This window comes from Bradyrhizobium sp. SBR1B (assembly GCF_014198205.1).
GTDB lineage: Bacteria > Pseudomonadota > Alphaproteobacteria > Rhizobiales > Xanthobacteraceae > Bradyrhizobium.
The window spans coordinates 1-221,638 of sequence record NZ_JACIHC010000001.1 but is presented as its reverse complement, the minus strand read 5'-3'; the positions used below and the strand labels follow the sequence as shown (position 1 = coordinate 221,638).

The 221,638-nt window shown below is 64.5% G+C and carries 230 protein-coding genes, 2 tRNA genes and 5 pseudogenes (1 of these 237 cut by a window edge); 137 read left to right on the top strand and 100 right to left on the bottom strand.

Annotated features, from left to right (window positions below; translation table 11 throughout):
• From GGD61_RS01180 to GGD61_RS01150, 7 genes are all read right to left on the bottom strand, one after another.
• A protein-coding gene (locus GGD61_RS01180; protein WP_183229888.1) for a phage major capsid protein crosses the window boundary here: on the bottom strand, window positions 1–1,106 show its 5' portion. It extends 115 nt beyond the left edge of the window; the window shows 1,106 of its 1,221 coding nt (coding positions 1–1,106); it begins with the start codon at window positions 1,104–1,106; its stop codon lies beyond the left edge, outside the window.
• 2 nt (window positions 1,107–1,108) lie between these two features.
• Window positions 1,109–1,969: an HK97 family phage prohead protease gene (locus tag GGD61_RS01175; protein WP_183229886.1), complete on the bottom strand. Its 861-nt coding sequence runs from the start codon at window positions 1,967–1,969 to the stop codon at window positions 1,109–1,111.
• On the bottom strand, window positions 1,966–2,217 hold the full coding sequence (locus tag GGD61_RS01170; protein ID WP_183229884.1) for a hypothetical protein: 252 nt from the start codon (window positions 2,215–2,217) through the stop codon (window positions 1,966–1,968). Before GGD61_RS01170 ends, GGD61_RS01175 begins: the two co-directional genes overlap by 4 nt.
• A gap of 42 nt (window positions 2,218–2,259) precedes the next feature.
• Window positions 2,260–3,180 carry a hypothetical protein gene (locus GGD61_RS01165; RefSeq protein WP_183229882.1) on the bottom strand — a complete coding sequence of 307 codons (921 nt, stop codon included), beginning with the start codon at window positions 3,178–3,180 and terminating at the stop codon, window positions 2,260–2,262.
• A gap of 516 nt (window positions 3,181–3,696) precedes the next feature.
• On the bottom strand, window positions 3,697–4,458 hold the full coding sequence (locus tag GGD61_RS01160) for a glycosyltransferase family 2 protein (RefSeq protein WP_092260403.1): 762 nt from the start codon (window positions 4,456–4,458) through the stop codon (window positions 3,697–3,699).
• 143 nt (window positions 4,459–4,601) lie between these two features.
• Entirely contained in the window at window positions 4,602–5,108 is a 507-nt protein-coding gene (locus tag GGD61_RS01155; protein ID WP_092260263.1) for a hypothetical protein, read from the bottom strand.
• A 10-nt stretch (window positions 5,109–5,118) separates the two neighbouring features.
• Window positions 5,119–5,619 (bottom strand): hypothetical protein, encoded by a 501-nt coding sequence (locus GGD61_RS01150; protein WP_183229880.1) that lies wholly within the window; start codon window positions 5,617–5,619, stop codon window positions 5,119–5,121.
• A gap of 152 nt (window positions 5,620–5,771) precedes the next feature.
• On the opposite strand from GGD61_RS01150, the gene GGD61_RS01145 reads away from it, so the two are divergent.
• Window positions 5,772–7,442, top strand: coding sequence for a hypothetical protein (locus GGD61_RS01145; RefSeq protein ID WP_092260259.1), 1,671 nt, complete (start codon window positions 5,772–5,774; stop codon window positions 7,440–7,442).
• Here the strand turns inward: GGD61_RS01145 and GGD61_RS01140 are convergent.
• The 18 genes from GGD61_RS01140 to GGD61_RS01055 all read right to left on the bottom strand — a co-directional run bounded on the left by GGD61_RS01140 (window position 7,432) and on the right by GGD61_RS01055 (window position 26,252).
• Entirely contained in the window at window positions 7,432–8,466 is a 1,035-nt protein-coding gene (locus tag GGD61_RS01140) for a Gfo/Idh/MocA family protein (RefSeq protein ID WP_092260257.1), read from the bottom strand. The two genes, GGD61_RS01145 and GGD61_RS01140, sit on opposite strands and share 11 nt — an antisense overlap.
• Before the next feature lie 13 nt (window positions 8,467–8,479).
• The gene (locus tag GGD61_RS01135; RefSeq protein ID WP_183229878.1) at window positions 8,480–9,673 is read right to left on the bottom strand and encodes a class I SAM-dependent methyltransferase; all 1,194 of its coding nucleotides are present in this window, start codon (window positions 9,671–9,673) and stop codon (window positions 8,480–8,482) included.
• Complete coding sequence (locus GGD61_RS01130) at window positions 9,666–10,883, bottom strand: class I SAM-dependent methyltransferase (RefSeq protein ID WP_092260253.1); 1,218 nt, start codon at window positions 10,881–10,883, stop codon at window positions 9,666–9,668. The genes GGD61_RS01135 and GGD61_RS01130 overlap by 8 nt, the downstream gene beginning before the upstream one ends.
• Before the next feature lie 216 nt (window positions 10,884–11,099).
• Entirely contained in the window at window positions 11,100–13,391 is a 2,292-nt protein-coding gene (locus GGD61_RS01125) for a hypothetical protein (RefSeq protein ID WP_244550734.1), read from the bottom strand.
• A 23-nt stretch (window positions 13,392–13,414) separates the two neighbouring features.
• A complete protein-coding gene (locus tag GGD61_RS01120; protein WP_246785845.1) occupies window positions 13,415–14,497 on the bottom strand; it encodes a lysylphosphatidylglycerol synthase transmembrane domain-containing protein in 1,083 nt (360 codons plus the stop codon).
• The gene (locus GGD61_RS01115) at window positions 14,460–15,035 is read right to left on the bottom strand and encodes a WbuC family cupin fold metalloprotein (protein ID WP_092260247.1); all 576 of its coding nucleotides are present in this window, start codon (window positions 15,033–15,035) and stop codon (window positions 14,460–14,462) included. The genes GGD61_RS01120 and GGD61_RS01115 overlap by 38 nt, the downstream gene beginning before the upstream one ends.
• On the bottom strand, window positions 15,013–15,678 hold the full coding sequence (locus tag GGD61_RS01110; protein ID WP_018322237.1) for a class I SAM-dependent methyltransferase: 666 nt from the start codon (window positions 15,676–15,678) through the stop codon (window positions 15,013–15,015). Before GGD61_RS01110 ends, GGD61_RS01115 begins: the two co-directional genes overlap by 23 nt.
• Before the next feature lie 25 nt (window positions 15,679–15,703).
• The gene (locus GGD61_RS01105) at window positions 15,704–16,096 is read right to left on the bottom strand and encodes an LIC12192 family sporadic carbohydrate cluster protein (protein WP_018322238.1); all 393 of its coding nucleotides are present in this window, start codon (window positions 16,094–16,096) and stop codon (window positions 15,704–15,706) included.
• Complete coding sequence (locus tag GGD61_RS01100) at window positions 16,089–16,895, bottom strand: sporadic carbohydrate cluster 2OG-Fe(II) oxygenase (protein WP_018322239.1); 807 nt, start codon at window positions 16,893–16,895, stop codon at window positions 16,089–16,091. The genes GGD61_RS01105 and GGD61_RS01100 overlap by 8 nt, the downstream gene beginning before the upstream one ends.
• The gene (locus tag GGD61_RS01095; RefSeq protein WP_183229876.1) at window positions 16,892–18,010 is read right to left on the bottom strand and encodes a DegT/DnrJ/EryC1/StrS aminotransferase family protein; all 1,119 of its coding nucleotides are present in this window, start codon (window positions 18,008–18,010) and stop codon (window positions 16,892–16,894) included. The genes GGD61_RS01100 and GGD61_RS01095 overlap by 4 nt, the downstream gene beginning before the upstream one ends.
• Window positions 18,000–19,106 (bottom strand): DegT/DnrJ/EryC1/StrS aminotransferase family protein, encoded by a 1,107-nt coding sequence (locus GGD61_RS01090; protein WP_092260241.1) that lies wholly within the window; start codon window positions 19,104–19,106, stop codon window positions 18,000–18,002. Before GGD61_RS01090 ends, GGD61_RS01095 begins: the two co-directional genes overlap by 11 nt.
• An 8-nt stretch (window positions 19,107–19,114) precedes the next feature.
• Entirely contained in the window at window positions 19,115–20,074 is a 960-nt protein-coding gene (locus GGD61_RS01085) for a transketolase family protein (protein WP_092260239.1), read from the bottom strand.
• Between the two features lie 10 nt (window positions 20,075–20,084).
• A complete protein-coding gene (locus tag GGD61_RS01080) occupies window positions 20,085–20,933 on the bottom strand; it encodes a transketolase (protein ID WP_018322243.1) in 849 nt (282 codons plus the stop codon).
• Complete coding sequence (locus GGD61_RS01075) at window positions 20,908–21,945, bottom strand: aminoglycoside phosphotransferase family protein (protein WP_244550733.1); 1,038 nt, start codon at window positions 21,943–21,945, stop codon at window positions 20,908–20,910. The genes GGD61_RS01080 and GGD61_RS01075 overlap by 26 nt, the downstream gene beginning before the upstream one ends.
• Window positions 21,942–22,553 carry a hypothetical protein gene (locus tag GGD61_RS01070; RefSeq protein ID WP_244550732.1) on the bottom strand — a complete coding sequence of 204 codons (612 nt, stop codon included), beginning with the start codon at window positions 22,551–22,553 and terminating at the stop codon, window positions 21,942–21,944. Before GGD61_RS01070 ends, GGD61_RS01075 begins: the two co-directional genes overlap by 4 nt.
• A 5-nt stretch (window positions 22,554–22,558) precedes the next feature.
• The gene (locus GGD61_RS01065) at window positions 22,559–23,560 is read right to left on the bottom strand and encodes an NAD-dependent epimerase/dehydratase family protein (protein WP_183229874.1); all 1,002 of its coding nucleotides are present in this window, start codon (window positions 23,558–23,560) and stop codon (window positions 22,559–22,561) included.
• Between the two features lie 27 nt (window positions 23,561–23,587).
• Window positions 23,588–25,153 carry a PfkB family carbohydrate kinase gene (locus GGD61_RS01060; protein ID WP_092260231.1) on the bottom strand — a complete coding sequence of 522 codons (1,566 nt, stop codon included), beginning with the start codon at window positions 25,151–25,153 and terminating at the stop codon, window positions 23,588–23,590.
• 82 nt (window positions 25,154–25,235) lie between these two features.
• A complete protein-coding gene (locus GGD61_RS01055) occupies window positions 25,236–26,252 on the bottom strand; it encodes an SDR family oxidoreductase (RefSeq protein WP_092260401.1) in 1,017 nt (338 codons plus the stop codon).
• Window positions 26,253–26,417: 165 nt separating this feature from the next.
• Between GGD61_RS01055 and GGD61_RS01050 the strand changes: the two genes are divergently transcribed.
• The 48 genes from GGD61_RS01050 (at window position 26,418) to GGD61_RS00815 (ending at window position 70,047) form a co-directional block, all read left to right on the top strand.
• Complete coding sequence (locus tag GGD61_RS01050) at window positions 26,418–27,005, top strand: SIS domain-containing protein (protein ID WP_244550731.1); 588 nt, start codon at window positions 26,418–26,420, stop codon at window positions 27,003–27,005.
• A gap of 12 nt (window positions 27,006–27,017) precedes the next feature.
• Complete coding sequence (locus GGD61_RS01045; protein WP_092260229.1) at window positions 27,018–28,037, top strand: lysylphosphatidylglycerol synthase transmembrane domain-containing protein; 1,020 nt, start codon at window positions 27,018–27,020, stop codon at window positions 28,035–28,037.
• An 85-nt stretch (window positions 28,038–28,122) separates the two neighbouring features.
• Window positions 28,123–29,391 (top strand): class I SAM-dependent methyltransferase, encoded by a 1,269-nt coding sequence (locus tag GGD61_RS01040; RefSeq protein ID WP_092260227.1) that lies wholly within the window; start codon window positions 28,123–28,125, stop codon window positions 29,389–29,391.
• 366 nt (window positions 29,392–29,757) lie between these two features.
• Window positions 29,758–29,949, top strand: coding sequence for a preprotein translocase subunit SecE (secE, locus tag GGD61_RS01035; RefSeq protein ID WP_026202711.1), 192 nt, complete (start codon window positions 29,758–29,760; stop codon window positions 29,947–29,949).
• On the top strand, window positions 29,949–30,503 hold the full coding sequence (gene nusG, locus GGD61_RS01030) for a transcription termination/antitermination protein NusG (protein WP_008136441.1): 555 nt from the start codon (window positions 29,949–29,951) through the stop codon (window positions 30,501–30,503). Before secE ends, nusG begins: the two co-directional genes overlap by 1 nt.
• Window positions 30,504–30,636: 133 nt before the next feature.
• The gene (rplK, locus tag GGD61_RS01025) at window positions 30,637–31,065 is read left to right on the top strand and encodes a 50S ribosomal protein L11 (RefSeq protein WP_006611824.1); all 429 of its coding nucleotides are present in this window, start codon (window positions 30,637–30,639) and stop codon (window positions 31,063–31,065) included.
• A gap of 6 nt (window positions 31,066–31,071) precedes the next feature.
• A complete protein-coding gene (gene rplA, locus GGD61_RS01020; RefSeq protein ID WP_018322253.1) occupies window positions 31,072–31,764 on the top strand; it encodes a 50S ribosomal protein L1 in 693 nt (230 codons plus the stop codon).
• 89 nt (window positions 31,765–31,853) lie between these two features.
• Window positions 31,854–32,807: a 2-hydroxyacid dehydrogenase gene (locus GGD61_RS01015; protein ID WP_092260225.1), complete on the top strand. Its 954-nt coding sequence runs from the start codon at window positions 31,854–31,856 to the stop codon at window positions 32,805–32,807.
• Window positions 32,808–33,382: 575 nt separating this feature from the next.
• Complete coding sequence (gene rplJ / locus GGD61_RS01010) at window positions 33,383–33,901, top strand: 50S ribosomal protein L10 (protein ID WP_018322254.1); 519 nt, start codon at window positions 33,383–33,385, stop codon at window positions 33,899–33,901.
• Window positions 33,902–33,955: 54 nt separating this feature from the next.
• The gene (rplL, locus tag GGD61_RS01005) at window positions 33,956–34,333 is read left to right on the top strand and encodes a 50S ribosomal protein L7/L12 (RefSeq protein WP_018322255.1); all 378 of its coding nucleotides are present in this window, start codon (window positions 33,956–33,958) and stop codon (window positions 34,331–34,333) included.
• A 483-nt stretch (window positions 34,334–34,816) separates the two neighbouring features.
• Complete coding sequence (gene rpoB / locus GGD61_RS01000; RefSeq protein WP_018322256.1) at window positions 34,817–38,935, top strand: DNA-directed RNA polymerase subunit beta; 4,119 nt, start codon at window positions 34,817–34,819, stop codon at window positions 38,933–38,935.
• A 129-nt stretch (window positions 38,936–39,064) separates the two neighbouring features.
• Window positions 39,065–43,261 carry a DNA-directed RNA polymerase subunit beta' gene (rpoC, locus tag GGD61_RS00995; RefSeq protein ID WP_018322257.1) on the top strand — a complete coding sequence of 1,399 codons (4,197 nt, stop codon included), beginning with the start codon at window positions 39,065–39,067 and terminating at the stop codon, window positions 43,259–43,261.
• A gap of 191 nt (window positions 43,262–43,452) precedes the next feature.
• Window positions 43,453–45,513, top strand: a complete 2,061-nt coding sequence (locus tag GGD61_RS00990) for an FAD-dependent oxidoreductase (RefSeq protein ID WP_092260223.1) — start codon at window positions 43,453–43,455, stop codon at window positions 45,511–45,513.
• 134 nt (window positions 45,514–45,647) lie between these two features.
• On the top strand, window positions 45,648–47,675 hold the full coding sequence (locus GGD61_RS00985) for an ABC transporter ATP-binding protein (RefSeq protein WP_092260221.1): 2,028 nt from the start codon (window positions 45,648–45,650) through the stop codon (window positions 47,673–47,675).
• An 878-nt stretch (window positions 47,676–48,553) separates the two neighbouring features.
• On the top strand, window positions 48,554–48,925 hold the full coding sequence (gene rpsL / locus GGD61_RS00980; protein ID WP_007603006.1) for a 30S ribosomal protein S12: 372 nt from the start codon (window positions 48,554–48,556) through the stop codon (window positions 48,923–48,925).
• 15 nt (window positions 48,926–48,940) lie between these two features.
• Complete coding sequence (rpsG, locus tag GGD61_RS00975) at window positions 48,941–49,411, top strand: 30S ribosomal protein S7 (protein ID WP_018322260.1); 471 nt, start codon at window positions 48,941–48,943, stop codon at window positions 49,409–49,411.
• 30 nt (window positions 49,412–49,441) lie between these two features.
• Window positions 49,442–51,514, top strand: a complete 2,073-nt coding sequence (fusA, locus tag GGD61_RS00970; protein WP_018322261.1) for an elongation factor G — start codon at window positions 49,442–49,444, stop codon at window positions 51,512–51,514.
• A 40-nt stretch (window positions 51,515–51,554) separates the two neighbouring features.
• Window positions 51,555–52,745: an elongation factor Tu gene (gene tuf, locus GGD61_RS00965; protein ID WP_008136415.1), complete on the top strand. Its 1,191-nt coding sequence runs from the start codon at window positions 51,555–51,557 to the stop codon at window positions 52,743–52,745.
• A gap of 83 nt (window positions 52,746–52,828) precedes the next feature.
• The gene (gene rpsJ, locus GGD61_RS00960; RefSeq protein ID WP_002712302.1) at window positions 52,829–53,137 is read left to right on the top strand and encodes a 30S ribosomal protein S10; all 309 of its coding nucleotides are present in this window, start codon (window positions 52,829–52,831) and stop codon (window positions 53,135–53,137) included.
• Between the two features lie 53 nt (window positions 53,138–53,190).
• Window positions 53,191–53,907 (top strand): 50S ribosomal protein L3, encoded by a 717-nt coding sequence (gene rplC / locus GGD61_RS00955; protein ID WP_018322262.1) that lies wholly within the window; start codon window positions 53,191–53,193, stop codon window positions 53,905–53,907.
• Between the two features lies 1 nt (window position 53,908).
• Window positions 53,909–54,529: a 50S ribosomal protein L4 gene (gene rplD, locus GGD61_RS00950; RefSeq protein ID WP_020508797.1), complete on the top strand. Its 621-nt coding sequence runs from the start codon at window positions 53,909–53,911 to the stop codon at window positions 54,527–54,529.
• Entirely contained in the window at window positions 54,526–54,828 is a 303-nt protein-coding gene (locus tag GGD61_RS00945) for a 50S ribosomal protein L23 (protein ID WP_018322264.1), read from the top strand. The genes rplD and GGD61_RS00945 overlap by 4 nt, the downstream gene beginning before the upstream one ends.
• Before the next feature lie 12 nt (window positions 54,829–54,840).
• Window positions 54,841–55,674 (top strand): 50S ribosomal protein L2, encoded by an 834-nt coding sequence (gene rplB / locus GGD61_RS00940; protein WP_018322265.1) that lies wholly within the window; start codon window positions 54,841–54,843, stop codon window positions 55,672–55,674.
• A gap of 12 nt (window positions 55,675–55,686) precedes the next feature.
• Window positions 55,687–55,965 carry a 30S ribosomal protein S19 gene (gene rpsS, locus GGD61_RS00935; RefSeq protein ID WP_008136357.1) on the top strand — a complete coding sequence of 93 codons (279 nt, stop codon included), beginning with the start codon at window positions 55,687–55,689 and terminating at the stop codon, window positions 55,963–55,965.
• A 10-nt stretch (window positions 55,966–55,975) separates the two neighbouring features.
• Entirely contained in the window at window positions 55,976–56,362 is a 387-nt protein-coding gene (gene rplV / locus GGD61_RS00930) for a 50S ribosomal protein L22 (RefSeq protein WP_008136353.1), read from the top strand.
• A 17-nt stretch (window positions 56,363–56,379) separates the two neighbouring features.
• Window positions 56,380–57,105, top strand: a complete 726-nt coding sequence (gene rpsC / locus GGD61_RS00925) for a 30S ribosomal protein S3 (protein ID WP_014494500.1) — start codon at window positions 56,380–56,382, stop codon at window positions 57,103–57,105.
• 30 nt (window positions 57,106–57,135) lie between these two features.
• Complete coding sequence (gene rplP / locus GGD61_RS00920; protein WP_008136349.1) at window positions 57,136–57,549, top strand: 50S ribosomal protein L16; 414 nt, start codon at window positions 57,136–57,138, stop codon at window positions 57,547–57,549.
• Between the two features lie 5 nt (window positions 57,550–57,554).
• On the top strand, window positions 57,555–57,761 hold the full coding sequence (gene rpmC, locus GGD61_RS00915; RefSeq protein ID WP_026202715.1) for a 50S ribosomal protein L29: 207 nt from the start codon (window positions 57,555–57,557) through the stop codon (window positions 57,759–57,761).
• A 13-nt stretch (window positions 57,762–57,774) separates the two neighbouring features.
• Complete coding sequence (gene rpsQ / locus GGD61_RS00910; protein ID WP_007603028.1) at window positions 57,775–58,023, top strand: 30S ribosomal protein S17; 249 nt, start codon at window positions 57,775–57,777, stop codon at window positions 58,021–58,023.
• Between the two features lie 83 nt (window positions 58,024–58,106).
• A complete protein-coding gene (rplN, locus tag GGD61_RS00905) occupies window positions 58,107–58,475 on the top strand; it encodes a 50S ribosomal protein L14 (RefSeq protein ID WP_007603030.1) in 369 nt (122 codons plus the stop codon).
• The gene (gene rplX, locus GGD61_RS00900; RefSeq protein ID WP_007603031.1) at window positions 58,475–58,789 is read left to right on the top strand and encodes a 50S ribosomal protein L24; all 315 of its coding nucleotides are present in this window, start codon (window positions 58,475–58,477) and stop codon (window positions 58,787–58,789) included. Before rplN ends, rplX begins: the two co-directional genes overlap by 1 nt.
• A complete protein-coding gene (gene rplE / locus GGD61_RS00895; protein WP_018322267.1) occupies window positions 58,782–59,339 on the top strand; it encodes a 50S ribosomal protein L5 in 558 nt (185 codons plus the stop codon). Before rplX ends, rplE begins: the two co-directional genes overlap by 8 nt.
• Window positions 59,340–59,385: 46 nt before the next feature.
• Window positions 59,386–59,691: a 30S ribosomal protein S14 gene (rpsN, locus tag GGD61_RS00890; protein WP_183229872.1), complete on the top strand. Its 306-nt coding sequence runs from the start codon at window positions 59,386–59,388 to the stop codon at window positions 59,689–59,691.
• A gap of 14 nt (window positions 59,692–59,705) precedes the next feature.
• Entirely contained in the window at window positions 59,706–60,104 is a 399-nt protein-coding gene (rpsH, locus tag GGD61_RS00885) for a 30S ribosomal protein S8 (protein WP_018322269.1), read from the top strand.
• A gap of 16 nt (window positions 60,105–60,120) precedes the next feature.
• Window positions 60,121–60,654, top strand: coding sequence for a 50S ribosomal protein L6 (rplF, locus tag GGD61_RS00880; protein ID WP_018322270.1), 534 nt, complete (start codon window positions 60,121–60,123; stop codon window positions 60,652–60,654).
• A gap of 11 nt (window positions 60,655–60,665) precedes the next feature.
• Window positions 60,666–61,028, top strand: coding sequence for a 50S ribosomal protein L18 (gene rplR, locus GGD61_RS00875; protein ID WP_007603036.1), 363 nt, complete (start codon window positions 60,666–60,668; stop codon window positions 61,026–61,028).
• A gap of 44 nt (window positions 61,029–61,072) precedes the next feature.
• Entirely contained in the window at window positions 61,073–61,669 is a 597-nt protein-coding gene (gene rpsE, locus GGD61_RS00870; protein ID WP_018322271.1) for a 30S ribosomal protein S5, read from the top strand.
• Between the two features lie 23 nt (window positions 61,670–61,692).
• Window positions 61,693–61,887 (top strand): 50S ribosomal protein L30, encoded by a 195-nt coding sequence (gene rpmD / locus GGD61_RS00865; protein ID WP_018322272.1) that lies wholly within the window; start codon window positions 61,693–61,695, stop codon window positions 61,885–61,887.
• Between the two features lie 15 nt (window positions 61,888–61,902).
• Window positions 61,903–62,388 carry a 50S ribosomal protein L15 gene (rplO, locus tag GGD61_RS00860; RefSeq protein WP_018322273.1) on the top strand — a complete coding sequence of 162 codons (486 nt, stop codon included), beginning with the start codon at window positions 61,903–61,905 and terminating at the stop codon, window positions 62,386–62,388.
• Between the two features lie 150 nt (window positions 62,389–62,538).
• A complete protein-coding gene (gene secY / locus GGD61_RS00855; RefSeq protein WP_018322274.1) occupies window positions 62,539–63,870 on the top strand; it encodes a preprotein translocase subunit SecY in 1,332 nt (443 codons plus the stop codon).
• Window positions 63,867–65,072 (top strand): preprotein translocase subunit SecY, encoded by a 1,206-nt coding sequence (locus GGD61_RS00850; protein ID WP_092260217.1) that lies wholly within the window; start codon window positions 63,867–63,869, stop codon window positions 65,070–65,072. The genes secY and GGD61_RS00850 overlap by 4 nt, the downstream gene beginning before the upstream one ends.
• A complete protein-coding gene (locus tag GGD61_RS00845; protein ID WP_092260215.1) occupies window positions 65,069–65,971 on the top strand; it encodes an adenylate kinase in 903 nt (300 codons plus the stop codon). The genes GGD61_RS00850 and GGD61_RS00845 overlap by 4 nt, the downstream gene beginning before the upstream one ends.
• A gap of 187 nt (window positions 65,972–66,158) precedes the next feature.
• Window positions 66,159–66,527: a 30S ribosomal protein S13 gene (gene rpsM, locus GGD61_RS00840; protein WP_008549231.1), complete on the top strand. Its 369-nt coding sequence runs from the start codon at window positions 66,159–66,161 to the stop codon at window positions 66,525–66,527.
• Between the two features lie 122 nt (window positions 66,528–66,649).
• Complete coding sequence (gene rpsK / locus GGD61_RS00835; RefSeq protein ID WP_007603045.1) at window positions 66,650–67,039, top strand: 30S ribosomal protein S11; 390 nt, start codon at window positions 66,650–66,652, stop codon at window positions 67,037–67,039.
• A 112-nt stretch (window positions 67,040–67,151) separates the two neighbouring features.
• On the top strand, window positions 67,152–68,183 hold the full coding sequence (locus GGD61_RS00830) for a DNA-directed RNA polymerase subunit alpha (RefSeq protein WP_008136316.1): 1,032 nt from the start codon (window positions 67,152–67,154) through the stop codon (window positions 68,181–68,183).
• Window positions 68,184–68,333: 150 nt separating this feature from the next.
• Entirely contained in the window at window positions 68,334–68,750 is a 417-nt protein-coding gene (rplQ, locus tag GGD61_RS00825; protein WP_018322277.1) for a 50S ribosomal protein L17, read from the top strand.
• A 204-nt stretch (window positions 68,751–68,954) separates the two neighbouring features.
• Window positions 68,955–69,743, top strand: coding sequence for an SDR family NAD(P)-dependent oxidoreductase (locus GGD61_RS00820; protein ID WP_092260212.1), 789 nt, complete (start codon window positions 68,955–68,957; stop codon window positions 69,741–69,743).
• Between the two features lie 7 nt (window positions 69,744–69,750).
• The gene (locus tag GGD61_RS00815; RefSeq protein WP_092260210.1) at window positions 69,751–70,047 is read left to right on the top strand and encodes a DUF1330 domain-containing protein; all 297 of its coding nucleotides are present in this window, start codon (window positions 69,751–69,753) and stop codon (window positions 70,045–70,047) included.
• Between the two features lie 138 nt (window positions 70,048–70,185).
• Here GGD61_RS00815 and GGD61_RS00810 read toward each other — a convergent pair whose 3' ends face one another.
• Complete coding sequence (locus GGD61_RS00810) at window positions 70,186–71,199, bottom strand: zinc-binding alcohol dehydrogenase family protein (protein WP_092260208.1); 1,014 nt, start codon at window positions 71,197–71,199, stop codon at window positions 70,186–70,188.
• Between the two features lie 135 nt (window positions 71,200–71,334).
• Between GGD61_RS00810 and GGD61_RS00805 the strand changes: the two genes are divergently transcribed.
• Window positions 71,335–71,712, top strand: coding sequence for a helix-turn-helix domain-containing protein (locus GGD61_RS00805; RefSeq protein WP_092260206.1), 378 nt, complete (start codon window positions 71,335–71,337; stop codon window positions 71,710–71,712).
• A gap of 173 nt (window positions 71,713–71,885) precedes the next feature.
• Here GGD61_RS00805 and GGD61_RS00800 read toward each other — a convergent pair whose 3' ends face one another.
• The gene (locus GGD61_RS00800; protein ID WP_092260204.1) at window positions 71,886–73,499 is read right to left on the bottom strand and encodes an OprO/OprP family phosphate-selective porin; all 1,614 of its coding nucleotides are present in this window, start codon (window positions 73,497–73,499) and stop codon (window positions 71,886–71,888) included.
• Between the two features lie 313 nt (window positions 73,500–73,812).
• Here GGD61_RS00800 and GGD61_RS00795 point away from each other — a divergent pair, with 313 nt between their 5' ends.
• The 8 genes from GGD61_RS00795 (at window position 73,813) to blaOXA (ending at window position 81,838) form a co-directional block, all read left to right on the top strand.
• On the top strand, window positions 73,813–75,219 hold the full coding sequence (locus GGD61_RS00795; protein ID WP_018322283.1) for a DegQ family serine endoprotease: 1,407 nt from the start codon (window positions 73,813–73,815) through the stop codon (window positions 75,217–75,219).
• A complete protein-coding gene (locus tag GGD61_RS00790; protein WP_092260202.1) occupies window positions 75,216–76,550 on the top strand; it encodes a replication-associated recombination protein A in 1,335 nt (444 codons plus the stop codon). Before GGD61_RS00795 ends, GGD61_RS00790 begins: the two co-directional genes overlap by 4 nt.
• 52 nt (window positions 76,551–76,602) lie before the next feature.
• A complete protein-coding gene (locus GGD61_RS00785; protein WP_092260199.1) occupies window positions 76,603–77,820 on the top strand; it encodes an RluA family pseudouridine synthase in 1,218 nt (405 codons plus the stop codon).
• Window positions 77,821–77,860: 40 nt separating this feature from the next.
• Window positions 77,861–78,160, top strand: coding sequence for a hypothetical protein (locus GGD61_RS00780; RefSeq protein WP_092260197.1), 300 nt, complete (start codon window positions 77,861–77,863; stop codon window positions 78,158–78,160).
• A 70-nt stretch (window positions 78,161–78,230) separates the two neighbouring features.
• On the top strand, window positions 78,231–79,025 hold the full coding sequence (locus GGD61_RS00775; RefSeq protein ID WP_092260195.1) for an ATP12 family chaperone protein: 795 nt from the start codon (window positions 78,231–78,233) through the stop codon (window positions 79,023–79,025).
• Between the two features lie 56 nt (window positions 79,026–79,081).
• Window positions 79,082–80,683 (top strand): flagellar hook-length control protein FliK, encoded by a 1,602-nt coding sequence (locus GGD61_RS00770; RefSeq protein ID WP_177237289.1) that lies wholly within the window; start codon window positions 79,082–79,084, stop codon window positions 80,681–80,683.
• Entirely contained in the window at window positions 80,680–80,943 is a 264-nt protein-coding gene (locus GGD61_RS00765) for an EscU/YscU/HrcU family type III secretion system export apparatus switch protein (RefSeq protein ID WP_018322289.1), read from the top strand. The genes GGD61_RS00770 and GGD61_RS00765 overlap by 4 nt, the downstream gene beginning before the upstream one ends.
• A gap of 76 nt (window positions 80,944–81,019) precedes the next feature.
• Complete coding sequence (gene blaOXA / locus GGD61_RS00760) at window positions 81,020–81,838, top strand: class D beta-lactamase (protein ID WP_092260193.1); 819 nt, start codon at window positions 81,020–81,022, stop codon at window positions 81,836–81,838.
• A 156-nt stretch (window positions 81,839–81,994) separates the two neighbouring features.
• Here blaOXA and GGD61_RS40305 read toward each other — a convergent pair.
• From GGD61_RS40305 to GGD61_RS00750, 3 genes and pseudogenes are all read right to left on the bottom strand, one after another.
• Window positions 81,995–82,099, bottom strand: a pseudogene (locus GGD61_RS40305) (carboxymethylenebutenolidase); the annotation flags it as partial.
• Between the two features lie 13 nt (window positions 82,100–82,112).
• The gene (locus GGD61_RS00755; protein WP_177237288.1) at window positions 82,113–82,706 is read right to left on the bottom strand and encodes a hypothetical protein; all 594 of its coding nucleotides are present in this window, start codon (window positions 82,704–82,706) and stop codon (window positions 82,113–82,115) included.
• 153 nt (window positions 82,707–82,859) lie between these two features.
• Window positions 82,860–83,264 carry a DUF4260 domain-containing protein gene (locus tag GGD61_RS00750; protein WP_018322291.1) on the bottom strand — a complete coding sequence of 135 codons (405 nt, stop codon included), beginning with the start codon at window positions 83,262–83,264 and terminating at the stop codon, window positions 82,860–82,862.
• A gap of 138 nt (window positions 83,265–83,402) precedes the next feature.
• Between GGD61_RS00750 and GGD61_RS00745 the strand changes: the two genes are divergently transcribed.
• The 3 genes from GGD61_RS00745 to GGD61_RS00735 all read left to right on the top strand — a co-directional run bounded on the left by GGD61_RS00745 (window position 83,403) and on the right by GGD61_RS00735 (window position 85,688).
• Window positions 83,403–84,935, top strand: a complete 1,533-nt coding sequence (locus GGD61_RS00745; RefSeq protein WP_091957395.1) for an acyl-CoA carboxylase subunit beta — start codon at window positions 83,403–83,405, stop codon at window positions 84,933–84,935.
• A 94-nt stretch (window positions 84,936–85,029) separates the two neighbouring features.
• Entirely contained in the window at window positions 85,030–85,344 is a 315-nt protein-coding gene (locus tag GGD61_RS00740) for a hypothetical protein (RefSeq protein ID WP_143109080.1), read from the top strand.
• A complete protein-coding gene (locus GGD61_RS00735; protein WP_092260186.1) occupies window positions 85,341–85,688 on the top strand; it encodes a hypothetical protein in 348 nt (115 codons plus the stop codon). Before GGD61_RS00740 ends, GGD61_RS00735 begins: the two co-directional genes overlap by 4 nt.
• Before the next feature lie 97 nt (window positions 85,689–85,785).
• Here GGD61_RS00735 and GGD61_RS00730 read toward each other — a convergent pair whose 3' ends face one another.
• A complete protein-coding gene (locus GGD61_RS00730) occupies window positions 85,786–86,436 on the bottom strand; it encodes a glutathione S-transferase family protein (protein WP_092260184.1) in 651 nt (216 codons plus the stop codon).
• Between the two features lie 119 nt (window positions 86,437–86,555).
• Between GGD61_RS00730 and GGD61_RS00725 the strand changes: the two genes are divergently transcribed.
• Window positions 86,556–86,870, top strand: a complete 315-nt coding sequence (locus tag GGD61_RS00725) for a hypothetical protein (RefSeq protein ID WP_177237287.1) — start codon at window positions 86,556–86,558, stop codon at window positions 86,868–86,870.
• A gap of 132 nt (window positions 86,871–87,002) precedes the next feature.
• A complete protein-coding gene (locus tag GGD61_RS00720; protein WP_092260182.1) occupies window positions 87,003–87,278 on the top strand; it encodes a twin-arginine translocation signal domain-containing protein in 276 nt (91 codons plus the stop codon).
• Window positions 87,279–87,455: 177 nt separating this feature from the next.
• On the opposite strand, the gene GGD61_RS00715 is transcribed toward GGD61_RS00720, so the two are convergent.
• Window positions 87,456–87,704, bottom strand: coding sequence for a GCG_CRPN prefix-to-repeats domain-containing protein (locus GGD61_RS00715; protein ID WP_026202719.1), 249 nt, complete (start codon window positions 87,702–87,704; stop codon window positions 87,456–87,458).
• A 316-nt stretch (window positions 87,705–88,020) separates the two neighbouring features.
• Window positions 88,021–88,719 (bottom strand): helix-turn-helix transcriptional regulator, encoded by a 699-nt coding sequence (locus GGD61_RS00710; protein WP_177237286.1) that lies wholly within the window; start codon window positions 88,717–88,719, stop codon window positions 88,021–88,023.
• Between the two features lie 203 nt (window positions 88,720–88,922).
• Between GGD61_RS00710 and GGD61_RS00705 the strand changes: the two genes are divergently transcribed.
• The 3 genes from GGD61_RS00705 to GGD61_RS00695 all read left to right on the top strand — a co-directional run bounded on the left by GGD61_RS00705 (window position 88,923) and on the right by GGD61_RS00695 (window position 90,488).
• Window positions 88,923–89,231 (top strand): NIPSNAP family protein, encoded by a 309-nt coding sequence (locus GGD61_RS00705; RefSeq protein ID WP_018322300.1) that lies wholly within the window; start codon window positions 88,923–88,925, stop codon window positions 89,229–89,231.
• Window positions 89,232–89,255: 24 nt separating this feature from the next.
• A complete protein-coding gene (locus GGD61_RS00700) occupies window positions 89,256–89,606 on the top strand; it encodes an antibiotic biosynthesis monooxygenase (RefSeq protein WP_092260178.1) in 351 nt (116 codons plus the stop codon).
• 72 nt (window positions 89,607–89,678) lie between these two features.
• The gene (locus tag GGD61_RS00695; RefSeq protein WP_092260176.1) at window positions 89,679–90,488 is read left to right on the top strand and encodes an oxaloacetate decarboxylase; all 810 of its coding nucleotides are present in this window, start codon (window positions 89,679–89,681) and stop codon (window positions 90,486–90,488) included.
• A 77-nt stretch (window positions 90,489–90,565) separates the two neighbouring features.
• Here GGD61_RS00695 and GGD61_RS00690 read toward each other — a convergent pair whose 3' ends face one another.
• On the bottom strand, window positions 90,566–90,958 hold the full coding sequence (locus tag GGD61_RS00690; RefSeq protein WP_018322303.1) for a hypothetical protein: 393 nt from the start codon (window positions 90,956–90,958) through the stop codon (window positions 90,566–90,568).
• A gap of 165 nt (window positions 90,959–91,123) precedes the next feature.
• Between GGD61_RS00690 and GGD61_RS00685 the strand changes: the two genes are divergently transcribed.
• Window positions 91,124–91,768, top strand: a complete 645-nt coding sequence (locus tag GGD61_RS00685) for a trimeric intracellular cation channel family protein (protein WP_018322304.1) — start codon at window positions 91,124–91,126, stop codon at window positions 91,766–91,768.
• Between the two features lie 39 nt (window positions 91,769–91,807).
• Here the strand turns inward: GGD61_RS00685 and GGD61_RS00680 are convergent, their stop codons facing one another.
• Window positions 91,808–93,046: a cytochrome c gene (locus tag GGD61_RS00680; protein WP_092260173.1), complete on the bottom strand. Its 1,239-nt coding sequence runs from the start codon at window positions 93,044–93,046 to the stop codon at window positions 91,808–91,810.
• A 284-nt stretch (window positions 93,047–93,330) separates the two neighbouring features.
• Here GGD61_RS00680 and GGD61_RS00675 point away from each other — a divergent pair, with 284 nt between their 5' ends.
• The 11 genes and pseudogenes from GGD61_RS00675 (at window position 93,331) to GGD61_RS00625 (ending at window position 108,962) form a co-directional block, all read left to right on the top strand.
• The gene (locus GGD61_RS00675) at window positions 93,331–96,822 is read left to right on the top strand and encodes an indolepyruvate ferredoxin oxidoreductase family protein (protein WP_092260171.1); all 3,492 of its coding nucleotides are present in this window, start codon (window positions 93,331–93,333) and stop codon (window positions 96,820–96,822) included.
• Between the two features lie 227 nt (window positions 96,823–97,049).
• Window positions 97,050–98,051, top strand: coding sequence for a hypothetical protein (locus tag GGD61_RS00670; RefSeq protein ID WP_244550740.1), 1,002 nt, complete (start codon window positions 97,050–97,052; stop codon window positions 98,049–98,051).
• Between the two features lie 120 nt (window positions 98,052–98,171).
• Window positions 98,172–98,600: pseudogene (locus tag GGD61_RS00665) on the top strand (DUF4262 domain-containing protein); the annotation flags it as partial.
• Between the two features lie 959 nt (window positions 98,601–99,559).
• Window positions 99,560–100,717: a thiolase domain-containing protein gene (locus tag GGD61_RS00660; RefSeq protein WP_092260167.1), complete on the top strand. Its 1,158-nt coding sequence runs from the start codon at window positions 99,560–99,562 to the stop codon at window positions 100,715–100,717.
• Window positions 100,717–101,106, top strand: coding sequence for a Zn-ribbon domain-containing OB-fold protein (locus tag GGD61_RS00655; protein WP_018322310.1), 390 nt, complete (start codon window positions 100,717–100,719; stop codon window positions 101,104–101,106). The genes GGD61_RS00660 and GGD61_RS00655 overlap by 1 nt, the downstream gene beginning before the upstream one ends.
• Window positions 101,107–101,327: 221 nt before the next feature.
• A complete protein-coding gene (locus GGD61_RS00650) occupies window positions 101,328–102,188 on the top strand; it encodes a MaoC family dehydratase (protein ID WP_092260165.1) in 861 nt (286 codons plus the stop codon).
• A 191-nt stretch (window positions 102,189–102,379) separates the two neighbouring features.
• A complete protein-coding gene (locus GGD61_RS00645) occupies window positions 102,380–103,258 on the top strand; it encodes an SDR family oxidoreductase (RefSeq protein ID WP_092260163.1) in 879 nt (292 codons plus the stop codon).
• A gap of 129 nt (window positions 103,259–103,387) precedes the next feature.
• Window positions 103,388–104,341, top strand: a complete 954-nt coding sequence (locus GGD61_RS00640; protein ID WP_092260162.1) for a dihydrodipicolinate synthase family protein — start codon at window positions 103,388–103,390, stop codon at window positions 104,339–104,341.
• A gap of 4 nt (window positions 104,342–104,345) precedes the next feature.
• The gene (locus GGD61_RS00635) at window positions 104,346–105,161 is read left to right on the top strand and encodes an NUDIX hydrolase (protein WP_092260160.1); all 816 of its coding nucleotides are present in this window, start codon (window positions 104,346–104,348) and stop codon (window positions 105,159–105,161) included.
• A gap of 79 nt (window positions 105,162–105,240) precedes the next feature.
• Complete coding sequence (locus tag GGD61_RS00630) at window positions 105,241–106,155, top strand: DMT family transporter (RefSeq protein WP_183229865.1); 915 nt, start codon at window positions 105,241–105,243, stop codon at window positions 106,153–106,155.
• Between the two features lie 119 nt (window positions 106,156–106,274).
• Window positions 106,275–108,962 (top strand): PAS domain S-box protein, encoded by a 2,688-nt coding sequence (locus GGD61_RS00625; protein ID WP_092260156.1) that lies wholly within the window; start codon window positions 106,275–106,277, stop codon window positions 108,960–108,962.
• Window positions 108,963–109,023: 61 nt separating this feature from the next.
• On the opposite strand, the gene GGD61_RS00620 is transcribed toward GGD61_RS00625, so the two are convergent.
• Window positions 109,024–109,377, bottom strand: coding sequence for a GrlR family regulatory protein (locus tag GGD61_RS00620; RefSeq protein WP_026202721.1), 354 nt, complete (start codon window positions 109,375–109,377; stop codon window positions 109,024–109,026).
• 259 nt (window positions 109,378–109,636) lie between these two features.
• Between GGD61_RS00620 and GGD61_RS00615 the strand changes: the two genes are divergently transcribed.
• Window positions 109,637–110,134, top strand: coding sequence for a hypothetical protein (locus GGD61_RS00615; protein ID WP_092260154.1), 498 nt, complete (start codon window positions 109,637–109,639; stop codon window positions 110,132–110,134).
• 42 nt (window positions 110,135–110,176) lie between these two features.
• Here the strand turns inward: GGD61_RS00615 and GGD61_RS00610 are convergent, their stop codons facing one another.
• Window positions 110,177–110,560: a VOC family protein gene (locus tag GGD61_RS00610; protein WP_092260152.1), complete on the bottom strand. Its 384-nt coding sequence runs from the start codon at window positions 110,558–110,560 to the stop codon at window positions 110,177–110,179.
• Between the two features lie 182 nt (window positions 110,561–110,742).
• Here GGD61_RS00610 and GGD61_RS00605 point away from each other — a divergent pair, with 182 nt between their 5' ends.
• The 3 genes from GGD61_RS00605 to GGD61_RS00595 all read left to right on the top strand — a co-directional run bounded on the left by GGD61_RS00605 (window position 110,743) and on the right by GGD61_RS00595 (window position 112,175).
• A complete protein-coding gene (locus tag GGD61_RS00605) occupies window positions 110,743–111,315 on the top strand; it encodes a hypothetical protein (protein ID WP_177237285.1) in 573 nt (190 codons plus the stop codon).
• A 160-nt stretch (window positions 111,316–111,475) separates the two neighbouring features.
• Window positions 111,476–111,943 carry a hypothetical protein gene (locus tag GGD61_RS00600; RefSeq protein ID WP_092260148.1) on the top strand — a complete coding sequence of 156 codons (468 nt, stop codon included), beginning with the start codon at window positions 111,476–111,478 and terminating at the stop codon, window positions 111,941–111,943.
• A gap of 155 nt (window positions 111,944–112,098) precedes the next feature.
• Window positions 112,099–112,175, top strand: a tRNA-Arg gene (locus GGD61_RS00595).
• A 77-nt stretch (window positions 112,176–112,252) separates the two neighbouring features.
• On the opposite strand, the gene GGD61_RS00590 is transcribed toward GGD61_RS00595, so the two are convergent.
• A complete protein-coding gene (locus GGD61_RS00590) occupies window positions 112,253–113,218 on the bottom strand; it encodes an AraC family transcriptional regulator (protein ID WP_183229863.1) in 966 nt (321 codons plus the stop codon).
• A gap of 451 nt (window positions 113,219–113,669) precedes the next feature.
• Complete coding sequence (locus GGD61_RS00585) at window positions 113,670–113,960, bottom strand: hypothetical protein (RefSeq protein ID WP_092260146.1); 291 nt, start codon at window positions 113,958–113,960, stop codon at window positions 113,670–113,672.
• A gap of 309 nt (window positions 113,961–114,269) precedes the next feature.
• On the opposite strand from GGD61_RS00585, the gene GGD61_RS00580 reads away from it, so the two are divergent.
• Entirely contained in the window at window positions 114,270–114,731 is a 462-nt protein-coding gene (locus GGD61_RS00580; protein ID WP_092260144.1) for a host attachment protein, read from the top strand.
• A 30-nt stretch (window positions 114,732–114,761) separates the two neighbouring features.
• Here the strand turns inward: GGD61_RS00580 and GGD61_RS00575 are convergent, their stop codons facing one another.
• The gene (locus GGD61_RS00575; RefSeq protein ID WP_018322326.1) at window positions 114,762–115,025 is read right to left on the bottom strand and encodes a hypothetical protein; all 264 of its coding nucleotides are present in this window, start codon (window positions 115,023–115,025) and stop codon (window positions 114,762–114,764) included.
• Window positions 115,026–115,327: 302 nt separating this feature from the next.
• On the opposite strand from GGD61_RS00575, the gene GGD61_RS00570 reads away from it, so the two are divergent.
• The 3 genes from GGD61_RS00570 (at window position 115,328) to GGD61_RS00560 (ending at window position 117,583) form a co-directional block, all read left to right on the top strand.
• Window positions 115,328–115,774 (top strand): hypothetical protein, encoded by a 447-nt coding sequence (locus GGD61_RS00570; protein WP_018322327.1) that lies wholly within the window; start codon window positions 115,328–115,330, stop codon window positions 115,772–115,774.
• Between the two features lie 97 nt (window positions 115,775–115,871).
• Window positions 115,872–116,744 (top strand): DMT family transporter, encoded by an 873-nt coding sequence (locus GGD61_RS00565; RefSeq protein WP_092260142.1) that lies wholly within the window; start codon window positions 115,872–115,874, stop codon window positions 116,742–116,744.
• 95 nt (window positions 116,745–116,839) lie between these two features.
• Window positions 116,840–117,583 (top strand): hypothetical protein, encoded by a 744-nt coding sequence (locus tag GGD61_RS00560; RefSeq protein WP_177237283.1) that lies wholly within the window; start codon window positions 116,840–116,842, stop codon window positions 117,581–117,583.
• 59 nt (window positions 117,584–117,642) lie between these two features.
• On the opposite strand, the gene GGD61_RS00555 is transcribed toward GGD61_RS00560, so the two are convergent.
• Complete coding sequence (locus GGD61_RS00555; protein ID WP_092260138.1) at window positions 117,643–117,960, bottom strand: histone; 318 nt, start codon at window positions 117,958–117,960, stop codon at window positions 117,643–117,645.
• A gap of 66 nt (window positions 117,961–118,026) precedes the next feature.
• Window positions 118,027–119,418, bottom strand: coding sequence for a deoxyribodipyrimidine photo-lyase (locus GGD61_RS00550; RefSeq protein ID WP_244550739.1), 1,392 nt, complete (start codon window positions 119,416–119,418; stop codon window positions 118,027–118,029).
• 166 nt (window positions 119,419–119,584) lie between these two features.
• Between GGD61_RS00550 and GGD61_RS00545 the strand changes: the two genes are divergently transcribed.
• Window positions 119,585–121,309: a methyl-accepting chemotaxis protein gene (locus tag GGD61_RS00545; protein WP_092260134.1), complete on the top strand. Its 1,725-nt coding sequence runs from the start codon at window positions 119,585–119,587 to the stop codon at window positions 121,307–121,309.
• Window positions 121,310–121,432: 123 nt separating this feature from the next.
• Here the strand turns inward: GGD61_RS00545 and GGD61_RS00540 are convergent, their stop codons facing one another.
• A complete protein-coding gene (locus GGD61_RS00540; protein ID WP_092260132.1) occupies window positions 121,433–122,092 on the bottom strand; it encodes a peroxiredoxin in 660 nt (219 codons plus the stop codon).
• A 392-nt stretch (window positions 122,093–122,484) separates the two neighbouring features.
• On the opposite strand from GGD61_RS00540, the gene GGD61_RS00535 reads away from it, so the two are divergent.
• Window positions 122,485–123,057: a hypothetical protein gene (locus GGD61_RS00535; RefSeq protein ID WP_177237282.1), complete on the top strand. Its 573-nt coding sequence runs from the start codon at window positions 122,485–122,487 to the stop codon at window positions 123,055–123,057.
• 39 nt (window positions 123,058–123,096) lie between these two features.
• Here GGD61_RS00535 and GGD61_RS00530 read toward each other — a convergent pair whose 3' ends face one another.
• From GGD61_RS00530 to GGD61_RS00510, 5 genes are all read right to left on the bottom strand, one after another.
• Complete coding sequence (locus GGD61_RS00530; protein ID WP_092260130.1) at window positions 123,097–124,950, bottom strand: alkaline phosphatase family protein; 1,854 nt, start codon at window positions 124,948–124,950, stop codon at window positions 123,097–123,099.
• Window positions 124,951–126,149: 1,199 nt separating this feature from the next.
• Window positions 126,150–126,461 carry a response regulator transcription factor gene (locus tag GGD61_RS00525; protein ID WP_092260126.1) on the bottom strand — a complete coding sequence of 104 codons (312 nt, stop codon included), beginning with the start codon at window positions 126,459–126,461 and terminating at the stop codon, window positions 126,150–126,152.
• A 51-nt stretch (window positions 126,462–126,512) separates the two neighbouring features.
• Window positions 126,513–127,736, bottom strand: a complete 1,224-nt coding sequence (locus GGD61_RS00520) for an ABC transporter permease (protein ID WP_018320679.1) — start codon at window positions 127,734–127,736, stop codon at window positions 126,513–126,515.
• Window positions 127,733–128,458, bottom strand: coding sequence for an ABC transporter ATP-binding protein (locus tag GGD61_RS00515; protein ID WP_092260124.1), 726 nt, complete (start codon window positions 128,456–128,458; stop codon window positions 127,733–127,735). Before GGD61_RS00515 ends, GGD61_RS00520 begins: the two co-directional genes overlap by 4 nt.
• On the bottom strand, window positions 128,455–129,879 hold the full coding sequence (locus GGD61_RS00510) for an efflux RND transporter periplasmic adaptor subunit (RefSeq protein ID WP_183229861.1): 1,425 nt from the start codon (window positions 129,877–129,879) through the stop codon (window positions 128,455–128,457). The genes GGD61_RS00515 and GGD61_RS00510 overlap by 4 nt, the downstream gene beginning before the upstream one ends.
• A gap of 593 nt (window positions 129,880–130,472) precedes the next feature.
• Here GGD61_RS00510 and GGD61_RS00505 point away from each other — a divergent pair.
• From GGD61_RS00505 to GGD61_RS00480, 6 genes are all read left to right on the top strand, one after another.
• Entirely contained in the window at window positions 130,473–131,120 is a 648-nt protein-coding gene (locus tag GGD61_RS00505) for a response regulator transcription factor (RefSeq protein ID WP_018320676.1), read from the top strand.
• Between the two features lie 178 nt (window positions 131,121–131,298).
• Window positions 131,299–131,700 (top strand): hypothetical protein, encoded by a 402-nt coding sequence (locus tag GGD61_RS00500; RefSeq protein ID WP_026202398.1) that lies wholly within the window; start codon window positions 131,299–131,301, stop codon window positions 131,698–131,700.
• Between the two features lie 122 nt (window positions 131,701–131,822).
• A complete protein-coding gene (locus GGD61_RS00495; protein WP_092260120.1) occupies window positions 131,823–132,215 on the top strand; it encodes a curlin in 393 nt (130 codons plus the stop codon).
• 26 nt (window positions 132,216–132,241) lie between these two features.
• The gene (locus GGD61_RS00490; RefSeq protein WP_092260118.1) at window positions 132,242–132,652 is read left to right on the top strand and encodes a curlin; all 411 of its coding nucleotides are present in this window, start codon (window positions 132,242–132,244) and stop codon (window positions 132,650–132,652) included.
• 72 nt (window positions 132,653–132,724) lie between these two features.
• Window positions 132,725–133,156 carry a curlin gene (locus GGD61_RS00485; protein ID WP_244550738.1) on the top strand — a complete coding sequence of 144 codons (432 nt, stop codon included), beginning with the start codon at window positions 132,725–132,727 and terminating at the stop codon, window positions 133,154–133,156.
• 12 nt (window positions 133,157–133,168) lie between these two features.
• A complete protein-coding gene (locus GGD61_RS00480; RefSeq protein WP_092260116.1) occupies window positions 133,169–133,462 on the top strand; it encodes a hypothetical protein in 294 nt (97 codons plus the stop codon).
• Between the two features lie 56 nt (window positions 133,463–133,518).
• Here GGD61_RS00480 and GGD61_RS00475 read toward each other — a convergent pair whose 3' ends face one another.
• The gene (locus GGD61_RS00475) at window positions 133,519–133,800 is read right to left on the bottom strand and encodes a hypothetical protein (protein ID WP_018320671.1); all 282 of its coding nucleotides are present in this window, start codon (window positions 133,798–133,800) and stop codon (window positions 133,519–133,521) included.
• 284 nt (window positions 133,801–134,084) lie between these two features.
• On the opposite strand from GGD61_RS00475, the gene GGD61_RS00470 reads away from it, so the two are divergent.
• A complete protein-coding gene (locus GGD61_RS00470) occupies window positions 134,085–134,543 on the top strand; it encodes a hypothetical protein (protein ID WP_177237281.1) in 459 nt (152 codons plus the stop codon).
• A gap of 156 nt (window positions 134,544–134,699) precedes the next feature.
• On the opposite strand, the gene trpS is transcribed toward GGD61_RS00470, so the two are convergent.
• Together trpS and GGD61_RS00460 are read right to left on the bottom strand one after the other, a co-directional pair.
• A complete protein-coding gene (trpS, locus tag GGD61_RS00465; protein ID WP_092260114.1) occupies window positions 134,700–135,719 on the bottom strand; it encodes a tryptophan--tRNA ligase in 1,020 nt (339 codons plus the stop codon).
• 299 nt (window positions 135,720–136,018) lie between these two features.
• Window positions 136,019–136,873, bottom strand: coding sequence for a GNAT family N-acetyltransferase (locus tag GGD61_RS00460; RefSeq protein ID WP_092260112.1), 855 nt, complete (start codon window positions 136,871–136,873; stop codon window positions 136,019–136,021).
• A gap of 101 nt (window positions 136,874–136,974) precedes the next feature.
• Here GGD61_RS00460 and GGD61_RS00455 point away from each other — a divergent pair, with 101 nt between their 5' ends.
• Both GGD61_RS00455 and GGD61_RS00450 read left to right on the top strand, forming a co-directional pair.
• A complete protein-coding gene (locus GGD61_RS00455) occupies window positions 136,975–137,679 on the top strand; it encodes an SDR family oxidoreductase (protein ID WP_092260110.1) in 705 nt (234 codons plus the stop codon).
• A 275-nt stretch (window positions 137,680–137,954) separates the two neighbouring features.
• On the top strand, window positions 137,955–138,788 hold the full coding sequence (locus GGD61_RS00450) for an outer membrane protein (RefSeq protein ID WP_183229859.1): 834 nt from the start codon (window positions 137,955–137,957) through the stop codon (window positions 138,786–138,788).
• Window positions 138,789–138,850: 62 nt separating this feature from the next.
• On the opposite strand, the gene GGD61_RS00445 is transcribed toward GGD61_RS00450, so the two are convergent.
• Window positions 138,851–139,912 carry a serine hydrolase gene (locus GGD61_RS00445; protein WP_177237280.1) on the bottom strand — a complete coding sequence of 354 codons (1,062 nt, stop codon included), beginning with the start codon at window positions 139,910–139,912 and terminating at the stop codon, window positions 138,851–138,853.
• A gap of 284 nt (window positions 139,913–140,196) precedes the next feature.
• Between GGD61_RS00445 and GGD61_RS00440 the strand changes: the two genes are divergently transcribed.
• Both GGD61_RS00440 and GGD61_RS00435 read left to right on the top strand, forming a co-directional pair.
• A complete protein-coding gene (locus GGD61_RS00440; RefSeq protein ID WP_026202395.1) occupies window positions 140,197–140,586 on the top strand; it encodes a helix-turn-helix transcriptional regulator in 390 nt (129 codons plus the stop codon).
• Window positions 140,586–141,077 carry an SRPBCC family protein gene (locus tag GGD61_RS00435; protein ID WP_177237297.1) on the top strand — a complete coding sequence of 164 codons (492 nt, stop codon included), beginning with the start codon at window positions 140,586–140,588 and terminating at the stop codon, window positions 141,075–141,077. Before GGD61_RS00440 ends, GGD61_RS00435 begins: the two co-directional genes overlap by 1 nt.
• Before the next feature lie 189 nt (window positions 141,078–141,266).
• Here GGD61_RS00435 and GGD61_RS00430 read toward each other — a convergent pair whose 3' ends face one another.
• On the bottom strand, window positions 141,267–141,596 hold the full coding sequence (locus tag GGD61_RS00430) for a hypothetical protein (RefSeq protein WP_183229857.1): 330 nt from the start codon (window positions 141,594–141,596) through the stop codon (window positions 141,267–141,269).
• A gap of 237 nt (window positions 141,597–141,833) precedes the next feature.
• Here GGD61_RS00430 and GGD61_RS00425 point away from each other — a divergent pair, with 237 nt between their 5' ends.
• Complete coding sequence (locus GGD61_RS00425) at window positions 141,834–142,100, top strand: hypothetical protein (RefSeq protein ID WP_018320664.1); 267 nt, start codon at window positions 141,834–141,836, stop codon at window positions 142,098–142,100.
• 26 nt (window positions 142,101–142,126) lie between these two features.
• Here GGD61_RS00425 and GGD61_RS00420 read toward each other — a convergent pair whose 3' ends face one another.
• The 4 genes and pseudogenes from GGD61_RS00420 to GGD61_RS00405 form a co-directional block, all read right to left on the bottom strand.
• Complete coding sequence (locus GGD61_RS00420) at window positions 142,127–143,347, bottom strand: ABC transporter substrate-binding protein (RefSeq protein ID WP_183229855.1); 1,221 nt, start codon at window positions 143,345–143,347, stop codon at window positions 142,127–142,129.
• A gap of 19 nt (window positions 143,348–143,366) precedes the next feature.
• Complete coding sequence (locus tag GGD61_RS00415; RefSeq protein ID WP_092260096.1) at window positions 143,367–144,353, bottom strand: tripartite tricarboxylate transporter substrate binding protein; 987 nt, start codon at window positions 144,351–144,353, stop codon at window positions 143,367–143,369.
• A gap of 42 nt (window positions 144,354–144,395) precedes the next feature.
• A pseudogene (locus GGD61_RS00410) lies at window positions 144,396–145,591 on the bottom strand (CaiB/BaiF CoA transferase family protein).
• A 1-nt stretch (window position 145,592) separates the two neighbouring features.
• On the bottom strand, window positions 145,593–146,477 hold the full coding sequence (locus GGD61_RS00405) for an IclR family transcriptional regulator (RefSeq protein ID WP_092260091.1): 885 nt from the start codon (window positions 146,475–146,477) through the stop codon (window positions 145,593–145,595).
• 214 nt (window positions 146,478–146,691) lie between these two features.
• On the opposite strand from GGD61_RS00405, the gene GGD61_RS00400 reads away from it, so the two are divergent.
• Window positions 146,692–147,534, top strand: coding sequence for a hypothetical protein (locus GGD61_RS00400; protein ID WP_018320659.1), 843 nt, complete (start codon window positions 146,692–146,694; stop codon window positions 147,532–147,534).
• Between the two features lie 4 nt (window positions 147,535–147,538).
• Here GGD61_RS00400 and GGD61_RS00395 read toward each other — a convergent pair whose 3' ends face one another.
• From GGD61_RS00395 to GGD61_RS00380, 4 genes are all read right to left on the bottom strand, one after another.
• Entirely contained in the window at window positions 147,539–148,750 is a 1,212-nt protein-coding gene (locus tag GGD61_RS00395) for an ABC transporter substrate-binding protein (RefSeq protein ID WP_092260089.1), read from the bottom strand.
• Between the two features lie 43 nt (window positions 148,751–148,793).
• On the bottom strand, window positions 148,794–149,645 hold the full coding sequence (locus GGD61_RS00390; RefSeq protein ID WP_092260087.1) for a fumarylacetoacetate hydrolase family protein: 852 nt from the start codon (window positions 149,643–149,645) through the stop codon (window positions 148,794–148,796).
• Between the two features lie 24 nt (window positions 149,646–149,669).
• Window positions 149,670–151,172 (bottom strand): bifunctional 3-(3-hydroxy-phenyl)propionate/3-hydroxycinnamic acid hydroxylase, encoded by a 1,503-nt coding sequence (locus GGD61_RS00385; RefSeq protein ID WP_183229853.1) that lies wholly within the window; start codon window positions 151,170–151,172, stop codon window positions 149,670–149,672.
• A 76-nt stretch (window positions 151,173–151,248) separates the two neighbouring features.
• Window positions 151,249–152,040, bottom strand: coding sequence for a DNA-binding transcriptional regulator (locus GGD61_RS00380; RefSeq protein WP_092260082.1), 792 nt, complete (start codon window positions 152,038–152,040; stop codon window positions 151,249–151,251).
• Window positions 152,041–152,184: 144 nt separating this feature from the next.
• Here GGD61_RS00380 and GGD61_RS00375 point away from each other — a divergent pair, with 144 nt between their 5' ends.
• Window positions 152,185–153,168, top strand: coding sequence for a VOC family protein (locus GGD61_RS00375; protein WP_177237278.1), 984 nt, complete (start codon window positions 152,185–152,187; stop codon window positions 153,166–153,168).
• Window positions 153,169–153,197: 29 nt separating this feature from the next.
• On the opposite strand, the gene GGD61_RS00370 is transcribed toward GGD61_RS00375, so the two are convergent.
• Both GGD61_RS00370 and GGD61_RS00365 read right to left on the bottom strand, forming a co-directional pair.
• A complete protein-coding gene (locus GGD61_RS00370) occupies window positions 153,198–153,860 on the bottom strand; it encodes a response regulator transcription factor (protein ID WP_028140919.1) in 663 nt (220 codons plus the stop codon).
• On the bottom strand, window positions 153,857–155,239 hold the full coding sequence (locus GGD61_RS00365) for a sensor histidine kinase (protein ID WP_092260080.1): 1,383 nt from the start codon (window positions 155,237–155,239) through the stop codon (window positions 153,857–153,859). The genes GGD61_RS00370 and GGD61_RS00365 overlap by 4 nt, the downstream gene beginning before the upstream one ends.
• Window positions 155,240–155,430: 191 nt before the next feature.
• On the opposite strand from GGD61_RS00365, the gene GGD61_RS00360 reads away from it, so the two are divergent.
• The gene (locus tag GGD61_RS00360) at window positions 155,431–156,348 is read left to right on the top strand and encodes a DUF3280 domain-containing protein (protein WP_183229851.1); all 918 of its coding nucleotides are present in this window, start codon (window positions 155,431–155,433) and stop codon (window positions 156,346–156,348) included.
• A 74-nt stretch (window positions 156,349–156,422) separates the two neighbouring features.
• On the opposite strand, the gene GGD61_RS00355 is transcribed toward GGD61_RS00360, so the two are convergent.
• From GGD61_RS00355 to GGD61_RS00345, 3 genes are read right to left on the bottom strand one after another with little or no spacing between them, the layout of a single operon-like run.
• Window positions 156,423–157,454, bottom strand: a complete 1,032-nt coding sequence (locus GGD61_RS00355; RefSeq protein WP_092260076.1) for an L-idonate 5-dehydrogenase — start codon at window positions 157,452–157,454, stop codon at window positions 156,423–156,425.
• Between the two features lie 21 nt (window positions 157,455–157,475).
• Complete coding sequence (locus GGD61_RS00350; RefSeq protein ID WP_092260074.1) at window positions 157,476–158,243, bottom strand: glucose 1-dehydrogenase; 768 nt, start codon at window positions 158,241–158,243, stop codon at window positions 157,476–157,478.
• A gap of 12 nt (window positions 158,244–158,255) precedes the next feature.
• Window positions 158,256–159,455, bottom strand: coding sequence for a mandelate racemase/muconate lactonizing enzyme family protein (locus GGD61_RS00345; RefSeq protein WP_092260072.1), 1,200 nt, complete (start codon window positions 159,453–159,455; stop codon window positions 158,256–158,258).
• Between the two features lie 182 nt (window positions 159,456–159,637).
• Here GGD61_RS00345 and GGD61_RS00340 point away from each other — a divergent pair, with 182 nt between their 5' ends.
• Window positions 159,638–160,405, top strand: coding sequence for a GntR family transcriptional regulator (locus GGD61_RS00340; RefSeq protein WP_018320647.1), 768 nt, complete (start codon window positions 159,638–159,640; stop codon window positions 160,403–160,405).
• A gap of 24 nt (window positions 160,406–160,429) precedes the next feature.
• The gene (locus GGD61_RS00335; RefSeq protein WP_018320646.1) at window positions 160,430–161,794 is read left to right on the top strand and encodes an MFS transporter; all 1,365 of its coding nucleotides are present in this window, start codon (window positions 160,430–160,432) and stop codon (window positions 161,792–161,794) included.
• Between the two features lie 68 nt (window positions 161,795–161,862).
• Here GGD61_RS00335 and GGD61_RS00330 read toward each other — a convergent pair whose 3' ends face one another.
• The 3 genes from GGD61_RS00330 to GGD61_RS00320 form a co-directional block, all read right to left on the bottom strand.
• A complete protein-coding gene (locus GGD61_RS00330; RefSeq protein WP_092260389.1) occupies window positions 161,863–162,099 on the bottom strand; it encodes a hypothetical protein in 237 nt (78 codons plus the stop codon).
• A 127-nt stretch (window positions 162,100–162,226) separates the two neighbouring features.
• Window positions 162,227–163,477: an arsenic transporter gene (locus tag GGD61_RS00325; RefSeq protein ID WP_092260387.1), complete on the bottom strand. Its 1,251-nt coding sequence runs from the start codon at window positions 163,475–163,477 to the stop codon at window positions 162,227–162,229.
• An 81-nt stretch (window positions 163,478–163,558) separates the two neighbouring features.
• Window positions 163,559–166,036, bottom strand: coding sequence for a PAS domain-containing sensor histidine kinase (locus tag GGD61_RS00320; protein WP_092260070.1), 2,478 nt, complete (start codon window positions 166,034–166,036; stop codon window positions 163,559–163,561).
• A 214-nt stretch (window positions 166,037–166,250) separates the two neighbouring features.
• On the opposite strand from GGD61_RS00320, the gene GGD61_RS00315 reads away from it, so the two are divergent.
• The 4 genes from GGD61_RS00315 (at window position 166,251) to GGD61_RS00300 (ending at window position 170,832) form a co-directional block, all read left to right on the top strand.
• Entirely contained in the window at window positions 166,251–167,342 is a 1,092-nt protein-coding gene (locus tag GGD61_RS00315) for a putative zinc-binding metallopeptidase (protein WP_092260068.1), read from the top strand.
• 164 nt (window positions 167,343–167,506) lie between these two features.
• Complete coding sequence (locus tag GGD61_RS00310) at window positions 167,507–169,522, top strand: acetyl/propionyl/methylcrotonyl-CoA carboxylase subunit alpha (RefSeq protein ID WP_183229849.1); 2,016 nt, start codon at window positions 167,507–167,509, stop codon at window positions 169,520–169,522.
• A 147-nt stretch (window positions 169,523–169,669) separates the two neighbouring features.
• Window positions 169,670–170,536: an oxaloacetate decarboxylase gene (locus tag GGD61_RS00305; RefSeq protein WP_183229847.1), complete on the top strand. Its 867-nt coding sequence runs from the start codon at window positions 169,670–169,672 to the stop codon at window positions 170,534–170,536.
• A complete protein-coding gene (locus tag GGD61_RS00300; protein ID WP_018320639.1) occupies window positions 170,533–170,832 on the top strand; it encodes an acylphosphatase in 300 nt (99 codons plus the stop codon). The genes GGD61_RS00305 and GGD61_RS00300 overlap by 4 nt, the downstream gene beginning before the upstream one ends.
• 68 nt (window positions 170,833–170,900) lie before the next feature.
• Here the strand turns inward: GGD61_RS00300 and GGD61_RS00295 are convergent, their stop codons facing one another.
• A complete protein-coding gene (locus GGD61_RS00295; RefSeq protein ID WP_092260062.1) occupies window positions 170,901–172,421 on the bottom strand; it encodes a PAS domain-containing sensor histidine kinase in 1,521 nt (506 codons plus the stop codon).
• Between the two features lie 144 nt (window positions 172,422–172,565).
• On the opposite strand from GGD61_RS00295, the gene GGD61_RS00290 reads away from it, so the two are divergent.
• The 3 genes from GGD61_RS00290 to GGD61_RS00280 are packed head-to-tail and all read left to right on the top strand — an operon-like array spanning window position 172,566 to window position 175,238.
• Window positions 172,566–173,123, top strand: coding sequence for a GbsR/MarR family transcriptional regulator (locus GGD61_RS00290; protein ID WP_092260060.1), 558 nt, complete (start codon window positions 172,566–172,568; stop codon window positions 173,121–173,123).
• A 16-nt stretch (window positions 173,124–173,139) separates the two neighbouring features.
• Entirely contained in the window at window positions 173,140–173,805 is a 666-nt protein-coding gene (locus GGD61_RS00285; RefSeq protein WP_092260058.1) for a DUF4166 domain-containing protein, read from the top strand.
• Window positions 173,802–175,238 (top strand): TIGR01777 family oxidoreductase, encoded by a 1,437-nt coding sequence (locus tag GGD61_RS00280; protein ID WP_092260056.1) that lies wholly within the window; start codon window positions 173,802–173,804, stop codon window positions 175,236–175,238. Before GGD61_RS00285 ends, GGD61_RS00280 begins: the two co-directional genes overlap by 4 nt.
• A gap of 4 nt (window positions 175,239–175,242) precedes the next feature.
• On the opposite strand, the gene GGD61_RS00275 is transcribed toward GGD61_RS00280, so the two are convergent.
• Window positions 175,243–176,097 carry a LysR family transcriptional regulator gene (locus tag GGD61_RS00275; protein ID WP_092260054.1) on the bottom strand — a complete coding sequence of 285 codons (855 nt, stop codon included), beginning with the start codon at window positions 176,095–176,097 and terminating at the stop codon, window positions 175,243–175,245.
• A gap of 113 nt (window positions 176,098–176,210) precedes the next feature.
• Between GGD61_RS00275 and GGD61_RS00270 the strand changes: the two genes are divergently transcribed.
• Window positions 176,211–176,633, top strand: a complete 423-nt coding sequence (locus GGD61_RS00270; RefSeq protein ID WP_092260052.1) for a 4-oxalocrotonate tautomerase family protein — start codon at window positions 176,211–176,213, stop codon at window positions 176,631–176,633.
• Window positions 176,634–176,723: 90 nt separating this feature from the next.
• Here GGD61_RS00270 and lipB read toward each other — a convergent pair whose 3' ends face one another.
• Window positions 176,724–177,461 carry a lipoyl(octanoyl) transferase LipB gene (gene lipB / locus GGD61_RS00265; RefSeq protein ID WP_092260050.1) on the bottom strand — a complete coding sequence of 246 codons (738 nt, stop codon included), beginning with the start codon at window positions 177,459–177,461 and terminating at the stop codon, window positions 176,724–176,726.
• A gap of 95 nt (window positions 177,462–177,556) precedes the next feature.
• Between lipB and GGD61_RS00260 the strand changes: the two genes are divergently transcribed.
• Window positions 177,557–177,799, top strand: coding sequence for a FliM/FliN family flagellar motor switch protein (locus GGD61_RS00260; protein ID WP_011088012.1), 243 nt, complete (start codon window positions 177,557–177,559; stop codon window positions 177,797–177,799).
• Between the two features lie 194 nt (window positions 177,800–177,993).
• Window positions 177,994–178,078 (top strand) — tRNA-Leu (locus tag GGD61_RS00255).
• A 16-nt stretch (window positions 178,079–178,094) separates the two neighbouring features.
• Here the strand turns inward: GGD61_RS00255 and GGD61_RS00250 are convergent.
• The 16 genes from GGD61_RS00250 to GGD61_RS00175 all read right to left on the bottom strand — a co-directional run bounded on the left by GGD61_RS00250 (window position 178,095) and on the right by GGD61_RS00175 (window position 193,526).
• Entirely contained in the window at window positions 178,095–178,274 is a 180-nt protein-coding gene (locus GGD61_RS00250) for a hypothetical protein (RefSeq protein ID WP_092260048.1), read from the bottom strand.
• Complete coding sequence (zigA, locus tag GGD61_RS00245; RefSeq protein ID WP_092260046.1) at window positions 178,271–179,485, bottom strand: zinc metallochaperone GTPase ZigA; 1,215 nt, start codon at window positions 179,483–179,485, stop codon at window positions 178,271–178,273. Before zigA ends, GGD61_RS00250 begins: the two co-directional genes overlap by 4 nt.
• Window positions 179,486–179,711: 226 nt before the next feature.
• Entirely contained in the window at window positions 179,712–180,536 is an 825-nt protein-coding gene (locus tag GGD61_RS00240) for a DUF2182 domain-containing protein (RefSeq protein WP_092260044.1), read from the bottom strand.
• Between the two features lie 50 nt (window positions 180,537–180,586).
• On the bottom strand, window positions 180,587–181,216 hold the full coding sequence (locus GGD61_RS00235; protein ID WP_092260042.1) for a DUF1326 domain-containing protein: 630 nt from the start codon (window positions 181,214–181,216) through the stop codon (window positions 180,587–180,589).
• A 234-nt stretch (window positions 181,217–181,450) separates the two neighbouring features.
• Window positions 181,451–182,425 (bottom strand): tripartite tricarboxylate transporter substrate-binding protein, encoded by a 975-nt coding sequence (locus GGD61_RS00230; RefSeq protein ID WP_092260040.1) that lies wholly within the window; start codon window positions 182,423–182,425, stop codon window positions 181,451–181,453.
• Window positions 182,426–182,449: 24 nt separating this feature from the next.
• Entirely contained in the window at window positions 182,450–183,166 is a 717-nt protein-coding gene (locus GGD61_RS00225) for a GntR family transcriptional regulator (protein ID WP_018320628.1), read from the bottom strand.
• 23 nt (window positions 183,167–183,189) lie between these two features.
• Window positions 183,190–183,903: an SDR family oxidoreductase gene (locus tag GGD61_RS00220; protein ID WP_312012508.1), complete on the bottom strand. Its 714-nt coding sequence runs from the start codon at window positions 183,901–183,903 to the stop codon at window positions 183,190–183,192.
• A 49-nt stretch (window positions 183,904–183,952) separates the two neighbouring features.
• Window positions 183,953–184,723: an SDR family oxidoreductase gene (locus GGD61_RS00215; RefSeq protein WP_092260036.1), complete on the bottom strand. Its 771-nt coding sequence runs from the start codon at window positions 184,721–184,723 to the stop codon at window positions 183,953–183,955.
• A 15-nt stretch (window positions 184,724–184,738) separates the two neighbouring features.
• Window positions 184,739–185,119: a carboxymuconolactone decarboxylase family protein gene (locus GGD61_RS00210; RefSeq protein WP_028140570.1), complete on the bottom strand. Its 381-nt coding sequence runs from the start codon at window positions 185,117–185,119 to the stop codon at window positions 184,739–184,741.
• A gap of 41 nt (window positions 185,120–185,160) precedes the next feature.
• A complete protein-coding gene (locus GGD61_RS00205; protein ID WP_183229843.1) occupies window positions 185,161–186,399 on the bottom strand; it encodes an ABC transporter substrate-binding protein in 1,239 nt (412 codons plus the stop codon).
• Between the two features lie 35 nt (window positions 186,400–186,434).
• Complete coding sequence (locus tag GGD61_RS00200) at window positions 186,435–187,685, bottom strand: ABC transporter substrate-binding protein (protein WP_018320623.1); 1,251 nt, start codon at window positions 187,683–187,685, stop codon at window positions 186,435–186,437.
• 36 nt (window positions 187,686–187,721) lie between these two features.
• Window positions 187,722–188,429 (bottom strand): ABC transporter ATP-binding protein, encoded by a 708-nt coding sequence (locus GGD61_RS00195; RefSeq protein ID WP_183229841.1) that lies wholly within the window; start codon window positions 188,427–188,429, stop codon window positions 187,722–187,724.
• Complete coding sequence (locus tag GGD61_RS00190) at window positions 188,416–190,188, bottom strand: ABC transporter permease subunit (protein ID WP_177237276.1); 1,773 nt, start codon at window positions 190,186–190,188, stop codon at window positions 188,416–188,418. The genes GGD61_RS00195 and GGD61_RS00190 overlap by 14 nt, the downstream gene beginning before the upstream one ends.
• Before the next feature lie 2 nt (window positions 190,189–190,190).
• Window positions 190,191–191,126: a branched-chain amino acid ABC transporter permease gene (locus GGD61_RS00185; protein ID WP_092260030.1), complete on the bottom strand. Its 936-nt coding sequence runs from the start codon at window positions 191,124–191,126 to the stop codon at window positions 190,191–190,193.
• A 79-nt stretch (window positions 191,127–191,205) separates the two neighbouring features.
• Entirely contained in the window at window positions 191,206–192,600 is a 1,395-nt protein-coding gene (locus GGD61_RS00180; protein ID WP_183229839.1) for an MmgE/PrpD family protein, read from the bottom strand.
• 32 nt (window positions 192,601–192,632) lie between these two features.
• Complete coding sequence (locus tag GGD61_RS00175; RefSeq protein WP_092260026.1) at window positions 192,633–193,526, bottom strand: NAD(P)-dependent oxidoreductase; 894 nt, start codon at window positions 193,524–193,526, stop codon at window positions 192,633–192,635.
• Window positions 193,527–193,755: 229 nt separating this feature from the next.
• Between GGD61_RS00175 and GGD61_RS00170 the strand changes: the two genes are divergently transcribed.
• The 4 genes from GGD61_RS00170 to GGD61_RS00155 all read left to right on the top strand — a co-directional run bounded on the left by GGD61_RS00170 (window position 193,756) and on the right by GGD61_RS00155 (window position 197,076).
• Window positions 193,756–195,111: an MmgE/PrpD family protein gene (locus GGD61_RS00170; RefSeq protein WP_183229837.1), complete on the top strand. Its 1,356-nt coding sequence runs from the start codon at window positions 193,756–193,758 to the stop codon at window positions 195,109–195,111.
• A 43-nt stretch (window positions 195,112–195,154) separates the two neighbouring features.
• A complete protein-coding gene (locus GGD61_RS00165) occupies window positions 195,155–195,544 on the top strand; it encodes a carboxymuconolactone decarboxylase family protein (protein ID WP_008557256.1) in 390 nt (129 codons plus the stop codon).
• A 9-nt stretch (window positions 195,545–195,553) separates the two neighbouring features.
• Window positions 195,554–196,360 carry an N-acyl homoserine lactonase family protein gene (locus GGD61_RS00160; protein WP_092260024.1) on the top strand — a complete coding sequence of 269 codons (807 nt, stop codon included), beginning with the start codon at window positions 195,554–195,556 and terminating at the stop codon, window positions 196,358–196,360.
• A 107-nt stretch (window positions 196,361–196,467) separates the two neighbouring features.
• Window positions 196,468–197,076, top strand: coding sequence for a cysteine hydrolase family protein (locus GGD61_RS00155; RefSeq protein ID WP_092260022.1), 609 nt, complete (start codon window positions 196,468–196,470; stop codon window positions 197,074–197,076).
• Between the two features lie 12 nt (window positions 197,077–197,088).
• On the opposite strand, the gene GGD61_RS00150 is transcribed toward GGD61_RS00155, so the two are convergent.
• The 5 genes and pseudogenes from GGD61_RS00150 to GGD61_RS00130 all read right to left on the bottom strand — a co-directional run bounded on the left by GGD61_RS00150 (window position 197,089) and on the right by GGD61_RS00130 (window position 201,959).
• The gene (locus GGD61_RS00150) at window positions 197,089–198,264 is read right to left on the bottom strand and encodes a DUF305 domain-containing protein (RefSeq protein ID WP_092260020.1); all 1,176 of its coding nucleotides are present in this window, start codon (window positions 198,262–198,264) and stop codon (window positions 197,089–197,091) included.
• Window positions 198,261–198,440: a CsbD family protein gene (locus tag GGD61_RS00145; RefSeq protein ID WP_092260018.1), complete on the bottom strand. Its 180-nt coding sequence runs from the start codon at window positions 198,438–198,440 to the stop codon at window positions 198,261–198,263. Before GGD61_RS00145 ends, GGD61_RS00150 begins: the two co-directional genes overlap by 4 nt.
• 179 nt (window positions 198,441–198,619) lie before the next feature.
• A pseudogene (locus tag GGD61_RS00140) lies at window positions 198,620–200,225 on the bottom strand (alpha-amylase family glycosyl hydrolase).
• Window positions 200,206–200,772 carry a hypothetical protein gene (locus tag GGD61_RS00135; RefSeq protein ID WP_183229835.1) on the bottom strand — a complete coding sequence of 189 codons (567 nt, stop codon included), beginning with the start codon at window positions 200,770–200,772 and terminating at the stop codon, window positions 200,206–200,208. Before GGD61_RS00135 ends, GGD61_RS00140 begins: the two are co-directional and overlap by 20 nt.
• 11 nt (window positions 200,773–200,783) lie before the next feature.
• On the bottom strand, window positions 200,784–201,959 hold the full coding sequence (locus tag GGD61_RS00130; RefSeq protein ID WP_028140556.1) for a zinc-dependent alcohol dehydrogenase: 1,176 nt from the start codon (window positions 201,957–201,959) through the stop codon (window positions 200,784–200,786).
• A gap of 174 nt (window positions 201,960–202,133) precedes the next feature.
• Here GGD61_RS00130 and GGD61_RS00125 point away from each other — a divergent pair, with 174 nt between their 5' ends.
• Entirely contained in the window at window positions 202,134–202,916 is a 783-nt protein-coding gene (locus tag GGD61_RS00125) for an SDR family oxidoreductase (RefSeq protein ID WP_092260016.1), read from the top strand.
• Window positions 202,917–203,270: 354 nt separating this feature from the next.
• Here GGD61_RS00125 and GGD61_RS00120 read toward each other — a convergent pair whose 3' ends face one another.
• The gene (locus GGD61_RS00120) at window positions 203,271–203,717 is read right to left on the bottom strand and encodes a response regulator (protein ID WP_183229833.1); all 447 of its coding nucleotides are present in this window, start codon (window positions 203,715–203,717) and stop codon (window positions 203,271–203,273) included.
• 162 nt (window positions 203,718–203,879) lie between these two features.
• Between GGD61_RS00120 and GGD61_RS00115 the strand changes: the two are divergent.
• Together GGD61_RS00115 and GGD61_RS00110 are read left to right on the top strand one after the other, a co-directional pair.
• A pseudogene (locus GGD61_RS00115) lies at window positions 203,880–205,117 on the top strand (sensor histidine kinase); the annotation flags it as partial.
• Between the two features lie 3 nt (window positions 205,118–205,120).
• Window positions 205,121–205,867, top strand: coding sequence for a Crp/Fnr family transcriptional regulator (locus GGD61_RS00110; RefSeq protein WP_183229831.1), 747 nt, complete (start codon window positions 205,121–205,123; stop codon window positions 205,865–205,867).
• Between the two features lie 19 nt (window positions 205,868–205,886).
• Here GGD61_RS00110 and GGD61_RS00105 read toward each other — a convergent pair whose 3' ends face one another.
• Window positions 205,887–206,066: a hypothetical protein gene (locus GGD61_RS00105; protein WP_183229829.1), complete on the bottom strand. Its 180-nt coding sequence runs from the start codon at window positions 206,064–206,066 to the stop codon at window positions 205,887–205,889.
• A 214-nt stretch (window positions 206,067–206,280) separates the two neighbouring features.
• On the opposite strand from GGD61_RS00105, the gene GGD61_RS00100 reads away from it, so the two are divergent.
• Window positions 206,281–206,481 carry a hypothetical protein gene (locus GGD61_RS00100; RefSeq protein ID WP_018320604.1) on the top strand — a complete coding sequence of 67 codons (201 nt, stop codon included), beginning with the start codon at window positions 206,281–206,283 and terminating at the stop codon, window positions 206,479–206,481.
• A 180-nt stretch (window positions 206,482–206,661) separates the two neighbouring features.
• On the opposite strand, the gene GGD61_RS00095 is transcribed toward GGD61_RS00100, so the two are convergent.
• The gene (locus GGD61_RS00095) at window positions 206,662–206,946 is read right to left on the bottom strand and encodes a hypothetical protein (protein WP_092260012.1); all 285 of its coding nucleotides are present in this window, start codon (window positions 206,944–206,946) and stop codon (window positions 206,662–206,664) included.
• A gap of 255 nt (window positions 206,947–207,201) precedes the next feature.
• Between GGD61_RS00095 and GGD61_RS00090 the strand changes: the two genes are divergently transcribed.
• The 7 genes from GGD61_RS00090 (at window position 207,202) to GGD61_RS00060 (ending at window position 211,254) form a co-directional block, all read left to right on the top strand.
• Window positions 207,202–207,408: a hypothetical protein gene (locus GGD61_RS00090; protein ID WP_018320602.1), complete on the top strand. Its 207-nt coding sequence runs from the start codon at window positions 207,202–207,204 to the stop codon at window positions 207,406–207,408.
• A gap of 2 nt (window positions 207,409–207,410) precedes the next feature.
• Window positions 207,411–207,611 carry a hypothetical protein gene (locus GGD61_RS00085; protein ID WP_092260010.1) on the top strand — a complete coding sequence of 67 codons (201 nt, stop codon included), beginning with the start codon at window positions 207,411–207,413 and terminating at the stop codon, window positions 207,609–207,611.
• A gap of 64 nt (window positions 207,612–207,675) precedes the next feature.
• A complete protein-coding gene (locus GGD61_RS00080; RefSeq protein WP_183229827.1) occupies window positions 207,676–208,752 on the top strand; it encodes a flavodoxin family protein in 1,077 nt (358 codons plus the stop codon).
• Window positions 208,749–209,648: an NAD(P)/FAD-dependent oxidoreductase gene (locus tag GGD61_RS00075; RefSeq protein WP_092260006.1), complete on the top strand. Its 900-nt coding sequence runs from the start codon at window positions 208,749–208,751 to the stop codon at window positions 209,646–209,648. Before GGD61_RS00080 ends, GGD61_RS00075 begins: the two co-directional genes overlap by 4 nt.
• Window positions 209,645–210,619: a cation diffusion facilitator family transporter gene (locus GGD61_RS00070; protein ID WP_092260004.1), complete on the top strand. Its 975-nt coding sequence runs from the start codon at window positions 209,645–209,647 to the stop codon at window positions 210,617–210,619. Before GGD61_RS00075 ends, GGD61_RS00070 begins: the two co-directional genes overlap by 4 nt.
• Window positions 210,620–210,729: 110 nt before the next feature.
• The gene (locus GGD61_RS00065; RefSeq protein ID WP_092260383.1) at window positions 210,730–211,059 is read left to right on the top strand and encodes a four-helix bundle copper-binding protein; all 330 of its coding nucleotides are present in this window, start codon (window positions 210,730–210,732) and stop codon (window positions 211,057–211,059) included.
• A 12-nt stretch (window positions 211,060–211,071) separates the two neighbouring features.
• A complete protein-coding gene (locus GGD61_RS00060) occupies window positions 211,072–211,254 on the top strand; it encodes a hypothetical protein (protein ID WP_018320596.1) in 183 nt (60 codons plus the stop codon).
• A 17-nt stretch (window positions 211,255–211,271) separates the two neighbouring features.
• Here GGD61_RS00060 and GGD61_RS00055 read toward each other — a convergent pair whose 3' ends face one another.
• The gene (locus GGD61_RS00055; RefSeq protein WP_028140546.1) at window positions 211,272–212,210 is read right to left on the bottom strand and encodes a GlxA family transcriptional regulator; all 939 of its coding nucleotides are present in this window, start codon (window positions 212,208–212,210) and stop codon (window positions 211,272–211,274) included.
• A gap of 91 nt (window positions 212,211–212,301) precedes the next feature.
• Between GGD61_RS00055 and GGD61_RS00050 the strand changes: the two genes are divergently transcribed.
• Window positions 212,302–212,988 carry a DJ-1/PfpI family protein gene (locus GGD61_RS00050; protein WP_092260002.1) on the top strand — a complete coding sequence of 229 codons (687 nt, stop codon included), beginning with the start codon at window positions 212,302–212,304 and terminating at the stop codon, window positions 212,986–212,988.
• 86 nt (window positions 212,989–213,074) lie between these two features.
• Window positions 213,075–214,343: an ABC transporter substrate-binding protein gene (locus GGD61_RS00045; RefSeq protein ID WP_244550728.1), complete on the top strand. Its 1,269-nt coding sequence runs from the start codon at window positions 213,075–213,077 to the stop codon at window positions 214,341–214,343.
• 31 nt (window positions 214,344–214,374) lie between these two features.
• On the opposite strand, the gene GGD61_RS00040 is transcribed toward GGD61_RS00045, so the two are convergent.
• Window positions 214,375–214,632, bottom strand: a complete 258-nt coding sequence (locus tag GGD61_RS00040) for a hypothetical protein (protein WP_018320592.1) — start codon at window positions 214,630–214,632, stop codon at window positions 214,375–214,377.
• A 272-nt stretch (window positions 214,633–214,904) separates the two neighbouring features.
• Here GGD61_RS00040 and GGD61_RS00035 point away from each other — a divergent pair, with 272 nt between their 5' ends.
• On the top strand, window positions 214,905–215,279 hold the full coding sequence (locus GGD61_RS00035) for a hypothetical protein (protein WP_018320591.1): 375 nt from the start codon (window positions 214,905–214,907) through the stop codon (window positions 215,277–215,279).
• A gap of 7 nt (window positions 215,280–215,286) precedes the next feature.
• On the opposite strand, the gene GGD61_RS00030 is transcribed toward GGD61_RS00035, so the two are convergent.
• Complete coding sequence (locus GGD61_RS00030) at window positions 215,287–216,564, bottom strand: polysaccharide deacetylase family protein (protein WP_092259999.1); 1,278 nt, start codon at window positions 216,562–216,564, stop codon at window positions 215,287–215,289.
• 179 nt (window positions 216,565–216,743) lie between these two features.
• Entirely contained in the window at window positions 216,744–217,517 is a 774-nt protein-coding gene (locus tag GGD61_RS00025; RefSeq protein WP_177237296.1) for a polysaccharide deacetylase family protein, read from the bottom strand.
• Between the two features lie 115 nt (window positions 217,518–217,632).
• Here GGD61_RS00025 and mgtE point away from each other — a divergent pair, with 115 nt between their 5' ends.
• The 4 genes from mgtE to GGD61_RS00005 all read left to right on the top strand — a co-directional run bounded on the left by mgtE (window position 217,633) and on the right by GGD61_RS00005 (window position 221,538).
• Window positions 217,633–219,054 (top strand): magnesium transporter, encoded by a 1,422-nt coding sequence (gene mgtE, locus GGD61_RS00020; protein ID WP_018320588.1) that lies wholly within the window; start codon window positions 217,633–217,635, stop codon window positions 219,052–219,054.
• A 162-nt stretch (window positions 219,055–219,216) separates the two neighbouring features.
• Window positions 219,217–219,534 (top strand): DNA-binding transcriptional regulator, encoded by a 318-nt coding sequence (locus tag GGD61_RS00015; protein WP_038949950.1) that lies wholly within the window; start codon window positions 219,217–219,219, stop codon window positions 219,532–219,534.
• A gap of 170 nt (window positions 219,535–219,704) precedes the next feature.
• Window positions 219,705–220,523, top strand: a complete 819-nt coding sequence (locus GGD61_RS00010; protein ID WP_092259995.1) for an aldo/keto reductase — start codon at window positions 219,705–219,707, stop codon at window positions 220,521–220,523.
• A 49-nt stretch (window positions 220,524–220,572) separates the two neighbouring features.
• On the top strand, window positions 220,573–221,538 hold the full coding sequence (locus GGD61_RS00005) for a hypothetical protein (RefSeq protein ID WP_092259993.1): 966 nt from the start codon (window positions 220,573–220,575) through the stop codon (window positions 221,536–221,538).
• The last annotated feature ends 100 nt before the right edge of the window (window positions 221,539–221,638 follow it).

Sequence of the window (221,638 nt, the reverse complement as noted above, 5' to 3'; positions counted from 1 at the left end):
TTGACGTAGCCAACCTCCACACGCGCATCCCAGCGATCGTAGAGCGTTGCCGCCGCGCGGAATTGACCAATCAGGAACTTGCGCGACGTCATGGCTGGCGTGGCGACCAGTGGAAGCCCCCAAAGAACGGGCGGCATATCCGTGGACGGGCTGCCGACGATGTAATTGCCGGTGCTGTCTTTGAGCAGGCGCATGCCCCACCAATCGCCCGGATTGATGATAGCTCCGTCGGGTTCAAAGTAGGCATTGGCAACCTGCAGCGCACCGAGTGCAATGACATCGATGCTGTTCAGGTCAGCCATACCCACGATGGGAGCGCTATAAGCGGTGGCCTGCGGGATGAGACCGAGAAGGTTCTGGCCGGTACCGTCGCCAAGCAACAGCTGAACTTCCTCCTGAAGCGCCAAGCCGTCGAGGAGCTCGGTATCGATGATGCCGCGGAGTTGAGGCACGTCCTCGAGCACCTGCTTGCTCGCCTTCATCCAGTGAGCAATGACGCGTGCAGCCGTGGTCTTCAGTTCGAACTGGACATCGGACGATGGCTTGGTAGCGCCTTCAGCTACCATGCCCGCGCCCTCGGTACGGCCATTTTGCGACGGCCACTCCACGGTACCAGATGAGATGTTGATCACCGGCAACAGACTTCGGACGGTTGGACGGCGCCGAGGCGTGGTCACGACACCATCGCGAAATGGCGTTCCCATGGCACCGACGGAGCCAGCGGCGTTGGTGGTGGCGGTCGTCAGCGTTGCCTTTAGCCGCAGATCCACCCTGCCTGACGACGGGTTGCTTTCGAGGAAGGATTTCACCCGCTCGCTCTCAACGAACTGCTTGCCGACGCTATCCGGTACCGCAGGGCGACCGCTGTAATGGGTTTCGAGCGCTTTCTGCTCCAGTGTTGCCAGCTGCTCGCGGAGGACGCGCATGTCGTCATTCGTCGCGCCAAGCTTTTCCATCACCTGAGCGGTGTGCTCGCCGAACTTCTTAGCGATGAGTTGCAAGGGATCGTCCCCGCTGCCCTCGTTTTTCGTCTTGATGGCGCTGTCGTGCAGGTGCGCCGCAGCGCCCTTAATGAAGGTCGACTTTTTCAGGATTGTGCTCGACATGGTCAAATACTCCGGATTTTGGCCGTTGCCGCATCGATCATGTCGGCTAGGTCGGTTGCTGATTTGTGGTGGACTTCGGTGGAGGCTGTCGAAAAGGCGGGCCATGCAAGTGCGGCCGCACGGGCGGCCTTTGCTTTCGCTATGCCGCCCTCTCGGAAGAAATCGACCAGGTCAGATTTCGAGCCTATGAATTTGACCGCGCTGACGGTCGCCGCCCGGTTGGCGGGGAACGTAACGACGCTGACCTCGTACAGGGCCAACTCCTCGAGCACCCGCACATTGCCGTCGTTCTTGGCTTTGACCTCGCGGTAGCCGATCGACATTCCGTCGACGTCACCCGCCATCAAGTGCTCGTAAGCGTCCCGACCCGAGGTCGTCTTGAGATTTAACAGGCCCTCGACGTACAGGCCCTGAGTATCCTCGCGCGCGGTGAGCCACTTGCCGATCGGTTTGTCTGGATCGTGCTGCCAAAGCATCTTCGGCAACGGCCCTTGCGACAAGCTCTTGACGAAGGCGCCGGGAAGCACCTTCTCGCCGTAACTATCGATGTTGTTGAAAATAGATCCGTGACCAGCAATGCGGCCATCGCTGCTGGCTTTGAACTCAATTTCCAAGCCAGACGCGTATTTCAGCGCCGGTCCAGATTTCAATTTCGAGAGTTGCATGGTCACACCGTCGAACACGTCTGAGCGATCGGACACTTGGTCCGCAAAGTCAGGGCTGTTTGCCCGCTTCAGTCGCTTCGTGTCGGGTGTGGTGGCCCGTCCGTTCGAAGGTGGATCGTCGAGATACGTCCCGGGCCAGCCGGTGACGCGTTCAATCGAACCGGATTCAGCCCTAATCCAAGCCGCGAATCGGGTCAATGCCGCACTCCCGACTGCTGAGCGTTTTCCCCTGTGGCCTGTGCAAAAAGTCCGGCCCCGATTTTCTCCGCAATGACGTGGAAGTTGCGCGCAGTGATCTCGGATCCGTCGACGGCAACCATCTGTGCCACCCCATAGGTCACCAGACGGTCGACGATCATTGCGAGCGGAGCGCCAGCTTCCTGCATGCTTTCCGCCGCGAGCTCCACCAAGCGGTCGCACACAGTTTTCATTTCGGGATCGTCCATGTTGCTTCCTTCAATTTAGGTTTCACGTGAAAAGTCGGATGCTCACGCAGCTGCTTTTGCCAGTCCGTACTTCAGCAGCATGTGCTCAGGGACGCGGCAGGCTGGTGAGGAGGGATCTGGACCGAACTCGTCGACGTACTTCGTCCAATTGCCCGTGCTCTTGAAGCTGGTGAGCACCTGGTCCCATGCGTGGTCGTCTGGCGACTTCCTCGGCTTGGCTGCAGGCCCTGGGGCGCGCCTACCGCCCCTCATGTCGTCATCGATCCACAGCCGCGCAGCGGCCTGCCAATCGCAACGGAAAGTCCCCTTGCTGCGGTGATGATCTCGGAAGCGGGAGAGCGATCTCGTCACCGCGTCAGCGCTGCCGAGCTGCTCCAAGGCGCGGTTGTACGTCTGATCGTCGAGACTGAAATCATCCGGCAAAGCCGTCGCGCGCGCGCGCTCACTCCCCTTCAGGGGAGTATTATTATTTATTTCTTCTTCTCTTTGCGTCGATTTTGAATCAGGTGGTGCGTCGTTCAGTGCGTCATGTTGCGCGTCAGAATGCGCGTCGGATGGTGGCTTCTCTGGTTTAGCCTCTTTCTGGAAAGTGTCGTAGTTTCTAATAGTTATGATTGTGCCGTTCGGCGTTGGATGAGCGTCAATCAACGCGTCACTTTGCGCGTCGTTTGGTGCGTCGTTCTGCGCGTCGTTTGCGCGTCGGCCGGAAAGCCTGTCGAGGAAGCGCCGAACCCGTGGTTCCGGCCACTGCCAACGCTCTGCAAGGTAGCGGCTTGAGGCCAGCGTTTGACCTCGGTCTAGATCGACAACACCGCGGCGCAGGCGAAGCTTGCGAGGCTTCCATGCGGCATCGGCCACAAGACTGAGGAAGGCTTCCCGCTCGGTGTATGGCTCGTTGGCAAAGGTTCTGTCGTCGCTCAGCAGCGCTCTGGGGACGGCGATGTATCCGCGTGAGGTGTCCATCAGCGCACCTCAGCGCAAAGCCAATCGGCGAGCACAGTGGCCGCAGCGTTCGCTTGATCGACTTCGTCGAAGCGGTGCCGTGAAGTCCAGCGGCGCGCTTCTGAGCCGTAGACAACTGCGAACGTCGTGGAGCCGTCGCTAGGATCGCGCACCTCTTGAACGAAGACGCGAGCTCCAATTATGCGCGAGGCAATCTCTGCTGCGCTGGGAGTCATCGGACCCCCCTCAACGCGGCAAACAGGTTTGACAATTCGCCGCTAACTGATTGATGCGAAGGGGAGGGTTTGTCACGCAGGAGAGCGATAAGCTCTTGATCTTCCGCGTTTAGCTTCTGCCTCCAAAACCGGGGGTCGCAGGTTCGAGCCCTGCCACTCCTGCCAGTCAAATCAATCACTTAAGTCAGGTGCTGGCAGGATAGGGACAAGGCGTCCCGCGGGCGAATCGCCACGCGCGAGCCCATCTCACCAGGCCTGAGCCCATCCGCTTGATGTCCGGGGTTGGCAGGCCAGGCGGCGCCTAGCGCGCCGGGGCCCGCTCCGCGTCGTCAGGAATCTGGCTGAGATCGACGTCCCGGATGGGAACGCGGCGCAGCAGCGAGACGATGGTGCCGCCGAGCTCGAAATAGGTACGCAGGCGCAGCGCACGGGACGAGCCCTTCAGCTCTGCGTTCAGGCTCACGGGCACCTGGACGTAGGTGAGGCCGAGCTGGAGCAGCGAGATCAACGCGCAGATCTGATAGCCGTAGCCGTCGGCCTTGACCGCGATCTGGCGCAGCCATTTCACGGGGTAGACGATCATGCTGTGATAGTCGGACAGCCAGAAGCCGAACAGGCAGTTCAGGATGAACCGAAGCGAATGCGACTGCAGCGAGCGGTTGACGGAGCGGTCCGACTGGTTGTCGCGATAGGTGATGACGAGGTCGGCGGCGCCCGCCGCCTTGAACATCCGGGCAACACCCTCGTTCTGAAAGGCGTGATCGCCGGGAATGAGCGTGATGGCATCGAATTTCGCGCGCGACAGGGCGTATTCGAAGCCGGCACCGACGCCTCGCGGCTCGGCGTTATGTTGCACGATGATGCGCCGCTCGCCGGCTGCGAACTCGTCCATGATCGCGCCGGTGGCGTCGGTGCTGCCGTCGTCGATCAGGAAGATCTCGAAATCGTCGAGGAGTTCGCGGGCGAGCGGCAGCACGCCGTCAATGGTGTCGGCGATCTTGTCCTGCTCATTCAGTGCAGGGATGACGATCGTAAGCCGTTTTGCCGCCCTGGAAGGTGTCATCTCATGCCGCCCGTTGCCGGCCACTCTTTACTGGTGGAACCCTAGCGCAACTCTAGGTCATCTGAACCAGGCGAACAATAAGGGGCCCGCAGATATGCCCTGCACAATCGGCACGAAACCGGCGATGTGTGTGATCTCGGCAACTATTCGGAAAAATCATAGAGGCTGGTATCGCCGATACCGAAGGCGCGGCGCAGTTGTCCGACGCGGCCTGCCATAGTCCGACCCGCCGAAGTCGCCGCGAAGTGTGAATCCACCGGTTCGACCAGGCCGCCATCGACCAAGTTCCTAATTCGTCCCTGGAACAGATCTGGAACCTGCCGTTCGACGATCTCCGAAAGCGGAGCCCTCCGCCCGGGCCGGTCGATGAGGCTGAGCAGAATGTCCAGGGAAACGGATTTGTACACTGCGCCAAAAGCGAAGACGTAACCCATCACGCAAAAACCGAAAATCGACGCGGCGTCCCAATACTGAAATTGCGGGACGACGAGGATTCCAAGCATCACGCCGAGACCATGGGTGAGGATCGCGGCGATCGCAAGCAGGGTCACGGCGCCAAGCGACCATCCGCGAGCGCGGGCCATGAGCTGCAAGGCAGGCGCCAACAAGGCGAAAGTCACTGCGGCGAGAAATCCGACAACGAAGGACATTCGTGGCCGCTCACCCAAGGCCCGTCGACAGACGAACGAATTTGACGAGACGCGCGACCGCCACCCCCTTGGCCGTCGGAGCCAGCCTGCCGTCGGCCGTGATCACCATCCCCGCGCCGACCAGGAGCTTCAGGCGGTTGTGCGTGAAGGTGCCGAGATCTCCGCCCTGCATGTAGGCTACGGCCCATTGCTCCAGGGTGAGGGGACGCCCGGCTTTAACGAGTGCCGTGAGCAGCGTCAGCGTAAAGCCCCAGGCCAGCAGGCTGAACAGGATGTAGAAAAACATCATCGCGGTCGCGAGCAGGAACAGGCCGCCAAGCACGTCGTCATAACGGCGCTGACCGGGAAGCGCGAGACAGGCGATCGCGTAAAGGGCCAAGACGGTGATGCAGCCTAGCCGGAAGCGGCGGCCGGATCCGCCGGTGGCGGCGATGCGCGCGTAGCACAGCAACAGCAGCGCGACACTGAGACCAATCGCAGCGGCTTGCGCCGGGCCTGGGAGCATGTTCATTGCGGAAAATCGTCCCGGACGCCTCTCTGGCCCAGCCAGAGCGAAAGTCTATAAAAGGTCGCATTTTTCCGGTCAAGGGAGCCCATCCTCCCGCCTTGCGGACGTCACGTGGGCGTGCGAATCCTGCCGGCGATGCCGTTCCTCCGTCCGAGATGTCTCCATTGCTGCGTGCGATAGTCGTCCTCCTCGTGGTGCTATTGGCTGCGCATGCGCCGATGCTCCTCAACGACGGTCTCTTCATGGACGACTGGCTGGTGCTCAAGCCGCGTCCCGACTATTTCATCAACATCGATTTCCTGCTGAACGGCGCCGGTCATCCGATCTTTTACAGCTACGACACGTTCGCGAACTGGACGGGCGCCCCCGTTGTCGTGATGGTCTCGCTGGCGATTGCTGGAATTGTCTTCGGCGCAATATCGCTCGCCCTGACCGCAACGCGTCTCGGTCTGCTCGACCGCGCCGAGGCAGTCGGTTTCGCGCTGATCGTCTGGACATATCCCGGCTATCAGCTGTGGGCGGGCAAGGCGAACGCGGTCTACGTCTTCAGCTTCGGATTGCTGTTCATCGGCGCATGGCTGTTGACGCTGGCTTTCAGCGCCCGCGGCCTGCGGCGCGTGCTGCTTCGCGTGGCCTGTGCGCTCGTGTTCCTGCTGGGCTTCGCGCTCAACTCGACGATCGTGCTCTATGCCTTCGTGCTGCTTGGTCTGTTCGTTGCGATATGGCAGGGCGGAAAGGCCACGGACGGTTTGGTTCGCCGCACATGGCTCGCATCCTGGCGCTGCGCCGTGGGTTATCCGGAATTGATCCTGCTTCCTCTGATCTACTGGGGCACGCTCAATATCTGGTTCAAGCGGATCGGCGTGTACGCGCAGCACTATGATGCCCATTTCCCGACGCTCGGCGAGTTGGTGAAGGGATGGTTGGCATTCTTCATCACCGGCTACAGGGACGTCCTGGCCCACGCATTGCGCGCGGCGATCGCCGTCCCGGGGCTGTTCATTTTGGCGGCGGTGCTCGTCGGCATCGTCTTGCTGCTGCTGCGCGCCGACATGAAGCCGACCACGTCCAGACTTGCGATCGCCTTGCCGCTCGTGCTCGCCGTGGTCTTGTTCCTCGCATTGTCGTCGCCCTATCTGATCGCCGGCCTGCGGCCGTCGTCCACGCATTTCTACGAGAGCCGACATCTGCTGATGTTCGGTGTGCCTGCGGCGCTGGGGTTTCTCGCATTCAAGCGGCTGGCCGAACGTTGGACCAGTCCCAGCACCGCCTTTGCAGCCATATTTGGATCGGGCCTGATCATGTCGATCGGCATGCTGTGGAGCGACTACGTCTTCATGCAGGCGAGAACGCTGAAGCAGGAGGCCCTGACGCGCAGCCTTGCCGGCCGCGCCCAGCCCGCGGCGACGGTCTATGCGCTCGATGATGGCTTTTTCGACTACCCCTCACGGCATGTGCCGTTCGGCCTCGCCGAGGTCACCGGCATGCTGCGCCTTGCCTGGGGCAATCAGCCGTTCTTCGGATTTGCACTGCGGGCCGAGCGGCCCGACATCCTGCGGGGAATGGACGAGGCGCGGACGGCTCCGGGAAGCGCATTCCATCATTTCGATCCGACGGGGCCGCAGGCGACGATTTCGTTCCAGCCGGGCCCGGTGGCCGCACCGAACCAGACCTTGGTGCGGAAGTACTATGCGTGCCGGTTCCTGGCGCGCTGCGATGTTGGGGAGTTCCTGGCTCAACTTGCGCAGGTGACGATCAAGCTCGGGCCCATCGCGGGTGTCCTGCCGCTCGAGGGCGCAAGCAAGGATGCCGCGCCTAACCGCTAGCCCGCTGTTTCCAAACCGTCTCCGCAAGCGCGATGTCGGTCACTGAATCCGCGCCGGAGGCCAAGGGGACGCCTCGCGCGGCGACGTCGGAAACGAAGGCGTCCGCCTGGCGCCGAAATGCCCAGCTCTTTTCGCCCGTCAGCCGAGTGCTCTGACCATCGTGATCGATAGTGACCTCCGCCTCTTGCTCGGCGAAAGGTGGCGGCAATTCCAGGGTCACCGCGCCGCGCTCGAAATCGATCGTCAGCCCCTCGCGCCAGCTGCCCTCGGAGCCGTTCACGAGATCCAGCGTGCAGGCGATGCCGTCGAAGTCGAGCGTGATGCGCGCGGCTCCCGAAATCTCGATCGCGCTTTCGGCGACCGTCGGCGACGATCCGAGCAGGTAACGCGCCAGATTGATGATATGGCTGAAGACGTTCAGAAAATTATCGTAGCCGGGACGCATCGCGCGCGGCATCCAGTCGGGACCATCCTGCCAGAGTTCGATCCCGTCCGGTCGCGCTTCGCCGGTCATCACGAAATTGTCGTGCGACCGGCCCGTGTCGCCGCCGAAGCACCAGCCTTTTGCCCGGACGATGCGTCCGAGCGACCGGTCTTCGCGCAAGCGCGTCAGCACCTGCAGCGCCCTTGCCACACCGGCATCGTGACGTTTCATGTAGCCGACGCTGTAGACGAGTTTTTGCCGCCGCGCGGCTTCGACCAGCGAAATGGCCTGGGCCGTCGTGTAGGCCATCGGCTTTTCCGACAGCACGTGCCGCCCGCTGTTCAACGCGTCCAGGACGATCGGGCCGGTGGCACGACGCTTCGTCACGACGACGACGGCGGACACCGCACTGTCCGCAAGTAGCTCCCGGTGCGTGCCGTAAACCTGGGGGATGCCGAACTTCTGCGCCGCGGCGGCAGCGAGGTCCGGCCGGAGATCGGCGATCGCGACGACGCGGCAGGCGGGATTGGCAGCGAAATTGGCGAGGTGGCACATCTGGCCGACCATGCCCGTTCCGATGATGCCAATGCCTGGCTTCACTGGCTAAGATCCTTTAGCGCTTCCGGATCACGAGGAAATGCGCCGGCTGTCCCCACGTGTTGATGAAGGCCGGATCCACCTGGGTGAGGGCGGTGACTGCGGACGCGTCCCGTCGCCCGATCGCGCCAAAGATGCGATGGAAGCTGTCGAGCGTCGCGATGATGGCTTCGATGTCAGCGGCATCGTCGGCGAGAACGTCTGTGGTCCGGATTGTCTCGCGCAGCGACGCAAGGCCCGCGATCACGCGCGGCAGGCTCTCGCCAAAGGGATCGTCGATCATACCATCGACGTCGAGCACGAGCGCCTCGATCGATGCCGAGATCGCCTGCACGGCATCGGCCTTGCCGACCAGATAGAGCTTTCGTCCGCCGAGGAAGCTCAGGCGGCTGCGGTCGAGATGGCGCGTCGCGCGGTGCAGCTTCTCATCGCCGGACAGGACTTTCTTGTGCCAGTAGATGTCGAGGCTGTCGCGGTAGGCCGGCCATGCCGAATGAACGTCGAACCCCTGTTGATGCGCCGCCGCGCACAACGTGGCCGCGTCGAGAAAGTAGCGATGCCGGACGAACGGATTTTCCAGCACGTCCATCAGCCAGGATTCGAAGCTGCGGGTGTGCGGAATGCTGTCCCACTTCGCCTCGAAAAGCAGCTTCGCGGTTTCGAGCGGGGCGCGACCGGTCAATGCCTTGCCGGCCGCATGGATCGCCTTGAGCGCGAGCTCGAAGAAGCCGCCATAGCGCTCGTAATAGGATACGACGGCGTAACCGTCCGGATTGAGCAGCCGATGGAAGATGCCGAGCCATTTTTCGCTCGGCTGCACCGTGTAGATGAAGCCCTCGGCATCGATGATGTCGAAGCGGCGATCGCTGCTGAAGCCCTCGACGTCGGCGAGTGCGAGCTCGCGGAGACGTTGGGTCAGACCGAAATGTGCAAAGTAGGCCTGGATCTTCGGGTGTGCATGCCGGTTCGGCTCGGCGAGCGTCATGTTCGCGCCCCAACCGGCAAACACCAGCGCGTTCTCGCCGGAATCGGGACCGAATTCGAGCACATCGGCATCGCGGAACAGCCGCGGCGGCAGCACCAGCTTGTCCGAGAACAGCTCGCGCCGCTGGCTGGCATAGGCCTCGAGCTCGGTGGACGATTTGAAATTCCCGAACGTCGGCAGAACATCCTGACGTTCGTAATAGTTGAAGAGCTTGTCCTCAGCCATGCCGCGACCCTGCGGCCGCCTCGAGACGATCGAGCTCGCTCCAGATGTCGTTCGGCGCGAAGATCGAAACGATCTGCAGCGGACGCTTCACGCTCTCGCGCAGCCGGCTGCTGACCTTGGCCTCGTTCTCCTCGTTCACGGCCAGGAGACAGACGAGCGGACCCGACTTGCCGGCGAGATCCTCGGGCGAGCGGATCGGAATGCCGGTGCCGGGCAGGAACAGCCCCTGGCGCTCCTTCTGGTCGTCGACCGAGAGGTCGACGAGATCCGCCAGCTCGTGGGCGTTGGTGAAGGTGCAGGCGCGGCAGCCGGCGCCGTAGATGGCAATCTCGGCGCCGTTGGCGCGGGCCTTCGCGAGAATCGGGCGGAGACGCGCGCCATACTCTCTTGCGCGCTGACCGAATTTCTCGCCGACGCCGGACGGCGCGGGCGGCGGCGTCACGGTGCCCTTGGCACGGCGGGCCGCGATCGCGAGGCTGCCGCCGCTGAAATTGTATTTCTTGACGGACACCGCCTCGAAGCCGTGGCGCGCCAGCAGCGTGAGCAGGGTCGGTTCGGTGAAATAGCTGACATGCTCCTCCCAGAGAACGGAGAGGTCGCCCACTGCCGAGCCGGGTGCGAAATCCGGCACGTCGATGAACAGCAGCCCGTCGTCGCTGAGCGCGATCTTGACGCAGTCGAAGAAGTTCTCGAAATCGACGATGTGCTCCAGCACCTGGCGAGATATGACGAGATCGAACTTGCCGGACTGAGCGACAGCATCGTGGGCCATCTCCGGGCTGAGCATGTCGGCATAGACCTTGATGCCGCGCTCGCGGGCGATCTTGCCCGACACCGGATTGGGTTCGACGCCGACCATGACCTTGGTGCCGCGCTCGCGCAGCTTGTCCATGAACAGGCCGTCGTTGCATCCGATCTCGAACACGGACTGGTGCTTGGAGAATTTCGCGATGGTGTCGAGCTCGTCCGCCTGATGCGGCTCCGGCTTCCAGCTGCTGAAATTGTAGTTGAACTGGCGGTACAGAATGTCGGGATCGATCGGTTTGACGATCTGGGGCAGGCCGCAATCGCCGCAAGCCAGCACCTCGAACGGATATCGTTCATCCTGCTCGTTTCGGCTGTGCCGAAGCCGATGCGCAATCGGCATCAGTCCGAGGTCGATGACCGGACGCAGGTTGGTCGAATGGCAAAGGCGGCAATGGTCGGTCACGGCTTTAACTCTTTGCGGGAAAACACGGGAACATCGGCGCCCCAGGCGATACGCGGCAGTTGAAGCCTATATAGCGCCGCAGGCCGTGCCACAATTCTTAAGTTGCGCCGGGCGGGCTATTCACAAGCCTGGCGACACCCTCGAGCTGGTACCCCGTGGCCTTCGTTTACGGGCCTTCCTCTTGCCGAGATGGACGGAACCGGTGCGAAGCACAACCTAGTGGCAGGTCATGAGCTGACCGAGGACCGTGACGTCCGCTCGTTGGCCGTTGGGAGACAGACGGTGCTTCACCACCTCGAACGGCTCGATCCCGTAGGCCTGCCGGTAGATGTCTTTCGATCTCGTCCGGAGCGCAGAAATGCCGGCCTCGGCCTCGGGACTCAAGGTTTGACCGCCATCCCTCCACGTCAGCATCCAGTAGTTCGGGGTCTCGCTATGAAGGGCGAACCGCTTCTCCAGCTCGGCGCTCTGAAAGAGGTCGGAGAAACCGTTGAGCCAGAAATCGCAATTCTGCTTCTGAACATAGAACAGCTTGACCCCGAGCGATCGAAGAGTGGCTTCGGCTGTATCGGCGGTCCCAAGTGCGATCTTGCTGAAGTTGCGCGCGACATCGCTCTGATAGGTGTGGATGACCTTGCCTCGCGTGAGCAGCGGCGAGAAATAGCAGGGCACCATTGCGCGGTAGCCGTTCAGCGCGAGAATCCGATCGGAGCCCGTCGATTGCTGCAGTTCGTCACAGCGCTGCCAGTTCAGGCTGACACGCGGCATCTCGATGAGAGAGCGCCCGCGGGCCGCAAAGGCGATGGCTCCGTCGTCCCTGAAGCTCTGCCAGGGATACGAGGTCGTCATCCAGGCGCAGGCGGCGAGCAGCGCCAAAACGGCGACATTGGGTGCAAAGCGCCCGACGAACACGGTCGGGGCCAGCCACCGCACGATGACGAGCCCCCAGAAGGCGATCGCGGCGGCTGCGAGCGGGAAGAGCGCATTGACGTGAATGGATAGCCTGATCAGGCTCGGAATGTTCAGCGTCATGTCCAGCAGCCGCACGCTGGCGACGTAGGCGATCACGATGAAAAGTCCCGCAACACTGGGCAGTGTCCGCTTTTTCATGAAGTCGGAGCGATCCGGAAACAACTTCGAATCGAGGAAAGAGATCGCACAAGTCGTCGCCGCGATGAGTGTTGCAACCAGGAGAACGGACTTGGCTTGCCTGATGAAGGCGACCACTCCCGCCTTGCTGAGGAAGTCGCTGACCTCCAGCGACTGCGCCAGCACGAAGAAATCAAGAATTTCCAGGCTGCCGAACTGCGAGAAACGCTCGACTGATGCGATTTTTCGAAAGAGCGCGTACGGATTGGTTGCTGGGATTCCGAGATAAAAATAATTGATGGAGAAGGCCAGGATGCACCCGCCAACCGCTCCCAATCCGAGCAACAGGCTGGTGACGAGGCCAGATCGGTCTCGCTGAAGGACCTTGGTGAATACGCCCAGCGACGAAATCAAGAACACGAACGCTGCATAGAGCGGATAGGAGGCGGCGACGGCAAGGCCGCAAATGCCGGCGGCAAGCCGGTCGCGAGCTTGGGACGATCGAATGACGACCAGCAGGAAATAGACGAAGAATGCCGCCGTCTGAAGATGGTACTTGCCGAACTCCATGATGTAGAGGCCAGCCTTGACGCTCGGCATCGTGCGGGGCCACGCAAGCCCGAGGATCGCCAAACCGAGGGCTATTGGAATCGCGGCGTCTTCCCAGCGGCGTCCGAGAGCTTGCAACGGCAGAATGAGGCGGGCGAGCTCGAAAATGACCGCGCCGATCCCGACGAAGTAGAGAAACGAAACGATCTGGGCGACATGGGGCGGCAGGAACGTCGCCAACAACAGATGCAGCCCGTTGCCGTGGCCGATCTCGAAGTCGGAGAAGATGGGATTGTCGGCGGCAAGCCAGATGCTGTGATTTCTCGCAACCTCCGCAAGATACGGGGCGTAGAGCTGCTGAACGTCGGTCGAAATCACGTCCGGTATGACGGCGCGATCGAGGAACACCGTCGCCAGGAGCCAAAGGCCCATCAGCGACGTTGCGGCCAGCGGCAGGGTCACCGCGAGTTTCCGCGGCTTTCCGAAGCTGCGGCTGTCCCACAGCAGCAGCACGGCCGCAAATCCGACAACGATCTGCGGGTACAGGATCGAAAGAGCGCCGAGGCCAACTCCCGTCAAGATGAGCGCGGCCGCGCCGACGAAGAACTCATCGACGCGCTGGGTGGGCTCGTGCTTGATCAGCGAGAATGCCAGGCGTCCGGTCGCCATGATGAGCCAGCCGAGATACGCCGTCAGGACGATCCAGGCGAGGACGTAAAATCGAGTCGTCCAGCCGCCGTCGAACAGCAGGGTACGGTAGGTGCCGGTTCGGTTCACGAACCAGATGGAAAGTGCCGCCGGCACGAAGATGAGGATGCGGGGCCACCACGTTTCGATGATGGCGCGCAAACGCACCTCGCCAACCGTCATCGTTTGATCTTGTACAGGGTTGCTCATGCTACCGGCGCTGCGTCAGTTCGTTCGGCGATGGCCCGCGCCTGGTCGGGGCTGAAGCTGGTGCGCTCGGGCGCGATCAGCCATACCAGCCCGCCGAACAGGCCGACGATCAGGCCGCCAAGCCCCAGCAAAACCGATATTGCGAGCGCCTTGTCGGATGCGATTCCAGCAAGACCAAGCGCAGCGACCATCGCACCTTCGCGCACACCCCAGCCTCCGATCGAGATGGGGACCGCGGAAGACAGGATGACGAGCGGGACCAGCACGAAGGCGTCAAGTGCGGAGAGGGGCGCCTCCAGTCCGATCGCGAGGACATAGCAGGTCGCAACGGTGATCAGGTGGACGACAATGGCTGATACGATCAACATTGCCCGCCCTCCGGCCGCCAGCAACGGAGCCCTGACCAGCATCGCGAATTGCACGATCCTGGCCGGCACGGCCGCGATCAAGCGTGGCGGCCACCGGTCCAGCGTCGCCATGGCGATTGCGCCGAGGCATGCAGCCGCCAAAACGGTCACGATCGCGAAAAGGAGTGAGTTGTCGTGGACACGAGGCAGCAGGAACGGGATTCCCGCCAGGACGATGAGACCGAGCGCCAGCAGAGCCAGGAAACGATCGGCCACGATGCTGCCGATCGTCTGCGACCATTGCACGCCATTCCGCCGCAGCATCCAGATCCGGACCGCGTCGCCGCCTGCGGGCAGCACCTGATTGAAGAAGGTGCTGATGATGAGAATGCGCCAGCCGGCCAGCCATCCCAGGGGGACGCTCATGGCGCGGAGGATCAGGATCCAGCGGTGGCAGAGAACGAAGGTCTGGGCGAACAGCAGCAACACCGCAAGCGCGAGCATGTTCAAGTTGACCGCGAGAAGATCGGCTTTCAGTGACGACAAGTCCTGGCTGCGCAAGAGCAATACCAGGATCCCGATCGACACCGCGAACTTGACCAGGGTAACCAGTGCTTTTGCAGGCGGCTTCATCGTCTGGTTTCGTCCTCGATCATTCACGGCGGGATCGTCGAGCAGCGAGTGTGGTCGAAATTTATTGTCTCGCCAGATGCTCCGCGGCGAGCGCGCCAATCCGTGTGACGTAGCGTTGGACCTCGGCAGCGTCGCCGCCATCGGGGGCCCAGTCAGGAAATGCCGTGCGTGAGGGATCAAACGGGCCGGCGGTGGTTTCGTGAAACACCAGCCATTCCGAGGTGATCAGGATCGAGTGGAAGACCTTTTCGGGCATCCGATAATAGCAGCGCTTGCCCTGGCCGTAGGGCGCCATCTCGAGTACGTCGCGAATGCGGCCGTCATCCTCGAAGATCACGACCTGCGCAGTGCCCTCGATCACGTGAAACGATTCAGGTTTGCCAAAATGCTTATGCGGCCGGACATAGGCCTCGCGATGATGCACGATCAGCATCTCGTGCAGGCTGGACGCGGGATCGGGGTGCGTGCACAGCCGGCTGCGCAGACGCGGGTTGCCGGCGGCGATGCGTTTCAGCTCCGTGATCGTGGCGTCATCCACCGTGACGATGGCGTCGTCCGAGTAATACACTTCCGGATTCTGCGCGCGTAGCGACGTCGACCGGCGCAGGCCGGCTTCATTCGAAGAAGATGAACCCATGGTCGCCCCGATAGCCGCATTTGTCGTAGATCCACGCCCAGGTTTCCGGGCCGTGGAAGCTCAGGCAGGTGAGCTGCCAGTAGAGGAGGTTCGCCTTCTCGCGCTCGTTGCGGAATGATTCCACCATCAGATATTTCGAGGCGCCGCGCCCGACCCGCTCGATCTCACGCACTGAACGGAACACGTCTTCGAGCGGCAGGTTGTGCAGCACGCCGAGCGACACCACGAGATCGAAGCTGTGATCGGGGTAGGGGAGCTCGACGGCGCTGCCGACCTTCAGCAGCGGCCGCACCTCCTCCTTGGCATTGGCGATGCCGTAGTCGGAGATGTCGATGCCGGCGATCGTGAGGTCGGGGACGAGCTGGGTGAACTCGTAGAGCAAATAGCCCTTGCCGCAGCCGACGTCGAGCACGCTCATGCCGGGCTTGATGCCGTAGCGATCGATCAGGGTCTGGGCGAGCGGGCGCCAGCGTCCGTCATAACGATAGCCGCCATAGCCGTAGCGCCGGTCGCCGTCCCAGTAGTCGCGTCCCCATTGCCGCGCGACGGTGGCGGATTCCGCCTTGTCATGCTCAACCACGCGCTGAACGTAGTTCCGCCTGGTCGATGCGTGCATCGGTTGGAGCAGGTTGATCTCACTCATGGGGCCCAACCGGTCCGCGGCATCGTCACAGGATCGTGGCGTATTTATTGACCAGCAGAATGTCCTCGACGGCCTGGATGTCTTTCTGCGACGACAGCGTGATCTCCTCGACGGCGGCGTGGAGATCACAGCCCTCGCGCAGCACGCGGTCGTAGATCTCCCGTCGCCGTGCCTCGTCGGGCGGCAGCATGAAGATGCTGTAGAGGATCAGGCCGTTCAGGCGGGGCAACTCGTCCAGGATGTCCTCGAGCACCATGTAACTGCCGGGCATGATGTGCTCGACGGCGCTCAGCAGAAATTGCAGGTTCTTCCGCCGCGCGTAGTCGCGGATCACGATGTTCTGGACGTGCTGCGGGGTGCGGCTGCCGTTCAGCGGCCGCGCGCCGATGTAGCCGCGATGGCCGGCTCGCTCAGCCATGGAAGCCTCCCGGCAGCTTGTATTGCATGCCGACCCGCGTCGCCGGGCGCAGCAGGATCGGCTCGAAGAACTCGCCGAAGCGCTTGTCGGCGTAGGGCGACATGATGCTCTTGAACCGGCAGTTCATGCTCCAGCGCGTGCCGGGCTCTTCGTTGACGCGATTGCCGTGCATCAGGGTCTGGTTGAACAGCATCACGTGACCGTAGGGAATCTCGATGAAGGTCGCGTGCGGCTTGATCGTCTTGTACAGCTCCTCGGCGCTGCGCAGGCTTGCCATCCGGTCCTGCATGTCGCCGTTGAGCGACGGCGGCAGCAGATACATCGCCTTGGTGTGGTGGACGTCCACAAGCGGCACCCACACCACGACCTCGAACGGCGAGTCGCCCGACCAGACATCGGAATGGGTGGCGAGTAGCGAGGAATCGTCGCCGGGCATCTGGATGCTGAGATTGACGCGGCGCTGCATGCACAGCTCGTTGCCGACGATGGTCTCGATCGTCGAGCGCGCCAGGCGGAAATAGGTCGGCCGGAACCACGGCTCGGCGTTGAGGCCGTTGAAGACGTGCAGCCGCAGGCCGTTGAGATCGTCCACGCTCACCCGTGTGTGGATGCTGTCCAGCATCGCATAGGGATCATTGCTGTGCGGCAGCTTCAGATAGTCCGCCGCCAGCTCGGCGGCGCGCCGCTGGATGCGGTCGAGGCCAGCGCGATCATCGGCCGGCGTTGTGACGAAGCCGTTGTCGATGAAGCGCTGCGCCAGCGCCTGCTCATCGGCCTGCAGGAAGTCGGTATCCGTCATGCAAAATACTCCCGGGCGGTCGCGCAGATATAGCTGATATCGGCGGCCGACAGGAACTGGTTGATGGGAAGCGTGAGGATCTGATCCGCCTGCCGCTCGGTCACCGGGAACGCGCCGCGGCCTTGCCCCAGATGCGCCGCGGCAGGCTGCAAATGGATCGGGACCGGATAGTGGATCGCGGTCTCGATGCCCTTGTCGGCCAGATATTTCTGGAAGTCATTGCGGCGGTCGGTCTGCACCACGAATGTGTGGAAGGTGTTGAACTCGATGTTGCGGCAGGGCGGAATGAACAGAGGGAGTCCGGCAAGCTCGGCGCGGTATTGCGCGGCGTTGCGCCGCCGGCGTTCGATCACGGAGGGCAGGTGACGCAGGCGAATGCGCAGCACCTCGGCCTGCAGCGTGTCGAGCCGCGATACGATGCCCCACTCCTGGACGTCGCTGCGGTTGATGAGCCCGTGATTGCGAAGGCGGCGGATGCGTGCGGCCATCTCGGCGTCGGCCGTGACGAGGAAGCCGGCATCGCCTGCGGCATTGAGATTCTTGAGCGGATGGGCGGAGAAGCAGCCGAACGTGCCGATGGTGCCGCTCATCCGGCCGTCATAGGTCGAGCCGACCGCCTGGGCGCTGTCCTCGATCACGGCGAGCGCGTTCTTGTCCGCGATCGCCATCAGCGGGGTCATGTCGGCCATGCGCCCGGTCAGGTGCACCGGCATGATCGCCTTGGTGCGCGACGTGACGGCGGCTTCGACCGCGGCGGGATCGATATTCTGGTCCGGCAGCACGTCCACAAACACAGGCGTGGCGCCGACCGCGATGATCGCGGCGGTCGATGCCACGAACGAATTCGGAGGCGTGATCACCTCGTCGCCGGGGCCGATGTCGAGCGCCCGCAAGGCGAGGATCAGCGCGTCGGTGCCGGAATTCAAAGTCACGACATGGGGCGAGCCGAGATAGGCGGACAATTCCTCCTCGAGCTTTCCGACCGCTGCGCCCCCGATGAAGTCGCCGCGGGAAAACACGCCCTCGACCGCCTGCATGATCTCGGCGCGCTCTTCCTCGAACTGGGCGGGAAGATTGACGTAACCGATGCGCCGGCGGCCGGTGTCAGCGTCCATGACAGAACTTCCTGACGGTCTCGATGACACGGTCCTGTTGTGCGCGCGTCAGATGCTGGTCGACGGGGAAGCTGATGACTTCCTTGGCGTGGCGGTCGGTGACCGGGAACGTGCCGGGCGCGTAGCCGAGATGCTTGAGGCCTTCCTGCTGATACAGCGGGATTGGATAATGGATCTTGGCCTCGATGCCGTTGTCCAGGCAGTATTGATAGAGCTCGTCGCGGCGTTCGGCGAACACCATGTAGAGATGGTAGACGTGCTTCACATTGGGCCGGCGCGGCGGGACGCGCAGGCCGGGCAGGCCGGCAAGGCCCGCGTCGTAATAGGCCGCGTTCTCGATCCGGCGCCGCGTGATCTCGCTGGTCTGGCCGATCAGCCAGTTGCCGACGACGGCCTGCAAGGAATCGAGCCGCGAATTGCAGCCGAGGATTGCGATCTCGTCGCGGTTCTTCATGCCGTGGTTGCGGATCAGGCGGAGCTTCTCGTTCATGCCGTCGTCATTGGTGACGACGACGCCCGCATCGCCCCAGACGTTGAGGTTCTTGAGCGGATGCAGCGAGAAGCCGGCCGCGATGCCGTGGGTGCCGGAGCGCTTGCCCGCAAACTCCGACAGGATGCCCTGGCAGGCGTCCTCGACGACGGGGAGGTTATGGCGCTGGGCGATCGGCATCAGCTTGCCCATGTCGGTGACCTCGCCGGTCAGCTGAACCGGCATGATCGCCTTGGTCTTCCTGGTAATGGCGGCTTCGACCTGGTCGACGTTCATGCAGAAGGAATCGTCGCAGTCGACCAGCACCGGTGTGGCGCCGGTTTCCGCGATCGCACCGACGGTGGCGATGAAGGTGTTGGCGGCGGTGATGACCTCGTCGCCATGGCCGATGCCGAGCGCCTTGAGCGGCAGCTTGAGCGCGTCGGTGCCGGATCCGACGCCGATGGCGTGACGCACGCCGATCAGTTCGGCAAAGCGCTTCTCGAATTCGGCGACGGGCTTGCCAAGGGTGAAGTCACCGGTCGCAACCAGCCGGCCGATCTCGGCCAGGATCGGAGCGGGGTCGGAGAATTGCTCGAGCAGATAGGAATATCGAACGTCGTACATGTGACCCGTCAGGTGGAATGAAGTTGAGGAGCGGAGGTGCGCGACGCCGCGAGCGCGTGCTCGATCGAGGTCGCGATAGCGTTGGGCGCGAGGCCGTGCTTCTTCAGCAGCGAGTCCTGCGAGCCGTAATTGTGCATGAAGCGGTCCGGCAGCGACAGCCGCAGCATCGCGGGCAGGCCGGAGCCGAGCTTGTCGATCAGCGTCTCCGCAACCGCGCTGCCGAGACCGCCGGAGGGCACGTGCTCCTCCAGCGTTGCCACGAGCTTGATGCCGCGGATCGCCTGCAGCAGGGCTTCGGTGTCGAGCGGCTTCACCGTATGCATGTGCAGGATGCCGGCGCGAACGCCTTGCGCGGCCAGCAGGTCGGCTGCGGCGATGGCGCGCTGGAGCATGATGCCGGTTGTCACCATGAGGACGTCGCCCGGCGGCCGCATCAGGATGGCCTTGCCGATCTCAAAACCGTGCTCGGCCTTCGAGACGACGGCGTCGCCGCCCTTGCCGAGCCGTATGTAGATCGGTCCGGTCCAGTCGAGCGTCTTGTCCATCATGCGCGCGGCCTCGTCGGCGTCGCACGGGCAGACCACCGTCATGTTCGGCAGCGCCCGCATGATGGCGATGTCCTCGATCGCCTGGTGGGTGGGGCCGAGCGGCGCGTAGACCAGACCGCCGCCATTGGCGATCAGTCGCACCGGCAGATTGTGCAGGCAGAGATCGACGGCCACCTGCTCGTAGCAGCGGCGGGTGAGGAATGTCGCGATGGTGTTGACGTAGGGCACGAAGCCCTCCATCGCCAGGCCAGCCGACATGCCGATGATGTGCGCTTCCGAAATGCCCTCGATCAGATGGCGCTTGGGAAACTCCTTGCTCATCGCACGCAGCGTGCCGGCGCCGGGATCGGAGCCGATGTAAAGCACACGCTCGTCGCGCGCGGCGAGCTTGTGGACCATGTTCATCGCGGTGTTGCGCATGGGGAGCCGATCAAAAATCGCCGACGGCGACGCGGATGGCGTCGAGCTCGCTGTCGGACAGCTTGTTCTTGTGATGCCAATCGGCGTTGGATTCCGCGGCCGGCAGACCCTTGCCCTTGACGGTATGGCAGATGATCGCGGTGGGCTTGCCCGGAACGGCGGGGACCTGCTTCAGGACAGTGCGCAGGGCGCCGACGTCGTGGCCGTTGAGCTCCTGCACGGCAAAGCCGAAGCTGCGCCATTTGTCCGCGAGTGGCTCCAGCGGCAGGACGTAGTCGGTGGGCCCGTAGCTCTGGAGCTTGTTGTAGTCGATCATCGCGACCAGGTTATCGAGCCCGTGCTTGGCCGCGCCCATCGCGGCCTCCCACACCGACCCCTCGTTGATCTCGCCGTCGCCGAGCAGGACAAAGGTCCGGTAATTGCGCTCGCGCATGCGGGCGGCGAGCGCAAGGCCGACGCCGATCGACAGGCCATGCCCGAGCGCGCCGGTCGATGCCTCGACGCCGGGCACCATGCCGTATTCGGGATGTCCGCCCAAGATACTGTCGGAGCCGCAAAAGCCGTCGAGCTCCGACAGCGGGAAGAAGCCGCGATCGGCGAGCAGCGCGTAGAGCGCGAGACAACCGTGTCCCTTGCTGAGGATGGCGCGGTCGCGTTCGGGATCGCGCGGGTTGTTCGGATCGATCCGCAGGATGTCGTCGTAGAGCACGCGGACCATTTCGATCAGCGACAGGGCCGGACCAACATGGCCGCGTCCGGCCGAACGGACAGAACCAAGGACCAGGCGGCGCAAATAGAGACTGCGCTCGTCCAGCGTGCAGGTGAGGGCGGCTTCAGCGTGGGGTGAGATCTGGATCACGTTGGCAAATCGTTTGATGAAGCCGGCGTGCTTTGTCGAGCTGACCGGCAAGGCGGACCGTCAGATCGCCACCTTGCGCAGCCAAGGCGCGCCGGGAGCGGCTTTCGGGCAAATAAGCATTCAGGACAATCAGGCACCAAATCGCCCCGAACACAGGATACAGTACGTCACGGCGGATCGCAAACGCGTCATCCCTAGCCGCGAAGGCTTGCGTGAGCCGTTCGATGAGGCGATTCGCGCCTGTTGCGGGCAGATCGCTGCCGGGGTGGATCGCGGTATCGGACAGCAGTTTGACCGGATCGTCCCAGCCGAAATATTCGAAGTCGATGAAGCGCAGGCGGCCGTCTTCGCCGCGCAGCGCGTTGTGCAGTCCGAAGTCGGACGGGCTCAATGCGCGATGCGCGGGCAAGAGGTCCGCTGCGGGATCCCGCCCCAGTTCCGCATAACGCTGGCGGAGCCTTCGGATGGCGACGGCCGTGCTGGGAACCAGGCTGCCGTCGATGAACGTACGCAGCTCCGGATGATCGTCGGAGGCCCGCCTCAGTCCGTCGAGGCGCTGCTCGTACTGGGCGATGGCTTCCTCGGGCGAGAAGATGCTGGCTGACGCGTTCCGCAAGGTCTGCGCACCTTCGGCGTCGCGCAGCTTCTGCAATTCGATCAGAAAATCGGCCAGCTGGTCGGCGTCGTCGCCCTGGGGATGCAGCACCGCCGCGTCACCGTCGAACCATTGATACAGCGCGCAAAACGCATCGGCGTCCTTTGCGATCGGCCGTGGCGTCGACGCGATGCCGTGGCGCGACAGGAACGTGAGCGCGTCATATTCCTGTCCCAGCCGATCGCGCCCGTCCGACGGATAGTGCTTGAGGGCGAGGGGCGGTCCTTCCGCCATCTCCAGCCGAAACACCCTGTTGTTGCCGCCGGACCGCGCCGGCTGGGCTGCCGCGACCGTTGTTCCGGCAAGGCGGCTGCCGATCGAGATCGCATCCGCTGCGCTGATGTCCGGCTCGCTCATGCCGCAAACACCTCGTCGCGGATGCCGGCCCATGTCGCGATCGGCTTGCAATGTTCGGGGTGCGGGGACTGCGAACGCGTGAACAGGATCGATCGCGTGCCCTTCGGGAAATGCGGCTGCTCGAAGACCTCGACGAGATCGTCGATGAAGATGTCCAGCTCCAGGCTCGCGAGCCTGTCGACCTTGGCGGCCATCGTGTCCTCGAAATAAACATCGCCGCTGGCCACCGCCGCCGCAGCAGCGTCGATGAGGCCGGCGCCACGCAGCCAGCCGCGTGCGGCTTCGCGCAGGTCGGTATGGTCGGGGTCCTGATGACCGTATCTGGTCTTGTGGCTGACGATGCACACCTTGGCGCCGGCCTGTCTGCACGCCGCGAGGAATTCCCGCACGCCCGGATAGATCTCGGCGCCGCCAATGCCCTTGCCGTAGACGAAGCCTTGCAGGCCTTGCCAGGCGAGCTCGCCACCCGTGCGGGACCGCAGATAATCCCGCACATCGTTCTTCAGCCCAACCCAGCCCTCCGGCACCAGGCCACGCTGGTGCGCGACGGCGGCAAAGACCTTATCGTAGCAGATGATCGTGTTGTCGAAATCGATGCCGATCCGCACGCCGCTCACTTCAGGCTGATGTTCTGCATCATCTTGATGTTGAAATACCGGGGATCGTTGAGCGAGTTCGGCAGGCGGCCGGACCTGAAGGCGTCCACGAGGCCGGACACGGCCTGCTCGATCGTGTGCGTCGGTGCAAATCCGAGCTCGCGGCGAATCTTCTCCGAGGAGACGTGGTAGGAGCGCAGATCGTCGGTCGGCTCGACGGCCACGTCGACGTTGTTTCCGACCACCGATTTGACGATGTCGGCGATCTTCATCAGCGAGTGGTTCTCGTAGCCGATATTGTAGGTCTTGCCGTCGATCTTCGCATCATCCTGCTGCAGCAGGAACAGATAGGCCGCCGACATGTCCTCGATGTGCAGGTTGGGCCGCTTCTGCGTTCCGCCGAACACGCGGATGCGGCCGGTGTTGACCGCGAGGTTGGTCAGGATGTTGACGACGACGTCGAGGCGCTGCCGCGGTGCGTAGCCGCAGACGGTGGCAGGACGGACCGTGCAGGTGACGAAGCCGGACGCGGCCTCTTCGGCAAGATCGGTCTCGCACATCGCCTTGAACTTGGAGTAGTCCGTGAGCGGCTCGCAGGACAGTTCCTCGGTCACCTCGGCCTCGTCCTTGATGCCGTAGACGCTCGACGAGGAGGCATAGATGAAGCGCTTGACGCCGGCCTTCTTCGCGGCGCGCACCATTGGACGGAAGCAGTCGTAGTTGATGGACTTGCCGAGTCCAGGATCGAGCTCGAACGAGGGGTCGTTGGAGATGCAGGCGAGGTGGATCACCGCATTGTTGCCGCGCAGGGCCTCGTTGATCGCGGCCTCATCGCGGATGTCGCCCTTGATCAGGCGAAGGTTCGGATTGTTGCGAACCGCGTCGAAGACGGATTCGCCATACATGAACAGGTCGAGCACCTTGACCTTGTGGCCCGCTGCCAGCAACTGGGGAACCAGCACGCTGCCGACATAGCCGGCGCCACCGGTGACCATCACGTTCCATTTCTGATCAATCACTGCCGTTCTCCAGATTTCCCGCTCGCGTTACTTCAATAGCGCGGTGACGAATTTGACCAAGGGCGCCTTTTCGACCGAGTTGCGGTGACCGACGATGCCGACCTTGATCGCGCCCGCCGCGTTGCCGATGAAGGCGACGTCCTCGATATTGCCGCCGGCCGCCACCAGCGGCGCCGTGATCGTCAGGAAGGCATCGCCGGCGCCGACCGTGTCGACGACGGTCTTGGTGAAAGCGGGCACGCGCGCGACGCCGGTCTTGGACGAGAAGGGGTAGCAGCCGAAGGAGCCGTGCGTGATGATCATGTTGTCGCAATCGATCTTGCCGTGCAGGCGGTTCTCGATCACCGACGCGATGTCGCTGAACTTGTCGGTCGCGGCCAGACGCGCTTCCGGCGCGTCGATGCAGACGTAGTCGGCGCGCGGATATTTCGTGATGAGATTATAGCCGTGGTTGCCGCTGTTGCTCTGGGCGTTGACCGCCAGGAACTTGGAGTTCGCGATGAGCGTGTCGATGGTGCTGGACGCGATCATGCCGTGACCGAAATCTGTGACGATCACCACGTCCCCGCCACGAACGCGCTCGGCGGTGATTCGGTCGATCTCCTTGCGCTCGGCCTCGTCGAGCGGCGTGTCGTCCATGGTGTAGACTTCGAAGAGCTTGTGCAGATAGCCCATCTCGACGTACCGCAATTTGCGGGTCGTCGGTCGGCCCTGAATGCGGATCGGCGTCAGCGTGACATTCGGGCGGACATGCGCGCGAATGAACTCCTCGGGGTAGTCGTTGCCACCCAGCGTCGTGACGATCTCCACCGACTTGCAGAAGCTCGCCACGTGATTGGCCGCGGCAATGACGCCGCCGGCAAATTGCTCGCCATTCTTGAGCAGGGTGGCGACGATGTTCTCCTTCGAAGCCTTCCCGAGCGCCGTGACGTACTGGTATTCGTCGATGATGGTATCGCCGACCAGCACGACGTGCATGTCCTGGATATTGTCGATCAGCTTCAGCAGGCGTTCGGCGCCGCCGCCTTCGCGCACCTTCTGGAGGTAGTCGCGCAGGGGAGGATCGTAGATGTCGAAATAACGGTTCAGCAGGGATGACGAGCTGAACGTCACGTCGCGCGTGAAGACGATTCGTCCGCCATGACGTTCGACGGCCTCGCGCTCGGTGGCGATCTTGCCAGTGACGTCATCCTCGGGATTCTCGTAGTCCGAGCCCTTCACGTAGGTGTCGGGGCGCACGGCATCGAGGACCGGCTCGGCGCTGGAAGTGCGGTTGATGCCGACCCAGTCGACCGTGCCGAGCGCGGCTAGCATCTCGGCGCGCATGTTCTCCGGAAAGATCGGCCGTCCCGGGCCCTTGTTGACGAAACGATCGGCGGTGATGGTCACGATGACCACGTCGGCCTCGTTGCGCGCCGCCAGGATGTGCCGGACGTGGCCGAGATGCACCAGATCGAACACGCCGTGGCAGAGCGCGACGGTCTGGCCCTTGGCCTGCGCGGCGCGCGCAATCTCGCCCAGCTCCTCGATCGTCTTGATCTTGTCGTGCGGTGCCGGATGGCCGGTCAGCTTGTCTGTCGCAGCATTACCCATGTGGATTACCCAAAGCGCCGGCAGGTCTCAGATGGCCGGCCTGAAATGATCGACTCGCAGCAACGATATCCGGCGAGCCTGTTCAAGAGCTTGCCTTCTGCGGCGAGCCGTCGTCGTCACCGAGATATTTGAACCAGTCCTTGGTGGCGTCGGCGATCTTGTCGACCGTCCACAGCGGCGCGTCCTTGTACTGATCCATCGACTTCAGCATCGTCGCGACGCCGTCCTCGAATTTCACCTTCGGCGTCCAGTTCAGGACCCGCTTGATCTCAGTGATGTCGGCGTAGGTGCAATCGGGCTCGCCCGGTCGCTTGGGAATGTGGACCTTGTCGCCGCCGAGAAGCTCGACCAGCCTGTTGACGCTGTAGGTGTTGTCGGAGCCGACGTTGAATATCTCGTGCGAGATATCGGAGCGCGCAGCGGTCACGAAGGCGTCCGCGACGTCGCTGACGAAGGTGAAGTCGCGCGTCTGCTCGCCGTCGCCGACCACGGTGAAGGGCTTGCCGGCGAGCTTCTGCGCCATGAACACACCGAACACGGCGCCGTAGGTGCCGGTGGTGCGATGGCGCGGCCCATACACGTTGAACAGGCGTAGCGCGACCGCAGGCAGCTTGTAGACCTGGCACCAGTGCATGACGCACTGCTCGCCGAGATTCTTGGTAAGCGCGTAGGGATACATCGGCCGGATCTCGGCGCTCTCCGGCGTCGGATAGACGTCGGGAATGCCGTAGCAGGACGACGAGGCGGCGTAGACGAAGCGCTTGACGCCGGCGTGCCGCGCCGCTTCGAGAACGTTGACCGTGCCGTCGACATTGGCGCGATGATAGGGGATCGGCGACTCGATCGAAGGAACGATGTCAGCCAGCGCCGCGAGATGGAAGACCCAGTCGATACCGTGAAAATACGGCTTGATCGACTCGAGGTCAGTGACGTCGGCCCGCACGACCTTCAACTGGCTCGAACCGGCGTGTGCGGCCAGATTCTCGGGCCGTCCGATGACGAAATTATCGAGCGCGATGACCTCATGGCCGTCGTCGAGGAGACGATCGACGAGGTGACTTCCAATGAAACCGGCGCCGCCAGTAACGATGCATTTCATGAGGAACATCCGTGACGCGAATGCCCAGCGAAACAGGCCCGCCAATGTTGAGTGAAACCCGAAAGCCGACTACCAGCCGCTCGCTGACTTTGCAAGTATTATACCTTTGCAATCCTTGGTAATAGCCGGTATCACCCGGTCATGTTGCAATCGAGCCGCCAGCCCATGCCTGCCGAGTCCGTCGATCCCGATCACAAGGCTTTCCTCGACGATTACGTGGGACGCCTCCATCGCGCGACGGCAGTCGACGTCGGCGTTTTCGCCGCAATCTCCGCGACCCGTGCCACCTGGTTGCGCGCGCGCGAGCAGGGCGGTCGCGTCATCTTCATCGGTAATGGCGGCTCGGCCGGCATCGCCTCGCACCTGGCGATCGATCTGGCGAAGAACGCGTCGGTGCCTGCGCTCTGCTTCAGCGACGCGAGCATGATGTCGTGCCTCGCCAACGATTACGGCTTCGAGGACTGGATCGCGCACGCCGTGCGGCTGAGCGCACGCGCCGGCGACTGCCTCGTTGCGATCAGCTCGTCGGGGCGCTCGAAGAACATCCTCAACGCGGTTGCGCAGGCGCGGACGATGAAGCTCGACGTGGTCACGCTGTCGGGCATGAACGCGGACAATCCGCTGCGCAATCTCGGCGACGTCAATTTCTTCGTCGACAGCCGCAGCTACAACATCGTCGAGACCACGCACCAGTTCTGGATGATGGCCGCGATCGACCTCGTGATCGGTCGCGCGGAATATCCGGCATCCTGAGGCGGGCATCCGATGCAGTCGCGGTTCAAACAGGCGGCCCTGTTTTCGGTAAAGCTGCTGCTGTCGATTGCCGTGCTGGTCTACATCGCGCGCGGTCTCGATCTGCAGCGGTTGCGCAGCCATCTCGTCTCGGTCGATCCTTTGCTGTTCGTCCTGGCGCTGACGTTGATTTTCTTCCAGACCTTCGTGCTCAACGGCCGGTGGGAGCTGATCATGCGCGCGCTCGGCGTGTCGCTGGACTGGCTCGCGGGCTGGCGGATCCTCATGATCAGCCTCTGGTTCAATCAGGTGTTGCCGTCCTCGGTCGGCGGTGATGCGGTGCGGATGTGGCTGCTGCGCCAGCGCGGCGTGCAGTGGCCGGAGGCGGTCAAGGGCGTTGCGGCCGACCGTTTCACGGCGTTGATCGGGCTGATCGCGCTGATGGTGGCCGGATTGCCGTTCCTGTTGTCTCGCGTGTCCGATCAGGCCGCGATCCTGGCCATCGGCGGGCTGACGCTGGCCGGCGTCGCCGGCACCGTGGTTCTGTTGACGCTCGACCGTCTGCCCAAGCGCCTCATCGCCCATCCGGCGATCGCAAGCTTTGTCCGGTTCGGAGCGCTGGTCAGGTTTCTCCTCCTGCAGTCCGAACGCCGTGCTTTGCTGTTCGGATCGGCGTTGCTCATCCATCTCGTGACCGCGGCGGCCTGCTTCGCCCTGGCGCGCGGTGTCGGAGCAAAGCTCTCGGTGGTGGATGCCGGTATCCTGATTCCGCCCGTGGTGCTGTTGACGGCGGTCCCGATCTCGATCAGCGGCTGGGGTGTTCGCGAGGGGGCGATGGTCGCCTGCCTCGGTCTGGCGGGTGTCCCTTCCGAGGAAGCACTGTCGGTTTCGCTGCTGCTGGGCGCCATCAGCGTGATCATCGGGCTCGTCGGAGGCGCGATCTGGTTGGCAAGTCCGGAGCGCGGATCGTATTCAGCGGACAAGGCCGCCAAGGCGGCGGAGGAAGCCCCCAGCTACGACGGGCTGGGCAAGGAAGTCTCGAGCCACCCATGACTCGCTTGAGCCCGTTGCTGGCGGTCTGGTCTTCACGGGGTGGGATTGCCTCACCCGATCGCGTATCTCATTTTTCGGTTCCACGATGAAAAACCTGTTCTACGTCCGCCATACCTGCCGCCTCTGCCATTCGGACAAGCAGGAGCTTGTCGTCCCGATGGCAGGCATGCCGATCGGCACGCCCAACTTCCAGGTCCCGGACGCCAGCGTCGACGATCCCGTGTTCCGCGCTGCGGTGCCGATGGCGCTGCATCTGTGCAGGGATTGCGGCCATCTCCAGATTCTCCATGTCGGTAATCCCGAGATCCAGTACCGCAACTACGTCTACACCACCTCGCTCTCGCTCGGCCTGCGCGAGCACTTCGCGGGCTATGCCAACGACGTCGTCAGCCGCTTCGGTGTCGCGCCGGGCTCGCTGGTCGTCGAGCTCGGCAGCAACGATGGATCGCTGCTCGGCTTCTTCAAAGAGCGCGGCATGCGGGTGCTGGGTGTCGATCCCGCTGTGGACATCGCGAAGCGCGCGACCGCGGCGGGGATCGAGACCATCGGCGATTTCTTCACCGATGCCATCGGTCACCGCATCCTGCATAGCCACGGCGCGGCGAGCGTCGTGATCGCCAACAACATGATCGCCAATGTCGACAATCTCGATCCGCTGGTGATCGGGGTTCGCGACGTGCTCGCGCCGGACGGATTGTTCGTGTTCGAAACGCAATATGGCGTCGACGTCACCGAGAAGAACCTGCTCGACACCGTCTATCACGAGCATCTGTCGTATTTTAACATCAAGCCGCTGATCCGTTTCTTTGCCCGGCTCGGCATGGAGTTGATCGACGTCCAGCACATCTGGACCAAGGGTGGCTCGATCCGCGTGACCGTGCAGCGTGCCGGTGGCGCCAAGAAGCCGTCGGCTGAGGTCGCGCGCTTCGTCGCCGAGGAAGAGCGGCTGGGCGTCGATCAGCCGGCCTATTATGCGCCCTATGTGAAGCGGATCGCTGCGATCCGCGACGAGCTGGTCGCGATGGCTGATGCCGCTCATGCGCGCGGGCAGCTCGTCGCCGGCTACGGCGTCTCGGTCGGCACCACGACGCTGCTGCCGCAGTTCGGCCTGGAGAAAAAGATCGACTTCCTGGTCGACGACGATCCCAAGAAGGGGAACGTGATGGCCGGCCCGGGTTACGACATCCCGATCCTGCCGCCTGCCGCCCTTTATGAGCGCAAGCCGGCGTTCGTCGTCGTCTTCGCCTGGCGCTATGTCGACCCGATCCGGGCCAAGCACGCCCGCTACTTCGCCGAAGGCGGAAAGTTCGTGGTGCCGTTGCCTGGCATTTCCATGGTCGAGCGGGCAGACTGACCCGCGCAATAGGGCCGAGGCGGACGCTCCGGGGGAGCGTCTGGGAGGAACCGGACGGGCGCTGCGATTGCGCCCTGAAAGGTGGGTGGATAAGCCTTTGATCCGGCTGGGCTCTGCTCTAGCGCCCGGGAAGGTCGGCCGGTCCAGTCGGGCCCTCTATATCTTGACCTTTGGTCCTATCCGCAGTAGATACCCCGCACTCGCAGCCGGCCCGTTAGACGCGGATCTCCGGCGCGGCTTTGAAATCCCCGAACAATCGAGCCCGGTTTCCGGCTCATCCTTCGAGACAGAGGGCTGGGCCAACGGCGGCTGTTCGGATCCCTGAAATTCATTCGCGTCTGTCGACGGACGTTGGACATCAAAACGATGGCAGTCAGCCCGTTCAAGTTCTTGCAGGAAGTGCGCTCGGAGACCGCCAAGGTCACCTGGCCGACCCGCCGCGAGACCACGATCACCACCATCATGGTGTTCGTCATGGTCGCCGTGGCCTCGATCTTCTTCTTCGCCGCCGACCAGATCATCCGTGTCCTCATCACTTACCTTCTGGGCATTCACTGATGGCAACCGCAACCGCTCAATTGTCCGACAAGCGCTGGTACATCGTCCACGCCTACTCGAACTTCGAGAAGAAGGTCGCCGAATCGATCCGCGAGCAGGCCAAGCAGCGCGGGCTCGAGGAGCTGTTCGAGCTGGTGCTGGTTCCGACCGAGAAGGTCACCGAAGTGCGCCGCGGCCGCAAGATCGACGCCGAGCGCAAGTTCTTCCCCGGCTACGTGCTGGTGAAGATGAAGCTGACCGACGAAGCGTTTCATCTGATCAAGAACACGCCGAAGGTCACAGGCTTCCTCGGCGCTGAAAACAAGCCGATGCCGATCTCGGAATCCGAGGCCATGCGCATCCTGCACCAGGTGCAGGAGGGCGTGGAACGGCCGAAAGCGTCGGTGTCGTTCGAGATCGGCGAGAACGTGCGCGTGGCCGATGGCCCGTTCGCCTCGTTCTCGGGTGTCGTCGAGGAAATCGACGAGGCGCGCTCGCGCGTGAAGGTCGCGGTGTCGATCTTCGGCCGTGCCACGCCGGTCGAATTGGAATTCGGTCAGGTCGAGAAGGTCTGACCGGGTAGCGCGTGAAGTCGAAAAGCTTCGCGCAAAGAGAGGCCGTGGGAGGGAGAGGGCGGTTGCCAGCCGCATCCGACCCAGACCACGAACCTGAAACCGCCGGCGACAGCCGGCACAACAGGAGTGATACATGGCAAAGAAAGTGACCGGATACCTGAAGCTTCAGGTCCCGGCCGGTGCGGCGAATCCTTCGCCCCCGATCGGTCCCGCGCTCGGTCAGCGCGGTCTCAACATCATGGAGTTCTGCAAGGCGTTCAACGCGCAGACCCAGAAGGAAGAGAAGAACACCCCGATTCCCGTCGTGATCACGATCTACGCCGATCGTTCGTTCACGTTCGAGATGAAGACCCCCCCGATGTCCTTCTTCCTCAAGCAGGCCGCCAAGATCCAGTCCGGCTCGAAGGCGCCGGGCCGTGACAAGGCCGGCAAGGTGACCAAGGCGCAGGTGCGCGAGATCGCCGAGAAGAAGATGAAGGATCTCAATTGCGATTCCATCGAGTCGGCCATGAAGATGGTCGAGGGCTCTGCCCGTTCGATGGGCCTGGAAGTGGCGGGGTAAGCGGTCATGGCAATCGGAAAGCGTTTGAACAAAGCCCGCGAAGGTGTTGACCGCGAAAAGCTTTACCCGCTCGCGGACGCCATCAAGATGGTCAAGGAACGCGCGAAAGCGAAGTTCGACGAGACCATCGAGGTCGCGATCAATCTCGGCGTCGATCCGCGTCACGCCGACCAGATGGTCCGTGGCGTCGTGACCCTGCCGAACGGCACTGGCCGTACGCTCCGCGTCGGCGTGTTCGCCCGCGGCGCCAAGGCCGATGAGGCCAAGGCTGCGGGTGCCGACGTCGTCGGCGCCGAGGACCTGGTCGAGAAGGTGCAGAACGGCTCGATCGATTTCGACCGTTGCATCGCCACCCCCGACATGATGCCGCTGGTCGGCCGTCTCGGTAAGGTGCTCGGCCCGCGCGGCCTGATGCCGAACCCGAAGATCGGCACCGTGACCATGGACGTCACCGGTGCGGTGAAGGGTGCCAAGGGTGGCTCGGTCGAGTTCCGTGTCGAGAAGGCCGGCATCCTGCAGGCCGGCGTCGGCAAGGCCTCGTTCACCGAGGAGAAGCTGGTCGAGAACATCAAGGCCCTGGCTGACGCTGTCACCAAGGCAAAGCCGGCCGGTTCCAAGGGCACCTACATCCAGCGCGTTGCGGTGTCCTCGACGATGGGCCCGGGCGTGAAGGTCGAGCCGGGCACCATTCTCGGCTAAGTCTGGAAATTGCATGAGGCGAGGGGCGGAATTGGGCAACCGATTCCGCCCCTCGTCGTTTGTGGCACGGCTCACCGGAAACAAGAACAATGGCTGACAAGGTCCTGATCTATTCGCGCTTTCCCAAGTCGATGATGGCGCGTTTCGCCGAGCGCTTCGAATTGCTCGACACCGGCGGCAAGCCCGCGGGGGAGGTGCTATCGGCCGACGAACTCGGCAGCGTCCGCGCGATGCTGACGGCGGGCGGCTCGCCGCTCGGTGCGGAGGCGATGGATCTGTTTCCAAAACTCGGCGCCATTGTCTGCTACGGCACCGGCTATGACGGCGTCGACCTGAAGGCGGCAGCCAGCCGCAATATCGCGGTCGCCCACAGTCCCGGCGCCAATGCGGCCTCGGTTGCCGATATCGCGATGACCCTGATGCTGGCGACGACGCGGCGGATCCTTGTGGCCGACCAATACGTCCGCAGCGGCGATTGGGCCGCCTCGAAGCAATCGCCGATGATGCGCCCGCAGGCCGGCATGCCCGGCCGCCGCATCGGCGTCTACGGCATGGGCGAGATCGGCCGCAAGATCGCGGCGCGCTGCGCCGCCTTCGAGAGTGAGGTCGGCTATTTCAGCCGCAGCAAATACGATCTGCCCTATCAATATTTCCCGACCCTGGAGGCGCTGGCCGATTGGTGCAGCGTGTTGATGATCGCGGTCCGGGCAGGGGCCGAGACTCAGCACGTCGTCAATGCCGACATCCTGGGGCGCCTCGGCGCCGACGGCTACGTCGTCAACATCTCCCGCGGCTCGGTGATCGACGAGAAGGCGCTCGTGGCGGCCCTGACCGACAAGACCATCGCGGGGGCCGGCCTCGACGTCTTCGAGAAGGAACCTCACGTCCCCGACGCGCTGACCGCGCTGCCGAACGTGGTGTTCGCCCCGCATATCGGCGGTCACACCCTCGATTCGCACGTCGCCATGCAGAACTGCGTGCTGGCGAACCTGACGGCGTTCTTCGAGGGCAAGCCGCTGCCTTATGCGGTCAAATCGGCCTGAATCGGTCCTTATCGGCCCGGGTCAAGCACCCGCGGCAACGGATTGGAACTGGTGTGAATTTTGCTCTTGGCAAGCAGGCTCCGAGCGGCTAAAGAACCGCTTCCGGACGTGCCGGCTTCGGCTGGCGCGTTCGTGCACGCATTCCGAAAACCGAAGACAGGAGATCATTCCTTTTCAGGACGTCCGCAAGGATTTGCCCGAAAAGGAAGAAAACCCATCGGCTGGTGGAGTGCGGGCAGAGGTCGGGCGGTTCGCCGGCTGACCTTGTCCTGTCCAAGACTGCAGGCGCCCGCGGGAAGTTTCGACTTCTCAACGGCTTAATCGCATGGCCTGCATAGACGGGTGAAGACCGGATTTCACTTCGCATCCAGCTTTAAGGGCTGGTTTGCGGAACGGGTCTGGTTCGGACCTCGACACGCCGTGGGCCCAAGGGCTCCCGGAGGGCAGGCTTTGAATCGTCGTCGTGCCCGGCGTGTCCGAAGGGTTTTGCCCCGAGGTTCAGGTTTGGGTGGGACGATGGGTGCAACCCGGCGGTCCCGCTTTTCGCGATGACCGCCAACCGGAGAGAGCTTGCTGTGGAACGAGCGGCAAAAAAAGAGGCGGTCGAACAGCTCAATGAGGTCTTCAAGACCACGAGCGTCGCGGTCGTTGCTCAATATTCCGGCCTCACCGTCGCCCAGATGCAGAAGCTGCGCCAGCAGATGAAGCAGGCGGGCGCTGCGGTGAAGGTCTCGAAGAACCGTCTCGCCAAAATTGCGCTTGAAGGCACTGACGTCGTTGCCATCGGCCCCATGCTGAAGGGACCGACCGTGATCGCCACTTCGAACGATCCGGTAGCGGCGCCAAAGGTCGCCATCGAATTCGCCAAGGCGAACGAAAAGTTCGTCATCGTCGGCGGCTCGATGGGGAAGACCGTCCTGAATGTCGACGGCGTGAAGGCGCTTGCCTCGCTGCCGTCGCTTGATGAACTGCGCGGCAAGATCGTCGGCCTGCTTGTGGCCCCGGCGACCAAACTCGCTCAGCTCGCCAATGCGCCCGCGGGCAAGCTCGCGCGCGTCATCCAGGCTCATGCCTCAAAGGGCGAAGCGGCCTGACGCCCTTCGCAAAACTCAAACCCGAACCAGACTTACACGTAAGGAAACTGAACAATGGCTGACTTGCAGAAGATCGTTGACGACCTCTCGAGCCTCACCGTGCTCGAAGCTGCTGAACTGGCGAAGCTCCTCGAAGAAAAGTGGGGCGTTTCGGCTGCCGCGGCTGTCGCCGTGGCCGGCCCGGCTGGTGGTGGCGCTGCCGCCGCTCCGGCGGAAGAGAAGACCGAGTTCACGGTCGTTCTCGCCAGCGCCGGCGACAAGAAGATCGAGGTCATCAAGGAAGTCCGCGCCATCACCGGCCTGGGCCTGAAGGAAGCAAAGGACCTCGTCGAGGGCGCGCCGAAGCCTGTCAAGGAAGGCGTGAACAAGGACGAAGCCGACAAGATCAAGGTCCAGCTCGAGAAGGCTGGCGCGAAGGTCGAGCTCAAGTAAGCACCGCTTACTGACGAGGTCTCGGGCGAGCGTAAGCAGGCCCGAGACCTTGGCTTGCCCTTCAAAAAGGGGTGGGCCTGATGCAAAAGGCGTGCGACGGAACGTCCCGACGCAGGCCGAACACGAAAAAGTGTGGGGATTTGAGGGTTCGCCCCTCGAATCTCCACTATTGTCGCCCCATATCGGTTCGGCAGCACGAAAGCGCGGTGGGCAGGGATGCCGGATTCCCTGTAAGCCGTTGGGAGAGCAGGCTATTTCGGGCTTTTGCAGTCCGTGAAGACGGTCGTTGTGACGGGCGGGCGCGCACCAGCGCCCCGCGCGTCGTTTTGCGTTTTGAAGGTCTGAAGAACAGATTCAGGACATTCTCGCCTGAAGCTGAGTCTCCGGCCCCCAAAACGGGTTCGAAAAATTCAACCCGGGGAGCGGTGGCAGCCGCGTCCCGGACGGTTCGCCCAGAGCGGGCGACGAAAATGAGAGGCCACGATGGCGCAGCAGACATTCACCGGTCGCAAACGCGTTCGCAAGTTCTTCGGACACATCAAGGAAGTCGCCGAGATGCCGAACCTCATCGAGGTTCAGAAGGCGTCCTATGACCAGTTCCTGATGGTCGATGAACCCCAGGGTGGCCGTCTCGACGAGGGTCTGCAGGCGGTGTTCCGCTCGGTGTTTCCGATCTCCGATTTCTCGGGCACCTCGATGCTGGAATTCGTCCGCTACGAGTTCGAGCAGCCGAAATATGACGTCGACGAGTGCCGCCAGCGCGGCATGACCTTCGCGGCTCCCCTCAAGGTGACGCTGCGCCTCATCGTGTTCGATATCGACGAGGAAACCGGCGCGAAGTCGGTGAAGGACATCAAGGAGCAGGACGTCTACATGGGCGATATCCCGCTCATGACGATGAACGGCACCTTCATCGTCAACGGCACCGAGCGCGTCATCGTTTCGCAGATGCACCGCTCGCCCGGCGTGTTCTTCGATCACGACAAGGGCAAGACCCATTCCTCGGGGAAGCTGCTGTTCGCTGCTCGCGTGATCCCGTATCGCGGCTCCTGGCTCGACATCGAGTTCGACGCCAAGGACATCGTCTATGCGCGTATCGACCGTCGCCGCAAGATTCCGGTGACGTCGCTGATGTTCGCCCTCGGCCTCGACGGCGAGGCGATCCTGTCCACGTTCTACAAGAAGATCCTCTACAAGCGGACCAAGGAAGGCTGGCGCGTTCCGTTCGACGCCAACCGTTTCCGCGGCTACTCGACCATCAACGACCTGATCGATGCCGACACCGGCAAGGTCGTGCTCGAGGCCGGCAAGAAGCTCACCGTCCGCGCCGCCCGCCAGCTCCAGGAGAAGGGGCTGAAGGCGCTGCGCATGGCCGATGAGGAGCTGGTCGGCAACTACATCGCCGAGGACCTCGTCAACCCGAAGACCGGTGAGATCCACGCGGAAGCCGGTGAGGAAATCACCGACAAGTCGATGAAGGTGCTCAACGAGCACGGCTACAAGGAATTGCCGCTGCTCGACATCGACCACGTCAATGTCGGCGCCTACATCCGCAACACGCTCTCGGCCGACAAGAACATGACGCGTGAAGACGCGCTGTTCGACATCTACCGCGTGATGCGTCCGGGCGAGCCGCCGACGCTGGATTCGGCGCAGGCCATGTTCCAGTCGCTGTTCTTCGACGCCGAGCGCTACGACCTCTCCGCGGTCGGCCGTGTCAAGATGAACATGCGCCTCGACCTCGATGCGCCCGACACCCAGCGCACGCTGCGCAAGGAGGACATCCTCTCCGTCATCAAGACGCTGGTGGACCTGCGCGACGGCAAGGGCGAGATCGACGACATCGACCATCTCGGCAACCGCCGCGTGCGCTCGGTCGGCGAGCTCATGGAGAACCAGTACCGCATCGGCCTCCTGCGCATGGAGCGCGCGATCAAGGAGCGCATGTCCTCGGTCGACATCGACACGGTCATGCCGCAGGACCTGATCAACGCGAAGCCGGCGGCTGCCGCCGTGCGCGAGTTCTTCGGCTCCTCGCAGCTCTCGCAGTTCATGGACCAGACCAACCCGCTGTCGGAGATCACCCACAAGCGTCGCCTGTCGGCGCTTGGACCGGGCGGTCTGACCCGCGAGCGCGCCGGCTTCGAGGTGCGCGACGTGCATCCGACGCATTACGGCCGCATCTGCCCGATCGAGACGCCGGAAGGTCCGAACATCGGCCTGATCAACTCGCTCGCGACCTTCGCGCGCGTGAACAAGTACGGCTTCGTCGAGACGCCGTATCGCAAGGTCAAGGACGGCCGCGTCACCGACGAGGTCGTGTACCTCTCGGCGATGGAAGAGGGCCGCTACACGGTCGCGCAGGCCAACGTGCCGCTCGACCCGAAGGGCCGCTTCACCGAAGACCTCGTGGTCTGCCGTCACGCCGGCGAAGTCTTGCCGGTGACGCCTGACAAGGTCGACTACATGGACGTGTCGCCTAAGCAGCTGGTTTCGGTGGCCGCGGCGCTGATCCCATTCCTCGAGAACGACGACGCCAACCGCGCGCTGATGGGCTCGAACATGCAGCGTCAGGCTGTGCCGCTGGTTCGCGCCGAGGCCCCGTTCGTCGGCACCGGCATGGAAGGCGTGGTTGCGCGTGACTCGGGTGCTGCGATCGCGGCCCGCCGTTCGGGCGTGATCGACCAGATCGACGCCACCCGCGTCGTCATCCGCGCCACGGAAGATCTCGACCCGACCAAGTCGGGCGTCGATATCTACCGCCTGATGAAGTACCAGCGCTCGAACCAGTCGACCTGCATCAACCAGCGTCCGCTGGTGAAGGTCGGCGACATCGTCAAGAAGGGCGACATCATCGCCGACGGTCCGTCGACCGATCTCGGTGAGCTCGCGCTCGGCCGGAACGTGCTCGTCGCGTTCATGCCGTGGAACGGCTACAACTTCGAAGACTCGATCCTGCTCTCCGAGCGGATCGTGAAGGAAGACGTGTTCACCTCGATTCATATCGAAGAGTTCGAGGTGATGGCTCGCGACACCAAGCTCGGACCCGAGGAAATCACCCGCGACATTCCGAACGTCTCGGAAGAAGCGCTGAAGAACCTCGACGAAGCCGGTATCGTCTACATCGGTGCGGAAGTCCGCGCCGGCGACATCCTGGTCGGCAAGATCACGCCGAAGGGCGAGAGCCCGATGACGCCGGAAGAGAAGCTGCTGCGCGCGATCTTCGGCGAAAAGGCTTCCGACGTTCGCGATACCTCGCTGCGCGTTCCCCCGGGCGTGCAGGGCACGATCGTGGAAGTGCGCGTGTTCAACCGTCACGGCGTCGACAAGGACGAGCGTGCGCTGGCGATCGAGCGGGAAGAGATCGAGCGTCTGGCCAAGGACCGCGACGACGAGCAGGCGATCCTGGACCGCAACGTCTACAACCGTCTTGCCGAGCTCCTCGAGGGACGGCAGGGCATTGCCGGCCCGAAGGGCTTCAAGAAGGACACCAAGATCACCCGTGCGGTGCTCGAGGAGTACCCGAAGTCGCAGTGGTGGCTGTTCGCCTCGCCGAACGACAAGCTGATGGCCGAGATCGAGGCCATGCGGAAGCAGTACGACGAGTCGAAGAAGGGGCTTGAACAGCGCTTCCTCGACAAGGTCGAGAAGCTTCAGCGCGGTGACGAATTGCCGCCCGGCGTGATGAAGATGGTCAAGGTCTTCGTCGCGGTGAAGCGCAAGATCCAGCCCGGCGACAAGATGGCCGGCCGCCACGGCAACAAGGGCGTGGTGTCGAAGATCGTGCCGATCGAGGACATGCCGTTCCTCGAAGACGGTACGCACGCCGACATCGTGCTCAACCCGCTCGGCGTGCCTTCGCGCATGAACGTCGGACAGATCCTCGAGACCCATCTCGGCTGGGCCTGCGCCGGCCTCGGCAAGCGTATCGGCCAGACGGTCGATGCTTACCTGTCGAAGCAGGACATCAAGCCGCTGAAGGAAACCTTGAAGAAGGTCTACGGCGAGGACGAGACGATCAAGTCGCTCAACGACAACGAACTGATCGAGCTCGGCCACAATCTCAGCCGCGGCGTGCCGATCGCGACGCCGGTGTTCGACGGCGCCAAGGAAGCCGACATCGAGGAGATGCTGAAGCTTGCCGGCCTGGACGCGTCGGGTCAGTCGACCGTCTATGACGGCCGCACCGGCGATGCCTTCGATCGCAAGGTGACGGTGGGCTACATCTACATGCTCAAGCTGCACCATCTGGTCGACGACAAGATCCATGCGCGTTCGATCGGTCCGTACTCGCTCGTCACCCAGCAGCCGCTGGGCGGCAAGGCGCAGTTCGGCGGCCAGCGCTTCGGCGAAATGGAGGTGTGGGCGCTCGAGGCTTACGGCGCGGCGTACACGCTCCAGGAGATGCTGACGGTGAAGTCGGACGACGTCGCCGGCCGTACCAAGGTGTACGAGGCGATCGTGCGCGGCGACGACACGTTCGAGGCCGGTATTCCGGAATCGTTCAACGTGCTGGTCAAGGAAATGCGCTCGCTCGGCCTCAACGTCGACCTGCACAACTCCAAGATGGGACCGGCACCGACGTCGGAAGCGGCCGAGTAATTCGACCTGTCATGCCCGGCCTTCGCGGCCGGGCACCGGCGCCCCGTCCGAGGCCTTGAGGGCAGGGCGCCCTGCTTGAGTGATTTTCGAATTTGCGGCCGGAGGCGACCGGCACGCGAGGAGAAGACGATGAACCAAGAAATTATGAATCTCTTCAACCCGACGACGCCGGCTCAGGTCTTCGACCAGATCCGGATCTCGATCGCGTCTCCAGAGAAGATTCTGTCCTGGTCCTACGGCGAGATCAAGAAGCCGGAGACCATCAACTACCGCACCTTCAAGCCCGAGCGCGACGGCCTGTTCTGCGCCCGCATCTTCGGGCCGATCAAGGATTACGAGTGCTTGTGCGGCAAGTACAAGCGCATGAAGTACAAGGGCATCATCTGCGAGAAGTGCTCGGTCGAGGTCACGCTGTCGCGCGTCCGGCGCGAACGCATGGGCCATATCGAGCTCGCAGCGCCCGTCGCCCACATCTGGTTCCTGAAGTCGCTGCCCTCGCGCATCGGCCTCCTGCTGGACATGACGCTGAAGGATCTCGAGCGGATCCTCTACTTCGAATACTACGTCGTGCTCGAGCCGGGCCTCACCGCGCTGAAGGACCGCCAACTGCTGTCGGAAGACGAGTATCTGAAGGCGCAGGACGAGTACGGCCAGGACAGCTTCACCGCCATGATCGGCGCGGAAGCGATCCGCGAGCTGCTCAAGGGCATGGACCTCGAGAAGCTCGAGGCGACCTTGCGCCTCGAGATGCAGGAGACCGACTCCGACATCAAGCACAAGAAGCTCGCCAAGCGCCTGAAGATCGTGGAAGCGTTCCGCCACTCCGGCAACAAGCCGGAATGGATGATCATGACCGTGGTCCCGGTGATCCCGCCGGACTTGCGTCCGCTGGTGCCGCTCGACGGCGGCCGCTTCGCGACCTCGGACCTCAACGACCTCTACCGCCGCGTCATCAACCGCAACAACCGCTTGAAGCGGCTGATGGAGCTGCGCGCGCCCGACATCATCATCCGCAACGAGAAGCGCATGCTTCAGGAAGCGGTCGATGCGCTGTTCGACAACGGCCGCCGCGGCCGCGTCATCACGGGCGCCAACAAGCGCCCGCTGAAGTCGCTCGCCGACATGCTCAAGGGCAAGCAGGGCCGCTTCCGCCAGAACCTGCTCGGCAAGCGCGTCGACTATTCGGGCCGTTCGGTGATCGTGGTCGGTCCCGAGCTGCGCCTGCATCAGTGCGGCCTGCCGAAGAAGATGGCGCTCGAGCTGTTCAAGCCGTTCATCTATTCGCGGCTCGACGCCAAGGGCCTGTCCACCACGGTGAAGCAGGCCAAGAAGCTGGTCGAGAAGGAGCGGCCCGAGGTCTGGGACATCCTGGATGAGGTCATTCGCGAGCATCCGGTGCTGCTCAACCGCGCACCGACGCTGCATCGTCTCGGCATCCAGGCGTTCGAGCCCGTGCTGATCGAGGGCAAGGCGATCCAGCTTCACCCGCTGGTCTGCTCCGCGTTCAACGCCGACTTCGACGGCGACCAGATGGCCGTGCACGTCCCGCTGTCGCTCGAAGCGCAGCTGGAAGCGCGCGTCCTGATGATGTCGACCAACAACATCCTGCATCCGGCGAACGGACAGCCGATCATCGTGCCGTCGCAGGACATCGTGCTCGGTCTGTACTACGTCTCGATCATGCGCGAAGGCCTGCCCGGCGAGGGCAAGGTGTTCGGCGAGATGGCCGAGCTCGAGCACGCGTTGCATGCGAAGGTCATCCACCTCCACACCAAGATCAAGTACCGGTGGGAAGGCGTCGACGAGACCGGCAAGATCTCGAAGCGCTGGATCGAGACCACCGCCGGCCGCGTCATGCTCGGCAATTTGCTGCCGAAGAACCCGCGCGTCCCCTACGAGATCATCAACAAGCTGATGACCAAGCGCGAGATCTCGGGCGTCATCGACCAGGTCTACCGCCACTGCGGCCAGAAGGAGACGGTGATCTTCTGCGACCGGATCATGGCGCTCGGCTTCTATAACGCGTTCAAGGCCGGCATCTCGTTCGGCAAGGACGACATGGTCGTGCCGAACTCCAAGTGGAAGATCGTCGACACCACCCGTACGCTGGCGAAGGATTTCGAGCAGCAGTACAACGACGGTCTGATCACCCACGGCGAGAAGTACAACAAGGTCGTCGACGCCTGGTCGAAGGCCACGGAAGAAATCGCCAAGGCGATGATGAAGGAGATCTCCGCCACCAAGAAGACGGCGGCCGGAGCCGATGCCGACATCAACTCGATCTACATGATGGCTCACTCCGGTGCCCGCGGTTCGCCGGCCCAGATGCGCCAGCTCGCCGGCATGCGCGGCCTGATGGCCAAGCCGTCGGGCGAGATCATCGAGACGCCGATCATCTCGAACTTCAAGGAAGGCCTCTCGGTGCTCGAGTACTTCAACTCGACCCACGGCGCCCGCAAGGGTCTCGCGGACACCGCGTTGAAGACCGCGAACTCGGGCTACCTGACCCGTCGTCTCGTCGACGTCGCGCAGGACTGCATCATCACGCAGAGCGACTGCGGCACCAAGCTCGGCATCAAGATGCGCGCCATCGTCGATGCCGGCACCGTGGTTGCTTCGCTCGGTTCGCGCATCCTCGGACGCACGGCCTGCGAAGACATCCGTGACAGCTCGGGCAAGGTGATCATCAAGCGCGATACGCTGATGGAAGAAAGCCATCTGGACGCCATCCAGCAGGGTGGTGTGCAGGAGGTGAAGATCCGCTCGGCACTGACCTGCGAACTCGTCAACGGCATCTGCGGCAAGTGCTACGGCCGCGACCTCGCCCGCGGCACGCCGGTCAACCACGGCGAAGCGGTCGGCGTCATCGCGGCGCAGTCGATCGGCGAGCCGGGCACCCAGCTCACGATGCGTACGTTCCACATCGGTGGTGCGGCGCAGCTCAACGAGCAGTCGTTCGTCGAAGCCAATTTCGACGGCAAGATCGTGATCAGGAACAAGGCCATCGCCCGCAACAGCGAAGGTCACCTGGTCGCGATGGTGCGCAACATGGTGGTGGCGATCGTCGATGCCGACGGCACCGAGCGTGCGACGCACCGTGTCCAGTACGGCTCGCGCCTGCATGTCGACGAAGGCGATATGGTCAAGCGCGGCCAGCGCGTCGTCGAGTGGGATCCCTACACCCGTCCGCTCCTCACCGAGGTCGAAGGTACCATCGGCTTCGAGGATCTGGTCGAGGGGCAGTCGATCTCGGAAACGCTCGACGAAGCCACCGGTATCGCCAAGCGCGTGGTCATCGACTGGCGCTCGACCCGCGGCGGTGCGGACCTGCGTCCGGCCATCGTGGTCAAGGGCAAGGACGGCAAGGTGCTCAAGCTCGCCCGTGGCGGCGATGCCCGCTACATGCTGTCGGTCGACGCCATTCTCTCGGTCGACGTCGGCGCCAAGGTCAATCCGGGCGACATCCTCGCCCGCGTCTCGACCGAAAGCGCCAAGACGCGTGACATCACCGGCGGTCTGCCGCGGGTGGCGGAACTGTTCGAGGCACGGCGTCCGAAGGATGCGGCGATCATCGCCGAAATCGCGGGCACCATCCGGTTCGGGCGCGACTACAAGAACAAGCGTCGCATCTCGATCGAGCCGATGGACAAGACCGACGAGCCGCGCGAGTACCTGATCCCGAAGGGCAAGCACATCCACCTTCAGGACGGCGACGTCGTCGAAAAGGGCGACTTCATCGTGGAAGGCAACCCGGCGCCGCACGACATCCTGGCGGTCAAGGGCATCGAGGAACTCGCGGCCTATCTGGTCAACGAGATCCAGGAGGTCTACCGGCTCCAGGGCGTGCTCATCAACGACAAGCACATCGAAGTGATTGTCCGTCAGATGCTCCAGAAGGTGGAAGTCACCGACCAGGGCGATACGGACATGATCTCGGGCGAGCAGGTCGACAAGATCGAGTTCGACGCGCTGAACGAGAAGGCCAAGGAAGAGGGCAAGAAGCCCGCCACGGGGACGCCGGTTCTGCTCGGCATCACCAAGGCGAGCCTCCAGACCCGTTCGTTCTTCTCGGCGGCCTCGTTCCAGGAGACCACCCGCGTCCTCACGGAAGCGGCGGTCAACGGCAAGGTCGATCCGCTCGAAGGCCTTAAGGAGAACGTCATCGTCGGCCGGCTGATTCCGGCAGGCACCGGCGCCTCCATGGCCAAGATTCGCGAAGTCGCCATGAAGCGCGACAAGCTGATCCTGGACGAGCGCGAGAAGCAGGCGGCGGTCGTGTCGCCCGCGCCGGAAGCGGAGCTTCCTGCGCTGCCGCCCGCGGAATGATCGTTCATCCGTAGGACTGCCGAGGACAATGAAAAGGCCGGCGAAAGCCGGCCTTTTTGTTGCTTTGCTTGTCTGTTGCGATGCGGGATCAACCTTTGTTCATCTTTCCTTCAGCCGCAAAAGCGCTTCTGCTAGGAGAGTTTAGACCGGTGGTCCCGTGAAGGGGGCGGGCCGGAGACCACGGAACTCACATGCTTGATCTCGCAATCGTAGGCGGCGGCCCCGGCGGGCTGATGAGCGCTTGGTATCTGAAGCGCAAGCTTGGCGATCTCTGTCGCGTCACCATCTACGAGGCCTCCGATCGGCTCGGCGGCAAGATCGTCACCCGCAAGTTCGATTCCGCACCTGCGATGTACGAGGCCGGCGTTGCCGAGATCTACGACTACTCGATGACCGGGCCGGATCCGCTGCGCGAGCTGATCCAGCATTTCGGGCTGCAGACGATCCCGATGGATGCCGAGCAGGTGCAGTTCGGCGGCGAGCTTCTCGACGACGTGCCGGGCATGCGCCGCAAGTATGGCGCCAAGACCGCCGCGGCGATCGAGGCGTTCCGCAAGCGCTGTGCCGAGGCGATGTCGCCGATCGAATATTACGAGGGCGTCGGCGCGCACGACAACGAGAACCCCTGGGCCTACAAGACCGCCGAGCAGGTGCTCGACGAGGAGGTCGAGGACGAAACCGCAAAGCGCTTCTTCAAGGTGATGGCGCGCTCCGACATCGCGACCGAAAGCCACAACACCAACGGCCTCAACGCGCTCAAGAACTATCTGATGGATGTCGACGGCTATATCGGCCTCTATTCCATCCAGAACGGCAACGAGCAGCTGATCGAGTGCCTGCAGTCGGAGGTGAACGCCGACATCCAGCTCAATCACCGCGTGCTCACCGTCGGCAAGGCGCCGACCGGGCGCTACCAGCTCAAGATGATGAACGGCAAGGGACCGGAGACGCGCGACTTCGATCTCGTGCTGGTCTGCCTGCCGCATTCCTGGCTCGCCACCATGGGGTGGGAAGGCGAACAGCTCCGCAAGTCGATGGTCAAGCACGTCTCTTACTTCGACCGTCCCGCGCATTACCTGCGCGTCTCGATCCTGTTCGACACGCCGTTCTGGGGCGAGAAGATTCCAGGCGCCTGGTTCATGTCGGAAGCCTTCGGCGGCTGCTGCGTCTACAACGAGGGTGCGCGCCACGACGTCGGCAAGCACGGCGTGCTGAACTGGCTGATTCCCGGCTCCGACGCGCTGGCCTTCGCCAATCTGTCGGACCAGGAGCTGATCGATGCCGCGCTGAAATCGCTGCCGGCCTCGCTCGGCGATGCGCGCCTGCATTTCATGGAAGGCAAGATCCACCGCTGGTTGTCGTCGGTGAACGCGATTCCCGGCGGCCTGCCGGTGCGCGACGTCATGACCAATCACCGGCCCGAGCCGAAGGAGCATCCCGGCATCGTGGTGGTCGGCGATTATCTGTTCGACTCGACCCTGAACGGCCTGCTCGACTCCTCGGATGCGGCGACCGACATCATCCTGACCGAGATGATGCGCCTGCGCCGCGAGCGCGCGCAGGACGACAAGCCGCTCTCCGACAAGATCGACCGCGACTATTTCGAGAACTATCGCGGCCTCGGCCCCTATCATGAGGCGTGGCGCCACTTCACCGATCCCGATTACCTCACACGGCTGCTCGGCATCGTCTGGGGCAAGACCAAGGGCGCCAAGCTGCTCGTCGCGGGCTCGGCCAGCGGCGAATTGGTCGGCGCGCTACGCGAGCGCGGCATCGATGCCTTCGGCATCGAGAGCAACCGCGCCATCCACGCCAGGACGCCGAAGGCGCTGAAGAAGTACAACAAGCTCGGCTCGATCACCGACATGCCGTTCAAGGACGGCGCGTTCGACTTCGTGTTCGAGACCAGCCTCTGCCACGTTTCCCCGAAGCAGGTGGTCCGCGCGATCAAGGAACTGAACCGCGTGGTCAAGACCGGCCTCGTGTTCGGCTCGATTACCTCGGACATGGCGCCGGCGCTGATCGACCGCTACGACCTCCTGCGCGGGGTCAAGAAACTCGGCACGTGGTGGGAATGGTCCGAACTGTTCTTCGGCAATGGTTTCGACCTCTCGATGCACCGCAAGGACTGCACCGATGCGCTCTGGGAGGCGACGCTCGCCGCCAACAAGGGGCCGGGGCAGTGGTACGCCGACGCCGACAGTCTGCGCTATTCCTTCTTCGACAAGGTCGAGGACGAAGACGAGGACTAGCCGCGGGGCGCGCGTCGAATTCGCCAATTGTTTTGCCGAATTCATCCTGATCGCATAGAATCGGTTCAATAGCGGCTTTCCGCTATGTTCTGCTTTCTCTGCGGTCATGCCGGCCGTCAGCATCGGTTGGTTTCATGGCATCCAAGCCTCTTTCGCCCGACAAACAGAAGCTCGCCGCCGAAGAGGCGGCCGAGCTCGATGACAAGCTCGCCTCGGCTGCCAAGCCGGACCTCGAAGACGACGAGGACGCCGAAGACGAGGCGGACGACGAGCTGGAGCTCGACGATGACGATGAGGACGAGGACCTCGTCGTCTTCACCGCGCGCGAGGCCGCCGGCGCGCTCGCGACCATCGTCGGGTTCGTCAAGCCGTTCCTGGCGAACTACAAGCGGATGCTGTCCTTCGTGGCGTTCGGCGTCTGCGTCGAGACGCTGTTCAACGTCATCATGCCGCTCAGCCTGAAGTTCCTGATCGACGACGCGCTCGGCGAGGAGGATTTCCAGGCGCTGTACAAGATCCTCGGCGTGCTCGCCGTGGCCGGCATCTTTACCTCGATCGTCGCGGTCTGGTACGAGCGCTGGGACGCGCGATTGGCGGCCTGCATCATCTCCGACGTCCGCAAGCGCTTGTTCGAGCACGTTCAGGACCTGCCGGCGGCCTATTTCGGCCGCACCAAGCGCGGCGAGATCCTGTCGCGCTTTTCCGTCGACCTCTCGGCCTTCGAAGGCTCGGTCAAGACGTTTGCCAACAGTGCCGCGCTGCCCTTTCTGGAATTGGTTGCCGGCATCATCCTAATGGTGTTCCTGAACTGGCAGCTCGCGGCGGTCGCGCTGCTCGTGTTCCCGATCACACTGATCGGCCCACGGATCCTGACGCCGAAGGCGGTGCAGGCCAATTACGAGCAGAAGCTCAACGAAAGCGCGCTGCTCGGCATGGTGCAGGAGAACGTGGCGGCGCAGGCCGTGATCAAGGCGTTCAGCCTGCAGCGCAAGATGTTCGGTTTCTTCACCTTCCGCAACGACGAGACGCGCAACAAGATCGCCTCAGCTGCGTTCCTGTCGACCATGGTGGAGCGGACGGTCACCATCTCGGTGCTGATGCTGCACCTCGTGGTGCTCGCGATCGGCGCCTATCTCGCCACCAAGGGCCAGATCACCATCGGCACCTTCGTCACCTTCGAGAGCGCGTTCTGGGAGGTCTCCTACAACATCGCTCATGTCATGCATTTCATCCCGGTATCGATCTCCTCGGCCGCCGCGATCCGGCACATGCAGGAGCTGCTGGACGAGCCGACCCGCGCTGCCGACCGCCCCGGCGCACCCGACCTGCCGCGCATCACCAACGACATCACCTTCGATCACGTCACCTTCCAGTACGAGGGCAGCCAGACGCCGGTGCTGGACAATCTCAGCCTCAAGCTCAATGCGGGCAAGCGCATCGCGATCGTCGGCCCGAGCGGCTCCGGCAAGAGCACGTTGCTCAATTTGATCCTGCGGCTTTACGTGCCCGACGAGGGCCGCGTCACCATCGACGGTGTCGACGTCCGCAAGGTGACGCTGGATTCGCTGCGCCGGAGCATGGCGGTGGTGTTCCAGGAGAACATGCTGTTCAACATGTCGATCCGCGAGAACATCCGGCTCGGCAAGGAGGGCGCGACCGACGAGGAGGTGGAGGAGGCGGCCAAGAAGGCCGAGATCCACCGCTATATCATGAGCCTGCCGCAGCGATACGACACGCCGGTCGGTGAACGCGGCGACACCCTGTCGGGCGGCCAGCGCCAGCGCATCGCGATCGCGCGCGCGGTCATCCGCAACCCCTCGGTGCTGCTGCTGGACGAAGCCACCTCGGCGCTGGACCAGACCACGGAAGCCGCGATCAACCGCACGCTGCTCAAGGTCGCCAAGGGGCGCACCATGATCTGGTCGACCCACCGCCTGACCTCGGTGGTGGAGATGGACGAGATCATCGTGATCTCGGGGGGCAGGGCGATCGAGCGCGGCTCGCATGCCCAGCTGCTCGCCAAGAACGGGACCTATCGCAAGCTCTGGAACGACCAGATCCACCAGCCGCACGGCGCGGCGGCTCACGCCGATGACGGCAGCGACGATGAGGACGAAGACGACCTCGAGGATGATGAGGACGAGGACGACGAGGAGGAATGACCGAGCTCGCACCGATTCTATGCGGCCATCGGTGTGCGCTTGATTCCCGACGTGACGATGCGCTCTTCGGTCAGAAAAAGCCCGGTCGGATAGCTCACATGCGGATAGGTCAGGACCGTCGGAAGCCTCGCGGCCGATATCCCGGGCGTTGGTCGCGCCGGGCAACCTCCGCCGATTTTGGTGACGTCCCCGCCGCCGATTGCTGCTGAAGCGGGTCGATTTGCGGCTCCCGCGTAAAAAAGGCCGTGCTGCGCGACACAAAAGTACTTTTTGCCCGGATATAAATAGCCGCGAGGCTGGCGAAATGAAGGCTGCGGTCCCATATCGGAGTGGTGCGGCGAGGGCGGCAAACAGCGATTTTGACAGGCTCCTGAAGCGGTTCGTGGCTGTCGTTTCGCCTTGACTTGATCGATTCTCACTTATAGAAAGCGCCTCACTTAACGACAGGCGGTGAGCATCGCCAGCGTCGGAACGGGCCACCCGTTAGATCCCCAAGGACTAGAGCCACAAGGGATCGCTCAAGGCGGGCACCAACCTCGACGAATGCCGCTCAAACGCTGTCGCTCATAGCTAGGCAATGCCAGTGCGATTCTAGTTCTCTTGAGCTTATTCTCTTGAGATCGAATTCGGATGCATGACCTCAGTGCGCGGGCCGCGGCTTTATGCTGACCGGCCTCAATACTGCGGTCCTCTGTGGCGTCGAAGCGCTTTCCGCCCGTTGATGGGGCGGTTGGCGCGATTTCGCTTTGTGCGGATTGTTCCGCGGAAGGCGACCTCGTCGGGTAGGTAGCTCGAAAGAATTTGCAGTCCCGGCGACGGGCTGCGGCAAGACAGCGGATCCGAAAAGGGTCTGCGACAGAACAAAGGGTAAGGCCAGGATGCCGACGATCAACCAGCTGATCGCTCAACCGCGTGAAGTGCAGAAGTCGCGCAAGAAGGTGCCGGCGCTGCAGCAGTCGCCGCAGAAGCGTGGTGTTTGCACCCGCGTCTACACCACGACCCCGAAGAAGCCGAACTCGGCGCTTCGTAAGGTCGCCAAGGTGCGCCTGACCAATGGCTTCGAGGTGATCGGCTACATCCCCGGTGAGGGCCATAACCTTCAGGAGCACTCGGTGGTCATGATCCGCGGCGGTCGCGTCAAGGACTTGCCCGGCGTGCGCTACCACATCCTCCGCGGCGTTCTGGATACCCAGGGCGTCAAGAACCGTAAGCAGCGTCGTTCGAAGTACGGCGCGAAGCGTCCGAAGTAAGCGGGAACCAGGTCCATGTCTCGTCGCCACTCAGCGGAAAAGCGCGAAGTCCTTCCCGATCCGAAGTTCGGGAACATCATCGTCACGAAGTTCATGAACTCGGTGATGTACGCCGGCAAGAAGTCGGTCGCCGAAGGCATCGTCTACGGTGCGTTCGGTATCATCGAAACCAAGACCAAGCAGAACCCGCTCGGCGTGTTCGAGCAGGCGCTCGAGAACGTCATGCCGACGATCGAAGTGCGCTCCCGCCGCGTCGGCGGCGCGACCTACCAGGTTCCGGTCGAAGTTCGTTCGACCCGCCGTCAGGCGCTGGGCATCCGCTGGCTGATCTCCGCTGCGCGTGATCGCAACGAGAAGACCATGACCGAGCGGCTCTCGGCCGAGCTTCTGGACGCCTCGAACAACCGCGGGAATGCCGTCAAGAAGCGCGAAGACGTGCACCGGATGGCGGAAGCCAACCGCGCCTTCTCGCACTATCGCTGGTAACGGCGACACACGGAATCTAAGGAACACCCTATGCCCCGCGTTCATGCCATAGAGAATTACCGCAACTTCGGTATCATGGCGCATATCGATGCCGGCAAGACCACGACCACCGAGCGCATCCTCTATTACACCGGCAAGAGCCACAAGATCGGCGAAGTGCACGAAGGTGCCGCGACGATGGACTGGATGGAGCAGGAGCAGGAGCGTGGCATCACCATCACCTCGGCTGCGACCACTGCATTCTGGGCCGGCAAGCGCCTGAACATCATCGACACCCCCGGCCACGTCGACTTCACCATCGAAGTCGAGCGTTCGCTGCGCGTGCTCGACGGCGCCGTCTGCGTGCTCGACTCGAACCAGGGCGTTGAGCCCCAGACCGAGACCGTCTGGCGCCAGGGCGACAAGTACAAGGTTCCGCGCATCGTCTTCGCCAACAAGATGGACAAGACCGGCGCCGACTTCTTCAAGTGCCTGGCCGACATCGTCGACCGCCTCGGCGCCAAGCCGATCGCGATCCAGCTTCCGATCGGCGCCGAGAACAACTTCAAGGGTCTCGTCGACCTCGTGAAGATGCAGGGCATCATCTGGAACGATGAATCGCTCGGCGCGAAGTTCGATTATGTCGACATTCCGGAAGATCTGGTCGAGCAGGCCAAGGAATACCGCGAGAAGATGGTGGAAGCCGCCGTCGAGCTCGACGACGACGCCATGGCCGCCTATCTCGACGGCAAGGAGCCGGACGAAGAGACGCTGAAGCGGCTGATCCGCAAGGCGGTTCTGACCGGTGCGTTCTATCCCGTGCTGTGCGGCTCGGCCTTCAAGAACAAGGGCGTGCAGCCGCTGCTCGACGCCGTCGTCGACTATCTGCCGTCGCCGATCGACGTGCCCGCGATCAAGGGCACCGACGATCGCGGCAACGAAGTCGTGCGCAAGGCGGACGACAAGGAGCCGCTCGCGCTGCTCGCGTTCAAGATCATGGACGACCCGTTCGTCGGCACCATCACCTTCTGCCGCATCTACTCCGGCGTTCTGCAGAGCGGCACCGGCGTCGTGAACTCGACCCGCGAGAAGAAGGAGCGTATCGGGCGCATGCTCTTGATGCATGCGAACAACCGCGAAGACATCAAGGAAGCCTATGCCGGCGACATCGTCGCGCTGGCCGGCCTGAAGGAAGCGCGCACCGGTGACACGCTGTGCGATCCCGACAAGCAGGTGATCCTCGAGAAGATGGAATTCCCCGAGCCGGTCATCGAGATCGCGATCGAGCCGAAGTCCAAGGCCGACCAGGAAAAGCTGGGCGTGGCGCTGGCCAAGCTCGCTGCCGAGGATCCGTCCTTCCGCGTGTCGACCGACCAGGAGTCTGGCCAGACCATCCTCAAGGGCATGGGCGAACTCCATCTCGACATCAAGGTCGACATCCTCAAGCGCACCTACAAGGTCGACGCCAACATCGGCGCGCCCCAGGTTGCGTTCCGTGAGCGCGTCACCAAGAAGGCCGAGGTCAAGTACACCCACAAGAAGCAGACCGGCGGTACCGGTCAGTTCGCGGAAGTGTCGATCGTGGTGGAGCCGAACGAGCCCGGCAAGGGCTACGAGTTCGAGTCCAAGATCGTCGGTGGTGCGGTTCCGAAGGAATACATCCCCGGCGTCGAAAAGGGCCTCAACAGCGTGATGAGCTCTGGTGTCGTCGCGGGCTTCCCCGTGGTCGACGTCAAGGTTCAGCTCGTCGACGGCAAGTATCACGACGTCGACTCGTCGGCGCTCGCCTTCGAAATCGCATCGCGCGCGGCGTTCCGCGAAGCCTTGCAGAAGGGCAAGTCCGTCCTGCTCGAGCCGATCATGAAGGTCGAAGTGGTGACCCCGGAAGACTACACCGGCTCGGTCATCGGCGACCTGAATTCGCGGCGCGGTCAGATCCAGGGTCAGGACATGCGCGGCAACGCCAACGTCATCAATGCGATGGTGCCGCTCATGAACATGTTCGGTTACGTGAATAACCTGCGCTCGATGAGCCAGGGTCGCGCAACCTTCACCATGCAGTTCGACCACTACGCAGAAGCGCCGGCCAACGTGTCGGCAGAAGTCCAGAAGAAGTTTGCCTGATTGTCGTCGGTCACGAACTGACGATTGAACGGAGAGTCAAATGGCCAAAGCAAAGTTTGAACGTAACAAGCCGCACTGCAACATCGGCACCATCGGTCACGTCGACCATGGCAAGACGTCGCTGACCGCGGCGATCACCAAGGTTCTCGCCGAAGCCGGCGGTGCGACGTTCACCGCGTACGACCAGATCGACAAGGCGCCGGAAGAGAAGGCGCGCGGCATCACCATCTCGACCGCGCACGTCGAGTACGAGACGCCGAACCGCCACTACGCCCACGTCGACTGCCCCGGCCACGCCGACTACGTCAAGAACATGATCACCGGCGCCGCCCAGATGGACGGTGCGATCCTGGTCGTGTCCGCCGCTGACGGCCCGATGCCGCAGACCCGCGAGCACATCCTGCTCGCCCGCCAGGTCGGCGTGCCCGCGCTGGTCGTGTTCCTCAACAAGTGCGACATGGTCGACGATCCGGAACTGCTCGAGCTCGTCGAGCTCGAAGTCCGCGAGCTGCTCTCGAAGTACGACTTCCCGGGCGACAAGATCCCGATCATCAAGGGTTCGGCGCTGGCCGCTCTCGAAGATTCCGACAAGAAGCTCGGCCACGACGCCATCCTCGAGCTGATGAAGAACGTCGACGAGTACATCCCGCAGCCGGAGCGTCCGATCGACCAGCCGTTCCTGATGCCGGTTGAAGACGTGTTCTCGATCTCGGGCCGCGGCACCGTCGTGACCGGCCGTGTCGAGCGCGGCATCGTCAAGGTCGGCGAGGAAATCGAGATCGTCGGTCTCCGTGCGACCCAGAAGACGACCGTCACCGGCGTCGAAATGTTCCGCAAGCTGCTCGATCAGGGCCAGGCTGGCGACAACATCGGTGCGCTGCTCCGCGGCACCAAGCGCGAAGACGTCGAGCGCGGCCAGGTGCTGTGCAAGCCGGGTTCGGTCAAGCCGCACACCAAGTTCAAGGCTGAGGCTTACATCCTCACCAAGGAAGAGGGCGGTCGCCACACCCCGTTCTTCACCAACTACCGTCCGCAGTTCTACTTCCGCACCACCGACGTGACCGGTGTCGTGCACCTGCCGGAAGGCACCGAGATGGTGATGCCGGGCGACAACATCGCGATGGAAGTGCACCTGATCGTGCCGATCGCGATGGAAGAGAAGCTCCGCTTCGCGATCCGCGAAGGTGGCCGCACCGTCGGCGCCGGCGTCGTCGCCTCGATCATCGAGTAACAAGCGAATAGGGAATGGTGAGTGGCGAATAGGGATTTCTATTCGCTACTCGCTACTCGCCACTCACTAAAGAAAGCACGGCAATGAACGGCCAAAACATTCGTATCCGTCTCAAGGCGTTCGACCATCGTATCCTCGATACGTCGACCCGCGAGATCGTGAACACGGCGAAGCGCACCGGCGCGCAGGTCCGCGGACCCATTCCGCTGCCCACCCGCATCGAGAAGTTCACCGTCAACCGTTCGCCCCACGTCGACAAGAAGAGCCGCGAGCAGTTCGAGATGCGCACTCACAAGCGCCTGCTCGACATCGTCGATCCGACCCCGCAGACCGTCGATGCTTTGATGAAGCTCGACCTGGCCGCCGGTGTCGACGTCGAGATCAAGCTCTAAGATTTTTGGATCCCGTTCGCTTAAAGCGGACAGAAAGAACAGGAAGCAAGCCGATGCGCTCCGGAGTGATCGCACAAAAGGTCGGGATGACGCGGGTCTTTACTGAGGCCGGCGAACATATCCCCGTGACCGTGCTGAAGCTCGGCAATTGCCAGGTCGTGGGCCACCGTACCGAAGAGAAGAACGGTTACGTGGCGCTCCAGCTTGGTTCTGGTGCCCGCAAGACCGTTTACATGCCCAAGGCGGAGCGCGGCCAGTTCGCGGTCGCCAAGGTCGAGCCGAAGCGCCGGGTCGAGGAATTCCGCGTCACCGCGGATGCCATGATCCCGGTCGGCGCCGAGATCCTGGCCGACCACTTCGTTGTCGGCCAGTTCGTCGACGTCACCGGCACCTCGGTCGGTAAGGGCTTCGCCGGCGGCATGAAGCGCTGGAACTTCGGCGGTCTGCGCGCCACCCACGGCGTCTCGGTCTCGCACCGCTCGATCGGTTCGACCGGTGGCCGTCAGGACCCCGGCAAGACCTGGAAGAACAAGAAGATGCCCGGCCACATGGGTGTCGACCGCATCACCACGCTCAACCTTCGCGTCGTTCAGCTCGATGTCGAGCGCGGCCTGATCCTCGTCGAAGGCGCCGTTCCCGGCTCCAAGGGCGGCTGGATCCGCGTGCGCGACGCCGTCAAGAAGCCGCTGCCGAAGGAAGCTCCGAAGCCCGGCAAGTTCAAGGTTGCCGGTGGCGAAGCCGAGGCTGCGGCCCAGCAGGAGGGTGCGTGAGATGGAATTGAAGGTCACCACCCTCGAAGGTAAGGAAGCCGGCTCGGTCCAGCTGTCCGACACCATTTTCGGCCTCGAGCCGCGCCAGGACATCATTGCGCGTTGCGTGCAGTGGCAGCTCAACAAGCGTCAGGCTGGCACGCACAAGGCCAAGGGCCGCGCCGAGATCTGGCGCACCGGCAAGAAGATGTACAAGCAGAAGGGCACCGGCGGTGCTCGTCACGGCTCGGCCCGCGTGCCGCAGTTCCGCGGCGGTGGCCGTGCCTTCGGTCCGGTGGTGCGTTCGCACGCCACCGACCTGCCGAAGAAGGTCCGTGCGCTGGCGCTGAAGCATGCGCTCTCGGCCAAGGCCAAGGACGGCGATCTCGTCGTGATCGAGAAGGCCGCGCTGGAAGCCGCCAAGACTAAGGCGCTGCTCGGTCACTTCTCGGGCCTGGGTCTGACCAACGCGCTGATCATCGACGGCGCCGAGCTCAACAACGGCTTCGCCGCTGCGGCTCGCAACATCCCGAACATGGACGTGCTGCCGATCCAGGGCATCAACGTCTACGACATCCTGCGCCGTCAGAAGCTCGTTCTGACCAAGGCCGCCATCGATGCGCTGGAGGCGCGCTTCAAATGACGAAGAACATCGAGGCTCGCCACTACGACGTGATCCTGTCGCCGGTCGTGACTGAAAAGGCAACGATCGCCTCGGAGCACAACAAGGTGCTGTTCAAGGTGGCCGCCAAGGCGACCAAGCCGCAGATCAAGGAAGCGATCGAGAAGCTGTTCGACGTCAAGGTCAAGAGCGTCAACACGCTGGTCCGCAAGGGCAAGACCAAGATCTTCCGCGGCAATCTCGGCTCGCAGTCGAACACCAAGCGCGCGATCGTGACCCTCGAAGAGGGCCACCGGATCGACGTCACCACCGGTCTGTAAGGTCGTACGACGATGGCACTGAAGACATTCAATCCTACGACGCCGGGCCAGCGCCAGCTGGTCATGGTCGATCGTTCGGCCCTCTACAAGGGCAAGCCGGTCAAGGCGCTCACCGAGGGCAAGCACTCCTCGGGCGGCCGCAACAACACCGGTCGCATCACCGTGCGTTTCCGTGGCGGTGGCCATAAGAAGACGCTGCGCACCGTGGATTTCAAGCGCGAGAAGATCGACGTCCCCGCGACGGTCGAGCGTCTCGAGTACGATCCGAACCGCACCGGCTTCATCGCGCTGATCAAGTATCAGGACGGCGAGCAGGCCTACATCCTGGCGCCGCAGCGCCTGGCCGTCGGTGACACCATCATCGCGGGCAACTACGTCGACGTGAAGCCGGGCAATGTCATGCCGCTCGGCAACATGCCGGTCGGCACGATCATCCACAACATCGAGGTCAAGATCGGGAAGGGCGGCCAGCTCGCCCGTTCGGCCGGCACCTACGCCCAGCTCGTCGGCCGCGATCAGGACTACGTGATCATCCGCCTGAACTCGGGCGAGCAGCGCCTGGTGCACGGCCGTTGCCGCGGCACGATCGGCGCGGTGTCGAACCCGGATCACATGAACACCTCGATCGGCAAGGCCGGTCGCAACCGTTGGCTGGGCCGCAAGCCGCACAACCGCGGTGTTTCGATGAACCCGATCGACCATCCGCACGGCGGTGGTGAAGGTCGTACCTCGGGCGGCCGCCACCCGGTCACCCCGTGGGGCAAGCCGACCAAGGGCAAGAAGACCCGCACCAACAAGTCGACCAACAAATTCATTCTCCTAAGCCGCCACAAGCGGAAGAAGTAAGGAACGCCGGACATGGTTCGTTCAGTCTGGAAAGGCCCGTTCGTCGAGGGTTCTCTGCTCAAGAAGGCAGATGCCGCCCGCGCGTCCGGCCGTCACGACGTCATCAAGATCTGGAGCCGTCGCTCGACGATCCTGCCGCAGTTCGTCGGCCTGACCTTCGGCGTCTACAACGGTCAGAAGCACGTGCCGGTGGCCGTCAACGAGGAAATGGTCGGTCACAAGTTCGGCGAGTTCTCGCCGACCCGGACCTTCCATGGCCACTCCGGCGACAAGAAAGCCAAGAAGGCTTGAGGATTAAACGATGAGCAAACCTAAGCGCGAACGGAGCCTCGCCGAAAACGAGGCCAAGGCGGTCGCCCGGATGCTGCGGGTGAGCCCGCAGAAGCTCAACCTGGTCGCCCAGCTCATTCGCGGCCGGAAGGCAGCTGCTGCGCTCGCCGATCTGCAGTTTTCGCGCAAGCGGATCGCGGTCGACGTGAAGAAGTGCCTGGAATCGGCTATCGCCAATGCCGAGAACAATCACGATCTCGACGTGGACGATCTCGTCGTGGCGCAGGCCTTCGTCGGCAATGGCCTCGTGATGAAGCGCTTCGCCGCCCGTGGCCGTGGCCGCTCGGGCCGTGTCTACAAACCATTTTCGCAGCTGACGATCATCGTTCGTCAGGTCGAAGCCGAAGCAGCCGCTTAAGGGCGCAGGAGAACACGATGGGTCAAAAGATCAATCCGATCGGTCTGCGTCTCGGCATCAACCGCACCTGGGATTCCCGCTGGTTCGCCGGCAAGCAGGAATACGGCAAGCTGCTGCACGAAGACGTCAAGATCCGTGAGATCCTGCACAAGGAGCTCAAGCAGGCGGCCGTCGCCCGCATCGTGATCGAGCGTCCGCACAAGAAGTGCCGCGTCACCATCCACTCGGCTCGTCCGGGCGTGGTGATCGGCAAGAAGGGCGCGGACATCGACAAGCTGCGCAAGAAGGTCGCGGACATCACTTCGTCCGACGTCGTCATCAACATCGTCGAAATCCGCAAGCCGGAGCTCGATGCGACGCTGGTGGCCGAGTCGATCGCGCAGCAGCTCGAGCGCCGCGTGGCGTTCCGCCGTGCCATGAAGCGCGCCGTTCAGTCGGCGATGCGTCTCGGCGCGGAAGGCATCCGCATCAACTGCTCGGGACGTCTGGGCGGTGCGGAAATCGCGCGCATGGAGTGGTACCGCGAAGGTCGCGTGCCGCTGCACACGCTGCGCGCCGACATCGACTACGGCGTTGCGACCGCGTTCACGACCTTCGGCACCTGCGGCGTCAAGGTCTGGATCTTCAAGGGCGAGATCCTCGAGCACGATCCGATGGCCCAGGACAAGAGAATGGCCGAAGGCGAGACGGGTGGCAGTGGTGATCGTGGTGGCCGTCAGCGCCGCGATACGGCTGCAGCCTAAAGCCGCACAGGAATTTGAGGGCTTAAAGCCATGATGCAACCTAAGAAAACGAAGTTCCGGAAGGCGCATAAGGGCCGCATCCACGGCGTTGCGTCTTCGGGCGCGACGTTGGCGTTCGGCCAGTTCGGCCTGAAGGCGACCGAGCCTGAGCGGGTCACCGCGCGCCAGATCGAAGCCGCTCGCCGCGCGCTGACCCGCCACATGAAGCGCGCCGGCCGCGTCTGGATCCGCGTGTTCCCCGACGTTCCGGTGTCGAAGAAGCCGGCCGAAGTCCGCATGGGCTCCGGCAAGGGTTCGCCGGAATTGTGGGTCGCGCGCGTGAAGCCGGGCCGGGTGCTGTTCGAGATCGACGGCGTCAACACCCAGACGGCGCGTGAGGCGCTGACCCTGGCGGCCGCCAAGCTGCCGATCAAGACGCGCTTCGTCGAGCGCATTGCGGAGTAATGGCCATGGCCCAGATGAAGATCGAAGACATCCGCGCGATGAGCCCCGACCAGCAGGACGATGCCGTCCTGAACCTGAAGAAGGAGCGCTTCAACCTGCGCTTCCAGCGCGCCACCGGGCAGCTCGAGAACACCTCGCGCCTGCGCGAGGCCCGCCGTGACATCGCCCGGATCAAGACCGTCGCCGCGCAGACGCGCGCGAAGAAGAAGTAAGAGGCTTACGAAGATGCCGAAACGTACTTTGCAGGGCGTGGTCGTCAGCGACAAGCAAGCCAAGACCATCGTGGTGCGCGTTGATCGCCGCTTCACGCACCCGATCTACAAGAAGACGATCCGCCGTTCGAAGAACTACCACGCGCACGACGAGAGCAACGAGTTCAAGCCGGGCGACATGGTGTGGATCGAGGAATCGAAGCCGATTTCGAAGTTGAAGCGCTGGGTCGTGATCCGGGGCGAACACAAGAAAAGCGCCTGATCTGTTGGCTTTAGCCGACTGACTTCAGGGAAATGTTGAGCGCCGGCTGGGCTGGCGCAAAGAGAAGAGGACGAGGTGCATCAATGATTCAGATGCAGACCAACCTCGACGTGGCCGACAATTCTGGCGCACGCCGTGTCATGTGTATCAAGGTGCTCGGGGGCTCCAAGCGCCGCTACGCCACGATCGGCGACATCATCGTCGTTTCGATCAAGGAAGCAATTCCGCGTGGCAAGGTGAAGAAGGGCGACGTGATGAAGGCCGTCGTGGTGCGCGTCCGCAAGGACATCCGCCGCGCCGACGGTTCGGTCATCCGCTTCGACCGCAACGCCGCCGTTCTGATCAACAACCAGTCCGAGCCGGTCGGCACCCGTATCTTCGGGCCCGTGCCGCGCGAGCTGCGCGCGAAGAACCACATGAAGATCATCTCGCTCGCGCCGGAGGTGCTGTGATGGCTGCCAAGATCCGCAAGGGCGACAAGGTCGTCGTGCTGACCGGCCGCGACAAGGGCCGTACCGGCGAAGTGTTCGAAGTGCGTCCCGACGCCGGCACGGCGCTGGTGCGCGGCATCAACATGGTCAAGCGTCACCAGAAGCAGACGCAGGCCCAGGAGGGCGGCATCATCTCGAAGGAGTCGCCGATCCAACTGTCCAACATCGCGTATGTCGGCAAGGACGGAAAGCCGACCCGCGTCGGATTCAAGATTCTGGCGGACGGCAAGAAGGTCCGCATCGCCAAGAGCTCGGGAGCTGAGATCGATGGCTGAGGCCGCTTACACGCCGCGCCTGCGCGCGGAATACGATGCGAAGATCCGCACGGCCATGACCGAGAAGTTCGGTTATGAGAACGTCATGCAGGTTCCGCGTCTGGACAAGGTCGTGCTGAACATGGGCGTTGGCGATTCCGTCAACGATCGCAAGAAGGCCGAGACCGCCGCTGCCGAGCTGACCCAGATCGCAGGCCAGAAGGCCATCGTGACCTATTCGCGTATCGCGATCGCGACCTTCAAGCTGCGTGAAAACCAGCCGATCGGCTGCAAGGTCACGCTGCGCAAGGCCCACATGTACGAGTTCATCGATCGCCTGGTGACGGTCGCGCTGCCGCGCGTCCGCGACTTCCGCGGCCTGAACCCGAAGAGCTTCGACGGCCGCGGCAACTACTCGCTCGGCATCAAGGAGCACATCATTTTCCCCGAGATCGACTTCGACAAGGTCACGGAAGCCCGCGGCATGGACATCACCGTCTGCACCACGGCCAAGACCGACGAAGAGGCGAGGGCCTTGTTGACCGCTTTCAATTTCCCGTTCCGGCAGTGAGACGCTGACCTAAAGCCTCTCAAACGCGGATACCCAGGAGCCAAGCATGGCAAAGAAGAGTTCAGTCGAGAAGAACAACCGGCGCAAGCGGATGGTGAAGAACGCCGCCGCCAAGCGCGAGCGGTTCAAGGCGATCATCGCCGACAAGAAGCTGCCGATGGAGGAGCGTTTCGCTGCGACGTTGAAGCTGGCGGAAATGCCGCGCAACTCGTCGGCAACCCGCATCCGCCTGCGTTGCGAGCTGTCGGGTCGCCCGCGCTCGAACTACCGCAAGAGCAAGCTGTCCCGTATCGCGCTGCGCGAACTTGGCTCCAAGGGCATGGTCCCGGGCCTCGTGAAGTCCAGCTGGTAAGGAGGGTCGTTTAGATGTCTACGCACGATCCAATCAGCGATCTGATCACCCGTATCCGCAACGCGCAGATGCGCTCCAAGACCAAGGTCTCCACGCCTGGCTCGAAGATGCGCGAGAACGTGCTCGAGGTCCTCAAGTCCGAGGGCTACATCCGCGGTTACGCCACGCTCGAGCATTCCTCGGGCCGCAGCGAGATCGAGATCGAGCTGAAGTATTTCGACGGCGAGCCCGTCATCCGCGAGATCGAACGTGTTTCCAAGCCCGGGCGTCGCGTCTACGCCTCGGTGAAGAACCTGCCGCGGGTCAACAACGGGCTCGGCATTTCGGTGTTGTCGACGCCGAAGGGGATCATGGCCGACCACAGCGCGCGCGACGCGAATGTGGGCGGTGAAGTCCTCTTCACGGTGTTCTGAGAAGGATTTTTGATCCATGTCACGTGTTGGCAAAAGGCCTGTGGCGGTGCCGTCGGGTGTTACCGCGACCGTCGATGGGCAGACCGTCAAGATGAAGGGGCCGAAGGGCCAGCTTCAGTTCGTCGTTCATGACGACGTCGAGGTGAAGCTCGAGAGCGGCCAGATCAAGGTCAAGCCGCGGCTCGAGACCAATCGCGCGCGCGCGCTCTATGGTACCGCTCGCGCCCAGGTCGCGAATCTGGTCGAAGGCGTCACCAAGGGCTTCGAGAAGAAGCTCGAGATCACCGGCGTCGGTTACCGCGCCGCGATGCAGGGCAAGAACCTGCAGCTCGCGCTCGGCTACAGCCACGACGTGATCTACACGATCCCCGAGGGGATCACGATCACCGTGCCGAAGCCGACCGAGATCACGGTGGCGGGCAGCGACATCCAGCGCGTCGGCCAGGTTGCGGCCGAGATCCGCGGTTATCGCCCGCCGGAGCCCTACAAGGGCAAGGGCGTGAAGTATGTTGGCGAATTCATCTTCCGCAAGGAAGGCAAGAAGAAGTAACGGAGCCGGTCATGTCCAAAGCCAAGGTTACCAATGCCCGGCGCAAGCGGAGTGTGCGGCTGAAGCTGCGCCGCTCCGGTGGTGGTCGTCCGCGTCTGTCGGTGTTCCGCTCGTCCAAGCACATCTACGCCCAGGTCATCGACGACCTCAAGGGCGAGACGCTGGCCTCTGCCTCGTCGCTCGAGAAGTCGATGCGCGACGGCGGCAAGACCGGCGCCGACATCGATGCAGCGAAGGCGGTCGGCAAGCTGCTGGCCGAGCGCGCCGCCGAGAAGGGCGTCAAGGAAGTCGTGTTCGATCGCGGCAGCTACCTCTACCACGGGCGCGTCAAGGCTCTTGCCGACGCGGCGCGTGAGAGCGGGCTGAGCTTCTAACAGAATTTGAGGATTGAGGCGCAAGCCTCTGAAGGATTGGAAAAATGGCAGAACGCGAACAACGTGGTGGACGCGATCAACGCGGCGGCGGCGGACGTGAACGCAGGGAGCGCGAGGAGCGCGACAGCGAGTTCGTCGACAAGCTCGTCCACATCAACCGCGTGGCCAAGGTCGTCAAGGGCGGCAAGCGCTTCGGTTTCGCAGCGCTGGTCGTGATCGGCGACCAGAAGGGCCGCGCCGGCTTCGGTCACGGCAAGGCGCGCGAAGTGCCGGAAGCGATCCGCAAGGCCACCGAGTCCGCCAAGCGCAACCTGACCCGCGTCTCGCTGCGCGAGGGCCGCACGCTCCATCACGACATCGCCGGCCGTCATGGCGCGGGCCGTGTCTACCTGCGTGCAGCTCCCGCCGGTACCGGCATCATCGCCGGCGGCCCGATGCGTGCCGTGTTCGAGACGCTCGGCGTCCAGGACGTGGTCGCCAAGTCGATCGGCTCGTCGAACCCCTACAACATGGTTCGCGCGACCTTCGACGCGCTGAAGCATCAGGATTCGCCGCGTTCGGTCGCAGCCCGCCGCAACATCAAGGTGTCCACTCTGCAGTCCCGCCGTATCGGTGGTGATGCCGAGGCGGCCGCCGACTAACGGAAGCTCTGGAGTAGACTCCCATGGCCAAGGCCAGCAAGACGATCAAGCTCGAGCAGACCGGCAGCGCGATCCGCCGCCATCACTCGCAGCGCTCGACGCTGATCGGGCTCAAGCTCAACAAGATCGGTCGCACCAGCGAACTGCAGGACACCCCGGCGGTCCGTGGCATGATCGAGAAGGTTCACCATCTCGTCCGCATCGTCGACGAGAAGTAAATAAGGAGAAGGGCGATGAAGCTCAGCGATATCGCCGACAACGCCGGCTCGCGCAAGAAGCGCATGCGCGTCGGCCGTGGCATCGGTTCGGGCAAGGGCAAGCAATCCGGCCGCGGCGGCAAGGGTCAGACCGCGCGTTCCGGCGTGCGCATCAAGGGTTTCGAAGGCGGCCAGATGCCGATGCATCGCCGTCTGCCCAAGCGCGGCTTCAACAACATCTTCCGTGTCGAGTTCGCCGAGATCAATCTCGACCGGCTCCAGGAAGCGGTCGACGCCAAGAAGATCGACGCCGGCAGCGTCGTGAACGTCGAGGCCCTGGTGAAGGGCGGCGTGCTGCGCCGCGCCAAGGCCGGCCTGCGGCTGCTCGGCCGTGGCGAGCTCAAGTCCAAGCTCAACATCGAAGTCCACGGCGCCACCAAGACCGCGATCGCCGCGGTCGAGAAGGCCGGCGGCTCGGTGAAGATCCTCGCCCCTGCCAAGGAAGAAGGCGAGGCGGCGTAACAACTGCGTCATTGGCCCGCGGCTAGCGGGCCTTTACGCGTGCGGGACGTGGACTTATCGAAGCCGAGCCCCAGATAATGTCCGGTGTCCGGTATAATGTAGCCCGGCCGCGGGCATGACGGCGCAATAGGCGGCGGGAGAAAGTCCAAGATGGCCTCTGCAGCGGAACAACTGGCAGCCAATCTCAATTTCGGTGCGTTTGCCAAGGCTGACGAACTGAAGAAGCGCATCTGGTTCACCCTGGGTGCGCTGCTCGTTTATCGGCTCGGGACCTACATCCCGCTCCCCGGCATCGATCCCAATATCTGGGAGCAGGTGTTCCGCTCGCAGGCGGGCGGCATCCTCGGCATGTTCAACATGTTCGCCGGCGGCGGCATCCACCGCATGGCGATCTTCGCGCTGAACATCATGCCGTATATCTCGGCCTCGATCATCATCCAGCTCCTCACCACCGTCTCGCCGCAACTCGAGGCGCTGAAGAAGGAAGGCGAGTCCGGCCGCAAGCTGCTGAACCAGTACACCCGCTATCTCACGGTGATCCTGGCCGCGTTCCAGTCCTACGGCATCGCGGTAGGCCTAGAGGGCGCCGGCAACGTCGTCAGCGACCCCGGCCTGTTCTTCCGCCTGTCCACCGCGATCACGCTGACCGGCGGCACCATGTTCCTGATGTGGCTGGGCGAGCAGATCACCTCGCGCGGCATCGGCAACGGCATCTCGCTGATCATTCTCGCCGGTATCGTCGCCGAGCTGCCCGCCGCGCTCGCCAACATGCTCGAGCTCGGCCGTCAGGGCGCGATGTCGACCGGCCTGATCCTGGTCGTCATCATCATGGCGGTCGCCGTGATTGCCTTCATCGTGTTCATGGAGCGGGCGCAGCGCCGTCTCCTGATCCAGTATCCGAAGCGCCAGGTCGGCAACAAGATGTTCGAGGGCCAGTCCTCGCATCTGCCGCTCAAGCTCAACACCTCAGGCGTGATCCCGCCGATCTTTGCGTCCTCGCTGCTGCTGCTGCCGACGACGGTTGCGAACTTCAACGCGGGCAGCGGGCCGGAATGGTTCCAGTGGATTACGACCCAGCTCGGCCACGGTCGTCCGCTCTTCCTGATCATGTACCTGGCGCTGATCGTGTTCTTCGCCTTCTTCTACACCGCGATCGTGTTCAACCCGACCGAGACCGCGGACAATCTGAAGAAGCACGGCGGTTTCATTCCGGGCATCCGTCCCGGCGAGCGCACTGCGGAATATATCGACTACGTGCTCTCGCGTATCACCGTGCTTGGTGCGATTTATCTCGCGATCGTCTGCTTGATCCCGGAGATCCTGATCTCCTACGCCTCGGTGCCGTTCTACTTCGGCGGTACCTCACTGCTGATCGTGGTCAGCGTCACCATGGACACGGTGGCGCAGGTTCAGGGCTATCTGCTGGCGCACCAGTATGAAGGCCTGATCCGCAAGTCGAAGCTGCGCGGCCGCCGTAGATGAGCAGGGAGCTCGCGCGCCGAATCGCTTTCACGATCGGCGCGCTGCTCCTCTTCAGGCTCGGCACCCAGATTCCGGTCGCGGGTGTCGCGGTGCATGGCGGGTTCGCGGCAAACAAGATCGCCCCGCTTTCGATCTTCTCGCTGTCCCTGTTTCCTTATCTGACTGCCGCAATTCTTGTTCAGCTCGTCGCTGTGGTGTGGCGAAGGCTGAGGGCGCTCGAACGATCGGGCGAGGCCGGTCGGCGCAAGCTGGCGCGTATCACCCTGATCCTGACGCTGCTCCTTGCTACGTTTCAGGCCTTTGGCATCGCCTCGACCATGCGGCAAATGCCGGGACTTGTCGTCCATCCCGGCGACTGGTTCGTCTTGAGCGCCACGGTCTCGCTCGTCGGCGGCGTGTTCGTTCTGATCTGGCTCAGTGAGCAGATCACGCGTCGCGGAATCGGCAATGGCCTCGCGCTCGTCCTAACCGTCAGCATCGTGGCTTCGCTGCCGTCCGATGTTGCGACCCTCCTCACCCAGCTGCGACGAGGAGCGATCTCCGGCAATGTTCTGGCGAGCAACGCGGTCTTCCTGATCGTGGTGGTCGCGCTGATCGTCTTCGTCGAGCGCGCGCGGCGTAACCTTCCGGTGCAGTTTGCCGCGCGCCGCGTCGGGGAGCGCTCGCTGCCTTCGCGTTCGGCGGTGCTGCCGCTCAAGATCAACAGCGCCGGTTACCTGTTGCCCGCGACCGTCGCGCCCTGGGCGATCTCGCTGCCAGTGATTTTTGCCGGCTTCATCTTCGGTGCCGATGACGGATCCTGGGTCGAAACCATCAGCGCGCATCTTCACTTCGGCGAGAAGGCTCACATCGTTTTCGGATCGATCGCGGTATTCGCGCTCGCCTTCGTCTACACGGCCTTTGTCATCGATCCCGATCATGCCGCCGAATCGCTTGCCCGGCAGGGCGGCGTGATTCCCGGCGTCACGCCGGGCGAGGCAACAGCTAGCTATCTCGACCGCGTGGTGTCGCTGACCACCGTGATCGGCGCCAGCTACCTGACTGCGCTTTCGTTGATTCCCGAGGTGTTCTTGGCCTACGGGAATGCGCTAGTTTATAAAATGGGTGGTGGTGCGGCGCTGATTGTGGTTTGCACTATTCTCGATCTTCAAACACAGGTGCGCGAGGTATCGCTCACCAATCCGGGGGGCGTACGCCGATGAGAATTATACTTCTGGGACCGCCGGGGTCGGGCAAGGGGACCCAGGCGCAGCTCTTGGTGCAGCGTTATGGCATCGTCCAGCTCTCGACCGGCGAGATGCTGCGTGCCGCGGTTGCGGCCGGTACGCCAGTCGGGCTGAAGGCCAAGGAGATCATGGCCAGCGGTGCTCTCGTGCCCGACGAGGTCGTGGTCGGAATCATCTCGGATCGGATCGACCAGCCGGATGCCCGCAACGGCTTCATCCTCGACGGTTTCCCGCGCACCGTGCCGCAGGCCGAGGCGCTGGACGAGTTGCTCAAGCACAAGCACCTCAAGCTCGACGCCGTGATCGAGCTCCGCGTCAACGAGAGCGCGCTCCTGAACCGTGTCGAGACCCGCGTCGCCCAGATGCGTGAGCGCGGGGAGGAGGTCCGACTCGACGACACCCCGGAGGTTCTGACCAAGCGGTTAGCCAATTACCGCAACCAGACGGAACCGCTGATTCACTACTATTCCGAGCGGCGGAAGCTCTCGACCATCGACGGTATGATGGCCATCGACGAGGTCACCCGCGCCATCCATCGCCAGCTCCTGGCGCTGGGGGCGGTCGAGCCCAAGACCCACGCCAAAAGCGCAGCCAAGGCGGGCCCGGCCAAGAAGGCCAAGGCGAGCAAGACGGCCAGGAAAACAGCCCAAAAACCGGCCAAAACGACCAAAAAACCCGCCAAATCGGCCAAAAAGGCCGCCAAGACGGCGGTGAGGGGTCCCAAGAAGACGGCCAAGAAAGCCGGCAAGAAGGCCGCTGGGAAGACCGTCAAGAAAGCGACGAAAAAGGCAGCCCAAAAGACCGCCAAGAAAGCTGTCAAAAAGGGTGCCAGAAAGGCCGCAAAAAAGGTCACGAAAAAGCGAGCTAAGCGCTAGCGGCGGTTGACGAAAGCCCCTGGAATCCCCTAATAAGCCCCGCATCCAAGTCGGATAGTTTCAAACGATGCCGGGCCCCAGGAAGACCAGGGGTGGGCGTCGTGTTCGCGTTTGTGAACACCTGCCCGAGAAACCAAGCACTTAAAGACCGATTCCTGACGAGGGATCGGCAACAGGAGAGAAGGCCGTGGCCCGTATTGCCGGCGTGAACATCCCGACCAACAAGCGCGTGCTGATCGCGCTCCAGTACATCCATGGCATCGGCCAGAAGATCGCCGGTGAGATCCTGGAGAAGGTGAAGATCCCCGTGGATCGTCGCGTCAATCAGCTGAGCGACGCCGAAGTGCTCCAGATCCGCGAAGTGATCGACCGCGACTATCTCGTCGAGGGCGATCTGCGTCGTGAGGTCGGCATCAACATCAAGCGTCTGATGGACCTCGGCTGCTATCGCGGCCTGCGTCATCGTCGCGGCCTGCCGGTGCGCGGCCAGCGTACCCACACCAATGCGCGCACGCGCAAGGGTCCGGCCAAGGCCATCGCCGGCAAGAAGAAGTAAGTTTTCGAATCCAATCGCGGCGTGTGGCGAACAGGGATGACCCGTTCGCCACGCGCCTTTCGTTCCACAGGTGTAGCCGCTGGCATTACGGCGGCGTTTGAGATCTTCAGGAAAGGTACTCTATGGGCAAGGAAGCCACCCGCGTTCGTCGTCGTGAGCGCAAGAACATCGCCTCCGGCGTCGCGCACGTGAACTCGTCGTTCAACAACACGACCATCACCATCACCGACGCGCAGGGCAACACGATTGCCTGGTCTTCCGCCGGCACGATGGGCTTCAAGGGCTCGCGCAAGTCGACCCCGTACGCCGCGCAGGTTGCTGCCGAGGACGTGTCCAAGAAGGCGCAGGAGCACGGCATGCGCACGCTGGAAGTCGAAGTCGCAGGTCCCGGTTCGGGCCGCGAGTCGGCACTCCGCGCGCTTCAGGCCGCAGGCTTTACCGTCACCTCGATCCGCGACGTGACCACGATCCCGCATAACGGTTGCCGTCCCCGCAAGCGTCGGCGCGTTTGATCCCGAGTTGCGGGCGCATTGGCGCCCGCAATGACTTTTCTAAGAAGCCGCGGGAATGATCCGCGGCCTTTCTCCAACGCCAGTATTTGAGCTCTCAAATTGACTGGCCTGTATGGGTGAAACAGTGACGATCCAGAAAAATTGGCAAGAACTGATTCGACCGAACAAGCTCCAGGTCACGCCCGGCAGCGATTCGAACCGTTTCGCGACCATCGTCGCCGAGCCGCTCGAGCGCGGCTTCGGCCAGACGCTCGGCAACGCGCTGCGTCGCATCCTGCTCTCCTCGCTCCAGGGCGCGGCGGTGCAGTCGGTGCACATCGACGGCGTGCTGCACGAGTTCTCCTCGATCGCTGGCGTTCGTGAGGACGTCACCGACATCGTGCTCAACATCAAGGACATCTCGATCAAGATGCAGGGCGAAGGCCCCAAGCGCATGGTCGTGAAGAAGCAGGGCCCGGGCGTCGTCACCGCCGGCGACATCCAGACCGTCGGCGACGTCGTGGTGCTGAACCCGGATCTGCAGATCTGCACGCTCGACGAGGGCGCCGAGATCCGCATGGAGTTCACGGTCGCCACCGGCAAGGGCTACGTGCCCGCCGAGCGCAACCGCCCCGAGGACGCGCCGATCGGCCTGATCCCGGTCGACAGCCTGTACTCGCCGGTCCGCAAGGTCTCCTACAAGGTCGAGAACACCCGTGAGGGCCAGATCCTCGACTACGACAAGCTGACCATGACGATCGAGACCAACGGCGCGATCTCGCCGGATGATTCCGTGGCTTACGCCGCGCGCATCCTGCAGGATCAGCTCAACGTGTTCGTCAACTTCGAAGAGCCGCGCAAGGAAGTCGCCCAGGAGATCATCCCGGACCTCGCCTTCAACCCGGCCTTCCTCAAGAAGGTGGACGAGCTCGAGCTGTCGGTGCGTTCGGCCAACTGCTTGAAGAACGACAACATCGTCTACATCGGCGACCTCGTGCAGAAGAGCGAGGCGGAAATGCTCCGCACTCCGAACTTCGGCCGCAAGTCGCTGAACGAGATCAAGGAAGTGCTGGCCCAGATGGGTCTGCATCTCGGCATGGAAGTGCCGGGCTGGCCGCCGGAGAACATCGACGAGCTCGCCAAGCGCTTCGAGGATCACTACTGAGCGAGTTGGGAGTGGCGAATAGCGAATAGGGAAGATCATCCATTCGCCATTCGCTATTCGCTATTCGCGACCTAGGGCGAACGCAGGCAGCCCACCTGAGCAACATGTCCGACGAACCGTCGCGGCAGTTTTTACGTAAGGAATAGTCAAATGCGTCACGGCAAGGTTCATCGGAAGCTCAATCGCACTGCCGAGCATCGCCGCGCGATGTTCGCCAACATGTGCGCCGCGCTGATCAAGCACGAGCAGATCGTCACCACGCTGCCGAAGGCGAAGGAATTGCGCCCGATCGTCGAGAAGCTCGTCACCCTCGGCAAGAAGGGCGGGCTGGCCATGCGCCGCCAGGCCATCTCCGAGATGCGCGACAAGGACCAGGTCAAGAAGCTGTTCGACGTGCTGGCGCCTCGCTACAAGGACCGCCAGGGCGGCTACACCCGCATCATCAAGGCCGGCTTCCGCTACGGCGACAATGCCGCGATGGCCGTGATCGAGTTCGTCGATCGCGACGTCGATGCCAAGGGCCAGGATTCCGGTCCGGTGCAGGAAAAGGAAGCCGAGGCGGCGTAAGCCGATCGGTATTGAATTCAGAGAGCGGCGCCTTCGGGCGCCGCTTTTTTTGTTGGCCGTCGCCGATACCTTATCGGTGCTCGTCTCGTAGTCCCGGGTTTCGCCGTGGCGACGAGCCCGTGTCCTTCTCACGCGTGAGTGAGCGCCAATTGCGATCTCATGTCGAGCGCCCGATATCTCCACCGACATCGATGGAGATGAGACATGAAGATCGACCTTTCCGGAAAGACCGCCCTCGTGACCGGCTCGACTGCCGGCATCGGCCACGCCATCGCCAGAGGCCTAGCAGCCTCCGGCGCCAGTGTCGTGATCAATGGGCGCGGCCAGGACAAGGTCGATGCCGCCGTGCGCAAGCTGGAAGGGACGGGCGCGAAGGTGCGCGGTATCGCTGCCGACGTCTCGACCGCAGCGGGCTGCAAGTCGCTCGTTGCGGCGCTGCCCGAGGTCGACATCCTCATCAACAATGCCGGCATCTTCGAGCCCAAGGATTTCTTCGAGATTCCGGACGAGGACTGGAGTCGTTTCTTCGAGGTCAACGTCATGAGCGGCGTGCGGCTGTCGCGGGCCTACCTGAAGGGCATGCTCAAGCGCAATTGGGGCCGCATCGTCTTCATCTCATCGGAGTCCGGGCTCAACATTCCCGTCGAGATGATCCACTACGGCATGACCAAGACGGCCCAGCTCTCGGTCGCGCGCGGTCTGGCGCAGCTCACCCGCGGCACCGGCGTCACCATCAATTCCGTGCTGCCGGGCCCGACCATGTCGGAGGGCGTCGAGACCTTTGTGAAGGATCTCGCCAAGCAGAACGGCCAGTCGGTCGACGAGGCTGCGGCCAATTTCGTCAAGCAGCATCGCCCGAGCTCGCTGCTGCAACGCTTCGCCAGCGTCGACGAGATCGCCAACATGGTGGTCTATGTTGCGTCGAAGCAGGCGTCCGCGACCAACGGTGCGGCGCTGCGGGCCGAGGGCGGCATCGTCAACACCATCGCCTGAGCCGCGCATGACAGCCTATGTGATTTCCGAAGTCGAGATGCGCGATCCCGACGGGTTCGAAGCCTATCGTGTGCTCGCCGCAGAGACGATCGCGCAGTATGGCGGGCGTTATCTCGTCCGCGGTGGCAAGGCCGAGCTTGCCGAAGGCAACCTTCCAGCGAAGGCCATCGTCATCGTCGAATTCGCGTCGATGGCGCGGCTGAAGGAATGGTACGCCTCGCCGGAATATGCCGAGGCGCTGAAGCTGCGGCAGACGGCGCTGGAGCGGCGGCTGCTGTTCGTCGAGGGCGCGGCGGAAGCGTAGGAGCGGTAGGGTGGGCAATGCGACTTGTCCGCCGTAGCTCGAAGAGCGAAGGCGGAAGCGTGCCCACCACTCCTGTCCTCGTTGAGCGTTGGTGGGCACGGCGCAAGTGCGCCTTTGCCCACCCTACGAGGCCTTCGCCTACCATCCCTCCAGCACGATCTTGCCGCGCGACTTGCCGCTCTCAAGCAGCGCATGCGCGCGCTTGAGGTTGGCGGCGTTGATCGTGCCAAAAGTCTGGTCGAGCGTGGTGCGTAGCACGCCTTTGTCGACGAGGTCGGCGACGTCGTTCAGCAAATGATGCTGCGCGATCATGTCTGATGTCTGGAACGAGGAGCGCGTGAACATCGATTCCCAGTGCACCGAGATCGCTTTGCCCTTGAACGTGCTCATGGTGAATTCAGGGGGGTCGTCGATCAGGCCGAACCGGCCCTGCGGGGCCATGAACTCGGCGATCGCCTTGTAATGCTGATCGGTGAAGGTGAGGCTCGCCACCAGCGCGACCGGCGGCAGCTTCAATTTTTCGATCTGCTCCTTCATCGGCTTGCCGTGGTCGATCACCGCATGCGCGCCGAGATCGAGGCACCATTTCTGCGAGTCCGGCCGCGTCGCGGTGGCGAGCACCGTGAGGCCGGTGAGGCGGCGCGCGAGCTGGATCAGGATCGAGCCGACGCCGCCGGCGCCGCCCGTGATCAGCAGCGTGCGCGGATCGACGCTCTTCCCGGGCACCGCGCCGAGCCGATCGAACAGCAATTCCCACGCGGTGATGGAGGTGAGGGGAAGGGCAGCGGCTTGCGCGAACGACAGGCTCTTCGGCTTGTTGCCGACGATGCGTTCGTCGACCAAGTGGAATTCGGAATTGGTGCCCTGGCGCAGGATCGAGCCGGCGTAAAACACCTCGTCGCCCGGGTTGAACAGCGTGACTTCAGGCCCGACGGCGTCGACCACGCCGGCCGCGTCGTAGCCCAGGATCTTGGTCTCGCCCTCGGGCGGCGCTGCGCGCTTGCGTACCTTGTAATCGACCGGATTGGCCGAGATCGCCTTCACCGCGACGCGGATGTCGCGCCCTTTGGGCTCGGGTTTTGCGGTCTCGAAATCGATCAGCGCATCCTGATCCTCGATCGGGAGCGATTTCTTGTAGCCGACGGCCTTCATGGCTTGTCTCCATCAGATGGGGCGCAGCTTGGCATGGGCGCGCCTGACCTGCTAACTGTCGCGCTGGCTCCAATTTGGCAAGTACTGTAAATTCGGGGATATAGTCCCTGTTTGGATACTATTGGGAAAATACGCATGAAACGGCGCGATTTTGCCCGTCGCCCGGGCTGCTCGGTCGAGGCGACGCTGGATCTGATCGACGGCAAGTGGAAGGGCGTGATCCTCTACCATCTGCAGAGCGGCACCCAGCGTTTCGGCGAACTGCGCCGCCGGATGCCCGGCATCACCCAGCGCATGCTGACAAAGCAGCTGCGCGCGCTGGAGGAGGACAAGCTTGTCATCCGCAAGGTCTATGCCGAGGTGCCGCCGCGCGTCGAATATTGCCTCTCCGAGCTCGGCGAGAGCCTCAAACCGGTGATCGACATCCTGAAGGCCTGGGGCGAGAGCCACCAGCAGCGCCTGTCCTGCGCACCGGCGCCGACGGTCGTGAAGAAGCCGAAGCGCGCGGCGTGAGTTGGTCGTAAAGCTGGCGCCTCACTCTCGGTGTCATCCCCGCGAACGCGGGGATCCATAACCCCAGGAAGAAGTTGTAGCGCGAGCGGCCAACTCTGAGACTTCGCCAAACTACTCCCTGTGGTTATGGGTCCCGGGTTCGCGCTTGCGCGCGCCCCGGGACGACAGCGAGTTTAGAACGCGAACTGCGTGCGCATCGCGACCGCATCGAACTTCGAGCCGACATCTGCGGTTGAGATCGGCGAGGCTTGCCTCGACACCGTGCCGTGCAGATAGTCGAGCATGAAGCGGACGTTGCCGTTGACGTACCAGTTGAGCGCCAGCGTATAGACGGTCTGCCGTCCGCCGGCGATGCCGGTCGCCGTGCCCAACTGATTGTTGAGGTCGATCGTCGAGAAGCGCCCCGCGATCTCCCACGCACCCCAGCCGCCGCCGTCGAGCGAGAACGGATGCGCCGGCTTGACGCCGCTATAGGCCGCGTTCGCCGCGTTGTAGCTGCGGCCTTCCCCCGTCAACACGTAGCCGGCCTGCGCGTAGCCGCCCTGGAATTTCAGGCTGGGTGCGCCGACCAGCGGCACGCCGGTGTTGGCGGTCCGGTCGACATTGTACCAGAAGTACTCGCCTTGAACGATGAGCGGGCCGTAGGTCGCCGCGGCTTCGATGCTGTAGACCTGCGCACCCGAGGCATTGGCGATCGCGCCGGTCGAGATCAGCGTGGTGGGGTCGAGACGCAATTCCGGACGATCGCTGAGCGTGACGGTCTGCGTATTGGCAATGAGATTGCGCGGCGGCTGGATCAGCCACTGGGCGTCGGCGCCGATATGCACCGAATAGTCCTTGCCGCTGATCGGGTTGCCGGCAATGCGCGCCACAGCGCCGTATTGCTCGCTCGTGCCTGCCGGTGCCGCGCTGGAAGCCGAGTGGATCGCGCCGGTCGATGGCCCCGTGACGTAGCCGCCGATCCAGAGCTGGTCGTTGTACCACCGCGTACCGGCCGCGGAGCGGAAGTCGCCGGCGGCGATATTGGTCGCGATGATGCCGGCCGAGGCGCGCTCCATGAACATGATGTCGTTGGAGCTCGTGGCCTCATCGAGCGTGTAGGGCAGGTCCATGATGCCGGCTTCGATCGCCATCTTGCCGCCGAATGGCTTCAAGCCGGTGTAGCTGAGATAGGCGTTCTCGACGCCGGAGAGGCCGCCGCCCGGCAGTGATCCAGGGGCCGTGCCGCCAAAACCGTCGGACGTGCCGCCGAAATCGTAGACCAGCGCGAAGTTCCAGTCGTTGAAGAATTTGCCGGTGACGCCGATGCGCGCGCGGCGGACGTTCTGGCCGCTGTCGAGCTTCTGCGGCACGGTCGCTGCCGTGTTGGGACGATAGTCATAGCCGCCGACATCCCAGTGCAGGCGGCTGGTGATGGCGACGCAATTGGCCTGGTCCGCGGTGCAGATGGTCGGCCGGTTGTTCGGCATGGTCACGACGACGCCGGATGCCGGTGCCGGGCCCTTGACCGGGATCGCCGCGTTCGCGTTGGCCACGGCGACCTTCGCCTCCGACCGCGCTTCGGCCTTGGCCTCTGCCTTTGCTTCGGCTTTGGCTTTTGCCGCGGCCGCCGTGTTCGCCGCGGTCTGGCTCTGGAGCTTGTCGAGCTTCTGCTCCAGCATCTTCAGCTGCTGCTTGAGCAGCGCGATCTCCTGCTCGCTGCTGCTTGCTGATTGGGCCTGGGCCTGCGAGGCCGCCAACGCTCCGGCGAGGCCAATCGCCGTGGCTGCAATCCTTGTCCTGCTCACGTCATGACTCCATGGTTTGACCAATTCCCCAAGTCGTAGGCGGTGAGGCTAGGAACGATTGATGACTGCCCCGCGACGACGCGCATCGGTTGCCTGGTTCCCGGTGATGTAAATTCGCCGCAACCGAATCCACCGCGAGCAAGGATGCAAGATGATGCGTGTCATGCCAATCCACGAGGCAAGACAAATCGCCGTTCCGCACGCTTGGCTTGCAGGCCGTAGACGTCAGACCGAGGCCGAATATTGCCGCCCGGCGCCCTTCTATTGGGGGACGAACGCGCCTATATTCCGGCGTCTTTTCCAAGAGGTAGGAATGTTTCGATCGATCCGGACCGCCGTCGTCACGGCATTGTGCATAGGCTTTTCCGCCCACTTCAACCCGGCTGCTGCGCAGGACCGTCGGGTCCCGTCATCGCCGGCCGAGCTGCGGCTGTCCTATGCGCCGATCGTGCAGCGGGTGCAGCCGGCCGTGGTCAACGTCTATGCCGCCAAGGTGGTGCAGAACCGCAACCCGCTGCTGGACGATCCGATCTTCCGCCGCTTCTTCGGCGTGCCGGGCCAACAGCCCGAGCAGATGCAGCGCTCGCTCGGCTCCGGCGTCATCGTCGATGCGTCCGGCCTCGTCGTCACCAACGTCCACGTCATCGAGGGCGCGGACCAGGTGAAGGTGTCGCTGTCGGACAAGCGCGAGTTCGAGGCGGAGATCCTGCTGAAAGATACGCGCACCGATCTTGCCGTGCTGCGCCTGAAGGACACCAAGGAGAAATTCCCGACCCTCGATTTCACCAATTCCGACGAATTGCTGGTCGGCGACGTCGTGCTCGCGATCGGCAATCCCTTCGGCGTCGGCCAGACCGTGACTCACGGCATCATCTCGGCGCTGGCGCGCACGCAGGTCGGCATCACCGACTATCAGTTCTTCATCCAGACCGATGCGGCGATCAATCCCGGTAATTCCGGCGGCGCGCTGGTCGACATGGCCGGCAAGCTCGCGGGCATCAACACCGCGATCTATTCGCGCTCCGGCGGCTCGCAAGGCATCGGTTTCGCGATCCCTGCCAACATGGTGCGTGTCGTCGTCGCCTCCGCCAAGAGCGGCGGCAAGGCGGTGAAGCGTCCCTGGCTCGGGGCAAAATTGCAGGCGGTGACGCCCGAGATCGCCGAGAGCCTCGGCCTGCGTTCGCCGACCGGCGCGCTGGTCGCGAGCGTGGTGTCGAACGGCCCCGCCGCGAAGGCCGGCCTGAAGTCCTCCGATCTCATCACTGGGATCGATGGCCAGACCGTGGATGATCCCAACGCCTTCGACTATCGCTTCGCCACTCGTCCGCTCGGCGGCAGCGCGCAGATCGACGTGCAGCGCAGCGGCAAGCCGCTCAAGCTGACGGTGGCGCTGGAGACCGCGCCCGATACGGGACGTAACGAGCTCGTCGTCACCGCGCGTTCGCCGTTCCAGGGCGCGAAGGTCTCGACCATCACGCCGGCGGTCGCCGACGAGCTACATCTTGACGCCGACACCGAGGGTGTCGTGATCACCGATCTCGGCGGCGACAGTGCGGCCGCAAATGTCGGCTTCCAGAAGGGCGATATCATTCTGGCGGTCAACAACCAGAAGATCAGCAGGACCGGCGACCTCGAAAAGGCGGCCGGAGAGCGCCCGCGGATCTGGCGTATCACGCTGGTGCGCGGCGGCCAGCAGATCAACGTCACGCTGGGCGGATGAGTCCGAAGCGACCACAAACGCCAACGCTCTTTGCCGCGGCGGGGCTCGACCACGACGCTCCGCATCCGCTGCCGGACCGGTTGCGCCCGCGCGCGCTGTCGGAGGTCGTGGGCCAGGACCACATCCTCGGTCCCGACGGGGCGCTGACGCGCATGCTGGAGACGCGCACGCTGGGATCGCTGGTGTTCTGGGGCCCGCCCGGCACCGGCAAGACCACGGTGGCGCGGCTGCTGGCGGATGCGACCGACCTGCATTTCGAGCAGATCTCCGCGGTGTTCTCCGGCGTCGCCGACCTGAAGAAAGCTTTCGACGCCGCGCGCGCCCGCCGCGAGATGGGCAAGGGCACGCTGCTGTTCGTCGACGAGGTGCATCGCTTCAACCGCGCCCAGCAGGATTCGTTTCTGCCCGTGATGGAAGACGGCACCGTGGTGATGGTCGGCGCCACCACGGAGAATCCGTCCTTCGAGCTCAACGCGGCGTTGCTCTCTCGTGCGCGCGTCTTGGTGTTTCGCTCGCTCGATGCCGCCGCGATCGAAAAACTGTTTGCGCATGCCGAGGAGGTCGAAGGTCGCAAGCTGCCGCTCGATGCGGAAGCGCGCGCGGTGCTGGTGCGCATGGCCGATGGCGATGGCCGCGCCTCGCTGACGCTCGCCGAAGAGGCCTGGCGTTCGGCGCGGGCGGACGAGATCTTCAATGCCGCGCAGTTGCAGGAGATTTTGCAGCGCCGCGCGCCGATCTACGACAAATCGGCCGACGGCCATTACAATTTGATCTCGGCGCTGCATAAGTCGGTGCGCGGCTCCGATCCCGACGCCGCGCTGTATTACCTCGCGCGCATGCTCGATGCCGGTGAGGACCCGCTGTTCCTGGCCCGCCGCGTCGTGCGGATGGCGGTGGAGGACATCGGCCTTGCCGATCCGCAAGCGCTCGTCATCGCCAATGCGGCCAAGGACGCGTTCGATTTCCTCGGCCATCCCGAAGGCGAGCTCGCAATCGCGCAGGCCGTCGTCTATCTCGCCACCGCGCCGAAATCGAATGCGGTCTACACCGCCTTCGGCACGGCGATGCAGGTCGCCAAGCAGGCCGGCTCGCTGCTGCCGCCAAAGCACATCCTCAATTCGCCGACCAAGCTGATGAAGTCCGAAGGCTACGGCGCATCTTACGAATACGACCACGACGCCCCCGACGCCTTCTCCGGGCAGGACTACTTCCCGGAAGCCCTGGGCCGCCAAACGTTCTACGACCCGCCCGAGCGCGGCTTCGAGCGGGAGATCAGGAAGCGGCTGGATTATTGGGCCAAGCTGAGGAAGGAGCGGGGCGGCCCGCGCTAAAAACGGCCATTTCGCCGTGACGGGACCCGGCTTTTGGGGTACGCAGGCAACCATGAGCCGCCGCATCAAAAGAACCGATCCAAAGCCCCGCTCGCGCGACGAGCGCAAGGAATCCCGCCCGTTCAAGGCGCGTAGCGCGTCTAAGGCTGGACCGCGGCCGGGTGGCAAGCCCGGCGGCAGCAAGCCGCCGCGCTTTGCCGGCGAGCGCGCCGAGCGGCGCGCGCCGAAAGCCGAGCTGGAAAGGGCCGCGCCCGAAAAGCCCGTCGAGGCGCTGCTGCCGACCAAGGTGCAGACCGTCAAGGTGACCGCCGACGAGAACAACATGCGCGTCGATCGTTTCCTCGAGGCGCGCTTTCCCGGCCTGTCGTTCTCCCACATCCAGCGTGTCGTCCGCAAAGGCGAGCTGCGCGTCGACGGCAAGCGCGTCGACAGCAAGGACCGCCTGGAGGAGGGCCAGAGCGTCCGCATTCCGCCGCTCAAGCTCGACACGCCGAAGGGCGTCGGCGAGCTCTCGGAAGCTGCCCAGAAGACCCTCAAGGCGCTGAAGGAGATGACGATCTTTGAGGACGACGACGTCCTCGTCCTGAACAAGCCGGCCGGCCTTGCCGTGCAGGGCGGCTCGGGCATGACGCGGCACATCGACCAGATGCTGGAGGTGATGCGCGATTCCAAGGGCCAGAAGCCACGCCTGGTGCATCGTATCGACCGGGAGACGTCAGGCTGTCTGCTGGTCGCCAAGACGCGGTTTGCCGCTTCGCATCTGACCGGCGCGTTCCGCTCACGTTCGGCGCGAAAAGTCTATTGGGCGCTGGTGCCGGGCCTGCCGAAGCCGAAGCAGGGCCGCATCTCGACCTTCCTCGCCAAGGAGGAGAGCGAGGACGACACCATCATGCGCATCGCCCAGCATGGCGACGAGGGCGCCAGCCACGCGGTGACATATTACGCGGTGGTCGAGACCGCCGGCAACAAGCTGACCTGGGTGTCGCTGAAGCCGGTGACGGGACGCACCCATCAGCTGCGCGCCCACATGGAGCATATCGGCCATCCCATCGTCGGCGATTCCAAATATTTCAACATCGAGAACTGGCAGCTGCCGGGCGGCCTGCAAAACCGGCTGCATCTGCTGGCGCGCCGCATCGTCATTCCGCATCCGCGCGGCGGCGTGATCGACGCCACCGCGCCATTGCCGCCGCACATGCAGCAGTCGTGGAATCTGCTCGGGCTGGATGCAAGCCGGTTTGATCCAATCGAGAACGCGCCTGAAGAATAGCCGGGTTGAACGGGGGTGGTAGACCCACGACATATCCTCCATGACACGGCTCTCGATCTATCTTGTGCTGTTGGCCGCGCTATGTGTGGGGCAGGCCGCCCACGCGCAATACGTGCTGCCGGACGCTTCACGGCTCGCCCCACCGCTGCCTCAGCCGCCACCGCCGCCGAAGATCGAGGTGCCGCAGGTTCCGCAAGTCGACGCGCCGCCGCGCTACAACTACCAGCCGCTTCCGCGTAACTCGTTCAGCGATCGCGTCACAAAGTGCCTCGACGCCGCCGCAGCTGCGGGACTGGGCCCAGCCGATCGCGGCACTTACTCACGCGCTTGCGCGAACTAGCAGCACTCATGGTCGTGGCGAAGCCATGACGAGACAGATAATCTGACCGACGACAGGGACCGAAAAAACGATGCGCGAATTGTTCGAAGAAGCAGCAGGGCAACCCCCGCCTGACCCGCGGGAATCGGCGCGCGCGTCCGCGCGCCCGCCGCAGCGCAAGCGCTTCTACAAGGAGGCGAGCGCGACCGAAGCCGAAGGCGGTTTCGCCATCACGCTCGACGGCAAGCCGATCCGCACGCCCTCCGGCCGCCAGGTGGTGATTCCGTCGCGCGCGCTCGCCGATGCCGTGGCCGCGGAATGGGCGGCTCAGGGCGAGAGCATCGACCCCATGACCATGCCGCTGACGCGGATCGCCAACAGCGTGGTCGAGGGCGTTGTCGACCGCGTCGAACTGGTCAGCGACGACCTCGCGAAATATTTCGAGTCCGACTTGCTGTTCTATCGTGCCGGCCATCCCGAAGGGCTGGTCGCCCGCGAGGCCGCGCATTGGGATCCCGTGCTGTTCTGGGCCGCGGAGACGCTGGGCGCGCATTTCATCCTGTCCGAGGGCGTCATGCATGTGAAGCAGCCCGACGAGGCGGTCGAGGCCGCGCGCGCCGCGCTGCCGGGCGACGCCTGGTCGGTCGCCGCACTCCACGTGGTGACGACCCTGACCGGCTCGGCGCTGCTGGCGCTGGCGCTGGCTCATGGCGTGCGCGACGCCGGCCAGGTCTGGGCCGCCGCCCATGTCGATGAGGACTGGAACATCGACCAATGGGGCGCGGACGAGGAGGCCGCCAGCCGCCGGGCCACCCGTCTCAGGGATTTCGAGGCCGCCGTGGCGGTTCTGGCGGCGGCAAAGGCGTCCGCAGCCGAAGGTCCTTAACGAGAGGTTTACGACGGTGGCCTTAGGGTGTGGCCAGCGCTCCATGGGCCCCTGAGATGCCGACGCCGGTCACTTCCATCCTCCCCGTCAGTGCCGCCAGCCCCGTTGCTGATGCGACGACGCCCGACCTCGTGCTGCAGGCCGGCAGCGTCGTCGATGCCAGGGTCGTCAGCGTGATGGCCAACAATCTGGTGCGGATCGCGATCGCCAACCTTTCGATGGACGTGATGTCGGAGGTGGCGCTGACGCCGGGGCAGAATCTCCAGCTGGCGGTCTCGCAGAACGACGGCACGATCAGGCTCGCCGTGATGAACGGGGCAGGCGAGGCCACTGCCGATCAGATCACGCTGACGCCGCGTGCGGCTTCGCTCGTGGAAAGCCCGCCGCTGGCGCCATCCGCAGCCGCGACACGCAACACGCTGACGCCATTGGAGCAGGTCGCCGTCACCGCGGCCTCGGCCGAGGCCGCCACAAAACAAGGCAGCCAGGCGCCACTGTTCGCCAATCTGGCATCCGTCGTCACCGGCAGCGATCTGCCTGCGGGCTTGAAGCAGGCCGTGCTGGACGTGCTGGCGCAGCAGACGCCGCTCAGTCCCGGGCTCGATGGCGCCGATGTCGAAACCGCGTTCCAGAAATCCGGCTTGTTTTTCGAGGCTTCGCTGGCCGCGGGCGCGAGGCCGCCCGCCGGCACGACGCCCGACCTGAAGGCGGCGCTGCTGGTGCTGCGCCAGACGCTGACCACGCTCGAAACCGCCGCGCCACAGGGCGCTGCAACTCCCGCTGCGACGACAGGGACACCGCAGGTCGCCACTGCGCCTGCTCAGGCCGCAGGTGAGGCCGCGCAGTCCGCGTCCGCTTCCGGCCCCGAGATCGCGCAGACATTGCGCAGTGCCAATCTCGCGGCCGCGGTGCTGGCGGACGTTGCCGGCAACGCTCAGCAAGCCGCGATGCCGCGCACCATGTCCGCGGGGCTTGCCGCGAGCCTCCTGCAGGAGGTCACGAAAAACCTGCCGCGCCTGACCGGCAACGTGCCCGGCTCGAACAAAGCCGTGCCCGACGGCCACATCTTCGAAGCAGCCGCACGTGCGACGCCACCGCCGTTCCGTGGTGCATTGCCCTCGCCGCAGGCGATTGCCTCGCCCTCGCTCGTGCCGGACACGCCGCTGTCCGCAACCGTGCATCGCCTGCTCGACGACACCGATGCCGCCATCGCGCGGCAGACATTGTTGCAGGTCGCTTCGCTCCCGGATCGCACCAACGCCAGTGGCCACCGCATCGACCCGGCAATGCCGCAGTGGAATTTCGAGATTCCCTTTGCAACGCCGCAGGGCACCGCGATGGCACAGTTCGAGATTTCGCGCGATGGCGCTGGCGAATCCGCCGATGCCGCCAAGCGCGCCTGGCGCGCGCGCTTCTCGCTTAACGTCGAGCCGGCCGGCCCTGTGCACGCGCTGATCACGCTGAACGGCGACATGACTTTCGTGCGGATGTGGGCGGAGCGGCCGGCGACGGTGCAGCAGCTGCGCGCTGGCATCGGCGAGCTCAATCAGGCGCTGACGCGGGCCGAGCTCAGGCCCGGCGACATTCTGGTCCGCGAGGGCACGCCGCCGCAGCCGGCAGCGGCCCGCGCCGGCCACTTCCTGGATCGGGCGACATGAGCGACCCATCCAAGCTCGCCATCGCGCTGCATTACGAAAAGGGTACCAACGCGCCCGTGGTCGTCGCCAAGGGCAAGGGCACGATCGGCGAGAAGATCGTCGAGATCGCCAGGGCTCACGACATCCCGATCGAGGAGAACGAGGTTTTGGCCGGCGCGCTGTCCAAGGTCGAGCTCGGCGAGGAGATCCCGCCGGACCTTTACAAGGCCGTCGCCGAAGTGCTGGTGTTCGTGCTGCGGCTGTCGGGCCGGGGGCGGTAGAGCATGATCTGTCATCGTTTCACCATGGAGCGGCGGCATGGTCGCGATCACTTTCATCGCTTGACGGACATCGATCTTGCTCACCCGCCGCTCCACTCTCGGCCTTCTCGCCGCATCTGCCATCCTGCCATCGCGCGCGCTCGCCCATGTCGCGCCGCCGCGCAACGAGATCCGCGATAGCCTCGCAAAGCGCTTCACCGACGTCGGCACATCAGGCACCTTCGTCGGCTACAAGGTGGAGGACTATCTGGTCGTCGCCAGCGACAAGGAGCGCTCCGGCGAGGGCAAGCTGCCGGCCTCGACCTTCAAGATTCCGAACTCGCTGATCGCGCTGGAGACGGGCGTCGTCACTCACCCCGACAAGGACGTGTTTGCCTGGGATGGCGTGAAGCGTCCGATCGAGGCCTGGAACAAGGATCACACGCTGCGTAGCGCGATCGCGGTCAGCGCAGTGCCGGTCTATCAGGAGATTGCGCGCCGGATCGGGCAGGAGCGCATGCAGAGATATGTCGACGAGTTCGACTACGGCAATCGCGACATCGGCGGCGGCATCGACCAGTTCTGGCTCACCGGGAATTTGCGCATCGACCCGGTCGAGCAGATCGATTTCGTCGACCGGCTGCGGCGCCGCGCGTTGCCGGTCAGCAAGCGCAGCCAGGATCTGGTCGCCGACATCCTGCCGGTGACCAAGGTCGGCGACAGCGTCATTCGCGCCAAATCCGGCCTGCTGGGCGCCGAGCGCGGCGAGCCATCGCTCGGCTGGATGGTGGGCTGGGCCGAGAAGGGCGAGACGCACACGGTGTTCGCGCTCAACATGGATTGCAAGGAGCCGCGACTCGTCAGCGAGCGCATGACACTGACGCAAGCCTGCCTTACCGAGATCGGCGCGATCTAGCCTGTGAGTGGTGCAATCGTTCTCGTCGAGCGCAGCCGCCGTAGGGTGGGCAAAGGCGCGTAGCGCCGTGCCCACGATCTTTATGCCGTAAGCGACGATTCGTGGGCACGCTACGCTTTGCCCACCCTACGGCACCGGTGCAGGCCGAGATGCCTCTCACCCCAACTTGAACAACACCTGCAAAAACTCCTCCACCGCCTTGCGCGACTCGGCAGCCGTCTTCGGATTGCCGCCGACATGCGGGTTGAGCTCGACGTAGGCAGGGGCGACCGCCTCAGGCGGTGTCGCTCTTCTTCGCCGTCAGCGCCTGGTCGATCGCAAAGCCGCCGATCTCGCTCATCGCCTGCGAGATCACGTCGCCCTTGCGGGCAAACCCGGCGGAGAGGAAATCGAACTGCGTCCGCGCCAGCCGCAGCACCTCGATCGGCACGGAGACCGCGGTCGCGTTGAAGCTGTCGACGGAGGCACGCAAGCTGTCCAGCTCGGTCGTGAGCTTGCCGATATGGCTCTCGGCATTCTGCATCACGCCGATCAGCTTGCCGCGCTCGGCATCGAAGGCGGCGCGCTCGGCGGCGGCTGCTGCGGTGACCTCGGCAAGCTGCGCCCGCAGCACCTCGATCTGGCCGACCATGGCATCGGAGGCGAGATCGGCGGCCTCGCGCAGCTCGGCGTTACGCGTGCTCGCATCCAACTGCTCATGATAGAGCCGCTCGGCCGACATGGCCCGCTGCGCCAGCGACTCGATCAGGCTTGCGGCGCGCAGCAGCATCTCGCCGTTCCGCCCCGACACCATGCTGGCCATCCGCCGCAGGAAGTCGATGGTTTGGGACGACGAGTTCGGCGGCAGGGGGACGACCGTCGCGGACATCTCAGTGATGCATGCGTGATGCTCGAGCCAAGGCGTAATGACCGCCGCCGTACCAACTGAGCTCACGCAACATTCGGCGCCTGATCGCGAGCGCGAAGCAAGCCTGAATCGGCAGGCCCGGTCAACCGGGCCGGGCGACCAAATTCGTGCGCGTCAGGCGTCCTTTTGCCGCCCGATCCGGCCCAGATGGGTGAAGCCGAACCCGGCGGAATATTTCAGGCCATAGCCGAGCGCGCGGTCGATGCCGATATGGGCGAGCCAGATCAAGGCGATGGACAAGGTGAGCGGCGAGCCGAGGCCGAAGCCCAGCGTCAGCAGCGACACCGGCGCCATGTAGCTGTGGGCGGCGTTGTAGATCAGCGCGCCGAATTTGGCGTCGGACAGGTATGCCAGGAAGCTGAGATCGGGGACGAAGAAGAGCAGGGCAAAGACCAGCCAGGAGCCGTCCCAGGCCCAGTAAAGCATCACCATCCCGATAAACAGGGTGAGGCCCTCCAGCCGCAGCAGGATGTTGACGCCGCCCGTCGCCGCACCAGTCTCGGCCATTCTCTCGTCCATGCTCGCCTCCCGGGCAAAACTTTGTAATCTCTCACGCTTTTAGCCCGGACAGGGCAGCCCTGCGGCGCGGAAAGGCGCTTTCCGGTCCGCAAAATGCCGTGTTAGAACCCCGCATCACTTAAGAACTGGCGGGAGCAAATGAAACACATCCTGGACGCCCTTGAAGATCGTCGCGCCGGCGCAAAGCTCGGCGGCGGGGAGAAGCGCATCGAGGCGCAGCACGCCCGCGGCAAGCTGACCGCGCGTGAGCGTATCGAGCTGTTGCTCGACAAGGGATCGTTCGAGGAGTTCGACATGTTCGTCGAGCACCGCTCCACCGAGTTCGGCATGGAGAAGAACAAGGTGCCCGGCGACGGCGTCGTCACGGGGTGGGGCACCGTCAACGGCCGCAAGACGTTCGTGTTCGCCAAGGATTTTACGGTGTTCGGCGGCTCGCTCTCGGAAACGCACGCGCTGAAGATCACAAAACTCCAGGACATGGCGATGAAGGCGCGGGCGCCCATCATCGGCCTTTATGACGCGGGCGGCGCCCGCATCCAGGAGGGTGTCGCCGCGCTCGCCGGCTATTCCTACGTGTTCCGCCGCAACGTGCTCGCCTCCGGCGTGATCCCGCAGATCTCCGTCATCATGGGCCCTTGTGCCGGCGGCGACGTCTATTCGCCTGCGATGACCGACTTCATCTTCATGGTGAAGAACACCAGCTACATGTTCGTGACCGGTCCTGACGTCGTGAAGACCGTCACCAACGAGGTCGTCACCGCCGAAGAGCTCGGCGGTGCCTCGGTGCACGCGACGCGCTCCTCGATTGCCGACGGCGCCTTCGAGAACGACGTCGAGACGCTTCTGCAGATGCGCCGCCTGATCGACTTCCTGCCGTCCAACAACAGTGACGGCGTGCCGGAATGGCCGAGCTTCGACGACATCGGTCGTGTCGACATGTCGCTCGACACGCTGATCCCGGACAATCCGAACAAGCCCTACGACATGAAGGAATTGATCCTGAAGGTCGTGGATGAGGGCGACTTCTTCGAGATCGCGGACATGTTCGCCAAGAACATCGTCACGGGCTTCGGCCGCATCGCGGGCCGTACCGTCGGCTTCGTCGCCAACCAGCCGATGGTGCTGGCCGGCGTGCTCGACAGCGACGCATCGCGGAAAGCCGCGCGCTTCGTCCGCTTCTGCGACGCCTTCAACATCCCGATCGTCACCTTCGTCGACGTGCCGGGCTTCCTGCCGGGCACCGCGCAGGAATATGGCGGCCTGATCAAGCACGGCGCAAAGCTACTGTTCGCCTATTCGCAATGCACCGTGCCGCTCGTCACCATCATCACCCGCAAGGCCTATGGCGGCGCCTTCGACGTCATGGCCTCCAAGGAGATCGGCGCCGACATGAACTACGCCTGGCCGACCGCCCAGATCGCGGTGATGGGCGCCAAGGGCGCGGTCGAGATCATCTTCCGCTCCGACATCGGCGACCCCGACAAGATCACCGCGCGCACCAAGGAATACGAAGACCGCTTCCTGTCACCCTTCATTGCCGCCGAACGCGGCTACATTGACGACGTCATCATGCCGCATTCGACCCGCAAGCGCATCGCACGGGCGCTGGCGATGCTGAAGGACAAGAAGGTGGAAGCGCCGGCGAAGAAGCACGACAATTTGCCGTTGTGAGATGACCGTAGCCCGGGTGTGCCCCGCTCATGCGGGGGCTACTGGTCGGAAGCAGGGAAGCGCAGTGACGCCGCGCCGTCGGTCCGAAAAGCAAATGATCGGGGAGCTGGAAGCGGGTCGCGAGCACCTGCTCTCGGCGCCGGCCTCACGAAGGTTGGTATCCTTGCTTCGGCTCCGTCTGCAGTCGATCACTCGGAACTTCTACATTGTACGTTACATTCCAGAACAAACAGAGGAGCTGTACGACGTGCTTGTTGATGGGGGCGCTGTTGTTCATATTGAGCTTCCTCGCGACGTGAGCAGCAGCGAGATCGTCTTCGAGAAAAGCAGTGTTGAGGTGTATCGCAGGACTATTGGTAAAGTGGGTCGTCGTAGACTTGATTTAGCACTCGAGCTTGCTCAACAATGACCGAAGACGATCCGACCGACGAAATCTCCGATATTGAAGATCGCATCGAGCGGCTCGCCGAGATCGCGGAGCGGTGCCGGAAGTACATCCTTGCCTCCAAGATCGCGATCGGGGGCGGGGCGGCGCTGCTGTTGGTGACAATCCTCGGCGTGTTCGGCTTCGGTCAGACCGCAGCCCTCGGATCGATCGCGTTGGTACTTGGCGGGATCGTGTCGCTGGGCTCGAACGTCAGCACGTTGCGGCAGACGGACGATGCTATCAGCGCTGCGGAGGCGCGACGTGCGGCGTTGATTGGCAGCATCGACCTGCGCGTCGTGGCTGATGCACCGCTGAAGCTGGTATGAGGTGTAGGGCGGATTAGCGACAGCGTAATCCGCCAATGTCTTTATCGCCGGGTGCAGGCGTTGGCGGATTACGGCTTCGCCTAATCCGCCCTACGAATTACGAGCGCGCTTTATCCGCCGCAGCGAAATGCGCCATCTGGTCGGCGTGGGCCTTGGCGAACGCCGGGCGGGCTGTGGCACGCGCGACGTAGGCGCGGCAGGCGGGACTGTCCGCCAGCCCGTCGAAACCATCGACGACGCGCAGCACGTCCGACATCAGGATGTCGGCGACGGAGAAGGAGCCGGCCAGCCATTCGCGGCCGGCCAGCACCGGCTCGAGATGCTTCAGCCGAAGCTTGAGGAAGTCGTCCACGAATTTCCACGCCGCCGTGTCGGTCGGATGTCCCATGAACTTCGACATTCCCCAGGGCAGGCTGGCCATCTCCACCGAATTGAGCGCCGCGAACACCCATTCCGTCGCTTCAGTGCGACCGCGCGGATCGGATGGCATCAGCTTCTCGCTGAGCCTGCCGAGATGCAGCAGGATCGCGCCGGTCTCGAAGATCGAGAGGTCGCCGTCGGTCAGCCAGGGCACCTGGCCGAAAGGCTGATGCGCGAAATGTGCGGCGCCGCGATCGTCGAACGGGGCGCTTGCGACGCGATAGGGCAGCGCGGCCTCTTCGAGCGCCCAGCGCACGCGAAGGTCGCGCACGAATCCTCGCGGCGGTTCGGGAACCCAATTGAAGGTGGTCAGGGTGAGGTCGGCCATTTGCTGTCTCCGTGTCCTGGTTCGAAACAAAGGGCGTCCGTTCCGACACCCGCGCCAACTCTTTTTGTCGGCGGCGACTTATCCGGCTAGGTTCGCGCCAAACAACAGGAGGAAATCCGATGCCCGCTGCCTTCTTCGTCGTTCGCGCCATCGTCACCGATCCCGGCAAGCGCGCCGCTTTCGACCGATGGTACGAGACGGAACATGTGCCCGACGCGGTGAAGGCATTCGGCGTGAGCAAAGCCTGGCGATTCTGGAGCCTGGACGATCCCTCGCTGCATCAGGCGATGTATCAGTTCGATGACGAGGCCAAGCTCGCGGCGATGCTGAAGGGCGATGCGCTCAACCAGCTCGTCGCCGATTTCAACCGCGACTGGCCCGACGTCAAGCGTTCACGCGAGACGCTGGTGCTGGCGCAGGAGTTTGCGAAGTAGCGAGGTCCATCCAGGCTACGAATTCTCCATCTCACTTCATTTCTGAATCTGAACACGGGATTCAGCCTTGGTTCATGTCGTGACCGCGACACTCCCTCTGCATCACTTGCCAGGTAGCCTAGAGGACATGTCATGGAGCGCCGGAACTTTTTGAAACTTGCATTGGGAGTGACGGCGGGCGCCGCCGCCTTCGCCGCGACCGCGCAGGCCGCGCCGTTGTCGCCGCAGCCGGTCGGCGATCCCGCGCGCATGCCGCAAGACAACCCCGACGCTCATCCTGCCGTCACCACCGGCGAGGAAGCCGCCAAGCTGACGCCGGAACAGGTTCACTGGCATGGCCGCCACCGGGGCTGGGGTCACCGTCATTGGGGCTGGCGTCGCCGGCGCTGGCACCGCCGCCACTGGTGAGCCGCGGCAAGCCGCGAATTTAGACGGGGATCGCAGCCGCGGTCCCCGTTTCGTTTCTGGCCGCTCAAACTCCACGGCGGACGATTAGTCGGCGGCAAGCCTGAAAACGAACAAGCCTGAAAACGAAAATGGCCGCGCAGGCTGAATCTGCGCGGCCATCTTTGCGATGCAAAGAGATCAGAACGGGCGGCAGCGGCCGGCGTACCAGCGGAAGCCATAGGGGCACACACGCGCGCGCGGCACGACGACGACTGGCGGAGCGACCACCACCGGGGCGGGGCGCACGACGACCGCGCCGCGCATCGGGCGGCAACCGCCGTAGGCGCCACGATACCAACCCGGGCCGCAACCCTGCGCGGCGCTGGCGGCCTCGCTGAAACCGACAACCGCGCTGGCGAGCATGGCGGCGGCGAACAGGTATTTCATGTGATCTTCCTTCTCGTCCTTGGGGCAAGTCTTTGGGGGCAAGTCTTTGGAGGCAGGTCTTTGGAGCAAGTCTTTGGGAGCTTGGCGCTTGCGGCGCACAATGAATCAAAAGACACGATTCGACATGTTAATTTTGCAACATGCCGGCACGGCGCGATCCAAACCTGCCAATCATGACCTGAATGCGGCATGAACGTTCCCGGCATGCGGCTTGGCGCGGCAGACATAGGCGTCGGCGTCCGGCCCGGCAGCAATCCTCCATGACGCCGGGGCCGGGGGCATTTGAGGCGCGCGTTGCCGGTGTGGCGGCGCGTGATCAGTCCTTCCCGTCGCCGAACAGCGCGGCAAACTGCTTCTCGCCGGTGCGGGTGAAGTTGACGACACGACTGCCGGGCGTGGCATCGCGAGCCGCCCATTTCAGCTCGGCGAAGCGCTGCATCATGGCGGCCCCGAGCGTGCCGGCGAGATGATGGCGCCGTTCGCTCCAGTCGAGGCAGGCTTTGCACACCGGGCGACGTGGATGGGTGAGCATGCCGGGCGAGATCTGCAGATGCCTGGCGAGAAAGCGTTCGCCCTCGGCCGTCAGCTCGATGTCCTGCTTCTTCTGCTTGACCAGATGCCGCTCGCGCAGGGAATCGAGCATCTGCACGCCGAGATCGCCGGCGAGGTGGTCGTAGCAGATCCGCGCGCGCCGCAAGGCGGGATCCTTCGGCCCGGTGCGCACGCGCATGTGGCCGGTGCGCGCGGCAAGGCCTGCAAGGCCCTCTAGCACGCTGGCGACGTCGTCGTCGGTGAGGCGATAGTAGCGGTGGCGGCCCTGCTTCTCCGGCTCGACCAGCCCGCCGGCCTCGAGCTTGGCCAGATGCGAGCTCGCAGTCTGCGGCGTGATGCCGGCCTCCTGCGCCAGCTCGCTCGCCGTGAGCGCGCGGCCGTTCATCAGCGCGGTGAGCATGTTGGCGCGCGCGGGATCGCCGACCAGCGAAGCGACCAGGGCGATGTCGGGTCCTGATTTCATGCTTCGATGGTAGCCGAAGCATTGTGGTCGGGCAAGGGCGTAGGTTCTCACTACGTCGTCATTGCGAGAAGGCGTAGGGTGGGCAAAGCGTAAGCGTGCCCACGTTCTGTTGCTATTACGGAGAAATGGTGGGCACGGCGCTGACGCGCCTTTGCCCACCCTACGAGACCGCGCTCGCAGTGACGGAAGAAACAGGAGCCATCATGTCCGTCACCGTCTTCATCCGCTACCAGATCGACCCGTTCAAGCGCGCGCAGTTCGAGGAATATTCGAAGCGCTGGCTCACCATCATCCCGAAATGCGGCGGTGACCTGATCGGCTATTTCATGCCGCATGAGGGCACCAACAACATCGCCTTCGGGCTGATCAGCTTCGAGAGTCTGGCCGCATACGAGGCCTATCGCGCGCGGTTGCGGCAGGATGCGGAGGGCATGGCGAATTTCCATTTCGCCGAGGAACACAAATTCATCCTCGCTGAAGAGCGCACCTTCCTGCGCAAGGTGGTATTGTAGGCCCGATAGCAGCAGGAGATGCCCATGATCGCCGTGATCTTCGAGGTCTGGCCGAAGCCGGAACACCGCCAGGACTATTTTGACCTCGCAGCCGATCTGAGGCCGATCCTGCAAACCATCGACGGCTTCATCTCGGTCGAGCGCTTCGAGAGCCTGACCGAGAAGGGCAAGATCCTTTCGGTGTCGTTCTGGCGCGACGAGGCGGCGGTGCAGGCCTGGCGCAACACGATGGAGCACCGCCGCACCCAGGCGAAGGGCCGGGCGCAGATCTTTGCCGATTATCACCTGCGCATCGCCAGCGTCGTCAGGGACTACGGCATGAATGATCGCGAGCAGGCGCCCAAGGACAGCCGGGCGGTGCACGACGCGCACTAGCGCTGCCGGGTGCGCACTGGCGCTGCCGTGTCGGCACGCCTATGTCTGCGCGGCCAACAAGGGAGAAGAAACATGCACGTCACGACCGCGGACAAGCGCGCGACCTTCAAGAAGATGCACGAAAGCGGCTGCTTCATCCTGCCCAATCCGGTCGATAACGGCAGCGCCAAGGCATTGCAGCATCTCGGTTTCAAGGCGATTGCGTCGTCGAGCGCGGGCTTTGCCTGGACCATCGGCAAGGCCGACAACCACGTCAGCGTCGAGGATGTCTGTCAGCACCTGGCAGCATTGAGCTCGGCCGTCGACATCCCCGTCAACGCCGATTTCGAGGGCGGCTTCGCGGTCGAGCCTGAGAGGGTCGCGGACAATGTCGAGCGCTGCGTGCGCACCGGCGTTGCCGGCCTGTCGATCGAGGATTCCACCGGCGACAAGGACAGGCCGCTCTACGATCGCGCACTCGCGGTCGAGCGCATCAAGGCCTCGCGCAAGGCGATCGGCGACAGCGGCACGCTGCTGGTCGGCCGCTGCGAAGCCTATTTGTGGGGCGTGACCGACTTGAAGCTCGTTATCGACCGGCTCACCGCTTACGCCGATGCCGGCGCCGACTGCCTCTATGCGCCGGGCCTGAAGACCCGCGAGGACATCTCTGCTGTAGTGAAGGCTGTCGCACCAAAGCCGTTCAATCTCTTGATCGGCGCATCCGGCCTGTCGTTGCAGCAGGCCGAAGATCTCGGCGTGCGCCGGATCAGCGTCGGCGGCTCGCTCGCCCGCGCCGCCTGGGGCGGCTTCATGCGTGCGGCAAAGGAGATGGCGGAGAAGGGTACGTTCACCGAGCTCGGCAGCGGTTATTCCGGCGGCGAGCTGAACAAGATGTTCAGCTAAAGGCGACGATCAGCCCAGGAAACGAAAAGCGGCGGGACTTTTTGAGTCCCGCCGCTTACACGCGCTATTGCTAAGTGTTACTTCGCGCCGTCAGACGGCTTCTGCGTATCCGGGGCCGGCTTGCTCGGCGCCGCACCCGTGGTCACGCCCGGCTCGGCGTTGTTGCGCGGTGGCGTCACGTCGCGCATGCCGGGAGGCGCGGCCGGATTGGTGGGCTGCGTCTGTGCCGTCTGCGAGGCCGGTGCGTTGCTGGCCTGGTTGCTAGTGGTGGTATTGTTCAGGCCGTAGAACACGGCACCCAGCACCAGCGCAATCGCAACGGCGAACAACGCAACCTTGCCGCTGGAAGCGGGGCCTTCGCCAAGCTCGGGGTCGGCCTGAAGGTCGGCATCCCGGCGCGCCGCGCGAAGATACTCATCGTCGGCGAGGTTCGGGCGGTACGGATCGTTGGGAAAACGGTCGTCAGCCATCGATTCAATCTCCTGGTTGATTGCGCCGTGACAACCCGGGGATGCGAGCTTCTGTTCCGCCCGTTTTATGCTTTCGTCGGATGTTGCCCTCCCGGCGGGAATCGGGAACCTGTCTGGCTGGGAACTGGACGCGGGTTCCATGGCCGCGACGAAGGGAACAAGCCGATGTGGAGCCTGCCGCCGACGGATAGCGTGCTGCATCTTCTGGGACTCGTCGCCATCACGGCAGAGGGCATGACGGCGGCACTCGCCGCCGGCCGGCGCAGCATGGACTATGTCGGCGTTTGTCTTCTGGCCTGCGTGACCGCTCTCGGCGGCGGCACGCTGCGTGACCTGTTTCTCGGTCACTACCCGCTGGTGTGGGTGGCGAGCCCAATCTACCTCGCGCTGCCGGGTGGCGCGGCGCTGCTCACGATCCTGATCGCGCGGCTGGTGCATCGGCTGCACCTCGCGTTCATCGTGCTCGATGCCATCGGCCTCGTCGTCTTCACCATGATCGGCTGCAACGTCGGCTGGCAGATGGATGCCTCGCTGCCGATCGTGATCGTGTCGGGCATGGTGACGGGCTGCGCCGGCGGCGTGTTGCGCGACGTGCTCTGCAACGACGTGCCGCTGCTGTTCCGATCCGAACTCTACGCCAGCGTTTCGGTCGTGACGGGACTGTTCTACGCCACCGCCTTCGGCCTCAACCTCAATGCCGAGCTCTGGACCATCCTGACCTTCGTGCTCGGTCTCAGCTTCCGCCTGCTCGCGGTTCGCTACAAATGGGAGATGCCGAAATTCGTGTTCACCGGGGATGAGGAGAGGTGAGCGCCGCGCGCGCGAATGGCGAATAGCGGATAGATCTGGCTATTCGCTACTCCCCATTCGCCCCTGCTTCCTTGCCTTCGCGACCTGCGCCGGCGTCACCAGTGGGGCCGCATTGCCCCAGGCGTTGCGGATGTAGTTCGTCACCGCAGCGATCTCCTCATTGGACAGCTTGGCATAGGGCGGCATCTCGCCGGTGTTGGGCGCGCGCGGGGTAGTCACGGTGTGGGCGCCGTCGAGGATGATGCGCAAGGTGGAGGATGGATTGATCGATTGCAGCAGCGCATTGCCGGGCAGCGGCGGATAGATCCGCGGCGCACCCGAGCCGTCGGCTTCATGGCATGCGATGCAGAGCTTGGCGTAGACCGCCTGGCCCGCCTTCATCTCGGCATCATCAGGCGGCGTCACGATGGTCTCGCGCCGCGACGGCGGCAGGCTCTTCAGGTACACCGCGATCGCGCGCACATCGGCATCGCTCATCTTCGCCGTTGAGTTGACGACCACCTCCGCCATCAGCCCGCCGGCATGGCTCCTGGCATTGCGCCCGCTCTGCAGATATTCGGCGATGTCCGCCTCGCTCCACGACTTCAGGCCTGTGCGGGAGGCGCCGTCGAGCCTTGGCGCGTACCAGCCGCCGACCTCGTTGCCCGAGAGCGCCTGCGCCTGTTTGTCCGCGCCAAAATAGTTCTTCGGCGTGTGGCAGGCCCCGCAATGACCGAGCCCGGTGACGAGATAGCCACCTCTGTTCCACGCCGCGCTCTGGCTCTGGTCCGGCTCGTACAGGCCGGGCTTGAAATACATCGCGTTCCAGACCCGCATCAGGCCGCGATAGCCGAACGGCCAGCGCAGCTCCGGCGGCTTGTTGCGGTTGACGACGGGCGCAAGCGTGCCGAGATAGGCGCGGATCGCCAGCGTGTCGTCCTTCGTCATCTTCGTGAAGTAGGGATAAGGGAACGCCGGATAGTAGTTCGAGCCGTCGGGCGCGACGCCGGTGCGCAATGCGCGGGTGAAATCGGCATCTTTCCAGGCGCCGATCCCGGTGTCGCGGTCCGGGGTCAGGTTCGGCGCATAGATCGCGCCGAACGGCGTGTCGATGCGCTTGCCGCCCGCGAACGGTTTTGCCGGATCGGCGGTGTGGCAGCCTGCGCAGTCGCCGGCCTCGACCAGCGTCTTGCCGTAGGCGATCAGCTCCGGCGACGGCTCGGCGGCGCCGGCTGCGCTTGCAACCGCACTGCACAACGCCAAGCCGACAACAGCCGCGCCAGCCAGAATCGTCCGCATCGAAAGTCTCTCCTGCGACCAATCGCCCGCATCTGGCACGACAGGGGCATCAGTTCATTTCGCCACAGTGGGGGTATGGTGACACAAATTGAAAATGCCCAACGTGTTTCAGGCCACGAAATTGCGATTTTTACCCAGGGCTCCATTTGGTCCAGATTTGTGATGCGGATCGTGAAATATCCGACATAGAGTGGCGAGATTGGTCGGCGCGCCCTAGCTAAAAACAACGGGAAGGCAACGGCTTAAGTCGGAAAGACCTGAAACAGGGCGATAAAGAGGACAACATGGGAATCAACCAGGGTCCGATCAGTCTCGATCAAAAATACACCCAGGAAACCGGACACGTCTTCACCACGGGCATCCAGGCCCTGGTCCGCCTGCCCATGGCCCAGATCCGGCGTGACCGCGCCAGCGGCCTCAACACCGCGGGCTTCATCTCCGGCTATCGCGGCTCGCCGCTCGGCGGCTACGACCAGCAGCTCTTTGCCGCCCGCAAGCATCTCGAACAATACAACATCAAGTTCCAGCCCGGCGTGAACGAGGATCTGGCGGCCACCGCCGTCTGGGGCTCGCAGCAGCTTAACCTCTCGCCCGGCGCGAAATATGACGGGGTGGTCGGCATCTGGTACGGCAAGGGCCCCGGCGTCGATCGCTGCGGCGACGTGTTCCGCCACGGCAATGCCGCAGGCTCGGCCAAGAACGGCGGCGTGCTCTGTCTCGCCGGTGACGACCACGGCGCAAAATCCTCGACGGTCCCGCATCAGTCCGACCATGCCTTCATGTCGGCCTTGATGCCGTATCTCTATCCCTCGAGCATCCACGAGATGATCGAGATGGGCCTGCTCGGCATCGCGATGTCGCGCTATTCCGGCTGCTGGGTCGGCATGAAGGTGATCACGGAGACGGTGGAGACCACCGCCGAGATCGACCTCACCGACGAGATGAAGCCGTTCATCATCCCGACCGATTTCGAGATGCCGCAAGGCGGACTCAACCTGCGCTGGCCCGACGATCGCTTCGAGCAGGATCGGCGCTTGCAGGACTACAAGGGCTTTGCCGCGATCGCCTTTGCGCGCGCCAACAAGGTCAACCGCGTCACCATGGATTCGCCGAACGCCCGCTTCGGCATCATGGCGTCAGGCAAAAGCTATGAGGACGTCCGTCAGGCGCTGCGCGAGCTCGGCGTCACCGAAGAGGTCGCCGCCAAGATCGGCCTTCGCCTCTACAAGATCGGCATGCCCTGGCCGCTGGAGCCGGAAGGCGTGCATGAATTCGCCGTCGGCCTGGAGGAGATCTTCATCGTCGAGGAGCGCCGCGAGATCGTCGAGAACCAGGTCAAGCAGGTGTTGTTCAACTGGCGCGACGACGTGCGCCCGCGCATCGTCGGCAAGATGGACGAGCACGACAAGCGCTTTTTGACCTTCGCCGCCGAGCTCAGCGTCGCCTCGCTTGCGACCTCGCTTACCGAGCGTCTGCTTCGACTTAATCTCAATCCTGAGATTGCTTCGATGCTCCGCGCCAAGGCCGACTGGTTCAACGGCCGTCAGGCCACCCAGATGCAAGCGGTCGCCCCTGTCTCCCGCACTCCGTATTTCTGCTCCGGCTGTCCCCACAACACCTCGACGAAGGTCCCCGAAGGCAGCCGCGCGCTCGCCGGCATCGGCTGCCATTTCATGGCGCTGTGGATGGACCGCTCGACCGAGACCTTTACGCATATGGGCGGCGAGGGCGTGCCGTGGGTCGGCATCGCACCCTTCACCAACGAGAACCACATTTTCGCCAATCTCGGCGACGGCACCTATTTCCACTCGGGCCTTCTCGCCATCCGCCAGGCGGTGGCATCCAAGACCAACATCACCTATAAGATCCTCTACAACGACGCGGTGGCCATGACCGGCGGCCAGCGCCATGACGGCGATCTCTCGCCGCAGCAGATCACCCATCAGCTCCACGCCGAAGGCATCCGCGAGATCTATCTTGTCTCGGAGGCGCCCGACGCCTATCCGGCCAGCACCATCGCGCCGGGCGTGAAGCTCTATCATCGCGACGAGCTGCAAAACGTCATGAAGATGTGCCGGGAACACAAGGGCACATCGGCTATCGTGTTCGTGCAGACGTGCGCCGCCGAAAAGCGCCGCCGCCGCAAGCGCGGCCTGATGGAAGATCCGGCGCGCCGCGTCATGATCAACCCCGCGGTCTGCGAAGGCTGCGGCGATTGCTCGGTGCAGTCGAATTGTATCTCGGTCGAGCCGCTGGAGACCGAGTTCGGTCGCAAGCGCGCCATCAACCAGTCGTCCTGCAACAAGGATTATTCCTGCCTCAAGGGCTTTTGCCCGTCCTTCGTCACCGTGGACGGCGGCAAGCCGCGCCACCGTGCGCCGGCTGAGCTTGCCGATATCGGCGCGCTGCCCGAGCCGGCCTCGCGCCCGACGCTCGACAAGCCCTATAACATCGCGGTCGGCGGCGTCGGCGGCACCGGCGTTCTCACCATCGGCGCGCTGCTCGGCATGGCCGCCCATATCGAGGGCAAGGCCTCGATGATCCTCGACATGTCCGGCCTTGCACAGAAGGGCGGGGCGGTGCTCAGCCATGTCCGCCTGTCGGATCACCCCGCGGAAGTGACCTGCTCGCGCATCGTCACCGGCACGGCCGATCTCGTGCTCGCCGCCGATGAGGTGGTCGCGGTCGCCAAGGACACGATCTCGCTCTGCGACTCCACCCGGACGCGCGGCATCATCAACAGCCACGTCATCCCCACCGCCGATTTCGTCCTCAACCGCGACTTCAACTTCCAGACCCGCAAGCTGAACGGGCTCTTGGAGACCGCGCTGCACAAGGACTCGGTGTTCTTCGATTTCACCAAGCCGGCCGAGCAGCTGCTCGGCGACAGCATCGCCACCAACATGATGATGATGGGCTACGCCTATCAGAAGGGCTTGTTCCCGCTGTCGGCGGAGTCGATCGAACAGGCGATCGAGGTCAACGGCGTCTCGATCAAGATGAACAAGGAAGCCTTCCGCCTCGGCCGGCTCGCGGTCGCCGATCCCGCACGTCTTGCCAACATGCTGAAGGGTACGGACCAGGTGGCTGCGCCCAAGACGCTGGACGCCATGAGCCTCGACGAGGTCATCGAGCACCGCGCCAAGCACCTCGCTGCCTATCAGAACAGCCGTCTCGCCAAGCGCTACCGCAAGCTGATCGACCAGGTGCGCGATGCCGCAGTGAAGGGCGGTTATGGCGATGCGCTGCCGCGCGCGGTTGCGGTGAACTACGCCAAGCTCTTGGCCTACAAGGACGAATACGAAGTCGCGCGCCTCTACACCGACGGGGCCTTCGCCCAGCAGCTCCGCGATCAATTCGAGGGCGACTTCAAATTCAGCTTCAACCTGGCGCCGCCGATCCTCGGCGGTGGCCTCGACGCGCTGGGACGCCCGAAGAAGCGCGCCTTCGGCCCCTGGATGCTGAACGTCTTCGGCGTGCTGGCGAAACTCAAATTCCTGCGCGGCACGCCGCTCGATATCTTCGGCCGCAGCGCCGACCGCAAGCTCGAACGCGACCTGATCGCCGGCTACGAGAAGGACGTCGCCACCGTGCTCGGCCTGTTGTCGCCGGTGACGATCGACACCGCGGTGGAACTGCTGTCGCTGCCCGACCGCATCCGCGGCTACGGCCCGGTGAAGGAGAAAGCGGTCGCGGACGCCAAGGCCCGCTACGCCCAACTCGCCGCGGACTTGGCCAACCCGCCGCCCGCGCCAAGGCAGATCGCGGCGGAGTAGGGCGGTCTCGTAGGGCGGATTAGCGAAGCGTAAATCCGCCACACCTATTGCCGTGGCGATCAATACGGCGGATTACGCCATCGGCTAATCCGCCCTACGCCAGCGGACGACAATTCATCCGTTTGACAAGAGTTGTGGCGCCGCGATATCAGCAACTTGCGATAGTGAGGCGCGCCGGGCGATGCGGCCCTGCGCTATGCGGGCGATGATCGATGTCATTGCGCACTGTGTTGATCCTGTTTCTGGCCGTCGGTGTTTTGGCGGCGTTGGGGATGTTCTGGAATCAGCATGCCATCGAACGTGTCATGCGCGATGGCTATGGCACCACCGGAAAGATCATTTCGGCCAAAGTCGTCTCGCCGCGGTTTCCGTTCGTGTTTGACGGCGGCTGGCCGCGCTATGTCGACGAAAATCTGTCGATCGGATTGCAGTGGACCGGCAGGGATGGCGTCCAGCGCGAGCGCACGGGCATTGCGGTCAGTGCTGCCTATGCGGCGCGGATCATGGTTGGCAACCAGCTCAAGCTCCTGACGATTCCCATTCAGGCTGTTGACGACGATGCATCGCTTCCGGTCATTGTCGAAGATCTCGACGACCATCTGAACCATATCCGGTCCACGTCCAGGTTCATGGCGGCGGGAGCAGGCGTTTGCGCCGTGCTCCTGATGCTCGTGATCGGATGGCAGACATGGTCGGCGCGTCGAGGCGGACCGGGGAGTGCGACGATCGCCGCCGGAGCAAGGCGTCCCTTTCCTTACATCCTCGGGACCCTGACTGCTGTGATGCTTCCATTCGGCGGCTACATGCTGGTGAACTCCTACATTGAGCAAAGCACGTTGAATGAGATCCTCGCCCATGGCGATGACGCCACCGCCGATGTGACCCGCGCCTACGGTGAGGTGAACAAGGCCGGTGAGGCCCCGAGCTATCTCGTGACGCTGGCGTGGACCGACAAGAGCGGACGACAGCAGGCCTACGGACCGACCCATATCAGCCCGGCGTTCTGGCGGCAGATCACGCGCAACGGCGTCCAGACCGTCAGACAGATCAGGATCCGCTATCTCTCGGGCAGACCTGATGCGCGGCCCCTGATCGTCGACGACGCGGCCGAGCGCCAACACCAGGACAGTTTTGGCGTGAAGGGAGGCGCTGTTTTTCTCGTCCTCGGCCTGATGTTCGCCGGGCTGACCGCGTTCCGTTATCGCGCGCGCCCGAGCACCGCCTCGTAGCGAAGAGTCTGTCTTTCACCCCTCGTATCGGACGAGCGAGCAACGTTCACAGCTCTTGATGCGCCTCCCGATCGGCTCGATAAGCACGAGCAGAACTTCGTCGAGAAAGTTCGCAATCACGGCTGGTTTGGCACGCATGTCTTCTCCGATGGCGAAGGACCGGGCTTCGCCTACACGACCGGATTCTGGCTGAAGTTCAGGTTTCCGGAGATGATCGTGTTTTCAATGGGACAGCAGACCGCCCAGGATACGTTCTGGACGATCTACCACGAACTCGACGCAGGACGGCGACCGCTGGTCGGCGAGCCCACGGATGCGCTGTTTGAGAATGTCGCCGCCGTGCTCCTTCCGGTGTCGTTGCAGCTCTACCGCTCGCATCTCGGATGGAGCAGATGGTTCTACGGCAATGATGAGTTCGAATGCCTGCAAGTCGCGTACCCCGATCGCGACGGGCATTTTCCCAGGGCTGCGGAGGCAACCGCTGAGGCCCGTGCCGCACAGCCCCACCTGACGGAAGGCAACTGGTTGGGACGGCGCAAGGTCCCGTAGGGTGGGCAAAGGCGCGAAGCGCCGTGCCCACGACCTCGCCATGATTGCGCAAAAGACGTGGGCACGCTTCCGCCTTCGCTCTCCGAGCTACGGCGGACAAGTCGCTTTGCCCACCCTACGACACCACCCCTTGTGTTACCGCCGGGCGAAACATCCAAGAGACGAGTCAATCCCCGCGCGCAAAAACATTCCACTTTACCGAAATTCGGAATTGTCGTATCGGTCCGCCACCTCATCCCTCAAGAGGGGCGTATCGCGATCGTCACGAAACGCGGGGTGAGCGGCGGTGGACGCGGGCTGCGTGGCGCGGGCGATTGTCTCGTGCACGACGGGCGCGGTCTCGCGTACGGCAAAATCGTGTGGTCCTGACGCCCGCAGGCTGGCGTCAAGTCTTGCGAGTAATTTCAAGGCGACGGGGGCAATAGTGCATCGCTCCCCGGGGAGAGCACGACATAAGCCGTAAAGCCACTGCGCAGGGAAGGCCGGATGTTTGGCCGCACCTGTATGCCGCTGTGCATCTGTTCTTCGCGCAATCGCGCACAGCGGACCGTGGGTGCCCAGCCGGCACCCGGTCTTCCCTGCGCCCTCTGTTCAAGGAGGGAGCGAGACGGAAGCAAAGCTCGGGCGAGATGGGCCGCGAGGATGCGGGGGTGTGTCTGCGATGTGAGAGCGAGCCGGTCATCTAGACCGTCACCCTGAGGCGCTCGCCTCTTCGGCGAGCCTCGAAGGGCGACGGCCCGGCTGTCGCTCAGCGGGCGTCGAGATAGCTTGGCCGTGCATCCTTCGAGGCTCCTGATGGGGCACGCTGCGCCCCATCACTCGCACCTCAGGATGACGGGATTGGGAGTTGCGCCGACCCGCTGCCCTCTCGCGGGGCGGAATATTTCCGCGCTTGCCAATCTGCCCAGTGCGGTTCAGAAAAACGGGGCAATTAAGAAACGCCAGCGGAGACCTGAAGTTTGACCATCAAGGGCAAGGCCTACATTGCCGGGATCTACGAACACCCGACCCGGCATGCGCCGGACAAATCCACCGCCCAGCTCCACGCCGAGGTCGCCAAGGGCGCGATCGAGGATGCCGGGATCAGCAAGGACGATGTCGACGGCTATTTCTGCGCGGGCGATGCGCCCGGCGGCGCCTGGCCGATGGTCGACTATCTCGGCCTGAACACCAAGAAGCTCCGCCACGTTGACTCCACCGAGACCGGCGGCTGTTCCTACATCATCCATCTCGGCCATGCCGCCGAGGCGATCGCGGCGGGCAAGTGCTCGATTGCGCTGATCACGCTCGCCGGCAAGCCCCGCACCGGTGTGATGCCGCCGCGTGCGGCCGGTGCCGAGGTCGATTTCGAATCCGCTTACGGGGCGACCACGCACAATGCCTATGGCATGTGTGCCATGCGCCATATGCACGACTATGGCACAACTTCAGAGCAGCTCGCCTGGATCAAGGTCGCGGCCTCGCATCACGCGCAATACAATCCGCATGCGATGCTCAAGGACGTCGTCACCGTCGAGGATGTCCTGAACTCGCCGATGATCTCCGATCCGCTGCATCGTATGGATTGCTGCGTCGTCTCCGACGGCGGCGGCGCGCTGATCGTGACGACGCCGGAGATCGCCAGGAGCCTGAAGAAGCCACTGGTCAAGCTGATCGGCCATGGCGAGGCGATGAAGGGCCCGCGCGGCGGCAAGGATCTCGATCTCACTTACTCCGCCGGCATCTGGTCCGGCCCGCGTGCGTTCGCGGAAGCCGGCATCACGCCGAAGGACATCAAATACGCCTCGATCTATGACAGCTTCACCATCACGGTGCTGATGCAGCTCGAGGATCTCGGCTTCTGCAAGAAAGGCGAGGGCGGCAAGTTCGTCGCCGACGGCAATCTGATCTCGGGCGTCGGCAAGCTGCCATTCAACACCGACGGCGGCGGCCTCTGCAGCAACCATCCGGTCAACCGCGGCGGCATGACCAAGATCATCGAGGCCGTGCGGCAGCTGCGCGGCGAGGCGCATCCGAAGGTGCAGGTCAAGAATTGCGATCTCGCCATCGCTCACGGCACCGGCGGCCTTTTGGGAGTTCGCCACGCCGCCTCGACGGCCATTCTGGAGCGCGTGTGATGAGCGAGACGAAGAAATATCCGGCACCGGTCACGAACCCCGAGACCGCCGCGTTCTGGGATGCGGCGAAGCAGGGCAAGTTCATGATCAAGCGCTGCACGGCGTGCGGCGAAGCGCACTATTTCCCGCGCTCGATCTGCCCGTTCTGCTACTCCGACAAGACGGTGTGGGAGGAAGCCTCGGGCGAGGGGACGATCTACACCTGGAGCCTGATGCGGAAGTCGCCGACCGGCCCCTACGCCATCGGCTACGTCACGCTGAAGGAGGGGCCGTCGGTGCAGACCAATTTCGTCGACTGCGATCTGGAGAAGCTCAAGATCGGCCAGAAGGTGAAAGTGGTGTTTAAGCCGACGGATGGCGCGCCACTGCCGTTCTTCACGCCTGCCTGACACGAAGCAAGATGTAACCCTCTCCCCTTGTGGGCGAGGGTGGCAGCCGAAGGCTGCCGGGTGAGGGGTCTCTCTCCGCACGAGAAGTGTCAATGCGGAGCCAACCCCTCACCCAAGTGACTTTGTTGCAAGAGCGGTGCTGCCCTCTCCCACAAGGGGAGAGGGCACATTCACGGGCATCGCCGCCTGCGGATAAGAAACTCGGGAGGAAGACAAACAACATGTCCGCCAGATACGAAGAGCTCAAAGGACTGAAAAACCTCGGCCAGAAATACGCCTACACCGATCGCGAGGTGATGCTCTACGCCTACGGCATCGGGCTCGGCGCCGATCCGATGGACGAGAATGAGCTCGCCTTCGTCAACGAGGGCACGCTGACGCCGCGGCCGCTCAAGGTGGTGCCGACATTCGCGTCCGTCGCGGCGTGGGGCGCGGGTCCCGGCGAGATGAACCTCAACCGCGTCATGGTGGTCGATGGCGAGCGCGACATCACCTTCCACCAGCCGCTGCCGGTCGCCGCGCACATCACGGCCGACTCTTCCGTCGTCGAAGTCTACGACAAGGGCAAGGACAAGGGCGTCGTCATCGCGCACCAGACCGTGCTGAAGAACGAGAAGGGCGAGAAGCTCGCGACCCTCGTCGCCTCGCGCTTCGCCCGCGGCGACGGCGGCTTTGGCGGGCCGAGCCTGACCCAGCCCGATCCGCACAAGATCCCGTCACGCGCACCCGACAAGACCATCGACATCACCACGCGCCCCGACCAGGCGCTGGTCTATCGCCTCTGCGGCGACCGCAACCCGCTGCATAGCGATCCCGAGTTCGCCAAGAAGGCCGGCTTTCCGCGTCCGATCCTGCACGGCATGTGCACCTACGGCATCACCTGCCGCGGCGTGCTGCAGACCTACGCCGACTACGACGCGAGCGCCTTCCGCCAGCACGTCGCGCGGTTCTCCTCGCCGGTCTATCCCGGCGAGACCGTGACCATGGACCTCTGGAAGGACGGCAACGTGATCTCGTTCGAAGCCAAGGTGAAGTCGCGCGGTGTCACCGTGATCAAGAACGGCAAGACGGTACTGGGTTAGGCGGACACTGGTGCTTCACTCCATCGCCCCGCTTGCGGGGAGAGGGTGGGGTGAGGGGGAGTTTCCCCGGGGACAGTGACAGTTGAGCTCGCGGAGGCTCCCCCTCACCCTGAAATCAAGCTGCGCTCGATTTCAGGCCTCTCCCCGCACGCGGGAAGAGGCGAAGAAAAACAAAACAGGGAGAAGCCACCATGGGACTACTCGACGGCAAGGTCGCGCTGATCACCGGCGCGGGCGGCGGGCTCGGTGAGGCCTACGCGAAGCTGTTTGCGCGGGAAGGGGCCTCGGTCGTCGTCAATGACCTCGGCGGTCCCCGTGACGGCTCCGGCGCCGACAAGTCGATGGCGCAACTCGTGGTGGACGCGATCAAGGCCGAAGGCGGCAAGGCGATCGCCAACGGCGCCGACATCTCCACCATGGAGGGCGGCCAGTCGGTGTTCGACGACGCCATCAAGCATTTCGGTCGCGCCGACATCCTGGTCAACAATGCCGGAATCCTGCGCGACCAGACCTTTCACAAGGCTTCCGAAGCCGACTGGGACAAGGTCATCAAGGTGCATCTGAAGGGTACCTTTTGTTGCACCATGCCGGTGTTTCGCTGGATGCGGGAAAATGGCGGCGGCGTCATCGTCAACACCGCCTCGACCTCGGGCCTGATCGGCAATTTCGGCCAGACCAATTACGGCGCGGCCAAGGGCGGCATCTGGGGCCTGTCCAACGTGCTGGCGATCGAGGGCCGCAAGTACAACATCCGGATCTGGACGCTGGCCCCGGGCGCCCTGACCCGCATGACCGCAGACCTGCCCCGCTATAAGGAGAACCCCTCCGCGGCGCTGGGGCCGGACGGCATCGCGCCGGCCGTGCTATACATGGTCAGCGACTTGTCGGGCGACCAGACCGGCAAGGTGCTGGGTGTGTCCGGGCCCCGCGGCGTGCGCGAGATGCGGATGATGGAAATGGAAGGCTGGAAACCGCCGCACACGGGCTGGAAGGCCCAGGACATCGCCGATCACGCCAAGGAGATCTTCTTCTCCGAGGAGCAGATCAAGATGGGTGCGCGGCGGTTTTAGGCTGTTGTTGTCGTTCCGGGGCGATGCAAAGCATCGCACCCGGAACCTCGAGATTCTCAGGTGCGCAATTGCGCACCAGAGTTCGGCTCTGCGAGCCGCCCCGGAATGACGAACAGAGACGAGGACTAAATGAAACTGACCGCCGACGCCAAGGGCACTTTCGCAATCGCGCCGACGCCGTTCCACGACGACGGCCGGATCGACGAGCGCTCGATCGACCGCCTGACCGATTTCTACGAGGAGGTTGGCTGCGACGGCGTCACGGTGCTGGGCATCCTCGGCGAGGCGCCGAAGCTGGACGCGGCCGAGGCGGAGCAGGTGGCGGTGCGCTTCGTCAAGCGCGCCAAGAAGATGCAGGTGATCGTCGGCGTCTCCGCGCCGGGCTTTGCCACCATGCGCTCGCTGGCGAAGGCCTCGATGGACGCGGGTGCGGCCGGCGTCATGATCGCCCCGCCGCCGTCGCTTCGGACCGACGACCAGATCGTCGGCTATTTCAAGCAGGCGGCGGAAGCGATCGGGCCGGATGTTCCCTGGGTGCTCCAGGACTATCCGCTGACGCTCTCGGTGGTGTTCACCCCCGCCGTGATCCGCAAGATCGTCATGGACAATTCGAACTGCGTGATGCTCAAGCACGAGGATTGGCCGGGCCTGGAGAAGATCACGACGCTTCGCGGCTTCCAGAAGGACGGCTCGCTCCGTCCGCTCTCGATTCTGTGCGGCAATGGCGGCACGTTCCTGGACTTCGAGATGGAGCGCGGCGCCGACGGCGCCATGACCGGCTACGCCTTCCCGGAGCTTCTGATCGACGTCGTCAACCTCTCCAAGGCCGGCAAGCGCGATGCCGCGCATGACCTGTTCGACGCCCATCTGCCGCTGATCCGCTACGAGCAGCAGCCCGGCGTCGGCCTGACCATCCGCAAACACGTGCTGCAGAAGCGCGGCGTCATCGCCTCCAGCGCCCAGCGCAAGCCCGGCGCGTCCATCACGGCGACGGCGAAGGCCGAGGTCGAGTACCTGCTGTCGCGAGTCGCCCGTGTCGACAAGCGCGCCAATCTCGGCCCGCAATCCAGCGCCGCAGGTTAGTTGGATGACCGAGACATCAGCATCACGCCCGGCGTCGACGATCCTCCTGCTCCGTGATGGCGCCAAGGCCGATAGCAAGGGCCGTGGCGAAATCGAAGTCTTCATGATGGTCCGCCATCATCAGATCGAGTTCAACTCGGGCGCGCTGGTGTTTCCCGGCGGCAGCGTCGATGCCGGCGACAACGAGATCGTTGCGCGCTCCGACCTGTATTCGGGCGGTGAAGGCCTCAGCGAGGCGGATCGCGGTTTTCGCATCGCTGCGATCCGCGAGACCTTTGAGGAGAGCGGCATCCTGCTGGCGCGGTCGAAGGGGACGGGCGCGCCTGTCGATGCCAGGCGTGCCGGCGAGATCGCCGACAAGCACCGCGTCGCGCTCAACGAGCACAAGGTCAGCTTCCTGAGCATCCTGGTCGACAACGACCTTCAGCTCGCGCTCGACACGCTGGTGCCTTACGCGCACTGGATCACGCCGGAGGGCATGCCCAAGCGCTTCGATACCTGGTTCTTCCTTGCGGCGGCGCCACCCGATCAGCTCGGCGCCCATGACGGAAGGGAGTCGACCGATTCGATCTGGGTCTCGCCGCGCGAGGCGGTGGAGGGCGGCGAGAGCGGCCGCTTCAAGCTGCCGTTCCCGACCACGCGCAATCTGATTCGCCTTGCGAAACAGGGCAGCGTGAAAGACGCGCTCGACCATGCCCGCGGCATGTCGATCATCACGGTGATGCCTGTCATGACCAAGACCGAAACCGGCCGCCAGCTGCGCATTCCCCGCGAGGCTGGCTATGACGGCGAGGTGTTCGAGGTCGGGGCGGTGGGCTAATACACTTCGACACGTAACGAACTATCTGCGATCGCAGACGCGCTAGGTTCCGTCCTGACAACGGGACGGACCGCGCGAAATGGACAGCCGGCAGGATACCAACATCGCCGTCGAGCTGGCGCTCCTGGTCGCGCTCGCAACGCTGTGGGGCGGCTCCTACACCTTCATCAAGCTCGGCGTCGCCACCATTCCCCCGATTACCTTGATCGCGGCGCGGACCACGATCGCAGGCCTCCTGTTGCTCGCCGTGATGTGGGCGCGCGGCATCAGGATGCCCACGGACGCAGCGACCTGGCAGCGCTTCGCCTTCCAGGCCGTGCTCAACAGCGTCATCCCCTGGACGCTGATCGCCTGGGGCGAGCGCCATGTCGATGCCGCGCTCGCCACCATCCTCAACTCGGCCGGCCCGGTCTTCACCTTCCTGCTCACGGCGGTCGTCACCCGCCACGAGGCGACGAGCCCGCGAAAGCTGTTCGGCGTCATCGCCGGCATGGCCGGCATCCTGCTGATCGTCGGCGTCGATGCCTTCCACGACATCGGCAGCGGTCTCCTCGCGGAGGCGGCTATCGTCGCCGCCACCATCTGCTACGCCTGCGCCGCGATCTTCGGCCGCAGCTTCAAAGGCCTCGACCCAATGGCGCCCGCAGCCGGCTCGCTGCTGGCCGGGGCGGCGGTCCTGATCCCGGCCTCGCTCGTGGTCGAGCAGCCCTGGACGCTGTCGCCGTCGCCCAGCTCGGTTGTGGCGCTCCTCGCGCTCGCATTGTTCTCGACGGCGGCGGCGTTTGCGATCTATTTCCGCCTGATCCAGACCCTGGGCTCGGTCGGCACCACCGCGCAGGCCTATCTGCGGGTGCCCATTGGCGTCGCCATCAGCGTCGCCTTGCTCGGCGAGAGCCTGAGCCGGACCGCCTGGATCGGGCTTGCCTGCGTCGTCCTCGGCGTCGCCGCCATGACGATCCCGGCCCGGCGGCAGGCAAGCGTCAAACCGTCATAGATCGGGCAAGGGGGCTCCGAGGCCAATATTAAGGATAAACGGCGGCCCGAGGCATGTTTCCCCGGGGCCGCAATACGTCGTATATTGGGCCTCCAAATATCCCGGTCCCTCAAAGCCCAATGTCCGCCGAATTGACGCCGACCCCTGAGAAAAAGCGAACATTCTCGCTCTCCATCGGCCAGCTCACTTTCGGCAGCTTCCTGTTGGTGCTGGCGGTGATCATCGTCACGTCGACCGCGAGCGTGATCGCGATCCGGCACATCGATACGACCTTCGCCGAGCTGCAGCGGCTCCAGAGCGTCGGCGACCTCGCCGAGGACATCGATCGCCGCATGAATGAGCTGCGGCTCGCCGCGCGCGACTTCGTCACCGATCCCGGCGCCGGCATCCAGTTCAAGCAGGTCGGCGAGGCGGCCTCGACCCTCAGCGACATCCTGAAGAAGACCCGCATCGAGCTCGCCCCCGAGCAGCAGGACATGATCGACGGGGTGACCGAGCGGCTCGCGACCTATCGGACCGGCCTCGAGCGGATCTCGACCCTGATCGACCGCCGCGCCCAGCTGCTCGCCGGCCTGCCGCCGCTGCGCGAACAGTTCGATGTGGCCGTCTCCGGCACCGCCGACCGTGAGCTGGCCTCGCGCCTGTCGGAGGCGCAGAGCCGGATCGCGCTCGGGCTTCTCGCGCGCAACCCGTCAGCGGCGGAGCAGGCCGCGCAGAACATGCGGGGACTGAACATTGCCGATGCCAAGCTGAAATCGGCGGTCAACGATTACGCCGAGGCCATCATGGCCGTGGCCGTCCGCGAGCGGCAGATCGCCGACATCGACCGCGAGGTGTTGGGAACCGAGGGCCGGCTGATCGGTCGTGTCACCGAATTGCTGCGCGAGGTCAGTGATCGGCGCGGCCACGTGCTGTCGCGTGACTTTGCCCGGACGCTGACGGAAGCGCGATGGCAGAGCATCGTGCTCGGCACCATCGGCGTGCTGATCGGCATCGGCGCTGCCTTGTTCGTCGTGCGTAGGACGGTGCGTCCGCTCGCCCAGATCGCCCGCTCGATCCGCGCGCTTGCGGCGGGCCGGAAGGACACCTCGATCCCGTCCGCCGACCTCGACAACGAGATCGGCGACATCGCCCGCGCAGCCGAAGTGTTCCGCCGCGCGCTGGAGGAGGCCGACACGGCGCGGGAGGCGGCGGTGCGCGCTCTCACCGAGCAGCGGCTCGCCGAAGAGAGCTACCGGAAACTGTTCGAGGGATCGGTCGACGGCATCTACGTCACGACGCCCTCCGGCGATCTGCTCAACGCCAATCCGGCACTGGCGCGGATGATGGGCTATGACAGCCCGCAGCACCTCATCGACAGCATCAACGACATCGCCCACACCATCTACGTCCATCCCGAGGCACGCGTCGAATACCAGCGGCTGATGGCGCGCGACGGCATGGTGCGCGAGTTCGAGTACCAGGTGCGCCAGCGCAGCGGCAACATCCTGTGGCTCTCCGACAGCGCCACCGGTGTGCGCGATGAAGCGGGCAACATCGTCCGCTACGAGGGCACGCTGCGCGACATCACCGACCAGAAGCGGGCGGAAGACGCCATCGCCGAAGGCCGGCGCCTGCTCCAGCAGGTCATCGACACCGTGCCCGCGGTGATCAACGTCAAGGATCGCGACCTGCGCTATGTGCTGATGAACCGCTACATGGCCGGCATCTTCGGCATCGAACCCGGCGACGCGCTCGGCCGCACCACGGCCGACCTGATGTCGCGCTATGGCGCGGCCAAGTCCGACGAGAGCGACAAGCGGGTGCTCAAGCTTCGAAAAGGCCTCGGCTTCTACGAGGAGGAATACAAGGACGCCTCCGGCAACATGCGGCAATGGCTGGTCAACAAGCTGCCGCTGCTCGATGCCGAGGGCGAGATCGAGCGGATCGTCACCGTCGCGCTCGACATCGGCGAGCGCAAGCGTGGCGAGCAGGAGATGCGCAAAGCCAAGGAGTCCGCCGAGACCGCGCTGCGCAACCTGCGCGAGACCCAGGCCTCGCTGATCGAGGCCGAGAAGCTCGCCGCGCTCGGGCGCCTCGTCGCCGGCGTCGCCCACGAGGTCAACAATCCCGTCGGCATCAGCCTCACGGTCGCCTCCGCGCTGGAGCGCAAGACCGCGATGTTCACCGCCGAGGTCGAGCGGGGCGAGCTGCGCCGCTCCACGCTCAACGACTTCCTCAGCACCAGCCGCGACGCATCTTCGCAGCTCGTCTCCAATCTCAACCGCGCAGCCGAGCTGATCCAGTCGTTCAAGCAGGTCGCCGCCGACCGCAACTATTCGGACCAGCGCAGCTTCGATCTCGGCGACCTCACCGAGCAGGTGGTGATGAGTCTGAGGCCGGGCCTGCGCAAGCACAATCTGACGCTCAACGTCGAGTGCCAGCCGGATCTGACCATGAACAGCTATCCGGGCCCATACGGCCAGGTGCTGACCAATCTGTTTCTCAATTCGGTGGCGCACGCCTTCCCGGACGGCCGGCCCGGGACGATCGACATCCAGGTGCGCGAGTCCGGCAAGGACAATGTCGAGATCATCTTCTCCGACAATGGCTGCGGCATGTCGCTCGACGTCCGTCGCCGCGCCTTCGATCCGTTCTTCACGACGCGGCGCGACCAGGGCGGCACCGGTCTTGGACTGCACATTGTCTACAGCATCGTCACCAACCGGCTCGGCGGGCGGCTCGATCTCGATTCCGAACCTGGCAGCGGCACCCGCATCCAGATCATCCTGCCGCGCACGGCGCCGCTGGAGCAGGCTGCCGAGTAGCTTCTATTGTTTGAGCATGATCTTTTCGGAAAACCGCAGCACACTTTTCCGGATCATGCTCCTAATCAGCTTCAGCAAGCTTGTGCAGCGTTGCGCCGAAAATCAGGCTGGCCTTGCCGACCAGCGCCGTGCCCGTCATTTCCGCGCGCGTGTCCGTGTAGGTCCCGCTGACGCCGATACCCACGGGAGCAGGACCGCCGAACAGCGGATTGTCGTCGCCGCGCGGCGAGGTGTGTCGTTGCACCAGCACCTCACCTTTGAAGGTGGTGTCGTCCTTCACCACGTAGCTGCCGGTGTAATAGAGGTAGGCGTCGCCGCCAAGGATCTTGCCGTCGCGAAAAAGGATCACGCCGCTGCCCTTGCCGGCTCGACCATCGAGCAGGGTCACGTGAATCGAGTAGAGACCGTTTTTCATAACGTCCCGCAGGCCGGCCGCCATCGCCCAATGGCGTAACCGGTCCCGCTTTTATGCCAAAGCGCATCCTCTCGCGCAACGCGGCAGTTTGCCGGCCGACCACGGGAAGTTGCCGCCGCGAGCCGTAGTTGTCCCGGCTTGTGCGTGACGCCGTCATGACGGTCTGATGATGAGGCGAGGCCGGCCGCCTGCGAATCAGGGTTGGCCCGCGAAATGCATAACCATTGTTGCACTGGCCGCGGGGTGCTGGAGCAAGACGATGAGCAACTGGATCGATTCCGGCGGCGATGAGCCGCGTCTGTACAGTGCGCGTCCCACCAATTGCAAAAGCGAACGACGGCGTTCCAGCAGCGCAACACGCTGGCGAAGCGTGACGCGGCTGGCAGGCGCCCTGGTCCTGGTTGCACTCGCAGCCCCCTTCGGGCACGCGCGCGACCGCGGCCAGTTCGTCAACACCAATGCCGATCTGAAGGCCTGGTTCGATGGCCTGCGCAGCGGCAAGGGGCCGTGCTGCTCCGATGCCGACGGTTCGGCGCTCGCGGACACCGACTGGGACAGCAAGGACGGGCACTATCGTGTCCGCCTCCCGCGCTATGGCTCCGGGCTCGAAGGGCAGCCGCAGGAACTCGTCTGGGTCGACGTTCCCGAGGAAGCCCTGATCTCCGAGCCCAACCGGGTAGGGCGCACCATGGTATGGCCGATCTACGGCTACATGGGCGTCAGCATTCGCTGCTTCATGCCCGGCAGCATGACGTAACCGCGCCGGCGGCGTGTCGCGTCTGGTGATGCGCGCGCCGGATCAGGTATATTTCTTGTCGCGCTCGAGCAGCTCGATGGAGATGCCTTCGGGGCCGCGGATGAAGCAGATGCGCACGCCGGGCCGGATCGTGGTCGGCTCGCGCGTGAACGTGACGCCCTTGGCCTTGATCTCGGCCGCAACGGCGTCGATGTCCTTCACCGTCAGGCCAAAATGGTCGAGACCCTGATGCGGGTGCGGAGGCGGCGCGTTGACGGCGTTGTCGCCCTCGAGCGGCGCGATGAAGATCCTGGCGCCGCCCAGATTCACGTCGATCCGTCCCGGCGCATGCACGACCTCGCCACCGAGGATGTCCCGCAGCCAGGCCGCCGTGGCCTCCGGATCGGGGCTGCGCAGATGGACGTGATCCCAAGTGACGACTGGCATTTCAATTCTCCCAACGGGCCTTCGGCGATGTTGCAGCGCATGTTAGCGGCGGCGGGCGGTGATCGCCACCGTCCTTGCCGATTCGCAACTGCGCGGGAACCTTAGTTCCTGTTCCGGATTTAAGGTAAGCAGTGGCGGGGTCCGTCGTTGAATGGGCTTTGGCCGCGATCGGTGATGCAACCATGAACGCCAGGCTCGACCGGATCGGATTGAGGCGCTTTGCCGGGACCGGCGAACGAGTGGCGCGGGCCGTGACAATTGCGAGCGTCTCATTTGGCCGCAGCCTTCTGTGGCTGATCGCGGCCATCATTGTCGGCTGCGGCGTCTGGATGCTGCTGCCTCTGTCCAAGGGAAACAGTGCTGAGCCGGTGAAGGCGGAGCTGGCGGCCGTCGAGGCGGCTCCTTCGGCCGATGCGGCCGCAGCGTTGTCGCCGGTCTCGGAAGCCCAGGCACCGGCGATGGCAGACCTCGGTCGTCTCAGGATTTCATCGCAGACCTGGCGCCGCGGCGGCCTTGGCTCGAGAGCCCTGGTGACGTTCACGCTGCGAAACGACAATGACTATGCCGTAAAGGATGTCGAGATCGTCTGCGCGTTTGCGCGGCGCGACGGCAGTCATCTCACCAACCGCAGCCGCGTGCTGGCGGATCCGGTCAGCATGAAGAGCCGCAAGACCTTTGCGCATATCCCCGTGGGCTTCATCAACGTGAATGCCGATCAGGCGAAATGCTCGCTGGTTGCAGCACGCCGTGCTTAACGGCGGAATGTTCCGGTAGCGGAAAAGTTACCCTCATTGGTCCTTGGCGAAAAAACCTCGCATCGCCATTTGAACCGAAGGGCCGGGCCAGGAACCAAATAAGAGATCGCCTGTTGAGGCGGAGAGCCCACGCGGGGATGCGGGGGGCGGAGCGCGGCCAATGCCCATCTTTCGATATTTCACCTTTGTCGGTGGAGCTTTGCTTGCACTGTTGTTCGCGGTGAATTTCGCTTTCCCGGCGGCGCCCGTGGCGCAAGCCGTTGCGACCGTAAGCAACGATCAGCCCCTGATCCGAATCCGGTCCGATCGGCACCTGCCTGAGCGCGTCGTGCTCGACACCAGCCAGCCGACGATTGCCGCGCCGGCTGTGAAGACCGCCGCGGTTGTGGCTCCCCAGCCGCCCGTGCAGGAGGCCCAGTCGGCGGCCTTGGCCGAGCAGTCAGCCAAGGCGCGGGTGCGCGAGACCTTCGCCCAGTTCACGCCGCCGCTGAAGACTGATACCGCCGTCAAGGCTCCGGTTCAGCCCAAGCGCAAGGTCGCCAGGACGCATCCGGCGCCGCAGCAGGGACGGCCGATGATGCTGGTCGCTCAGCAGCCGCATTTCGGGCTCTTCAACACCACTTGGTGAGAGCGCCTTCGATCCGTCTCGAAACGAGGCGGGGAGGGCTTTTTATTGGTCGGCCTCTCTGCTAATTCGAACCCATCCGAACCGCCGTCCGGTGTGCTGGCTCGTCAGCTGCCGGTCTGGCAAGTCTCGGTTTTTGGCCCCGTGTCCGGGCCAGGGCGCTCGTAGCTCAGCTGGATAGAGCATCGGATTTCGATTCCGAGGGTCGGAGGTTCGAATCCTTCCGAGCGCGCCAATCATCTCGTTGGCGTTCCAGATATGTTCCAGAACGGCGCTGATGCCGCGCAGCCTCGCGAGGGCTTGCCGCGTCGGTCAGAATGACGAGACGCCGCCTTGCCGTCCGCGGGCCAGCGTGTCGGAGGGCGCCTCGTGGAACGTCGCGCGGTAAGCCGCGGCAAACTCGCCCATGTGATGGAAGCCCTGCGCGCGCGCACATATGGCGACGGTGGCGCCGCCGCCCTTGAGCAGGCGGGCGCGGGTCGCCCACAGCCGCTTGAGGCGAATGTACTGGTGCAGGCTCATGCCACGCACCTTGCTGACTGCGCCGCCGAGGGTGCGGATCGAGACGCCGAACTCGCCGGCGAGATCGGCGGTATAGATCGGTACGGTCGGATGGGCTGCGAGGTAATCGTCGATCCGCTCTACAAGCTTGATCGAACGCTCGCCCTGGACCGAGGCGCTCCGATCCGACATCGAATCGATCTGAAACAGATCGTCGAGTGCGAGCAGCAGGCCCTCCTGCAGATGGGCCGCCGCCTCGGTGGTCTCGAACAGGAGCGGCTGCATTGAGGCGGTTCGCAGGATGTCGAGCAGGAGCTGCCGCGTGTGCAGCAGGGCGGGCCGGTTCGCGACATGAGCCCGCAAATCGTCGGCCTGATCGAACCAGCCCCGGTCTCTCAGCTCGGGGGAGAAGATAATCATTGCATGATGATTGGTCTGAGGCTCGACGAAGTGGCATTCATCGTTGCCGCGGAGCGTCACGAAGAAGCGCGCGTCGAGATCCAAGCCCTTGAAGTTGACCTGGAGGTCGTCGGTCATGGACAGGATCACCATTCCGCCCGGCATCCGATAGGCGGTGTCGAGGATGCGCGCGAACGATCTCATCATGATGATGCGGCACGCCGGCAGGGAGACGGCGGCGCGGGCCGCGGCGAAGTTCGGAATGTCGAGCGGAATGCTTCTGGCGTCCTCCATCGTCTCGATCGGCCGAAACGCATCGACGTCGGCAAAGCCGATCAGTTGAAGGGCGGAGGACGGAGCGAGGGCGTCGAACAACATGGGTCTGGCCGGCTGCTGAAATGTGACAATCAAATGAACGTCGATACACCGTCATCAATGGCGAAACATCGCGTTTCAGTAAACCGAATTTCAGGCCGTAGTATTGCGGACGTCATGCCATGACCTCCGTCGGATCAATGCCATCGTCAACGTTCCCGGCTCATCGGCTGGCCGGAGGCGAGGTCGATGAAATGCAGCCGTGTGCAGGCGGGACATGCGAAGGATGCAAAGCTCCGTCTCTCCTGCCTCAGCTGCTTCTCAAGATCCGTCTGTACGTTCATGCCCGTCTGGGGGCATCGGAAAACGATCAAGTCCGCCATCGCCGTAGAATGACGGTGCGGGCCGATTTCATCTTTGATCTGGATCAGTTTCGGAATCGCTCCAAGCCGGCGATGACGGCGCAAGGAATGATCTCGCAAAAGCGAAGGGGCCCCGAGGGCCCCTCCAGATGTCACCAGCGGCGATAGCGTGGGCCATAATAGCGTGGACCGTAACCGTAATAGCGCGGCCCATAATACCGGGGGCCGTAATACGGCCGGGGCCCGTAATACCCATAGTAGTTCGGACGCCAAAAGCAGCGCCCCCAGGCGTCGCAGACCATGCGGACCTGCTCGATGCCGGAGGCCTGCGGCGTTGCAGGCGCGGGCGCGATGGGCATGGCAGACGCCGCCGGCGATGCCGCCAAAGCACCGAACATGGCGCCGAACAGGGCTGCGGCGACGAGGCCGATCTTGAGATTCATGATGTCTTCCTCCGCTGACGCGATCCAGGATATCGAAGTTGTTCTGATCAAATTGTGGCGGAACCGAAATGTAATGCTGATGAACAAATCTTCAGCCGGTCCGCCGCAGGCTGACCTCGACCCCGCCAGACTATCCCAGGTTCGCGCGAGTGACCAATGCTGCGGCCCGCGCTGCGATGGCCCCGCAGGACATCGATGCGGCTCTTGATCCTGCGCAATTCGCCGTCGGGGCTTCGTTCGTAGTCTTGTCGCGTGGCCAGCCTTCGACGAATTCGAAGGGCGGGCTCACAGGTTGCTTGGAGCTGTGCAATGGACAAGATGAGATTAGACAAGGGTGGTTGGCTGGTCGTGTGCGATGGGCGCAAGGCGCTCATTCTGGAAAACCTCGGCGACGAGATGTTTCCGAACCTTCACACCAGGGAGGTGCACGAGCAGCCCAATCCCCTGACCAGCGCGCAAGGGAGCGACGCGCCGGGCCGCCTGCATGCCGCTGCCGGCGGCGTGCGCAGCTCGGCCGAGCAGACCGATTGGCACGATGAGGCCGAGCGCGCCTTCCTGCGCAGCCTTGCCGGCCGGCTCGATGCGGCTGTCAGCTCTGGCGAGACCACGGCCCTGACCATGGTAGCCTCACCGCGCGCGCTCGGGATGATCCGCGCCGATTATTCGGACATTATGCGCAAGGCGCTGCGGGCCGAGGTCGGCAAGGACCTCGTCAAGCTGCCGGTCTACGAGATCGAGAGGCAATTGCTGCTGTCGGGCGCCGCCAAATAGAGGCGCCCGCAGAGGCCGCGCCAGCGCCCCTCAGTAGCAGGGGTGCCGGCGGCGGTCCTGGCCGACATAGGCGGCCGCGCTCTGGTAGCAATGGTTGGTCGACGGGCCGTCGTAAAAGGCGAAAGTGCCGGGGGTGATGCCGGGGCCGTAATTGTGCAGATAGCTGATCGGGTAGGGCAGCGGATTGGCGTAATGGCGGTAGTGCCGGTGATGACCCCGCGCCTCCGCGAGGCCAGGGGCTAGGATTGCGGCCGACAGGGCAGCAACCGCGGCTACAAGCGTCAACTTGCTCATCTCGATTCTCCGGAACCCGCGCGAAGTGGTCGGCCATCTATAGCCACTTCGGACCTCCAGGGCACCCGTCCGGCGCCCGGAAATCGGGGCTGATCCCTCAGATTCCCGGGTGGGTGTGACAGAATTGCCGGACATGCGGCCGAAGGCTGCCCATTTTTGGCCTTTTCGGGATGCTTAACGAATTCCCCACACAAGTATGACCAAAGACTATTCGGTTAAGAATCCTGTTGCCGGCCTAGGGGCTCATTTCGCGGGTCCTGCGAGGCCGGTCCATTCCTGAAGGCTTTCGCCGTCACGCCGCCATGCGCATCACGCTTCTGAGCCTGCTGTTGCTCTCCATCGCCGCCGCCACGCCGGCGCGGGCAGAGCTGCATATCACCCGCGACCACGGCGGCTATGTCGAGGAATACAAGACCAAGTACAAGCGCGTCCGCGAGAAGGGCGAGCGCGTCATCATCGACGGCATCTGCAACTCGGCCTGCACGCTGGTGCTCGGCATCGTGCCGATGAACAAGATCTGCGTGACGCCGCGGGCAAGCCTCGGTTTCCACCAGGCCTATTACGACAAGGCCTTCACCTTCGGCATCAAGGTCACCAGCTCCGAGGGCACGTCCGACCTGATGTCTTACTACCCCGACAAGGTGAAGGACTGGATCCGCCGCAATGGCGGGCTCACCACCGACATGAAAAAGATCAAGAACGGCGTCGAGCTCTGGAAGATCATCGACCCCTGTCCGGAAGAATGGTGAGCGGCTGAGCTGAGCCGCAATCGTCCGTCGCAGCGCAGCATCGTCCGCACGAAATTCGCATTGCCGCATAGCCCCCGCTGGGGCAATGAGGGCGGCAATGAATCATAATCAAGAAGCCCTGACCGCCCGCGCCGCGCCGATCCTGTTCGTCCTGCTCTGGAGCACCGGATTCATCGGCACCAAATACGTCGTCAACAATGCCGATCCCTTGACCTATCTCGCCATCCGCATGGCGATCGTGGTCGGCCTGATGGCGATGATCGTGGCGATCGCGCGGCCGAAATGGCCTGATCGCACCGGCATCGCGCATAGCGCAGTCGCCGGCATTCTCGTCCACGGTTTCTATCTCGGCGGCACCGCGATCGCGATCGCGCATTCGATCCCCGCCGGGCTCTCCGCGCTGATTCCGGGCCTGCAGCCGATCCTGACCTCGACCATCGCCAACCGCTGGCTCGGCGAGAAGGTGACGCCGGTGCAATGGGCCGGGCTCGTGCTCGGCCTCGGCGGCGTGGTGCTGATCCTGCACAACCGTCCCATGACCGGTGAAGCCGGGCTTGGCTGGCTTGCCTCGGTCGTCTCCCTGATCAGCATCACCCTCGGCACGCTCTACCAGCGCCGCTACTGCAACCAGATCGACTGGCGCGCCGGCAATCTCGTGCAATATGTGTCCGTCACCATCTTCTTCGCGATCGGGGCCTTCCTGTTCGAAGACCGCGTGGTGCACTGGACGCGGGAGTTCGTGCTCGCGCTCGGCTGGCTCGCGGTGGCGCTCTCGATCGGATCGATCGGGCTGTTGTACTGGCTGATCCGCCACGCCGCGGCGACCTCGGTCGCGAGCCTGTTCTATCTGGTGCCCGCCGTGACCGCGCTGATGGCCTATCTGCTGTTCGGCGAGAAGCTCGACGCGCTGGCGATTGCCGGCATGGGGATGTGCGCGGCCGCCGTGTTCGTCGTCAACCGGCGCTTCTAGGCGGATGGAGCGGGCGTCGGGATACATCCCTGACGTGCGCGGCAGGTTCATGTTAGGCTGAACGCATTTCAGCTTCACATTACACGGTGATTTTCATGAAGAAGGCGAGGCGCGCGCTGCTCGGCAGATCGTTGATGCCGGTCCGGATTGCCTGCATCAACTACGCGGAGGAGATGATGAGCGACCGGATGATGGCCAAGCTCACAGCCGCGCTCCAGAAATGCTACGACCAGCATTTCCTCCCCGTCTGGGGCTACCCCATCGATCTCGACGTCACCCACAAGCCGAAGCCGACGGACTGGCAGCTCGTCTATTTTGACGACGCCACCCACAAGAACTTCCTCGGACGGCACGAGCTGACGCATCGGGGGCAGCCGATCTCGAAGATCTTCGTCAAGGCGCTGGGCGACGAGCCCGTCAGCCTGGCGGCATCGCACGAGCTGTTCGAGATGGTGCTGGATCCCATGGCCAATCTGTGGGCCGACAAGACCCGTCACACCCAATATGCCTATGAGGTCTGCGACGCCGTGGAGGAGGACTCTTTTCTCGTCAACGGCTTCCCGATGTCGAACTTCGTCTATCCGTCCTGGTTCGAGCCCTTCGAGCATCCCCGTGGCACCAAATTCGACCATATGGGATCGCTCAAGGCGCCATTCTCGATGACCGAGGGTGGCTACGTCATCAAGAAGGTCAATGGCAGGCGGCTGATCAAGCAGTTCGGCTCACCGGAAAAGCGGCGGCGCTTCAAGGCCGAGGACCGCCGCGGTCATCGCAGCGAATTCCGTGATCCGAAGGGAGAGCATCACCCGGGCCGGCGCGCATCCAGGCCGCGGGGGTAGGGTATCCCGGGCTTGTCTCCGGGCGCGCACGCACCCGGAGACCTGCTCGAGCGCCCCGATCAGCGCTTGGCCTTCCGAGCCTTCTTTTTCGACTTGGTGGCTTTCTTGGCCGTTGTCTTGGCGGTCTTCTTCGCGGCCTTCTTTGCAGTTTTCTTGGCCGCCTTCTTCGACGACTTCTTTGCAGCCTTCTTCGAACTCTTCTTCGAGGCTTTCTTGGCCTTCTTCTTGGAGGCCTTCTTCGGCGCTACTTTCTTCGCGACCTTCTTGGCGGCTTTCCTGACCTTCTTGACGGCGGTGACCGCCGCGTCCTTGGTCGCTTCCACGGCTGTGGTGATCGTCTCCATCGCCTGTTCGGTGATCGGCTTGTCGTCGTCCATTGCGTCCCCCGCGGTTTGATTGGAGTGATGACGATAGCGGGTTTCGAAATTGTGTCAAAGCAGCGCTCAACCTTTGCGGATCTTTGCGTAGGCGGCGAGCGCACGCTCGCGTCCCTTGGCATGATCGACGAGCGGCTGCGGATAGGTCTTGCCGAGCGTGATGCCCGCGCTCGCAAGCTCGATTGGCGTCGCCTGCCAGGGCCGGTGGATCAGCTTGGTCGGCATGTCCTTCAACTCCGGCACCCAGCGCCGAACGTAGGTTCCATCCGGATCGAACTTCTCGCCCTGGAGCTGCGGATTGAACACGCGGAAATAGGGCGCCGCGTCGGCGCCGCAGCCGGCGACCCATTGCCAGTTGGCGGGATTGCTGCCGGCATCCGCGTCGACCAGCGTGTCCCAGAACCAGGCTTCGCCCTCGCGCCAGTCGATCAAGAGGTGCTTGACCAGGAACGACGCCACCACCATCCGGACCCGGTTGTGCATCACCCCGGTGTGCCAGAGCTCGCGCAGACCGGCATCGACGATCGGATAGCCGGTGCGGCCGCGCCGCCAGGCGGCGAGCGCCTTGGGATCGCGTTTCCAGGGGAAGCCGTCGAAGTTCGTCTGCAGGTTTTCGCTCGCGAGGTCCGGATGATCGTGGAGCAGGTGACGGCAGAATTCGCGCCAGCCGAGCTCGCTCAGGAATTTGTCGATGCCCGGCCCGAGCGCCGGATCTTCATCCGCGGCGAAGCGCGCCGCGTGCCAGACCTGGCGCGGGCTGAGTTCGCCGAAGCGCAGATGCGGTGACAGGCTTGAGGTGCCGTCCCGATCCGGCCGGTCGCGATCGCCGACATAGCGGCGCGCGGTGTGCTTGAGGAAGTCGCGCAGGCGTGCCCGCGCGGAGGCTTCGCCCGGGGTCCATGTCTCGCGCAGGCCGCCCGCCCAATCCGGGCTGGTCGGCTCGAGCTGCCAGCTTTCAAGCCGATCGCTGGCGATCTTTGGACCAGGGCGCAGCTGCTTCGGCGCAGGCAAGGGCTTGGGTGGATCGCCGAGCGACAGCACGCGCCGCCAGAACGGCGTGAACACGCGCAAGCCCCGGCCCTCCTTGTTGCGGATCGCCGAGGGTGGGACGAGGAGATCGCCGGGGAAGCTTTGCGAGTCGATGCCAAGCTTTGCCAGTGCGGCTTCGAGCTGCCGCTCAACCGCCTGATGCGGCGCCTGCGCAATTCCATTCCAGTAGACGGCGCGGGCACCGCTTTCGCGGGCCAATTCTGCGACGACCTTGGCCGCCGGTCCCCTGCGCAGGATCAGCGATCCGCCGCGCGTGGCAATCTCGGCGCCAAGCGCCCGCAACGACTGCGCCAGCCACCAGCGTGCTGCGCTGCCCGGCGGGCGCCCGACAGCGTCGTCGAGCACATAGAGGCAGACCACCGGCGCACCGGTTGTCGCGGCAGCATGGAGGGCGGGATGGTCGGACAGACGAAGGTCATCGCGAAACCAGACGATGACAGGCGCGCTCGGCGTGGTCAGGGGCGTCCTCGTTTACGATTTGGAAACCATGCCGCGCGCGGCGGTGTGAACTGTCGTTAATGCGGCCGTAAGCCGACTGCACCATTATGCAGGAATTACGGGGGTTGTTCCATTCATGTCCAAGATTCTGAAGTTCTTGCCGCAGTTCAAGCTCGGCACGAAGGCCGTTCTATGTGCCGTGCTGCTGATCGGCGTGAACACCGCGCTCGTGGTCGGCGTCGGCTATTGGTCGCTGACATCCGCCTTCAACGATCGCGCGTTGCGCGACATCGAGGTCAACCTCCGTACGCTGGCGCTGGCCTTTACCGAGACCGTTCCGGCCGCCAAGATTACGATGAAGGATGGCACGGTGGCGCGCGCCGAGATCCCCAAGATGCCCGAGTTCAAGGACCACGCCATCGTCGATCGCGCGGTGTCCTATGTCGGCGGCAATGCGACCCTGTTCGTGTTCGACGATGCGAGCGGGCAGTTCGTGCGACGTTCCACCAATGTGAAAAAGGAAAACGGCGACCGGGCCGTCGGCACCCAGCTTGCCGCCGATCATCCGGGGCAGGCGCCGCTGCGCCGTGGCGAGGCCTATAAGGGGCCGGCCACGCTGTTCGGCAAATCGTTCATGACCGCCTATTTCCCGATCGCGGACGCGGCCGGCAAGGTCGTCGGCATTCTCTACGTCGGCATCCCCATGATCCAGTACGAGAGCATGCTGGCCCAGGCGATCGAGAGCATGGCAGCGGCCGCGGGCCTCGCCGCGCTTCTGGTGCTGGTCCTGACCCTGCTGGTCGTCCGCCGCATCACCCGGCCGCTCACCTCGGTCACGCACTCGCTCACCGCGCTTGCCAACGGCCAGAGCGACGTTGCGATCGAATGCGAGGATCGCGCCGACGAGATCGGCGAGATCGCCCGCACCGTCGCAGTGTTCAGGAGCAATTCGCTGGAGCGGGCGCGCATGCGCAGCGAGCAGGCGGCCGCCACGGCTGCGGCGGCCGAGCAGCGCAAATCAGACCTGCGCAGCTTCGTCGAGGAGTTCCGCGGCAGCGTCGGCGGCATCCTCGACAAGGTGCTGGCGTCGTCAGGCGAGTTCGAGCGCGCCGCGCGGCAGCTGACCGATGTCGCGCGCTCCACGGCCGACCTGTCGGCGCAGTCGGCAGGCGCGTCCGAAAACGCCTCCGAGCACGTGCGTTCGGCGGCGTCGGCCTCGGACGAGCTGTCTCAATCGATCTCCGAGATCACCCGCCGCGTGCAGGAGTCCAACCAGATTTCCGCCGAGGCGGTGCAGCAGGCCGAGGCGACCGATCAGCGCATCGCGCAGCTCTCCGAGGCGGGCGCCCGCATCGGCGATGTCGTCAAGCTGATCACCTCGATCGCCGAGCAGACCAATTTGTTGGCGCTGAACGCCACCATCGAGGCCGCGCGCGCGGGCGATGCCGGTCGCGGCTTCGCGGTGGTGGCCCAGGAGGTCAAGACGCTGGCCGGCCAGACCGCCAAGGCGACCGACGAAATCTCGAACCAGATCGCCAGCATGCAGCTTGCGACCGAGGAATCGGTCGCCGCCATCAAGGCGATCGGCCAGACCATCGAGCGCATCAGCGGCATCGCCGGCTCGATCTCGGCGGCGGTCGAGCAGCAGAAAAGCGCGACCCACAACATCGTGGCAAGCGTTCGCGCCGCGGTCTCGGGCACGGCCGATGTCGCCGTCAATGTCCGCCACGCCGCCAAGGGCGCCAGCGAGACCGGCGAGACCTCGAGCCGGATGTTCGCCTCGGCCCAGGCGCTGTCCGGCGAGAGCCTGCATCTGAAGGCCGAGGTCGACGGTTTTCTGGACCGCGTGCGGGCGGCCTGACGCTGGCTGCACCGTCATCCCGGGATGGTCCGAAGGACCAGACCCGGGATCTCGAGATCCTCAGGTGCGCAAGTGCGCACCATAGTTCGGTGCTTCGCACCGCCCCGGAATGACAGTTCGTTGTTACTTCGGCTGCGGCACGATGCGGATGTAGGGCTTCGGCTCCTTCCAGCCCTGCGGGTAGATCGTCTTGGCCTCGTCATTGGAGACCGAGCCTGCGATGATCACGTCCTCGCCCTGGTTCCAGTCGGCCGGCGTCGCGACGCGATGCTTGGCGGTAAGCTGCAGCGAGTCGATCACGCGCAGGATCTCCTGGAAGTTCCGGCCCGTCGTCATCGGATAGACCAGCACCAGCTTGATCTTCTTGTCCGGCCCGACGATGAAGACGTTGCGGACGGTCTGGTTGTCGGCGGCGGTGCGGGTGAGGGGATCGCCTGAGATCGCGGCCGGCAGCATGCCGTAGAGCTTCGAGACGTTGTAATCGGTGTCGCCGATCATCGGATAGTTCGGGGCCGCGCCTTGCGTCTCCTTGATGTCTTCCGACCATTTGGCATGGCGGTCGACCGGATCGACCGAGAGGCCCATCAGCTTGACGCCGCGCTTGTCGAATTCCGGCTTCAGCTTGGCGAGCGCGCCGAGCTCGGTCGTGCAAACCGGCGTGAAGTCCTTGGGGTGCGAGAACAAGAGCGCCCAGTTGTTGCCGATCCAGTCGTGGAACTTGATCTTCCCTTCGGTGGTCTCGGCTTCGAAGTCGGGTGCGGTGGTGCCGATCGGGAGTGTCATGGTTCTACCTCATCACATTGAATATACTGGAGAATTTGTCTGTGGCCGTTCCCCTCATTATAGGGGTCTTACAACGCCAAGTGAACGCCAACTGAACCGGTTAAAGTAAAATGTGAATTCCTTCCTTGAAGGGCCGATTTTCTAGCAACTTATTGTTACACCCGCACCTGCGGCGAAACAGCTCCACCCGGGGTCACACGGTCTCGCTCGCCCCGATAATGCCTTTTATGACTTCCATCACGCCCGCCCGGCGCGTCTAGAACCAAAACGGTCCTGACAGCGACCAATTGGCAACCATCTAGAAAAGTCGCGATCCCCGTATCGAATCGTTAACCACCCCTTTACGCCGGCATGAAAATGCTGGCCGATCAGAAGAAATCTGGAAGTGAACTATGTCTGCCGCTGCGCCTAACTCTGCTGAGTCGCCGTCCCTTGAACCGTCCTGCCGCGATACCGCGGCCCATGCACTCTCCATCGTGCGCGACGGCGTGATCACGGGCGAAGGCCCGACCACCAAGGGCCGGGTCCATTTCTCCCGCTCGCTTGATGCCGATGACACCGCCTGGTGCACGCGCATCCTCACCGCCACCGCCGTCAACGACCAGCCGGTCAGCCGCGCTGAGGCCGAGGTCCTGTTCGAGATCAACGAGGCCGCGACTGAACGCACCGATGGCGGCCGCTTCGATGATTTGCTCGCCAAGGCGGTGGCACACTATGCTGCAAGCGCCTCGGGCCTGAAAGTGCCGCCGCGCAGCGTCGCGCTGTCGGCCGATGCCGAGATCGAGAGCTGGGCCCCGTCCTATGCCTCCAAGGTCAACAGCGAGATGCTGGAGTGGATCGCCGGCCAGATGCGCGGTAAGCGCCACAACAACCGCCGCCTGATGGCGATGGTGGCGACCTTCCTCGGCGCCACCGCGCTGCCCCTGGCGGGCCAATTGCCGAACGTTTTCGACATCGGCATGTAAGATTTCGCGCCTCTGACGAGGAGCATTTGAACGGCGGGGTTATTTCCCCGCCGTTTTTTGTTTGCCGCCGTCCGGCTCGAGGCCGAGCGTGCGGCCCGGGAAGCCGGCGGCGTCGAAATAGCGCTGGCTGCCGACGCGCTGGAAGTTCAGCACGGTGGTCAGGCCGCCCTCCGCGGGCTTGGACTTCATCGTGCCGGCATAAGCCTTCGGTACGGTGCCGTTGGGCATGGCTTCCGACATCACGCGGCCGGCCAGCTCTCCTTTCTGTGTCGCGCTTAGGCCCATCAGCCGGGCGGCCGTCATGCCGACGTCGGCATTGCTGACCGGCAGCTCGTCGACGAAGCCGGCTTTGAAGTCCGGGCCGATCGCCGCCATGAAGTTCATGGTGTCGCCGCGGCTGAAGCTGCCATGCATGCCCTGGCCCTGGCGCAGCACGGTGTCGGCGACCTGCACCGAGCAGTTGGTCGGCGCCTCGCCGCAATCGCTGGCATAGGAGCGGAAGTTGACGACGATCGACGGCGTCGGCGTCGCCGCCTTGCCGCGCAGATTGATGCTCGACAGCGGCAGGGTGCCGGGGAAGCGGCCGAGCGAGTCCTCGACGAACAGGCCGGACACGTAGTCCTGCGCGAGCAGCGCCTTGATGGCCTTGGCCGCCAGCTTCTTGTCCTTGTTCGGGAGATAGACGAGGTCCGAGCCGCCATTGGTGGCGACGACGAGGTCGGGCTTTTCCGGATCCTTGCCGAGCACGCCGTTGCCGGCCTTGGGATGCTTGTTGCCCTCGATCTTCGCGTTCTTGTCGTTGGGATCGAACAGCGGCAGGTCGAGCGCCTTGGCGAGGTCGAGCGCTAGGAAGCCCATCGGCAGGAAATCCTTCGGCGTGTCGTCATAGCTGACCTTGGCCGAGGGGCTGGTCTTGCTTTCCTTGGAGATGGTCGAGAAGCCGTGGTCGGCGGAGACAATGATGTTGGTCGAGGCCGTAAGCCCGAGCTCGTCCAGCGCCTTGCGGAGCTGGGCGAGGTTGGTGTCGGCATTCTTGATGCCGGCCATCGACGTCGGGCCGTTGATGCCGGGCATGATCTGGTTGAGGCTGTCGCCGGTATTGTGCTGGCTGCCATCGGGGTCGCGCGACCAGAACACCAGCACGAACGGCTTGTTGCGCGCCTTGAACATCGGCAGCACCACCTTGGTGGCGACGTCGGCGAAATAGGCCTGCTGCGCGACGTTGGCGACGGTCGTGCCGGGCGTCTTGGCATCGCCCGCCTTGGAATTGTCACCGCGCGGCGGCGTGGTGGTGGGCAGGCCGGCCTTGGTCAGAGCTTCCTTTACCTCGTCCGACAGCGCGACCCCGTTCTTGCCGCCGGTGGCGTCGTCGAACACGACCGAATGCAGGCCGGCCTTCTCGGGCTTGTCGGTGTGGTCGAACTGATAGGTCGGGCCGACCTTGCCGATCGCGGCGGTGCTGAGGCCCTTGTCGCGGGCGAGCTTCAGGATGGTCTCCTCGTTGAGGTAGTCGCCCTTAAAATGCTCGTCGATGTCACCGAGCACGGCGTCGTTCTCGATGAAGGGGACCACGGTGTCGCCGGCCGGGACGGACGTGTAGTTGGTCCAGATCGTATTGGAAAACACCCCGGTATCGCCGAGATAGTGACCGGTCGACATCGCCGAGCCGTTGGCCATGGTGAAGGTCGGGAATAGCGAGTGCGGATTCTTGAAATTGACGCCCTTGTCGCGGATTTCGGCCATGGCGGGCGCCGTGTCGGGGTTGACCTTCAGCGCGCGCAGACCGTCCGGAATGAACAGGATCAGATTGCGGGGCGTGTTGTTCTGGGCAGACGCAAATCCGGTGGATAGCACTGTCAGTCCGGCGGACAGCAACACCAGTGAACGGCGCATCGAAATCTCCCTGCGAGGCGGCTCGGCCGCAACCCGCGGCCCCCGGTTCGTTTAGTTTCGCTGCGTGACGGTTTTGTTACAAGGCCTGTCGCCGATGCAAGAGGGGTTGGGGGGAGGGACTTGTCAGTCTCGTGTCCCGGACGCGCTGCAGCGTTCTTACGCTGCTGCGCAGAGCCGGGACCCAGAGGGCCGCGCGGTTCGCAGCCACATGGGCCCCGGCTCTGCAGCGCACCGCCGAAGTGGCGCTGCGCAGCGTCCGGGGCACGAGAGCGGAGTTTGGCGCAGAGCTGCATCAACATCGTCATTGCGAGCGGCTTGTCCGCCGGAGCGCGAAGTCAAGCCATCCACAATCTCTCCCCACTGACAGTATCCATCCCGTCATCCTGAGGTGCGAGGCGTGCGATGCGAGCGCATCGCATGCGGAGCCTCGAAGGATAAACGGCCGAGCTGGTGCAGCCGGGCCGTCGCCCCTTCGAGGCTTGCACTGCGTCGCTGCCGCGTCGCAGTGCGCGCACCTCAGGGTGACGGTGATGGATAGAGCTTGTGGCAGCATTCCTTATTCGCTTTCGACATGCAGACAGCGCGGCGCAGTTTCGCATCCTCGCGGCTGATCTCGCCCGAGCTTTGCTTCATCTCTTCACCCTCATTTGAAAGAGGGCGCAGGGAAGGCCGGGAGCCGGTTGGCTCCATCGACCGCCATGCGAAGAGCAGATTGCGTGTGCTTCATGCATAGCGGATAACAGGGCAACCGGAGCATCCCGGCCTTCCCTGCGCAGTGGCTTTACGGCTTATGTCGTACTCTCCCCGGGGAGCGTTGCACTATTGCCCCCGTCGCCTTGTGGATGACTGATGCGCGTGCCCGGTTGGACCGCCACATCACCGCAAGACTTGGCGCACAGACCCCGGGCGCCAGGACCACACGATTTTGCCGTACGCGGATCCCACCGGTCGTGTGCGCGACGGTCTTGCTCACGGTTGCCCGCCCTGCAAAACCCTCAGCGCCGATGTGACCCACGTCCACCGCCACCCGGCCCGCGTTCGTGACGATCGCGATACGCCCCTCTTCGTTGGGCCGGGATGCAGCGACACATACGCGATTTCCGAATTTCGGTAAAGTGGAATATTTTTGCCACAACGCGTTGACCCAGGGCTCGCGTGTTTTGCCCGTCGGGCAACGCAATGGATTGTGGCCGGGACGTTCAATCCGTCGCGGTCTGCACCCTTGGTGCAGGGGCTTGCGCGGGCTTTGTCGCCGTCGGAGGGCAGTCGACCCTGCCAAGATCGCGGCGTAGCGAGGATGGCGCTGCGTGCAGGGTAAACACGATCGCGATCTGCGTTCGGTTCGAAAGCCGGTATTTGCGCATGATGTTGCCGATATGCGCCCGCACCGTATTCTCTGAGATCTTGAGCTCGTAGGCGATATTCTTGTTCTGCATCCCCCGTGCGATCAACATCATCAGCTCGCGCTCGCGCGGCGTCGGTGTAATCGAGTCCTGCGGATCTCGGCTCATGGCTGGCTGCTCCCTGGACTGCGGGTTGATGTGGCCACTCCCAGCATGTTGTCACTCCGTCTTGAGCGCCTCGATCGGGCTGAGCTTGGACGCCTTGTGCGCGGGATAAAAACCGAAGATAAGGCCGGTCGCGATCGAGAAGGCGAGGGCAAGGCCGATCGCCTGCCCGTCGATCGAGGTGACCCATCCTGCCATGCGGGCGACCGTCATCGAGAGCGTGACGCCGCCGGCGACGCCGATGGCTCCGCCGAGCAGGCAGAGCACGAGCGCCTCGCAGAGGAACTGCAGACGGATGTCGCGCATCCGCCCGCCCAGCGCGCGGCGGATGCCGATCTCCCGCGTGCGCTCGGTGACGGACACGATCATGACATTCATGATGCTGATACCGCCGACGAGCAGCGAGACCGAGGCGATGGCGACGAGCAGGAGCGCGACGGTGCGGATCGCACCCTGCTGCGCTTCCATGGCGGCGGCCGGATCCTGGACCTTGAAATCGTCTTCCTGGCCGGCGGGGACACGGTGGCGCTGCCGCAGCAGGTTCTCGATCTCCGATCGCGCCCCCGCCATCTGTCCGTCGCCGGCCACCTTGGCGATGATGTAGGCGACCGAATCCCGGTTGATGTTGCTGGCACTGCCGAGAAAACGCAGCTTGGCGGTGGCGAGCGGCACGAAGGCGACGTCGTCCTGCGCGGGTCCCTTGCGATCGAGAACGCCGACCACCTCTAACGGGACCTTCATGATCCGGATCTGCGCACCGATGGGGTCGTCGCCGGGAGCGAACAGCTCGCGTGCGACCGTGCTGCCGAGGATCACGACTTTGCCTGCTCCGGCCTCCTCGGTGCCGGAAAAATAGCGGCCGGTCGCGAGCTGCCAGTCGCGCACCATGAAGTGCCCCGTCGTCGTGCCGTTGATCGTCGTATTCCAGTTCTTGCCCTCGTGGATGACTTGCGCCGTTCCGGCAATCGAGCCGGCCGCGGCCTGGACTTCCGGAATCTGCTCGAGGATGGCCTGCACGTCACTCTCCGTCATCGTCAGCTTGCTGCCGTCCTTGAGGCGCACGCCGCCCTGGTAGACCGCGCCGGGGGTGATCATCAGCACGTTGGCGCCGATCGAGCGGATCTGTTCCTGCAGACGCAGCTGCGCGCCGGAACCGATCGCAAACACCGTCACGATGGAGGCGACGCCGATCACGATGCCGAGCATGGTCAGGAAGCTGCGCAGCGGATTGAGCCTGAGTGCGTGCAGGGCGATCTGGAATCCCTGGAGCATCGTCATGGCGCAGCGCTCCGTTTCGGCAGGGCCGGCGCCGGCGTCTCGTCAGCGACGAGCTCGCCGTCATGCAGGTGGATCGTGCGGCGGCACTGCGCCGCGATGCCGGGATCATGCGTGATCATCACGATGGTCTGGCCGGTCCGGTTGAGCGCGGCGAACAGCGCCAGGATCTCGGCGCCGGTGCGGCTGTCGAGCGCGCCGGTCGGCTCGTCGGCAAGCACGATCAGCGGGGAGGCGATCAGGGCGCGCGCGATCGCGATGCGCTGCTGCTCGCCGCCGGAGAGCTGCCGCGGAAAATGATGGGCCCGGTGCAGCATGCCGACGGCCTGAAGGCTCGCTTCCGCGCGCGCCAGGCGTTCCCTGCGGCCGACGCCGCAATAGACCAGCGGCAGCGCGACGTTCTCGATCGCATCGTGACGCGCGAGCAGATTGTAGGACTGGAACACGAAGCCGATGCTGCGGGCGCGCAAGGACGACCGGCGATCCTCCGAGAGATCGGCGACATCGGCCCCTTCGAGATAGACCGCCCCCTCGCTCGGCAGGTCGAGCAGCCCGATCATGTTCATCAGCGTCGACTTGCCGGAGCCGGACGGACCCATCACGGCGACGATCTCGCCTTGCGCGATGTCGAAGCTGACATTGCGGACGGCGGTGACCGCCACGCCGTCGGTGCGATAGGTCCTGCCGACCGACTGGAGGCTGATGAGCGGCGGGGAGGCGGTCATGATCCGAACCTGATTCCGAGAAATTCCATGCCCGCGGGACGGATGGCCTGGCCGACGGCAACCTGGCTGCCCTCGTCGAGATCTCCGCTCTTGAGGGCGACTTGTTCGGTGCCGGCCACGCCGACCGTCACCGCGATGCGCTGGAGCGAGCCGCTTGCGGTGCGCACCCACACCCCGCTGCGTGCAGCTGGATCCTGCCGCGTGCCGGAGGGTTGGAAGCGCAGTGCGGCGAGCGGCACTTTCAGAACGTCGTCCTGCCGCTCGATCACGATCTTCACCAGGGCCGTCATTCCCGGCAGCAGCGCGCCGTCGAGATTGGAGGTTGCCAGGACCACGGTGTAGGTGACGACGTGCTGCTGGGTCTGCGGCGCCTTGCGCACCTGCCGCACCACTGCCTCGAAGCGGCGGTCGGGGTAGGCATCCACGGTGAAATGCGCGCGCTGGCCGGGCGCAATGCGGCCGATATCGGCTTCGTCGACCTGCGCATGAATCTCCATGTCCTCGAGGCGGTGGGCGACCACGAAGGTGGTGCGCGATTCCAGCCCGACCGCGAGCGTCTGGCCCTCGTTGACGAACCTGCCGACGACGACGCCGTCGATCGGCGAGCGGATCACGGTGCGGTCGAGATCGGCCTGGGCCGCGGCGAGAACGGCCGCTTTCTCCGGCACTGCCATGCGCGCCTGTTGCAGCTCCGCCTCGATCCGGCGGACGTCGGCCTGTGCCCCCTCAACCGAATAGGAGTTGAGGGACATCAGGACCTCGGCCTCGCGCTCCTGGGCGAGGCGTGCGGTGAACTCGGTCTGCGCATCGTCGACCGCCGTGGTCGCCACCACGTTTTGCGATTGCAGCGCCAGTTTCCGTTGCAAGGTCTTCTGCGCCGAGGACTTCACCGCCTGCGCGCTTTCGAGCTTGGCGACGAGCACGTCCCGGCTGCCCCTCGCATTTTGCAGATCGATCCGGGCGCGATCGAACTTGGCTCTGGCGATGTCGACCAGCGAATTGGAGACGGCAAGGGCGGCCCTGGCTTCGTCGACCTTGGCCGCAAAGCTGCGCGGATCGATCAAGGCGAGCGGCTGATCCTTGCTGACGGTGTCGTTGAAATCGACATAGACCCGGGCGAGCTGCCCGGACAGCTGGGAACCGACCTCGATCGTCTTCACCGGCTGCAGGGCACCAGTGACCGTGACGGTCTGCTCGATGCTGCCGCGCTGAATCGAGGCGTAGCGGAACACGGGCGACTCGGACCCGAATGTCGGAGCTTCGCGTCCGGCGGGCACGAGCAGGCGCCTGGTCGATTCCAAGGCGTGCGCCGCCGTGTCTGCCGCGCTCCCGGCGCCGGCGATGGCGGCTGGCCCTGCGGCGTAGATCGCAGCGAGGCCGCATGCAGTTCCGAGCAAGGCAATTGCTGGCACAAATCGCATATCAAAACCCGCCTGGTTGAAATGGCTTCGTTGCGGGAAAAAATGGCAAGCTCGCTATGGTTGTAAATTATCTAAGGTAGTATCGATCGTCAGTATGTCGTTCTCGTCGGGGCGACGGTCGGGCGCGCAACATGATCCAGAAGTAAAGTCCGCGGGTGCGACGTTTCGTGATTTGCCGGAAATGCATACCCGTCGTATCGATAAGATGCGCGCGGTATCGAACTCGATAAGCTGACTGAACGTCCCGTATGATCCGGCCAAAGTGCCGGTGGCGGGCGTTCAAGCCGGCACATGGGTAGCAATGCCATGACGCAGTTGGCGACGCTGCGGCCACGATACCGGATCGTCATATTCGCGATAGCGCGCCTCGCCGTGATGCCGCCTGTGGCGCGGCGAGATCCCTGCAATCAAGAAGCCCGAAGTGTGAACGCCTTCACTCGCTTCCGGCGTGCATTGGCCCTAAGACGTCGAACCGGTGGACGGACGCTGATTGTTCGATCCCCGCAGATTCATCCAAGCACCTTGTTAGCTTGCAAGAAGAATGGACGGCTCGTTGCTCGCCCATCGAGTCACAAGCCGGGGAGTTTGCTGCAATGAATTCAGGTCAAGCCACCGTTTATGTCGTTGACGACGAGATTCAGATTCGAACCGCGATCGGAAATCTCTGCGAGGAGACCGGACACCAGGTAAAATTGTTCGCCTCGACGGAAGAGTTTCTCGCGGAGAGTATTTCGCCCGGGCCGTCGTGCCTCGTGCTCGACGTCCGCTTTCCCGGGACGTCACCGACCGGCCTCGAGCTTCAGCGACGACTCGCCGAGACGGGCGTGCCCATTCCGATCGTCTTCATCAGCGGCCATTCCGACGTCCGCGTCTCGGTCGAGGCCATGAAGCGCGGCGCGGTCGAGTTTCTGCCAAAACCGTTTCGCGAGCAGGAGATCCTCGATGCGATCAGGCACGGCATCGAGCGCGACCGCAGGCGGCTGGAACGCGAGGATGTGGTGCGTGAAGCCCGCCAGCGCGTCGAGACGCTGACGGCGAGAGAGCGCGAGATCATGCTGCTGATGGCCGAAGGGCTGATTGCCAAGCAGATCGCGGCCAGGCTCGGCGTGAGCGAAGTGACGGCGAAGGTCCATCGCGCCAGGATGATGCGAAAGCTGGAGCTGCGCACGCCGATCGAAGTGGTGCGGCTGATCGACAGCATGGGGCGCGAAGCCGAGACGATTCGCGCCGGCACGGGATAGCAGCTATTTCGGCGCTTCGACGTGCCGACATCTCGCGCAATGTCTAGTCCGTACCGATTAGCATGAACTGCAGTCTGTCGCGCTGGCCACGATCGGTTCACAGTATCCCTACGATGTCGGCCTCCTCCAAGACGGCATCCAAATTCAGTCAGACAACTTGGCCAGAAAGGGATACTCCATGCGTAAATTGTTTTTTGCTTCCGTTGCATTGTTCGCCCTGTCCTCCGCGGCACAGGCCGCCAACACCTCGACCACGGTGCAAGTCGGCGTCGTGAACGGCTCGTCCGTCACGCAGAACGGCCTCACCAATGACAGCTCGACGACCAGCCAGCTCGGCATCGTGAACACTGCGTCCACGATGCAGGGGACCGGCGCTGCCTCGCTCAACAACGGCAGCACGGTGAACCAGGTCGGCGTGCAGAACTCGGCGACCACCGGCCAGGTGGCGTTCGGCAACAACACCAGCGCGATCACCCAGAACTCGTTCGGGCCCCCCGCGCTGCAGAACAACTCCGCCGGCGTCGGCCAGCTCAGCGTGTTCGGCGTCAACGGCAGCACCGTCTCGCAGACGGCGCACTGACACACAGCCCCGTTTGGCCGGACGCAGCCAGTTGCGGTTGCGTCCGCGCCATTCTCGAATGCACCGCAATCCGGCCGGCCGATCAATTGCGATGGCCCGCCCATTGTCGCGGAGGAAATGACATGCGGATCACCTATTTCATTGCAACTTTCGTGGCGCTCGGTGCGCTGACGGCCGCCGACGCAAACGCCGGCAATACCGCCAGCGTGCTGCAGTTCGGCACGACCAACACTTCGTTCATTTCGCAGAGCGGCGGCACCAACAACAACGCGACCACGATGCAGTTCGGCGCCACCAATACGGCGACCACCCTGCAGACGGGCTCGCTCCTGACCGTCAACAATTCGGTGATCGGGCAGGGCGGCACGACCGCGACGGCATCCAACACCGCGCTGGCCGGCCAGGTCGGCGGCTCCAATTCGAGCCTGATCGGCCAGATCGGTGCGAACAACACGGCCGGAGTTGGTCAGCTCGGAATCCTGAACGGCTCGACGATCATCCAGCAGGCTCCGTGAGCCGACCCGAAGCGACGAGGCATGTCATGAAACATCATTTGGGACGCGCGGGCGCCGTCTTGCTCGCCCTGTGCTCGGCGGGCACCGGATCAGCCGGTGCCCAGACCGCCGACGTCAAGACCATCGTCTCTGTCGGCGGGCCGCCGGTGGTGCTGAACCAGAACAGTCAGCTCAACATGGCGGGCGTGTTCATGATCGGCGGCAGCACCAGCGCGACAGTGACGCAGACCGGCACCAACAATGCCACGGGCGTCCTGCAATTCGGCGGAACGAATTCCGCATCGATCGGGCAGGCCGGAACGAACAATCTTGCCTTCGTCGGTCAGACCGGCCAGTCGGCGACGAGCCTGATATCGCAGCTCGGCACGATGAATGCGGGCACGGTGGCGCAATTCGGCACGATCAACGCCTCGACGATCGTCCAGACCGGCCCGTAAGGCGCGAGCGAACGCGCCGGTGCCAGGAACGAACGGGGAAGCGCGATGCGATGCGGACAGATCTTGAGGCACGTGTTGGCGCTGGCGGCGATGCTCGCCGCCATCGGCACGGCGACGCAGGCGAGCGCCGGGTCGGTCCAGCGCAGCGTGACCAACCGGAACGTGAGCATCGAAACGGTCGTGCAGTTCGGCAACGATGTTCAGCCCGTGACGATCGAAGAGAACAGCCGCATCAATATCGCGCGGGTGATCCAGATCGGCGGCACCGGGACGGTGGATGCGACCATCATCCAGAACGGCACGCGCAACTATGCCAATGTGATCCAGGTGGGCGGCACCACCAATGCGATCATCGGTCAATCCGGTGCGAGCAACACCGCCGAGATCACCCAGATCGGCAATTCCACCAACGCGCTCCTGCTCCAGATCGGAGACATGAATACGGGAGCGGTAAGGCAGTTCGGGCGTTTCAACTGGCTGGCGATCTTTCAGTTCAGCCGATGATGGAGGTGTGACATGAGATTGCTCCTGCTCGCATCCGGAATAGGACTCATGAGCGTGATCGCGATGGCGCCGGCCGGCGCTGCCGACGGTCACACCACAGTGGTCCAGGACGAGAACGGCACCTCGGTGATCACGCAGAGCGGCGATCCCGCTCAGGCCGACGTCAAGATCGAGAAGGAGCCGGGGCGCACGACGGTGTACCGGCGCAGCGGCGGTAACACCGCGATCGTGACACAGGGCACCGGCAACGCGCAGGAAAACATACAGGACATGCTCGATTGGCTGCGCAAGCAGCAGGGCCGCTGACGCACGAAGGCCCACCGTCCGCGAAAGAACGGCGGGCCTCGCCGTGAGTGTGGACCTTACCAGCGATAGCCGCCGGTCAACGTGCCGTTGTTGTTGCCGTCAGGGCCGACGTCGCCCTGTGTCGAGCTCGGGGTCGGATGGTTGGTGCCGTTGAGCGCACCATAGGGCCCCCCGACATCAGGATAATACGCGCGCGGCTGGACCGGTTCGTAGGCGGGGGCCGTGCGGTCCCAACCCATGCGCGATCCGTTCCAATCGTAGCCCTGCGCCGAGGCAGCCGCAGTGCCGGCGACGAGTGATGCCGTGATCAGGCAGAGGAGTTTTGACTTGTTCTGCATTGGAGATGCTCCTTGCTTGTGTCGGGGGCCAACGGTTGCACTGCGGGAGCGTTCCGGGACGCGTTCGGTGGAAGCGATCAACTCCGATCAACTGGTTATGAAGCGCGGGCCGCGGAACGAAGTGCCTGAAATCAACCGGGAATCCCGGGCGTCTTGCCGCACCTGTTCCCCGGTTAATCCCGTGTCTTAACCAATAATTAATTATACGTTTGCGGGCGGGCGACGGGCGGGCCTAGCGTAGCTGCGGGGAGCTATCGCTTAAGCCAAACGAGTTGGTGCGTATCATGATGTCCAGATCCCATGGCAGATCACTTGGGGCGCTATTCGCCTCGCTTAGCGCAGCCGCGCTGCTCCTTAGCCCCAGCGACAGTTTTGCCAGACCCGGCGGCGCCGCGCCGCATGGGGTGACCGCTGCGCCTTCCGGCGCGATGGCGCGTGCCCCGATGGGGCCGGGAGCCCGGTTCCACCGGCGCAATAACCCGTTCGTCTATTGGCCGGGCGGCGGCGGGTTCTTCTACGACGGCGCCGGCTACAGCCAGCCCTTCGGCGACGCCGGGCAGCCGGTCTCCACCGACGTGCGCTACACCTACACCTATGATGTCCCCTGGGACTGGTCGCATCGCTTCCCGCCGAACGTCGTGCCGTCCGACCGGCCCTATGTGCCGAGCTGCCCGACCGAGCAGGTGACGGTGCCCGGCCGCGGCGGCAGCGAGCACACCGTCAACATCACGCGCTGCTACTGAACGTCGTAGTCCGTCCAGCCAGGGCGTGTACTCATGCTTGGCGAGGACCAGCGCATCGATGTCTGCTCGAGCCTCGACAGCGGCGGAGTGGCGGACATCCATCAAGTGCAGCTAGGGGCCAAATCCAGATACAAGCTCCGCTTGGCCCCCCTCCCACTAATTCAGTGTGAATAGACCAAGCGCCGCGCGAACATCGCGCAAAGTAGCATCAGTTATCTCCCTCGCCCGCGCAGTGCCCTGCTTAACTACTTGCAGCACATAGCAGGGATCGCGAGCGAGTGCGCGGCGACGGTCTCGGATTGGCGCGATAAGCGCCTGCAGAACGTCATCCAGTCGTTTCTTGACAATGCTGTCCCCCAAGCCGCCGCGGATATAGCGTGCCTTCAAATCCTCAACCGTCATGTGATCTTCGTCGAACGCATCCAGATACGTAAAGACGACGTTGCCTTCGACGCAACCCGGATCGGACGCCTTAAGATGGTTTGGATCAGTGAACATACGCCTGACAGCCTCCCGTATTTCCTCGGCCGTCGCTGATAGCCGAATGGTATTGCCCTGCGACTTGCTCATTTTGGCTTTGCCGTCGATACCGGGAAGACGCCCGACGTAAGGAATAAGCGCATGGGCTTCTGGCAACACGTCAACTCTAGCTTGACGATTGATGCGACGAATAACTTCATTGGTTTGCTCGACCAATGGAGCTTGATCTTCTCCAACCGGGACAATCGTCGCTTTGAAGCCGGTAATGTCTGCGGCTTGGGCGACGGGATAGCAGAGAAAGCCTGCAGGAATATCCCTGCCGAAACCTCGCGCCTGAATTTCGTCCTTGATGGTTGGGTTGCGCTCAAGCCGCGCCACCGTGACATAGTTCATGTACAGCAGGGTCAAATCGGCCAATGCCGGAAGATGCGATTGAAGGCAGATCGTGCTCTGGTTCGGGTCGATGCCAACGGCGAGGTAGTCTGTCGCAATCTCAATGACATTGTCACGCACCCGACCGGGATTGTGCGCGTTGTCGGTGAGTGCCTGGGTGTCGGCCAGCAGCAGGTACTGCCGGTGCGTTGTCTGCAGGGCGACGCGGTTCTTCAACGAACCGACGTAGTGCCCTAGGTGCAACGGTCCGGTTGTTCTGTCGCCGGTCAGGATAACAGGGAGGGTGGCTGACGAATCTTGCATCGCGGTTCTCCAAATTAGGAGCCGCCATTCAATCGGACTTTTGATGAAGCAACCTCGCAAGCCGATGAACGGCGGCGACGGTTGAGTGAATGACAAAGCCGTGCCGCTCCTAAGTGGAGCGCCACCACAAGTTCGCGAGCGCGATCACGACGACAGTCATGCGGCCGATATTGACGAAACTTCAGAGGAAAGCAAGCCGGTTTGATGTCTCAAATGGGTCAAAACCAGTAAAGCTCAAGCCGAGCAGATGCTTTCCGCTTGGCCGTCAGCAGCCGACGTTGCCTCTATGAGTACATGCGCTAGCCCAGCTCGAAGCTGGTCACGCCAAAGACGCGGTCGATGCGCAGCGGCGGGATCGCTCCCGTGTACATCCGCGCCGTCTCGAACACCGGCTTGAGCCCGAGTGCTTCCGCAAGCGCGATCGCCTCGCGATTGACGGCGGGGACGTCGAGGAAGATTTCGCCGACATCGGCGCTCGCAAGCAAAGCCTGCACGATCGCCTCCGCCGCCGCGCGATCGTCGGCGACCAGCGGGCCGATCTTGCAGCCGGTCCGGCAGGGCCGGATCACGCCCCATGCGGCGAGCTTGCCGTCGCGCACGAGGGCGCGGCCGACATGGCCTGATGTATCGATCCAGGCGCGCAGGAAGGCGCTGCGCCGGGCCGGGAAGACGGTGGCATCGTCCGCTTCCACGAGCGCAAAAGGAATCGTGTCGAGCGCAACGACCTCAGTGGGCGGCCTCGAGCGCGCGGCGACGATGCCGCCATAGCGGATATTGGCGTAGCCCAGCTGGAAACCGGACTTCCTGTAATTGTCCTGCTGCGCCACGACGCCGTCGAGCCCGATCACGCGCGCGCCCGCATGCGCGATCGCCGCATTCCAGATGCGCAGGCCATGGCCCGCGCCGCGAAAGCTATCGCGCACGATGTAGAAGCCGAGGAAGGCGAAGCGATCATCGTAATTGACGCAGGAGACGGTCGCCACCGGCTCGCCATCGATCTCGCCGACGAAGAAACCTTGCGCGTCGGGAACCGCAAAGCAGGCGGCATCGCGATGGCCCGGATTCCAGCCCTCGGCCGCGGCCCAGTCGATGGCAAGGGAGATCTCCTCGGGGCGCAGATTGCGGATCAGCAAATCACTTCTCGGGTTGCTCATGACGGATGCCTTCGACCATGGACCTGCCGACAGGTCTGGCTGTAGAAGGCCTCATGATAGGCCGAGCCTGCGGCTCGCCTCAACTGAAGGGATGATCGGTCATGGCAGCAGAGAAGGTTGCGCTCGTTACCGCCGGCGGCAGCGGCATGGGGGCAGGGGCTGCGCGGCGGCTGGCGGCGGACGGGTTTCGCGTCGCGATCCTGTCGTCCTCCGGCAAGGGCGAGGCGCTGGCGGCCGAGCTCGGCGGGCTCGGCGTCACCGGCTCCAACAAGGAGAATGACGATCTGAAGCGCCTCGTTGACGGCGCCATGACGAAGTGGGGACGCATCGACGTGCTCGTCAACAGCGCCGGGCACGGGCCGCGGGCGCCGATCACGGAGATTACCGACGATCAGTGGCACACCGGCCTCGACACGTATCTCTTGAACGTGATCCGCCCGACGCGGCTGGTGACGCCGATCATGCAGGCGCAGAAGGGTGGCGCCATCATCAACATCTCGACCGCCTGGGCCTTCGAGCCCAGCGCCATGTTCCCGACCTCGGCGGTGTTCCGCGCGGGCCTTGCCGCCTTCACCAAGATCTTCACCGATACCCATGCGGCCGACAACATCCGCATGAACAATGTCCTGCCGGGCTGGATCGACAGCCTGCCGCAGCTGGATGCGCGCCGCGACAGCGTGCCGATGAAGCGCTACGGCAAGGTCGAGGAGATCGCCGCGACGGTCTCGTTCCTGGCCTCCGACGGCGCGGCCTACATCACCGGCCAGAACATCCGCGTCGATGGCGGGCTGACGCGCTCGGTCTGAAGCGCACGGTCTCGAATCGCGCCTTTGGCGGTCTTGTCGTGACGCGACACGGGCGGTGCGTCGCGCGCCGCTGATGATGGATGAGGCGTGGCTCCTCGGTCACACTCGTCATCTGTTCGCACGATCTGAGGCGCACACTACGTCACAGTCCTTGCGAACTGCGCCGCAGCCCAAGACGAGCAGCGGCGCCCGCCCTATGCCCTAACTGCGCCGGTTGGCTTTTACCTGCGCGCATTCGAAACGCGAGGTCAATCGCGTGGGGCAAGGAGACTGGAATGAACAAGTTTTTGCTGGCGGCTGCCTCGGTTGTCTCGGTCATCCTGGGCACCGCATCCGTTCAGGCGGCCGATCTCGCGGCGCATTACACCAAGGCGCCGGTGATGGCGCCAGTCTATAACTGGACCGGCTTCTACGTCGGCGGCAATGTCGGCGGGCAGTGGGGCAGCGCGAACCCCGCCACCACCACGCTGTTTCCGGTGGCCGCCTATTTCGCGGATTCGAGCGTGACCGCCATCGGGACGGTCGGCGCCCAACACATCAACAGCTCCGGTGTGACCGGCGGCTTCACCGCCGGCTATAACTGGCAGGTCAACAACGCCGTGCTCGGCCTCGAGGGTGACATCAACTATTTCGGCTTCAAGGGCAGCGCGAGCAGCACGGCCGTGTATCCCTGCTGCGCGCCGACCACCTTCACCGTCAATTCGTCGGTCTCGGCCGATTGGCTCGCCACCATTCGCGGCCGCATTGGCTTCCTCGCGACGCCGAGCTGGCTGATTTACGCCACCGGCGGCGCCGCCATCGCCGAGGTGAGGGGCAATTTCAGCTTCACCGACACCTTTGCTGGCGCGACCGAGTCCGGAGCGATCCGCGACACCCGCGTCGGCTGGACAGCAGGCGTCGGCGGCGAATACGCCGTGGGCAACGGCTGGTCGCTGAAGGCCGAATATCTTTACGTCGATCTCGGCCGCAGCAGCATGACCAGCAACAATTTCAACGTCGGTGTGGCGTTGCCGGCCCAGACCTTCACCCATTCGGTGGATCTCAAGTCCAACATCGTGCGCGTCGGCGTGAACTACAAGTTCGGCGGACCGGTCGTCGCCAGATACTGAGCATCCCGTTCCGATCCTGGCGTGGAAAGCCCCGGCCTGGCCGGGGCTTTCTGTTTTAAAGCTCAGCCTGCGTGCGATGGCAGCAGATGCGCCAGCGCGGGCAGGATCTTGTAGCGCGCGATCTCGTGCGGATATTCGCCGCGGTTGGCGAGCAGGACGATGGCGATCCGCCGCGCCGGCACGAGCCCGATATAGCCGGACGCATTGTTGAGGCCGCCGGGCTTGTCGATGACGGTGACGCCCGGCAGACGCACGGTCTCCCAGGCCATGCCCTGTCCGAACTTGTCGTCGATGCGGAAGACTTCACGCTGCGTCATCCGCAGCGCCTCGCGCAATTGTGGATCGATCGACCGGCCGTCGACGCAGGCTGCCGCGAAGGTGGCAAGATCCCGGGCGGAAGAGAACATCTGGCCGGTGCCGGGAAAATCAAAATAGCTCTGCTGGTCGCCGATTGGGCCGATCGCCGTGCCCTGGTCGGAATAGCCCTGGACCACGCGCCGCATCCAGGCCCCGTCCATGACGGCGCGACTGTCCGCGCCGCGCTCGGGGATGAAGCTGGCGTCCATGGCGAGGGGGCGGAGAATGCGGTGCTGGATCAACGCGCCGATCGGCGTGCCGTAGCAGCGCTCGAGCACGAGCTGAAGCAGCACGTAGCCGGCATGGGTGTAGATGCGCTGTCGGCCGGGTGCGACGCCGGGCGCCGGCGCGAAGGCGTTCAGCATGGCGATGAACTGCTCGCGCGTGAACTGATCGTTCGGCCAGGGCGGATGGTCGGTCGGCAGCAACAGCCCCGAGGTGTGCGTGACGAGATCGCCGACGCTGACGCGGCGGATGTAATCGCCGTCGAGCTCGGGAAGATATTTAGGGACGCGGTCATCGAGCCGCAGCTCGCCGCGGAGCGTGCCGAGTGCGACCAGCGTCGCCTCGAACGGCTTTCTTAAAGACGCGAGGTTGAACAGCGTGTCCGGCGTCACCTTCCGCTTGGTGGCGTCATCGGCAAGACCGTAGTCGAAGAATTCGACATGCCGTCCGGCATAGAGGGCGGCGGCGAGGCCGCCCGCATGGCCCGGCGCTACGGTCGGCGCCAGCTCGTTTGCGACGATGTCGCGCATCTGCGCGATCATGTCGGAATCCGCGGAGGCGCGGCGCGGGGAAAGCGCGATCGCGAGGGGAACAAGCGCGGCCCGGGCGAGCGCCCGCCTGGTGAACGATGATGATGTGACAAAAGGCGGCACGTGCCCTGACGAACGATGCAATGGTGCCCCCGGTCTCATTTAGCGGGAAGCGCCCGGCGGCCCAATTCACAATTGCGCGTTTCAGGTTCCGTTGCGCGGCCTGCGATCAAATTACTTAGCTTGTGGGCTAACAATTGTTGACGCCGATGCACGGGTCGCCTATAGTTAGCTTCATGGCTAACCAATCGCCCCGCCTCGACCAGGTTTTCGCAGCGCTCGCCGATCCCACCAGACGGGCGATCGTGATGCGGCTGTGCGCCGGTGAGGCCTCCGTCGGGGAGCTCGCCGATCCTTTCGCCATGGCGCTGCCGAGCTTCATGAAACACATCCATGTGCTGGAGACGAGCGGGCTCGTGCTGTCGGAGAAATCCGGCCGCGTGCGCACTTGCCGTCTCAGCCCGGATGCGCTGCTCGGTGCGGAGGACTGGTTCCAGCAGCAGCGCGCAATCTGGGAGGCTCGGCTCGACCGGTTCGAAGCCTACGTGATGAAGCTCAAGAAAGAGAAGGAGCGGGCGGCTGCCAAGCGGCCGTCCCGAACAACCAAACGGAAAGGTTCTGAGTGATGACGAATTCTGCCAATCCCGCTCTGTCGCAATGGTCGCTCGACCGTGAGATCGTGATGTCGCGCGTGATCGACGCGCCGCGCGATCTGGTGTTCGAGGCGTGGTCCGACCCGAAGCATCTGCCGCAATGGTTCGGGCCGAAGGGATTCAAGGTCGAGACCTTCGAGATCGACGTACGCGTCGGCGGCGTCTGGCGCTTCAACATGATCGGCCCCGACGGCACGGTCTATCCGAACCGCATGCGCTTCCGCCGCATCGAGCGGCCGCAGCTGATGGAGATGGACCACGGCGTCGACCAGGACGAGGATCCCGGCATGTTCCGCTTCACCGTCACCTTTGCCGAGCAGAGCAATGGCAAGACCGTGCTGATGATGCGCCAGCTGGCCTCGAGCAGCGCGCAGCGCGATGGCATGATCGGCTTCGGCGCCGTCGAATACGGCTACCAGACTCTCGACAAGCTCGCGGCCTATGTGGCGGGCATGAAGCGGTGAAGACAAAGCGGTCCCGGCGAAGGATTCGCGGGGACCGCTTTCGTACATCTCGAAGGATCGGTTTCCGAAGAGGGCGATCAACGAGGCGACTGAAGCGCGATGAGATCAGGATAAATCGCCATCGCGCTCTATTTATCGTTTGAGCATGGTCTCTTCGAAAAACCGCCGCACACTTTTCCGGATCATGCGCTAGCGCCGCGGTGCGGTGCCGCTCGTCGGTGGGGTGTTCTCGTTGCGCATGCCTGGAGCGCTGGACGCGCCCTGTCCGCCGCGTTGCGTATGGGTGGTGTCACCACTGCCGCCGCCGGAACCGTGTCCAGCGCTTCCGCTTCCTCCGGCAGCGCCGCTACCGCCTGCACCAGCACCTGCGCCCGCACCACCGGCCCCCGCGCCACCGGCTCCCGCACCGGCACCAGCTCCGCCGCCTGCGCCGCCACCAGCACCTTGAGCGAATGCTGCGCCGACGGAAGCGCCGGCGAGCATTGCAGCTGTGAAGATCGTCAGCATTGTCTTACGCATGTTGTGTCTCCCTGAGGTTCATGCCGGACCAATCACGCGCGCGGCCAACCGTTCCTGCGCGAGGCGTTGCGGGTGCATCGAACTGGAGGCCTGCGACCCAGCGTCGAAACGTGTCTGCCAGCGGAAGTGCATTTCGTTCCGGGGACCGGAACACCATCGGGGACTCAATGCAGCCCATGATTGGGGGACGTCGGAAGGGACCACAGGAACGATCGCTGCCCTGCGGCTTTGCCGGTGATGACGCACATTATCTTCAGCGACTACCGCAACCCCGCCGCCGAGCAGGCCTATGAGATCGCCTGGAACTTTCTCACGCGGACGGGCGCCATCGGCGATGAGTTCGCGGCCTGCGTGTTTCTGGCGCAGCGCATCACCATGATGGTCGAGGAGGGGCACACGAACCGGATCCGGATGGCCAATCGCGCGATCTCCGAATATCAGCGCCATGTCGATCAACGCGACGATGTCATCCGCAGCGGCGGGCGGCTCGCGGGAGGACAATGAGCGCCGCCACCGCGTCTCTCACAACCTCACTCTTTCGCTTCGTCCGTCACGATGTCGCCGAGCTTCTGCCAGCGCTGGCCATCGAACTGCACCATCTGGAACTGCTTGTTGACGCGATAGTCGGTCGGCGTGGTCGTGACCGAGATCCCCGGCAGCGTCAGGTCGAGCTCGACGTTCTTGAGGCTGGCGGCCTGCCGCATCACGTTGTCGCGAGTGAGGTCGTCGCCGCATTGTTTCAGCACCTGAACCAGCAGCTGCGCGGTGATGTACCCATAGACGTTCAGGTTCGAATCCTTGTCGCCGTCGGGATAGTATTTTGCCATGAAGGCGAGGTAGCGCTTCATGCCGGGATCGTCCTTCCATTCGGGATCGGCGGCATCCTTGACGTAACCGACGCTGACGACACCCTTGGAATTGTCCAGCCCCGCCGGCTTCAGCACGGCGCTGAGCGAGGAGGCGTTGATGTCGATGATGTGCAGCGGCTTCCAGCCGATCTCGGCGACCTTCTTGATCGCCTGTGCCGCCTGTTTCGGCGTGGTGGCGCTGAACAGCACGTCGGCGCCGGCATCCTTCAGCCGCAGGATCTGCGAGTCGATCGTCGGCTCGGTGATCTCGTAGGACGTCTCGGCCACGATCATCTTCGCCTTGTCGCCGAGACCGGCCTTGAGGCCGGCGAGATAATCCTTGCCGAGGTCGTCGTTCTGGTAGAGCACGCCGATCTTCGCGTTCGGGTGGTTCTTCAGCAAATATTGCGCGTAGATGCGGCCCTCAACCAGGTAGGAGGGATTGAATCCCATGGTCCAGGGAAAGTTCTTGGGATCGGTGAAGCGCGCGGCGCCGGTCGCGGCAAACAGCTGAGGGATTTTCTTGGCGTTGAGATATTTCTGCACGGCGACGTTCGGCGCGGTGCCGATGATCTGGAACGTCAGCAGCACCTCGTCGCTTTCGACCAGCCTGCGGGTCTGCTCCACGGTCTTCGGCGGCGAATAGGCATCGTCATACTGGATCAGCTCGACCTTGCGGCCGTTCACGCCGCCCTGGTCGTTGATCATCTTCATATAGGCGGCCTGGGTCTTGCCGATCACGGCATAGGCCGAAGCCGGGCCGCTGAGCGGCACGGTCTGGCCGACCTTGATCGCCGTGTCGGACGCGCCCGAATCGTATTTCTTCTGCGCCTGCGCCGCCGCGCTCGACAGCGCGAGAAGCAGTGCGGACGCCGCGATGTGTTTGAGCAGAGTGCTTGTCATGTCCGGTCCTTCCCGATGGTCATTCGCCCTTGAGACCGGCGTCGCGGATCAGCTTGGTCCATTTCTGCGTCTCGGCGTCGATGAACTGGCCGAACTCGGCCGCAGTGCCGGCGCGCACTTCGAGGCCCTGGGCGGTTAGCTTGTCCTTGATCGCCGGCTCGGCGAGCGCGCGCAGGACCTCGCCCTGGAACTTGTCGACGATCGCGCGCGGCGTCGTGGCGGGCGCCATGAAGCCGTACCAGCCGGCGGCAGCCACGTTGGGAAAACCCTGCTCGCGCAGTGTCGGCGCCTGCGGGTAGAGCGCGCTGCGCTCGGCCGACGCGACGCCGAGCACGGTGAACTTGCCGCTCTGGATGTAGGGCAGGGCGGTCGGCAGCGCCGTCAGTGTGGCATCGACGCGGCCGGCGAGCAGCTCGGTGTAGGAGGCGGCATCGCCCCGGAACGGAATGTTCAGGCCCTTGACGCCGGCGTCGCGAAACAGCAGCTCTCCGGCGAGGTGCGGCTGCGAGCCGGCGCCGGGAGAGGCGAAGGTCAGCCCATCCGGTTTCGATTTGCCGTAGGCGATCAGTTCGGGGAGCGTCTTGAACTGCGCATCGGCGCTGATGATGAGAAACAGCGGCGCGACCACGACCATCGCGACCGGCTGCAGGTCCTTGCGGTCGTAGGTCAGCTTGCCGAACAGCGCCTCGGTGGTCGCGTAGGGGGCCGCGACGTAGAGAAGGGTGTAGCCGTCGCCCGGGGCATGGGCGACCATGTCGTTGGCAATGCGGGTGCCGGCACCCGGCTTGTTCTCGACGATGAACTGCTGACGGAGACTGCGGCCGAACTCTTCGGCGAGCAATCGCAACGAGATGTCGTTGGAGCCGCCGGGCCCATAGGGCGAGATCAGCCGCACCATGCGCGAGGGCCATGCATCCTCGGCCTGTGCCGTCAGGCCTGAGCCGGCGGCGAGCCCGCCTGCAAGCGTGCCCAGCAGGGTTCGGCGTGTGACCGTGAATGATGTCACTGTTGTCTTCCTCCCTTTTTGTTGTTGGTCTTCTTGTTAATTTCAGATCACCTTTCGCGCGGTGAGCCTTTCGATCTCCTGGTCCGAAAGGCCGAGCCAATTGCGAAACACCTCGTCATTGTCCTCGCCGACGTCGCCGGCGGCGTGACGCAATCGCGCGGGGTCATTGGTGAAGCGCGGCACGACATTGGTCATGGCGACCGTGCCGAAATCCTTGTCGGCAACGCGGGTGATCACCTCGCGCGCCTTCACTTGCGGGTCGTCGGCGATCTGGTCGATCGAATAGATCGGGGCGAGCGTTCCCTGCGCGGCATTGAATCGCGCGAGGACCTCCTCAAGGGGATGGGTGGCACACCAGCCGGCGAAGATGTCGTTGAGCTCGGCGGCGTGCCTGACGCGCCGGTCGTTGCTGGCAAAGCGCGGATCGGTGATCAGGTCGGGCCGCTCGATCGCCCGGCAGTTCGCCGCAAACAGCGCGTTGGTCGAGCCTGCGAGCGTCACCCAATGATCGTCGCTGGTGCAAAACACGGCGGCCGGCGCCGAATAGCCGTTGGAATTGCCGATCCGGCTGCGAACGGTGCCGAGCTGATCGTGCTCGATGGCGAGGACGTCGAGCAGGCGGAAGGTCGCCTCAGTCAGCGAAAGATCGATCTCCTCGCCGGGCGCATCGGGATCGCGCGCCCGTTTCCACAGCGCCGCCAGCACGCCGACGGCGCCGAACAGGCCGCCGATCGAATCCCCGATCGGGTATCCCGGATGGGTCGGCTCGCCATCGCTCTCGCCCGTGATGTAGGTGAGCCCGCCCATGGCCTCGAAGATACGGGCGAAGCCAGGTCGCTCGCGATAAGGGCCATCCTGCCCGAAGGCGGTGGCGCGCAGGATCACGAGGCGCGGCTGGATCGACCACAGCACCTCCTAGGCAAGCCCCATCGATCCAGCGTTCCCGGACGGAAATTCTCGATCAGCACGTCGAAGCGCGGAAGCAGCTGCTTGAACAGCGCAAGTCCTTCCCCAGTGCGCAGATCGAGCGTGGCAAACTTCTTGTTGCGATTGGCGGCTTTCCACCATAGTGGCTTGCCGTCCTTGAACGGCGGAAACGACCTTACGCCGTCGCCGTGTCCGGGCATCTCGATCTTGAGGACCTCGGCGCCGTAGTCGGCCAGCAGCGTGGCGGCGAAGGGCGCTGCAATGATCGTCGCGATGTCGAGAACCTTCAGTCCCTCGAGCGGTCCAGCCATGTCATTTTCCGGCGCTTGTGATTTTCTTGGTCTTGCGCGGCGGCGCGAGCTCGGCCTGTCCGACGATGGCGCGGATGCTGTCGGCGAGCGCCGCGATGCGCGGGCCGATCTCGCCTTCCAGCTGGCCCGGCTGGAGCCGGAAGGCGGGGATGCCGCAATTGATCGAGAACGACTGCCTCGACTCGCTCGCGTGAAACAGCGGCGCGGCGACGGCATGGATGGAGGCCATGTACTCGCCCCAGCAGGTGCAGAAGCCGCGGCTTTTGCATTGCGCGATCCCGGCCCGGTATCTGTCGCGGAAGGCCGACCAAAGCTCGGGGTCTTCAGCACCGATGTTCCGTTCGAGCCGGTCTGCATCGGCTGGTGGCAGGGTCGCCGCCGCGGCGCGGCCCATGGCGGTCATCACCACGGGAATCGGCATGCCGATGTCGGGCGCGTGCGGCCCGACATCGCCGGAGCGCGCGGTCTCGACATAGATCATCGACGTCGCGTCGAGCAGGCCGATCGAGACCGTGCCGCGGACGCTGAGCGCCAGCTCCTGCATCATGGGCCGCGCCATCTGGCGGAATTGCATTCCGGCCAGCAGAGGATGCGCGATCCGCAGTGCCCGCGCAGCGACGCGGTACTTGGCCCGCTCGGCGTCGTAGCGGAGGTAGCCAAGCTCGGCCAGCGTGTGCGTCAGCCGCGCCACCGTCGGCCGCGGAATGCCGGTCAGCGCCGACAGCTCCATGTTGCCCAGCAGCGTGCTCCCGGCCTTGAACGCCTCGAGCACGACTAGTCCCTTTGCCAGCGTCGTGGCGAAGGCGGCGTCGTCGACACTCTCCGCCAGCACTGCGGCGGCGGAGGAGAGCGGATGACGCGGTTTGGATGAATCTCTCGGGGTCATCCCCGAATATCAGACGGCGAAATTGCTTCTGTCCAATAGATTCGGCAAAAATGGCAAAATTGTCCGATATGTGGACACCGATATCGCGTCGGGGTTTTCGTTGAAGGACGCGCCGGACCGCGCAGCACACACAGATTTTTGTCGTGATTGCATGTCGTGTTGTGACAGGATTATTACGACGACATGTCAGATCGATAATTTTGCGGAGCGGTTCATGTTGCAGTGGCAGGCGCGGTCAAATCCCCTCGCGTGGTGGTGGGGATCCCTCACGCTCGTGAGCGGCGCCAATATCCTGGTGTGGTTCATGCTGTACCGCGAATTCTACCCGACGCCTGCGGGCAGCCTCAGCGGCGGCTCGGACATCGGGCTGATGCTGCTGCTGTGCGCCGGCTATGTGTTCGGCTGCGCGTTCCGCTCGTTCCTGCCGCGCGCCGACGTGCAGCGCATCTGCCTGTTCGACACCTGGCTCTCGAGCGTCGTCGTCGGCCGCACGGTTGCGACCGTGGCCGAGCTCTGCTTCGTCGCGCAATGGGCCATCATCCTGCATCAGTTCGGAAAGATGACGGGCGCCGAGACCGCGGTGAACATCGCGCTCGTGATCGTGCCGATCATCATCATCGCGGAGTGTTTCTCCTGGTACGCGGTGGTGACGACCAACTTCCTTTACAACGCGATCGAGAACTCGCTGTGGGCGGTGACCTTCTTCCTCGCCGGCATCGCGCTGTGCCGCCTGATGCCGGAATTCCAGGGCCCGGTGCGCTGGGCGCTGATGTCAGGCATCGTCGGCATCGCCTGCTTCCTCGCCTTCCTCGTCACCGTCGACGTGCCGATGTATCTCAGCCGCTGGCGGGCCGGGCACGCCGAGGGCGGCAGGTTCCTGGGCTTCCTCGAAGGCCTGCACGACGTCTCGACGCGCTGGGTGGTGACCCACGACATCGCCCATTGGAAGGGCGAGCTGACCTGGATGTTCCTGTATTTCAGCGCCGCGGTGTGGTCGAGCCTTGCCCTCTGCGCGCTCTATGCGATGGAAGGCTATCTGGCGCGGTATTTGGCCTGAGCGGTTACTTGCCGACCAGGCTGCACTTGCTGCGGTCGAGCGGACGGAAGGCCTGATCGGGCGGGATCGTCGCGACCAGCTTGACGAAATCCCAGGGTCCTTTGGATTCCTCGGGCGTCTTGACCTGCACCAGATAAAGATCATGCACCATGCGCTGGTCTTCTCGGATGCGGCCGTTGGGGGTGTAGGCATCCGACACCGGCGTTGCCTTCATCTTCGCCATCACGGCGGCGCTGTCGTCGGTATCTGTGTCCTTGATCGCCTGCAGATAGTGACGCACGGCGGAATAGACGCCGGCCTGAATCTGCGAGGGCATGGCCTTGCGGCGCGCATAGAAGGCGTCGGAGAATTTCCGGGCGGCGGGCGAGACGTCCTCGAAGAACGAGGTGACGATGAGGTCGCCACGGGTCGCCTTCAGCCCGACAGCCGCGATATCGACGTTCTGGAACGACATCGGCACGATCTTGATGCCCTGGTCGGCGAGGCCGAATTCCTCGGCCTGCTTGATTGCGGTGGCGTTGTCGCCGGCGACGTTGATGGCGAGGATCTTGGCGCCCGAGGACTGCGCCTGCAGCAGGAACGACGAGTAGTCGGGGGTGCCGAGCTGCGCCTTGACGCTGCCGGCGACCTTGCCGCCGAGCTCACCGATACGGGCGCGTGCGGTCGCTTCGATCGAATGGCCGAAAGCATAGTCGCCGGTGATGAAGAACCATGGCTCCTTGCTGGTCTGCATGATGCCGGAGACCACGGCGGTCGCGGTGGAATAGGCATCCTGGGTCCATTGCACGCTGGTCGGCGCGCACGCCTCGTCGGTCAGTTGATTGGCGCCGGCGCCGGAGACGAGGAAGATCCTGCCGTTGCCGCGCACGAGCTCCTGCACCGCGAGGGCGGCGCCGGAGCTGCCGCCGTCGGCGATCGCCTGGACGCCGTCGCTGAACCATTTGCGGGCGAGCGAAGCCGCGAGATCCGGTTTGTTCTGGTGATCGGCCTGCAGGATCTCGATCGGCTTGCCGTTGATCTTGCCGCCGAACTCCTCCGCGGCCATCCGCGCCGCCTCGACCGAGCCCGGACCCATCGCAGTGGCGAATACGCCGTTCATGTCGGTAAGCACGCCGATGCGGATCGCATCGCCCTTGATCTCGGCGCGCGCAGGCGGGCCCGCGAGCGCCAGCGTGACCAGCAGGATGGCGGCGGATGTCGTGCGGAGGTTGGCCATGGCGTTTCCTGACTTTGTCGTTTTTGATTGTTTGAAGACGTGGTCAGGCCGGTTCGGCGATGACCGTGTTGCGCAAGGTTCCGATGCCTGAGATCTCGACCTCGACGGTGTCGCCGGGGCGCATCCACAGCGGCGGCGTCCGCTTGGCGCCGACCCCGCCCGGCGTGCCCGTGACGATGACGTCGCCGGGGACGAGCGGACAGATGGTGGATGTGTAGGCGATCAGCTCGGGGATGCCTGTGATCAGGAGGTCGGTGGTGGTGTCCTGCACGACGGTGCCGTTGAGGCGCGTCTGCAAGGCGAGCTTCGACGGATCCGGAATTTCGTCCGCCGTCACCAGCCACGGGCCGAAACTGCCGCTCTCGGCAAAGGTCTTGCCGGAGAGGAACTGGCTGGTGTGGCGCTGCCAGTCGCGGATGCTGCCTTCATTGTAACAGGAATAGCCGGCGATGTGATCGAGCGCGCGGCCAGCCGGGATGTGCCGGCCTTCCTTGCCGATGACCAGCGCGAGCTCGCCTTCATAGTCGAAATCGTCACTCACTTTCGGCTTCACGATCGGCTGGAGATGACCGACCTGGCTGCAGGGAAAGCGGACGAACAGCGCCGGCTTCTCGGTGACGGTGCGACCGGTTTCGGCGACGTGATCGCGGTAGTTCAGGCCGACGCAGATGATCTTGCCGGGATCGGGGATCACGGCGGCGAAGCTGATCTTGTCGAGCGGATGATCGGGCGCCGTGGACGCGACCAGCTTTGCCGCCTCGGCGAGGCGATCCGCTTCGAGCAACTGCCGCAGCGTGGTGCAGGGCGCCATACGCGCGCCGAGATCGACGATTCCGTTGTCCTTGACGGCGCCGAAAGAGGCGCGGCCGTCGGCGATGAAAGAAAGCAGCTTCATGAGATATCCTTGAAACGTGTTGGGTCAGGCCGCGGACGGCACATGGGTTGGAGGCGTGAGGGCGGCGACGACCCGGTCGAGTTCGGTTTCGTTACGGGCGGTGCCGCGCACGTAACGGTCCGGGCGGACCAGTGCGGCGATGATGCCGTGCTGGCGAAGCCAAGGTCCGATGCCCGCGGCATCGTCGCTGGTCAGGATTTGGATTCCGGCTTGCGAAAGACGCGATGAGTGCGTGGTCGCACTCTCGACGAGGAGCACGTGGCCGTAACCGATCCGGTCGTCGCCGCGGCGGCCGTCCCGTAGCTCGAACTGCGGCGCGAGATGTCCGGCCAAGGGCAGCTCGCCGAGCGCGAGCCCGGGGCCGAGCAGGGGCTTTTTCACCTCGAGCTTCACCGGCGCATTCTCTCGGGCTTGGCCGGCGGCAAGGCCCGCTTTGATCGCCTTGGTGTTGATCACGCCGCCGAGACGGATGGCGAGCTCGATGAATTCGCGCACATGCGGCTGGCGTTCGCTCTGATAGGTGTCGAGCAGATCGGGTGCGGCGGCGCCCTGGATGATTGCGGCGAGCTTCCAGGCGAGGTTTGCGGCATCGCGGATTCCGGCGCACATGCCTTGGCCGAGGAAGGGCGGGGTCTGGTGTGCGGAATCGCCCGCGAGCAGCAATCGGCCGCTGCGCCATTGTTGTGCGATGACCGAATGGAACGTGTAGACCGCGGCGCGTTCGAGTTCGGCATCATCAGGCGTGATCCAGCGCGACAGCAGCTCCCAGGTCTTTGCCGGTTGCGCGATCTCCTTGGAATCCTCGTCCAGGAGAACCGTGATCTCCCAGCGCCGCCGCGTGCCGGTGCCGCGCACATAGGTCGCGGGACGCCTGGGATCGCAATGCTGGAGGCTGTAATCGCCGAGATCGTCGCGCGCGCGCTTGAGCAGCAGGTCGATCACCAGCCAGCGCTCGTGGAAGCCGAGATCGTCCATGCCGGAGCCGATGAAGCGGCGGACCAGCGAGCGGGCGCCGTCGCAGCCGATCACATAGCCTGCGCGGACTTCGGTAAGTGTTCCGTTCGAGAGGTCTTCGTAGCGGACGCGCACGCCATGCTCGTCCTGATCGAGCGCGAACACATCGCAGCGGTTGCGCAAGGTGACGTTGGGAAAGCGGGCAAGACCGCCGATCAGCACGTCCTCCAGATCGGGCTGGTGGAAGCGATAGCTGAGATGCCACCCCATCGGGGTCAATGTCTGCGGGCGCGACCAGTCCAGCAGCATCTTGCCGTTGGCGTCCAGAAACAGCATGCCGGGGCTGAGGATTGTCTGCGGCAGGATCGCGTCGGCTAAACCGATGGTCTGGAACACGCGCATGCATTCGTCGTCGAAATGCACGGCGCGCGGCAAATGATAGGTCCGCGCCTCGCGCTCCAGCACCAGCGTGCGAACGCCGCACAGGCCGAGCAAATTGGCGAGCGTGGCGCCGACCGGACCACGGCCGACGATCACGACATCGAACTCTTCGGGGACGGATTTATTTTGCATGGGGCTATCTCTTCCCCAAGCCATGCCGCCCATTCAACGCCGCCGCGCCAAGTGTCCGCCCAGCGGACGGATCCGCCTAGTCCTCAACCGGGATGGCCGCGGCCGTCTCCTGAAGCCGCGCTGCAAACTGCGCAATCGCCTCGTCGATCCCCAGCGCCGAGCGAATCCAGATGATGGAGATACAGCCGAACACGACGCCGCCCCGCACGATGGGAACGGCGATCGAAGCCGTCTTGGGATTATACTCGCCCTCGCTACGAATCGCGTAACCCCGCGCGGACGTCTCGGCAATCATGCGATCGAGGCGGGCTTCGTCGAGAAAGGGGCGGTCGTCGGCCTCGTCGATGCGGCGCAGATGACTGACGATGAGGTCGCGCTCGCGGGCCGGGCAGGCGGCGAGATAGGCGCGGCCCGCGGACGTCCGCAGCATCGGCAGGCGCTTGCCGATCATGCCGCGGTCGATCGAGAGCGGGCTGCGGGAATGGGTGGTCTCCTGCACCACCATCGCCGCGTTCTCGTAAGTGGAGAGATCGACCGGCCAGACCAGATCCTTGCTGAGCTCGGCGAGATAGGGCGCCGCCGCCTGGCAGATCACCACGCCGGGATCATAGCCGTCGCCGAGGCTCAGCGCGCGGCGGGTGACGCGAAAACGGTCGTCGCTGGCACTGCGGGCGATATAGCCGAGTTCCTCCAGAGTCTCGAGCAGGCGATAGACGGTGGGGCGGGGCAGGTCGAGCGCGCGGGCCACGTCGCCGGCACGGATGCCGCCTGAGCGATTGACCTCTCGCAGCACGTCGAGCCCGCGCTTGAAGGCGCGGACGCCTTCCGACTGCCGGGGGGCTGCCGTCCCCGTCCGCTCCTTGGACACTTCGCATTTCCTCCCTTGTGGCGCGCGGTCTCGCGATTATTGTTGCGAACGCGAAGCGATTGCGGAACGCCACGTTAAGATCGTGCGCGGCCGGTATCAAGTTCGCCGCATTGCGGCACACGCGATGCCTTCGGGAGGAATTCGATGGAAATCACCGCGCTCGGCTATATCGCAATCAATTCCTCGCAGCTCGACCAGTGGGGCCGGATGGCGACAGGTCTGCTCGGCATGCAGCGGGTCGATCGCGGCGGCAAGATGTGCGCCTTCCGCATGGACGACCGCAAGCAGCGGCTGATCGTGGACGGCAGCAGCGATGCCGGCCTTGCGGTGATGGGATGGGAAGTTCCGTCCACGGCAGAGCTGGATCAATTGGCGGGACGGCTCGAAAGCCACGGCGTCAAGGTGACGCGCGGCTCGCGCGCGCTCGCTGACGAGCGGCATGTCGCCGAGCTGATTTCGTTCGCCGATCCCGCCGGCAACCGGCTGGAAGCTTTTTGCAAGCCGGAGCTTGCGTCCGAGCCCTTCAGGCCAGGCCGGCCGATTTCGGGCTTCCGTACCGGCGCGCTCGGCATGGGGCACGTCGTGCTCAATGTGGAGGATGTCGAGCCCCTGCTGCCGTTCTACCGCGACGTGCTCGGCTTCCACGTCTCGGATTTCGGACTGAAGCCGTACGGGCTGTACTTCTTCCACGTCAACGGTCGCCACCACAGCTTCGCGATGGTCGGCTCGGGGCGCAAGGCGATGCATCATTTCATGGTCGAGCTCGGCAGCCTCGACGATGTCGGACAAGGCTACGATCTCGCGCAGCTCGACGAAGGCCGCGTTGCCTACACGCTGGGCCGGCACACCAACGACCACATGACCTCGTTCTACGTGAACACCCCTTCCGGCTTCTTCATCGAATATGGCTGGGGCGCGCGCGTCATCGATCCCGAGACCTGGCAGCCGCATGAGACGTTCGACGGCCCGTCGCTGTGGGGCCACGAGCGCCTCCATATGCCGGAAGAACAGCGCAAGCGCCTGCGCGACATGCGGCTCGATGCGGCGGCGCGCGGCGTGCGCGTCGCCGATCCCCGCGTGCCGCCGCTTAACTGCGCGTGGCTGGACCACGTGGTCGCGCGCGAATGATCCGTGGCCGCGCGGCGTAGCCTGAACGCTCAGGCTTCGCCGAGATCGGGCTCGGTCAACAGTCCCTGGCGCAGCGCGAGGCGGACCAGCTCGATGTCGGAGCCGACGCCGAGCTTGTCCTTGATCAGGGAATGCAGGTTCGCCACCGTCTTCGGGCTGACATGCAGCGTTTCGGCGATCTCCTCCGTCGTCCGCTCGGCGAGCAGCAGCCGCATCACCTCGAACTCGCGGGCGGTGAGGACGTCGGCGGCCGAGCTTTCGCCGCCGAGCCGGCTCAGCGCCAACTCGTGGTCGATGTCGGGGCTGATGGCGATCTTGCCGGCGAGCACGTCCATCACGGCCCGCACCAGCGTTTCCGGCGGGCTGGTCTTGGTGACGTAACCTCTGGCGCCGGCGCGGATCGCCTGCACGGCGAAGCCCGCATTCTGATGCATGGTGAAGATGAGGATCCTTGCGCCCTTGTCCCATTGCCTGATCCGCCTCACGGCCTCGATGCCGCCGATGCCGGGCATGCTCAGATCCATGATGACGAGGTCAGGCGCCTCGGATTTGTACAGCCGGTAGGCCTCCGCGCCGTCAGCAGCCTCGGCGATGACGCGCAGGCCCGGCTGCTTCTGGAGCACGGAGCGATAACCCTCGCGGACCACCGAATGGTCGTCGACCAGCAGGATGGAGGCATCGGCCGCGCTCATGCCGCATGCTCCAGCACCTGCCGATCGGCGGCGGTGAGCGGAATGACGACGCGCAGCGCCGAGCCGCCGTTGGCACCGACTTCGAAGCTCATCCGGCCGCGCAAGGCCGCAACGCGCTCGCGCATGCCGAGCAGGCCCATGCCGGATTTGACCGACGCGTCGTTCGGCCGGCCGTCGTCGTCGATGGCAAGCGCGATCTCGTCTGCCGCCATCGTCAAATGCAGGTCCACCTTGGTGGCGCCGGCGTGCTTGGCGGCGTTGGTGAGCGCCTCCTGCACGATGCGGTAGAGGTTGGCGCTGATCGCGGCGGGCAGAGTCTCGACCGCGCCGTCGAAATGGATCGAAAAGCGCGTCTCGCCGCGGCTGCGTCCGTTCCAGCCCGCGACGAGGCCTTCCAGGCTCGCAACCAGCCCGAGCTCCTCGACGTCGGGCGGACGCAGCCGGAACAGCGCGCCGCGCAGCGTCTCCATCATGCTGGTCGCGGTCCGCGAAATACCGTCGCATTCGCCGAGCAAAGCGGGGCAGTCCTGCGCGGCGGTCTGGCGGGCGGAGGAGGCGAGGGCGCGGATCGCGGCCAGCGACTGGCCGAACTCGTCGTGCAGCTCGCGCGCCAGATGGCGGCGCTCGTCGTCCTGCAGCGCGATCAGCTTGCGCGTCAGCTCGCTGCGCTCGGCGAGCGCATTGTCGAGGCTTTCGGCGAGATGGTTGAAGCCGTCGCGGATCGCGGAGAGTTCGGCCAGATCGAACGGCGGCAGCCGCGCCGAGAGGTCGTTGGCGGCGATCCGCTCGAGGCCGGTGCGGATCAGGCGGGTCGGGCGCAGCGCGCGCGCCAGCGCGGCGTAGACCAGCAAGCACAGCAGCGGAAGCGCGATCGCAAACGCAATCATCAGGCGGCCGGCCTCGTGCCAGGCTTCCGCCGTCTGCACGGCCGGATCGACCGAGACCACGGTCTCGCCGAGCTTGGCGCCGCGCACGATCACGGGCCGTGCCGCTTCGCGGCCGGGGTCGAACAGGCTGCGATAGAAGGCCGCGAAGACCTGCGGCGACGGGCTCGCCGGGGCAGGCGCACCGCTGCAGAATCGCTGCAGCATCTCGCCGCTCGGGCCACGGAAAGCAAGACACAGGCCGGGCGTCATGACATAGGCCGCGACGGGATCAAGGTTGGGAAAGTCGCGCGGGCCGGCCACCCACTGGATCTTGCCTTGCTGGAGCTCCAGCGACTTCGCGACGATCGCGGCGATGCCGTCGATGCGCGCGTGCACCGCGCGGTCGGCCGCGATCAGGAAATAGGCGGAGATTGCGGCGAAGCAGGCGGCCGTTATGGCGGCCACGCGCAACGTCAGACGGACCTTGAGATCGAATCTCGGGCGGTTCCACATCGGGCAGCACCTAGCGCGAACAGGCTTGTCGCCGCCGCATTAAACGGCAGAACGCCAGCCGCGCAAAGCGCCACGCGTTACCGCAGTGCAACGACGTGAAATTTTCCCGGCGCTCACCGGGACGGCCCCCGTTGCAGGGTGTCAGGCTGCCGCCGAGATTTGCCAACCGCTCCATCTGCGAGGCCACGCTCATGCACCTCTCCCGGTTGATCGTTCCTGCTTTTCTCCTCGCTATCCTTGTGGGTGTCCGGCCTGCCGGCGCGGGCACCGAGGCGGCCGCCGCAGCACCGGCCGGCGTGTCGATTGAGGACTTCCAGTATCTGGATACGTCCGGCGAGCCGGTCGACCAGACCGCCGCCCACGAGAAGCAGCTGGGCGCGTTCATGGCCGCGCTGCGGCGGGATGTCGGGGCCGACAAGCGCTACCAGCTTGCGCCCGCCGGGCAAGCCGATGCAAAATTCAAGGTCGTCGGCGGCGTCCAGAAGGCGAGCACGCTGGTGCAATGGGCGCGGGTCGCCGTGATCGATACCGCGGCCAAGAAGGTCCTGTTCGAGAAGCTCTACACATTCCGCGGCGACAACGACGAGGCCTGGGACCGTGCCGAGGCGTTCCTCGCCCGCGAGGTCATTGCGGCGCTCGGCACGCCCGCGCCGGTCGCGCTTGCGGTGTTCGATTTCGAGCTGGAGGACATGACGGCCGCATCGGGGGGCACCTTGGCCGGTTCAGACGCATCGTACCTCGCCGAGACCACCGGCGGCGTGCGTGACGTGCTCGGCCAGTCCGGCCGCTATCGCATCGTCGACGTCGGCAGCGCGAGCGGCGAGGCGGCGAAGGCGCGCGCGTTACGCGACTGCGGCGGCTGCGAGGCCGCGATTGCAAAAGAGCTCGGCGCGGATCAATCGCTGATCGGCGTGGTGCGGCGGGTCAGCCGCACCGAATACACGCTCGGCTTCCAGCTGCGCGACGCCCGCACCGGCGCGGTGCTGGCGCGCGGCGACAGCGGCCTGCGCCTCGGCGCGGACTATTCCTGGAAACGGGGCGCGGTGCGGCTGGTCAGCGACCGGCTGATCGAGAGCCAGCAGGCCGCCGGCGCAGCTAAAGAGCGATGAGACTCATCGCCCTTTAGATCTTTGTTTGAGCATGATCTTTTCGGAAAACCGCTGCACACTTTTCCGGATCATGCTCAGAAAGTAAGCTGCACCTTCATCGACTGCGAGCGGTCGCTGGCGAGCTCGAACGCGGCGACCGCGTTCTCGAACGGCATGGTGGCCGTGATCAGCGGCTTCACGTCGATCAGGCCTTCGCCCATCAGGCGCACCGCCAGCTCGAACTCGGGATCGAAGCGGAAGGTGCCGCGGAGCTGCAATTCCTTGGCGACGATGGAATTGATCGGCAGCGTCATCTCGCCGCCGAGGCCGAGTTGCACCAGCGTTGCGCCGGGACGGAGCACGTCGAGCGCGGTGCGCAGCGCCGCCTGATTGCCGGAGGCTTCGAACAGCGTGTCGAACACGCCTTTGCCGGCGCGCCAGGGATCGAGCGCGCTGGCATTGGCTGCGACATTGATGGCGTGCGTCGCGCCGAGTTTCCTGGCGACCGCGAGCGGCGCCTCGGCCACGTCGGTCACCACGATCTCGGCGGCGCCGCCGAAGCGCGACACCAGGATCATCAACGCGCCGATCGGGCCGCAACCCGTGATCAGCACGCGCTTGCCGAGCAGGGGGCCGGCCTGCTTGCCGGCATGCAGGCACACCGCGAGCGGCTCTGCGACCGCGGCTTCCGCCAGCGAGAGCTTGTCCGCGATCGGCACCGCCTGCGTGGCATCGACCGTGATGAACTCGCGGAAGCCGCCTTGCACATGAGGGAAGCGCATCGCACTGCCGAGGAAGCGCATGTCGAGGCACTGGTTGCGCATGCCTTCCTGGCAATGCAGGCACTGGCCGCACGGCCTGCTCGGATTGACCGCAACGCGCGTGCCCGGTTTCACGTCGGTGACGCCGTCACCGACGGCCGCGACCACGCCGGCGATCTCATGGCCTAGCGCCATCGGCTGCTGGATGCGCACCACGCCGAAGCCGCCGTGATGGTAGTAATGCAAGTCGGAGCCGCAGATGCCGCCATTGGCGATCTTGACGCGGACTTCGCCCGGGCCGGGGGCCGGATCCGGGTAAGTGTCGATCCGCAGATCCTTCGGGGCGTGGATGACGACAGCGCGCATGGCTTGCTCCTGGTTCGCGGATCACATCGCGGCGATCATGCCGCCATCGACATAGATGATCTGGCCGTTGACATAGGTCGAGGCGTCCGACGCCAGGAAGATCGCGGCACCGACCAGCTCGTCCGGCCTGCCCCAGCGCTTGGAGGGGATGCGGCCCATCAGCCAATTGTTGAAATCGGTGTTGTTGACCAGCGCCTCGTTCATGTCGGTCAGCATGTAGCCGGGGCCGATCGCGTTGGCCTGGATGCCGTGCTGGGCCCATTCCACCGCCATCGAGCGGGTGAGATTCTTGATGCCGCCCTTGGCCGCGGTGTAGGGCGCGATGGTGGGCCGGGCGAGCTCGCTGCCGAGCGAGCCGATATTGATGATCTTGCCGTGCTTGCGCGGGATCATGCGCTTGGCGGCCTCGCGGCCGATCACGAAGGCGCTGGTGAGGTTGGTCTCGATCACCTTGCGCCATTCGTCGGTGGTGAACTCCACCAGCGGCTTGCGGTGCTGGATGCCGGCATTGTTGACGACGATGTCGACCGCGATGTTCTTCTTGTCGAAGTCGTTGAACGCCGCGACGATTGCGGGCTCGTCGGTGACGTTGAAGGCTGCGCCCTCGGCCTGATGCCCGGCGGCCCGAAACTCGGCGACAGCCTGCTCGACTCGCTTGGGATCGACGCCGTTGACGATGATCTTCGCGCCGGCCTTGGCCATGCCTTCCGCGATGGCGCGGCCGAGGCCGCGGGAGGAGCCGGTCACGAGCGCCGTGCGCCCGGAGAGATCGAAAAGAGAGGTGCTCATGTCAGAAAGTCCTTAGACGTTGGAGCGGCGCACGGTGAGATCTGAGCGCTCGAATACGGCGGGCAGAAGGTCGACGCCGAGACCGGGTCCCTCCATCGGATAAACAAAACCGTCCTTGATCACGGGCATGGTGGTGACGAGCTCATTGTACCAGCCCTTGTAGAAGGCGCGCACCGATTCCTGGATCAGGGTGTTGGGCTGGCTGAACGACATGTGGATGGCGGCGATGAAGCCGATCGGGCCGATGCAATCGTGCGGCGCGAAGGGCCGGTGATAGGTGTCGGCCATCGCCGCGATCTTGCGGCCCTCGGTGAGGCCGCCGGTCCAGCACAGATCCGCCATCACCACGTGCATGGCGTCGCGGTCGAGCATGTCCTTGTAGGGAAAGCGCGAGCCCAGCGTCTCGCTGGCGCAGACCCAGACGTCGGTCGAGCGGGCATATTCGGCCAGCGCCTGCGGCGAGTTCATCCGGATCGGGTCTTCGTACCAGGTCGGCTTGTAAGGCTCGAGCGCACGGGCGATCTGCTTGGCGGTCGGCAGATTCCACAGCGAGTGGAGCTCGACCATGATCTCCATCTTGTCGCCGACCGCTTTGCGGATCTTCTCGAACGGCTCGATCGCCTGCTTCATCTGCGCGGCGGTGATGTAAAGGCCCTTGTTCTCCTGCGCCGCCGGATCGAACGGCCAGATCTTCATCGCGGAGATGCCGCTTTCCAGCAGGCTCTCGGCCAGTGCATCGGCGTGATTCATGAAGCCATCAAGGTCTTCATAGGGGCCCTTGGACGCCCCGAGATTCCAGTTCGCGACCGGGCTGATATTGGTCGAGCGGACATATTGCGTGCCAGCGCAGGTGTTGTAGATGCGCTGCTTGTCGCGGCAGAGGCCGCCGAGCATCTGGTGCACCGGCTGATTGCAAACCTTGCCGAACAGGTCCCACAGCGCGATGTCGATCGCGGACGCCGCGCGATATTCCACGCCGGTGGAGGACTGCGCCATCGGCAGGTTCAGCATGTCGCGGTGGATGGCTTCGATGTGCAGGGGATTGCGGCCGAGCAGGCGGCCGGTAAAAGTGTCGTGGATCTGCGCCTCGACCGCGCCCGCGCCGTAGAAGGTCTCGCCGAGCCCGATCACGCCGGTGTCGGTGTGGATTCGCACCCAGATGACGTTGGAGAATTCCTCGGTGCGCAGGGTCTCGATCGAAGTGATCTTCACTGCAACAGTCCTCCCATGATAAGGCGCCTCGCGCCCGTCTTGTTGTTCGTGTCTATGCCGGTCAAAACCGGCGATCCCGGTAGGCAGTCATACGCCCGCTTGTAATATATCACAACATGTTTTAAGGATATCACAAATAAGCCGCCGCTCGGCAGCGCGAGCAGGGTGGCAGGGAGGACAACATGGCACGGCGCAAGCGCGCGCTCGAAGTGGTGAGAAGCGACGATGACGGCGAGGGCAGGCCCTCCCGGCGCAATCGTCTCAACTTCTTCGAGCTGGCCTATCAGAGGATCGAGGAGCTCCTCGTTCATTGCGAGCTCAAGCCCGGTCAGTTCATGACCATGCTGGAATTGCAGCAGATCACCGGCTTCGGGCGCACGCCGGTGCACCACGCCGTCAATCGTCTCTCCGCCGATACGCTCATCATCATCCGTCCGCGCCACGGCCTGCACATTGCCCCGATCGACCTTGCACGCGAACGCATGCTGCTGGCCTTGCGCCGCGACATGGAGCGGTTCGTGATCCGCCTTGCGGCCGATCGCGCCAGCCTCTCGCATCGCAATCAGGCGCTGCATATCGAACGTCTCCTGCGCGAGCGCCGCGCCAGCCTGACCCTCGACGAATTCAACAGCATCGACCGCCGCATCGACGCGCTGGTGCTGGAAGCCGCCGGCGAGCCGTTCCTGGTGCACACGCTGCGGCCGCTGCACACGCTGTACCGGCGCATCGGCTACATCCACCACCGCTTCATGCCGGGGCAGGCCGATCTGTCGGGCACGATCGATTGTCATCTCGCCATTCTCGCCGCGGTGGCCAGCCGCCGCGTCGATGACGCTGTGAAGGCGAGCGATGCGCTGATCGACTACATGGGCGAGATATTCACCGGCATGGAAGCGGGGATCGATCCGCGCCTGCTCGATTGCAGCATCGAGCCGCTGCTCGGCACGTAGCGAGTTTTGAAAAGAGGACCAAGCATGACAACGATGGCGATGCCACAACCGACCGCGAGCGAAGCCGCGGTCCGCTACCTCATCACGAACTACAGTCCCAAGGGCAACAAGGTCGGCTGGCTGATGATGGCCTCGATCCTGGTCGAAGCCTGGGACCTCTATTCGATCGCCTTCGTGCTGATCTTCATCAAGGAGCAGTACAATCCCACGGCGCTGATGCTGGGCCTTGCCGCGGCGGGCACGCAGGGCGGTGCCCTGATCGGTGCGCTGCTGGGCGGCTGGCTGTCCGACAAGATCGGCCGCCGCGTCATGTTCCTGGTGACGATGGTGATGTTCATCGTGCTGGCGCTGGCGCAGGCCTTTGTGCCTGACGTCACCTGGCTCATCGTGATCCGATTCCTGCTCGGCATCCCGCTCGGCTCGGACATCTCGACCGGCTACACCTACATCATGGAATCCATGGCCAAGGGCGAGCGCGAGGTCATGGGCAACCGCTGGCAATTCATGTTCGCGGTCGGCGAGGTCCTGACCATCGGCGTCATCGTGATCTTCCTCTTGATCGACATGCAGCACGAGATGCTGTGGCGGGTCACGCTCGGCCTCGGCGCGGTGCCGGCACTGATCATCCTACTGATGCGCCACGACGTGCCGGAGACGGCGGTGTGGCTGGTGCAGAAGGGACGTTACCGCGAGGCCAAGCAGGTCGCGCGCGAGATGTTCAACGACAATCTCGACATGCTGCCGAATCATGACGTGGTGGTTCCCAAAACCAGCACCCGTGCGTTCCTCGCCGACCTCAAGAAGGACCCGATTCGCTGGCGCGCCACGCTGTATGGCTGGATCGCCTGTTTCACCCAGGCGAGCGAGTTCTCCACCTTCGCGTTCTATTTGCCGGTGCTGTTCGTGATGGTCGGCGTGTCGAGCGTGCTCGGCATCAACCTGGTGACGATGGCGCTGTTTTCCTTCGCCGCTTTGTCCGGCTGGGTCGGGCCGCTGCTGACGCCGAAGATCGGCCACCGCGGCATCGCGATCGCCGGCTTCTCGATCGTGTTCGCCTCGCTATTAGTCGCGGCCTTCGCGCTCTACACCGATAACAAGATCCTGCTGCCGTTCGCGGCCGCCGCGATGCTGTGGGGCCACTACTGGGACGCGTCGAACTGCATGACGATCCCGACCATGGTCGCCAAGCCGAAATATCGCGGCACCGCCAGCGGATTCGCCTACATGTTCGTGAAGCTGCCGTCGTTCCTGGCGATTTTCCTGTTCCCGACGGTGTTCGCCGCGATCGGGCAGGCGAATGCCACGCTGATGGTCGCGATCTTCCCGCTGATCGGATTGCTCGCCGCGATCTTCATCCTGCCGGAAGTCTACGGCTACGAGAACGACTGACGATGCGCTTCCCGGTCGCGGCGTCGTCGCCGCGATCGGGACTGATTTCGGAACGCTGGGGCAGGCGACTACGGGCTCAGGAAGACCGGATCGATGCCCATCCCATGGCCGAGCAGGCCGAGCGCCTGAAGCTGGGCGGAGTGGAGGTCGACCTCCACGATGACGAACAGTGTGAACAACACCACTGCGGAGACGACCAGCAGGGGATGGGCCGTCTCGACACCGCTCTCGCTTGCTGCGGTGAGGCTCCGGATCGCGCGACGCAGAAAGGAGCTCTGCGGCAACGCTTTCGATTGGATCTGCATGATGAACCTTCCTTGCCGCGCGCTCTCGATCTGATTTGCGCGACAATGGAATTCTAGCCGCAGCGTCGCTGCCGGCATTGACGCACCGCAAATAGCTTGCGCTTAATTTCGAAGGTCGGAGCCTGCGTTACCTGATGGCCGCCGCCAGTGCCGCGATCAAGGCGGGCGGCGTCACCAGCAGGCCGAGCTTGAGGAACGGCCAGGCGCCGACCTCGATCTTCTCCCGCCGGAGCGCGACCAGCCAGAGGATGGTGGCGAGCGAGCCCGTCACCGACAGATTGGGGCCGAGGTCGACGCCGATCAGGATGGCACTGACGACCGGGGCGGGCAGATGATCGCTGGCCGCGACCGAGCCAGCGACGAGGCCCACGGGCAAATTGTTGGCGATGTTGGTCGCGATTGCGGTCGCGATGCCGACGCTCCAGGCGGCTTGCGGGACGGATTGCGCGACTGCTTCATGCAGCAGCGCGCTGAGCTGCGCGATCACGCCGGTCTTGACCAGCGCCTCCACCATGACAAAGAGCCCACCCACCAGCGGCAGCACGCTCCAGGACACGCCGCGCAGCACGGGCAATGGCGACTGCCGGCTGAGCAGCAGCACGATCGCGGCTGTCACGCCGCCGCAGATGAAGGTCGGCAGGCCCAGTTGCTTGTCCAGCGCGGACGCCGTGATCAGCACGGCGCCGATCGCGACGATGCCGATCGCCGTCAGCTTGCCGCCGCGGCCGAGTTTTGGATGCGGCACGCGGCGCGCAATCGTCTCCTCTTTCAGGGCCCGGTGCTGGGTCAGGCGCAGCACGACGTAGGTCAGCAGGATGGAGGCCGCCGAGGGCAGGGCGAACATACGCAGCCATTCCGTCAGGTGCGGCATACGCGCACCGAACACGACGAGATTGGCGGGATTGGAGATCGGCAGCACGAAGCTCGCGGCATTCGCGATGAAGGCGCAGACGAAAAGATAGGGCAGTGGCTTGGCGCCGGCTGCGCGCGTTGCGGCATAGACGGCGGGCGTCAGCACGATCGCGGTGGCATCGTTGGAGAGCAGCACCGTGACGAGCGTGCCGACGAGATAGATCAGCAGGAACAGCCGTTGCGGCGAGCCGGCCGCGTATTCGACCGCGAGCGCGGCGAGATAGTCGAACAGGCCCTCGAGGCGCGCGAGCTCGGCGATCAGCATCATGCCGATCAGGAAGAGGTAGACGTCGAGGCCTTTTTCGATGCCGGCAAGCGCGTCTTGCCACGGCAGCAAGCCTGATAGCACCAGGGCGCTCGCGCCGATCACCGCCCAGACCGCCTCGGGCAGGCGAAAGGGGCGGATGATGACGCCTGCTGTCGCGACGACGATGATGCTCCAGGCCCAGATGGCGTCAGACGGCACGGTCGGCAAGTTGATCTCCGGAAAACCGCTCTTGACTACCGTGCCCCGGATCGATCCGCCAGCCTCAAATCTCGGCTCGCGTCACCGCGCCACCGATAGCTTCTCCGTGATCGCCTTGCGCAGGATGCGCGAGAGCGATTCCACCGAATACGGCTTCTGGATCAATTCGAAACCGCGATGGGCGTTTTCGGCGAGCACGTTGCTGTAGCCGGAGGTGAGCACCACGGGCAGGCCCGGATAGCGCTCGCGGATGATGCCGGCGAGCTCGACGCCGTTCATGCCGGGCATGATGACGTCGGAGAACACGAGGTCGACGGCAAATTCGTTCTCGCCGAGGATCGCCAGCGCGGCGTTGGCGTTGGCAACGCGGCGAACGACGTAGCCGAGATCTTCCAGAAGCTCGGTGGAGAAGCGGCCGACCTCGTCGTCGTCCTCGACCACGAGCACGCGATAGCCGCGCCCGGTGGCCGCGGCCTCATGGGTCAGCGCCGCGGCCTCCTTGTCGGTCGCGGGGCTTTGTGCCTGCGGCAGATAGATGGTGAAGGTCGCGCCTTTGCCCTGGGTGCTCGTCACCGCGACGTCGCCCTCGGACTGCTTGGCGAAACCAAAAGCCTGGCTGAGGCCGAGGCCGGTGCCCTTGCCGACCTCCTTGGTGGTGAAAAACGGCTCGAAGATCGAGTCGAGATGTTCCGGCGCGATGCCGCTGCCGGTGTCGGTGACGGAGATCGCGACGTAGTCGCCGCCGCGCGCCGATTGCGCCCGCAGGCTGGGAATTCCGGAGACCTTGCGCACGGCGATGATCAGGCGGCCTTCGCCGTTCATGGCATCTCGGGCGTTGATGGCGAGGTTGATCAGAGCGGCCTCGAACTGGGCGATGTCGGCGACGGTGAAGCAGTCGGCATCGTGAATCTCCACCGCGATGTCGATACGGCCGCCGACCAGCGGCCGGACCAGCTGCGCGACGCCCTCGACCTGGCTGCCGACGTTGAAGATCTGCGGCTTCAGCGGCTGCCGGCGCGCGAACGCCAGAAGCTGGGCGGTCAATTTGGAGGCGCGCTCGACGGTCTCGGAGATGGCATCGACATAGCGGCGGCGGCGCTCCTCCGGCAGCTCGCGGCGGCGCAGGAAATCGGTGGCCGAGCGGATGATGGTGAGAAGATTGTTGAAGTCGTGGGCGACACCGCCGGTGAGCTGGCCGATCGCCTCCATCTTCTGCGACTGCCGCAGCGCTTCCTCGCCGCGCCGGCGTTCGGTGATGTCGACGGCTTCAGGGACGGCGCCGGTGATGTTGCCGTGACGGTCGAGCACGGGGCGCATGCCGAAGTCGAAATCGCGCTCGCCGATGGGAAGGCGCAGCCGCATCTCCAGCCGCACGGCTTCGCCCTTGAGCACGGTGTGGAAGGCTTCGCGCACCAGCGCGCTCATGCCCTCCGTCGCGCTGAACCAGGGCGTCTCCCACAACGGCTTTCCGATCACATCCGACGAGCTCGCCCCGATGCCGTCGAGTGCGGTGTTGTTGGCGTAAAGCAGCTCGCCCCTGAGATTGACCAGGCCCTGATACTGATTGCTGGTCTCCAGGATCGCGCGCAGCCGCGCCTCGTTGGATTCGAGCTGGGCGGTGCGCTCGGCGATGCGCTCTTCCAGCGTCTCGTTGAGCCGCCTGAGCTCGATCTCGGCCTGCTTGGCGACGGTGATATCGTGGGCGACGCCGATGAAGCCGATATGCTTGCCGGTCGGGTCCCAGCGCGGCTGCGATTCCGAGCGCAACCAGCGCCATTCGCCGCCGGCATTCTTGTAGCGCGCTTCCAGCACGAAGGGCTTGAGTGACGCTTCACCCTGGACCGATTGCTGCAGCACGTGCGGCAGGTCGTCGGGGTGCAGCACCTTGCGCCAGTCGAAGTCGATGGCCTGATCGTAGGGCAGGCCGACGAAATCGACATAGGCCTGGTTGGCGAAGGAGCGCTTGCGATCGAGCTTGGTCACCCAGATCGGCACCGGCGCGCTGTCGGCGATCAGCCGAAAGCGCTCCTCGCTCTCGCGCAGCGTCTCGCGCGCGAGCGCCTGGTCGGTCATGTCGATATGGGCGCCGACAAGGCGGATGGCGCGGCCGTCCTTGTCGCGCTCGATCTTGGCGACGACCCGGATCCAGCGGGTCTCGCCGTCATTGGGGCGGACGATGCGGTACTCGGCGCTGTAGTCTTCGCTCGTACCGGCGAGTGCCTCGATGAAGTGCTTGACGGTGGCGTCGCGGTCCTCGGGATGGATGCGGTTGACCCAGTCCTCGTGCGATTCCTCCGCAGCCTCCGGCGGCAGGCCGTGGATCATCAGGTATTCGGGCGAGCGGCGGTTCTTGAAGCCTTCGCGAAAATCGACCTCGACGCCGCCGACCTTGCCGATGCGCTGGATGCGCGCCAGCTCGGCCTCGCGCTCCTGGAGCGCGCGATAGGCGTTGTCGCGCTCGCGCGCGACGTCTTCGAGGTGTTGGCGCAGCCTTTCGGCAGCGATGGTCTCGGGCAAGGGATCGTTCAAGGCATCGGCCGTTGTCATGCGGGAGCGCACGTGCCGGACCGATATTCACACAGACGGAGCGTGATGGCCATTGTTTAGAGGGATTGGGCTGGGAAAGGTCGCCATGAAACGGAGGGCGATACGTATGAACGAACGCTGGGTCTGGCAATTTGTTCCGGCGACTGGAACGATCGGCCGGCGGAGGCGTCTTCGCGAGGCGTCACGAACGTCTTTGATAAGGCTCTCTTTCCGAAGAGGATAAATCTTGAAGCTCTTTGTCTGCCAGGCCTGCGGCAACGTTCTCTATTTCGAGAACCGTGCCTGCGAACGCTGCGGCCATCGGGTCGCCTTCCTGCCGGAGAAGGAGACAATGTCGGCGATCGAGCCCGACGGAGAGGCCTGGCGAATCCTGGCCGACAAGGGCGAAAGCCGGATGCTGTGCCGGAATACCGAGTACGATGCCTGCAACTGGCTGACGGATACGGGCGAGGGCAACGGCTATTGCCGCGCATGCCGCCACAACGGCATCGTGCCGGATTTGTCCGACCCCGCCCAGCTTGCCGGCTGGCGCGAGCTGGAGGTGGCGAAACACCGTTTGTTCTATTCCCTGATCCGCTGGAAGCTGCCGCTCCAGGCCCGGCAAGACGATCCCGAGCATGGTCTGATCTTCAATTTCCTTGCCGACGATCCGAACAGCGCAGAGAAGGTCATGACCGGCCACGACAACGGCTTGATCACGATCGCGCTCACCGAGACCGACGACATCGAGCGCGAGCGGCGCAGGCTCGAGATGGGAGAACCCTACCGTACGCTGCTCGGGCATTTCCGGCATGAGGTCGGGCACTATTTCTGGGATGTGCTGGTCCGCGATGGCGGCAAGCTCGAGGAATGCCGCGCGGTATTCGGTGACGATTCCGCCGATTACGGCCAGGCCCTGCAGCGTCACTATGCCGAAGGCGCGCCGCCGGATTGGCAGCAGAACTATGTCTCGGCCTATGCCACGATGCACCCCTGGGAAGATTTCGCCGAGACCTGGGCGCATTATCTTCACATCGTCGACACCCTGGAGATGGCCGCCGAGTTCGGCATGGAGGTGCGTCCCAAGGTCGACCGCGACGGGGAGTTGACGGCGCGCATCCGTTTCAACCCCTATGAGGCCAGGGACGTCGAGGCGCTGGTCAACGCATGGCTGCCCTTCACCTTCGCCATGAACAGCGTCAACCGCGCCATGGGCCTGCGCGACCTCTATCCCTTCATCCTGTCGCCCGCCGTGGTCGGCAAGCTGGGCTTCGTTCATGGCCTGGTCCGGGACGTCGCCAAGTCTGGGAAGGCACAGGACGCCGCAGGGCGTCCCTAGGGCTCGCCGAGCCCGTTTCGGTCTTGCGCTGGTACGCCAGATGGCCCGGATTTAGACCGTTGCCTCCGGCCCATTTTGATGTACCACGGGAGCCACACGGCCCGTCCCATAGGCCCCAACGGCCCAGGGAAGGGTCCCGCCCAAGGTCGAGACTCAAGAAAAGCATGTTCAAACGCATTCTGATCGCCAATCGCGGCGAAATCGCCTGCCGGGTCATCAAGACTGCCCGCAAGATGGGAATCGAGACGGTCGCCGTCTATTCCGAAGCCGACCGCGACGCCCTTCATGTCGAGATGGCGGACGAGGCCGTGCTGATCGGCCCGCCGGCGGCAGCCGAGAGCTATCTGGTGATCGAGAAGATCGTGGAGGCCTGCCGCAAGACGGGCGCGCAAGCCGTGCATCCCGGTTACGGCTTCCTGTCCGAGCGTGAGGCGTTTCCGCGCGCGCTGGAGGCCGCAGGCATCGTCTTCATCGGCCCGAACCCGGGCGCGATCGCGGCGATGGGCGACAAGATCGAGTCGAAGAAGGCGGCGGCCAAGGCCAAGGTCTCGACCGTGCCGGGCCATCTCGGCGTCATCGAGGATGACAAGCAGGCGGTCCGCATCGCCGACGAGATCGGCTACCCCGTGATGATCAAGGCCTCCGCCGGCGGCGGCGGCAAGGGCATGCGCATCGCCCATTCCAAGGCCGAGGTCGCCGAGGGCTTCAATCTCGCCAAGGCCGAGGCCAAGGCGTCGTTCGGTGATGATCGTGTCTTCGTCGAAAAATTCATCGTCGATCCCCGCCACATCGAGATTCAGGTGCTGGGCGACAAGCACGGCAACGTCATCTATCTCGGCGAGCGCGAATGCTCGATCCAGCGCCGCAACCAGAAGGTCATCGAGGAGGCGCCGTCGCCGCTGCTCGACGAGGCCACGCGCCGCAAGATGGGCGAGCAGGCCGTCGCGCTGGCCAAGGCCGTGAATTACGACTCCGCCGGCACCGTCGAGTTCGTCGCGGGGCAGGACAAGAGCTTCTACTTCCTGGAGATGAACACGCGCCTCCAAGTCGAGCATCCCGTCACCGAGCTCGTCACCGGCATCGACCTCGTCGAGCAGATGATCCGCGTTGCCGCCGGCGAGAAGCTCGCCATCGCGCAGAAGGACGTCACGCTGACGGGCTGGGCGGTGGAATCGCGCCTCTACGCCGAAGACCCGTTCCGCAACTTCCTGCCCTCGATCGGGCGGCTCGTGAAGTATCGTCCGCCGGCGGAAGTGAGCCACGACGGCATCACCATCCGCAACGACACCGGCGTGCAGGAGGGCGGCGAGATCTCGATCCATTACGATCCGATGATCGCAAAACTCGTCACGCATGCGCCCTCGCGCGCGGCCGCGATCGAGGCGCAGGCGACCGCGCTGGATTCGTTCTATGTCGACGGCATCAGGCACAACATCCCGTTCCTGTCGGCGCTGATGCATCATCCGCGCTGGCGCGAGGGACGGCTCTCGACCGGCTTCATCGCCGAGGAATTTCCCAAGGGCTTTGCCGTGCGCGTGCCGGAAGGCGAGGTCGCCCGGCGGATCGCCGCGGTCGGCGCCGCCATTGATCACGTGCTCGGCGAACGCAAGCGGCAGATCTCCGGTCAGTTGGGCGGCCGCGTCGTGCAGCGCGAGCGCCGTCGCGCGGTCTGGCTCGACCGCCAGGAGATCCAGCTCGAGGTCGCGCGCGAAGGTGATGCGATCGCGATCCGCTTCGTCGATGCCGAGGGCAAGGCCGGCAATGCGCATCTGTTGCAGTCGCCGTGGAAGCCGGGCGATCCGGTCTGGCAGGGTACCATCGACGGCCACTTCGTCGCGGTGCAGGCGCGGCCGATTCCGAACGGCATTCGCCTCGCGCATCAGGGCGTCGAGGTCCCCGTCTATGTCTGGACCGAAGGGGAAGCGACCTCGGCGCGGCTGATGCCGGTGACGACGGCCTCCGACACCGGCAAGAAGCTGCTGTGCCCGATGCCCGGGCTCGTGGTCTCGATCGCGGTGACCGAAGGGCAGGAGGTCAAGGCCGGCGAGACGCTCGCGGTGGTCGAAGCCATGAAGATGCAGAATGTGCTGCGCGCCGAGCAGGACGGCACCGTGAAGAAGGTTCACGCCAGCGCGGGCGCGACGCTCGCGGTGGACGCGCTGATTCTGGAGTTTGCGTAAGGCGCTCCGGAGCACGACAGTCGACCCTCACCCTGAGGAGCCGCGCTTGCGCGGCGTCTCGAAGGGCGAGGCCACAGCCGGGCCTGCATCCTTCGAGACGCGCGCAAGAGCGCGCTCCTCAGGATGAGGATTTTGGAGTGAGGCACCATGGCCTTTCGTTCCCGCCGCGAGAAACTGCGCCTCATCCTGTCGGGCTCGGCCTGCATCCATCCGGGCTCGGTCTATGACGCGATCTCGATCCGCATCGCCGAAGACCTCGGCTTTCCGCTCGGCATGTTCGGCGGCTCGGTCGCCTCGCTCGCGGTGCTCGGCGACCCCGACGTCACGCTGATCACGCTCACCGAGCTTGCCGAGCAGATGCGGCGGATGTCGCGCGCCGCAGCGCTGTCGGTGCTGGTCGATGCCGATCACGGCTACGGCAATGCGCTCAATGTTCGTCGCACGGTGCAGGAGCTGGAGGCGGCCGGCGCCGCCGGCCTTACCATCGAGGACACGCTGCTGCCGGCCGCCTTCGGTGAGGCGAGGACGCAGCTGATCTCGCTCGAGGAAGGCGTCGGCAAGATGAAGGCCGCGCTCGATGGCCGCAGTGATGCCTCGCTGGTCATCATGGGCCGCACGGGAGCTGCCTCGATCACCTCGATCGAGGACGCGATCCGCCGCGCGCAGGCGTATGAGGCGACCGGGGTCGATGCGCTGTTCTTCACCGGCATCAAGTCGCGCGCGGAGCTCGAGGCCGTCGCGGCCGCCACGCGCCTGCCGATCGTGCTCGGTGGTGCGCCGGAGGAGCTGAGCGCGCTCGACTATCTCGCCGGCCAGCGCGTGCGTATCGCGCTTCAGGGCCACGCGCCGATCGCCGCTGCGACGCAAGCCGTGTATGAAACGCAGAAAGCGCTGCGCGAGGGCACGGCGCCGAAGGCGCTGAGAGGTCTGGCATCATCCGACCTGACCAGCCGCGTCATGCGTGAGGCCGACGTCAAGGCGCGCAGCGCCGACTTTCTCGGGCTGAAAAAATGAGCCGGGCGATCCTTCAGGTGATGATCCGCGGCCGCGTCCAGGGCGTCGGCTATCGGGCCTGGGTCGAGTACCAGGCGACTGCGAGCGGCCTCGAAGGTTGGGTCCGCAACCGCCGCGACGGCTGCGTCGAAGCGCTGTTCGCGGGAGCGCCAAAGCACGTCGCCGACATGGTCGCGCTATGCCGCCATGGCCCGCCGTCCTCGCGCGTCGACAGCGTGACGAGTGAGACGGCCAGCGCGGATGAGCTGAACCTGCGCAGGGCAGGGGAAGCGTTCTCGGTGTTGCCGACGGTGTAGGGCAGTCTCGTCGCGCAGACGGTGCGCTCCCTCGCCCCGTTCTTACGGGGAGAGGTGAAGACGAAGCCTCACCTTGGCAGCTTGGCGATTGCTTCGCTCAGCTCGTGGATTTCGTAGGGCTTGCGCAGGATCGGGAAATCGCCGCGCACGCCGGCGGCGACGTCGCTGTAGCCGGTGGCGAGCAGGATCGGCAGGCCAGGGCGGATCTGACGGAGGCGATGGGCGAGGCTGAGCCCGTCCATCTTGCCGGGCATGACGATGTCCGAGAACACGAAGTCGACGCCGTTTTTCTCGATCTCGCGCAAGGCGGCTTCGGCGTCGGCGACCCGGCGGACGTGGTAGCCCAGCTGCTCCAGCAGACCGATGCTGACCAGCGCCACGTCGGGATTGTCCTCGACCAGCAGCACCGTGCCGCTGCCTTGGAAGGATGGTCCCCCAGCCGTCTCTCGCGACGGCGTGTCTTCTCCGCGCGGCAACAGGATGGTGAACGTCGTGCCCTTGCCGAGTTCGCTTGCGACCTTCACCGTGCCGCCGGCCTGATGGGCGAAGCCGTGCACCTGGGACAGGCCAAGGCCGGTGCCCTTTCCGATCGGCTTGGTGGTGAAGAACGGCTCGAAGATCTTGTCGAGAACGTCGGAGGGAATGCCGAGCCCGGTATCGGTGACGTCGATTGCGACGAAGTCGCCGGCAAGCGGCGCCTCGTCCAGCACGACATTGTGCGCGCCGATCGTCACCGTGCCGCCGTCGGGCATCGCGTCGCGGGCATTGATGACGAGGTTGAGCATCGCGGTCTCGAGCTCGGAGGCGTCGGTCTTGACCGGCCAGACATCGTGGCCGATGTCGAAGGCCAGGCGTACGGAACTGCCGACGCCGGCATCGAGCACCTCGCGGATCTCCGCGATGCGTTCGGCGAAATCGATCGCCTGCGGATTGACGCTCTGCCGCCGCGCGAAGGTGAGGAGCTGGTTGGTCAGCGCCGCGCCGCGCTTGGTGGCGGTCTCGATCGCCGAGATCGCGCGCTGAACCTTGGCCGCGTCGTCGGGACCCCGCTTCAGCATGTGCAGGCTGCCGCTGATGATCATCAGGAGGTTGTTGAAGTCGTGCGCGACCCCGCCGGTGAGCTGTCCCAGCGCATCGAACTTCTGGGACTCGGCGAGCTGCTTCTGCATCGCCTCGAGCTTGAGCTGCGTATTGCGGCGTTCTGTGATGTCGCGTGTGATCTTGGCGAAGCCGACCAGCTCGCCGTCCTCGTAGATCGGGTCGATCACGACGCTTGCCCAGAAGAAGGTGCCGTCCTTGCGGACGCGCCAGCCTTCCTCCTCATAGCGGCCCTTTTCCCGCGCGATGCCGAGCGCGCGGGCCGGCTTGCCGTTGGCACGGTCGGTCTCGGTGTAGAAGCGGGAGAAATGCTGGCCGAGGATCTCCCCGGGCGAATAGCCCTTGATGCGCTCGCCGCCGATATTCCAGCTGGTGATGATCCCCCTGGGATCGAGCATGTAGAGCGCGTAGTCCGCAACTCCCTCAACCAACAGCCGGAAACTGCGCTCGCTCTCGAACAAGTCTCGCTGTTGACTGAACTTTCCGATCATTCCGGGACCCTGCCTCGACGGGAGCAAACGCCACAGAAAGCGGATGGTTCCCTGAAGTTGGGACATTTTTAGGCAGATATCCCGCACCCGTATACGGGACGAAGCCCGCTTGACAAGGGGACGTTATCGTCAGATATTTCTGTAATGACAGAACTAACCGGAAAGAAGAAACTCCCAAGCGCCGTCGAGCGCTTCATCCTGCATTGGGGCGATATGGGGGATGAGTGGGGCGTCAATCGCTCGGTCAGCCAGATTCACGGGCTGCTCTATCTCGCCGAGGCGCCGATGACCGCCGAGGACATCGCCGACACGCTTGGCATGGCCCGCTCGAACGTCTCCAACTCACTCAGGGAGCTGCTCGCCTGGAACCTGATCCGGCGGGTGCCGATCCTCGGTGACCGCCGCGACCATTACGAGGCCGAGACCGACATCTGGGAGGTCGCCGCCAGGATAGCGGCGCGGCGCAAGGAGCGGGAGCTCGATCCGGCGATCGCGGCGCTCAGGGCCTGCGTGTCCGATGCCGCCGGCGATCCCACCATCAATCCGGTCGCAGCCAAGCGGCTGAAGGAGATGCTCGCCTTCACCGAGCTCGCCGATCACTGGTTCATGCAGATGCTGAAGGTGCCGCGGCCGCGGCTGGTCGCCTTGATGCGGCTTGGCGAGAAGATCGTCAGCCTGCTGCCGCTGGGCAAGGCCAAATAGCGCTGAGGAGGGTGCGATGACGTCGGCTCGATTATCAGGCTCCAACGCATCGACCTCCGCTCACACCAAACTGCTCGACGACCGCCGTTTCCGCGCGCTGCTGTCGGACGAGGATTGGGGCCGCCTGCCGCTCGCGACCTGGCGGCGTTTCTCCAAACGCGTCGCGGACGGCGAGAGCGTCGTCTATGTCGGCGTGGTCGACGAGGTCTCCTTCAGCGAGATCGGCTGGTGGTTCGCCCAGGCTGCGCGCCTGATCGGCGGGCCGCTGCCGACCGGCCGCGACACCGGTGTTCCCATGATCGTTACCGTGACTGAGGACGGCACGACCGGCGGTCAGACCTGGACCCGCATCTGCGCGCGCAAGCGCGGCTTTCCGCACGTGATCCATTCCGCCAAGCGTTTTGCCGGTCCGACCGGGCTCGAGGAATATGTCGGCTTCGGAGTCTCAATGGCGCTCCGCACCGCGGTCGAGGACCAGACGCTGACCTTCCGCAGCGCCGGTTATGGGCTCCAGCTCGGACGCCTGTGGATCCCCTTGCCGCGCTGGCTCACGCCGGGCGATCTCACGGTGACGCACCGCGATCTCGGCGAGGGCGCATTCCGCTTCACCCTCGATGTCATTCATCCACGTTTCGGCGCGCTGATCCACCAGTCCGCCACCTTCAGGGAGGCCGTATCATGACGCCGCTGTTGTGGACGCTCATCGCCATCCAGATCGTGATGGGCGTGTTCGACACCTTCTATCACCACGAATTCACCGAGCGCCTGGCCTGGCGGGTGTCGCAGCGCTTCGAGCTCAAGCTGCATGGCATCCGCAACATGCTCTATGCGCTGCTATTCCTCGTGCTCGGCTGGCTCGAGGTTTATGGATTGCTGGCGCTCCTGATCGTCGCGGTGCTGGTCGCCGAGATCGTCATCACGCTGATGGATTTCGTCGAGGAGGATCTGAGCCGGAAACTGCCGCCGAGCGAGCGCATCAACCACACGCTGCTCGCGATCAATTACGGCGCCATTCTGGTGCTGCTGCTGCCCGTGCTGATCGACTGGGCAATGCAGCCCTTTGGCGTGATCGTCGTCTATCAGGGTCTGCTCAGCATCGCCGCGACCGCCTGCGCGGTAGGTGCCGCGCTGTGCGGCCTCAGGGATTTTGCAGCGATGCGTCGGCTCGGCCGCATGCGCAGCGTTCCCGCCGAGGGGCTCGTCGAGAAGCTCCCCGGCCGCAAGACCGTGCTGATCACGGGCGCCACCGGCTTCATCGGCAGTCGCCTCGCGGCGAGCCTCAGCGCCGCAGGGCATCACGTCATCGCGCTGATCCGGCACCCCGCCAAGGCCGAGATGCTGCCGCCGCCGGTCACGCTGATCACCAGCCTCGATCAGCTCGCTTCGGACACGCCGATCGACGCCATCGTGAATCTCGCCGGCGAGCCGATCGGCAACGGCTTGTGGACCGAGGCGAAGCGGGCGAAGATTCTTGGCTCACGCATCGACATGACCGGTGAGGTCGTCAAACTGATCGCACGGCTCGATCGCAAGCCCGAGGTGCTGGTCAGCGGCTCCGCGATCGGCTGGTACGGATTGTGGGCCGACCAGGTACTGACGGAGTCCGCCAAGTCGCACGCCTGTTTCAGCCACGAGCTCTGCGCGGCGTGGGAGAAGGCGGCGTGGCCGGCGGAAGAGCTCGGCGTCCGTGTGGTCTGTTTGCGCATCGGCCTCGTGCTCGGCACCGAAGGCGGCTTCGTCACGCGCCTGCTGACGCCGTTCGAGTTCGGCCTCGGTGGTCCCATCGGCACCGGGCGGCAGTGGATGTCCTGGATCGAGCGCGACGATCTGATCCGGCTAATCGCCTATGTGATGGCAACGCCCGATCTGTCGGGCCCCGTCAACGCCACCGCGCCGATCCCCGTCACCAACGCAAAGTTCACCGAGGAGCTCGGCCGCCGCCTGCATCGGCCAGCGATCTTCCGCATTCCCGGCGGCCTGTTGCGCCGGATCGGCGGCGGCTTCGCCGACGAGCTGCTGCTTGGCGGTCAGCGCGTGCTGCCGAACAAGGCGCTGAGCCGGGGCTTTGTGTTCCGGCACGAGACGCTGCGTAGCGCGTTCGAGGCGATCCTGTGAGGCATCAGGTCGCCGCCGCACTCCGGAACGTCGCCGCCACCGCGCGTAGCGCCGCGAGCTTGGCGGGATCGCTGACCTTCGAATGCAGCATCACCTTCGAGCTGCCGAGTTTGGGCAGCTTGTGCGCGGGCCCGATGTCGACCAGCCCGGGAGGTGCGATCCGCCGCGCCAGCGGTGCAATCGCAAGTCCCGCTAGCGCCGCCGCGACCACCGCGGTGACGCCGCCGCCGACGAAGCGCTCGCGCCAGGCGAGACCGGCCTTGTCGAGCGCGCGCACGGCGACGGCGCGGACGCCGCAGGGCGGGGCGAGGGTCGCAAGCGGCAGCGCTTCGCCCTTCGGCAGCGTGAAGCGTCGTGCGGCGAACCAGCCGAACCCGTCCTCCGTCAGCTTCTCGCCGCCGCGGCGGCTGCCTTCCTGGCGCACGATCACAGCATCCAGTTCGCCGGCGTCATAGGCATCCTGCATCTCGCGCGAGAAGCCGATGGTGACGGCGAGGGTGAGATTTGACGACATCGCGTGCAGGCGTTCCAGCAGCGGGACCAGTTCGGGGCCTGCCGCGTGATCGGAGATGCCGAGCGAGAGCGATTGCGCAGCCGGGGCCTCGCCGGACAGCGCGCGGTCATGCGCCGCCATCAGCGCGCGGGCGCGATCGAGGAAGCTGGCGCCTTCGGCCGTGAGCCGGACCGCGCGCGGCGAGCGCTCGACGAGGCGTTTTGCCAGCAATGTTTCCAGCCTCTGCAGTTTGAGACTGACCGCCGCCTGGGTCGTGCCTAGCGCCTCCGCGGCGCGGGTGAAGCTCTGGAGGTCGGCGACCAGCAGGAAGGCCTTGATCGTGGCGATGTCGAGGGTGGCTGTCATTATGTATCATTATCACTGGTATCAATAGAGATAAGATATCAAAATGGCGAGGGGAGGTCTAGCTTCTCACCAACGCCGCGCAAATCCCGCGCTGCATCTTGAGGAGAGCCACCATGCCGCTGATCACCGTGTCCTACGCCTCGTCCCGCCAGTCGCCCTCGCTGAAGGCCGACATCGCCAACGCCGTGTCCGAGCTCACGGCAAAAATCCTGCACAAGGATCCCAAGGTGACTGCCATCATCGTGAAATCGGTGGAGGCCGGTGACTGGTTCGCCGGCGGCAAGTCGCTCGCCGAGCAGAAGCTCGCCAGCTACTGGCTCGATATCCACGTCACCGAAGGCACCAACACCAAGGACGAAAAGGCGGCCTATCTCGCCGCCATGTTCAAGCGCATGGCCGAGATTTTGGGCCCGCTGCATCCCGAGACCTATGCGCATGTCGACGAGGTCAAGGGCGATGCCTACGGTTTCGGCGGCCTCACCCAGGAGCGCCGCTACATCGCCGGCAAGCTCGACGTGTCGCTGCAGGCGGCGTGAGGCTGAAGCCGCGGGTGAGCCATCTCACCCGCGGCCTGATCGTCAGCTTGCTGCCCGGAACTGAACTTCGGAATTGTTCAGGAAGCAATGCTAGGCGGCCGCTTCCGGCACCAACGCCTTGGTTGGCCCGAACAGCTCCTCGAACGCCTGCCGAAGCGCGATGTCGACCTCAGCCATGGTCACGAGCTGGCCGAGATCGACCAGAGAGGTGACGCCGTAGCGGGGATCGACCACGCCGCACGGTACGATGCCGGCGAAATGCGACAGGTCCGGCTCGACATTGATGGCGATGCCGTGGAACGAGACCCAGCGCTTCAGCCGTACGCCGATCGCCGCGATCTTGTCCTCGTAACCTTCGCCCTTGTCGGGCCGCCTGACCCAGACGCCGACCCGGTCCTCGCGCCGCTCGCCGCGGACATTGAAGGCGGCGAGCGTGCGCAGAATCAGCTCCTCCAGGCTCGCGACATAGGCCCGGACGTCCGGCCGACGGCGCTTGAGGTCAAGCATGACATAGGCAACCCGCTGGCCCGGCCCGTGATAGGTGAGCTGCCCGCCGCGCCCGGTGGCGAAGATCGGGAATCGGGGATCGCGCAGGTCGCTGTCCTTGCCCGAGGTGCCGGAGGTGTAGAGCGGGGGGTGTTCGAGCAGCCAGACCAGCTCCGGGGCCTCGCCCGCGGCAATGGCGGCGACCCGGGCTTCCATGGCGGCCACCGCCTCCGGATAGGGCACTGGCGCGTCGGAGATGCGCCACTCCACGGGCTGGCCGCGGGACGCCGAAAACGACGTCAAATCCAGCTCTTGGCGCGGGTTTTGGGGCAAATTAACCATTGGCTAACCATAACGTGGTGATCATTGCAGGCGCAAATGCCAAGGCCTTGTTCTAAGTCCTTGGTCCTTAGTCCCTGGTTGCGGCGGTCCTGACAGTGCCCACTCTCGATAAAGTCACCGTGGATCTCATGGTCGTCCTCGGGACGACCACGATGCCGATCCATCAAGTATTACGTCTTTCCCGCGGCGCCATCATCGAGCTGGACGCAACCGAGGCCGATGAGGTCAAGGTTTTGGCCAATAATCTGCCGGTCGCCTCCGGCGTCGTGCTGGTCGACCGCAACCGGATCGCGGTCGAGGTCAAGCAGATGCTGCCGCGCACGCCGGGGACCCGATAGGGGGACGTGGTCGCGGCCCGGGCATGCGGTAGGGCACTGGACCTGCGGTAAGGGCCGATTCGGGGGAAGGCCAGGAACTTTCCTGCAAAGCTGTGGAATTCAGGGCCTTTGCAGGCTTGTACCCCTCTGATGGATTTGTTAGATCGGCGCCGTTGATCCGGCCGGCCTTCAAGCCTCAAGCCGGCATCCCCAAAGCGCTCGTGGCGGAACTGGTAGACGCGCTGCCTTGAGGTGGCAGTGAGTAAAATCGTGGGGGTTCGAGTCCCTCCGAGCGCACCACCTTCATCCCTTATTATTATTTGGGCTGGATTTCGGCGGCCGCCTCGTGCGCCGCCCATTGATCTGACGGATCATGCGCGCAGCCGCTGGCGGGGACGTCCGGCGGGAAGATGCTGTCGTAGATCGCACGCGCCTCGCGGATGAGGCGCTGCCGCTCGAGTTCGGATTTCGAGACGAAGCGGACGACGTTGCTCATTCGCGTTCCACGACTTCGTTCGCGCGCCGCCAGACCGGAAACGGGTCTGCGAGCTTCGCCCATTCCGTGACGTTCATGGCCGGCTTGCCCGGCACAAGGCAGGCATCCAGGCGTGCGCGGAGCGCGCGCTCGTCCATGCCCGCGCCGATGAACACGATTTCCTGACGACGATCGCCATAGACGTCGTTCCAGTTCGCGCGCAATCGCTTGCGCCAGAACGGGTCGTCCGGCCAGCGTTCTGCAGGCACGCTCGCCCACCAGAATCCAAGGGCCTCGGTGCGCGTGATCGCGCCGGCCTGGCTGATCTCGCCCAGCCATTGCGGCCGCGTTGCCAGCCAGAAATGTCCCTTGGCGCGAATGACGCCGGGCCAGGGCTCTCGCACGAACTTGTCGAATCTTTCGGGATCGAACGGCCGGCGCGCGCGATAGACGAAGCTGCTCACGCCGTATTCCTCCGTCTCCGGCACGTGATCGGCAAAGCCGTAGAGTTCCTTGAACCAGAGCGGATGCGCTTGCGCCTTTTCGAGGTCGAACCGGCCGGTGTCGAGAATGCGATCGAAGGCGACCCGGCTGTGGTTGGTTTCGATCAGCTCCGCTTCCGGATTAAGCGCGCGGATGATCTTTCGCGCTGCTTCGCGTTGTGCCGGCGAGGCGTCATCGACCTTGTTGAGCACGATCACGTCGGCAAATTCGATCTGCTCGACGAGCAGATCGACCAGCGTGCGCTTGTCGTTCGCCAGCGCTTCGCCGCGCAGCTCCAGGAAATCCGTCGATGAATAATCCCTCAGAAGATTCACCGCGTCGACCACGGTGACCATGGTGTCGAGGCGTGCCACGTCGGAGAGGCTTTCGCCGTCCTCGGCACGGAAGTCGAAGGTCGCTGCAACCGGCAGCGGCTCGGAGATGCCGGTGGATTCGATCAGCAGATAATCGAACCGGTCGTTTTCGGCGAGGGCGCGCACCTCCTTCAGGAGGTCGTCGCGCAGCGTGCAGCAGATGCACCCGTTGGTCATCTCGACGAGCTTCTCGTCAGTCCTGGACAGGTTCGCACCGCCACCACGGACCAAATCCGCATCGATGTTCACCTCGCTCATGTCGTTGACGATCACCGCCACTTTCAGGCCGTGCCGGTTGTTCAGGACGTGGTTCAGCAAAGTGGTCTTTCCAGCCCCGAGGAAGCCGGACAAGACGGTGACGGGGAGTTTGCGCATGGAGATCGAACAGTCTTTTCAAGGGGATAGGGTGACGGTTGGGCATCGGGACCAGATATGTAATGTTATAACATTACATTCATTGTCGGCGTCCTCGTCAAGCCGTTTTGCGGTTCAGCTGGAGTTACGAACATTCAACTGATTGTTCTTTGCCCGCACGGAGCGGTTGGGGCAGGCAAAATGCCGGACGGCTCGAAGGATGAGCGGCGGCCCGTTCAGAGGTTGCTCACGACTGCGGCAAGAACACCAGCAGCCAGGCGCCCGCGGCCACACATGCGATGCCGGCAGCGCGCGCGATCCATCGTCCGACCGGCGTAACTTTCTCCAGGAGGACAAGCAGCGCCAAAACCGCGATCCAGAGCACGTTCATTATTCCGCCGACGAACAACAGCGCCATCAAGACCCAGCAGCAGCCGACACAATAGCCTCCGTGCCGAAGTCCCAGCAGCAGGCAGCCGCGCAGGTCGCCGCGAAAGCCGCCGTGGCGCATCAGGAACAGAAACGGCGACTGGCATTGGGCGAGACAGACGTTCTTCAACGGCGTCCATTGATAGACACCCGCCGCGACCAGCACGATGGCGCCGAGCAGGTTGCTTGCGAGCGCCATCCGGGAATCCAGCAAGGTGGCCCGCTCGACCGCCCATTGGAGAAAGGTGGCTGCCAGCGAAAAGCCGCACCAGGCGAGGAGATAACCGGCGGCGAACCAGCCGGTCGCGGCGAACGGCTTGCCCTGTGCTTTGCCCTGTCGGCCTACGCGGGCGTAGATCAGGATCATGGGCGCAGCCGAGGGGGCCATCATTCCGATCATCATCACCGCCCACATCAGGAGCACGTAGGCGAACTCGAACGTTCGCCACGGCTCGCTCGTCGGCAGCATGATTCCGATCCCGGCCGGGATCATGCGGAATCCGGTCATGTCCATGCCGCCCATGTCCATGTCGTGGGCGAGCCAGAGCACATAGGTCCATGCCAGCGCGACAATGAGGCCGATCGCGCCGCCGACGATCCAGCGATCGCGACGCAGCACGGTTTCAAGTGGGCTGTCCTTCATTTGCGATCGAAATTGGCGGCCCTGACGCAGGCCGGTATCGGAAGTTTACATCACGCCTGGTTCGACCAGCGGATCGGCGCATAGAGGCCGTTCCTGCCGGAATTATCCCAGCGCATGCCCTGATCGCTGAAGGTATTGCCGGGCGCGCCGACGGCCATCACCATGGCATCGGGGCTGACCGGATGGCCGATGTTCGCCCACATCTCCCCGCTCGGATGCATGGTTGGCAGGGGATCGACGGACATGTGCAGGATGCCGGGGATTTCCGCGGACCGCGTCTTGCCGTCGATCCGGAACGTGATCGGGACCTTGCGCACCCCCAGGTTCTTGCTGATCAGCGGCGCGAACGCGGCCATCGGACCGCCGGCAGCGCCGGTGAAGATCGCAGCCAGGGCCTCGGTCTGCTCATCACTGGCGCGCTCATCGATATAGGCGGCCACCGACCAATCTCCGTCTGCCATGACCCCAGGTGCGTGGAGGATCACGAGGACGTTGAGTCCATCGAGCTCGATCTCACCATAGCGTCCGCTTTCGATGTGGAAGATCAGCGGTACGTTGCAGAAGCCCTCGGTCGGTCGCGCGGTCAATGGAGGCGCCGCCGACACCAGACAGGGACACACGATGCTGCAACTGCAATTCTCGAAATAGTCACCGGAAAGGTGCCATGGGACATCCGCCATTGCTCGCTCCCGCTAGGCCGAACCCGATAGATGCTTTCGAATGAGCTACGTAGAGTTGAAAATTACGCCTCGCGACGAAGCCCCGCAATGGGGCTCGGCCGATCTACGGAAAAGTGCACCGATCAGTGGAACTGCACCTGAACTCTCAACGCGGCCGCCACTCGAGTGCCCCAAAGTCAATCTTCCCTTTGAAATCTCGGATATTTCTGCACTTGATCAGAACATGGCGCGAACCTACTGCGGTTCGATTCCGGCCGCTTTGATGATCCGTCCCCATTTGCCGATCTCGGCTTTCAGGAACGTCTCGAGAGCTTCCGGCGTCGCGCGCTCGGGCTCGACCGGCGCCATGCTGAGCTCGGCAAAGCGGCTGATCAGCGCGGGATCCTTCAGCGCCGTCTGCAGTGCGCCGACGAGATGATCGACGACGGGCTTGGGCGTGCCGCGCGGTGCGTAGAGGCCGTACCAGGTCGTGACATTGAACTCGGGAACGCCGGCTTCAGCCGAGGTCGGCACATCAGGCAGCGTCGCGACACGCGTCTTGCTGGTGATGGCATAGCCCTTGATCGTCTTCGACTGGATGTACGGCGTCGGCCCTGTCGCGGGATCGCAATAGACGTCGATATGGCCAGCGATGACGTCGTTCAGCGCCGGCCCGCCGCCCTTGTAGTAGATCGGGGTGAGCTTGGTATCCGTGGCGCTCATGAACATCAGGCCGCAGAGCTGCGAGGCCGAGCCGAGACCGACATTGCCGAAAGTGACCTTGTCACCGGCATTGCGGATGTGCGTGGCCAGCTCGCTGAGATCCTTGGCCGGAAAGTTCGGCCGCGCCACCAGGATCATCGGGACGTCGGTGACCAGCCCGATCGGGGCGAAGTCGCCGACCGGGTCGAACGGCAGCTTGGCATAGAGGGCAGGGGCGGTGGCCTGGCCGACATGCATCAGCAGCAGCGTGTAGCCATCCGCGGCCGCCTTGGCGACGCGGTTGGTGCCGAGCGTGCCGCCGGCGCCGACGACATTCTCGATGACGATGGACTGTTTCAGTGTCGCGCTCATGGCGCTGCCGAGGATACGCGCGATGACGTCGCCGGGACCGCCGGCGGAGAACGGCACGATGACCGTGACCGGGCGGGCGGGGTAGTCGTCCGCGATCGCCGCATCGCGAGGGCAGAGCAGGAGGAGCAGGATCAGCGATCGTACGAGAAACTTCATCGAACACTCCCTGGCGGCATTGTTCTAGTCGTCGGAAGGCGCCGCCTCCTTGGCTGCCGACGATTTTTCGATCATGTCGAGCGCGGCCACCGCGGCCGCATTGATGTGGTCGACGCAGCAACGCTCGGCGAGATCCGGATCGCCGTTCTGGATCGCACGCCAGATCGCAGTGACCTCGCGAAGGCTCTTGTTGATCCGCTTCGGCTGCGACATCGAGGTGATCCGCAGCAGCTGGATGCGATCGTGCAGCGGCTTGAGCATGCGCTCGATGAAGGCATTGCGGCAGCCGCCGATCAGTGCCGCGTAGAAATCGGTCTTGGCTTCGAGGCTGCCGACGAGATCCTGCTTGGCCGCGGCGGCCTTCAGCCGCGTCAGGGCGTCGCCGATCCGGCGCGCGACCTCGGGGTCGTGAAGCCTGGCGCATTCGCGGCCGGCGAAGCCCTCAAGCACCGCGCGTGCCGCGTAGAGCTGCCGGGCCTCTTCGAGGCTGATCGTGGACACCACGGGGCCGCGGTGCGGAACCGTATTGACCAGCCCGTCGGCTTCGAGCGCACGCAGCGCTTCGCGGATCGAGGGGCGGCTGACGCCCATCATCTCGCAAAGCTCGCGCTCGACCAGGCGCTGGCCCGGTTTCAGCGTCCCCGACATGATCGCCTCACGCAGCTTCTGCGCCACCATCGCCCGGACGGTCGGGACGTCCTCGATGCGGAGTGTCGACTGCAATTCGCGGCGTCTTTCCATGTCCGGGTCCTGTTCGGGAAAACTCAGTACCGGTTTACAGGCAGAATCATCATTTCGGCAATTTGTACGTGGGCGGGCTGGTCGAGGGCGAAGACAATGGAGCGGGCGATATCGGCCGGATCGAGCGCCATCCTGAACTGGTCGAAATAGTCCTTTTCCTTCTGCGTATCGCCGCGGTAGCGGGTCAGGATGATATTGGTCCGGGTCAGACCGGGCTGCAGCTCGGTGACCCGGATCGCGGTTTCCGCCAGCTCGCCCCGGAGGGTCTCGGTGAACATGTGCACGCCCGCCTTGCTGGTGCTGTACGCCGCCATGTCGGGCACGATCCGCACCGCGTTGATGGAGCTGATGTTGACGACATGGCCGGCGTTGCGCTGGACCATGCCGGGAAGAATCGCGCGCGTGACGCGCATCAGGCCGATCAGATTGGTCTGGATGATGTTGGACCAGTCGTCCGCAGAACCGATGTCGAAGCGCGTCCGGCCGCCGATGTCATGGCCGGCATTGTTGATAAGAATTTCGATCGGCTTGAAGTGGGCGGGAATGGCGTTCGGCAGGGCATCCACAGCCTTGGCGTCGCTGATGTCGAGTTGGATCGGAAATACCGCGTCGCCGCACGTTGCCGCGAATTCCTGCAGCGCCTTGGCGTCGCGATCGACCAGCACGACGCGGCGGCCGCTGTCGAGCAGCGCCTTGGTGATGGCCCGTCCCATACCGCCGGCGGCACCGGTCAGCACGACGGTTTGTCCCGATTGTTCAGTCATCGCAGCACTCCCATTCCAGTTCTCATGCAACCGACCAACCGCCGTCGATCGGCAGGCTGGCGCCGGTGATGTCGTTTGCGGCCGGACCGCAGAGGAAGACGACCATGGCGGCGACCGCATCCATTTCGATGAAGCGCTGCGTCGGCTGGCGCTCGCCGAGATAGTCGCGGGTGACGTCGTCGACCGGACGATTGCTGCTCGAAGCCATCGTCGCGATCTTGTTGAGGATGGCCGGCGTCGGCAGCGTGCCGGGGCAGAGCGTGTTGCAGGTGATGCCGCTGCGCGCCGTCTCGATGGCCACCGCGCGGGTCATGCCTGCGATCGCTGTCTTGGTGGTGACGTAGTCGATGCGGTCCTCGACCGCGCGGCTTGAATAGATCGAGCCCATATTGATGATCCGGCCCCAGCCGCGCTGCTTCATCGCCGGCAGCGCCAGGCGGATGAGGTGAAACGGCGCCGACAAATTGACGGCGAGGGCCTGGTCCCAGCGCTCGGGCGGAAACCGGTCGATGGCAGAGAAATGCCGCACGACGGCGTTGTTGACGAGGATGTCGATGGCGCCGCAGCGATCGAGCAGGTCCGCCATCATGGGCTCGATCGCCTCGCGCCGGGACAGATCGGCGCCGGCTGCGATGACCTCGACGCCGAAGCGGGCGCGCAGATCATCTGCGGCCTGTTTCGGCTGAGCGAGGTCGTGAAGGACGATATTGGCGCCCGCGCCGGCAAGGCCTTCCGCGACGGCGAAGCCGAGGCCCGCGGTCGCACCGGTCACGAGTGCCCATTTGTCCTTCATCGCAGCCACGCTCCGCTACGTCTTGTCGAGCTCGGCGAAGACTTCCTTCGCGTTCCGGAACGCATCGACGCCAGCCGGCACGCCGCAATAGATCGCGACCTGCATGAAGACCTCACGGATCTCCTCCTTGGTCGCGCCATTGGCGAGCGCGCCACGGACATGCGTCTTCAGCTCATGCGGGCGATTGAGCGCGCAGAGCATTGCGAGGTTGAGGAAGCTGCGGGTCTTGCGGGTGAGACCCTCGCGGCCCCAGACGTAACCCCAGCAATATTCGGTGGTGAGGTCCTGCATCGGCCGGTTGAACTCGTCGGCGGATGCGATCGCCTTGTCGACGAATTCGTTGCCGAGCACGCTCTTGCGGATTTCGAGGCCGCGGTCGTAGGTCGCCTTGTCCATTGTGGTCTCCGTTTCTTGGTTTGGCGTTGTCAGCTCTTAGGTCAGCTCTTGGGCCAGAACGGTTTTGCCAGGGCGAGTTCGGGCGGGAACACCGTGACTGGAATGCCGGCTTGCCACTGCACGATGGTCATGCCCGCGCCAACGCGGCGGCCTTTCTCGTCGAACTTGATCTCGCCCAGCGGGTAATATTTCGAGGGGCCGCCATCCATGGTGCGCAGCGCTTCGCCGACGGCGACGCGATCGGCCTTGCCGGCCTTCTCCAGCGCGTCCTTGATCACCCACATGTCGCCATAGGTGGAGATCGCGTTCTGCGTCATCCACGGCTCCTTGTAGCGGGTCTTCAACTCGGCAATCAGCGCCTCATGCCCCTTGGCGCCCCAGCTGGCGACGCAGGTCAACACGCCCTGGAGCAGCTCGGGGCTGACGGTCTGCAGCATGTCGGGCTCGGCGATCGCGATGCCGAACGAGATCGTCGGCACCTTGCCCTGGCCGAGGCCGAACTCGTTCATCTTCTCGAGCAGCAGCTTTGCGTCCGAGATCACGGTCGGCAGGAAGAACAGTAAATCGGGCTTGGCCGAACGGATCTTCTGCACCAGCGATGTCGCATCCGCCAGCGGCGGCGTGAACGTCTCGTCGACGATCAGCTGCAGCTGGTTCTCCGCCAGCAGGCCGTCGCGCATCGCCTTGGCCGAGGCGATCGAGGCTCCCGTGTTATCGGTGAGGATCGCGACCGTCTTCGGTCGCTTGCCGGAAGCCGTCTCCGCCAGCTTGATGAGCTGGGGCAACGCTTGCCGTGCCTGCGACCCCGCGGTGGCCGCGGTCTGGAACACGTATTTGAATCCGCGCTCGGTGATCAGGTCGGAGTAGGAGAGGGTGAGCATGGGCAGGTTGGCGCGCTCGGTCACCTCGGTCACGGCGAGGGTGAACGAGGACAGATAGGCGCCGCTGGCCGCGACCAGATCGGTCTCCTGCGCCACCATGCGCTGTGCCGCGTTCTTGGCCTTCTCGGTGGTGTCGCCGGAATCCAGCACCACGAGCTTCAGCTTGGCGCCGCCGAGCGCCTTGACGCCGCCTTGCGCGTTGATGTGGTCGATCGCCATCTCGGCGCCTTCGCGCATCACCGTTCCCGGGCGGGCATAGAGTCCCGAGATCGGCACCAGCAGGCCGACCTTCACTTCAGAAGGTTGCTGCGCCCAGCCGGCGCGGGACGCGATCAGCGTGCCGGAGGCGCCGGCCAGCAGCGTTCGCCGCGATATCGTGATCTTGCTCTTGGCAGTCATGACAATTCTCCTCCCTGAAAAATTGCGCGACGTTGTCAGGATTTCTTCGGCCAGAACGGCTGCGCCTGCGCGAGCTCGGGCGGATAAACGGTGACAGGCACGCCCGATTGCCATTGCACGATGACGACGCCGGCGCCGACCCGGCGGCCCTTCTCGTCGAATTTGAGCTGACCGCCCGGATAATATTTCGAGGGACCGGCATCCATGGTGCGGAAGGCCTGCGCGACCGCGTTGCGGTCGGCCTTGCCGGCCTTCTCCAGGGCTTCCTTCATCAGCCACATGTCGCCATAGGTCGAGATGACGTTCTGCGTCATCCAGGGCTCCTTGTATTTGGTCTTGAGCTCGGCGATCAGCGCCTCGTGGCCCTTCGAGCCCCAATTGGCGACGATGGTCATGATGCCTTGCACCGTCTCCGGGCTGACGCTCTGCAGCATGTCGGGCTCGGCGATGGTGATGCTGAAGGACACGGTCGGGATCTTGCCCTGGCCGAGGCCGAACTCGCTGATCTTCTCGAGGCCCAGCTTGGCGTCCGACACCGCATTTGGCATGAACAGCAGCAGATCGGGCTTGGCCGAACGAACCTTCTGGATCAGCGGCGTCGCATCCGACAGCGGCGGGGTCCAGACTTCCTCGACGACGAGCTGGAGGCCCTCCTGCGCGAACAGCCGCTCCTTGAGAGCCTTGGCGGTTGCCACCGACGTCGCGGTGTTGTCCATCAACATCGCCACGGTCTTCGGCTTCTTGCCCGAGGCGTTCTCGGCGAGCTTCATCAGCGTCGGCAGGCCGAGCTCGGACTGGCGGCTCGCGGTCGCGGCGGTCTGGAAGATGTATTTGAAGCCGCGGTCAGTCAGCAGGTCCGAATAGGACAGCGTCAGCACCGGCAGTTCGGCGCGCTCGGTCACCTCGGTGACGGCCAACGTGAAGGAGGACAGATAGGAGCCGGTGGCGGCGACCAGATCAGGCTCCTGCGCCACCATGCGCTGCGCCGCGTTCTTGGCTTTTTCTGTGGTATCGCCGCAGTCGATCACGACCAGCTTCAGCTTAGCGCCGCCGAGCGCCTTGATGCCGCCCTGCGCGTTGATGTGCTCGATGCCCATCTCGGCGCCCATCTTCATCACCTGGCCGGGGCGGGTGTAGATGCCCGACAGCGGCACGATCAGTCCGACCTTGATCTCGCCAGGTGCCTGCGCGCGCGCTACACCGGCGAGGCCGACGGCCGCGGCGCCGGAGAGCACGGTGCGGCGCGTGAGGCCCGTCGATATTTTACTCTTCGATGTCTTGTCCATTTTGTTTGCTCCCTGGTCCCTGTTTTTTTATCGTCGTCACATGCCGAGATAGGCCTTCCGCACGCGGTCGTCGGCGCGCAGCGTGGCGTTGTTGCCTTCGAGCACGACGTGTCCGGCTTCGAGGACATAGCCGTGATCGGCGGATTCCAGCGCTTCCGCGACCCGCTGCTCGACCAGCAGCATGGTCAGCCCGGACTGGCGCCGGATCTCGATCAGCCGCTCGAAGATGAAGTCCGCAGTCGAGGGCGCCAGCCCCATTGAGGGCTCGTCCAGCATCAGAAGCTTCGGGGAGGAGGCGAGGCCGCGGCCGATCGCGAGCATCTGCTGCTGGCCGCCGGACATCGTGCCCGCGAATTGATCGCGGCGCTCCTTCAGCACCGGCAGCCATTCGAAGATGCGTTCGATATTGGCCTGCCAGTCCCGCCGGCCGCTTTCGGTCATCGCGCCCATCTCCAGATTCTCCGTCACGGTCAGTGACGGGAAGACCTGGCGTCCCTCCGGGACGTGGGCGATGCCGAGATGGGCGCGCTGTGGCGGCGGCACCGCGAGCAGATCGACGCCGTCGAACGTGATCGCGCCGCCGCTCGGCTTGACGATGCCGGAGATCGTCTTGAACAGCGTGGTCTTGCCGGCGCCGTTGGGTCCGACGATCGCGACGAACTGGCCCGCGCCGACATTGATCGAGACGTCGTTCAGGACGGGCTTGGCCGAATAGCCCGCGCTCAATCGCTCAATTCGCAGCATGGCCCACCCATTTCTTGCCGAGATAGGCCTCGATCACGCGGTTGTCGCGCGTCACCACTTCCGGCAGGCCTTCGGTGATGACGGCGCCGTGGTCGAGCACGAGGAATCTGTCGACCAGCCGGACCATCGCCTGCATGGTGTGCTCGATGATCGCGATGGTCATGCCGTCGCGCGCGAGCTGCTGGATCACGGCGACGACCTCGTCGGCCTCGCCGTGGCCGAGGCCCGCGAGCGTCTCGTCGAGCAGCAGGATGCGCGGCTGGCCGGCGATCGCGCGGGCGAGCTCCATCAGCCGCAGCTCCTTGGTCGAGAGCTCTCCGGCGACGCGGTCGGCGACGGCAGAGAGTCCGACGCGGGCGACCGCGTCGGCGGCCATCTTGCGCGCCTCATCGTCGGTGCGGGCGCGCACATAGGCGCCGACCACGACATTGTCGAGGATCGACATGCGCAGGAACGGCCGCATCACCTGGAAGGTGCGGCCGATGCCGGCCTCGCAGATCACGTGCGGCCGCTGGCCCGACATGTTGCGGCCGTCGATCAGCACCTCGCCCTGGCTCGGCTTGAGGAAGCCGTTGAGGAGATTGAACAGCGTGGTCTTGCCGGCGCCGTTGGGCCCGATGATGCCGAGAATCTCGTTCTTGTGCAGCCTGAAGCTGACGTCCTGCACGGCCTTGAGGCCGCCGAAGGAGCGCGAGAGGTTCTTCACTTCGAGCACGACCTCGCCGGTGGCGGCACGCTGTCGCGCAGCCGGCTTCAGGGCCGTCACGTTGGCAGCTGCTGCTTCCGGTGTATCACTGACCGCCGCCTTGGATGCGGTGCGCTTGCGCAGGAGGTCGCGCAGCTTCCAGAACAGGCCTTCCGGCGCGAGCAGGATGACGCAGACGATGGCGATGCCGAAGATGACGCCCTGAATGCCGGGGATGCGCGCGCCGGCTTCGGCGTGCAGGATCTCGGCGAGCGGGATCAGGATCACCGAGCCGATCACCGGGCCCCAGACCGTGCCGACGCCGCCGAACATCGCGACCGTCAGCGCCTGCGCGGACACCAGCATGCCGAACACCGATGCCGGGGTCACGACCAGCAGCACCTGCGCGTAGAACCCGCCGATGGCGGCGGCGATCGCCCCGCTCAGCGTGATCGCGCGCAGCTTCCAGGCCAGCGTGTTGATGCCGGCGGCTTCGGCCGCAGCCTCATTCTGCTTGATCGCGAGCAGCGCCATGCCGAAGCGGGATCGCTCGATCACCTGTGTCAGAACGATGGTGGCGAGCATGAGCGCCAGCCCAAGCAGCGTGTAGAGGTGCGGATCGGCGAACTGCATGTAGGCGATCGGCGCCTCGCGCTTGATCGGAAGCGTCACCTCCTGGAAGCCGAGCCATTCGAACACGTAGAGAATGGCGAGCGGGTAGGCGAGCATTGCCAAGGCGAAGTAGTGGCCCTGCAGGCGGAAGGTCGGAAAACCGATCAGGAGCCCGGCGATGCCGCCGAGCATGGCGGCGACCGGGATGAGCAGCCAGGGCGAGATGTCGAAATAGATCTGGCCGAGCGCGGTCGCGTAAGCGCCGATCCCGAAGAAGGCGGCATGGCCGAACGAGATCAGGCCGGTGTAGCCGCTGAGCAGGTTCCACGACAGCCCGAACACCGCCCACACCGGGACCAGCGTCAGGATCAGCTGATAGTAGGAGTTAGTGACGCCGAGCGACACGACCGCATAGGCGAGCGTGAAGAGCAGGGGAGGCAGACAGGAGCGCATCCGCAGCATGGTCACGTCCTCTCGACCATGCGCCCGAAGAAGCCCTGCGGACGGAAGAAGATGATGAGGAGGAAGACGGCGAAGATCGCGGCGTTCTGCAATTGCGTCGGCAGGATGAGCGTCGACATCTGCTGCACGAGGCCGATCGTCATGCCACCCCAGAACGCGCCGATGATGCTGCCCATGCCGCCGAGCACGACGCCGGCATACATGACGATGACGTATTCAAGACCGACGAAGGGGTGGAACGGGTAGTTGGTGGCGAGCAGGCCGCCGGCGATCGCGGTGATGCCGCAGCCGAGCGCGAAGGCGGTGCGATGCGCGCGGTCGACGTCGATGCCCATATAGGTCGCAGCCGTCGGATTGTCCGCGGCGGCGCGGAGCGACTTGCCGATCCGCGTGCGCGTGATCAGCAGCGACAGAAAGACCATGATCGCCAGCGAGACGATCATATCGATGCTGCGAGCCTTGTTGAGGAAGATGCTCATGTCGAAGAAGGGCCCGAGCTCCCAGGCCGAGCTCGACAGCGGCGTGCGGATCGAGGCCAGCACGGAGCCGAACACGATGAGGCCGCCGTTCTGCAGGATCAGCGCGATGCCGAGCGTGAGGATGAGCTGGGCGTAATGGCCTTCGCCTTCGAGCGAGGCGGTGCGCGTGCCTGACACGTGCGAGATCAGCGCCCGATGCACGAAATAGCCGAACAGTGCGAGCACCGGCCCGGCCAGCAGGATGGCGACGAACGGCCCGACGGCATTGCCGAACAATGTCTGGATGCCGGCGGCGGTGAAGAGATAGAAGGCGGTGTACATGCCGAGCATCATGAAATCGCCATGGGCGAAGTTGATGACGCGCATGACGCCGAAGATCAGGCCGAGCCCGACGCACATCAGGCCGTAGACGGCGCCGATCAAAAGCCCCGCGGCGAGCGCTTGCAGGAATCCTTCCATCAGCCCCGCCTCCGCGCCGCTGACAATTCCAAGCTGGTCTCGAGATCGACCATGTTTCCCCCGTACTCTCCGGCACTTCTCATGATGCCGATCGTAAAGCCCGTTCCGTTGCGTTCAGGCGGCACTGCGCGGCGATGTCGCCTGCATTGCCGAGCTGCTCGCAATCGTCGATGAGTTGCTCGAGCCGATGCGCGCGGTCCTCACCGAGGACTCCCGCTGCCGAGCTGCGAAAGCGTGCGCGAATATCCGCAGGTGTCGCGGCAATGACGTCGGGCAGAGCGTGCCGGATGGTCCGGCCGTCGCGCAGCTGCACCGACACTTCCGCACCCTGCTTGCCGGGGAAGGCGGCGGTGAAGCCGGCTTCCGCCTTGAGCTCGGTCACCGAGATCAGGCGGATGATGTCGGCATCGTCGAGCTCGGCGTAATTGTCTTCCTCGATCTCGCCCCGCGCCAGCGTCGCCGCGACGCTGAAGGGAATGCTCATCTTGGCCTGAAGCGCATTGCGGTAGGGACCTATGGAGTCGCAGCCGGGATAGCGAACCGCGGCATCCGGCGCGCGAATGACGACCCGGTCGATCTCCTCCGCGCTGGCGAGTTCGTGCGAAACGCGTAGCGCTGCTTGCGCGGCGGTCTGCGCGAAATTGCAGGCCGGCACCGGCTTGTTGTAGACGGCCATGATCTCGCACTCCCCATTGGGAAACAGCGCGATGCTGTCCGGCGCGGCCTGGCGGCGATAAGCGGCGAACAGGCCGGCTTCACCCTCCAGTATGGTTTCCGAGCCGAAGGCGCCGGCTGCGGCCAGGCCAATTGCCTTGATCGCATTGCTGGCTGCAAAGCCCGGATGGAAATACATGTCGGAGCCACCGGCATGCGGCCACTCGTTGAGCCCGCTGGAGGTATTGGCCGCGATCGCGATCGCGCTGGTGGCCTGGTCCTCGGAAAGGCCGCGTGCAAAACTTCCCGCGAGCGCGGCGCCCAAGGGGGCCACGAGGCCGGTCGGGCGATAGAGGCGTGCGAGGTCCGAGGTCAGCAGCGCGCGGCCGATCCTTGCGCCGGTCTCATAGCCGATGATGGCTGCCGTCAGCAGTCCGGCGCCGTGCAGCGGCGTTTGTTCGGACAGCGCGAGAAGGGCCGGCCAGATCACCACGCCGTGGTGCGCGATGCTGGCCGCATGCATGTCTTCGCGCACGAGACCGTGCCCCATCACCGCATTGGCGAAAGCTGCGTCGGCTGGCGAGGAGAGTTGCGACGTCCCGATGATCGTTGCGCTGTCGCCGGCTTGCGCGATCGCAATCGCCTGGCGGCTCCAGGGATGATGGCCCGCCTCGAAGGCGCAGGACAGGAAGTCGAGCAGGCAGAGTTTTGCTTTGGCGATGACGTCCGGCCCGAAATCTCCGAGATCCCGCGCGAGCACGCTCCGCGCCATCTGGCGCGCGAGCGGCATCTTGCCTGATCTTGACGGGCCGGTCGTCATCGCCGGTCGTTCTCCCTGAAAGGTTTGCGCGATCAGCCGCGCATCTCGACGCCGGCCCACTCCTCGAGCACCTTGGCGATCGAGGTGAAGTCGGATGAGGCGCCGTATTTGGCATTGGTGATCGCCAGCATCTGCCGCACCACCGCGCCGCAGACCATCGGCACGCCCATCGCCTCGGCCTCGTCCACGCAAAGACGGACGTCCTTGTAGGAGAGGCCGGTGGCGAAGCCGAAATCGAAGGTGCCGGGCAGCACCGCGCGGGGGAATTTGTCTTCGGAGGCGCTGTTGCGGCCGCTGCTGGCGTTGATGATGTCGATCAGCACTTTTGCGTTGACGCCGCCCTTGACGCCCATCGCGACGGCTTCCGAGGTGATGACGAGTGCGGCTGCTGCCATCAGATTGTTGGCGAGCTTGGCGGTCTGCGCCACGCCTGGCTTGTCGCCGGTGTAGAACAGCTTGCCGAAGTTCTTCAGGATCGGCTGCACGGTGTCGTAGGTCGCCTGCGGGCAGGACACCATCACCGCCAGCGTGCCGTTGACGGCGCCCTTGATGCCGCCGCTCACGGGCGCATCCACCAGCGTCATCCCCTTGGCCTTCAGGCCTTCGGCAACGAACTTCGCTGCGCCGGGCCCAGACGTCGAGAGATCGATGACGATCTTCGTACGGTTGCCGCTGCTGATGCCGTCCTGGCCGAGCGCAACGGCCTTGACGATGTCGGGCGTCGGCAGGCTGGCGAGCACGATGTCGGAGCGTGAAGCGACGTCGGCCGGCGAACTGGCGAGCAGTGCGCCGCGCTTGACCAGCGGCTGAGTCGCCTCGACCTGCGTGTCATAGACGACGAGCGAATAGCCCGCGTCCATCAATCGTCCCGCCATCGGGCCGCCCATGCGGCCCGTGCCGATTACGCCGAGAATCTCTCCCGCCATCGTCTACTCCCTGTCGCGCGATCCCGTGACGGGTGCGCCTTCTTCATCTCGTTGGGTCGAACGCGTTCGCCGGCCGGCCGTCTCGGCCGCCGTCGTCGTGGCAGCGGGGGATCCCGCGCCAACGGCCGGATTGTTATGATTGTCAGACAAGCTGTCAAGCATAACATTTAGGGTCGACAGTTTGCCGCGGATCGGCATAAGGTTCGGGAAAACGAGGAAGACGCTCCGCGTGCCGCAAGTCCCAATTCCGAGTGTGAGCAAGACGCTCGCCGATTTCGTCGCTGCTTCGTCCTGGGCGGAGGTGGAGGCGCAGAGCTCTGAGGCGCGTCGATCGATTCTCAATTTCTTCGCGACGGCGCTCGGCTCCGCGCGCGATCCCGTCGTCATGGCGGCGATGCGCACGCTGTCGCCGTTCAGCGGGGCCGCGGCATCGACGGTCATCGGTCACTCGCAGCCGATGGATGCGTTGTGTGCGTCATTTCTCAATGCCATCTCGGCCAATTTGCTCGACTTCGACGACACCCATCCCGAGACGATCATTCATCCCGCCGCGCCGGTTGCTGCGCCGATATTGGCGCTTTCGGAGATGCGCAAGCTGTCGGGCCGGGAGGTGTTGACCGCGTTCATTCTCGGCGTGGATGTGGAATGCCGCATCGGCAATTCAGTCTCGCCGCGCCACTACGCACGCGGCTGGCACATCACCTCGACCTGTGGGATTTTTGGCGCAGCGGCGGCTTGCGCGAAACTGCTGGGCTTGCCCGCGGAGGGGATTGCGAATGCAATCGGGCTCGCGGCGAGCCAGTCGGCGGGCAATGTCGAGAACCTGCCCAGCGCGGCCAAGAATGTCAGCGTCGGCAACGCGGCGCGGAACGGATTGTTTGCAGCACTGCTTGCGCAGCAGGGCTATGAAGCGGCGCCCCGCGCCATCGAAGGCCCGCTCGGCTGGGCGCGTACGATGGGGGACGAGCCCGATATTGCTCGCCTGCTCGATGGTCTCGGCAAGACCTGGGAGATCGCGAAGAACACCTACAAGCCTTATCCCGCCGGCATCGTCTTTCACGCGGTGATCGACGCCTGCCTCTCATTGCGCGAGCGCATCGCTGGACGCGTCGACCAGATCGAGTTGGTGATTGTGCAGGGCTCGGCGCTGCTGCTTGCCCGCGGCGATCGCCCGGTCAACAACGAGCGCGATGCGCGCGTCAGCATCCATCATTGCGTGGCGTGCGGATTATTGCTCGGCACGGCCGGGGTGGCCGAATTCGCGCGTGAGACGGTGGTCCGGCCCGATATCGCGCAGCTGCGGCAGAAGGTGAGGGCGGAGCTGGACAGCGAGATCCCCGATGGTGCCGCGCGCGTGACGTTGCGCTTTTCGTCCGGTGAGGTCCTCACCGAGACCGTCATTTCGCCGCGTGGCAGTCTTGCTGCGCCGCTCACAGATCGCGACCTCGAGGCCAAGCTGCGCGAGGCCGTGCGGACCGGCCGAAGCGACTGGGATGCGGACCGTGTCATCGACGCAGTCTGGCGGCTCGATTCGGTCGACGACGTCGGCAATCTCCTGCAATCGCTGCGACCGGCATCGCGCTAATCAACTTCCAACTCAACTCTCTCAAGACCTGAAAGGGACGATCATGAGCAAGACCGAACTGTTCGAAAAAGGCCTCAAGGTTCGCAAGGAGGTGCTCGGCGAGGACTACGTCAACAAGTCGATTGCCGGGGCCGACGAGTTCACGCGCACCATGGCGGAATGGTCGACCGAATTCTGCTGGGGTGCCTTGTGGACGCGGCCCGGCGTCGACCGGCGCACGCGCTCGATCGTCAATCTGGCGATGCTCGGCGCGCTGAACCGGCCGCATGAGCTGAAGCTGCACGTCAAGGGCGCCCTGAAGAACGGGCTGACCAAGGAGGAGATCAAGGAGATCCTGCTCCAGGTCGCGGTCTATTGCGGCGTTCCCGCCGGCATCGACGCCTTCCGCAATGCGCGCGAGGCCTTCAATGAGGTCGACGCGGCCGGTTCCTGAGCGAATCCCATGGCTGACCCGGACTACGAGCTCTTCGCCATCCGCTACGCAACGCGGGATGCGCAGCGGAGCGAGCACTTCATCGGCGGCGACCCGCATGACGGGCCGATGCCGATGGACTATTTCATGTGGCTGGCGCGGGGAGGCGGGCGCAGCTTCGTCATCGACACCGGCTTCAACGCGGAAGTGGCCAGGCAGCGCAGGCGGAATTTCCTGCGCTGCCCGGTCGAGACGCTTGCCGCGTTCGATATCGACCCTGCCGACGTCGGGGATGTGATCCTCACGCATCTGCACTACGACCACGTCGGTAATTTCGACCGGTTTCCGAACGCGCGATTTCATCTGCAGGAGCGCGAGCTCGCCTACGCCACCGGGCGCTATATGCAATATCCGCGACTGTCGCATTCGTTCGAGGTCGAGGACGTCTGCGGGATCGTGCGGCTGAATTACGCACGTCGGGTGCTGTTCTACGACGGCGATGCCGAGATTGCGCCCGGGCTGACGGTGCATGCGGCCGGCGGCCATTCCGCCGGTCTTCAATTCGTCCGCGTCAACACACGCCGCGGCCCTGTCGTGCTCGCCTCCGACGTCAGTCATTTCTACGAGAACATGACCAGCGAGCGTCCGTTCACGACGGCGTTTCATGTCGGCGACATGCTTGTCGGCTTCGACAAGCTGCGCGTCGCGGCGCCCAGCGCGGACCACATCGTCCCCGGCCATGATCCGCTCGTCATGAAGCTCTACCCGGCGCCAAGGCCGGAGCTGAATGGGATTGCGGTTCGCCTCGACGTGGCGCCGACCGCAACGCCGGCGTAATCGCGTAGCGGGTTCCAGGTCTGCCTCTGCACTGCGGCGGTTCGGAACCAAAGCCTTCGCCTTCGCATTCGCAATGGATCGCCGAATGCGCTTGACGGTGGAGGACGATGAGGGACAGCACGTCGGAAGTGGCCGAGGTCAGGGAGGCCGTTCACCTCTGCATCGACATGCAGAACATTTTCGCCCCCGGCGGTCTGTGGGCGACGCCATGGATGGAGCGGGTCCTGCCGGCGATCGTCTCGATCGTCGCGCGCCACCAGGCCAGAACCATCTTCACGCGCTTCATCACGCCGCAGGATCCGGAAGATCGTCCCGGCCAGTGGCAGAGCTATTTTCATCGCTGGAGCCAGGCAACGCGCAAGCATCTGCCGCCATCCGCGCTCGAGCTGGTGCCCGCGCTGAGCAAGTTCGTTCCGCCGGCTGCCATGATCGACAAGCCGGCCTATTCGGCGTTCAGCAATCCCGCCCTCGCGGGCCGGCTGATCGACAAGAACGTCGGCACGGTCGTGATCACGGGCGCTGAGACGGATGTCTGCGTGCTCTCGACGGTCCTGAGCGCGGTCGATCTCGGCTTCAGGGTCGTCATCGTCGAGGATGCCTTGTGCAGCTCATCCGACGTCGGGCACGACGCGCTCATGACGATGTACCGCACCCGCTTTCACGGCCAGGTTGACCTGGTGACAACGGAAGAACTGGCCGAGTTCTGGCGGGAGTAGGAGGCGATCCGCTCAATTGACGTTGTCGGCGAGCATGTTGCGGACGGCCGTGGCGACCGCCGAAATGCCGCTCGCATCGTGCATCAGCGCGATCTCGCCCTGCTGGGCGTGGCGAATGGCATGCGCCATGATGCGGAGGCGCGGGTCTCCGCTACTCCGCCACATCCGGTCGGCCATCCTGACCGCGCCCATGTGATGCTTGCTCATGGTCTCGACGAACACCGCGTCGAACCGGTCCGCCGGCGCGGCCTTGACCTGTCGCATCTCGGCCTGAGTCAGGAAGCCCGGCATGGCGGCACGCTCTTCGGTGCTGCAGTCGGGCATCTCCGTGTCGAACCAGCTCAGCCACCAGTTCTCGAAGATCCGGCTCTCGCCGGCCTGGCTCGCGACCATCAGCATCGCGAGCTTGCGCAGATGCGGGTCCTGGGCGCGCTCCACGGCGATCCGGGCCAGCTCGATGCCCTGGGCATGATGCGCCGTCATGTGACGGATATAGGTCTGGTCCGCATCCCTGTCGCGCCCCATCCACGGCGGCTCGTAGCCGTGGCTGCCGAACAACGCGATCGCGCCTAACAGCGCCACCACGACCAGCGCACCGGTGATCCAGGCATTGGTGAAGCGGATGTCGCGCCCGGCTGCAGCGCCGCGTCTCCAGCGCAACCGGGCGAACAGGGGATACGTCAGGGCCGAGGTGCCATGAACGAGCAGGCCGATCCAATAGGGCTGCTGCAGCGTGAACAGCGGCTGCCAGAACGGAAACAGCGGCACCAGCACGAACCATTCCGTGGCCGACGAGAATGCGGCCCAGGGCAGCGCGAGCAGCAGGATGGTCGCCGGCCGCAACTCGGCGGTCCAGCGTCCGAGCACACCGAAGAACACCAGCGCCCAGGAAAAATCCGCCCATTGATGAAAGGCGATCCCGGTGAGGACCGCACTCCATGACGGCTCCGCGCTGATCGCCCAGTCGCGCGCGGGAATGGCGGCGACCGTCATCCAGTCGACCGCGGCATCGCGGCCGATCCGGGCGGCGAACAGCTGGCTGACGATGGTGGAGAAAGTGCTGCTGATCAGGCCGAACTCGGCGGCGGCAATCCAGCGCGAACGTCGTCGTCTCCCCGTGACCCGCGACAGGCCTTCGTCAGTGCGCCGCGCTGCGTTGGCAAGTGCTGGTCGCGGCTCTGCGTTCACGTCAGCTGCTTGAGCTTCTTCAGCGGGTTGAGCTCACTCGGCTTGTCCCGTTTGTCGCGGCCGCGCTCGGCCTCGGCCTTGCCGTCATCGTGCAGATCCTGGTCGCCGATGATCTCGCCGACGGCTTGCCTGGTCTTGCCGACGATGCGTTGCTGGAGTCCCTTTGTGTTGCCCATGGCTTGTCTCCAAATGGCTGTCTCCAAGGTGACCTGCCTCCCAGACCCACGCCGCTAACCCCGGCGCCTGAAGGGGCGGTGAGCGCCGGGGTTGCGGTTTCGTGCAGTCTGCCTCCGGCAGGGGGGACGTCGGAGGCGTTGATCAGACTCTCTGCCGCGCGGATGGTTCCTCGCGGCCTTCAGCGCGGATCGAGCGCGATGATCACGCCTTCATTGCCCCGGAGCAGGATGGAAGCATCCGGCAACGCCACGGGCGGCCGGTCGAGATGCGTCGACATCAGCAGGCGGCCGCGGCCCATCCAGTGCCATTTGCGCGGCTCGGCGGCGATGTTGAGCGCGACCAGAAATTCGTTGCGCCCGTCGGTCCGCTTGTAGGCGAGAACGTCGTTCTGCGCGCGCAGCGGCTCATGACCGCCGTGATGCAGGCCCGCATGCTCGCGCCGCAGCGTGATCAGCGCGCGAAACAGCGCCAGGATCGAATGCTCGTCGCGCCGCTGCCCGGCAACATTGGCCGCGCCATCCGGGGGGCTCCAGCGGCAGCCACGGACGGCCCGTGGTGAAGCCGCCGTCGGGGCTGTCGTCCCATCGCATCGGTGCGCGCTCGGGATCGCGGCAGAGGCCATATCCCGGCACCAGCCTCTCGAAAGGATCATGGACGCGGTCGGGTGGAATGGGCACGCGCTTGCGGCCGATCTCGTCGCCCATGAAGAGGAACGGCGTTCCCCGCAGCGTCATCAGCAGCATCGCCAGCACGCGCATTTGCGCTTCGCCGATCTTGCTCGCGACCCGCTGCTTGTCGTGGCCGCCGATCACCCAGACCGGCCAGGCATGCGCGGGCAGGGCGTTGAAATAGGCGTCGATCGTTGCCTGCAGCGAGAGAGCGTCCCATTGCGAGTCGAGCAGGGCGAAACTGAGCGGCAGATGCAGGCGCGGCTTGTCGTTACCGTAGAAATGGCCGATGCGGTCGGTCTTGCCTTGGACTTCGCCGCAGAGCATGCGTCCCCGATAGCCGTCGATCACCTCGCGGATGAATTCGATACAATCCATCGTCTCCGGCCGGTCGTCGGTGAAGACGGGCGTCTGGCGCTGTGGCGGCGGCTTGCTCCCGGCCGCCGGATTGGGCGGGTTGTCGCGCAAGAGTTCGTCCTTGATCAGGACCGCGCTGGCATCGACGCGAAAGCCGTCGACGCCGCGGTCGAGCCAGAACCGCATCACGCCCGCGATCGCGCCTCGCACCTGCGGATTGCGCCAGTTGAGGTCGGGCTGCTCGACCAGGAAGGAATGATAATAGTATTGCCGCCGCGCCTCGCACCATTCCCAGCCGCTGCCGCCGAAGCGGCTCAGCCAGTTGTTGGGCGGCCCGCCGTTCTCGGCCGCATCGGCCCAGATGTACCAGTCGGCCTTGGCGCTGGCGGGCGAGCTGGAGCTCTCGACGAACCATTCGTGATCATCGGCGGTGTGATTGGGGACGAGGTCGAGGATGAGCCGGATGCCTTCGGCGTGCAGAGCTTCGAGCAGCCGGTCGAAATCCTCGAGGCTGCCGAAGGCAGGATCGATCGCGCAATAGTCGGAGATGTCGTAGCCGAGGTCGCGGAACGGGCTCTTGTAGATCGGCGTCAGCCAGACTGCGTCGACGCCGAGCCATTTCAGGTAGTCGATGCGCGACAGCAAGCCGGCGAGATCGCCCTTGCCGTCGCCGTTGGAGTCCTGGAAGGAGATCGGTGCGATCTCGTAGATGACGGCGGATTCCCACCACGCAGCTTTATCACGGGACTCGACGCTCATCGCCGTGCTTCACCTCATTATCGGCGGGCGCTGCGATCTGCCTGGCCGCCGTTCTGACGCTCTCGATGCCCTTGGGGAAGCCGCTGCGGTTCGGATACAGCTTGCGCCGTGCCTCGCGCGGCGGCCGCCTCGGCCTGGTGTCCTGCGCGGCGCGGTAGTCGAGCATGGCGATGCCGCCGACCATCAAGAGCGCCAGCGCGATGTTGCCCTTCTTGGGATTGTCGGCTGTCAGCCCCGACAGCAGCGCGGCGGCATCGAGACCGTCGCCACCGACGCGGGCCCACAGGCCGGCGTTCTTGTCGACCGACAGCGACATGATCCCGGCCAGGATCTCGCGCACGCCGAAGGCGCGGACCATGGTCTCATGGCCTTCCATGCCCAGCGTTTCCGTGACGCGTCTCGGCGCGAAGAACTCGACGACGCCAAGGCCGATGCTGAACCAGCCGAGCGCGCGGGCGAGCTGATCTTCCGGCCGCTTCAGGCTCGGCCCGCCCTCGACGATTTTCGGATCGCCCTTGGTGCGGACGATGTTGGAGAAATGAAACATGGCTTGCTCCTTCAGGGCCTCAGCACGACCTTGACGCAGGAGTCGCGCTTGTCGCGAAACACCTGGTACATCTCCGGTCCTTGCTCGAGCGGGACGGTGTGGGTGATGACGAAGGAGGGATCGATCTCGCCCTCCTCGATGCGGCGGAGCAGGTCGTCGGTCCAGCGGTTGACGTGGGTCTGGCCGGTCCGCATCGTCAGGCCCTTGTTCATGAACGCGCCCATCGGCAGCATGTCGGACAGGCCGCTGTACACGCCGGGCACCGAGATGATGCCGCCGGGCCGGCAGACATAGATCATCTCGCGCAGCACGTGGGGCCGGTCGCTCTCCGCCATCACCATCTGCTTGGCGCGGTCGAGCAGCGTGTCGGGCAGGGAGGCCATCACATGCGATTCCATGCCGACGCAGTCGATGCACTTTTCCGGTCCCCTGCCGTCGGTGAGATCGTTCAGTCGCTCCACCACGCTCTCGGTCTCGAAGTTGATGGTGGTGGCGCCGCCGGCTTCCGCCATGCTGAGCCGCTCGGGCAGGCAGTCGATCGCGATCACCTGATTGGCGCCGAGCAGGATGGCGCTGCGGATCGCCATCTGCCCCACGGGACCGCAGCCCCAGATCGCAACGGTGTCGGTGGGCTCGATGTCGCATTGCACGGCGGCCTGCCAGCCGGTCGGGAAGATGTCGCTGAGGAACAGCAGCTGCTCGTCGGGAATGCCTGGCGGCACCTTGATGTGGGTGGCATCGGCATAGGGCACGCGGAGATATTCGGCCTGGCCGCCTGGATAGCCGCCGGTCAGATGGGTGTAGCCGAACAGGCCGGCCGTCGTGTGTCCGAACACCTTGTCGGCCAGATGGCGCTTGCGGTTGGTGGTCTCGCACACGGAGAAATTGCCGCGCTTGCACTGGTCGCATTCGCCGCAGATGATCGTGAAGGGCACGACGATGCGGTCGCCCTTCTTCAGCTTGCCGTCGACGCCGGAGCCGACCTCGACCACTTCGCCCATGGTCTCGTGGCCCATGATGTCACCGGGCAGCATGCCCGGGATGAAATTGTGGAAGAGGTGCAGGTCGGAGCCGCAGATCGCGCAGCTCGTGACCTTGATGATGGCATCGCGCGGGTCCTGGATCTCCGGGTCGGTGACGGTGTCGCAGCGGATGTCCTCCTTGCCGTGCCAAACCAGCGCCTTCATCTTCCGTCCTCCCGACTGAACCAGTTGGCCATCTAAGTCGAGGCGTGAACGTTGGTTGCTAACGCCGCGCGCAAATTCTTCGCACTGCACCGGCTGGCGCAAATCGCGACGCGGATAGGAACGAGAGCGCAGGGCAGTAATTGGGCGTGATCAACCTCAAGCGAGGACACGCTCATGCCCGCCAATCAACTCGCAATCGTCACCGGCGCTTCCACCGGTATCGGCCTGGAACTCGCAAGGTGCTGTGCCCAGGCGGGATTCAACCTCGTCATCGCGGCTGACGAGCCGATGATCGAGCGGGTGGCGGTCGATCTGCGCAGGCTCGGCGTCAGCGTTGAGCCCGTCGAGGCCGATCTCGCCACCACCGAGGGCGTCGACAAGCTCTGCGCCGCGGTCGGCGACAGGCCGATCGACGCGCTGCTGGCCAATGCCGGAATCGGGCTCGGCAGGGCGTTCCTCGATCAGGATTTTGCCAGGGTCAGGCACCTCGTCGACACCAACATCACCGGCACGCTCTATCTGATCCATCGCGTCGGCAACGAGATGCTGCGGCGCAAGTCCGGACGCATCCTGATCACGGGCTCGATCGCCGGCTTCACGCCCGGCAGTTTCCAGGCGGCCTATAACGCCAGCAAAGCGTTCCTGGACTCATTCTCGTTCGCGCTGCGCGAGGAATTGCGTGACAGCGGCGTCACCGTCACCTGCCTGATGCCGGGCGCCACCGATACCGAGTTCTTCCGCCGCGCCGGGATGATGGACACCAAGGTCGGCACCGAGCAGAAGGACGGCGCCTACGACGTCGCCAAGGCGGGGTTCGATGCGATGCTGCGCGGCGAGTCCGATGTCGTCACCGGGCTGAAGAACAAGATCCAGAGCACGGTCGCCAACGTCACCCCGAACGAGATGCTGGCCAGGCAGCATCGCAAGATGGCCGAGCCGGGAACGGCGAAGTCGTAGGGCGATGTCGTCGCAACTTCCGCGGCGCTGCCCGGCTGAACCGGCGGACTGACAAAAGGAGGAAAGCCGATTCACATAGCCTAATGCGCGGCGGCCCCGAAGCGGTCACATTGCCCGGGCTGGAAAGGGGGCTGCGATGGCGATGGATCGCATCGAACAGGCCTTTGTCGCGACCGCGATCACGGGTTTTCTCGTGATGGTGGCGGCATTTACCTGGATGATGATGAGCTGACGCGGAAAGGCTTGCCGTCTTGCGCGTCGCGCTACCTTACGTCGCCGTTGTGTTGTGCCTGGCGGTGACCGCCTGGCTCGCCTTCGCGCATCTGTTCTGATTCCCGTTTGGTTGCGGCTCGTTCATCCCGCAGGCGCAGCCCGTTCAGGCGACGATGGCTGCGGCGATGACGGTTGACCGTCGACGAGGCTCGCCAGATTCTGCACCATGGCCACGATGTCGATCGGCTTCTCCCAGATCGGCACGTCCTGGAATTCCGGCTCGATGCTGATCCTGTCGTAGCCCGTGGTGAACACGAAGGGCACCTGGCGTGCCCTAAGCTCCCGGGCGACGGGAAAGATCGGCTTGGCGCGGATGTTCACGTCGAGCACGGCTGCATCCAGAACGCCGCCATCGTGCAGCATTTCGACCGCATCCTCGATGTGGCCGACGGGACCGGCGATCTCCGCGCCGAGCGCGCGCAGCGCCTTGCCGATGTCATCGGCGAGAAAATATTCATCCTCGACCACGAGGATACGGCGACCCGTTAGTGGCGAGCTTAGCCTAGGCGGGGTGGTGGAGATAGACATGATCCCTCCAGCAAGCCTGCCGGACCGATGGGAACATAGGGTCGGAGGCCGGTTTGGTCCCAACGATGGAAGCCGGGGTGGGTTCCATGGCCAAACGCGACTCCATCATCATTTGCCTTTGATCCGTTGGGAGAATGTCGATTTTTGCTATGGTAGGGGCCAGTGCGCACCGAGCATGTCGAGCGTCCCGGGAGCGAGCTGCGCGCGCCACAGGCGAGCGCCTCCAGGCCACATTTCGAGGAGTTCGCGAGCAACCCTGAAGAGCATCCCTGAGTAGCCGAAACCGTCCACGAGGATACCAGTCTCTCAACGAGGAGTTACATTTGGCCCACGAGGAGCCCGGAGCTTCGCCCGAGGAGTTGCAGTTGGTCAACGAGGAGCTGACCATCATCAACGGCGAGCTGACGCACCGTGTCGAGGAATTGACGCGTGCCACCCGCGATCTCAAGAGTTTCCTGGAGAGCACGCGCATCGCGACCGTCTTTCTCGACAATGAGCTGCGCGTGATGAACTTCACACCGGCAATTACCCAGCTCCTGCATCTCGTGGAGACCGACACGGGCAGGCCCATCACTCACATCAAGGCGCGCATCCCGATCGAGGAACTCTATGACGACATTCGCCGCGTGCTGCGTACGCTTGCGAGCGCCGAGCGTGAGCTGAGCGCGCTGGATGGCGACACGCGCTACATCGTGCGCATCCTGCCTTATCACAGCATCGACGATGTCATCGCTGGCGTTGTCATCACCTTCATCGATGTTCCGGCGATCACCCGCGCCGAGGAGCGGCAGCGCCTGCTTTTGGCCGAGCTGCAGCACCGCGTTCGCAATACGCTCGGCGTGGTGCGCTCCATCGCCCGCCGTTCGGCCGAATCCGCCACTACTGTCGAGGAATATGCTTCCCATCTCGACGGACGGCTGAACGCGTTTGCCCGCACCCAGGCGCTGGTGACACGCGATCCCGAGGGCGGTGTCGATCTGGAATATCTCGTGGTCGAGGAGCTTCTCGCTTATAATGCCCGCGAGGGCGAGCAGATGCAGGTCTCAGGTCCCAAGGTGCGCTTCCAGCCCAAGGCCGCCGAAACGTTCGCGCTCGCGATCCACGAGCTTGCGACGAACGCGCTGAAATATGGCGCCTTGAGCCAGCCGAGCGGGCGTATTGAAATCGGCTGGCGCATCGACGAAAGCACGGAGCCCGCGGAGCTGGTGTTCGAATGGCGCGAGCGCAGCGGGCCACAGGTCAAGCCGCCGCCGCGAAAGGGCTTTGGCACGGAGCTTCTGGAGCGCACGCTGGCGTTCGAGTTCAAGGGGCTGACCTCCCTGGCATTCGACCCCCCGGGGCTGCAATGCACGATCGCTATTCCGCTGAACAAGCGCACGTTCCACACACCGGATGGCTGACTGATGTCCTTGTCGACCTCCGATCGCAGCCTGGTGGAGCTGGTCATTCGCCGGCTGAACGTGATGCGGCCGTTGTCGTCGGAGGCCCGTGCGTCGCTTGAACATGCGTTGCTCGAAGGTCTCGTGCGCGCCGGGGCGAGTGAAGACTTGATCTCGGAGGGCGATCCCGTTGACAGCGTCCGTGTGGTGCTATCAGGCTGGCTCTGCCGCTACAAGACGCTCGAGGACGGCCGGCGCCAGATCGTCAATTTCATCTTTCCGGGCGAGAGCTGTGACGCGCACGCGTTCTTGCTCCCCGTGATGGACCATTCCATCGCGACAATGACGCCGGTGGTCTACGCCGAGATCAAGCGCGCACGTTTCGAAAGTCTGACGATGAGCGATCGCTCGCTCGCCGAGGCGTTCTGGTGCGAGACCCTCGTCAACAACGCCATCCAGCGCGAATGGGCCATTAACCTCGGTCGCCGCACCGCCTTGGAGCGCGTGGCGCATCTGTTCTGCGAGATATTCGAACGGCTTCGTCCCGTCGGGATGGTCGACGGCAATTCCTGCGTCATGCCGGTCACGCAGATGGATCTCGCCGACGCCACCGGGTTGTCGGTGGTGCATCTTAACCGGACGGTGCAGGAGCTGCGTGCGACCGGTCTGATCGTGCTGCGCGACCGCACGCTGACCATCAACGATCTCGACGCGCTCAAGGACGCGGCGTTGTTCTCGCCGAACTACCTGCAGCTCTATCGGCCCGATTGATCGAGGCCGGGACAGCCGGCTAGCCGAGACCTTCGGTGCGTCCGGGATTGGCCGGCTCGCCCCCCCCCTGAAGTGCCGTGCATTCGGCTCGCTTGCGATACTCCTCCGCCATTTCCAGCAGCGCAGTCCGCGTTGCGGGGGAGGAGCTGAGAGCGGCCTGGCTCTCGCAGATTTTCTGCAGTCGGCGATAGTCGTCCATTTACGCCAATCCAAGCCGGTCACTCGATGTTCCCCAGATTAGCAAATTTTGTCACCGACTAATTTAACCTAGGTTATGCCGCGACCATGGGATGCGCCTGGTCTGCAACCGCTGTGGTTCTGGAACGTTCTAGAACCATCGCTATGCGCAATGACCTCAATCGGTAAGAACGCAACGGAGCGCTCCGACGACCCAGTGATCAGGGAGAACGCCCATGTTGACGCGGCGTCGAGTGAAGCAAACGGATCTGTTGGAGATGCGTCTGACCGCCGAAGCGGAGCGGCTGCGCGAAGAAGCCAAGTCGCTTCCGCCCGGAGCGGCGCGCGACGAGATGTTGCGTAAGGCGCGCCAAGCGGAGACCGGGTCCCAGATGAGCGAGTGGCTGCGCTCGCCGGGCTTGCAGCCGCCGGTTTGACGCCGGCTTGGCCTGGCGTGTGAACGGAGCGAAGCGTGCAGCAGTTCAGGCGGCACGCGCCGGGAACGGGTTAGATGTCGGCGCGTACCGATGCGCTGATGTCGTGGGCAGAAACCGGAAAAATGAGCGCCACGTCCATCGTCCCCGTTGTGTCCGGTTGTCACCCGGCGGTGCCTTCCGTCAACGCCGCTTCGCGGCTTTGGTTCGCCGGTTGTAGGGTGAGCGGTTGGCCGGACGCAGCGAAATCCCTTCGCGCTGCGCCTTGCTGCGAATGGCCGCGACCGGGCGCTGCAACTTGATGCTCATCACGCCCGTCGGCGTGTTTCCCTTCGCGAGCTGCTTCAGCTTGCTCACATCCGCAGGCGTCCACGGCTGACGCGCGCGGCGCTTGTACGCGGGATTGGCCTTGCGTGGCCCCTTGCGGCCGATCGGGGAGCCCGGCCGTTTCCATGCTGTCTTCGCCATGATGTTTCTCCTTCAAGTCGTTCTTGAACATGCGAATCAGCAATTCGGTTCCGGCGCAGTCGATTATCGTGACGAACGGCACGCGAGCACGAGGGACGATGACGTGCGGCCGTCCTCGCGCAAAATCGCGCAGCTTTAACTTTTTGAAATGCCGGAACCCGCCTTTGCGACGGAAGCTGAATGACAAGAGAACCTCGACCCCGGCGGCCCCCGCCGGCGCCGATTTCCGTCCAACCGAAATCACCGTGAACAACAATGACCGCCAAACGCAACCGCAGGAAACAGACCCAATCGCTCCAGGAGCGATTGGCCGCATTTGCCGAAAACGCCCGCGAGCGCGCACTCAGCCTGCCGCCTGGCAGGGAGCGCGAGCTGCTGCTGCAGCGCGCCAAGCAGAACGACGTGACCTCGAACCTGACGGACTGGCTGAGCGCACCGGTCTGCACGAGACGAGGAGAATGACGATGCGCAACTTCAAGCATTACCGCGCGTTCCAGATCGATCCGGACGGGCATGTGTTCGGATGCATCAATCTCGTCTGCGATAATGACGAGCAGGCCAAGCGCGAGGCCGCCTCGCTCGTGCTGGCCCATCGCATCGAGCTGTGGCGGCTGGACCAGCGTATCGCGAAATTCGATACGCCGCAGGACGTGGCGCGCCAGTAGCGGCAAGGAACCGGTTGCTGCCCCCCGGGTTGGTCGGATGATACCGCCTTCGCCGGGAGCCAACATGACGGATGCCGAAATTCGCAAGGGGATGCCGCCCGTCAAGCTGTCGCGCGAGGAGTTCGAACGGCGCTACAAGCGTCAGTTCATCGATCCCGCCTTTGCCCCACTGCAGCGCGAGCTCGATGCCGTGGTCGGCGCCGCTTGGGACGCCTATAGCCATTCGCGCAAGGCGCCGTTGACGCGGAAGGCGGGCGCGGGTTTCTCCGACCCCGATTACGACATTGCTATCGACTGGCTCGACGCGCGCGCGAAGATCCTGGCGGCGCAGCGCCGGCATGACGATGCGCAGGAGACGCCGCGCATTCTCATCATTAATGGCTCGGCCCGGAGCGAGCACACCTGTCCCGGCGAGATGTCCAAGACCTGGCGTCTGGTCAAGTTGGCCGAACCTGTTTTCGTCGAGATGGGGTTTGCTGTCGACATTCTCGATCTGTCGCGCCTCGCCTCGGAATTCGGCAAGAATATTCATCCCTGCAAATCCTGCGTCGGCACGGCCATGCCGCTCTGTCACTGGCCGTGCAGCTGCTATCCGAACTATTCGCTGGGGCAGACCGGCGACTGGATGAACGAGATCTATCCGCTATGGGTCGCGGCCCACGGCATCCTGATCGTGACGCCGGTGAATTGGTACCACGTGCCGTCCGGGCTGAAGGCAATGATGGACCGCATGGTCTGCGCCGACGGCGGCAATCCCGATCCGACCTCGACGCATGGCAAGAAGGCCGATGAGGCCAAGGCGATGGAGCTGAAGGGCTGGCCCTATCCGCGCCATCTCGCCGGCCGTCATTTCGGCGTGGTCGTTCATGGCGACGCCGTCGGTGCCGAGGGCGTGCGCCGCGCTTTGTCGGACTGGCTGACCGACATGCAGCTGATCTCGGCGGGGCGCTTTGCCGAGCTCGACGGCTATGTCGGCTACATGGAGCCATATGCCACCTCGCATCGCGAGCTCGACGACGACGGGGAATTCCAGCAGGAGGTGCAGAACGCGGCGCGCGCGCTCGGCAATGCCGTCCGGCTGGCGCGGAGTGGGCAGCTGCAGGAGCCTGGCGCCGGTCTTGCGGATCCGAATCCCAAATGACCGGCGCGCGGTTCGATTGCCTGGTCGTCGGCGGCGGCCCTGCCGGGCTGATGGCCGCGATCTATCTGGCACGCTTCCGCCGCAGCGTCTGTGTTGTGGACCTTGGCGCGAGCCGGGCCGCGCTGATCCCGCGCAGCCACAACGTTCCCGGCTTCGTCCACGGACTATCAGGCGCGGACCTGATCGCGCGCATGTCGGCGCAGTTGGGCGAGCTCGCCGTCGAGCGCGTGGAAGCCGAGGTTACCGCCTTGCAGCGGCGCGACGACGGCTTTCAGGCGATCTGGAACGGCGGCGCGCTCGAGGCCACCACCGTCATCCTCGCCAGCGGCATCGTCGACAGCCATCCGCCATTCGAGCAATGGCGCGCCGCGGTCGCGGACGGGCTGCTGCGCTATTGTCCCGTCTGCGACGCCTTCGAGGTGATCGGCCGCCGCATCGGCGTCGTCGGCCCGCTTGGCCGGGCCGCCGGCAAGGCACTGTTCCTGCGCAGCTACTCGCGCGAGGTGACGCTGCTCGCGACCGGACAGGACGACGAGGAGAGCGTGACATCGGAGCTGGTCGAGGCCGGCGTCGACATCGTGTTCGCGCCCGACCTGCGCTTGCGGCGAAGGGTGGGGGGTCTCGAGGCCGTTTTCGTCGATGGCCGGACGATGCAATTCGACACGGTCTATCCGGCGATGGGGGCCGAGGTGCGTTCGCAGCTCGCGGTCTCGCTGGACGCCGATCATACCGGGGAGGGTTATCTGAAGGTCGACGACCATCAGCGTACCTCGGTTGACGGCCTTTACGGCATCGGCGACGTCGTCACCGACCTGCACCAGATCTCGGTCGCATTCGGCCACGCCGCGGTTGCCGCCTGCACGATCCACCACAGCCTGCCGCGGCGCCTGGCATGAGGAGCGCGGCACCAGACATCGAAGACGTCGCGGGGGGATCTTCGACGAAGACCTCTGTTTACGCGGCGCTGCTCGGCAATGTCCTCGTCGCGGTCACCAAGATCGGCGCCGCTGCGTGGACGGGAAGCTCGGCGATGACGAGCGAGGCCGTGCATTCGCTCGTCGACACCACCAACGAGATCCTGCTGCTCTACGGCTACCGGCGCGCGAGCCGTCCGCCCGACGAATGCCACCCGCTTGGCTATGGGCGCGAGCTGTATTTCTGGAGCTTCATCGTTGCACTGCTCATCTTCGCGCTGGGCGCCGGTGTCTCGCTGTATCAGGGCATTCTGCACGTCGCCGCACCCGAGCAGATCGAAGATCCCATGGTCAGCTTCGTGGTGCTCGGCCTGTCGTTTCTGTTCGAAGGCGCCTCCTGGCTGGTCGCCCTGCGGCACTTCAGCGCCGATGGCCAGCGCTTCGGATACTACCAGGCGTTCGTTCGCAGCAAGGATCCGCCGGCATTCATGGTGCTGCTCGAGGACAGCGCGGCGCTGGTCGGCATCGCCATCGCTGCCGCGGCCACAGCGGCTGCCGTATGGCTGGAGCAGCCGGTCTGGGACGGCATCGGCTCGATCCTGATCGGCATATTGCTGGCGGTCACGTCCGTCGGCCTCGCGCGCGAGAGCAAGAGCCTGCTGATCGGCGAGCCTGCCGATCCGGAGCTGGCGCGGTCCGTTCTGGATATCGCACGGCGCTCGCCCGGCGTGCTCAGGGCCAACGGCCTTCTGACGGTACAGCTGTCGCCGGCTGAGATCGTCGCCGCCCTGAGCGTCGAGTTTGCGGATGACAAGCGCGCGGACGACATCGAGCAATGTGTCATTGCGATCGAGGCGGAGACCCGCAAGCGGCATCCGGGCGTGAAGGCGCTGTTCATCAAGCCGCAGACCAATGTCCGCTACCGCGCGCTGCGCGAGAGGCGCTTCGGCTAGCGCTGCATCGGACGGTTCCGCGGACGTCACAATCGGCCGGAACCAGGAACGAAGTGCGTTGCCTTGCCTTGGTGGAGCGGGGGATACCGATGCGCAACGGAGAGAACCGGATGGCTCAATCAGAAGACATGACCCGCTGCATCTCGCTCTGCATGAGCTGCTACCAGACCTGCCTCGGCACGGCGATGAACCATTGCCTCGAGACCGGCGGCAAGCACGTCGAGCCGAAACACTTCCGCCTGATGATGGCCTGCGCCGAAATGTGCCGGACGGCTGCGCATTTCATGCTGATCAACACGCCGCACCACCGGCATACCTGCGGCGAATGCGCCGAGATCTGCACCGAATGCGCCGCCGATTGCGAGCGGGTCGGCGGCATGGACGAATGCGTCTCGGCGTGCCGCTCCTGTGCACAATCCTGCCGCGCGATGGCAGCCTGAAGGACGAAGCCCATGCTGGAAGAGAAACTCAAGGACGCCATCATCGGCGAGCTGCAGCGGCAGGCCGCCGACCGGCCGCAATCGCTCAAGGTGCAGGGCGAGGTGAAGAGCTCGGAGGAGCTGACCGTCAACGGCAGGATCGACCTTGGCGCCCTCGTCATGGTGATCGCGGGATCAGTCGCCGGCGGGCCTTGAGGTCGACCGGCCGCTTCTCATGCGCTTCGCGCCGCGCGTCGCAGCGACTGCGGCGGCTGACCGAATGCGCGGATGAAGGCCCTGCGCATCCGCTCGGGGTCGCGAAAGCCGGTGGATTGGGCGACGCGCTCGATGGCCTCTCCGGAGGACTGCACGCGCTCGCGCGCCACCTCGACCCGCAGGCGCTCGACCGCCTTGGTCGGCGTGGATCCGGTCTCGGCAGTGAAGGAGCGGACGAAATGTCGGGCGCTCAATCCGGCGCGTTCGGCCAGCGCCTCGACCGTGAGATGCGCATCCAGATTCTCGCGCACCCATGACAACAGGCTGCCGAAGCGGCCGTTCGGCGTCTTGAGCTCGAGCAAGCTCGAGAACTGCGATTGTCCGCCGCTGCGGCGATGATAGAGCACCAGCTGCCGCGCGGTCGCCTGCGAGACCTCCTCGCCATGGTCCTGCGCGATCATGGCGAGCGCGAGATCGATCCCGGCCGTGATGCCGGCCGACGTCCACACCCGATCGTCGCGGATGAAGATCTGGTCCGGCTCGAGTCGCACCTTCGGGTAGCGTCCGATGAAGTCGCGGGTGCAAGACCAGTGCGTGGTCGCGCAGCGCCCGTCCAGCAGTCCCGCCTGCGCCAGAAGATAGGCGCCGTTGCAAACGCTGGCGATGCGCACGCCGCGGCTCGCCAGTCGCTGGATGAAGGCGATGGTCGTCTTGCAGCGCGCCGCGGCCTCCACGCCCTCTCCACCGGCGACGAACAGCGTCGTGACCGAGCTTGCCGATCGCAGATTGCGCGCCAGCATCTCGATGCCCGACGAGCTGCGCACGGCGCCCGCTTTCGTTGCGACGGTGATCACGCGCGGCGCATTCGGCGTGTGACGCCTGGCGATCTCGAACACCGAGATCGGACCGGCCGCATCCAGCAACTGGAATTCGGGAAAGATCAGGAAGCCGATCATGGGCGTGTCCAGAATTGAGGGAATTAAGCCATTTCGACCGCAAGGCCAACATGGCAGGCTGCAACCGTCAAGCACGTTGTCGAGGTTGGACATGTCGGGCCCGTTGCAGATCGGTCTTCTGGTTTTTCCGCGCGTCACCCAGCTCGATCTCACCGGTCCCGCCCAGGTCTTCTCCAGCCTGCCTGACGTGACCGTGCATCTGGTCTGGAAACGCATCGAGCCGGTGCCGAGCGATTCCGTCATCGCGCTGACGCCGACGGTCACCTTCGCCGATTGCCCGCAGCTCGACGTGATCTGCGTTCCGGGCGGCTACGGCACCGACGAGCTGATGCTGGACGAGGACGTTCTCGCTTTTCTGCGACAGCAGGAGAGGGGCGCGCAATACGTGACGTCGGTCTGCACCGGCTCGCTCGTGCTCGGCGCCGCCGGTCTGTTGAAGGGATATCGCGCGGCCACGCACTGGACGGCGAGGGATGCATTGCCGCTGTTCGGAGCCGAGCTGTCGCAGGAGAGGGTCTGCACCGACCGTAATCGCATGACGGGCGGCGGCATCACCGCCGGCATCGACTTCGCGCTCACCCTGGTGTCGATGTTGCGAGGCCAGGCCGCTGCGGAGATGATCCAGCTGCGCATGGAGTACAATCCCGCACCGCCCTTTGCGGCCGGCTCGCCGGACACGGCACCGGCGGCGATCGTCGCTGCCATGAAGGAACGGGTTGCGCCTGCGCAGGCGCGGCGGCTGGACTTCGTCAGGAAGGCCGTCGAGCGGCAGGGATAGCGAGCAGATTCGACCGGCCGAGCGCCGTCGGGACCGGATATCGATCATCGCCGACATGCCGTCGCGATGCTGAAGCGGAGGGGGCAATGGCGCCTTGTCGTGTTGGAGAATTGCTATCGTCGCGCAGCCGGCTTTGCCGTTTGACCTTCGGCCTCATCCTGGCGCTCAGTCCGGCAGCGCTGGCCGAACGGAGCGCGGCCGCCGAATTCTCCGGTGGCGTGGTCAGGATCGGCATCATCAATGACCAGGCCGGACCGTTGTCGGATCTGGCCGGGCCCGGCTCCGTCGTCGCCGCGCGGATGGCCGTGGACGATTTTCAACGCGCAACGCCGGGGCTGAAGGCCGAGATCGTCGTCGCCGACCATCAGAACAAGCCGGATATCGGCGCCCAGATCGTCCGCAAATGGTTCGACGTGGACGGCGTCGACATGGTGGCCGACGTCGGAAACTCCGCGGTGGCGCTCGCCATCCAGTCGATCGCGCGCGACAAGAACAGGATCGTGATCTATTCGGCGGTCGGCACCACCGAGATCGGCGGCAAGCAATGCTCGCGCACCGGCCTGATGTGGCTGCACGACAATTACAATCTGGTCGCCGGCTCGGTCCGAAAGCTGGTGTCGCAAGGCTATGACAGCTGGTTCTTCATCGCGTCCGACTACGCGTTCGGACGCAATATGGTCGAGGTGTCCCAGCGCGTGCTGGCGGCGGCAGGGGCCAAGTCGCTCGGCGCGGTCTTTCATCCGCTGGGAAATGCCGATTACGGCTCCTTCCTGCTGCAGGCCCAGGCGTCCAAGGCCAAGGTGGTTGCGTTCGCCAATGCCGGCGAGCAGCTCGTGACCTCGATGAAGCAATGGAACGAGTTCGGAATGAACGCGGGGCCGCAGAAGGCGGTCGCCGAGCTGATGTTCCTGACCGACGTACACGCGATGGGGGCCGAAACGGCCAAGGGGCTGACGACCGTCACCGCCTGGTATTGGGCGCTCAACGAGGAAACGCGCGCGTTCGCCCAGAGGTTCTACAAGCTTCACAACGCCATGCCGACCGCGCCGCAGGCCGCCGTCTACTCCGCCGTGTCGCAATATCTGAAGGCCGCGTCTGCGGCCGGAACGGACGAGACGAACGCTGTTCTGGAGCAGATGCGCGCGATGTCGGTCGACGATTTCTACGCGCGCGGCGCGCGGCTGCGCGCCGACAACAAGCTGGTGCATGATTTCTATCTCGTCGAGGTCAAGAAGCCCTCGGACGTGAAGACGCCCTGGGACTATTACAACGTCGTCGAGAAGATACCTGCCGAGGACGCCTTTCTGCCGCTGAGCGACAGCGAATGCCCGTTGCTCAAGACGTCACGAAACTAGCGCTTCTCGTCAAGACAGGCGGCCGGCCGCTTCAGCCATATTCCTCGCCGATGCCGTATTCCCGGTAGATCTCCAGCGGATCGAGGTCGGGGAACAGGCGGCATTTGGCCTGGGCGAGGTGCAGGCTCACCGCCGCCGGCTCCTTGCCGTTCGCCAGCATCTTGCGGAGGTCGTCCATATGCGCGTTCGGCTGGTGCTTCGGTTCGAGCTGCTCCAGCGCGACCAGGGCGGTCGCGAGAGCCTCGGTCAGAACCCAGTCGTCGTGGCCGGTGATTCCCTTCTTCGGCATCGGCAGATCCCAGATGTGACGGCAGCGCACAGTCTATCGCGACTTCCGTCAAATCGCCATTGAGCCGTAGCGGGCGCGCTGCGTCAGGGTAGGCCGACCGCCATCGTCCGGCTTGCATTATGGCGGCGTGTGGCTAAAAGGCGGCGACTTGCAGTATCTTTGTTGAAACAAAGTTGGCGTAGACGGGCCGTCACAACCCAGCTCCCGGTCTGGGTCCCGATCCCGAATTCGCAGCACGATCCGGCTGCGCACCCCTCAAGGCTCGAGCCAGCATGGTTTTTCTCAGCTTCGTCTACCGCTTCATCACCAACTTCGCGTTCATGGCGGTGGTCTATTTCAGCCTGAACTTCATGGAGAAGTATCCGAACCGGGCGATCCTGGCGATCCTGGTGCTGATCTATGCCGCGATGCGCGCGGTCTCGACGCTCCGCGCGTTCTACTTCTTCCAGAAGATCGAGAAGCTGGAAGCCGAGACGCGGAGGCTTCAGGGCCCGATCAATGACGGCTCCGGGGGAACGAACGCGCGCAAGCAGGTGGTCGCCGACGTGGCCCGGCTGCGCCGCGACGGCGAGCTCAAATCCTATATGGACCTGTTCTTCCTGGCGCTGATCGTGCTGCTCTGCGTCGCCGCCATCATGCGGCAGTAGGTAGGGATTAAGCGCGCTTCTTCAGGCTGGCGATGCGGGTCGAGCGCGGCGTGGCGCTCTTGGCCTGCGCGGCAGGCTTGGGTGCGGCCGGTGCCGCATGCGCGGTGTGCCGAGCCTGGGACTTGGCCGTCTTGCCCTTTGCGGCCTTGCCCCTGGCCGCATGCGGCGTCTCGGCGGCCATTGCCAGCCGGGTCGCGGCACGCCGCGACAATGTCGTCGACAGCAGCACCTCGACCGAGCCTTCCGGGATCGCAAACAGAGCGCGGCCGGGCACGGGCAGGGCGGATGCGACGTCCATCTGACCCTTGGTTCGGCGCGGCAGCAGCGGCTGATGCTCGGTCTGCGCATTGAGGTCGGCGAGCGAGGGCGCCGGAAGCGTCCTGGTCTGCGTGAACACGAAGCTCGGAACGGAAGGCCAGCGCGCGATCGGCACGGTCTCGGTCGGCGGATGCAGCAGCCATTCCACCGGCGTGGTCGGCGTCGCCGGCCGCTCGGCGGTCGCCGGCACAACATGCACGATGCGATAGCCGCGCGCCTTGAGGTCGCGGATGATTTTTGGCAGCGCCGCGACCGTCCGGGCCTGGATGTCGTGCAGCAGCAAAATGCCCTTGCCCTTGGCCTCCAGCCGCTGGATCGCGAGCTGATAGACGCGGTCGGACGACACATGGCGCCAGTCGTCGGCGGGGAAGTCGGCGCTCCACACCTGGATGCCGCGCGAGATCAGATGGTGTTCGACGCCTTCGGCGCGCATCAGTCCGGGAATGCGGAAGAACGGCGCCAGCTTGGACGGGTCGGTCATCGCGGCCGAGGTCCACTCGATGCCGCCGTTGATCTCGGCCTCGGCCTTCTCGATCGGCATCCGGTCGAAGGTCAGCGGATGGTTCATGCTGTGGGTGCCGACCGTGTGGCCCGCCGCCACCAGCTTGCGCACGCCTTCGGGATTCGCTTTGGCCTGGCTGCCGATGATGAAGAAGGTCGCCTTGATGCACTCGTCGTCGAGCATCTTGAGGACCTGGTTGGAATATTTCGGCAGCGGACCGTCGTCGAAGGTCAGGACGACCTCATGATCTTTGAGCGGCAGCGTCTCGCGGTACTGCATGGTGCCGATCAGCGGATGCTCGCGCGGATCGACCACCAGGGTGCGGGACGTGCCGAGCGCGTCGGGATGGCCCGGGCAGTCGGCGGCAAGCGCCGCCGGCGATCCGATGGTCGAACATCCAAGGAATCCGCCGAGGCAAAGGACGATCCACGATCGCGTCCGCAAGACAACGCTACTTCCGATCATGAACCCCGTCTGCCCTCATGTGCGATGGCCGCCATAGTAGGTCGGAGACATCAGGAAACGGTTCAGGCGCCAGCAGCCTTACCCGTCACAAAGTCCCCGTCCATTAGCAGGGGGTATCATGAACAGAGTGTTAATAGGGCCCAAATCACCCCATTTTGCGCCGGCGTGACATTCCGGCATCAGCGCGCATCGGCGCTCTTCTGCGGCGGGCCGGCCGGCACGATGTGGACCACGCGAAAACCGTTCTCCCTCAGATACCGCAGGAAGGCCGGCATGATCGCGGCGGTGCGCGCCTTGGGGTCGTGGAAGAGGACGATGCCCTTGCCGCTAGCGGCAAGCCGCTCCGTGACCAGCTTCAATTCTTGCTCCGGCGTCATCTCGTTCCAGTCGCTGGCCCAGAGGTCAGCGCCGAACACGACGACGCCGCGGGACTGGAGCAGGTCGAGCTGCGCTTGCGTCCCCTGGAAATAGGGAAAGCGGAAGAACGGCGTCGAAGGCGTCGCCGTCGAGCTGCCGTGCAGCGCCATCTCGACGGCCGCGACGCCGCGGTCGATCTCGCCCTTGGCCTTGTCGAACGGGATCCGCGCCATGAACGGATGCGAGAAGGTGTGGTGGCCGACGGTGTGGCCCTCGCGCGCGATGCGCTTGACCATGTCGGGATGCTGGCTGGCGTGCAGGCCGATCAGGAAGAAGGTCGCGCGCACGCATTCCTGCGCCAGCGCTACCAGCACCTTCGACGTCGTCGGCGGGTTCGGCCCGTCATCGAAGGTCAGCACGACCTCGTGATCGGCCAGCGCAAGCGTCTGCGGAAAGCTCTTCAGGCCCACGCGCGGCGTGGTCCTGGCATCGACACTCAGCACGCGCGAGGTGCCGAGCGCGTCCTTGCGCGGGCACTCGGCGGCTTCCGTCGAGGCGATGCCGATCAGGGCAGCGAGGGCCGCGCCTGATGACATCGCGGTCCACCGCTGTCGAAGCATCTTTGTCATTGCGCTCGGCTTTGCCTTGTGGGTATTGCCTGACCGTCAGCCCAGACCATTCGTTCCAACCTGTCAAACGGCGAGGCGCGCCATGGATGAACATATGGACGTTGCCCGATCCGCTGCGGATTCGGTACTCGACCACGTGCCGATGCGCAATGAAGACGGCGATATCAGGCACGAATTCGTCGAGGAAATCGCCCATGCGATCGAGGCCGGCGACAGCGCCTCGCTGCGCGCCTGCGTCGCCGAGCTGCACGAGGCCGATCTCGGCGATCTCATCGGCGCTCTGGAGCCCGACGACCGCGTCCGCCTGGTCGAGCTGACGGGGCGCGATTTCGACTTCTCCGCGCTGAACGAGCTCGACGAGGGCGTGCGCGAGGAGATCCTCGAAGAACTGCCGCCGGAGACCGTCGCCGAGGGCGTTCGCGAGCTCGAATCCGACGACGCCGTCGAGCTGCTGGAGACCCTCGACCAGGCCGAGCAGGAGGAGATCCTCGAGAAGCTGCCGCTCAGGGAGCGCGTCGCGCTCGAACGCAGCCTGCTGTACCCCGAGAATTCCGCGGGCCGCCGGATGCAGACCGAGTTTATCGCGGTGCCCCAGGATTTCACCGTGGGGCAGGCGATCGACTACATGCGCGAAACGCCGGATCTGCCCGACCGCTTCTACGAGATCTACGTCGTCGACAAGGACCAGCACTGGCAGGGCGCAGTCCCCCTCGACGTGCTGCTGCGCGCGCGCCGGCCGGTGCCGCTCACCGAGCTCACCGACGAGGACCGCCGCCGCGTCTCCGTCCTGGAGGACCAGGAAGAGGTAGCGCGCATGTTCGGCAAGTACAATCTCGTCGCAGCTCCCGTGCTCGACACCCAGGACCGCCTGGTCGGCGTCATCACCGTCGACGACGTCGTCGACGTCATCGAGGAGGAGGCGGACGAGGACCTCAAGGCGCTCGGCGGCGTCACCAGCGACGAAGAGCTATCGGATACCTTCCTGACGATTGCGCGCGCGCGGTTCAACTGGCTGCTGGTCAATCTCGCGACAGCCTTCCTGGCGTCCTCCGTGCTCGGCCTGTTCGAGGGCCAGCTGGAGAAGATGGTCGCGCTCGCCGTGCTGGCGCCAATCGTGGCGAGCCAGGGCGGCAATGCCGCCACCCAGACCATGACGGTGGCGGTGCGGGCGCTGGCGACGCGCGAGCTAGGTTCTTCCAACGCCTGGCGCGTGGTGATGCGCGAGGCGCTGGTCGGTCTCGTCAACGGGCTCGCCTTCGCCGTGATCACGGGGATTGCGGCGGTGGCCTGGTTCAAGATCCCAGGCCTCGGCATCGTCATCGGGCTGGCGATGGTGTGCAACCTCATCGCCGGCGCGCTTGGCGGCATCCTGATCCCGATGGCGCTGGAGCGTGTCAGGGCCGACCCGGCGGTGGCGTCGGGCACCTTCGTCACCACGGTGACGGACGTGGTCGGCTTCTTCTCCTTCCTCGGGATTGCGACGCTCTGGTTCGGGTTGAGGTAGGGGCGGGCAGCGGGAATTCGTAGCCCGGATGGAGCGCAGCGCAATCCGGGGGTGCCCCAAGCGACAGTGGTCCCGGATTACGCTGCGCTCCATCCGGGCTACGGGCTCCTGTCTTTAATCCGAACTTAAGCGACCTGCCGCATCATCGCCTCGCTTGGGGGAATGAGCATGCGGTTGCGGCTGAAGGCGGACGGACGAGTCGTTGAGTTGCGGGATGGACAGGAATTTCCGGTCCAGCCGTCGCCGGTCGAGCCCACGGCCAATGCCGCGCCGGCCGACGCCAACCCACTCGCAGTGCGCGATTTGCGCCGCCGCGCCTGCCTGACCCAGATGGAGTTCGCCGCCAAGCTCGGCGTTCCCGTCGAGACCATCCGCAACTGGGAGCAGGGCAAGCGCGCGCCGCGGGGACCGGCCCGTGCGCTGCTCGCGGTGATCGCGCACGCCCCGGATACCGTGTTCCAGGCGCTCGCCAAAGCCTGACGCCAAAGCCCTGACACCGAGGGCTGCCGGGCCCTGACGCGAACCTCCCGTTAGCATTTGCGCCAAATAACCCGCTGGACTGCCGCGGCCTTCCGTTGGCAGCATCGTGGGCCGGGTCCATAATGAGACCGGATGACGTCAGGGGCTGCCGCAACGGAAGAGGAGTCCTCATGCTGTTCGTCGAGGCCAATGGCGCAAAAATCCCGGCGATCGGGCTCGGGACCTGGGAGCTGAGCGGAAGACCTGCCGCGCGCCTGGTCGAGCAGGCGCTGCGGCTCGGCTATCGCCACATCGACACCGCGCAAGTCTACGAGAACGAACGCGAGGTCGGCGACGGCGTGCGCGCCTCCGGCGTGCGGCGCGACGACATCTTCCTCACCACCAAGGTCTGGACCAACCATTTCGCGCCCCACGATCTCGAGCGCTCGGTCAAGGAGAGCCTGGCCCGCTTGCGGCTTCCTAGCGTCGATCTGTTGCTGCTGCACTGGCCCAATTCGCACGTGCCGCTGGTGGAGACGCTCGGCGCGCTGTCGCATGCGAAGACCATGGGCCTGACCCGTCACATCGGCGTCTCCAATTTCACGGTGGCGCTGATCGAGCAGGCGGTCGCGCTCTCGCCGGAGCCGCTGGTCTGCAACCAGGTCGAATACCACCCTTATCTCGATCAGGCGAAGGTGAGGGCGGCCTGCGACCAGCATGACCTTGCGCTCGTCGCCTACAGCCCGATCGCCAAGGGACGCATCAAGTCCGACCAGAGGCTGGCCGAGATCGGACGCGCCCACCGCAAGTCGTCGGCGCAGGTCTGCCTGCGCTGGCTGGTGCAACAGAATGTCGCTGCGATCCCGCGCACCTCGCGCATCGAACGCCTGTCTGAAAACATCGAGATCTTCGATTTCGAGCTGTCGGAGGACGAGATGAGCCGGATCGCCGCACTCGCCCATCCGAAGGGCCGCCTGACCGACTTCGGCTTCGCCCCGAAATGGGATTGAGAGGGGGCCGGGGTATGCTAGGACCGCGACGGCAACCCAAGATCGGTCGATGGAACTGCGGAAGATCATACGGACGGACATTGCGGCGTCAGCAATCGCGCATCTGACGCTGGTGGCGCTGATCATCGTGATCAGCGAGGTCCATCCGTTTCGCAGCCAGCCGCCGGAGACCGTGACCGTCGACATCGTCACGCCGGAGCAGGTGAAGGAAGAGATCAAGGAGCAGGAGACGAAGGAGGCGGCCAAGGAGAAGCCGCCGGAGCCGACGCCCGATCTGAAACTGCCGAAGCTCGATTTCACCGACAAGTCCGAAGCGGCGGACAAGCCCGCGGCCAAGCAGCAGGCCGCGGCACCGTCGCAGCAGACGCCACCTGAACCGCAGCAGAAGCAGCCGCAAACCTCGCCGGCGCCGAAGCAGCGTGAGGCCAACGTGCAGTCGCAGCCTCAACAGCCACAGCCGTCGCAACAGCCGCCGCCGCAAGCCCAGCAACAACCGCCGTCCCAGGCGATGCCGCAGCCACCGATGCAGCCGCCGCCGCAAGCGATGCAGCAGCCGGAGGCCGCACCGCCGCCGGCCTATCAGGCTCCGCAACCTGACGTCACCGTCAAGTACGGCGTCATGCTGGGCCTGCCGCCGGAATTGCCGCCGGAACTGCCGAAAGACACCCCCAAGGACGATGGCGGCGATGCCAAGGATTCAATCGCAGCCAAGTTGCCGGCTGAAGTCATCGCCGCGCTTCGTCGCCATTTGCGCAGCTGTGCGAAATTGCCGGCCGGACTCAGCCCGACCGACGCCGTTCACATCAAGCTGCGCACGGTGTTCGCGACCGACGGCACGCTGGCGCGCGAGCCGATCCTGATCGAGGCTCCGCCGTCCGCAAAAGGGGTGGCACTCGTGAAGTCCGCCATGAGCGCGCTCCAGAACTGCCAACCTTACAAGATGCTGCCGGCAAATCTGTACGGGGAATGGAAGATCATGGACCTGCCGTTCAGCCCACGGGATTTCGGATCGTAGCTTCGCGTAGCCCGGATGAAGCGACTTGTCCGCCATAGCTCGAAGAGCGACGGCGGAAGCGCAATCCGGGGCCGCTCGCCCGGCATCTCGCACCGTCCCG

Coding starts and splice junctions, on each gene's coding strand:
- GGD61_RS01170 (WP_183229884.1), bottom strand. CDS start 2,217: ATGGACGATCCCGAAATGAAAACTGTGTGCGACCGCTTGGTGGAGCTC.
- GGD61_RS01165 (WP_183229882.1), bottom strand. CDS start 3,180: ATGGACACCTCACGCGGATACATCGCCGTCCCCAGAGCGCTGCTGAGC.
- GGD61_RS01160 (WP_092260403.1), bottom strand. CDS start 4,458: ATGACACCTTCCAGGGCGGCAAAACGGCTTACGATCGTCATCCCTGCA.
- GGD61_RS01155 (WP_092260263.1), bottom strand. CDS start 5,108: ATGTCCTTCGTTGTCGGATTTCTCGCCGCAGTGACTTTCGCCTTGTTG.
- GGD61_RS01150 (WP_183229880.1), bottom strand. CDS start 5,619: ATGAACATGCTCCCAGGCCCGGCGCAAGCCGCTGCGATTGGTCTCAGT.
- GGD61_RS01145 (WP_092260259.1), top strand. CDS start 5,772: ATGTCTCCATTGCTGCGTGCGATAGTCGTCCTCCTCGTGGTGCTATTG.
- GGD61_RS01135 (WP_183229878.1), bottom strand. CDS start 9,673: ATGGCTGAGGACAAGCTCTTCAACTATTACGAACGTCAGGATGTTCTG.
- GGD61_RS01125 (WP_244550734.1), bottom strand. CDS start 13,391: ATGACGGTTGGCGAGGTGCGTTTGCGCGCCATCATCGAAACGTGGTGG.
- GGD61_RS01115 (WP_092260247.1), bottom strand. CDS start 15,035: ATGGGTTCATCTTCTTCGAATGAAGCCGGCCTGCGCCGGTCGACGTCG.
- GGD61_RS01110 (WP_018322237.1), bottom strand. CDS start 15,678: ATGAGTGAGATCAACCTGCTCCAACCGATGCACGCATCGACCAGGCGG.
- GGD61_RS01105 (WP_018322238.1), bottom strand. CDS start 16,096: ATGGCTGAGCGAGCCGGCCATCGCGGCTACATCGGCGCGCGGCCGCTG.
- GGD61_RS01100 (WP_018322239.1), bottom strand. CDS start 16,895: ATGACGGATACCGACTTCCTGCAGGCCGATGAGCAGGCGCTGGCGCAG.
- GGD61_RS01095 (WP_183229876.1), bottom strand. CDS start 18,010: ATGGACGCTGACACCGGCCGCCGGCGCATCGGTTACGTCAATCTTCCC.
- GGD61_RS01090 (WP_092260241.1), bottom strand. CDS start 19,106: ATGTACGACGTTCGATATTCCTATCTGCTCGAGCAATTCTCCGACCCC.
- GGD61_RS01085 (WP_092260239.1), bottom strand. CDS start 20,074: ATGCGCAACACCGCGATGAACATGGTCCACAAGCTCGCCGCGCGCGAC.
- GGD61_RS01075 (WP_244550733.1), bottom strand. CDS start 21,945: ATGAGCGAGCCGGACATCAGCGCAGCGGATGCGATCTCGATCGGCAGC.
- GGD61_RS01060 (WP_092260231.1), bottom strand. CDS start 25,153: ATGGGTAATGCTGCGACAGACAAGCTGACCGGCCATCCGGCACCGCAC.
- GGD61_RS01055 (WP_092260401.1), bottom strand. CDS start 26,252: ATGAAATGCATCGTTACTGGCGGCGCCGGTTTCATTGGAAGTCACCTC.
- GGD61_RS01050 (WP_244550731.1), top strand. CDS start 26,418: ATGCCTGCCGAGTCCGTCGATCCCGATCACAAGGCTTTCCTCGACGAT.
- GGD61_RS01045 (WP_092260229.1), top strand. CDS start 27,018: ATGCAGTCGCGGTTCAAACAGGCGGCCCTGTTTTCGGTAAAGCTGCTG.
- GGD61_RS01040 (WP_092260227.1), top strand. CDS start 28,123: ATGAAAAACCTGTTCTACGTCCGCCATACCTGCCGCCTCTGCCATTCG.
- secE (WP_026202711.1), top strand. CDS start 29,758: ATGGCAGTCAGCCCGTTCAAGTTCTTGCAGGAAGTGCGCTCGGAGACC.
- nusG (WP_008136441.1), top strand. CDS start 29,949: ATGGCAACCGCAACCGCTCAATTGTCCGACAAGCGCTGGTACATCGTC.
- rplK (WP_006611824.1), top strand. CDS start 30,637: ATGGCAAAGAAAGTGACCGGATACCTGAAGCTTCAGGTCCCGGCCGGT.
- rplA (WP_018322253.1), top strand. CDS start 31,072: ATGGCAATCGGAAAGCGTTTGAACAAAGCCCGCGAAGGTGTTGACCGC.
- GGD61_RS01015 (WP_092260225.1), top strand. CDS start 31,854: ATGGCTGACAAGGTCCTGATCTATTCGCGCTTTCCCAAGTCGATGATG.
- rplL (WP_018322255.1), top strand. CDS start 33,956: ATGGCTGACTTGCAGAAGATCGTTGACGACCTCTCGAGCCTCACCGTG.
- rpoB (WP_018322256.1), top strand. CDS start 34,817: ATGGCGCAGCAGACATTCACCGGTCGCAAACGCGTTCGCAAGTTCTTC.
- rpoC (WP_018322257.1), top strand. CDS start 39,065: ATGAACCAAGAAATTATGAATCTCTTCAACCCGACGACGCCGGCTCAG.
- GGD61_RS00990 (WP_092260223.1), top strand. CDS start 43,453: ATGCTTGATCTCGCAATCGTAGGCGGCGGCCCCGGCGGGCTGATGAGC.
- GGD61_RS00985 (WP_092260221.1), top strand. CDS start 45,648: ATGGCATCCAAGCCTCTTTCGCCCGACAAACAGAAGCTCGCCGCCGAA.
- rpsL (WP_007603006.1), top strand. CDS start 48,554: ATGCCGACGATCAACCAGCTGATCGCTCAACCGCGTGAAGTGCAGAAG.
- rpsG (WP_018322260.1), top strand. CDS start 48,941: ATGTCTCGTCGCCACTCAGCGGAAAAGCGCGAAGTCCTTCCCGATCCG.
- fusA (WP_018322261.1), top strand. CDS start 49,442: ATGCCCCGCGTTCATGCCATAGAGAATTACCGCAACTTCGGTATCATG.
- tuf (WP_008136415.1), top strand. CDS start 51,555: ATGGCCAAAGCAAAGTTTGAACGTAACAAGCCGCACTGCAACATCGGC.
- rpsJ (WP_002712302.1), top strand. CDS start 52,829: ATGAACGGCCAAAACATTCGTATCCGTCTCAAGGCGTTCGACCATCGT.
- rplC (WP_018322262.1), top strand. CDS start 53,191: ATGCGCTCCGGAGTGATCGCACAAAAGGTCGGGATGACGCGGGTCTTT.
- rplD (WP_020508797.1), top strand. CDS start 53,909: ATGGAATTGAAGGTCACCACCCTCGAAGGTAAGGAAGCCGGCTCGGTC.
- GGD61_RS00945 (WP_018322264.1), top strand. CDS start 54,526: ATGACGAAGAACATCGAGGCTCGCCACTACGACGTGATCCTGTCGCCG.
- rplB (WP_018322265.1), top strand. CDS start 54,841: ATGGCACTGAAGACATTCAATCCTACGACGCCGGGCCAGCGCCAGCTG.
- rpsS (WP_008136357.1), top strand. CDS start 55,687: ATGGTTCGTTCAGTCTGGAAAGGCCCGTTCGTCGAGGGTTCTCTGCTC.
- rplV (WP_008136353.1), top strand. CDS start 55,976: ATGAGCAAACCTAAGCGCGAACGGAGCCTCGCCGAAAACGAGGCCAAG.
- rpsC (WP_014494500.1), top strand. CDS start 56,380: ATGGGTCAAAAGATCAATCCGATCGGTCTGCGTCTCGGCATCAACCGC.
- rplP (WP_008136349.1), top strand. CDS start 57,136: ATGATGCAACCTAAGAAAACGAAGTTCCGGAAGGCGCATAAGGGCCGC.
- rpmC (WP_026202715.1), top strand. CDS start 57,555: ATGGCCCAGATGAAGATCGAAGACATCCGCGCGATGAGCCCCGACCAG.
- rpsQ (WP_007603028.1), top strand. CDS start 57,775: ATGCCGAAACGTACTTTGCAGGGCGTGGTCGTCAGCGACAAGCAAGCC.
- rplN (WP_007603030.1), top strand. CDS start 58,107: ATGATTCAGATGCAGACCAACCTCGACGTGGCCGACAATTCTGGCGCA.
- rplX (WP_007603031.1), top strand. CDS start 58,475: ATGGCTGCCAAGATCCGCAAGGGCGACAAGGTCGTCGTGCTGACCGGC.
- rplE (WP_018322267.1), top strand. CDS start 58,782: ATGGCTGAGGCCGCTTACACGCCGCGCCTGCGCGCGGAATACGATGCG.
- rpsN (WP_183229872.1), top strand. CDS start 59,386: ATGGCAAAGAAGAGTTCAGTCGAGAAGAACAACCGGCGCAAGCGGATG.
- rpsH (WP_018322269.1), top strand. CDS start 59,706: ATGTCTACGCACGATCCAATCAGCGATCTGATCACCCGTATCCGCAAC.
- rplF (WP_018322270.1), top strand. CDS start 60,121: ATGTCACGTGTTGGCAAAAGGCCTGTGGCGGTGCCGTCGGGTGTTACC.
- rplR (WP_007603036.1), top strand. CDS start 60,666: ATGTCCAAAGCCAAGGTTACCAATGCCCGGCGCAAGCGGAGTGTGCGG.
- rpsE (WP_018322271.1), top strand. CDS start 61,073: ATGGCAGAACGCGAACAACGTGGTGGACGCGATCAACGCGGCGGCGGC.
- rpmD (WP_018322272.1), top strand. CDS start 61,693: ATGGCCAAGGCCAGCAAGACGATCAAGCTCGAGCAGACCGGCAGCGCG.
- rplO (WP_018322273.1), top strand. CDS start 61,903: ATGAAGCTCAGCGATATCGCCGACAACGCCGGCTCGCGCAAGAAGCGC.
- secY (WP_018322274.1), top strand. CDS start 62,539: ATGGCCTCTGCAGCGGAACAACTGGCAGCCAATCTCAATTTCGGTGCG.
- GGD61_RS00850 (WP_092260217.1), top strand. CDS start 63,867: ATGAGCAGGGAGCTCGCGCGCCGAATCGCTTTCACGATCGGCGCGCTG.
- GGD61_RS00845 (WP_092260215.1), top strand. CDS start 65,069: ATGAGAATTATACTTCTGGGACCGCCGGGGTCGGGCAAGGGGACCCAG.
- rpsK (WP_007603045.1), top strand. CDS start 66,650: ATGGGCAAGGAAGCCACCCGCGTTCGTCGTCGTGAGCGCAAGAACATC.
- GGD61_RS00830 (WP_008136316.1), top strand. CDS start 67,152: ATGGGTGAAACAGTGACGATCCAGAAAAATTGGCAAGAACTGATTCGA.
- rplQ (WP_018322277.1), top strand. CDS start 68,334: ATGCGTCACGGCAAGGTTCATCGGAAGCTCAATCGCACTGCCGAGCAT.
- GGD61_RS00820 (WP_092260212.1), top strand. CDS start 68,955: ATGAAGATCGACCTTTCCGGAAAGACCGCCCTCGTGACCGGCTCGACT.
- GGD61_RS00815 (WP_092260210.1), top strand. CDS start 69,751: ATGACAGCCTATGTGATTTCCGAAGTCGAGATGCGCGATCCCGACGGG.
- GGD61_RS00810 (WP_092260208.1), bottom strand. CDS start 71,199: ATGAAGGCCGTCGGCTACAAGAAATCGCTCCCGATCGAGGATCAGGAT.
- GGD61_RS00805 (WP_092260206.1), top strand. CDS start 71,335: ATGAAACGGCGCGATTTTGCCCGTCGCCCGGGCTGCTCGGTCGAGGCG.
- GGD61_RS00795 (WP_018322283.1), top strand. CDS start 73,813: ATGTTTCGATCGATCCGGACCGCCGTCGTCACGGCATTGTGCATAGGC.
- GGD61_RS00790 (WP_092260202.1), top strand. CDS start 75,216: ATGAGTCCGAAGCGACCACAAACGCCAACGCTCTTTGCCGCGGCGGGG.
- GGD61_RS00785 (WP_092260199.1), top strand. CDS start 76,603: ATGAGCCGCCGCATCAAAAGAACCGATCCAAAGCCCCGCTCGCGCGAC.
- GGD61_RS00780 (WP_092260197.1), top strand. CDS start 77,861: ATGACACGGCTCTCGATCTATCTTGTGCTGTTGGCCGCGCTATGTGTG.
- GGD61_RS00775 (WP_092260195.1), top strand. CDS start 78,231: ATGCGCGAATTGTTCGAAGAAGCAGCAGGGCAACCCCCGCCTGACCCG.
- GGD61_RS00770 (WP_177237289.1), top strand. CDS start 79,082: ATGCCGACGCCGGTCACTTCCATCCTCCCCGTCAGTGCCGCCAGCCCC.
- GGD61_RS00765 (WP_018322289.1), top strand. CDS start 80,680: ATGAGCGACCCATCCAAGCTCGCCATCGCGCTGCATTACGAAAAGGGT.
- GGD61_RS00755 (WP_177237288.1), bottom strand. CDS start 82,706: ATGTCCGCGACGGTCGTCCCCCTGCCGCCGAACTCGTCGTCCCAAACC.
- GGD61_RS00750 (WP_018322291.1), bottom strand. CDS start 83,264: ATGGACGAGAGAATGGCCGAGACTGGTGCGGCGACGGGCGGCGTCAAC.
- GGD61_RS00745 (WP_091957395.1), top strand. CDS start 83,403: ATGAAACACATCCTGGACGCCCTTGAAGATCGTCGCGCCGGCGCAAAG.
- GGD61_RS00740 (WP_143109080.1), top strand. CDS start 85,030: ATGATCGGGGAGCTGGAAGCGGGTCGCGAGCACCTGCTCTCGGCGCCG.
- GGD61_RS00735 (WP_092260186.1), top strand. CDS start 85,341: ATGACCGAAGACGATCCGACCGACGAAATCTCCGATATTGAAGATCGC.
- GGD61_RS00730 (WP_092260184.1), bottom strand. CDS start 86,436: ATGGCCGACCTCACCCTGACCACCTTCAATTGGGTTCCCGAACCGCCG.
- GGD61_RS00725 (WP_177237287.1), top strand. CDS start 86,556: ATGCCCGCTGCCTTCTTCGTCGTTCGCGCCATCGTCACCGATCCCGGC.
- GGD61_RS00720 (WP_092260182.1), top strand. CDS start 87,003: ATGGAGCGCCGGAACTTTTTGAAACTTGCATTGGGAGTGACGGCGGGC.
- GGD61_RS00715 (WP_026202719.1), bottom strand. CDS start 87,704: ATGAAATACCTGTTCGCCGCCGCCATGCTCGCCAGCGCGGTTGTCGGT.
- GGD61_RS00710 (WP_177237286.1), bottom strand. CDS start 88,719: ATGAAATCAGGACCCGACATCGCCCTGGTCGCTTCGCTGGTCGGCGAT.
- GGD61_RS00705 (WP_018322300.1), top strand. CDS start 88,923: ATGTCCGTCACCGTCTTCATCCGCTACCAGATCGACCCGTTCAAGCGC.
- GGD61_RS00700 (WP_092260178.1), top strand. CDS start 89,256: ATGATCGCCGTGATCTTCGAGGTCTGGCCGAAGCCGGAACACCGCCAG.
- GGD61_RS00695 (WP_092260176.1), top strand. CDS start 89,679: ATGCACGTCACGACCGCGGACAAGCGCGCGACCTTCAAGAAGATGCAC.
- GGD61_RS00690 (WP_018322303.1), bottom strand. CDS start 90,958: ATGGCTGACGACCGTTTTCCCAACGATCCGTACCGCCCGAACCTCGCC.
- GGD61_RS00685 (WP_018322304.1), top strand. CDS start 91,124: ATGTGGAGCCTGCCGCCGACGGATAGCGTGCTGCATCTTCTGGGACTC.
- GGD61_RS00680 (WP_092260173.1), bottom strand. CDS start 93,046: ATGCGGACGATTCTGGCTGGCGCGGCTGTTGTCGGCTTGGCGTTGTGC.
- GGD61_RS00675 (WP_092260171.1), top strand. CDS start 93,331: ATGGGAATCAACCAGGGTCCGATCAGTCTCGATCAAAAATACACCCAG.
- GGD61_RS00655 (WP_018322310.1), top strand. CDS start 100,717: ATGAGCGAGACGAAGAAATATCCGGCACCGGTCACGAACCCCGAGACC.
- GGD61_RS00650 (WP_092260165.1), top strand. CDS start 101,328: ATGTCCGCCAGATACGAAGAGCTCAAAGGACTGAAAAACCTCGGCCAG.
- GGD61_RS00645 (WP_092260163.1), top strand. CDS start 102,380: ATGGGACTACTCGACGGCAAGGTCGCGCTGATCACCGGCGCGGGCGGC.
- GGD61_RS00640 (WP_092260162.1), top strand. CDS start 103,388: ATGAAACTGACCGCCGACGCCAAGGGCACTTTCGCAATCGCGCCGACG.
- GGD61_RS00635 (WP_092260160.1), top strand. CDS start 104,346: ATGACCGAGACATCAGCATCACGCCCGGCGTCGACGATCCTCCTGCTC.
- GGD61_RS00630 (WP_183229865.1), top strand. CDS start 105,241: ATGGACAGCCGGCAGGATACCAACATCGCCGTCGAGCTGGCGCTCCTG.
- GGD61_RS00625 (WP_092260156.1), top strand. CDS start 106,275: ATGTCCGCCGAATTGACGCCGACCCCTGAGAAAAAGCGAACATTCTCG.
- GGD61_RS00620 (WP_026202721.1), bottom strand. CDS start 109,377: ATGAAAAACGGTCTCTACTCGATTCACGTGACCCTGCTCGATGGTCGA.
- GGD61_RS00615 (WP_092260154.1), top strand. CDS start 109,637: ATGAGCAACTGGATCGATTCCGGCGGCGATGAGCCGCGTCTGTACAGT.
- GGD61_RS00610 (WP_092260152.1), bottom strand. CDS start 110,560: ATGCCAGTCGTCACTTGGGATCACGTCCATCTGCGCAGCCCCGATCCG.
- GGD61_RS00605 (WP_177237285.1), top strand. CDS start 110,743: ATGAACGCCAGGCTCGACCGGATCGGATTGAGGCGCTTTGCCGGGACC.
- GGD61_RS00600 (WP_092260148.1), top strand. CDS start 111,476: ATGCCCATCTTTCGATATTTCACCTTTGTCGGTGGAGCTTTGCTTGCA.
- GGD61_RS00590 (WP_183229863.1), bottom strand. CDS start 113,218: ATGTTGTTCGACGCCCTCGCTCCGTCCTCCGCCCTTCAACTGATCGGC.
- GGD61_RS00585 (WP_092260146.1), bottom strand. CDS start 113,960: ATGAATCTCAAGATCGGCCTCGTCGCCGCAGCCCTGTTCGGCGCCATG.
- GGD61_RS00580 (WP_092260144.1), top strand. CDS start 114,270: ATGGACAAGATGAGATTAGACAAGGGTGGTTGGCTGGTCGTGTGCGAT.
- GGD61_RS00575 (WP_018322326.1), bottom strand. CDS start 115,025: ATGAGCAAGTTGACGCTTGTAGCCGCGGTTGCTGCCCTGTCGGCCGCA.
- GGD61_RS00570 (WP_018322327.1), top strand. CDS start 115,328: ATGCGCATCACGCTTCTGAGCCTGCTGTTGCTCTCCATCGCCGCCGCC.
- GGD61_RS00565 (WP_092260142.1), top strand. CDS start 115,872: ATGAATCATAATCAAGAAGCCCTGACCGCCCGCGCCGCGCCGATCCTG.
- GGD61_RS00560 (WP_177237283.1), top strand. CDS start 116,840: ATGAAGAAGGCGAGGCGCGCGCTGCTCGGCAGATCGTTGATGCCGGTC.
- GGD61_RS00555 (WP_092260138.1), bottom strand. CDS start 117,960: ATGGACGACGACAAGCCGATCACCGAACAGGCGATGGAGACGATCACC.
- GGD61_RS00545 (WP_092260134.1), top strand. CDS start 119,585: ATGTCCAAGATTCTGAAGTTCTTGCCGCAGTTCAAGCTCGGCACGAAG.
- GGD61_RS00540 (WP_092260132.1), bottom strand. CDS start 122,092: ATGACACTCCCGATCGGCACCACCGCACCCGACTTCGAAGCCGAGACC.
- GGD61_RS00535 (WP_177237282.1), top strand. CDS start 122,485: ATGTCTGCCGCTGCGCCTAACTCTGCTGAGTCGCCGTCCCTTGAACCG.
- GGD61_RS00530 (WP_092260130.1), bottom strand. CDS start 124,950: ATGCGCCGTTCACTGGTGTTGCTGTCCGCCGGACTGACAGTGCTATCC.
- GGD61_RS00525 (WP_092260126.1), bottom strand. CDS start 126,461: ATGAGCCGAGATCCGCAGGACTCGATTACACCGACGCCGCGCGAGCGC.
- GGD61_RS00520 (WP_018320679.1), bottom strand. CDS start 127,736: ATGACGATGCTCCAGGGATTCCAGATCGCCCTGCACGCACTCAGGCTC.
- GGD61_RS00515 (WP_092260124.1), bottom strand. CDS start 128,458: ATGACCGCCTCCCCGCCGCTCATCAGCCTCCAGTCGGTCGGCAGGACC.
- GGD61_RS00510 (WP_183229861.1), bottom strand. CDS start 129,879: ATGCGATTTGTGCCAGCAATTGCCTTGCTCGGAACTGCATGCGGCCTC.
- GGD61_RS00505 (WP_018320676.1), top strand. CDS start 130,473: ATGAATTCAGGTCAAGCCACCGTTTATGTCGTTGACGACGAGATTCAG.
- GGD61_RS00500 (WP_026202398.1), top strand. CDS start 131,299: ATGCGTAAATTGTTTTTTGCTTCCGTTGCATTGTTCGCCCTGTCCTCC.
- GGD61_RS00495 (WP_092260120.1), top strand. CDS start 131,823: ATGCGGATCACCTATTTCATTGCAACTTTCGTGGCGCTCGGTGCGCTG.
- GGD61_RS00490 (WP_092260118.1), top strand. CDS start 132,242: ATGAAACATCATTTGGGACGCGCGGGCGCCGTCTTGCTCGCCCTGTGC.
- GGD61_RS00480 (WP_092260116.1), top strand. CDS start 133,169: ATGAGATTGCTCCTGCTCGCATCCGGAATAGGACTCATGAGCGTGATC.
- GGD61_RS00475 (WP_018320671.1), bottom strand. CDS start 133,800: ATGCAGAACAAGTCAAAACTCCTCTGCCTGATCACGGCATCACTCGTC.
- GGD61_RS00470 (WP_177237281.1), top strand. CDS start 134,085: ATGATGTCCAGATCCCATGGCAGATCACTTGGGGCGCTATTCGCCTCG.
- trpS (WP_092260114.1), bottom strand. CDS start 135,719: ATGCAAGATTCGTCAGCCACCCTCCCTGTTATCCTGACCGGCGACAGA.
- GGD61_RS00460 (WP_092260112.1), bottom strand. CDS start 136,873: ATGAGCAACCCGAGAAGTGATTTGCTGATCCGCAATCTGCGCCCCGAG.
- GGD61_RS00455 (WP_092260110.1), top strand. CDS start 136,975: ATGGCAGCAGAGAAGGTTGCGCTCGTTACCGCCGGCGGCAGCGGCATG.
- GGD61_RS00450 (WP_183229859.1), top strand. CDS start 137,955: ATGAACAAGTTTTTGCTGGCGGCTGCCTCGGTTGTCTCGGTCATCCTG.
- GGD61_RS00445 (WP_177237280.1), bottom strand. CDS start 139,912: ATGATCGCGCAGATGCGCGACATCGTCGCAAACGAGCTGGCGCCGACC.
- GGD61_RS00440 (WP_026202395.1), top strand. CDS start 140,197: ATGGCTAACCAATCGCCCCGCCTCGACCAGGTTTTCGCAGCGCTCGCC.
- GGD61_RS00435 (WP_177237297.1), top strand. CDS start 140,586: ATGACGAATTCTGCCAATCCCGCTCTGTCGCAATGGTCGCTCGACCGT.
- GGD61_RS00430 (WP_183229857.1), bottom strand. CDS start 141,596: ATGCGTAAGACAATGCTGACGATCTTCACAGCTGCAATGCTCGCCGGC.
- GGD61_RS00425 (WP_018320664.1), top strand. CDS start 141,834: ATGACGCACATTATCTTCAGCGACTACCGCAACCCCGCCGCCGAGCAG.
- GGD61_RS00420 (WP_183229855.1), bottom strand. CDS start 143,347: ATGACAAGCACTCTGCTCAAACACATCGCGGCGTCCGCACTGCTTCTC.
- GGD61_RS00405 (WP_092260091.1), bottom strand. CDS start 146,477: ATGACCCCGAGAGATTCATCCAAACCGCGTCATCCGCTCTCCTCCGCC.
- GGD61_RS00400 (WP_018320659.1), top strand. CDS start 146,692: ATGTTGCAGTGGCAGGCGCGGTCAAATCCCCTCGCGTGGTGGTGGGGA.
- GGD61_RS00395 (WP_092260089.1), bottom strand. CDS start 148,750: ATGGCCAACCTCCGCACGACATCCGCCGCCATCCTGCTGGTCACGCTG.
- GGD61_RS00390 (WP_092260087.1), bottom strand. CDS start 149,645: ATGAAGCTGCTTTCTTTCATCGCCGACGGCCGCGCCTCTTTCGGCGCC.
- GGD61_RS00385 (WP_183229853.1), bottom strand. CDS start 151,172: ATGCAAAATAAATCCGTCCCCGAAGAGTTCGATGTCGTGATCGTCGGC.
- GGD61_RS00375 (WP_177237278.1), top strand. CDS start 152,185: ATGGAAATCACCGCGCTCGGCTATATCGCAATCAATTCCTCGCAGCTC.
- GGD61_RS00370 (WP_028140919.1), bottom strand. CDS start 153,860: ATGAGCGCGGCCGATGCCTCCATCCTGCTGGTCGACGACCATTCGGTG.
- GGD61_RS00365 (WP_092260080.1), bottom strand. CDS start 155,239: ATGTGGAACCGCCCGAGATTCGATCTCAAGGTCCGTCTGACGTTGCGC.
- GGD61_RS00360 (WP_183229851.1), top strand. CDS start 155,431: ATGCACCTCTCCCGGTTGATCGTTCCTGCTTTTCTCCTCGCTATCCTT.
- GGD61_RS00355 (WP_092260076.1), bottom strand. CDS start 157,454: ATGCGCGCTGTCGTCATCCACGCCCCGAAGGATCTGCGGATCGACACT.
- GGD61_RS00350 (WP_092260074.1), bottom strand. CDS start 158,243: ATGAGCACCTCTCTTTTCGATCTCTCCGGGCGCACGGCGCTCGTGACC.
- GGD61_RS00340 (WP_018320647.1), top strand. CDS start 159,638: ATGGCACGGCGCAAGCGCGCGCTCGAAGTGGTGAGAAGCGACGATGAC.
- GGD61_RS00335 (WP_018320646.1), top strand. CDS start 160,430: ATGACAACGATGGCGATGCCACAACCGACCGCGAGCGAAGCCGCGGTC.
- GGD61_RS00330 (WP_092260389.1), bottom strand. CDS start 162,099: ATGCAGATCCAATCGAAAGCGTTGCCGCAGAGCTCCTTTCTGCGTCGC.
- GGD61_RS00310 (WP_183229849.1), top strand. CDS start 167,507: ATGTTCAAACGCATTCTGATCGCCAATCGCGGCGAAATCGCCTGCCGG.
- GGD61_RS00305 (WP_183229847.1), top strand. CDS start 169,670: ATGGCCTTTCGTTCCCGCCGCGAGAAACTGCGCCTCATCCTGTCGGGC.
- GGD61_RS00300 (WP_018320639.1), top strand. CDS start 170,533: ATGAGCCGGGCGATCCTTCAGGTGATGATCCGCGGCCGCGTCCAGGGC.
- GGD61_RS00295 (WP_092260062.1), bottom strand. CDS start 172,421: ATGATCGGAAAGTTCAGTCAACAGCGAGACTTGTTCGAGAGCGAGCGC.
- GGD61_RS00290 (WP_092260060.1), top strand. CDS start 172,566: ATGACAGAACTAACCGGAAAGAAGAAACTCCCAAGCGCCGTCGAGCGC.
- GGD61_RS00285 (WP_092260058.1), top strand. CDS start 173,140: ATGACGTCGGCTCGATTATCAGGCTCCAACGCATCGACCTCCGCTCAC.
- GGD61_RS00280 (WP_092260056.1), top strand. CDS start 173,802: ATGACGCCGCTGTTGTGGACGCTCATCGCCATCCAGATCGTGATGGGC.
- GGD61_RS00275 (WP_092260054.1), bottom strand. CDS start 176,097: ATGACAGCCACCCTCGACATCGCCACGATCAAGGCCTTCCTGCTGGTC.
- GGD61_RS00270 (WP_092260052.1), top strand. CDS start 176,211: ATGCCGCTGATCACCGTGTCCTACGCCTCGTCCCGCCAGTCGCCCTCG.
- lipB (WP_092260050.1), bottom strand. CDS start 177,461: ATGGTTAATTTGCCCCAAAACCCGCGCCAAGAGCTGGATTTGACGTCG.
- GGD61_RS00250 (WP_092260048.1), bottom strand. CDS start 178,274: ATGAGCAACGTCGTCCGCTTCGTCTCGAAATCCGAACTCGAGCGGCAG.
- zigA (WP_092260046.1), bottom strand. CDS start 179,485: ATGCGCAAACTCCCCGTCACCGTCTTGTCCGGCTTCCTCGGGGCTGGA.
- GGD61_RS00240 (WP_092260044.1), bottom strand. CDS start 180,536: ATGAAGGACAGCCCACTTGAAACCGTGCTGCGTCGCGATCGCTGGATC.
- GGD61_RS00235 (WP_092260042.1), bottom strand. CDS start 181,216: ATGGCGGATGTCCCATGGCACCTTTCCGGTGACTATTTCGAGAATTGC.
- GGD61_RS00230 (WP_092260040.1), bottom strand. CDS start 182,425: ATGAAGTTTCTCGTACGATCGCTGATCCTGCTCCTCCTGCTCTGCCCT.
- GGD61_RS00225 (WP_018320628.1), bottom strand. CDS start 183,166: ATGGAAAGACGCCGCGAATTGCAGTCGACACTCCGCATCGAGGACGTC.
- GGD61_RS00215 (WP_092260036.1), bottom strand. CDS start 184,723: ATGAAGGACAAATGGGCACTCGTGACCGGTGCGACCGCGGGCCTCGGC.
- GGD61_RS00210 (WP_028140570.1), bottom strand. CDS start 185,119: ATGGACAAGGCGACCTACGACCGCGGCCTCGAAATCCGCAAGAGCGTG.
- GGD61_RS00205 (WP_183229843.1), bottom strand. CDS start 186,399: ATGACTGCCAAGAGCAAGATCACGATATCGCGGCGAACGCTGCTGGCC.
- GGD61_RS00200 (WP_018320623.1), bottom strand. CDS start 187,685: ATGGACAAGACATCGAAGAGTAAAATATCGACGGGCCTCACGCGCCGC.
- GGD61_RS00195 (WP_183229841.1), bottom strand. CDS start 188,429: ATGCTGCGAATTGAGCGATTGAGCGCGGGCTATTCGGCCAAGCCCGTC.
- GGD61_RS00190 (WP_177237276.1), bottom strand. CDS start 190,188: ATGCTGCGGATGCGCTCCTGTCTGCCTCCCCTGCTCTTCACGCTCGCC.
- GGD61_RS00185 (WP_092260030.1), bottom strand. CDS start 191,126: ATGGAAGGATTCCTGCAAGCGCTCGCCGCGGGGCTTTTGATCGGCGCC.
- GGD61_RS00180 (WP_183229839.1), bottom strand. CDS start 192,600: ATGACGACCGGCCCGTCAAGATCAGGCAAGATGCCGCTCGCGCGCCAG.
- GGD61_RS00175 (WP_092260026.1), bottom strand. CDS start 193,526: ATGGCGGGAGAGATTCTCGGCGTAATCGGCACGGGCCGCATGGGCGGC.
- GGD61_RS00165 (WP_008557256.1), top strand. CDS start 195,155: ATGAGCAAGACCGAACTGTTCGAAAAAGGCCTCAAGGTTCGCAAGGAG.
- GGD61_RS00160 (WP_092260024.1), top strand. CDS start 195,554: ATGGCTGACCCGGACTACGAGCTCTTCGCCATCCGCTACGCAACGCGG.
- GGD61_RS00155 (WP_092260022.1), top strand. CDS start 196,468: ATGAGGGACAGCACGTCGGAAGTGGCCGAGGTCAGGGAGGCCGTTCAC.
- GGD61_RS00145 (WP_092260018.1), bottom strand. CDS start 198,440: ATGGGCAACACAAAGGGACTCCAGCAACGCATCGTCGGCAAGACCAGG.
- GGD61_RS00135 (WP_183229835.1), bottom strand. CDS start 200,772: ATGTTTCATTTCTCCAACATCGTCCGCACCAAGGGCGATCCGAAAATC.
- GGD61_RS00130 (WP_028140556.1), bottom strand. CDS start 201,959: ATGAAGGCGCTGGTTTGGCACGGCAAGGAGGACATCCGCTGCGACACC.
- GGD61_RS00125 (WP_092260016.1), top strand. CDS start 202,134: ATGCCCGCCAATCAACTCGCAATCGTCACCGGCGCTTCCACCGGTATC.
- GGD61_RS00120 (WP_183229833.1), bottom strand. CDS start 203,717: ATGTCTATCTCCACCACCCCGCCTAGGCTAAGCTCGCCACTAACGGGT.
- GGD61_RS00110 (WP_183229831.1), top strand. CDS start 205,121: ATGTCCTTGTCGACCTCCGATCGCAGCCTGGTGGAGCTGGTCATTCGC.
- GGD61_RS00105 (WP_183229829.1), bottom strand. CDS start 206,066: ATGGACGACTATCGCCGACTGCAGAAAATCTGCGAGAGCCAGGCCGCT.
- GGD61_RS00100 (WP_018320604.1), top strand. CDS start 206,281: ATGTTGACGCGGCGTCGAGTGAAGCAAACGGATCTGTTGGAGATGCGT.
- GGD61_RS00095 (WP_092260012.1), bottom strand. CDS start 206,946: ATGGCGAAGACAGCATGGAAACGGCCGGGCTCCCCGATCGGCCGCAAG.
- GGD61_RS00090 (WP_018320602.1), top strand. CDS start 207,202: ATGACCGCCAAACGCAACCGCAGGAAACAGACCCAATCGCTCCAGGAG.
- GGD61_RS00085 (WP_092260010.1), top strand. CDS start 207,411: ATGCGCAACTTCAAGCATTACCGCGCGTTCCAGATCGATCCGGACGGG.
- GGD61_RS00080 (WP_183229827.1), top strand. CDS start 207,676: ATGACGGATGCCGAAATTCGCAAGGGGATGCCGCCCGTCAAGCTGTCG.
- GGD61_RS00075 (WP_092260006.1), top strand. CDS start 208,749: ATGACCGGCGCGCGGTTCGATTGCCTGGTCGTCGGCGGCGGCCCTGCC.
- GGD61_RS00070 (WP_092260004.1), top strand. CDS start 209,645: ATGAGGAGCGCGGCACCAGACATCGAAGACGTCGCGGGGGGATCTTCG.
- GGD61_RS00065 (WP_092260383.1), top strand. CDS start 210,730: ATGGCTCAATCAGAAGACATGACCCGCTGCATCTCGCTCTGCATGAGC.
- GGD61_RS00060 (WP_018320596.1), top strand. CDS start 211,072: ATGCTGGAAGAGAAACTCAAGGACGCCATCATCGGCGAGCTGCAGCGG.
- GGD61_RS00055 (WP_028140546.1), bottom strand. CDS start 212,210: ATGATCGGCTTCCTGATCTTTCCCGAATTCCAGTTGCTGGATGCGGCC.
- GGD61_RS00050 (WP_092260002.1), top strand. CDS start 212,302: ATGTCGGGCCCGTTGCAGATCGGTCTTCTGGTTTTTCCGCGCGTCACC.
- GGD61_RS00045 (WP_244550728.1), top strand. CDS start 213,075: ATGGCGCCTTGTCGTGTTGGAGAATTGCTATCGTCGCGCAGCCGGCTT.
- GGD61_RS00040 (WP_018320592.1), bottom strand. CDS start 214,632: ATGCCGAAGAAGGGAATCACCGGCCACGACGACTGGGTTCTGACCGAG.
- GGD61_RS00035 (WP_018320591.1), top strand. CDS start 214,905: ATGGTTTTTCTCAGCTTCGTCTACCGCTTCATCACCAACTTCGCGTTC.
- GGD61_RS00030 (WP_092259999.1), bottom strand. CDS start 216,564: ATGATCGGAAGTAGCGTTGTCTTGCGGACGCGATCGTGGATCGTCCTT.
- GGD61_RS00025 (WP_177237296.1), bottom strand. CDS start 217,517: ATGTCATCAGGCGCGGCCCTCGCTGCCCTGATCGGCATCGCCTCGACG.
- mgtE (WP_018320588.1), top strand. CDS start 217,633: ATGGATGAACATATGGACGTTGCCCGATCCGCTGCGGATTCGGTACTC.
- GGD61_RS00015 (WP_038949950.1), top strand. CDS start 219,217: ATGAGCATGCGGTTGCGGCTGAAGGCGGACGGACGAGTCGTTGAGTTG.
- GGD61_RS00010 (WP_092259995.1), top strand. CDS start 219,705: ATGCTGTTCGTCGAGGCCAATGGCGCAAAAATCCCGGCGATCGGGCTC.
- GGD61_RS00005 (WP_092259993.1), top strand. CDS start 220,573: ATGGAACTGCGGAAGATCATACGGACGGACATTGCGGCGTCAGCAATC.